This window comes from Marinobacter sp. H13, from assembly GCF_059072335.1.
This window is the reverse complement of sequence record NZ_JCACRU010000001.1, coordinates 230687-459865: the sequence shown is the minus strand read 5'-3', so window position 1 is coordinate 459865 and position 229179 is coordinate 230687. Positions and strand designations below refer to the sequence as shown.

Below are 229179 nucleotides of genomic sequence, written 5' to 3'. Positions count from 1 at the left end.
TTTCGAGAACGAGCAGATGCTGGTGGTCAACAAACCGTCCGGTATCGCCGTACACGGCGGCAGCGGCCTGAGTTTCGGGTTGATCGAGGTGCTTCGTTCCGCACGCCCGGCGGCAAAGTTTCTGGAGCTCGTTCACCGTCTGGATCGGGATACGTCCGGACTGATCATGGTGGCCAAGAAGCGGTCGGCGCTTCGGTACCTGCAGGATGAGCTGCGCCAGAAACGAATCCGCAAGCATTACCATGCGCTGGTCGCCGGCGACTGGCCGGCCAGCGTTGACCGGGTGGATGTGCCTCTGCTGCGCTACGAGATGCCCAATGGCGAGCGTCGGGTGAAGGTTGACGCTGCCGGCAAGGCCTCGCTGACGACATTCCGCTGCCTCGAGCATTACGCGGGCTACACCCTTGTCGAGGCGTCGCCAATTACCGGTCGTACGCACCAGATCCGCGTGCACAGCGCCTGGGCCGGTCATCCGATTGCGGGTGACGACAAGTATATGGATGATGTCAGCCTCAAGGCGTTCCGGTCCATTGGCGGGCAACGGCTGATGCTGCATGCGCGGGCCCTGGAGTTTACCTTGCCGGTCTCGGGTGAGGCTGTGCGCCTTGAGGCGCCTTACGACGATGCATTCAATGACGTGCTCAGGAAACTTTCCGGGCGTCTTAAAGGAAACGATCAATGAACGTCAGAGTAGTAATTTTTGACTGGGACGGGACCCTGGTGGACTCGGTTGAGCATATTGCTGACAGCCTGCATCAGGCGGCAACCGAGCTGGGCTTTCCGGCCCTGGAGCGTGAGGCGTACCGGGATATTATCGGGCTTGGCATGGTCGAGGCGTTGGAGAAGCTTTATCCCGGTATCAGTCGGGAAGAAATGAACAGGATTCGCGACGGATACGGACGCTATTTCTTCAGCAAGGTGACAACGGCGCAAAACGTGTTTGACGGTATGGCCGATGTGGTCGCAGATCTGCGAGGATCCGGTCGCAGTTGTTCTGTGGCAACCGGCAAGAGCCGGCGCGGCCTGGACTTTGCGCTGGCCTCCAGCGGTCTTGGCGACCACTTCGAGATCACCCGTTGTGCCGATGAGACACGCTCCAAGCCCGATCCCGCCATGCTTGAAGAGATTCTTCGTTTCTATCGCATTGAGCCCGAGGAAGCAGTGATGATTGGCGATACCCGATACGATCTTGATATGGCCCGGCGTATCGGCATGCCCTCCATCGGCGTTGAGTGGGGTGTGCACAAGCGGGATGTGTTGGGTGAATATTCGCCCCATGCCATTGTTGAATCCGTGCCAGACCTCCGGCGGGTGCTGGGGCTGTAAACAGACCGAATTCATTGACGTTGCTGACAGGATGCGCACATGAGTGACTGGGAATCTGACAAGTCTGCCGATTGGGGTGACAAACCGGTGGAGCCTGAAAAAGAAAGTAAGCCGTTTTTCGGGCGAAAGTCGCCGAAGCTTCCGCCCGAGTCCGGACGTGACTGGAAGCTCATCGAAAAACTCGTCATGTCACTTCAGTCTGAGCAGCGCAAGAGCCGGCGCTGGGGTATCTTTTTCAAGTTCCTGACGTTTGGTTACCTGATTGCCTTGCTGTTTTTGATCAAGTTTCCCCTGGGCGATTCACTGGAGGGTGTAACCGGCAAGCACACGGCTCTGGTAGAAATAAACGGTCCGATCGCTGCCGACGAACTGGCCAGTGCAGACAATATTGTAGGTTCTCTGCGAACAGCCTTCGAAGAGCCAAACTCGGTAGCAGTGATTCTGCGCATCAACAGCCCGGGGGGCAGCCCGGTGCAGTCCGGGTATGTCTACGATGAGATCAAGCGCCTGCGGGAGGAATATCCCGAGAAAAAGGTCTACGCCGTTATCTCGGACATCGGCGCTTCCGGAGCCTATTACATTGCGGCGGCCGCGGATGAGATCTATGCCAACCGGGCCAGCCTTGTCGGCTCGATTGGGGTGGTGGCTGGCGGGTTCGGCTTTACCGAGGTTATGGAGAAGATCGGCGTGGATCGCCGTCTCTACACGGCCGGTGAGAACAAGGCGTTCCTTGATCCGTTTTCGCCGGAGCAGGAAGAGGAAGTCACTTTCTGGCAGAGTGTCCTGGAAAACACCCACCAACAGTTTATCGAAGCGGTCAAGCAAGGGCGTGGTGATCGCCTGGCGGATGATGAGCGCCTGTTCAGCGGGCTGGTATGGAGTGGCGAGCAGGCCGTTGAGCTTGGCCTGGCTGATGGGCTCGGCAGCGCATCACACGTTGCTCGGCAGATCATAGGTCAGGAGGAACTGGTGGACTACAGCCGTCGCAAATCACCGTTCAAGGATATTGTTGATCAGCTTGGTGTCGCCTTTGGCGAGGGTTTCGCCAGTCAACTGGTCGAGTCCCGGCTCGAGCTTCGGTAATGCCTTATGAGGCAGGCCGGTTTTCCAGCAGGGGATTCCGGCCCCATTGCCTCAGCAGAGCGTTCAGGGCAATAAGGGGGAGGCCCACCAGGCTGTTCGGGTCCCGGCCCTCAAGGGCCTCGAACAGAGTAATGCCGAGGCCTTCCATCTTGAAGCTGCCGGCGCAGTCGTAAGGTTTCTCCCGCAATAGGTAGGCCTCTATCTCCTCATCAGCCAGTTCCCGGAACCTGACGTTAAACGGCTCGCAAAGGCTGTCGATTTTGCCGGAATCGGAGTCGAGCAGCGCCAGGCCTGTAAGAAACAGTACCCTGTGACCACTGCTCTGGCGTAACTGCTCTGTCGCCATTTCGTGGTTGCCGGGCTTGCTCAGTACCGAGCCGTCGGGCAGGCAGGCGACCTGGTCCGAGCCGATGATCCAGTGGCCGGGGAACCGGTCCGCCAATTCGCGGGCCTTGCTCTCGGCCAGACGTGTCGCCAGGGCCTCGCCGGTCTCGCCTTCATGGGGTGATTCGTCGATATCCGGGCTTGCGCAGGTGAACGGCAAGCCAAGCCGCTCCAGGAGCGCTCTCCGGTAAGGTGATGAAGACGCCAGTAAAAGCGGTTTTGGGGGCATTGATCGAGTCCTTTAAGTACCTGGCCGGTGCATCTGCTGTGCGATTATCGTAAATTACACCTATCTGCACTGGAACCCCCGTGAAAAAGCAACGAAGTCTTTGACAGCGGCCGGCTGCGCCCCTAAAATTGCGCGCCTATGTCAAACGCGTCCAACGCCGAGTTGCCCAAATCTGTTGATCCTTACCGGTTAGCGGAACATAACAGCACACTGGAGGGAGTGATTCCCATCAGCGGGCTTGGCCGTTTTCGGGAATCCGTTCTCGGGTTTTCGGAAGGCGCTGCGTGCCGGGTCAAACTGTCTTTTTTTATGGATGGTGAGCGTCGTCGAGTTGTTTCGGGCGAGCTGGCGGCCCCGGTTGATCTGGAGTGTCAGCGGTGCATGGGCGCCATGAGCGTGACTCTGGTCTCCGAGTTCAAGCTGGGTCTTGTTACCAGTGACGAGCAGGCGCAACAGCTGCCGAAAGAACTCGAGCCGTTTTTGACCGATGATTTTACGGCGGACCTCTGGTCGATGGTGGAAGACGAGCTGTTGCTGGTTTTGCCACCTTTTCCGCTTCACGAACGGGACCAGTGTCCTGCCCGGGAAGATCTGGAAGCCTACGAGCCTGACAGCTCCGGGGCAGAGCCGGTGAGAAAGTCGGGTGAGAATCCGTTCAGTGTCCTGGCGGATCTCAAGAAGACAAAGCATTAACCGGGCGTGGGTCGTCCCTCGGGAGACCGGCGCACATTTAACGAACAGACGTTACTTATTCAGCAATTCAAGTTTACGTTAACAGGTCAGGAGCATAATCATGGCTGTACAGCAAAACCGTAAGACCCGTTCCAAGCGTGGCATGCGCCGTTCACACGACGCCCTGAGCGCCGCTGCTCTGAGCACCGATGCGACTACTGGTGAAGTTCATCGTCGTCACCACGTGTCTCCGGACGGCTTCTACCGCGGCAAGCAGGTAATCGAAGCACGCGACGAGTAATCTCGTTGCCGCTATGCACCGTCCCGAATCGGATGGCAGAACGGTGAAGCCGGTCACCATCACGATTGATGCAATGAGTGGCGACCGCGGGGCTGCCGTCGTGGTTGCCGCATCGCTGCGGGCGGTGCGTGAAAACGAAGCCTTGAGCATCGTTCTGGTGGGAATCCGGAGCGAGCTCGAGGCTTTGTTGCGTGAGGGGCACGCCCGAATTCGCATTGTCGAGGCGGCAGACGTTGTTCGGATGAACGAGCGCCCCTCCCACGCTCTCCGCCACAAGAAAAACTCTTCCATGGCCATCGCCCTGAGTCTTGTTCGCGATGGCGAGGCCCAGGGCTGTGTCAGTGCCGGTAACACCGGTGCATTGATGGCATTTGGGCGCACCATTATCCGCATGTATCCGGGTATCGAGCGCCCGGCTATTGCCAAACTGATTCCCTCGCTCAGGGGGCGCTGTCACGTCCTTGATCTCGGCGCCAATGTCGACTCAACCGCCGAAAATCTCTATCAGTATGCCCTGATGGGGTCCCTGATGGCCTCTGCGATCTGCAGCCAGGCGGAACCAAGGGTCGCTCTTCTGAACGTCGGTGAGGAAGAGATAAAGGGCAATGAACAGGTCCGGCTGGCGTCTCATATGCTGGCCCAGTGCGATACCATCAACTACATCGGTTATGTGGAAGGTAGCGATCTGTTCCGGGACGTCGCAGATGTGGTCGTCTGTGATGGCTTTGTCGGCAATATAGCCCTGAAAACCGGCGAGGGTGTTGCCGGTCTCCTCATAGAGCTGATGGAACAGGCCTTCACACGAAATCTCTACGGCCGACTGGTCGGCCTGCTGGCCCGTCCGATTATCGGTCGGCTTCTGCAATTGATGGATCCTTCCCGACACAACGGTGCCAGTTTGCTCGGTCTCCAGGGCGTGGTGATCAAAAGTCATGGCAACGCCAATGAGCGGGCCATGTTGTCGGCCATTCGACAGGCCGTTCGGGAAGTTGAGCTGGAAGTACCCCGCCGTATCAACGAGCGTCTCGACGATCTCATGCTTTGAGTGCCTGAGACTAAAGTCTGTCCCGGTTTGGCCACGCATTCGCGGATAATTGGCCTAACTTGTACTATTGGCTAATCTCACGTAACCACCCAATGACGATAAGATCCCGCTTATGAAATCAGCCTTTATTTTTCCAGGACAAGGGTCGCAATCGGTGGGCATGCTTTCGGCTGCCGCTGAAGCCTGGCCCATCATCGACAGAACCTTTTCCGAAGCCTCCAATGTTCTCGGCTATGACCTCTGGGATCTCTGCCAGAAGGGGCCGGCGGAGGAATTGAATAAAACCATGGTGACGCAGCCTGCGCTCCTGACGGCCAGTATTGCCCTCTGGCGGCAGTGGTTTGTTGCCGGCGGTTCTTCTCCCGATTTTCTCGCCGGTCACAGTCTGGGAGAGTACAGCGCCCTGGTGGCGGCAGAGAGCCTCGATTTTGTTGAAGCGGTCAAGCTGGTTCGCCTGCGTGGTGAGCTCATGCAGGACGCTGTGCCGGCTGGAGAAGGGAAGATGGCAGCCATCCTTGGTCTTGAGGATGATGCCGTTGTGGCAGCCTGTCAGGATGCGGCACAGGGCGATGTGGTATCTGCGGTAAACTTCAATGCCCCTGGTCAGGTGGTTATTGCTGGCTCGGCAGCCGCAGTTGAACGGGCTATTGAAGCCTGCAAGGAAAAAGGCGCGAAGAAGGCCATGCCATTGCCTGTAAGCGTGCCATCGCATTGCGCACTTATGAAAGGCGCCGCGGAGGAACTGGCGAAAGCGTTGGAGGATGTTCGCTTTAATGATGCTGTCATCCCGGTTATACAAAATGTTAACGCTGCCGCCGAGACCGAATCCGCTACACTGAAGGCCAACCTTCTCAAGCAGCTTTATTCTCCGGTGCTCTGGACGGACTCTGTGCGTGCCCTCGTTTCCAATGATGTCGAAGTTGCAGTCGAGTGCGGCACTGGAAAAGTTTTGGCAGGGCTGGCCAAACGTATCGACCGGGCTTTGGCCGTTCACAGTATCGAAGACCCGGATTCGCTGGCGAAGGCGCTGGACGCTTTCGGTCAGTCCTGAAACGAAAGGGAGTTATTCATGTCTCTGGAAGGTAAAACCGCACTGGTCACCGGTGCTACCCGCGGTATTGGTCAGGCCATTGCCCGTGCGCTGGCCGCGCAGGGTGCCGAAGTTGTCGGAACAGCAACCAGTGAAGCCGGTGCAGAATCCATCACCAACGATCTCCAGTCGGCCGGTTACAAGGGTTACGGCATGGTCATGAACGTTGCAGACCCTGCCAGCATTGAAGCCGGTTTGAAGGAGCTGACGGAGAAATCGGGGGCTCCCCTGATTCTGGTCAACAATGCCGGCATTACCCGTGATAACCTCCTGATGCGGTTGAAAGATGATGACTGGGCCTCGGTTCTGGAAACCAATCTGTCCAGCGTCTATCGGACCAGCAAGGCCGTGCTTCGTGGCATGGCCAAGGCCAAATGGGGCCGGATTATCAATATCAGCTCCGTGGTTGCCGGTATGGGCAATGCGGGGCAGGGCAATTACTGCGCCGCCAAGGCCGGGGTTGAAGGGTTTACCCGAAGCCTGGCCAAGGAAATGTCGAACCGCGGTATCACTGCAAATTGCGTGGCTCCCGGATTTATTGACACGGATATGACAAAAAAACTGGACGACAAGCAGCGTGGGGCTATGCTGGAAATCATACCCGCGGGTCGTCTGGGTGAGCCGGAAGAAGTGGCAGCCGTGGTTGCCTTCCTGGCATCAGATGCAGCCGGATACGTGACGGGTGAAACCATCAACGTGAACGGCGGAATGTACATGGGATAAGCCCCTTTCGGGGTCTGTGCGCAACCCCTTGTCGCACAACATGTTTATCAGAATCCCTGCTTGTTTGCAGGTAGGGTTTAAACTAAACTGGCAGCACTAGAGTTGCTTGGTTGACACACAAAGTGAGGACATTATGAGTACAGTTGAAGAGCGCGTGAAGAAGATCGTTTGTGAACAGTTGGGCGTTAAAGAGTCCGAAGTTCAGAACTCATCTTCTTTTGTAGAGGATCTTGGCGCTGACTCACTGGACACCGTTGAGCTGGTTATGGCGCTGGAAGAGGAATTTGAAACCGAGATTCCAGATGAGGAAGCCGAGAAGCTGGCCAGTGTTCAGGACGCGATCGACTACATCGTCGCGCACACCTGATACTCTGCAATTAAGTAAGCCAGGCAAAAAGCCGTCCTTGTGAAACATCGAGGGACGGCTTTTTTATTGGCTGAATATCAGCTTCAATCTGCGTTCAGATTCATTCGGACAAGTTCAGGTGCAACAGGTTATGGCTAAACGGCGAGTTGTCATTACAGGTATGGGCATGCTGTCTCCAGTCGGCAATAGTGTGGCGTCGTCCTGGGAAGCGATTCAGGCCGGGCGCAGCGGGATCGGTATGATCGACCGCTTTGACGCGTCTGCCTATAACACCAGAATTGGTGGGGCCATTCGGGATCTGGACATGGAGTCCTACCTGTCCCCGAAGGATGCCAGAAAGCTTGATGCCTTTATCCATTATGGCCTGATTGCTGCGCAGCAGGCAGTTGACAGCAGTGGGCTGGAGTCGTTTGAGAAGCTTGATCGGGAGCGAGTAGGTATTGCAATCGGCTCCGGGATTGGCGGCCTTGAGTACATAGAGAAGAGCGTCCTGACCATGGACAAGTCGGGGCCCCGAAAGGTTTCCCCGTTTTTCGTGCCTGCTTCTGTCATCAACATGATCTCCGGCAATGCCGCGATCCGTTTCGGATACCGTGGCCCCAACATTGCGATCGTGACAGCCTGCACTACCGGCACCCACAACATTGGTTACGCGGCCCGCACGATTGCCTATGGCGACGCCGATGTCATGCTGGCAGGTGGCTCGGAAATGGCGACGACGCGTACCGGTATGGCTGCGTTTTCGGCTGCGCGGGCTCTGTCTACCCGTAACGATGAACCGGAAAAGGCCAGCCGCCCCTGGGATAAAGACCGGGACGGCTTTGTGCTCAGCGATGGCGCCGGTGTCGTTGTGCTTGAAGAGCTTGAACACGCAAAGGAGCGGGGCGCCACCATATACGGTGAAGTTGTCGGTTTTGGTATGAGCGACGACGCCCACCACATTACAGCGCCGCCCGAAGATGGCGAGGGCGCCGCCCGATCCATGGCGAACGCAGTTCGTGATGCTGGCCTTGATCTGGAAGAAATCGACTACATCAACGCCCATGGAACCTCCACCCAGGTTGGTGACGTGGCCGAAGTGGCTGCAGTTCGTCGGGTGTTCGGCGCGCATGCCGAAAAGCTGGCCATGAGCAGCACCAAGTCCATGACAGGTCACCTGCTTGGAGCTGCTGGTGCTGTGGAAGCGATCTTCTCGGTTCTGGCCATTCGGGATGGGGTCCTGCCGCCCACCATCAATCTGGACAATCCGGATGAGGGTTGCGATCTGGACCTTGTGGCACACACGAGCCGTAAGGCGGATGTGCGGGTAGCCCTATCCAACTCCTTCGGGTTCGGTGGTACCAACGGCACCCTGATTTTCCGTCGCTACGAAGGCTGACCCCCGCCGTGTTTCGTCTTTTCTGGGCTGACGACGGTGGCTTGCCCGCCAATGACCGCGGTTTGGCCTACGGCGACGGGCTGTTTGAAACGATCCGCATGGTTGAGCAGAAAGGAGTCCTGCTTTCGCGACACCTTGAGCGCATGGTTCGTGATGCCGGTCGGTTGGGCATCGAGGTTTCGCGAAGGGATCTGGCGAACGTTTGTGTCCAGGCGGCGCAGCGCTTTGCCGGTCGATTCAGGGGGGAAGGCTGGATTCTCAAACTGACCCTGACCAGGGGCAGCGGTGGGCGGGGTTACCGGCCTGCTCCCGGGATGGAGCCAAACCTGCTGGTGTCGGCTTCACCGTTGCCTCCGATGCCGGATATTGCCGGAGAGGCCGTTGACTTCTCGAAAGTCCCCCTGTCTGTTAATCCTGTCTTGGCAGGTATCAAGTCTCTGAACCGGATCGAGCAGGTATTGGCCGCCGCTGAACTGGGGCCATCCCTTTTCGAGGTCATCATGGCTGATCACGGCGGCAATCTGGTGGAGGGTACCCGCACCAATCTTCTGCTCCGGCAAAGCGATGGCTGGGTGACACCGCCGGCATCCAGCCTTGCGGTTGCCGGCGTTCTCAGGCAATGGGTGCTTGAACGGCTGAGGCAACAGGGGGAAAGGGTGTCGGAGCGTCCGGTTGCTGTAGACGATGTCCTCGGTCCGGATTGCCATGGGCTATTTCTTCTGAATAGCGTTCTTGGGTTTGTTCCGGTTCGCACTATTGCCGGTCATGATTTGCCTGTCGATGGTGGACTTGCGACAATCTTCAATCCTCTCGAAACACTGGAATAAATCGTTTGTTCAAGAAGTTATTGCTTGCGTGTGTTTGTGCTGCTGTCCTGATCTCAGCGGGAACCGGTCTGTGGGTGTGGCAAGGCTTGAAAGGCCTTGAAAAGCCAGTCGAGTTCGAAGAGCCGCTGCTTTTTCAGGTTCCCCAGGGTGCGTCTTTCACGGAAGTGGCGGGTCGCCTTGAAGATGAAGGATTGGTCTCGGACCGGCTGTGGCTCAGGCTATATGGTCGCCTTGACCCTGGGCAGACCCGGATCAAGGCTGGCGAGTATGAATTCCTTGATGGCATGAGTCCCGTCGACATGATTGGCATCATGGTCTCCGGCGATACCAAGCACTGGTATGTGCAATTTATCGAGGGATGGACTTTTCAGGATATGAGGGCAGCACTGGCAAACGCCGAGCGATTGCAAAAGCTCACAGGCGAGTGGTCCAGTGAAAAGATCATGGCGGCTGTCGGTGCGGAAGGGGAGCATCCTGAGGGGCGGTTTTTCCCGGATACCTACGCCTTTACCAGCACCGAGTCCGATCTGGATCTTCTGAGGCGTGCCTTCAGCCGTATGGAATCAGTGCTGGCTGAGGAGTGGGCAGCACGGGAAGATGGGTTGCCCTATGAAAACCCCTATGAAGCTCTGATCATGGCCTCTATTGTGGAGCGCGAAACTGGCGCCCCGGAAGAGCGCGACCAGGTTGCAGGGGTATTTGTTCGCCGCCTCCAGAAGGGAATGCGCCTGCAAACCGATCCCACGGTTATTTATGGTATGGGCGATAGTTATCAGGGCCGTATCGGCCGTAAGGATCTGCGCACCTACACGCCCTACAACACATACAGAATCAATGGACTGCCCCCAACGCCCATCGCCCTGCCTGGCCGTGAATCCATTCACGCGACCCTGCATCCGGATGATGGAGATGCGCTCTATTTCGTTGCCCGTGGCGATGGTACCCACAAATTTTCACGCACACTGGCGGAACACCAGAAGGCTGTGCGTGAGTTTCAGCTTAACCGACGTGAGGATTACCGCTCCTCGGTTAAGCAGGGTGGAGAATGAGCATGAGAGGGCAATTCATTACGTTTGAAGGTACAGAAGGCGTTGGCAAGTCCACTCAGTTGGCGAATGCCGCCAGTACCCTCGAGAACCTCGGTGTGGATGTGTTGGTAACCCGTGAGCCTGGCGGCACCCCCATGGCCGAGCACATTCGCGAGCTGCTGCTGGCAACCCGGGATGAGGTGGTTCACGAAACCACGGAACTGCTGTTGATGTTTGCAGCCCGCGCCCAGCACTTACATACGAGAATCCTGCCGGCACTCGACGCTGGTCAGTGGGTGCTGTGCGACCGGTTCACCGATGCCACATTTGCCTATCAGGGAGGTGGGCGCGGTGTGTCGCAGGAGCGGATTGCATTGCTGGAAAACCTGGTTCAGGGTAACGTCCGTCCTGATCACGTGATATTGTTCGATGCGCCAGTGGAAACCGGAATGGCCAGAGCAAGGCGTCGGGGTGAACTGGACCGGTTTGAGCAGGAAGATCTGGAGTTTTTTCAGCGAATCAGAAATACCTACCTCGACCGTGCCAATGAGGCCCCGGATAGATATCATATTATCAACGCGGCGCGCCCACTGAATCAGGTTTCCGAGGAGGTTGTCCAGCTGCTTACCGGTTTATTGAGCCCGACTGGTCATGGCTGAGGCCAGCTTGGTAGTTTTGGAGGTTTAGCCTTCATTCGTGCACTTTTTGTAAGGTTCTGCTTTAATTGATGTACATTCTCAATTAAAGACTGGCAGTCTTGATGGTCGACGCAAAACTTCTAAAACTCCCCAGCGCAGCGCATCAGCACCGCCACGAACATCATCAGATCGTGATCGGTGTCAGAGGGGAAGCCGAACTGAGTGTCGACGGGACAGGGGCTCGTCTGGATACCTGGAGAGCCTGTTTCGTGCCCACGGAAGCCCAGCACGATTTTTGTGGCAGTCACTCCAACCATGTTCTGGTCATTAATCTTGATCCACTGACTCCCGCGTTTAACACTCCGGCCCATGCGGATTACGAGCGGATGATGCGAGTCTTTGAGAAGCCGCGCACCCTGCAAATGGACAGTCGTTTGCAGGGCTTTGTCCAGTTCACCGCTACCGAATTTGATCGCGCGCCAGAGAACGCAACGCTCCAGCAGCACCTGGCTACCAGTATTCTCTACTGCATGGCCGACAGGATAGCCGGCGGGCAGACGCAATCTCCCGATCGGAACCCCGTAAGCCCGGAAGTCGTTCGATCGTACATCCTCAATAACCTGCACCGAAAAATCACCGTTGAGGAAATGGCGGGGAAGGCCTGTCTCAGTGTCAGCCGCTTTCACGAGGTATTCAGGGATGCCGCTGGTATAACGCCCCATCAATTCCTTCTTCAGACGCGTCTGGAGCAGGCCTCTGAACTTCTTGTCTCAACGTCACTCTCGGTATCTGAAATCAGTTACAGAACCGGCTTCTCATCTCAGAGCGCTTTGACCAACGCGTTACGAAAATACAAGGGAACCACGCCGTCCAGGCTACAGGCGGGTGCTTACGCTGCCTGATTCCGTGTTCTGAGCCCTACAACCGTAGGATTGTGCAAAAGAATCGTAGGATTTCGTAAGCCTGGCGTCCGTAGTAATACTAACTTATAGCGGTTGGGAGCCTGGCTTGAATGGCTGACTGCATTGGCGTCAAGAACCCGAGATGAGGATCACGCCGCGCAGGTGAGTCACTGAACAATCCCGTTCCGATAAGGAACAATTTTCGTGTGAACAAGAAGAACAGTGCAGCGCGTTGTCGGCAGGTCAGTTCTGTGCTTCGCGAGCGAACCTGATTCCGACTCATTAAACCGGAGGAGCCCTATGGCTATTGGTGTTTGGATAAGTCTCTTTGCATATTTTGCGCTCATGATTGCCATTGGCATATTCGCGATGCGCAGATCTACCTCATCATCTGAGGATTACATGCTAGGCGGACGGGCGCTCAGTCCGAAAGTGGCCGCCCTTTCGGCGGGTGCCTCGGATATGAGTGGTTGGCTGCTTCTGGGTCTTCCCGGAGCTTTGTATGTATCTGGCCTGGGTTCCGCGTGGATCGGTATTGGCCTCTTTGTCGGTGCGTTTTTCAACTGGACGCTGGTTGCACCGCGCCTTCGGGAACAGACGGTTCACTATGGGAATGCCATTACCATTCCGTCTTTCCTTGCTAACCGCTTCCCGACTCAGGCGTTATCGCTGAGAACGGTATCCGCTATCGTTATCGTCATCTTTTTTGCGGTTTACACTGCGTCCGGTCTGGTTGCTGGCGGCAAACTGTTTGAAAGTGCGTTTTCCGGTATTTTCAACTTTGGTGGCTTGAGTGATTACGCGGTGGGTATTGTCATTACGCTGGGCGTGGTGCTGGCCTACACCGTTGTGGGTGGTTTCCTGGCAGTAAGCATGACGGACTTCGTGCAGGGCTGCATCATGATGCTGGCACTGGTGATCATGCCCGCGGTTGTGCTATTCGGAGAAGGCGGTGGCGGTTTTGGCCAGGCTGCTGAAACTCTGAACTCGGTCGATCCCACGCTTCTGTCATGGACGGAAGGCCTGACCTTCATCGGTTGGTTGTCTGCGGTTACCTGGGGCCTGGGGTATTTCGGTCAGCCTCACATTATCGTGCGCTTTATGGCCATCCGTACCCTGAAGGATGTTCCGATTGCCCGTAATATTGGCATGGGCTGGATGGGTATCTCCCTGATTGGTGCGATCTCGCTGGGTGTTTTCGGCCGGGCGTATGCCGTTCGTAACGGTATGGATATTGCGGATCCGGAAACGATCTTCATCATTCTGTCCGATCTGCTGTTCCATCCGCTGATCACCGGTTTCCTGTATGCAGCTCTGCTTGCGGCAGTTATGAGCACCATCTCGAGTCAGTTGCTGGTGTCTTCATCTTCTTTGACTGAAGATTTCTATCGACTGTTCCTGCGCAAGGAAGCAACCGATAAGGAGTGCGTCAATATTGGCCGGGTGTGTGTGGTGCTGGTTGGCCTGGTTGCCGCGGTCATTGCATCCGATCCGAATTCACAGGTTCTGGCCCTTGTCAGTAATGCCTGGGCCGGCTTCGGTGCAGCTTTTGGTCCGCTGATTATCCTGTCGCTGATGTGGCCGCGCACGAATGGTGCCGGTGCCATTGCTGGCATGGTAGTGGGTGCAGCTACGGTTATGATCTGGATTTCTCTGGGTTGGAACGGTGAGTTTATGGGTGGTCCTGGTGTTTATGAGATCATTCCTGGCTTTATTGCTGCTTTCATCGCCATTGTTGCGGTGAGTATGGCTACCGAAGACGCAAACGAGTATCAGCACATTACACGCTAGGGCGCTAGCAGCTGGGCGCCGGAACTTCAGGTTTGGCGCTTATGCGAGTCGTGCTGATGTCAACAAACCCTCGCCTCAAGGGCGGGGGTTTGTTGTATCTGACGCCGGAGGCCTGTTGGTGGAAGCTGGAATGACTTAGACCATAGGCGATGGTTCATGATTTGAGCTGGTAGATCTCTGTCCGAGCCGCTACATTAATTAAGGTCAGATTCCAGCTTGAGAAAACAATAATCGCGAAAGGACAAAGGGTTATGAGAAACAATCGATATCTGAAATCAACACTGAGCCTGCTTGCGGCGGCTATGGTTTCTTTTTCCTCGGGGGTGCACGCCGAGGGTAATTATGTAATGGGCACTGCGACTACGGGTGGCACCTACTATCCGGTTGGCGTCGCTATTTCCACGTTGGTTAAGGTAAAACTGGAACCAACGACCAATATTTCCGTGTCCGCCATCAGTTCAGCCGGATCAGGCGAAAATCTGAAGTTGATGGACGAGGGGCAGATCCAGTTCGGTATTTTGCAGGGGCTATACGGCGCCTACGCCTGGAACGGCACAGGGCCAGTACCACAGGCCTATAAAAATCTGCGCTCGGTTTCCATGCTTTGGCAGAACGTTGAGCATTTTGTGGTCCGTAACAACGTGGTTGAGACCGGTACTATTTCGGATATGACCAACCTTTACGATGAGAGCTTCTCTATTGGAGCCCGGAATTCCGGTACTGAAGGTTCCGGTCGTTTTATCCTGGGCAAGGTCGGAATTGATCTGGAGCAGGTGGACATCGCCTATCTCGGCTATGGTCCCAGCGCTGACGCCATGCAGAATGGAAACATCGATGGTATGAACATTCCGGCCGGTGTCCCCGCATCTGCGGTTACCCGTGCCTACGCCAACCTCGGTGGCGAAATAACAACACTGGACTTTACCGAGGCGCAGCTGGCCGAGGTGAACAGTGATTTTGAGCTCTGGACGCCCTACCTGATCCCGGCTGGTACCTATCCGAACCAGGACAAGGACATCAATACTATCGCCCAGCCGAACATCATGGCGGCCCGAGCGGATGTCCCGGAAGAGGACGTGTATCAAATCACCAAGACAATTTATGCCAACCTGGCGTTTCTGAATAACATTCATCCGGCAACCAAGGCCATGGCGCTGGAGAAAGCGATTGCCGGTCTGCCGATGCCGCTGCATCCCGGGGCTGCGCGTTTTTACCGTGAGCAGGGAATTGAGATTCCAGAACGGCTGATTGCGGAGTAGTTGTGGCAGACCAATCAACAGGCGGGCCTCTCAGCGAGGTCCGTGATGAAAGTGCCAGCGAAGCTGGCGAACGCCTTGATCACCGGCTCTTCGGGCCGGTGATTTTTGGCCTCGCGATTCTCACCTCACTGATACACCTCTATTTCAACACGGTTTCTACGCTGTCAGAGCTCTGGACCTCAGCTTTGCACTTTGGTCTTTTCGGACTGATCTGTGCGTTGACCACCCCCATGTTCAAGGCTCGCTCAGTGGCTGGTAAGCGGGCTGTGCTTGGCATCGATGTTTTTCTTGGTCTGGCGGCGATGGCCTGTGCCGCTTACCTGATTCTGTTCGAGAACGCGCTCTATGAGCGAGGCGTTAATTTCAGTACCGGTGACTGGATCGTCTCGATTGCAGCGGTATTGCTGATCCTTGAATTTGGCCGCAGAACAGTGGGTTGGTTTATCCCGGTACTGTGCATTCTGGCGTTATCCTATGTCGCCTGGTGGGGCCAGTATGTTGACGGCATTTTTAATTTCCCGGGGCTCACCTGGGAGACTGTGCTGTTTCGCTCCTACATTGGCGGGCAGGGTATGCTTGGGTCGATTGCCCGGATCTCCTGGACCTATGTCTTCATGTTTATTCTGTTTGGGGCCTTCCTGGTAAAGTCCGGTGCCGGAGACTTTATCATTGAGCTTGCTCGCTGCGCTGCGGGGCGCTTCGTTGGCGGCCCGGGATTCGTTGCCGTATTTTCTTCAGGACTGATGGGTTCGGTGTCTGGCTCAAGTGTCGCTAATACTGTATCTACCGGTGTGATCACGATTCCGCTGATGCGTAAGGCCGGTTTCCCTGCCCGTTTTGCTGCAGGGGTTGAGGCAGCGGCCTCGACGGGTGGTCAGCTGATGCCACCGGTGATGGGCGCGGGGGCCTTTATTATGGCCTCTTATACGCAGGTGTCCTATCTCACGATCATTTCTGTCGCCGCATTGCCGGCGCTGCTCTACTTCCTTTCGGTGGCCATGTTTGTCCGTATTGAAGCCAAACGCAGCCACGCCACCCGGCTGGAGGATGCTGAAGCGCCTACGTTGAAAGAGGTGCTGAAAGATGGCTGGCATTTTCTGATGCCCTTGGTGGTGTTGGTTGCAGCGCTGGTTTATGGATTCACGCCTACCTACGCGGCCGGAATAGCCATCCTCTCCGTGATCGTCGCCTCGTGGCTGTCGAAGCATCCCATGGGGCCTCGGGACATTCTGGACGCCCTGGTGATGGGTGCCCGCAATATCACCACAACAGCGATTCTGCTGATCACTGTGGGGCTGATAGTGATGGTGGTGTCCACTACCGGGATCGGCAATACTTTTTCAATAATGATTACTGACTGGGCCGGTGGCAGCCTGTTGATCACCATCCTGCTGGTCGCCCTGGCGTCGCTCATCCTTGGTATGGGCCTGCCGGTAACGGCAGCTTATATCGTGCTCGCCACACTCTCCGCGCCGGCTATCTACAACCTGATTGCACAGAGTCAGCTGCTGGACCTGCTTGTGAGTGGCAACCTCCCGGAGCAGGCCAAGTCCATCTTCATGCTGGTAGCACCCGATAAAATGGAGTTGCTGAATGCGCCCATGGACACGGCTACGGCGCAGCAACTGCTGGCCTCCGTTCCGGACACCTTCAGCAGTCAGCTGCTTGAGCAGGCACTGTCACCGGCAACCCTGTCGATAACCCTGGTGGCGGCGCATATGGTGATCTTCTGGTTATCCCAGGACTCCAACGTGACACCGCCGGTCTGTCTCACGGCCTTCGCCGCGGCGGCGATTGCCGGCACACCACAGATGCGGACCGGCTTTACCGCCTGGAAGTTGGCCAAGGGCCTTTACATAGTGCCGCTACTGTTCGCCTACTCACCGTTGATTACCGGGAACTTCACCGAAATGATTCAGGTGTTCTGCTTCGCGTTATTCGGCGTTTACGCCATCGTAGCGGGGCTTGAAGGATACCTTGAGCATCCGCTGAATCCAGTGGTGCGTCTGCTGATGTTCCCCATCGGTTTGTTGATGCTCTGGCCCCATGGCCAGGTGCTGCTGGATGGCGCTGGCCTGGTGATCTTTGTCTTTGCGTTCGTGTGGAGTAGCCGCCAGGGCCGCCGGATGGCCACGCCAGCAGCTGCATGACAGGACCCTGACGATGACACTGTTTGAGATCCTGGCTCTGTTAGCGCTGGGTGGCATTGCCGGCTTCATTAACGTGTTGTCCGCGGGAGGGTCCATGCTGACCCTCCCGTTGCTTATGTTCCTGGGGTTGCCGCCGCAGGTGGCCAACGGTACCAATCGGGTGGCCATTACGTTGCAGAGCATCACTGCGGTGGGCAGTTTCTACCGCATGGGGCATGGCAACCTGATGGTCAGTCTGCACCTTGCTGTGCCGGCAATTCTCGGTTCGCTCCTGGGCGCCTGGGTTGCGACCTGGGTGTCAGACGCGGTGTTCGAGGTCGTCCTGGTGTCGGCCATGATCGGTGCCTCGGTATTCATGCTGTTACCTCAGCCCTCACTGAATACCCGCCCCCTGACCACAGACCGGCTGAGTCCGGGCATCTACCTGGCGATGTTTGTGGTTGGCATGTACGGCGGGTTTATACAGGTCGGCGTTGGTGTGCTGTTCATCGTGGTGCTTTACCACATGCTGAAAATCGACCTGAGGCAGGTGAACGTGCTCAAGGTTTCCATCGTGCTGCCCTTTACCTTTGCCGCGCTGGTGGTATTCGCTATCAACGATCAGGTGCGCTGGAGTGTCGGGCTGACCCTGGCTCTTGGCAATGTCACCGGTGCCTTTATAGCAACCCGGGTAAACATGAGCAAGCAGGGCGCGCGCTGGGTCAAGGGAATAACCCTGATAATGGTGGCGGCTATTCTGGTTCGACTGATCCTGTACTGATCATGATTTGAGGAGGTATAGAAAAAATGAAAGCAATGGTCATTGAAGAGTTTGGCGGGCCGGATGTGTTCGTTGAGCGGGAAGTGGACACACCAGAGCCTGATGAAGGTCAGGTTCGCATCAGGGTGGTGGCTTCCAGTGTGAACCCGCTCGAAACCAAAATTCGTTCAGGGCTGGTGAAAACCGGCCCGGCAATGCCCGCGATCCTGAATGGTGACGTCTCGGGAGTGGTGGATAAGGTTGGCCCCGGTGTGGCCGGCTTTGCCGAAGGCGATGAAGTGTTTGGATGCGCCGGTGGCGTCGGGGGCTGGCAGGGCGCGCTGGCAGATTTCATGATCGCCGATGTTCGATTGCTGGGTAAGCGTACTCCGGCCATGGAATTGCCTCTGGCTGAGTGTGCGGCATTGCCGCTGGTGTTCCTGACTGCCTGGAGCGCCCTGGTCGATCGGGCGGGGATTCAGCCCGGTGAGCATGTGCTGATTCATGCCGGCACCGGTGGCGTCGGCCACGTTGCCATCCAGATTGCCAAATACCTGGGTGCCCGGGTCGCCACCACCGTCTCAAACGAAGCGAAAGCGGAGCAGGCGCGGGCACTGGGTGCCGACGACATTATCTTTTACCGGGATGAGTCGGTAGAGGACTACAAGCAGCGCCTGACAAACGGCAAGGGCTTCAGCCTGGTGTTCGATACCGTCGGTGGTGGAAACGTGGACAAGTCCATTGAGGCCGCGGCAGTGAATGGTCGCCTGTGCTCAATCAATACCCGGTCAACCCATGATCTCAGTCAGATGCACGCCAAGAGTCTGACCCTGCACGTGATCTTCCGTTCGATTTCGCTATTACACGGGATCGGCATGGACGATCAGCCACGATTGGTGAAGGCATTGTGTGACATGCTGGAGCAGGGCAAGGTCAAACCGTTGCTGGATACTCAACGCTACAAGTTCACCCAGATCAGTGACGCGCATCGTCGTATTGAGTCGGGTGAGGCTGTCGGCAAAATCCTGCTTGAGCGATAAGCTTTTCGGGGCATAAAAAAACGCCAGCCCGAGGGCTGGCGTTTTTCGTGGAGATTACCGTAAAGGCTTGATGCTCAGGCGACATTCGCCTCAGCAGCCTTCTTGGTGTAGTTCTCCATCTGGTCGAAGTTGAGATACTTGTAGATCTCTTTCGACATGCTGTTTAGGTCCTTCGCGTACTCCATGTACTCCGCAGGGGAGGGGAGTTTGCCCAGAACCGCACCCACAGCCGCCAGTTCCGCAGACGTCAGGTACACGTTGGCACCATCGCCGAGGCGGTTCGGGAAGTTACGGGTGGAAGTGGACAGTACCGTCGACTTCGGAGCTACGCGTGCCTGGTTACCCATGCACAGGGAGCAGCCCGGCATCTCGGTGCGAACACCGGCGGTGCCGTAGGTGTTGAAGTAACCTTCTTCCATCAGCTGCGCCTGATCCATCTTGGTCGGCGGCGACATCCACAGACGCGTGCTCAGCGGGCCTTTGTGCTGCTCAAGCAGTTTGCCGGCGGCGCGGAAGTGACCGATGTTGGTCATGCAGGAGCCAATGAATACTTCGTCAACCTTGTCGCCAGCCACTTCGGACAGGAACTTGGCATCGTCCGGATCATTCGGGCAGCATACGATCGGCTCTTTGATGTCAGCCAGATCGATTTCGATGACGTGTGCATACTCGGCATCTTTGTCGGCACGCATGAGCTTCGGATCAGCCAGCCACTCTTCCATCTGCTGGGCACGACGCTCCAGGGTACGCGGATCGCCGTAACCCTCGGCAATCATCCAGCGCAACATGGTGATGTTGGAACGCAGGTACTCGGCCACGGAGTCTTCAGACAGGTTGATGGTACAACCCGCGGCGGAACGCTCGGCGGAAGCGTCAGACAACTCGAACGCCTGCTCAACGGTCAGGTGCTCAAGGCCTTCAATTTCCAGGATGCGGCCGGAGAATTCGTTGATCTTGCCTTTCTTCTCAACGGTCAGCATGCCTTGCTTGATGCCGTACAGCGGGATGGCGTGTACCAGATCGCGCAGGGTGATGCCGGGCTGCATTTCGCCCTTGAAGCGAACCAGAACGGATTCCGGCATGTCCAGAGGCATAACGCCGGTCGCCGCGGCAAACGCTACCAGACCGGAACCGGCCGGGAAGGAGATGCCCATCGGGAAACGGGTGTGGGAGTCACCACCGGTGCCCACGGTGTCCGGCAGCAGCATGCGGTTCAGCCAGGAGTGGATGATGCCGTCGCCCGGGCGCAGTGAAACACCGCCGCGGGTACGGATAAAGTCCGGCATGGTGTGCTGCATTTCCACGTCAACCGGCTTCGGGTAGGCAGCGGTGTGGCAGAAAGACTGCATAACCAGGTCAGCCTGGAAGCCAAGACACGCCAAGTCTTTGAGTTCGTCCCGGGTCATCGGACCGGTGGTGTCCTGGGAGCCTACGGTGGTCATGTGCGGCTCGCAGTAGGTGTTCGGACGAACGCCTTTGCCTTCTTCCAGGCCACAGGCCTTGCCAACCATCTTCTGGGCCAGGGTGAAGCCTTTGGTGCCGGCTTCGGGATCTTTTGGCAAGCGGAACAGGTCGGTCGCGCCCATGCCCAGTGCTGTGCGGGCCTTGGCAGTCAGGCCACGGCCGATGATCAGCGGGATACGGCCGCCGGCCTGAACTTCGTCCAGGATCACATCAGACTTGAACTTGAACTCGGAGATAGTCTCGCCGGCCTCGTTCAGGATCTTGCCGTCATACGGGCGGATCTCGATAACATCGCCCATGTTCATGTCGTCGACGGGGGCTTCGAACACCAGGGCACCGGCATCTTCCATGGTGTTGAAGAAGATGGGAGCGACCTTGTTACCGATGCAGACACCGCCGGCACGCTTGTTCGGCACGCCCGGAATGTCGTCACCGAAGAACCACAGAACGGAGTTGGTGGCCGACTTACGGGAGGAACCGGTACCGACAACATCACCTACGAAGGCTACAGGCAGGCCTTTGGACTTGATCTCGTCGATCTGGCTCATGGGACCGGTAACGCCGGGCTCTTCCGGCTTCAGGCCGTCGCGTTCCATTTTGTAGGCAGCGCGGGCATGCAGCGGGATGTCCGGACGGGACCAGGCATCCGGAGCCGGAGACAGGTCGTCGGTGTTGGTTTCGCCAGTGACCTTGAACACCACCATCTTGGTGCTCTCTGGTACCTTCTTCTTATTGGTGAACCACTCGCCGTTGGCCCAGGATTCGATAACTGCCTTGGCAACCGGATTGCCAGCGTCCATCTTTTCCTTCACGTCGTTGAAGGCGTCGAACATCAGCAGGGTGCGCTTCAGCTGCTCACCGGCCAGCTCAGCCAGCTCGGAGTCGTCCAGAAGATCAACCAGGGTCGCAATGTTATAGCCACCCTGCATCATGCCCAGCAGCTTGACTGCTGTCGGCTTGTCCAGCAGCGGAGAGGAGGCTTCGCCTTTTACGATAGCAGTCAGGAACGCGGCCTTTACGTAGGCGGCTTCGTCGACACCCGGCGGTACGCGGTTTTCCAGGAGATACACCAGGGTGTCTTCCTCGCCGGCCGGCGGGTTTTTCAGCAGATCGACCAGAGCAGCAGTCTGCTCGGCGTTCAGGGGCTTGGGAGGAATACCCAGGGCTTCACGTTCGGCAACGTGTTCACGATAGGCTTCTAACACGATATGGACCCTCATCAGTTGGAATGTCCCGCGCCGTTGGCTTCATGCCTTGGCGGGAGGTTTTGGCGGAAAGGCCGCAGGAGCCTCTGAATAATGCCTCAAATCACCGATGGGGTTTCAGGGTTTATTCAGAGACTCCTTTATCTGGCGCTGCATTCTATAGGAAACCCCTTATAAAGTTAAGTTGGACAGAGGTCGGAGGAATCTGTTAAGTGCGCTATACTCGCCGCCCGCAAATCAACAACTGTATTCAACCATGAACGACGCCCTGCAAGAGATTCACAACTTCCTGCCGTGCCGGACCCCTCAGCAATGGATCGACAATGCCCTGGCGAACCAGGACCTGATGCTGATCGATCACGCCCATTGCGAAAAGAAGGCCGCCTCCACCGCGCTCAGCCTGATGTACCGGTACGTTGACAACACCGACCTGCTGAACAAGATGTCCCGGCTGGCCCGTGAGGAGCTCCGGCATTTCGAGCAGGTGCTCGCGATTATGAAAAAGCGCGGCGTGGACTATTGCCATCTTACCCCGGCCCGATACGCGGCAGGATTAAGACAGGAAGTCCGGTCAGAAGATCCTGGCCGCCTGGTGGATGTGTTGATTGTGGGCGCCATTATCGAGGCGCGCTCCTGTGAACGGTTTGCCGCGCTCGCTCCGTTCCTGGATGAGAAGCTGGCGGATTTCTACACCAGTTTGCTGAAGTCCGAAGCCCGGCATTACCAGGACTACTTGACTCTGGCCGAGCAGGCCGCTGGTGAACCGATCGCGGCCCGTGCGGAGGATTTTCTGGCCCTGGAGCGGGCGTTGATTGAAGATCCGGATCAGGAGTTTCGCTTTCACAGCGGGCCCATCTCAGCGTAACTGCCGACAAAGCTCTATCCAGGCATCAATTCCGGCGCTACGGTATTTCTGCTTGTGCAGGATGAAATAGAACTGCCGATCAAACTGACGGTGTTCCGGTACCGTCAGTGGCACCAGACTTCCGCGCTTGAACGCGTCGGCCAGCACCACTTCCGAAAGGCAGCCAATGCCCAGGTCGGCTTCCACTGCCCGTTTTATGGCCTCGGTGTGTTCCAGCTCCAGCAGCACATTCAGATCCGGCAACAGGCCGTGCATGCCCCGCTCAAAACTCTGGCGGGTTCCTGACCCCTGCTCACGCATGATCCAGGTGGCGGTGCGCAGGTCTTCATCCGTCAGTGATGTTTTTTGGGCCAGTGGATGGGTGGGTGAACAGAACACCACCAACTCATCTCCCCGCCAGGGCAATACATCCAGTTCTGAAGACTGCAATTCCCCCTCGATCAAACCAATATCCAGCTCGAAGTCCCTCACTCGTCTTGCGATGGTGCTGGTATTGGCGACTTCGAGGGAGACTCTGGGATGGGTAGGGGTATTCATGTATTGGGCCATGACCCCCACGGCCAAATAGTTCCCGATAGTCAGGGTGGCACCGACTTTCAGGGCGCCCACCTCCGTGTGTTTGCTGAAGGCCTGTTCCAGCTCATTGGCCTGGGCAAGGACGGCCTCCACCTTGGGGCGGTAAAGCCGCCCCAGCTCGTTTAACTGGAGCCGTTTGCCAACGCGGTCGAACAGCTGGATGTCGAACTGGTTTTCCAGTTCTTTCAGCGCACTGCTGGCTGCCGATTGCGACATGGCCAGCGATTCGGCAGCACGGGTAATGTTCTGGAAATGGGCGGCTGCCAGGAAAACTTCCAGCTGTCGAAAACTGTACTTCATAACTTTTCGCTCTTAATCGGCTCACTCGAATAAGGTTATGAGAATATCCCATTTTCCCGATAGGTTAGTGTCGGGTTAGACTTAGCGCAATCCAAAATTGAATCATTCGCCGTAAGAAAGCGTAACGAACAGGCAAGAGGTTTACATGAGCAACCTGATTAAAGAGAAAGTTACCAGCGTCCATCACTGGAACGATACCCTGTTCAGCTTTACCACAAGCCGTGATCCGGGCTTCCGTTTCAAGAACGGGCACTTTGTCATGATCGGCCTGGAGACCGAGGGTAAGCCTTTGATGCGCGCTTACAGTATCGCCAGTGCCAATTACGAGGAAGAGCTTGAGTTCTTCTCGATCAAGGTCCAGGACGGCCCACTGACCTCCCGCCTTCAGAAAATCCAGGTAGGTGACGAAATTCTGGTGAGCCGTAAGCCGACAGGGACGCTGATTCTGGACAACCTTCTGCCCGGAAAGAATCTGTGGCTGATCAGTACCGGCACCGGTTTGGCGCCTTTCATGAGCATCATCAAGGACCCGGAAGTCTACGAGGCGTTCGATAAGGTTATTCTGACCCATGGCGTGCGTTACGTCTCCGAGCTGGCTTATCAGAAGGAGATCGAGGATCTGCCGGAGAACGAATACTTCGGCGAAATGGTCCAGGGCAAGTTGGTTTACTATCCGACCGTAACGCGGGAAGACTTCCGCAACCAGGGGAGGCTGACCGATGCCATGGAAACCGGCAAAATCACCCGTGATCTCGACCTGCCGGATTTTGACCCGGAGAATGACCGGTTCATGATCTGCGGCAGCCCAAGCATGCTCAAGGACACCTGCGCCATCCTGAACAACATGGGCTTCAAGGAAGCCCGGGGCGGCGATATGGGTCATTACGTGATTGAGCGGGCGTTCGTGGAGCAGTGAGCTCGCGGGCTGAATCCGCCTCGAAAAAAGCCGGAGCGTGATGCTCCGGCTTTTTTGTGTTTGTATCTGACAGAATGGGTCGTATAAACGGCAAAGGGCTTTGGAGGCGGAGCAATGGCAGGACGGCAGTTAACGAAGAAAAACGTCATCAGCTTTTTAGTGGCACTGGCGGTCGGGGTAATTCTTGGCACCGTGGTTCAGACCCAGCTAAACCTGTGGGCCCTTCAGACTATGGGGGTGGCGGTTGGGCTTGAAGCTCGCATTTCTGCCACCGGGCATGATCTGGTCTCTTTTGCGCCGCTCTACCTGCTCCTCTTTGGACTCGGTTTCCTTTTTTCCCAGGGCGCTGCGGCGGTCGTTTCCCGTTTCGTGGGGCGCGGACTTCGGGTGCCACTGTTCGCCCTGGCCGGGGCATCCGGGCTGTGGGTTGCACTAGTGTTGGTTAATGCCCTGGCTCCCATGCCAACCCTGATTGCGGCGACCCGAACCGGGGGAGGTCTGCTTGCCATGCTGTTAACCGCCGCATTTGCCGGAGCCCTGTTCGCCAGACATACTGCCAGGCCTGCCACTGGGGTCAGTAGCCACGCCTCAGGAACCCTGCTGGCCTTTTGCCTGGCGGTTGGCCTCGGGGCGCTGCCAGGTCCGACACAGGCCCAGTCCTTGAGCGACTACACCGTCGAGACGTTGACTTCCGGGCTGGAGCATCCCTGGTCCCTGGCGTTTCTTCCCGGTGGTGGCGCCCTTGTGACGGAGCGGGCAGGGCGGTTGCGGATGATTTCAGAGGAGTGGGAGCTCGGCCAGGCGCCGATTACCGGAGTTCCGCCGGTTTTCAATGATGCTCAGGCAGGTCTGTTCGATGTGCTGTTGTCGCCGGACTTTGAGAATAACCAACTGGTCTTTCTCGCCTACGCTTGCGGGACGGCCTCTGCGAATCACCTGTGCGTGGCCCGTGGTCAGTTGCAGGCGGAGGCCTTGACGGAGGTTGTCGAGATATTCCGTGCCAAGCCGGCCAAGGAAGGCAGCGCCCACTACGGTGGCCGACTGGCCTGGCTTCCGGACGGTACGCTGATCGTGACGCTGGGAGACGGATTTGACTATCGGGAGCAGGCGCAGAACCTGTCCAGTCATCTGGGCAAGATCGTGAGGCTGAACCCGGATGGCAGTGTTCCCGCCGACAACCCCTTCATTGGCAGGGAAGGCGCTCTGCCGGAAATATACAGTTACGGGCACCGGAACGTTCAGGGGCTGGTGTTTGATTCCGTCGAAAACGTCTTGATTGCCCATGAACACGGCCCCCGCGGCGGTGATGAGATCAATATTATCGAGCCGGGACACAACTATGGCTGGCCCGTAATCACGCACGGCATCGATTACACCGGCGCCATGATCACGCCCTTTGTTGAGCGGGAAGGTATGGAGCAACCGTTGTTGCACTGGACCCCTTCAATTGCCCCTTCAGGCATGACCCGCTATCGGGGTGAGCTGTTTCCGGACTGGCAGGGAAACCTCCTGGTCGGCGCCCTTGCCGATAAAAGCGTTCACCGCGTCACACTGGAAGCTGGCGATGCAAGCGACGTAGAGAGTCTGTTCGAAGCAATGGGCGAACGGATCCGGGACGTGGCTACCGGGCCTGATGGGGCGGTGTATCTGCTCACTGACAGTGCGGATGGACGGATTCTGCGTATCCTGCCTTAGTCTCGGCTCTGGGGTCTTTGGGCCCGGCCAGTGTATAGTAGGCGGTTTTCATAAAGAGGGAAGCCGCTATGTTTCATCTGGAACTGGAACCACGTTTCAGCGATACCGATGCCCTCGGGCATATCAGCAATACCACTCTGCCGGTCTGGTTCGAGCAGGCCAGGACGCCGGTTTTCCGTATTTTTCACCCGACCCTTGAAGCCGAGACCTGGCCGCTGATCATTGCACGACTTGAGATTGATCTGATGGCACAGAGCTACTGGCATATTCCGGTCAAGATCAAAACAGGCATCGGTAAGATCGGCAATTCCTCGTTTCATGTGATTCAGGAAGCCTGGCAGGGCGACAAGCAGATTGCCCGGGGTGTCGCCGTGTTAATCCACTTTGATTACGAAACCGAGAAGGCACTGCCGATTCCGGATGACATAAAAGCCAGGCTGGCAGAACATGCGGTAGCGTGATCGCGCACAATTCTGACTTTCCCGGAGGCGCTGGTGTTTGGTAAATACCTTGTATTGCTCTCTCTGATGAGTGTTTTGGTGGTCACTGGTTGTGATTCCACTAATGAGGATAACGCGCCCGAATCCGATGGCCAACAGCTTACTTCACTGACTGGCCCGGATGTCGATGTCTCCCTGGCACTGACCTCCGCTCAGCTGGACTGGGTAGGCCAACAGATTTTCCGGAACGAGTGCGCAGGGCGTTTTCAGTGTCTGGTCCACTGGAACGACGGCGAGGCGTTTCCGTCATTGGGTATTGGTCACTTCATCTGGTATCCGGAGGGCGTTGAAGGGCGATTCGTGGAAAGTTTTCCGGCCCTTATGGAATACATGGAACAGCGTCAGGTCGATATTCCCGAATGGTTGCGAGCGCTCGAGCCTTTTGACGCTCCCTGGCGCGAAAAAGCAGACTTTCTGGCTGTAGACGATTCGCTACGAGTAGCAGAGCTGCGAGAGTTTCTGGCGGGTACCCAGGGGATCCAGGCTGAATTCATATTCCGTCGCGCCAGGCAATCGCTTGCAAAGGTTATTGAGGCAGCCCCGGATAACCAAAAGCCAGAGATCGCTGCCCGGCTGGAGTCTCTGAGCCAGACGCCCGGTGGCGTTTACGCCATCATCGACTATGTGAATTTCAAGGGCGAGGGGCCTTCGCCTACGGAGCGCTACGAGGGCCAGGGCTGGGGGCTGCTTCAGGTGCTTTTGGAAATGTCTGAATCACCAGATCAGAGCGCCCTTGTTAAATTCAGGGAAGCAGCTGACACCGTTCTGACGCGACGGGCAGCAAACGCGGAGAATCCCATCGAGCGGGAGCGCTGGCTGCCGGGGTGGCGGAAGCGCCTCGAGACCTACGCAGAGCCCCCAGTCTTCAAAATTTCGAAATAATTTTGCATAAAAACTAGTTCATTTCCCGAACCTTGTTCTACTTTTAATAGGCGCGGCCCTTGGTCTGCCTTTTTTTGGCGCATGGGGTTGGAGCGAAAGCGCCGAACTGGTGCATGAAATGGTATTACTTCGTTCCAGATTCGCCTGAAACGCACCGGTGATTGATAAAAATAATATAAATCATCGGCTTACGCCGAGTGGCTTGCAAATTGCTGATTACACTCGTCGCGATAAAACCAACTGATGTTCGGAGAAAAGACAATGAGAAAGACGAAATCGATTGCCCTGGGGATTGCTCTGGCCGTAGGTACGTTCTCGGCCACTGGTGCCATGGCAGCTACAACTCTGGAGAACGTCAAGGAGAAAGGTCACCTCCAGTGAGGCGTGACCAGCGGTTTGCCTGGCTTCTCGCAGCCTGATGAAAAAGGTAACTGGACCGGTATCGACGTGGATACCTGCCGCGCGGTTGCTGCAGCCATCTTCGGTGACGCAAACGCGGTTGAGTTTACTCCACTGACTGCAAAGGAGCGTTTCACCGCCCTGCAGTCGGGTGAAATCGACATGCTCTCCCGTAACACCACCTGGACACTGACCCGCGATGCGTCCCTGGGCCTGAACTTTGCCGGCGTGAATTATTACGATGGTCAGGGCTTTTTGATCAACAAGGGTATCGGTGTGGACGATGCCACCCAGCTGGACGGTGCCACCATCTGTATCCAGGCCGGTACTACCACCGAGCTGAACCTGTCGGATTACTTCCGCGCCAAGGGCATGGAATTCAAGCCGATCGTGTTCGACACCTCCGAGCAAACCGTTCAGGGCTTTGCGGCGGGTCGTTGCGACGTTCTGACCTCCGACCGTTCGCAGCTGGCGGCGCTCCGCTCGAAGCTGTCCGATCCGAGTTCAGCCAAGATCCTGCCGAACACCATTTCCAAGGAGCCCCTGGGCCCGGTTGTTCGCCAGGGTGACGATCAGTGGTTCAACATCGTCAAGTGGGTGCTCTCCGTGCAGATCAACGCCGAAGAGTTGGGCGTGACCAGCGCCAATGCCGACGACATGCTGAAGTCCGACAACCCGAATATCCAGCGCCTGCTGGGTACCGATGGCGACATGGGTGCCAAGCTTGGACTGCCGGATGACTTCGGTTATCAGGCCGTGAAACTGGTTGGCAACTACGGTGAAATGTATGACCGCAACGTAGGACCGGATACCCCGCTGGGACTGGATCGCGGAATCAACGCGCTCTGGACTGAAGGCGGTATCATGTATGCGCCGCCGGTCCGTTAAGACCTGAAGGCATACGGCGAAGTCTCCTGTGGGAGGCTTCGCCGTTATCTCTGATGCTGTAAACCACAGGGAAGCTCTTCAGGACAATCCATGAAAAAACAAACAATCGATACCCGACCTGCAGGGCCCAAGCCCTGGTACGACCCCCGGGTCCGCTCACTCTTCTTTCAGGCGATAGCCATTGCCCTCGTGTTCTGGGGCGGATGGATTCTCGTCGATAACACGCTTTCCAACATGGAAAGCCGTGGCATCAGCACCGGTTTCGGTTTTCTCGGTGAAACCGCCGGATTCGGCATCATCATGAACCTGGTGCCTTATGATGCAACCATGTCTTATGGCCGAACCTTCTGGGTTGGTCTAACCAATACATTGCTTGTTTCCGCGATGGGTGTCGTTGCCGCCACCATTCTCGGTTTCATCATTGGTGTTGCGCGACTCTCGAGTAACTGGCTTGTGGCCAAAATGGCGCTGGTTTACATCGAAGTGATCCGCAACATACCGCTGCTTCTGCAGATTTTCTTCTGGTACTTTGCCGTACTCAGCAATCTTCCGTCACCACGCCAGAGTGTTGATGTCGGTGGAGCGCTGTTCCTGAACAACCGGGGCCTTTACCTGCCAGATCCAGTGACCCAGGAGGGTTTCGGAATTGTCTGGGGCGGTATTCTGCTTGCCATCGCTGCCGTCGTCGGGATTCGGATATGGGCGAAAAAACGCCAGTTGGCGACCGGACAGATCTTCCCGACCTTCAAGGTCGGCGTGGCAATTCTGGTGCTGGTACCGATAATCTCTTATCTCGTGGCCGGTCGGCCTCTTGAGTGGGATTTGCCAGCGCTCAGGGGCTTCAACTTTGGCGGGGGAATTACCATCATTCCGGAGTTGGCGGCTCTGTGGATTGCACTGTCGCTGTACACCGCCAGCTTCATCGCTGAAATCGTCCGCTCCGGTATTCTGTCGGTCAGCAAGGGACAAACCGAGGCCTCCAAGGCTTTGGGGCTGCCCAATGGTCTTACCCTCAGGTTGGTGGTGATACCGCAGGCCATGCGGGTCATCATTCCGCCGCTCACCAGTCAGTATCTGAATCTGGTGAAAAACTCCTCCCTGGCAACGGCCATCGGTTACCCGGATCTCGTGGCGGTCTTCATGGGCACTACGCTGAATCAGACGGGGCAGGCCGTCGAGGTTGTCGCCATTACCATGGCGGTGTATCTGACCATCAGTCTGCTGATCTCGCTGTTCATGAATATCTACAACCGGGCTGTGGCCATTAAGGAGCGATGATGACCGAGTCAACCATGAAAGCACCCAAGAAGGCGCTCCGTCCGGTCAAGTGGATGCGGGAGAACCTGTTCTCCGGCTGGTTCAACACGGTATTGACGCTGGGTGTGGCCTATCTGCTGGTGACCAGTGTAGGGCCTTTGCTCAACTGGTTTTTCCTCGACGCCAACTTTGTTGGCAGTGATCCGAGCGCCTGTACGGGAGCGGGTGCCTGCTGGCTGTTTATCAGCCAGCGTCTGAATTTCTTTATCTACGGATTCTACCCGGATGAACTGCAGTGGCGGGTCGACGTGATGTTCCTGCTGCTGGCGGTTTCCTTTGTACCCCAGTTCATCGAGCGGTTCCCCGGCCGCAAGTGGCTCGGGCTGTTCGGTATCTTTGGTTTGCCCATTGTTGGCTACTTCCTGATTCCCGGAGGCAGTTTCGGCCTGGAAGAAGTGCAGAGCTCGAAATGGGGCGGCCTGATGCTGACCCTGATCCTGGCTTACATCGGGATTATTGCGTCCTTGCCCATTGGCATATTGCTGGCGCTGGGTCGTCGCTCCGAGATGCCGATCATCCGCGGGATCTGTGTGGTCTTTATCGAGGTATGGCGGGCGGTTCCGTTGATCACGGTTCTGTTCATGGCTTCGGTGATGCTGCCGCTGTTTCTCCCGGAAGGTGTGAACTTCGAGAAACTGGCCCGGGCGCTGATTGGTATAACCCTGTGGCAGTCCGCTTACATGGCGGAAGTGATTCGCGGTGGCCTGCAGGCCATTCCCCGGGGCCAGTATGAGGCTGCCGATGCTCTGGGGCTGGGATACTGGCGCAAAATGGGGCTGGTCATCCTGCCGCAGGCTCTGAAGATGGTTATTCCGGGTATCGTGAACACCTTCATTTCCCTGTTCAAGGACACCACGCTGGTGTTGATTATCGGCCTCTTCGATATCCTCGGCACAGTCCAGTCCACGGTTACCGATCCGGCCTGGCAGAATGTTGCCATTGAGGGCTATGTATTTGTGGCGTTCTGTTTCTGGGTCTTCTGCTTCGGCATCTCCAGATACAGCCAGAACCTTGAACGAAAACTAGACACTGGTCATAAGACCTGACGGGTAATCCTATGACAGAACAAACACAAACCTCAGAAATGCAGACCCCGCCGAAGGACCAGCCGGGAAAAAAACCGGGGATTATCCGGGTTGAGGGCATGCACAAGTGGTACGGGGACTTCCATGTTCTCAAAGATCTCAACCTGACCGTTGATCAGGGCGAGAGAATTGTCATCTGTGGGCCATCCGGCTCGGGAAAATCCACCTTCATCCGTTGCATCAACCGGCTGGAGGAGCATCAGCAGGGCAAAATCATTGTTGATGGTATCGAGCTGACCGATGATGTCCGCCACATTGATACGGTTCGGCGGGAAGTCGGCATGGTGTTTCAGCACTTCAACCTCTTCCCGCACCTGACCGTCCTGGAAAACTGCTGCCTGTCGCCGATCTGGGTGCGAAAAACGCCCCGAAAGGAAGCGGAGGCATCAGCGATGGAGTACCTTGAGCGGGTCAAGATCCCGGATCAGGCTAACAAATTCCCGGGGCAGCTTTCGGGCGGCCAGCAACAGCGTGTGGCGATTGCCAGGGCCCTGTGCATGAAGCCCAAGATCATGCTGTTCGACGAGCCAACCTCGGCCTTGGATCCGGAGATGATCAAGGAAGTGCTGGACGTAATGATTGAATTGGCGGGAAGCGGTATGACCATGCTCTGCGTAACCCATGAGATGGGTTTTGCCAAGACGGTGGCGGACCGTGTGATTTTCATGGACGGTGGCGAGATCGTGGAGCAGGCGCCTCCCCACGAGTTCTTTACCAACCCACAGGAAGCCAGAACTCAGAAGTTCCTCCAGCAGATACTCGCGCACTGAAACCAAGAATAAAAAAAGCCGGGCATTTGCCCGGCTTTTTTACAACGGCTCCTTGAATAGCTCGGGCTCCTTGCCTGGCTCTGCCTCAAGCCACCAAACGTTCTTGTCCCAGTCTCCCAGTACAATACGCTTTGCCGGCGACCCGTTGGCCGTCAGTTCATGAACCGCGGGGCGATGGGTGTGGCCATGGATCATTCGCTGGACACCGTGCGTTTCCAAGTCCTTGACCACTTCCTCGGGGGTTACGTCCATGATGAACTCCTCCTTGCCCTGATTTTTCGCCATGCTGATTTCCCGTAGCTGGCGGGCCATTTGCTGGCGGTCTTCCAGGGGGCGCTGGAGTATCATCTGCTGCCACTGCGGGTTACGCATGTTGGCCCGGAACTTCTGGTATTCCACATCGGCGGTGCACAGGCTGTCGCCATGCATCAGCAGGGTAGGGGTACCGTACAGATCAATCACCGTCGGATCGTCCAGCAGCGTTGCGCCGGCCCGGTCGCAGAAGTCCTGGCCGATCAGAAAGTCCCGGTTGCCGTGCATCAGGAAAATCCTGGTGCCGCTGTCCCGCAGTTTTCGAAGGGCAGTCGCAATCTGCTCCTGGAGCGGCGTGCGTTCGTCATCTCCTATCCACGCCTCAAAGAAATCACCGAGAATATACAGCTGATCAACACCACTGGCTTTCCCGTCGAGAAAGCCCAGAAATGCCTCAGTAATATCCGGGCGGGATTCCTCGAGGTGAAGATCTGAAATAAACAGCGTGGTCACGCGTCCTCCAGAACCTCGGCTTTTTCGATTACCACGTCATCGGCAGGCACATCCTGGTGGCCTGCACGCATGGTGGTGCGCACTGCTCGAATCGCGTTTACCGTGTCCATGCCGTCGGCCACTTTGCCGAACACGCAGTAGCCCCAGCCTTCCGCGTTTTTGGCGGTGTGGTCCAGGAAGCCGTTATTCTCAACGTTAATAAAGAACTGGGCTGTGGCAGAGTGCGGGTCCATGGTGCGTGCCATGGCAATGGTTCCCTGCATGTTGCTCAGTCCGTTATCGGCTTCGTTCTGAATCGAATCGCGGGTTTTACGTGGGGTCATGCCCGGCTCGAAGCCGCCGCCCTGAATCATGAAATTGCTGATCACACGGTGAAAAATCAGGCCATCGTAAAAACCGTCGCGAACGTACTGTTCAAAGTTTTTGGCGGTTTCCGGTGCCTTGTCGTAGTCCAGTTCCAGCTTGATGTCACCGTAGTTGGTTTTCAGCAGAATCATCAGGTTTTCCTGTTCAGAAAGGTTAGGTACGTTAACGGGCCCATTGTACTCAAGAGTTTCCCGCTATGCATGAGTCCGGCAAGGATTTGTGAGTATAATACGCGGTTTAAGATTCACTCCCCTTTTAACAGAGATTGTATGAGCGCCGAGTCGAAGAAAGCCCACAACTTTATCCAGAGCCTGATCGAAGACGCCATCGCCAGCGGAGAGCACACCGGCAAGGTGGTCACCCGATTCCCGCCGGAGCCCAATGGCTACCTGCATATTGGTCACGCCAAATCGATCTGCCTGAACTTTGGCATCGCCGAGACCTTTTCCGGCGACTGTAACCTTCGGTTTGACGACACCAACCCGGAAAAGGAAAACCAGGAATACATCGACGCCATCAAGCAGGATGTGGAATGGCTTGGTTACGAGTGGGCCGGGGACGTGCTTTATGCCTCGGATTACTTTGATGCGCTTTATGAATTTGCCGAGGAACTGATTACCCGGGACAAGGCCTACGTGTGCGCCCTGACGGCCGATGAAATGGCCGAGTACCGGGGCAGCCTGAAAGAGCCGGGCAGAAACAGCCCCTACCGGGATCGCCCCGTGGAGGAGAGCTTGCAACTGTTCCGCGATATGCGGGACGGCAAGTATCAGAACGGCGAACTGGTGCTGCGGGCCAAGATCGATATGTCTTCTCCGAACATCAACATGCGGGATCCGATTCTTTATCGCATCCGCTACGCCGAACATCACCAGACCGGGAACAAGTGGTGCATCTACCCGATGTATGACTTCACCCATCCCATTTCGGATGCCTTGGAGGGGATTACCCACTCCCTGTGCACGCTGGAATTCGAGGACCACCGGCCGCTGTATGACTGGGTTCTGGATAACATCTCCGGCCCCTGCCACCCGCGCCAGATCGAGTTTGCGCGGCTGAATCTGAACTACACCATCACCTCCAAGCGGAAGCTCAAGCGTCTGGTGGATGAGAATGTAGTTGATGGCTGGAACGATCCGCGTATGCCAACCATTTCCGGTATGCGCCGGCGTGGCTACACGCCGGAGTCCATCCGCACCTTCTGCGACATGATCGGGGTGAACAAGGCCGGCGGCACTGTGGATGTGGGCATGCTTGAGCACGCCATTCGCGAAGACCTCAACACCCGGGCCCCGAGAGCCATGTGTGTGATGCGCCCGTTGAAAGTCACGCTGACCAATTACCCGGCGGATCAAAGCGAAACGCTCACCTTGCCAGTGCACCCGCAAAATCCGGATATGGGCGAGCGGGAAGTGCCCTGGACCCAGACTCTGTATATCGACCGGGAAGATTTCGAAATGGAGCCGCCGCGTAAATGGAAGCGGCTGGCCCCGGACCAGGCAGTACGCCTCCGTGGCGGCTATGTGATGACCTGCCGGGAAGTGATTCGTGACGACAGTGGCCAGATTGTCGAGCTCAAGTGTGAGTACGATCCCAACACCCTGGGCGTCAATCCCGAGGGCTACAAACCGAACGGCGTGATTCACTGGGTTTCGGCGAGTGACAGTGTAGAGGCAGACATCAATCTGTATGACCGCCTGTTTAACCACGAGTCGCCGGACAGTGACAAGGAAGGCGATCTGATGGATCACCTGAATCCGGAATCGCTGGTGGTTCTCAAAGGCGCGCGCGTCGAAAAGAGTCTTGTCGCGCCCCGTATGGATCTTCCATACCAGTTCGAGCGGGAAGGCTACTTCTTCTGTGATCAGGCCCATACCGAGGCTGCCGGTCGGCCGGTATTCAACCGCACTGTTACGCTCAGGGATTCCTGGGGCAAGGGGGGCAAGTGATCCGCATCTACAATACTCTGACCCAACAGAAGGAAGAGTTTCGGCCAATTGAGCCTGGCAAGGTCCGGATGTACGTCTGCGGTATGACAGTCTATGACTACTGCCACCTGGGGCATGCCCGGGTGCTGGTAGCCTTTGATGTGATTACCCGTTACCTGCGTCATCGCGGTTACGACGTGAACTATGTTCGCAATATCACCGATATTGACGACAAGATCCTGCGCCGTGCGGATGAAAACGGTGAGCCCTATGACGAACTCACGGACCGGATGATCAAAGCCATGCACGAAGACGAAGCCCGTCTCGGCGTGCTGTCACCGGATGAAGAGCCCCGAGCTACCGCGTATATCGACGAAATTATCGCGATGATCCACAAACTGATTGCCGGCGGCCACGCCTACGCAGCGGACAATGGTGACGTCTACTTTTCGGTCGATTCCTTCGATGACTACGGCAAGCTCAGCAAGAAAAAGCTGGAGGATCTTCTGGCGGGCGCGCGGGTGGATGTTCAGGAAGCCAAGCGAAGCCCTGCAGATTTCGCGTTGTGGAAAGCGGCAAAGGCAGGGGAGGTCAGTTGGCCGTCGCCCTGGGGCGATGGTCGTCCTGGCTGGCACATCGAGTGCTCTGCGATGTCCACCTGCTGTCTCGGCGACACATTCGATATTCACGGCGGTGGCCCGGATCTGTTGTTCCCGCACCATGAGAACGAGATTGCCCAGTCAGAATGTGCCACTGGCCACACTTTTGTGAACACCTGGATGCACGCGGGTGCCATCCGGGTGAACAAAGAAAAGATGTCCAAGTCCCTGGGTAACTTCTTCACCATCCGCGAGATCATGGAGAAGTACCCGGCAGAAGTGGTCCGTTACTTCCTGGTTTCCAGCCACTATCGTAGCCAGGTGGATTACTCTGAGGAAAATCTGGCTGAGGCCGGCCGAACTCTGACCCGTTTGTACCATGCGCTCAGAGGCATCGTGCCCGCCAAGGCCGCCGATGTGCCGGAATCCGAGCACGACGAGCGGTTTGCCGAGGCGATGGACGATGACTTCAACACCGCGGGTGCAATTGCCGTCCTGCACGCTGTTGCCAACGAAATCAATCAGCATCGTCGCGATGGTCGTGAAGACGATGCCAAGCAAAGTGCGGCGATTCTGGTAAGGCTTGGTGGTGTTCTGGGGCTGCTGCAGCAGGATCCCGAGGCGTTCTTCCAGGCAGACACGGGTGGTGAGCTTAGCGCCGAAGACATTGAAGCAATGATCCAGGCCAGGGCTGATGCCCGCAAGGCAAAGAATTTTGCCGAGGCCGACCGGATCCGCGACGAGCTCCTCGAGAAAGGTATTATTCTGGACGATTCCCGAGAGGGGACGACCTGGCGTAAAGCCTGAATTTCCGGGAGCTGCCGGTTGGTCAGACCAGTTTTGCGCCTGCAGGAATGATCTTGTAAGGATTTTCCCTTACAATGCGGCGCTCAAATTAGAATGCCCCCTCAAGATGAAGGGGGAGTCGGGAAACGTAACCCACTGAGGCAGACAACGATGACAGAACGCGTACAAGTCGGCGGCATTCAGGTCGCAAAGAATCTGTATGATTTCGTGAACAACGAAGCGATCCCGGGCACCGGAATCGATGCCGATAAATTCTGGGCAGAATTTGACAAGATCGTGAACGAGCTGGCGCCACGCAACCGTGAATTGCTGGCCAAGCGTGATGCTATCCAGGAAAAAATGGACAGCTGGAACCGGGATCACAAGGGCCAGAAGCTCGACATGGGCGAATACAAGTCTTTCCTGAAAGACATTGGTTACCTGGTTGACGAGCCTTCCGAGTTCAAGATCTCCACCTCCAATGTCGACCCGGAAGTGGCAACCATGGCCGGCCCTCAGCTGGTGGTGCCGATCATGAACGCCCGTTTTGCTCTGAACGCTGCGAACGCGCGTTGGGGTAGCCTGTACGATGCGCTGTACGGTACCGACGCGATTTCCGAGGAAGACGGCGCTGAAAAAGGCCGTGGCTACAATCCGGTTCGCGGTGCCAAAGTTATCGAGTGGGCCCGCAACCTGCTCGACAGCTCGGCACCGCTGGCCTCTGGCAGTCACAAAGATGCTGCCAAGTATGTAGTTGAAGGTGGCAAACTGGTCGTCAAGCTGCAGAACGGTGACTCCACGGGCCTGAAAGACGAAGCCGGCTTTGTTGGCTACACCGGTGCTGCTGATGCGCCCACCGGCGTGCTGCTGGTCAAGAACGGCATGCACTTCGAGATCCAGATTGACGCCAGCCACCCGATTGGCAAAGACGACGGTGCCCACGTCAAAGACGTGCTGATGGAGTCTGCACTGACCACCATCATGGATTGCGAAGACTCGGTAGCTGCCGTAGACGCCGACGACAAGGCACTTGCGTACCGCAACTGGCTGGGCCTGATGAAGGGCGATCTGCAGGAAACCTTCGAGAAAGGTGGCGAGCAGTTGACCCGCAAGATGAATGCGGATCGCACCCACACCGCGGCAGATGGCAGCGAGCTGAGCCTGAAAGGCCGCAGCCTGATGTTTATCCGTAACGTCGGCCACCTGATGACCAACCCGGCCATCCTGCTGAAAGACGGTAACGAAGTGCCGGAAGGTCTGATGGACGGTCTGATCACCTCACTGATCGCCATTCACGACATGAAGGGCAATGGCAAGTTCCAGAACAGCACCAAAGGCTCCATGTATATCGTGAAGCCTAAGATGCACGGGCCGGAAGAGGTTGCATTCACCAACGAATTTTTCGGTCGTGTCGAGGATGCATTGAGCCTGCCGCGCTTCAGCCTGAAGGTCGGCATCATGGACGAGGAGCGTCGCACCACAGTTAACCTGAAAGCCTGTATCCACGCCGCGAAAGAGCGGGCTGTGTTTATTAACACCGGTTTCCTGGATCGCACCGGGGATGAGATCCATACCTCCATGGAGCTGGGTCCGTTTATCCGCAAGGGTGCGATGAAGCAGGCGACCTGGATCAATGCCTACGAGCAGTGGAACGTGGACATCGGCCTGGAAACCGGTTTCCGTGGCGTTGCCCAGATTGGTAAGGGCATGTGGGCCATGCCTGACCTGATGGCCGGCATGCTGGAAGCGAAAATCGGGCATCCGAAGGCCGGTGCGAACACTGCCTGGGTTCCATCTCCCACGGCGGCCACACTGCACGCCACTCACTACCATCAGGTAAGTGTGGCTGATGTCCAGAAGCAGCTGGAAAGCCGCACCCGCGCCGCGCTGGACGATATCCTGACAGTACCGGTGATGGATGATCCCGCTTCTTTGAGCGCCGAAGACATCCAGCAGGAGCTGGACAACAACGCCCAGGGTATCCTCGGTTACGTTGTGCGCTGGATTGACCAGGGCGTTGGCTGCTCCAAGGTGCCGGACATCAACGATGTCGGCCTGATGGAAGACCGTGCGACTCTGCGTATCGCCTCCCAGCTGCTGGCCAACTGGCTGCACCATGGTATCTGCTCTGAAGATCAGATCATGGAGACCATGAAGCGTATGGCAGCGGTAGTCGACAAGCAGAACGCCGGTGATTCGGCGTACCGCCCGATGGCCGGCAACTTCGATGACAGTGTCGCCTTCCAGGCAGCGCTGGATCTGGTTCTCAAGGGCCGCGAGCAGCCTAATGGCTACACCGAGCCGCTACTGCACGCTTACCGTCTGAAGGCGAAAGCCAAATACGGGCAGTAAGAGCTGCGAAATAAAAAACCCCGCTTCGGCGGGGTTTTTTGTGGCACGTCGGATCAGGCAGAGCCTGAATCCTGACTCCGGGCTCAATCCTTGTGCAAGACATCAGCCGCATAGAGGGTGTTTTGCAGCAGGGTGGCGATGGTCATCGGCCCTACGCCGCCGGGAACCGGCGTTATATAGGCCGCGCGCTCCGAAGCGGCTGCGAAATCAACGTCGCCATGCAGTTTCCCGTCGTCCATCCGGTTGATGCCCACATCAATCACGGTTGCACCCGGTTTTACCCAATCGCCCTTGATCAGGCCTGGCTTGCCGACGGCTGCAACCAGGATGTCAGCCTCACGAACAAACTTCTCCAGATCCGGAGTGAATCGGTGACACACGGTTGTCGTGGCACCCTTCAATAGCAGCTCCATGCTCATGGGGCGGCCGACGATGTTGGAGGCGCCAACGATGACGGCGTGCTGGCCCTTGTAGGGCGTGTCGATGCTGTCGAGCAGGGTAATGATGCCGGCCGGTGTGCAGGGGCGCAGGGTAGGCTTACGCTGCATCAGGCGACCGATGTTGTATGGATGGAAGCCATCAACGTCTTTATCTGGCCGGATTTTTACCAGAATCGGATCTGCATCGAGATGCGAGGGCAGGGGGAGTTGCACCAGGATCCCGTCCACGGTGGGGTTCTCGTTCAGCTCATCAATCAGTGCTTCCAGCGCTTGCTGGGAAGTGTCTTCCGGCAGATCGTATGAGAGTGAGAGGATTCCCGCTTGGTCGCACGCCTTCCGTTTATTGCCCACGTAAACGTGGGATGCGGGATCGTTGCCGACCAGGACTACGGCCAGTCCGGGCGCTCTAAGCCCCTGTTGGGTTCTTGCTTCCACCCCTGCGGCGACTTGCTGTCTTACTTCGGCGGCAATCTCTTTTCCGTTGATCAGTTTGGCGGTCATGTCTCGTCTTGTCGGTTGGGCATCGGTAAATTGAAGGGTCGGCATTGTCTCATGCTTCCGCCGGAACTCCAATTGGACGGTTGTCTGGGCGGCGCGCGCCGGAACTTTTGTCAGGGCGCTTTGTCACTGAAGAGACTGTTGTTTCAGGGAATTTGGAAATACGTGTTGACGGCACCGTCCGGCGCCGGTAATATGCGCGCCAACTTTGCTGAGGCACTTGTTGTTCAGTTCAGACGGGGTATAGCGCAGTCTGGTAGCGCGCCTGCTTTGGGAGCAGGATGTCGGGAGTTCGAATCTCTCTACCCCGACCAAATTTCTGAATGTTCAGGTGGGCGAACGGTTAAGCGCCCGTAGCTCAGCTGGATAGAGCACCCGCCTTCTAAGCGGGTGGTCGCAGGTTCGAGTCCTGCCGGGCGCGCCATCAAGTCGTTGGCTTGGTCCGCGCCGGAGCGACCGTAACCAGCAAAGTTGAAAAGTTAAGGCATGTCCCGATGTGGTGGACGTAGCTCAGTTGGTAGAGCTCAGGATTGTGACTCCTGCGGTCGAGGGTTCGATCCCCTTCGTCCACCCCACTTTTCTTTCAGAGTAGATTCCGCGTTTGTTGAATAGATTGATGGCAGGCTTGCCATCGGGCATTCTTCATTCTGTTGTGCGCGAGTGGCGGAACTGGTAGACGCGCTGGATTTAGGTTCCAGTGGGGCAACCCGTGAGAGTTCTGATTTTCAAGGGCTTTCCTACTGTGACACATGAAAATGTGTCAAAAACGTGCCAATACCGTTTCAGGTAATCCGGTTGAAGCTGGAAACTGACTAGGTAAAATGGCCTCAGATTTGAAAGTTTGCTCCGGTGGTGGAATTGGTAGACACGACAGGTTTAGGTCCTGTTGCCGAGAGGCGTGGGGGTTCAAGTCCCTCCCGGAGTACCACTTAAGAAGCCCCTAAGATTCGTTCTAAGGGGCTTTTCTGTTTTTAGAGGGGGGCTAATGAGGGTAGGGGCTTTAGGGCTGCTATACGTGCCTCCAAGCTTTCTCTTGGTGCACACTGGTAATCGTCTTACCGTTCACCCCGAATCGTCTTGCTAACGCGTTCCTTCCGTACTCAGGGTGACGAGGCGTGTAGTGCTTTCTGATGAACCTTACGTCTTCCTCTGTAAGCTCTGCGTTAGTTAATTCCTCTCCCTTGCGGGGACGTATCAGGCCCGTTTTGAGAGCGTGTTGAATGTTCCCCCGATTGTCGATCCACTCAAGGTTTTCCACCCGGTTGTTAGTTTTGATTCCGTCCTTGTGATTCACTTGGGGTAGGTCATCCGGGTTTGGTAGAAAAGCCTCAGCTACCAGTCTATGCACCTTGAGGCACCTATACTTTCCATTTCTACCGCCTACTTTCGTTGATAAGACTTTGTAACCGGTTTTGTGTGTGCCAAGTGAAAGTAGCTTGTTGGATGTCTTACTAAAGACTCTTCCGCAGTTGCTAATTAGAAATCTATGTTCATAACCTACTACGTCTTCCCATAATTCCCCATATTTTGATAACTTATTTATTATTATTAGCATCTATGATTTTCCTATTAGTTAATAGGAAAATCTCACAGTTTTCTAATCTGTCAAGAGCATGTATTTTATTCTAAAGATGGTAACTCTTTTGAAGCTTTATTTTTTTAGTATTGAGTCGATTAGGCCAACTACTATCCTAGATATTTCATACGTTTTATCAATCCGTTCCAGTGCCATATATTGTGTTGCCAGACTGTTATTTTCAGTAAAGAAATCAGATATTTTGGATTGAGAAACGAGCCCCTCTTCTCCAACGCCAAAAAGTACATTTATATGTTCTATGTTGTGATAAAGCTCTGTAATATTTTCTGAAAGAGAAATAAATTTCTCGTCATCCAGAACCATTGAATTAACCAAGCTTATTATTTCAGGAATCTTCCAAGTTCTACTAAAGCTTTGAGCTATTACGAATCGTAGAGTGAGTAAAGATATAAATCTATTGAAGTCAGAAAATTGAACGTAGGGGTGAAATGTCTTTTCGTCTGGGTTTTTGTAGGTTTCGAATGGCTTGCCTAAAGACTTATGATAAGACGTTTTGAGCTCGAACTCATAATCTAAAAGGTCGTCTTGAAGTCGTTCCTTAAGGTTTTTTAGATGATTTGATAAGAGTGCCTTTCTTCGCTTTTTGGGTAGGTATGAGAAAATGTAGTAAGTCACGGTGGTAGTTAAACCAACTAGAAGAGCGTCTAGAAGGAGTCCTAAGACATCAATTTTCTCTGAAAAGTAAAATTCCATTCTTCCCCCAATCCTTACGATTAAGGGCATGGTAACTAACCGGTGTTTACTTCGCTAGGTCTCAGTAGTAGGTTTTGGTCCTACTAACGCCTCCAAGCCTATCGTTACACGTCTCTATTTCACCTAGCGCCTCTACGTAGGCAATTTCTAACGTTGAATTATCAGCAGAGTCAGACATAGGGTATACACAGCCTTGCAAATCCACGTCTTCAGGTAAGGAGTTGTTAGAGCTCGCGTGTATGGTCCCACAGCTTGTGAGAAGCAATAGGGAGAGCGAGGGTGCCCTAGGAGATTCTGAAGATGGTCAGGCCGATCACAGGCGTCTGTTGAGTAATGGGAGCGCTATGAAATGAGAGGTTCCGGATGTTTAGAATTCACCTCTGAATACATGGAGGTTAATCCAAAGGTAATTACGAGCAAGGTGTGGGAGAAAAATAAAACTCATGGATCCCTATTCTTATTGTACTTATAGAGGCATTTTGCTATAAAACGATGGAAAATTAGGTTATCTGGAGTAAATTGAATGAGTACAGCAATTACTAAGTACTACAATGCGATTTCTGAACTGGAGGCGCTGAAAGCTGAAATTGCTAAAATGGAAGAGTCCAAAGCACTCAAGGAAGAGTTAGAATTTAAGGCGGCCCTTGAAAAACTGATGGATGATTACGCTAAGGACGCTAAGGAAGTGGCAAAGCTTTTGGGCGGCTTAAACGCTCCGAGCACCCGCTCTAAGCGGACCCCGAGTACTTGGAGTAATCCGCACACAGGAGAGAAAGTGGTTACTGCTGGTGGCAACCACAAGACTTTGAAAGAATGGCGTAAAGAGTATGGCGCTCATGAAGTTGCCAAGTGGAAAGAGCCAGCTTAACGAGTTATTACGAAGGAATCCCTGAAATTAAGGATTCCTTCAAGTCTGCTAATCGATTGTGACCCCGTAATGTTCGACTAGCATCCTTTTCTGCTCGGATTCTTTAGATATTTCGAGTAGAACCTTGATGGTGTTCTTATAGATATGGCCCAAACTTGCGTCATGTGCATTTATAGTCAAAAGCAGTTTAATTGTATTTTTGAAATCACTGAATGAAGATGATTGTAGCAACTCGCGTATTTCATATTCTTCTAGGTTGTCTAATGAAGCAATATCTTTGCTAGATAGAACGGGGTTATCTCCATTTAATAAGCGTTTAAAGGTCTCTTTTGCGGGCAGCACCTTGATTGCATTTTTATAATTATCTTCCATGATTGGCTTTAGGTAGTCATCCCAATCCAAGCGCCTGCCATAATCATCAAAAGTGAAAAATTCAGGGTTGCCGCTGTGCGTTTTTACATAGGCCTGAACAATATTATCACCTAGTTCTTTTCTTCCAAGTCTTTTTAGAACTTTATAGGATTCGTTGAGCGTATGCGGTCGGGTATTTTCAATATTTTCTAAGATGCATTTTACGAGTTGATTAATAAAGTGCTCTTCGTGAGGTTTATCCATTAGCAACGTATAGAAAACCTCTATTGCTGACTTAATGTCATGGGCAGCCAGATCGTTTAGGAATAATCTTTGTTTCTGTTCTGCGGTTTTTAAAAAGCTTTCATTGTCAATATAGCCGGATACGACAGAGTTTATTATAGTTTCATCAAAATCGTCAGTTTCGTAGTGACCGTAACGGTTTAGAAATTTATCCCATGTCTCATATAGTAAATTCTTAGCTTTATCATCTTCAGTCAATTCTTTCTCGTCATATTTCTCTTCTAATATACGAAATACTTGTGTGGAAGTTCTTTTATCAAGATCAAGCAAGAAATCAATCGATGGTGCTTCTTCGTCATGTCCGTAGAAGCAGTAAGCTGCTAATATTAGTGTAGTTATAAACTGAAGTTGAACTTCAGGGATATAGTCGTCTAGGCTGTGTTGTTCCCGTGCTTGGTGCAACAAATTCAATATTTTTTTTATGATTCTTAGGTTTGTTACGCCAATTTTTATGCAGTTATCCCTGACTATAGAAATTAATTCGTCATCTGACTTTTTTGTTAGGATGTTAACAGTCTCGATTGGGGAAATCCTAAACTCTACATCGTAGTCTATGACTTTTTCGCGATATGTCTTATATTCCTCTGTCTTTTGATCATTCAGGAGTAATACAATCTTACAATTCCTCTTAGATTTTAAATCGTTTATGAATCCTAACGCTTCTTTTTCTCCTATAGTAGAACGTTCGAAGTCATCTATACATATGATCGTATTTCTGATCAGAGAGTTAGACATCGAACTGAAAAGGGTGTCGACAAGAGTTCCTGCATTTATTCCTGAATATTTTAAAGCCTGAGAAATAATCCCGGGTAAGAATTTCCCTGTGCTTTTTTGGATTTTGGTTACACCTTCCGCATGCTTTAGGTCCAAGGTATTCAATTTATTGAATGCAATCTCAGTTCTTAAATCTTGCAAGGTGGTTACACCAAACAGGGAGACATATGAATAATAATTTAACCCTATTGCTTCGGGATCCCCACTGATTTTTGCTTGCTGACTTTCCTCTAGAATGGTTTCCCAAGTGTACGTTTTCCCTACGCCCCAGTCCCCGCGAATGGCTAGAACCTCTGGCTCCCTTGAACGTAAAAATTCCCTAATTTGAGTTTTTATTACCTTCAGCGACATCGGCCACGACTCCTTTTATAAACTGATTAGAGTAGAGCCTATCAGAGTGGCAAGAACTTGGGGCGTTTCAGGTTAAGTATTGAAGACCAACGAGGTGCCTTCATGAGCATTTTTCTGCAAGCAGATTGTGATACCTTTTGGGGATGGAATCACTAGGAAAACATTGCACTTATGGAGATACCACAGAGAGTTAGGGAAGGGGTACAGATACTGGCGGAAGACGCCCTTATAGTGGTTGGCTTTTCTCTCGCTGCAGTGGGCATGGTTGAGCTATCCGGCTGGTCTTCGAAAGAGCTTCTACAGGGTTACACACCGCTCTTACTAGCTATGTTCTCTATAATTGTCACTGTAAGCGCTCTAAGGCTGAGCATCAAAGAGGGAAGAGAGAGGGCGGAGAGAGAGCGTAACGACGCCGTAAGGCCGATACTGATTATGTCAACTAATTCAGACCCGCATGGTGTATCTACCAAAGACTTTGAGTGTTTCCCTTTTTCCTCGTCGATAGATGGCAAAGAAATCATCTACCTTGAAAATGCCGGTTTAGGAGCAGCGATTAACATTGAATTCGCCGTAAACTGTGAGGGACCGCGCCATTATAAAGTCTACCCTTACGCTCATAAACTCAAACCTGACGAAAAACTGGAAATGTGGTTGAGTTTTTCGTTGCCTGATCCGATCAAATCGTTTTTAACTCGTTGCGAAGACGTTTATGGAAACCACCATTATTCTATTCACAGGTTTGACTCAGTAGCTTTAAGCGGTGATCGCATTTGGAGGAATGATTATTTAATGGTTGAGGGTGAAACGAAAAGAATTCTTGAGCGAGCTATGTCTGGCAAGCCTTGGTCAAGGTTAGTGAGATCAAGATTTGAGGAAGAGAATTCAGCCAGTCAGACTAACGATCCAGAGGGTGACTCCGTAAGTCAATGAAAAATACAAATAAAAAATCTAATCCCGCGCACATGTGTCAAAAACTGTGTAAAACGCCCACTTGGGAGAGCCGTGACGAATTCAAGGGAGTGAAGGGCAGGCCGTATTGATCGGGAGAAAGTTAGCAATGTTCACTTTTTTGGATCTATGGCGATAGGAGCATTTGGCATAGGCTAAGAAAAATGATTAAAGGTAAGCGGTTAATTATTTTTTCGTGAATTCGTTCTATTGTATTCCTTCACACCGATCTTCAGTATTTCTTCCAATACGTTTGGCTGATTGATGAGTAACTTGTAAAAAACATGATATTTTTTACTTTGCTTTGCAAACCTGCCATATTTTATTCCTTTCCATTCAACAATCACATGTTTCGATATAAACTTTGCCAAAGAACTTTTGTCAGTAAGATTTATTTCTCTAGAGGACGGAGAGTTCTTCAATATATTTAAATATATTTCGGAAGCTTTTCTTCTATCTATTTCTTTAGTCTGTTGTATGGCTGAAGTTTTTTTATCGATTAAATTTGCTATTTCTTTTATTAATCTTATTAAATTTTTCGCATTAATTCGAATGTGATTTTTGTTTTTCAAATTAATTGTTATTTCTCGCCTATCGTTTTTCTCTGTATCTATAATAATATCCGAAATTTTCATTTTGGTTGGTCATACTCCTTTGTGGTGTCTGTGCTGTTGTGGCCTTGATTAAAAATCCAATAGTAATTCCTCAAATTGTCTTGCTTATATCTATTCTACGAATATCACGGAACTGACTTGGCTTCTGCAGTTACGTAAATTATTTATTATTTGCTATTCCTTATCTTTGGGTTAAATGTTTTGTTTTTAAATGCGAATAGTAGCTATATAGAGGAGTGGCAGGTTGGTAATTTACGACGTAAGGAGTAAATTCCTGTCATTCCTCTATATAGATACAATGTGGAAATGCGACTCTGGAGTATTTCCGCGATTAATCCATTGGTAAAAGTACTTTAAGGCATTTAATAGCAGTTTATAACCCGCTTTGCTTTGCGCAAATCGAATTGTAATGTCTTGCCTTTCGTCTTCGACATTACAGAATTAGTTGATTGAAAAAATACTGTTTCGGATTTTGTGCAATACAATTAGCACAAAAATAAATTTTGCCCTTGTGGCACAGGGGGGTTAGACGATCTCTCTTAATAAACTATATATGTAAAATAAAAACACGGCTGCTGACCGTAACTAAATTATAAAACATAAAAATTCAACTGAATTTGGTCCTATAAATATTAGTCTCATGGCACAAAAGTATTGACATATTAGAGATCTGTGAGATAAGTAAAGCAACAATAATTATAATAAGGTGCAAAAATGAATAATATAATACACGTTTTAGACTCTATTCCCGGAACCAGAAAAACAACCGGTGCTATCAACTATATTAATAATAATCCCTTAAAACCAATTTTATATATTTGTGAGTACAAATCTGAAATTGACAGAGTATGTGCGGCGACAAATTGCGTACAGCCGACGACTTTTTATGACGAAACTCTAGAGCGATATCACTCGAAAAAAGATGATATTAAAAAAATTATCCTTTCCGGTAAGTCGATAGCCAGTAGTCACTCGCTATTCATTAATTTTGATGCCGAAATACTAACGGCAATAGAAAAAATTGGTTATGAAATAATTCTTGATGAAGTGCTGGATCCCATCGTAAAAATTACTAGTAAATACAATTCCGCCGATTACAAAACCTTAGAAGATAGCGGGCACATAAAAACTGATAAAACAGGTAAGATTTCGTGGAATTGGAGCGTGGAAAAAGAAAGCGCATATGATGAGTTAAAGGCGTTATGTGAAACAGGATTATTGTTCAAAGCTGGTGATCTGAATCAGTTCCTCTACATGTTGCCTATCGAGCTTTTTAACAAGGCTTCAAAGGTAACTGTTATGACCTACAATTTCAAAGGTAGCTATCTATATAGATATCTGTCAATTCATGGATTTCAATTTGTTCCAGAAATTAATATTAAGGTAGCGTGTACTGCGAAACTAAAAAAGCATATAAAAGATCATGTTGTTATTTGTCGGCATAAAGGCACGGATAAACTGAGAACTATAGAAAAAGGAACGTTTAAAACTAATGGTTACACATTTAGTTATAATTGCTATTTCACCAAAATTTCAAAGTCGAAGAGATCAGAGAGCGTAGCATTTAGAAAATTTGTTAGTACCCGATTAAATTTAATTTTTAGAGAAATTATAAGAAAATATGACCCAGAATTAAGTGTATCTAATGTAATGTATACTTTACCGAAAGAATATTCCGGAATATCTACTTGTGAAAAGGAGGTTAAAGGCAAAGTTTACAAAAAACGTGTTTACCACTTCGATAAAAATAAAACCATTCCAGCCCCACGCATTTCTAGCGTGAAATGTTTTGTCCCTTTTAACTGTCGTGGTACGAACGAATTTAGAGATAAAGCGATTCTGATTCACTGTTATAATCAATTTGCTAATCCATTGTTAAAATCGTTTTATGATAAATACGCGAATATTATGATTGATGAGAAGGAGTTGGCACTTAACACTCTAATTCAGTGGGTCTTTAGAAGCCGATTGCGTAACTTCCGAAATGGGGAAAAAATATATATTTACTTTCTTAGTGAGAGAATGGAAAAAATTTTCGAAGAATGGATTGATAGTTTATAAAAAAACCGCTGTAGGTGCGACAGCGGGAAAATAGGGTGACAAATCCATATTTTTATTATTGGGTATTAATTATAAAGAAATTTTTATTAACAATTTTATTTATCGGTAGGGGAGATGTGGGCGTGAAAGACTGGTTAGAAATTTTGGAGAGTGACGAAACCCAGCTAAGTGATTTTTTCAGGCATTACAGAAAAGAAGTCAACGCAGCTGAAGTAGAGTCCGTGATGGTGGGAGAAACGGAGAATCTGGCAAGAGACATTCCAGCAATCATGTGTAAGCACTTAACGCAGCTGTATGAGGTTGAGGCTGTATTAGCAATGTTTAAAATTAAATTGAGGTCGATTAGGAGTAAGCACTACATAAGTTACCGAGAATATTTCGGTTACGCTGTAGGTGAAAGATACTTGGATAGGTTGATAGATGAACATGCTGACGTGATTGATCTTTTGAAGGTTATTGATCGAATTGGTTTATTGCGTAAAAAGTTTTTAGCAGTGACCAAAATTCTTGACTGCAAGAGCCGAGAGATAGTTGAGGTGGCAAGGGATTTAACAGCTCGTGCTAATCACATTTAGATACGTCTCCTTAAAATCGGATACGTCTTGCTCCAATAATAAAAATAGATGTTTTCTTGGCAAGTAGACAATATTAAAATAATTAATTATATTAATATCGTTGCTTTATTGTTTATGTGAAATAGTTAGCATCTAAATGTCATGAGCACTTTCTTCGAAAATACTCGCCCTTCAAAAGGTATAATTATGCCAATAAAACAAAGAGGAAATAGCTGGCAAGTAGCTGTCACCCTAGATAAGCGCTATCGGAAATCCTTTAAAACCCGTTTAGATGCTGAAAGGTGGGAGCTGGAAGCTAAGCTCCGTTTTTCTAAGGGCGAAGTGGTAGACGATGCAAGGAGCGTCAAGGAGGAAAGTTCAAAAAGTATCACGTGGGAAGAGCTTAGACAGGAAGTTACACAGACAAGATGGAGAAATCAAAAGTCATCAAAAACTCATGAAATCAATGGTAAAGCTATTGTTGAATTAATTGGTAAAGATGCTTTAGTTAAGAGTATCACACAGAGAATGATTGATTCGATAGGCGTGATGATGCAAGAGGAAAACGAAGAGGTATCCCCTGCTACCATTAATCGTAAATATTCGTCATTGAGTGTGATGATTAAACACGCTAAGAAAAGAGGTTATATACGAAAAGACTTTGATTATGAAATTCCAAAGTATAAAGAAGCTGAGCACAGAATACGTTGGATTTCTGATGAAGAAGAAGTGAAGATTGTTAATTACCTAAAAAATGTTAAACCAGAGGTAGCCGATATGGTTGTGATATTGGTGAACACGGGTCTTCGGCTGTCTGAGTTATGGAGGCTAACAGTTAGAGACGTAACGGACACCCATTTAACGGTATGGGAATCAAAGAGCGGTAAAGCCAGATCAGTACCTTTAGTTAAACGAGTAAGAGAGATTTTTAAGAGATATAAAGAAAACAAGGATCCTAATAGTAAAATCTTCCCAGATTGGACGAATTGGAGGTTAACCCACTACTGGAACAGAGGTAGGGACCATTTAGAGCTAGTTCCCATCCATAAACAGGCGTTTTTCAATATTCACACTTGGCGAGGCCGGCCACGGAACCACACCTCACCCTCGCTTCACACACTTCAGGACCACGGGGGGGCAAATTCGCCGTCCGAGGCCGCATTAGGACGGTTTTCGGGCGAACTCACCCCTCGGCCCCTCTAGCCGATGCACTCTACCTGAGTTCGGCGGATCTTGGGATGGGCTAAGTGGGGCGCTGCCGCGTAAACACCGCCAGATTATGGGCCACCACCGCCGACCAGACATAGGCTCGGAAATGAGACAGCCCCTTCCAGGTGCAGCGAGTCAGCCCATAGGCCCGCTTCAAACACGAGATACCCGCCTCAATACCCGCCCGAAAGTCACACAGCCGACGATAGACCCAAAGGCTTTTCGCCATTTGCTCGACCCTCAGGCCCTTCTTCTTGCGAAAGGCCACGTCCTTGACGCCCAGGGCCTTGGCGTGGCGCACATTCGCCTGGCTGGCATAGCCGCCATCGGCGGCCACTTGGCGTGGTGCACGCCCGTAACAGGCGATCTGCCGTTCCAGCAGCGGCATAAAACGCTCACTGTCGGCGGGGTTGCCTGGCTCGATCAACACGTCAAGCACCAGGCCGCTAACGCCTGTCGTCAGATTGAGCTTGTGGCCATACTGGATCTCTCGCCCACCCTTGATGATGATGTCCGTATGGGCCTCGAACAGGCTGAACACCTTCTCGCTTGCCGGCACCGTTTCCCCCTTGAGGACCCGCCGCTCTGTCTGATCGATCACCCGCGCCAGCAAGACGCCATAGCGCACCGCCTCCCCCTGCCAGTCGGCCAGGTCCTGCGCCTCCACCGCCAGGGCCTCCAGCCTCAGTTGGGCTTCGTGCAGATAATCCAGCGTGGCACGGGCCACTTTGAGCAGCTTCCGGTAGCGCTTGTCTTGCGACTGCCTGCCTCGCCCATACTGGATCTGGCGATCATACTTTTTCGCCGCCCGACCGTGATCATGCCAGGTCAACCGGGTGTCGCCCGCCAACGCCTGAGCCCACTTCAGCAAGCGAACCAGGACGCGGACCCCGTCCCACAGCAGGCTGCTATCGGTGGGTGGATGAATATCCGTCTCGGTCACCGTGCTGTCTACCCGCACCTTGCGTCCACGCTCGACCTTCTCCGCTTGCGCACTGACCAGCAACGTCCGGTTGATCCGCTCCCAGCTTTCGGCGCGAATGCGGCCGATGCAAGCCTGAAGCACGGATTTGCGGGGCCGACAGGCCGGCTCCAGCCGCGCAAAGGCTTGAAACGACCGAGAGTCCTCCAGGCAAAAGGCCAACTCCTCGTAGCTGAGCTGGCGGCGCTGCTTGAGCAGGGCACAACGCAACACGGTCTCCACCGACAAGCCACGGCGTCCGGTCGGCTTCACCCGGTCTCGGCCCAAGTCCGCAGCCACCCCCTCCAGCACTTCGGGGTGCTCATCCAGCCAATCGGACATGAGCTTCAACTCACGGCCGAGTTCGTGCTCGGCAAACACATCGAATATACTGCGTTGTGCAATGCTTTTTTTTCGCATTGTGGCCTCCGCGGATTTTGGTTTTTCTTTTAATTTCAATTGGTTGAAACAAAGAATGCCATTTTCCGCCGGAGGTTTTATTTATTCAGTTCGCATTTTTTACAATAAGATCATTGGTTTACGTTTATGGATGGGCACGAGCTAGCACAGGATCCGCAATTTGTTCCGCACGTGTGTCGGCATACCTTTTGTACACGGTTGATTCAAAGGGGAGTTCCTATCACTCACGTTCAACGGCTAGCCGGTCACAGTGTCATCACAACAACGCTTCGTTATGCGCACCTTTCTCAGGATGATTTAGACCGAGCGATACTGGCACTGGAAGAGGGGCAAGAAGGCCTTGAAAGCACTCCAAAGGGTAACCGCGAAAGCACCTATATAAAGGAAGGAAGAATGGGAGGCTCGCAGGGTGTCTGAACTGTGTCAGAAGTGTGCCAAAATTCGGCAAAATGACGCTTACCCGTAAACCGCAAATCTGAACGAAGCTACGAAAACAGCGTCCTAGCAACTTCCAGTGTAACGCTGATCGATTTAGGTTCCAGTGGGGCAACCCGTGAGAGTTCGAGTCTCTCCTCGCGCACCACCCCTTTCTTTTTTCTCTTTCGTCCCCATCTCTGTCTTCAAGATTCAGTCGGTCCCGTGACTGTGCGGCATCAAACTGCATTGCAGGGTGATTCTCTCGGCGGTGCAAAGCATGATAAACTACCGGCTTTTAATTTTCGGTCCTTTTCCAGGAATCTCCCTTGGACCGGACTTTTAGGTTTAATTTCATTCACATACCGAACCTGTAATTTGAGGATCTTCCATGCAAGTGTCTGTTGAAACGACCTCCAACATCGAGCGTCGAATGACGATTGGTGTGCCCGCCCAGGAAATCGACCAGGCGGTCCAGAAACGCCTGCAGGAAACAGCGCGTACCGTGCGCCTGAACGGTTTCCGTCCGGGTAAGGTGCCCATGAGCGTCGTCAAGCGTCGTTTCGGTGACAGCGTCCGCCAGGAAATCGTTGGCGAGGTTATGCGCGACAACTACATCAAGGCACTGCAGGAACAGGATATTAACCCGGCAGGTTGGCCGAAGTTCGAGCCAAAGACCATGGAAGAGGGCAAAGACCTTGAATTTGTCGCCATCTTCGAAGTGCTGCCGGAAATCGAGCTGGGCGATCTCAGCAAGATTTCAGTCGAGAAGCTGACTTCCGAGATCACCGACAAAGATGTCGACAACATGATCGACAACCTGCGTCGTCAGCAGGCCACCATGAAAGAAGTCAAGCGCAAGTCCAAAAACAAGGACGTGCTGACCATTGACTTCAAAGGTTTTATCGACGGTGAAGAATTCGAAGGCGGAGCCGCTGAAGGCCATCGTCTGACTCTGGGCTCCGGCCAGATGATTCCGGGCTTTGAGAAGGCCATCGTTGGTGGTAAGGCCGGCGAAGACATGGAAATTGAGGTTACCTTCCCGGAGGATTACCACAACGAAGATCTGGCGGGTAAGCCGGCCAAGTTCGAGATCAAGATTCACAAGGTTGAAGAGCCGCAGTTGCCGGAACTCGACACCGAATTCTTCAAGAAGTTCGGTATTGATGCCGAAGACGAAGCGACTTTCCGCGAAGAAGTCAAAAAGAACATGGAGCGCGAGCTCAAGCAGGCGGTTTCCAACAAGGTCAAGAACGACGTTGTTGACGGTCTGCTGGAAACCACTGAGCTGGATATTCCGGCTGCCCTGGTTGATCAGGAAATCGATCGTCTCCGTCAGGACGCCGTCCAGCGTTTCGGCGGCCAGATTGATCCGCAGCAGCTGCCCAAGGAAATTTTCCAGGAGCAGGCTGAGCGCCGCGTGAAGACTGGCCTGCTGTTCCAGGAAGTGGTCAAGAAAAACGACCTGAAAGCAGACCCGGCCAAGGTAGACGAAAAGATCCAGGAGATCGCGTCTACGTATGAACAGCCAGAAGAAGTGGTTGCACACTTCAACAGCAACCCGGAGCAGAAGTCTCAGATTGAGTCTTCAGTCCTGGAAGATGCAGTTGTTGACCACGTGCTGGAGCAGGCCCAGGTCAAAGAAAAGAAAGTCAAATATGAAGAGGCCGTTCAGGCCGGTCAGCCCCAGCGCTGATTTTGCCCGGGATCGGAGTAGAAAGCCGGTCCCGAAGGCCGACCCCTGAGAACAGCCGGCATGCCCGGCTGTTCTCATCTGGGGCCGCTGCTGGCAAAGTATGGGGTGCAACTTTATTGAAACTGCCGTGGCGCGAGTCCACGACCCATTGTCCATAAGGAGTTCAGGCGCATCATGACGCAGAAACCAATTGATGGTCCCGCAATGGTTACCAATTCCGGACTGGTACCGATTGTTATCGAGCAGACAGCTCGCGGCGAGCGGTCGTTCGACATTTATTCCCGTCTGCTCAAGGAGCGGGTGATCTTCATGGTGGGTCCGGTTGAGGACCACATGGCGAATCTGATTGTGGCCCAGCTCCTGTTCCTCGAGTCTGAAAACCCGGACAAGGATATTCACCTCTATATCAACAGCCCCGGCGGCTCGGTAACTGCAGGTATGTCTATCTACGACACCATGCAGTTTATCAAGCCGGATGTAGCCACACTTTGTGTTGGCCAGGCGGCCAGCATGGGTGCCTTCCTTTTGGCGGGCGGTGCTGCCGGGAAGCGGGCGTGTCTGCCGAACTCCCGAGTGATGATCCACCAGCCGCTGGGTGGCTATCAGGGTCAGGCAACGGATATCGAGATTCACACCCGTGAAATCCTGAAGATTCGTCATACCCTGAATTCGATCCTGGCCCATCACACCGGTCAGGATCTGGAGACTATCGCCAAGGATACGGACCGTGACAACTTCATGGATCCGGCTCAGGCGAAAGAGTATGGGCTGATCGATTCAATACTTGATAAGCGCGTACCGAATAAATAATACTGGAAGTAATCGCATCATACTTGGCCGGCGTATCAGGCAGTGACGCCGGCAAAACGAGATCAGAGGTATTTCAATGGCAGATGAAAGAAACGGCAGGGGCGACGATAACGGCAAGTTGCTCTACTGCTCGTTTTGTGGAAAGAGCCAGCATGAAGTCCGAAAGCTCATTGCAGGGCCCTCGGTGTTCATCTGCGACGAGTGTGTCGACCTGTGCAATGACATTATCCGGGAGGAAATCCAGGAGAATGCACAGGAAGAGCCGAGCGATCGCCTTCCTACACCGGCCGAGATCCGCAATACCCTTGATGAATACGTGATTGGTCAGGATCGGGCCAAGGTCGTCTTGTCGGTGGCGGTCTACAACCACTACAAGCGTTTGCGTTATGGCGAAGGCAAGGGTGATGTCGAGCTAGGCAAGAGTAACATTCTGCTGATTGGCCCAACCGGTAGTGGTAAAACTCTGCTGGCCGAGACTCTGGCGCGGATGCTGAACGTGCCCTTCACGATCGCCGACGCCACCACGCTGACTGAAGCCGGCTACGTTGGTGAGGATGTCGAGAACATCATCCAGAAGCTGCTGCAGAAATGCGATTACGATGTCGACAAGGCTCAGCGGGGCATAGTCTACATTGACGAGATCGACAAGATTTCCCGCAAGTCTGACAACCCTTCCATTACCCGGGATGTTTCCGGTGAGGGTGTTCAGCAGGCACTGTTGAAGCTGATCGAGGGTACCGTTGCATCGGTCCCGCCGCAGGGAGGTCGCAAGCATCCGCAGCAGGAATTCCTGCAGGTTGATACCGGCAATATGCTGTTTATCTGCGGTGGCGCCTTTGCCGGATTGGACAAGGTAATTCGCGAGCGTACCGAGAAGAACAGCATCGGTTTCTCTGCTTCGGTTGCCAGTCAGGACGATGCCAAGAACACCGGCGACGTTATCAAGGATGTGGAGACCGAGGACCTCGTGAAGTACGGCCTGATTCCGGAGTTTGTGGGTCGTTTGCCGGTAGTGGCAACCCTAAACGAACTTGATGAAGAAGCGCTGGTGCAGATTCTGACCGAGCCCAAGAACTCCCTGACCAAGCAGTACCAGAAGCTGTTTGATATGGAAGGGGTCGAGCTTGATTTTCGTGAAGATGCGCTTCGGGCTGTTGCCCGCAAGGCCATGGAGAGAAAGACAGGCGCCCGTGGTCTGCGTTCCATTATGGAAGCGACGCTTCTGGACACCATGTACCAGATTCCCTCTGAGCATGACGTGACCAAAGTGGTGATCGATGAGAGCGTGATCAGCGGGGACTCCGAGCCCTTCAAGATTTACGCCAGCAGTGATCACGCCAAGGCTGTGCCCGAGGATTGAGTCTAGGTTAGCGGTTGAAATGAAGAGGGGCGGCAACGCCCCTTTTCGCGTTTTTGTATCGCGATATTCCTGCCCTGTTTCGTTTAGTAAAAAGATTGCAATTTTTGCGGGCGCCCCAATGAAGGGTGATATGCTGAAAGAAATACCGTCAGAGGATTCCCAATGACCCGTATACCCGAAGATGCCGTGCAAGAGTACCCGCTGCTTCCGCTGCGTGACGTAGTGGTGTTTCCGCACATGGTGGTCCCACTGTTTGTGGGCCGAGAAAAATCCATTCAGGCTCTCGAAGCCGCGATGGAAGGAAGCAAGGAAATCCTCCTGGTAGCCCAGAAAGACGCCTCTACTGATGAGCCGGGTCCGAAGGATGTGTTCGAGATGGGCACGCTGGCAACGGTTCTGCAGATGCTTCGCCTGCCCGATGGCACCGTCAAGGTGTTGGTAGAGGGCAACGCCCGAGCCACCATCAGCGATATCTCCGAGGGTGAGTACCTGTCCGGTGGCGCTGTCCTGATGGATGAAGAAGGGCTGCCCGAGCGCGAGCAGGAGGTCCTGATAAAGACCCTGATGGACGAGTTCGAGAAGTACGTGAAACTCTCCAAAAAGGTCCCTTCCGAGGTCTCCAATGCTCTCACCGGTATTGAGGAGCTTGAACGCCTGGCCGACACCATGGCTGCTCACCTGGAAATGCGTATTCCGGAAAAGCAGGAACTGCTGGAAGCGCTGGATATCCGCAAGCGGGTGGACTTGCTGCTCGGTAAGCTGGATGGCGAAATCGACCTGATCGAGGTTGAGAAGCGCATCCGTGGCCGCGTGAAAAAGCAGATGGAGCGCAGCCAGCGCGAGTACTACCTGAACGAACAGATGAAGGCTATCCAGAAAGAGATGGGTAACCTGGGCGAAGGCAACAACGACTTCGAAGAGCTTGAGCAGAAGCTGGAAGAAGCCGGATTGCCGGAAGAGGCCCGCAAAAAGACTGAAACGGAGCTGAACAAGCTCAAGATGATGTCTCCGATGTCTGCGGAAGCGACCGTCGTCCGTGGTTATATTGACTGGATGCTGGCGATTCCCTGGAAGAAGCGCAGCCGTGTCCGTCACGACATCGAAAAAGCCCGTGAAATTCTCGATCGGGACCACTATGGCCTCGATGAAGTCAAAAAGCGTATTCTCGAATACCTTGCGGTTCAGAGCCGTGTGAAGAAGGTCAAGGGTCCTGTGCTCTGCCTGGTTGGTCCTCCCGGTGTGGGCAAGACTTCGCTCGGTCAGTCCATTGCCCGTGCGACCAACCGGAAGTACACCCGGATGGCCCTGGGCGGCGTGCGTGATGAAGCTGAAATCCGCGGCCACCGGAAGACCTACATTGGTGCGTTGCCCGGCAAGCTTCTTCAGAAGCTGTCCAAGGTGGGCGTGAAGAATCCGCTGTTCCTGTTCGATGAAATTGACAAGATGGGCATGGATCATCGTGGTGATCCGGCCTCAGCGCTGCTGGAGGTCCTCGACCCGGAACAGAATCACACCTTCAACGATCACTACCTCGAAGTGGATTACGATCTCTCCGATGTGATGTTCGTGTGTACCTCCAACTCCATGGACATTCCTCCCGCCCTGCTGGACCGGATGGAAATCATCCGTATCCCGGGTTACACGGAGGACGAGAAGGTCAATATTGCGCTGCGTTATCTGTTGCCGAAGCAGATCAAGGCCAACGGCCTGCGCAAGGATGAGCTCAAGTTGCCAGAGGACACCCTTCGCGACCTGATCCGCTACTACACCCGTGAAGCCGGTGTACGTGGCCTGGAGCGCGAGATTGCCAAGATCTGCCGCAAGGTGGTGCGTGACCATGTGGAGAGCGGAGAGAAGGTCTCTGTCACTCTCACGCAGGACATGCTCGAAGATTACTCGGGGGTCAAAAAATTCAAGTACGGCCTCGCCGAGGAAAAGAACGAGATTGGTCAGGTGACCGGTCTGGCTTGGACCCAGGTGGGTGGCGAACTGCTGCATATTGAGTGCGCCCTCACGCCTGGCAAGGGCCGGGTCGTGAAGACGGGTTCCCTGGGTGATGTCATGCAGGAGTCCATCCAGACGGCATTGACGGTGGTACGTAGCCGGGCACCCGGTCTTGGAATTGCCGATGATTTCCACGAGAAGCACGATCTGCACGTGCATGTACCGGAGGGTGCGACACCGAAAGATGGTCCCAGTGCCGGTATCGGTATGTGCACAGCGCTGGTTTCTTCTCTGACCAAGATTCCGGTTCGCGCCGACGTTGCAATGACCGGTGAAATCACTCTGCGTGGACGTGTTCTTGCCATCGGTGGGTTGAAAGAAAAGCTTCTGGCAGCGCATCGGGGTGGCATCAAGACGGTGATCATTCCGGATGAGAATGTCAGGGATCTCAAGGAGATACCTGAAAACATCAAGGAGTCGCTGGAGATTCGTCCTGTGAAGTGGATCGACGAAGTGCTGGATATTGCACTGGCCTATCCACCCGAGCCCAGGGCTGAAGATTCATCTCCGGAAACGGGTTCTGGCAAGCCGCGTGACGAAGAAGGCGACGCGTCAGAGCGCATAAATACACATTAAAGCCTTGATGAGTTGTTGACATGCCTGAGAGCCCATTGGTATAACTGTTTCGCCGTGAAGCAGCCAATACCAAGGGCTCCCGCGCAGTCAGTCCCTATTCCGAATGCCGGTATAAAGCCGAAAGGAATAAGAAAAGTGAAGAATGGAATTCTCCGACCGCTTATGCGATAGTCGAGAACGTCCGAGAAAAAACAAACCAACCTATAACATCTTCAACCTGAAATCGAAGGGGTTTAGTGTGAACAAGTCCGAACTTATCGATGCAATTGCAGAGTCCGCAGATATCTCCAAAGCCGCCGCTGGCCGTGCTCTGGACGCAATGACCAACTCAATCACCGGTGCCCTGAAAAAAGGCGATCAGGTAACTCTGATCGGTTTTGGTACCTTCTCCGTAAAAGAGCGTGCTGCTCGTACCGGTCGTAACCCGCAGACTGGTGCCGAGATCAAGATTCCGGCCTCCAAAGTGCCTGGGTTCAAAGCAGGCAAGGCCCTGAAAGACGCCGTTAAGTAACGGTTCTTTCTCCGGTGGCTTCTGTCGCAGGAAGCCACCCAAGAAGAATTCAAGGCGCATTCCACACCGGGTGCGCCTTTTTACGTTAGGTCCGCCCTTCGCCGCGCGCTGAAACGAATAAAACTGCACTACCTTGAACAGGGATCCGGGAGAAACATGCTTCAAGATATTCGGAACAATGCCCAGGGCACGATCGCCAAGGTCATCATTGGTCTTCTTATTGTGTCGCTATCCATCTGGGGGATGGACGCCATTGTCGGCGGCTTCTCCGGCGAGCCTGAGGTGGCAACCGTCAACGGCGAGGATATTACCGAGCGGGAGTTTCTCCGCGTGGTCCAGATGGAGAGCCAGCGCCGGCTATCCAGAATGGAAAACCCGGATCCCTCGATGCTTGACGAAGACCAGATTCGCACAGACGTTCTGGATTCCCTGATCCAGGAGCAGGTCCTGATCCAGGATGCCAACGCTCAGGGACTGGAGCTCAATGATGCTGATATCGATGCGTTGATTACCCAGATGCCGCAGTTCCAGGTGGATGGCCAGTTCAATCGCGACCGCTTTGTGGCCACAGTCCGTAATATGGGCATGGGCGTGGGCGAGTTTCGGGAAGCCATGCGCAAGCAATATGTGGTGAACCAGATCCGTGCGGGTATCGTTCAGAGTGGCCTGGTGGCGGATGAGAATGCCGAGCAGCTGCTCCAGATTCAGAACCAGACACGCAGTTTCCGGGTACTGGATATTCCTGCCAGCTCAGTGGCGGACGCGGTATCGGTTTCTGATGCTGACGTTGAAGCCTTTTATGAAGAAAACTCGGGTGCGTTTCAGCAGCCGGAGCGTGTAGACGCTGCCTACATCACGCTTTCGCTGGGTGCCCTTGCTGAGAGCATTGAAGTTGACGATGCGGAGCTTCAGGCCTATTACGAGCAGCAGGCTGCCGATCTGGCCAGTGAGGAGCGTCGGGCGTCCCACATCCTGATCGAAGAGGGCAGTGACGCAGACGAAACCATGGCAACGATCCAGGAGCGCCTGGCGGCCGGGGAGTCATTTGCTGACCTGGCGCGGGAGTATTCCATTGATACCGTTTCGGCCGAAGACGGCGGCGACCTGGGCTATGCCGGTCGTGGCATTTACGCCGAGCCCTTCGAGGAAGCCCTGTTTGCCCTTGAGGAAGGCGAAGTTTCCGAGCCGGTTCGGACATCGTTCGGGGTTCATCTTATTCGCCTCGAGGATGTCAGGGAGTCCGAGGTGCCGTCTCTGGATGAGATGGAAGACCAGCTCCGTCGTGAGCTGGCCCGTGAAAAGGCTCGTGAGCAGTTTGCTGAAGTCCGGGCAGAGCTTGCCGACTCCGCGTATGCCGCCGATGATCTGGCCGGCCCTGCCGAAGAGCTCGGGCTTGAGGTGCGGGAGGCCAGCGGCGTTACCCGTGACGGTGGTCAGGCGCCGTTTGACCACGCCGGTCTGGTACGGCAGTTGTTTTCCGAAGATGTCCTGGACGCGGGTTACAACACCGAGTTGATCGATGTGGGTGACAACGTGTCTGTCGTTGCCCGGGTGAATAAGTATCATGAAGCCGAGCAGCTGCCCCTGGACCAGGTTCGCGATCAGATCCGGACGACGCTGGAGCAGCGCAAGACGCGGGAAGCTCTTTCTGAAAGGGCTGACGCGATTATCGCTGACCTGGAGTCAGGTCAGAGCCCCGAGGGTATTGGTGAGTGGTCCAGCTATGAAGGGCTGGCACGGAACGCCTCCGAGGCAGGTCCCGCCATTCTCCAGCAGGTGTTTTCTTTGGCGCGCCCAGCGGATGGCGCCCGGTTTGGCAAGGCTGTGATGGCCAATTCTGCCGCGGTGATCGCGCTGGACGAGGTCACGGACGGGCAGGTCTCGGAAGATGGTACCGAACTGAACCAGCTTCGGGAATTCCTGGCATCTCTCGAAGGCCAGAGGGAATACGCCGCGTACCAGCAGTTCCTTCGAAACCGGGCGGAGGTCGAGAGACCCTGATATCCGCCTCATGAAAAAGGCGCCGAATGGCGCCCCGCGATCAACGAAAAGCCCGGTGCGAATGCCCGGGCTTTCTTGTATCTGCTGACCTCTTCTATTGTGGCACTGAGGCTCAGGTCGGTGGGAAGCGGGTGGGCTTGAGGCTTTCCTTGATCTTCTTGAGGTGCCCGAGGAAATCCGCGCCGCGTTTGAGGGTTACGCCGGTTGCAAGAATGTCGATAACGCTCAGATGAATGATCCGAGAGGACATTGGCATATAGACCTCAGTGTCCTCCGGCGCGGTGACGCCCAGCACCACCGTGCAGCTTTCCGCCAGGGGGGAATCGGGGTTGGTGATACCGATCACCGTAGCACCGTTGGCCCGCGCAAGTTGTGCGATATCCACGGTTTCCCGGGTGCGGCCCGTGTAGGAAATGAGCACGATAACATCGCCCACGTTTGCTCCGGCCGCCACCATGCGCTGCATCAGGGCGTCGTCGTAGGACATGACCGGGATATTGAAGCGGAAAAACTTGTGCTGGGCATCCATAGCCACAGCAGCAGATCCGCCCATGCCAAAGAAATTGATCTGTTTGGCCTGGATCAGGTAATCAATGGCCGTTGCCAGGGCTTTCGGGTCGAGCGCTTGCCGAGCCTTGTCCAGGCTGGCAATGGTACTGAGCATGATCTTGTCTGCGAATTCGGCAACGGTGTCGTCGGGCTCCACGTTCTGGCCGATATAGGGGGTGCCGGTAGCGATACTCTGGGCGAGGCGAATCTTGAAATCCGGGAAACCTGTTGCCGAGAAACCCCGGCAGAAACGGTTAACGGTGGGTTCGCTGACGTCGGCGGCTCTCGCCAGGGCAGCTATGCTGTAACGGGTGGCCGCGCTTGGGTCACGGAGAATGGCCTCGGCCACTTTCCGCTCGGATTTGTTAAGGGTCTCCAGCCTGGACTGGATGTCCTCAAGCAGATTGTCGTCACGGTGCGCCTGGTTCGCGGCCATCAATGGTACTCCCTGAATCATGGGCGGTCGTTGTCTTGAAAACGCGGTGATTATACCGCTTTTTTACCGGTTTTGGGGTAGTAAAAGTATCACGAAACGCAGTTTTTTCTTGGAAAAACGATTTTTGGATGTCATTATTTGGTTAAAATTACTACATTGAGTTCTGTCGTCGAGTTTTTGCGACGGACTGCCCACCAGAGAGAAGGAACCAATGGTCAACAAGATCAATACCCGTTGTGACCTGATGCTCTTCGGAGCCTTGGGTGACCTTGCCCAGCGAAAACTGTTTCCGGCGCTGTACCAGCTTGAGCGCGCCAACCTCTTGGCGGAGGGGAGCCGGGTCCTGGCCATTGCCCGCTCAGATGCCGATACCGAGACCGTGCGCCAGCAGTTGTTTGACAAGCTGAAGCAGTACGTAAAGCCGGAAGAGTTCGATGCTGGACTGGCCGAATCCTTTCTGAAGCGGGTCGATTACCAGATTCTGGATTTTAACGAACCCGATGCATTTGCTGTGCTCAACGAGTGGCGTGATGACGCCAATAATGAGCTTATTGTTTATATGGCCACCCCGCCGTCCATGTATGGCGTCATAGCCCGAAACCTGCGGGCCGCCAGTTGCTGCACCGAGAAGACGCGGGTGGTGGTCGAGAAGCCGATCGGTCACGACCTGGAGTCGTCGAAGGTGATCAACGACGAGCTTGGCGAGGTCTACAACGAGAACCAGCTGTTCCGGATTGATCATTACCTGGGTAAGGAAACGGTCCAGAACCTGATCGCTCTGCGTTTTGCCAATAACCTGTTTGCCTCCCAGTGGGACCAGAACCACATTTCCCACGTGGAGATCACGGTGGCCGAGAGCGTTGGCATCGAGGGGCGGTGGGGCTATTTCGACAAAGCTGGCCAGATTCGCGATATGATCCAGAATCACCTACTTCAGCTGCTGTGCCTGATCGCCATGGACCCGCCCTCGGACCTGTCTGCCGACAGCATCCGGGATGAGAAAGTCAAGGTTCTCAAGGCCTTGAAGCGCATTACGCCCGATATGATGGACAGTTACGTGGTGCGTGGCCAGTACACCGCCGGCACCAGTAACGGCAGGCCGGTGCCCGGCTATCTGGAGGAGGAGGGGGCAAACAAGGGCAGCGCTACTGAAACTTTCGTTGCCCTGAAAGCAGAGATCGACAACTGGCGCTGGTCGGGTGTCCCGTTTTACATTCGCACTGGTAAACGCCTACCCGAAAAGCTGTCCCAGATCATCATCCACTTCAAGCCTGCGCCGCATTACATTTTTGATCCGGACCAGAAGCACCTCGCCAACAACAAGCTGATTATCCGTCTTCAGCCTGACGAAGGCATGGCCCTGAAGATCCTCACCAAGGACCAGGGCCTGGATAAGGGCATGCGACTTCGTCAAGGCCCTCTGGAGCTCACCTTTTCTGAGACCTTTGTTACCGATCGGATTCCCGATGCCTACGAGCGTTTGCTTTGGGAGGTAATGAAGGGTAACCAGTACCTGTTCGTGCGCCGTGACGAGGTGGAGTATGCCTGGCGCTGGGTCGATCAGGTTATTCGGAACTGGAAGGATGGCGGCGAGCCGCCAAAACGTTACGCGGCGGGAACCTGGGGCCCCGTTGCTTCCATCGCCATGATTACCCGGGATGGCAGGAGCTGGTATGAAGATGTCTGATCTGCGTTTGCCCGGGGGTGTCAGCGACCGTTCAGGTGACACGGCTGATGGCGTGGCCCTGGATCTTGCCGATGCCGTGGCGGGATTTCTGGCGGCCCGCCTGAGAGAGGCGCCCAGGGCGAGCCTGGTGGTATCCGGCGGTTCCACGCCGCTGCCATTTTTCAGAGCGCTGTCCGGCAAGGATCTGGATTGGGGCAGGGTAGACGTTCTGCTGGCGGATGAGCGTTGGGTGGAAGAAAACGACGATGCCAGCAATACCCGCCTGGTTCGGGAGAACCTGCTGCAGAACAAGGCAGCCTCGGCCCGGTTCCTGTCGCTCAAACAGCCTGGTGCGACACCCTCAGAGGGGCTTGAGCGGGTGAAGGCCGAGCTGGCGGACCTTGCCCTGCCCATCGACGTGCTGATTCTTGGTATGGGCAACGACGGCCATACTGCCTCACTGTTTCCCGACGCACCCGAATTGGAAAGTGCGATGAATCCTGAATGCCAGGAAATCGTTGCGCCCGCCACGCCCGCGTCGCAGCCGCAGAAACGCATCACCTTGACCTGGCCACCCCTTAGAGATGCCCGATTCACCGCGTTGCATCTGAAGGGCGAGGACAAACTGCAGACACTGGAACGTGCTATGTCTGAACCGGACAAGGTGGTCGAGATGCCAATCAGAGCTTTCCTGAAACCAGGCCTCCAGGTGTTCTGGAGTCCCTGAAACGCCCGACATTTGTTATGGAGAAAACCGTGAGCCAACTTTCCGATTACCATCGCGAGCGCGTCAGGGCAGTACTGCAATCCTCACCCCTGGTGCCGGTCATCGCCATTCAGGACCTCGACGACGCCGTGCCCCTTTGCCAGGCTCTCGTTGATGGCGGCATCAACGTCCTCGAAATTACCCTGCGCACTGAACACGGCCTAAAAGCCATCGAAGAAGTCCGCAAAGCCATCCCGGACGCCTGGGTAGGCGCGGGCACCGTTACCAGCATTGCCCAATACCGCCAGGTAGAGGCCGCTGGCGCCCAGTTCGTAATCACCCCGGGCGTAACCGAAGCCATCCTGGAATTCGGCCTGACCTCCGAAGCCCCACTGTTGCCGGGCATTGCCACCATCTCGGAAATGATGATTGGCTATAACCTCGGCTACCGCGAATTCAAATTCTTCCCCGCCGAAGTCGCCGGCGGCATCCCGGCCCTCAATGCCTTCAGCGGGCCATTCCCGGACGTTACCTTCTGCCCAACAGGCGGCATCCGCCGCAACACCGCGGCAGACTACCTGGCCCTCGGCAACGTCCAGGCCGTTGGTGGCACCTGGTTGACCCCTGCAGATGTGGTGGCGGCTAAAGACTGGGCGCAGATTACCGGGATTGCGCGGGGGAGTCTGGCGGACCTCTGACTTTGGTCTTGTTCTCGTTCTTGTAGCCTGAAGGTTTCGGCATTTGCGCGCTTCTGGGCGGGGCTGACGGGAAACGCTACGAGCACATCCATGTGCGCTTGGCGCTGGCCATCCATGGCCAGCGACATTCCCGTCAGCCCCGCCCAGAAGCGCTTAGCAAAACTTCCGATAACGCGAGTATTCGTCGCAACTTTGTAGGTCTCAATAGTCGAGAAACTGTCACGCCGAGAAAACTGCAACATTCTGAACGAGGGAGTGGGGTTCCCCTTTCCAAAAATGTCTGTGGCCAAGGATGGCCACAGCCAAGCGCACATGGATGTGCTCGTAGCGTTTTTTTGGAAAGGGGAACCCCACTGCCGATTCGCACATTGCCGCAGGCTACAAGGCCACGCACCAATCGACTAAGGGCTGGAAAGAAGGCTTACAGTCAGCGAATATCAGAACCAACCCGAACAATCTTCATGGTATTGGTACCACCCTGGGCATTCACATAGTCACCCTTGGTAATCACCACCAGATCCCCTTCCTTGACTGCACCCTGATTAACCAGCACCGACACCGCCAAAGCGTTGGTCCGCTCGTTCGGAATCTTGGCAGAATCGAAAGGCACCGTCTGAACGCCACGGAACATAACGACCCGGTGCTGGGTGGAGTGATGGCGCGAAAACGCAAAGATTGGCAGGCTCGACTTGATGCGAGACATCAACCTTGGCGTGGCACCCGTCTCGGTCATGCAGATAATGGCCGAGACACCCTCAAGGTGGTTCGCTGCGTACATGGCGGAAAGAGCGATAGCTTCATCAACTTCCTCCATGCTCTCGTGAATCCGGTGTTTGGACTGATGCATCGACGGATGCTTCTCTGCGCCCAGGCAAATGCGCACCATGGCTTCGACTGCTTCCTTGGGATAATCACCCACGGCCGTTTCCGCAGACAGCATCACTGCATCGGTATAGTCCATCACCGCGTTGGCAACGTCTGAGACTTCGGCTCGCGTTGGCATGGGGCTGGTGATCATCGACTCCATCATCTGCGTGGCCGTGATCACCGCGCGGTTGAGAACGCGGGCGCGGGAGATGATGTGCTTCTGTACGCCCACCAACTGGGCGTCGCCGATTTCAACGGCGAGGTCGCCACGGGCAACCATGACCGCATCGGATGCTTCGATTACCGCGTCCAGGGCTTCCACATCGTCGGCAAGCTCTGCCCGTTCGATTTTGGCGACCAGGCCTGCGTCAGAGCCTGCTTCCTTAAGCAGGCGCCGGGCGATGTGCATATCCTCGGCGGTGCGAACAAACGAAACCGCCACGTAATCCGCGCCCAGTTTGGCGGCCGTCACGATGTCCTGTTTGTCTTTCTCCGTCAGCGCCTCGGCGGACAGGCCGCCGCCGCGCTTGTTCAGGCCCTTGTTATTCGAGAGCGGGCCTCCGATAAGCACGGTGGAAGTGATGCTGTGGTCGCTGACCGACTGCACTTCCATCTCAATGCGGCCATCGTCCAGAACCAGAATGTCTCCCGGTTCCACATCTTCGATCAGTTGCTCGTAGTCGATGCCGACCTTTTCCTCGGTACCCGCCTCCTTGTCCATGGCAGCGTCCAGGATAAACGTCTGGCCTGCCTTGAGGGTGACCTTGTTCTCCGAGAACCGTGCGATGCGCAACTTGGGGCCCTGCAAATCGGCCAGCAAAGCGACAAACCGGCCTTGGGCCGCTGCTGCTTCGCGAACCCGGCGAGCGCGGCCGATGTGCTCTTCGGCGCTGCCGTGGGAAAAGTTGAGTCGGGTGACATCCACACCGGCGGCGATAATGGCCGCGAGGGATTCCGGTGAATCGGTGGCCGGGCCGAGAGTGGCGACAATCTTGGTACGCCTGAGCATGGTTGGTGTCCTTTGGTTCTTCAAAATGGTCTCGAAAAGAGTAGCGGAATCAGCTGAAACGGCCAGATTTACTGGCCGGCCTCGAAGAGGGCGAGGGCATTATCCAGCATACGATTCGAGAAGCCCCATTCATTATCGTACCAGGCCATGACTTTTACGTGACGACCCAGAACGCGGGTGTGGTTGGCATCATAGATGCTGGAAAGTGCGTTGTGATTGAAGTCGATGCTGACCAGTTTCTCGATATTATAACCAAGAACCGGATTTTTCTCGGCCGCTGTTTTTATCGCTTCGTTTACTTCGTCAACGGTCGTTTCGCGGCTGGCGATAAAGCCAAAGTCCACCAATGATACGTTGATGGTGGGGACGCGAACTGCGAGGCCATCAAGCTTTCCCTCAAGTTCCGGAATAACCTTGCCAATGGCGGCAGCCGCGCCGGTCTTCGTTGGAATCATCGATTGAGTGGCAGAGCGAGCGCGGTAAAGATCAGAGTGGTACACGTCGCTCAGTTTCTGGTCGTTGGTGTAGGAGTGGATGGTGGTCATCAGGCCACTCTCGATGCCGATGGCCTTGTGCAAAGCTTCAACAACCGGTGCCAGGCAGTTGGTAGTGCAAGACGCGTTGGAGATAATGTCGTGATTGGTGGTCAGGGTTTCGTGATTCACGCCGTAGACAATCATGGCATCCGCATCGGGGCTGGGTGCAGAGATGATGACCTTGCGCGCGCCGGCTTTCAGGTGAGCTGCCGCCTTGTCCCGTTTGGTGAAAAGCCCGGTGCACTCGAAAACAACATCGACACGGTGATCTTTCCAGGGCAGTTCTTCGGGGTTGCGCAGTGCTGTGATGGCAATGCGGTCGCCGTTCACTGTCAGCGATTCTGAGTCGTGGCTGACATCGGCCTCAAATCGACCATGAGCACTGTCATACTTGAGCAGATGGGCGTTGGTTTCGGCGTCGCCAAGGTCGTTAATGGCAACAACCTGTAGCTGGCTCCGGTAGTTATTTTCATACAATGCTCTGAGAACATTGCGACCGATGCGGCCAAAACCGTTGATTGCGATACGGATCGTCATTGTCTGACTCCTTGGGTGGTCGTTTTTTGTTCGTTTTACCTCAGTAATGTAGTAAATATAACAACAAAAAAAGAAGAAATGAACGATTAACCGGTGGAAATGCCAAAAAAAGGAAGTAAAATTACGTCTAAAAACGACCACTCTAATAAATTACGCAATGGAGCCCACCATGCACCCGACCGTAGATAAGGTTACCCAGAGAATCATCGAGCGCAGTCGCCCAACGCGGCAGGATTACCTGAACCGCATGAATGCCCTCAAAGCCCAGTCTCCACACCGGAGCTCTCTGTCCTGCGGCAATCTGGCCCACGGTTTCGCGGCCTGTAATCAGGGCGACAAAGACACCCTGAAATTCATGAACAAGGCCAACGTGGCCATGGTAACGGCCTATAACGATATGCTTTCGGCCCACCAACCCTACGAAAAGTTCCCGGATATTATTCGGGAGGCGGCCCGTGGAATGGGGTCGGTGGCTCAGGTGGCCGGGGGTACGCCGGCCATGTGTGACGGCGTAACCCAGGGCCAGCCGGGTATGGAGCTGAGTCTGTTCTCCCGGGACACCATTGCCATGAGTACGGCCGTGGCCCTCAGTCACAACATGTTCGATGCCACGCTGCTTCTGGGGATCTGCGACAAGATTGTGCCTGGCCTTCTGATCGGCTCGCTGAGCTTCGGCTATCTCCCTACCATTCTGGTCCCCGCAGGGCCGATGCCTTCAGGGCTCCCGAACAAGGAAAAGCAGCGGATCCGCCAGCTTTACGCCGAGGGCAAGGTTGGCAAGGAAGAATTGCTGGAGGCCGAGAGCAAGTCCTATCACAGCCCCGGCACCTGTACGTTTTACGGCACCGCCAACAGCAACCAGCTGTTGGTGGAAGTCATGGGCCTGCATATGCCGGGGTCGGCGTTTGTGAACCCCAATACGCCGCTCCGTGATGAGCTTACCCGGGCGGCGACCGAGCAGGTGATCAGGCTGTCCAAGCCTCACGGTGGCGAGCTGGGTCTGGGCGATATGGTGGATGAAAAGAGCATCGTCAATGCTCTGGTGGCGCTGCTGGTTACTGGCGGTTCCACCAATCACACCATTCACTGGATAGCGATTGCCCGGGCGGCGGGGATCATCATCGACTGGAACGACTACGCCGAGCTTTCCTCCGTGGTTCCGTCCATGACCCGGATCTACCCTAACGGGCAGGAAGACGTGAATGCTTTCCACGAGGCTGGCGGAACGCCGTTCCTGATCAGGGAGCTGCTGAGCGGCGGATACCTGCATAACGATGTGAACACAGTGGTTGGCTATGGCCTTGAGCGCTATACCGAGATGCCGGAGTTGTCGGATGAGCAACTGGTGTGGAAGCCCGCGCCGGAAAAAAGCCTTCGCCCGGATGTGCTCAGCCCGGTTGCCGAGCCGTTTGCACCCGATGGTGGGCTGAGGGTGCTTGATGGCAACCTCGGTCGGGGCGTTATCAAGGTCTCTGCCGTTGCCCCGGAGCACCGTAAAGTTGAAGCGCCGGCCGTTGTGTTCAACGACCAGAACGAACTCAAGGCAGCCTTTGAGGCAGGGGATCTGGACAGGGATTGTATTGTGATCGTGCGTTTCCAGGGTCCCAAGAGCAATGGTATGCCAGAGCTGCACAAGCTTACCCCCTACCTTGGCGTGTTGCAGGATCGCGGATTCAAGGTTGGTCTGGTGACGGATGGCCGTATGTCCGGTGCGTCGGGCAAGGTACCTGCGGCGATCCATGTCTACCCGGAGGCGCTGGACGGTGGCCCGCTGGCCAAGGTCAAGAATGGCGACATGGTTTGTCTGGATGCCGAGAGTGGTGTTCTTGCCATCCGCGTGGATGATCAGGAGTTCGCCGGCCGGGAATCTGAAAAAGCGGACCTGACCGGGTATCATCGCGGCTACGGTCGGGAGTTATTTGGCTGGATGCGACGCGCTGCCAGCAATCCCGAGGAAGGGGCCAGCTTTTTCTGGAATCACGAGGCATGACAGCAACACGCTATTCACTGGTCGGTGATATTGGTGGCACCAATGCGCGTTTTGCCCTGGTAGAGCAGGGAACCGTGCAGCCTCGCGCCATCAAGATTTTGCCCTGCGGAGAATATGCGAACCTCGATGACGCAGTGCGGGATTACCTGGCTAGGGTTGGGGTTTCGGAGGTCGACGGGGCCTGTCTGGCTGTTGCCTCACCGGTTCGCGGGACCCAGGTTCGGATGACCAACAACCACTGGCTTTTTGATACCGAAGAAGTCCGAGCACAGTTTGGCTGGTCCAGGTTCAAGGTGATCAACGATTTTACCGCCATGGCCCTCGGCGTTCCTCACGTTGCGAACGACCATCTGGTGCATGTTTGCGGCGGCCCCGGTGACAGCCGGCGCCCCAGGCTGGTGATGGGTCCGGGAACCGGGCTCGGCGTTTCAGGGCTGGTGCCCATCGAGCATGGCTGGGTGCCGTTGATGACCGAGGGTGGCCACGTGGATTTCGCGCCCACGGACGATGCCGAAATGGCTGTGCTGCGGATTCTGAAGGCCCGGTTTGGCCGGGTTTCCGTGGAACGGATCCTGTGCGGTCAGGGCCTGTTGAACCTGTATCAGGCCCATGCAGAGATTCAGGGCGTTGCGGCGCCACTGGATGCGCCGGAGAAAATCACCGCGGCTGCGGTAGAAAACACCGACAGGCTGGCCCGCCACACGCTCAGCCATTTCTGTGAAATTCTCGGTCGGGTAGCCGGCAATGGCGTTCTGACCTTGGGTAGCACGGGTGGTGTCTTCCTGTGTGGCGGAATCCTGCCCCGTTTCCTCGAGTTCTTTCTCGAAAGCCCGTTCCGCAACGGCTTTGAGGATAAAGGAAGAATGCGCCCGCTACTGGAGTTTACACCGGTCTATGTGGTCACCGAGCCCTACACCGGCCTGCTGGGGGCTGCCGAGGCACTGGGCAATCCGGAAGTATGAGGCCGGATTGCCGTTACTGGATCAGAGGTAGTGCACCATCTGGCGCTGATCAAAACGGTACTGGCGGTTATAGACGCCGTTTTCAGCCCGTCGGCCGGCTGCCAGTACCATGGTTACCAATCCTTTTCCGGGCAGATTAATAAGCTTCTTCACGCGATGCTCGTCAAAACCCTCCATGGGGCAGGAATCATACCCGTGGGCGCGGAGCGCAAGCATGAGGTTCTGGGCAGCCAGGGCTGTGGATTTGGTAGCCCAGATTTTCATCTCGCAATTGGAGTAGGGCCCCCGGGGCACCGGCCTGGTAATTCCCACCGCAAGGCCTGCCGCTTTTTTGGCTAAACCCAGAATACCAAGCGGCCCCTGGTTGTAATGAATCGGGGCAACTTTGCGATAGTATTTTTCAACGATGGGCGGCAGTTTTTCTTCTGGCCAATCCTCAAGAGCTTGCCGTGCATGAGCCCGCCAGCTATCCGGTCGGGCAACCACTACGATCAGCGCAGCGGCGGTTTTCGCTGCATTCTGGCCAAGACAGGCGTGGGCGAGTTTTGCCTTAAGCTCCGGCGTGCGGACAACGAAAAATTCCCAGGGCTGGAGGTTACTGGAATTCGGAGCCAGGGTTGCCAGTTCCAGGCAATCTTCAAGCACGGCCTCAGGAATCGGCTCATCGGTAAAGCGCCTGATGGAGCGGCGCGTGCGAACAACTTTCCGGAACTCTTCGATATCGATTTCCGGCAGCGGGAGAGAGCCTGCTTTCGCATTCATGATGTGTCCTTCGAGACTTGTTGTGTCGTGATTGTGCCTCTATCGTTACGGGAAATGACGGTATATGCAATCACCCTGATAACGGAACGCTCATGACAGAGGATCTTTCCCGGCTTCCCTTCGATGACCTGGTTCGACGCGTGCGGGCGTGTACGATTTGCGCCGACGTTCTTCCACGCGGGCCGAGGCCTGTCATACAGATATCTGAAAGCGCCAGAATTCTCGTAGTCGGGCAGGCCCCGGGCAGGCGCGTGCATGAGACCGGGCTGCCCTTCAACGATCCCAGCGGCGATAGGCTTCGGCAATGGATGGGGGTTACCCGGGATACCTTCTATGACGAGCAGAAGCTCGCGATCCTGCCGATGGGGTTTTGCTATCCGGGCACAGGCAAGTCCGGAGATCTTCCGCCGCGGCCGGAGTGCGCGCCAGCCTGGCGCAATTTACTGTTGGATCATCTGCCAGACATAGGTCTGACTCTTGTTATCGGGCAGTATGCGCACACCTGGCATCTGCCGGACTGTCGTCAGTCCGTAACGGCCAATGTTGAGCATTGGCAGAAGTATTGGCCAGAGATAGTCCCAATGCCTCACCCCAGCCCAAGAAATAACCTCTGGCTGCGTCGGAATCCATGGTTCGAAGACGAGGTTGTGCCCCAGCTGCAACAAAGAGTTGCCCGGCTTCTTGGGCCGGAGCAACAGTGACCGGAGGGGTTCAGGCGCTGTGATGGAGCGAAGTCTTGCGAGTGTCGGCACAAGCGCTTTTCATCAGGTAGCGGTCCAGTGCTTCCCCATCCGCGTCGCTCGAATAAAGTCCCTGTTTAGTACGACGCCAGAGAATATCCTCCGAGGTCATCGCCCATTCGTTCTTTATCAGGTGCTCGACTTCCCGTTGATAGAGGGTTCCTGCGAAGTGTTCGCCCAGATCGTCCATTGAGTGGCAATTATGGAGAATGTCGTAACTGGTTGTGCCGTAGGTACGCACATAGCGACTGATCACCTTCTCGGAGAGCCAGGGAAAATCACGTCTGAGGGTTTCTTCCAGTGCTTCATGATTGGCAAAGTCTCCGCCCGGCAAAACACCAGTCTTGGTCCAGCGACCGCCGGCTTCCGGGAAGAACTGGCACAGCTTGTCCGTGGCGGCTTCGGCCAGTTTGCGATAGGTGGTGATCTTGCCTCCGAATACCGAAATCAGCGGCGCCTTACCTTTTTCACTATTGACCTCAAAGGAGTAGTCCCGTGACGCTTTCTGGGCATTCTCCTGTTCATCGTCCATCAGGGGCCGCACGCCAGAGTAGGACCAAATCACATCCGAAGGCTCCAGTTGCCGCTTGAAATGGGAGTTTACGATGTTCAGGAGATAGTCGGTTTCTTCAGGTGAGATCTTTGCTTTTTTCGGGTCGCCTTCATAATCGACGTCGGTGGTGCCCACTAGCGAGAATTCATCCTCGTAGGGGATAACGAACACGATCCGCTCGTCTTCATTCTGAAGGATGTAAGCTTCGGTGCCCTTGTTGAGCCTCGGAACCACAATATGACTGCCTTTCACCATGCGGATCGTTTTCGGGGCGGGCATCGACAGGGTTTCGCCAAATAATTTGCTTACCCACGGGCCAGAGGCATTCACAATGGCCTTGGCCGAAACAGTTTTTTCGGTTTCATCGGTCATGTTGCGGAGGGTGACCCTCCAGTCTCGAGTGCCCTGTTCTGCTTTGATACATTTGGTGCGAGTGAGTATTCGAGCACCGAGCTGCTGCGCTTTTCTCGCAGCCAGAACCACCAGGCGAGCATCATCGACCCAGCCGTCCGAGTACTCAAAGCCCTTAGTGATATCGGGTTTCAATGGATCGTTCTCACCAAACTTGATTGAGCGAGAGCCTGGCAGGATTTCCCGTTTTGCAAGATGGTCATAAAGAAACAGGCCGGTGCGAATCATCCAGGCTGGGCGCAGGTGAGGACGGTGAGGCAGGCGAAAGCGCATTGGCCACATGATGTGAGGGGAATTGCGAAGCAGAGATTCGCGCTCGGCCAGAGCCTCCCGGACCAGGCGGAATTCATAGTGTTCCAGATATCGCAGCCCACCATGTATCAACTTACTGCTGCTTGATGACGTGGCGGAAGCCAGATCGTTCATTTCGCAAAGCAGGACTTTCAGGCCTCGCCCGGCCGCGTCCATGGCAATGCCGGTGCCGTTGACTCCGCCACCAACGACGATAACGTCAAACTGCTCATGCTCCATAGCCATTGTTGGTCATCTCCTGACGACTCTGAAAAGGCGCTTTGTTGCGATGCGCACTTTTCAGTGTTCAATATGCGGTATATCGCTATTATGCGAAAGGCATATATATTCGTAAAGGAAAAAATAGAAAAAAAACGAAAAACGTAGCGCGATCACCTTTTCGCAGAGGGGAACAAGCGAAAAACTATTAAACGATATGGAGCTGAGCGTTGTGTTCGTTCAGCAACTGACGGATTTCTACGGGAGGTTGCTGATCCGTAAACACATGATCGGCCTGGGAAATGTTACCGAGACGGACCATGGCATTTCGTCCGAACTTGGAGTGGTCGGCAGCAAGAAGGACCTGGTTGGAGTTGGCGATGATTGCCTGAGCGACTCGGACTTCGCGGTAATCGAAGTCGAGGAGGGAACCATCATTGTGAATACCGCTGATTCCAATGATGCCGAAGTCCATCTTGAACTGATTGATGAAGTCCATGGTAGCTTCACCGACAATTCCGCCATCACGGTTGCGCACCTCTCCGCCAGCGATGATTACATGGAAATCTTCTTTGGCCGAAAGAATGGACGCAACGTGCAGGTTGTTGGTAACTATCTGTAGGTTGTTCTTCTCAAGCAGAGCCTTAGCGATGGTCTCGGTGGTGGTGCCGATATTGATGAACATGGAGGAGTTGTCAGGGATGAGCTCCACCAACGCTTGTGCAATTCGTTCCTTGGCTTCCAGATCCATTATCTTTCGAGCCTGGTAGGCGGTGTTGACTGTGCTGGAGTCAATGCCTGCTCCGCCATGGTGTCTGCGGAGCTTTTTCTCCTTGGCGAGTTCATTCAGGTCCCGGCGGATCGTCTGGGGCGTTACCTTGAATTGGTCCACCAGCTGTTCGGTCGTGACAAAACCGTTCTGCTGGATCAGCTCCATAATAAGATCCTGTCGGCGACGCTGTGCCATGAAAGCCTCCTCCGCTTTATCATTTTTCTCATGCGAAATACTGTGCGTCCGAAAACAGTTTTAAAGCTTAGTAGTTTTCAGCGGGTTATGCAGCTTCTTTAAAAGGTTCGGCGAGTTGGACGCGCGCTTTAAGTGAAAACTACTTGGAATTTATGTTCAAAAAAGCAAAAATGCGAAAAAATAAGAAACCCAGGTCGAAATACCATGAGTCAGTACATACTTTCCATCGATCAAGGTACAACCAGTTCCCGTGCCATACTCTTTGACCTACTGGGCAACATACACGCTATCCGCCAACAAGAGTTTCCCCAACATTTCCCGGCAAGCGGCTGGGTTGAGCACAATCCGGAGGATCTCTGGTCATCGGTTCAGCAGACCTGTGACGCGGTAATGGCCGAAGAGTGTGGTGATTGCGGTAAAGTGGTTGCCGTAGGCATCACCAACCAACGCGAGACCACGGTAGTCTGGGATCGGAATACCGGAGAGCCCGTATACAACGCTATCGTCTGGCAGGACCGGCGAACCGCCTCCTACTGCGAGTCCCTGAAACGTGAAGGGCTCGAACCCTGGGTCAACAGCAAGACCGGTTTGCTGATTGATCCTTATTTCTCGGCCACCAAGATCCGTTGGATTCTGGAAAATGTCGACGGAGTGCGGGAACGAGCGGAGCGCGGTGAGCTCGCATTCGGTACCGTCGATAGCTTTTTGTTGTGGCGACTAACCGGTGGCCGAGAGCATCGCACTGATGCGACCAATGCCAGCCGTACGATGCTGTTCAACATTCACAACCAGAAATGGGATCCGGAGCTCCTGGAGCTTTTCGGCATTCCCGAATCGCTGTTGCCGGAGGTGATGGACTCTGCCGATCAGTTCGGAGAGATCACAGAGGGTGGAGCCCTTAACGGAACCTCGGTGCTCGGTATTGCTGGAGATCAACAGGCCGCTCTATTTGGTCAGACCTGCTTCGGCATTGGCATGGCGAAGAGCACCTACGGAACCGGTTGTTTCCTGATGCTCAACACTGGGGACAAAGCTTTGCAGTCGAAACACCGCTTGCTCACAACGGTGGCCTATCGGCTGAACGGTAAGCCTACCTACGCCCTGGAAGGCAGTATTTTTATCGCGGGCGCAACCATTCAATGGCTGCGAGACGGACTTCAGCTAATCCGGAATGCTTGTGAAACAGAGCCGCTCGCAGAGGGTACGCCCATGGACCACGGAGTATATCTGGTGCCAGCATTTACCGGACTCGGCGCGCCCTATTGGGATCCCAATGCAAGAGGCGCCATTTTCGGTCTTACCCGCGATACCGGTATAAAAGAGATTGTCACGGCGGGCCTGCAGTCTGTTTGCTATCAGACCAAGGATCTGCAGAAAGCCATGGAAAAAGACGGCATTCGCCCGGTCAACCTCAGAGTTGACGGTGGCATGGTGGCCAACAACTGGGTGCTCCAGTTTCTGGCTGACATTCTCGGTGCGAGGGTGGATCGCCCGTCGTTGGTTGAAACTACTGCGCTGGGCGCTGCCTACCTAGCCGGCCTGAAAGCCGGAGTCTATGGCTCTCTTGAGGAACTCTCGGATCTGTGGTGCTGTGACCGGAATTTTGAACCAGTCATGACGAAGCAGAACCGGGACAAGCTTTACGATGGCTGGATCCAGGCAGTTCAGAAGCTTTGACGATACGATGTTGCGGAAACGCGGTTTAGCGAACCCCTAATTCCCGAAGACGCTTGTATAGTGTGTTTCGGCTGATGGCCAGCTCTCTCGCTGCCTGTGACACGTTGCCAGTGCACTTGCGGTACACCTTGAGAGTTGTGGCGAGTGGATCCTCCTGTTCAACCTCAACGCCCGGGGCTCGTGGTTCCGCTATCCGTGGATCGGATTCCTCGCCTGCGGCGGTCTCGAATTCTGCAAGAAAGTCTTCCGGTAAATGCCATACCTGCACATCTTCCCCGTCAGCAATGGCGATCGCCACCCGCAACACGTTCACCAATTGGCGGATATTACCCGGCCAAGGGTGGTTCTCAAAGGCCGAAAGCACTTTAGGAGACAGCTGTTCCGATTGACCAGGGTCACGGTGTCGGGAATAGAGGTTCTGTATCAGCAGCGACCTGTCGGATCGGTTTCGGAGCGCAGGGAGTTCCACGCATAGCCCGTTGATCCGGTAGTAAAGGTCCGCCCGGAAATGGCCGCTTTCGATACGTGTGCCCAGTGGTTGGTTGGTTGCGGTAACCAGCAGAATATCAACGGGAACGCTGTCGGTAGAACCCACTGGCGTAACCAGCCGTTCCTGGAGTACCCGTAGCAGCCTGGATTGGGCCGACAGGGGCATTTCGCCAATCTCATCAAGAAACAGGATGCCTTTGTGGGCCTTTCGAATAAAGCCCAGCGAACCCTGCGCCCGGGCGCCGGTGAAGGCGCCGGCTTCGTAACCGAACAGCTCCGACTCAACCAGTTCCGGCGGAATGGCCGCGCAGTTAACCGCGACCAGTGGTTGATCCTTTCGGTGGGATGCCCGGTGAAGGGCCTTGACCAGCACTTCCTTGCCGACCCCTGTCTCGCCGGTGATAAGAACCGGGACACCCCGCTGAAGTACTTTGAGACTTTGTGTAGCGCAACGCTTTACTGCCGAATCACCGAACTCCAGGTTGTCGATACCCAGCAGCTCATCTGAATAGCAGCCCTCGTTCGACTGAGATAACCGATCGATCCGATTCGGGTTTTCGTTAACCCTTGTAGGGCGTTTGATCCTGGCGCTCAGTCGCACCTTGCTGCGAGTGGTCAGTTGCAAGGTTTCAGTTTCTGGATGCTCAAGAATTTGATGCCGGCGGCTCGTAAATAACTCATCCAGGCGGGCCTCGACGGTATTCATTCCCAGTAACTGGTCCGCTCGCTGGTTGCTTGCAATGATCTTTCCGAAATCATCGCAAACCAGGATGCCCGACCAGGGGCTGTCAAAGTTATCCGCCGTGGTGTTCAGGGTAATCTGAAAATGATCGGGGCCAAACTGACGTTTGATGAGACGATTTTCGACAGATTGTGAAAGTAGCCGAACCATGCCGAGGGTGTGGGCCTGTGGCAGGTAAGCGTCGCTGAATACGCTGAGAACCCCTGCAATCTGCCTGTGAGCACCGAAAATGGGTGCCGCAGAACCAATGATGCTCCGGTTCGTTTTCAGAAAATGTTCGTTTCGCTGAATCTGGACGGGCGCACTAACAGCAATAGAGGTGCCAATGGCGTTCGTACCGCAATTCTGTTCTTGCCAGTTCGCACCCGCCTGGAACCAGGGTTTCAGGCGGGTCTCGGTGATACGTTCATCACCCCAGCTGTTCAGTACCGTGGCATGCTGATCGGCAAGCAGAATGAGGCATCGGCTGCTGGAAAGTACGTTCCGGTAGTAGGGGAGAACCTCAGCCTCGGTCACCGAGAGCAATTCGCTGTACTGGCGGTTTATTTCCTCCAGTCGGGCAGATTCCGGCATAAGCGGTGTTGGCTCATGGTCGTGTTCAAGGCCCCAGGCAATACAACGGTTCCAAGAATCGGCAATAACGCTCCGGTAATCCGCATATTCGTTTTTTCTCATCAGTCGTCACTCAAGCATTCGTTCGTTGTTTTGGTCGACATTCGAGCAGCTTACGCGGGCAATTATGCTAAAGCTGATGCTCAATAATCTGTGCAAATGCTGTTCAGGTCAATGTTCAGTTTGAACACAATATTGCTAAACGAACATTTTGGTTTTCGAATGAGAAATTTGCATGTAGAGAAAAAGCTTTTTAAAACAACGTTATAAGCGAATCAATTTCTTTGCTTGCGCAATGTGGTATGTCCTTTGCGTAGAGAGTTCGAAATCGAATTTGCGCGGCTGATTTACGTCGGTCTCAAAGCGCGTTTCCACAAGAACAAAAAGGAAAGCCTATGTCCTTAACACTGGAGAATCTCTCCCGTGAGGTCGACGGCGTCGACTACATACGGGATGCCAACCTCACCTTCGAGGCAGGCTCTTTTAATGTTCTGCTCGGCCGGACACTGGCCGGAAAAACCTCGCTGATGCGATTGATGGCTGGGCTGGATAAGCCCGATACCGGCCGTCTGATCTACAACGGTGAGGACGTTACAGGGCTGAGCGTGCAGAGCCGCAACATATCGATGATCTATCAGCAGTTCATCAATTACCCCAATCTGACCGTCTACGAAAACATCGCCTCGCCACTTCGGCTGGCGAGGATGACTGATTCTGAAATTGACCGCCGGGTGAAAGAAACGGCGTCGATGCTTCGGATTGATCCTTTGCTGAAGCGTTACCCGTTGGAACTGTCAGGTGGTCAGCAGCAGCGAACCGCCATGGCCCGGGCCCTGGTGAAGGATGCCACCCTGGTGCTATTCGACGAGCCCCTGGTAAACCTCGATTACAAGCTACGGGAAGAGCTTCGGGCGGAACTGCGAGACCTGTTCCGCGAGCGCCAGTGCATTGCGGTGTACGCCACTACGGAGGCCAATGAAGCCCTGGCACTCGGTGGCACAACCACACTGTTACACCAGGGCCAGGTGGTTCAGAACGGGCCAGTGATGGATGTCTATCGCGCACCTGTGAACACCCTTGCTGCACAGTTGTTCAGTGAACCCCCGATGAACATGATTCGAGGCCGGGTGTCTGAAACCGAGGTGACGTTCGACGAGTACTCCCACCATGCACTTACGCAGGAGCTGTCGAAGCTGGAACCTGGCGATTACTGGTTCGGAATTCGTCCCAGCCATATTGGTCTGGTCCCCACCAGCGACGATGATCTGGAAATGTCCATGGAGGTAGAACTCAGCGAAATCAGTGGTTCTGAAACCTTCATGCATGTGGAGAACAGTCACTTTGAAATGGTGATGCAACTGATGGGAGTGCATCAGTACCACACAGGCGCACCGATCAAGGTATATCTGCCGATCAATAAATTGTTCGTCTTCGACAATAACGAACAACTGGTGCACACCCCGTCTCAGGTTTCAGGAGGGTCTGTCTGATGGCTGAAATTCAATTGAAATCACTCGCCCACAGTTATAGTGACATGCCCGAGGGACCAGACGATTACGCAATCCGTCAGCTCGACCATGTCTGGCACAAGGGTGGGGCTTACGCGCTGTTGGGCCCTTCGGGTTGCGGAAAAAGCACCATGCTGAACATTATTTCCGGTCTGGTTCAGCCTTCCGAGGGCGAGGTACTTTTCGACGGAAAGCGTGTTAATGAGTTGTCTCCGAGGGACAGGAATATCGCCCAGGTCTTCCAGTTTCCTGTCATCTACGACTCAATGACGGTCTACGACAACCTGGCGTTTCCGCTGAAGAACAACAAGGTTCCAGCCTCCAAGATCAAGGCCCGCGTTCATGAGATTGCCGAAGTCCTGGAGATCCAGGACAAGCTCTACAAAAAGGCAAAGAACCTGACCGCGGATGAAAAACAGAAGGTATCCATGGGCCGCGGCCTAGTGCGGGAAGACGTGTCGGCGATTCTGTTCGACGAGCCGCTGACGGTGATCGACCCGCAGCTCAAGTGGAAGTTGCGCCGCAAGCTCAAGCAGATTCACGAGCAGTTCGACATCACCATGGTGTATGTCACCCACGATCAGCTCGAAGCCTCCACCTTTGCCGACAAGATTGCCGTGATGTATGGCGGACAGATCGTCCAGTTTGGTACCCCAACCGAACTCTTTGAACAGCCCAACCATACCTTCGTGGGTTTTTTTATCGGAAGCCCCGGCATGAATCTTATCGAGGTGCAGCGCTGTGCCCGGGGCGTGTGCTTTGGGAACACGAATGTGTCGCTTGAGCCCTGGCAGGTTGATGTCCTGCAGCGGACCAGGTCTACCAACATCAAGATCGGAATTCGTCCGGAGTTTGTGGAAGTGTCCTCCGTCGCTTCAGACGACACCTTTGAGGCTGAGGTGATGGATGTCGAGGATCTGGGTACCTACAAGATCGTTACCGTTCAGCTTGACCACGAAAAAATGAAGGTTCGGGAGAGCGAGGACTTCGCCGCATCAATTGGCAGTCGAGTTTATCTCTCGTTCCCGAAGCAGTGGTTGAAGCTGTATATGGATGAATTCCTGGTACAGGAGCAAGACTGATGCAAAAGGTACAAAACAATAAAGCCTGGTGGCTGGTGCTGCCTGTATTTCTGCTCGTTGCCTTCTCGGCTCTCATTCCACTGATGACGGTCGTGAATTATTCGGTCCAGGATATTTTTGGTCCGGGCCAGGCGTTCTTCGTGGGTACTGAATGGTTCAAGGAAGTGCTCACCAACGAGCGCCTTCAGGATTCCCTTATTCGGCAATTTATTTTTTCCGGCGCGGTATTGCTAATCCAGATTCCGCTCGGAATCGGGGTCGCACTGATGATGCCAAAATCTGGCATAAAGGGGTCGCTCTGCCTGATTCTGCTGGCGATTCCGTTGCTGATTCCCTGGAACGTGGTTGGCACCATTTGGCAGATCTTTGCCCGTGGCGACATCGGTCTTTTCGGCTGGGGGATCAATCAGCTGGGGTTTGACTACAACTATACCGGAGACACCCTTGATGCGTGGTTGACGGTTCTGTTGATGGATGTCTGGCACTGGACTCCGCTGGTCGCCTTGCTCTGCTACTCCGGGCTGAGGGCGATTCCGGAGGCCTTCTATCAGGCGGCGGAAATTGACCGTGCCTCGAAATGGGCGGTGTTCCGGTATATCCAGCTGCCCAGGCTCAAGAGTGTTCTGATCATCGCAGTGCTGTTGCGGTTCATGGACAGCTTCATGATCTACATTGAGCCGTTTGTGCTTACCGGTGGCGGCCCGGGCAGCTCCACAACCTTCTTGAGCCAGACACTGACAACCATGGCAATCGGGCAGTTTGATCTGGGTCGCGCGGCTGCGTTCTCGCTGATCTACTTCCTCATTGTATTGCTGATTTCATGGCTCTTCTTTACCGCCATTACGCACGCCGACAAAGAAAAATAAGGAGAGTGTGATGAGACAGACACGTTCAAAAAACGTCGGGATTACGCTGTTTATTCTGCTGCTCCTGACTCCGATATACTGGTTGTTGAACATGTCGTTCAAGACCAATCAGGAAATTCTCGGGGGGCTTACCCTCTGGCCCCAGAATTTCACCCTGGATAACTATGCCGTGATCTTTACGGATCCCAGCTGGTACAACGGTTACATCAATTCGATGATCTACGTGTCCATCAACGTGGTGATCACGTTGCTTGTGGCCTTGCCTGCCGCCTATGCGTTCAGCCGTTACAAGTTCCTGGGTGACAAGCACCTGTTCTTCTGGCTGCTGAGCAACCGGATGGCGCCGCCGGCGGTCTTCCTGCTGCCTTTCTTCCAGCTTTATTCATCTATCGGCCTGTTCGACACCCATATTGCGGTGGCGCTTGCTCACTGCCTGTTCAACGTGCCCCTGGCTGTCTGGATTCTGGAAGGGTTCATGTCCGGTGTCCCCCGTGAGTATGACGAGATGGCCTATATTGATGGCTACAGCTTTCCGAAATTTTTCGTGAAGGTGTTCCTGCCGATGATTCGTTCCGGGATCGGGGTGACGGCTTTCTTTGCCTTCATGTTCTCCTGGGTGGAGCTGCTGCTGGCCCGGACGCTAACGTCCGTGGATGCCCAGCCGATCGGGGCGATCATGACCCGAACGATAGGGGCGAGCGGTATCGACTGGGGTGTTCTGGCTGCCGCCGGTTCGCTAACCATCATTCCCGGCCTGCTGGTGATCTGGTTCGTTCGTAACCATGTTGCCAAAGGCTTCGCCCTCGGACGCGTGTAAGGAGACGTTTTATGATTGCCTGGATGAACTGGACTCCGACCGTCGCCATCTTCTTTGCCGTGATTGCGGGAATTCTGGCGGTAATGACGGTTTACGAAATTGTCTCCCCGTGCACCGAGAGGAAGGGGTTTCTGCCGATAGCCACCACCCGCGGGGATCGGTTGTTTATTGGATTGCTTTCGGCAGCATATATACATCTGAGCTTCCTGGCGGTCAGCGATATCACCCTTTGGGTGGCGCTCGCTGTCTCTGTGGTTTGGCTCCTGGTTTTGCTGCGTTGGGGGTGAGTATCGACAAGGGATGTTCGTATGGTGTTTTTTCGAAAATCCTGGTCCTAAAAAAGATTCAGGACTTCTTGTAATGATTTCGAAAACGAACTAATTTTGTTTGAATGATCGGAATCGATCACGATAGATTCCGGCAAAAAAGAATAGCGACCAGAAAGAGCGCTATAACTGCGGACACGAAACACGGCTGTTTCGTTCCATTCATTAAATGTCGAACGAGGTTGGATATGTTCAACAACAACAAATATCCGAGGACCCTGTTGCTCAGCGCCGCCGTTGGTGTCGCCTGCATGGGTTTGAGCCTGCATGCCAGCGCCGATCAGTACAGTGAAGCGGCTGAGAAGTGGGTCAATGAAGCGTTCAAAAACTCTACCTTGAGCAGGGAAGAGCAGCTCAAGGAAATGGAGTGGTTCATCAAAGCCGCTGAGCAGTTCCGTGGCATGGATATCAACGTGGTTTCCGAAACCATAGCGACTCACGAATATGAGTCCAATGTCCTTGCCAAGGCATTCTCCGAAATCACCGGGATCAACCTGACTCACACGCTGATTCAGGAAGGGGATGTCATCGAGAAGCTCCAGACCCAGATGCAGTCTGGAAGAAATATCTATGATGGCTACGTGAATGATTCAGATCTGATTGGTACCCATTTTCGCTATGGAAAGGTGGTGGCCGTTGAGGACATCATGAACGGTTCCGGTAAAGATCTTACCCTGCCTACCCTGGATCTTGATGATTTCATTGGGCTCGACTTTACGACTGGGCCGGATGGCAAACTCTATCAGTTGCCTTCGCAACAGTTTGCGAACCTTTATTGGTTTCGTGCCGACTGGTTTGAACGTGAAGATCTGCAAGAGCAATTCAAGGAAATTTACGGCTACGACCTGGGTGTGCCGGTTAACTGGTCTGCCTACGAGGATATTGCCGAGTTCTTCTCGGTTCACGTGAAGGAAATTGATGGTGAGCGAGTATACGGCCACATGGATTACGGCAAGAAACATCCGTCTCTGGGCTGGCGTTTCACTGATGCCTGGTTCTCCATGGCGGGTGCTGGCGACAAGGGCCTGCCCAACGGCTTGCCGGTGGACGAATGGGGGATTCGGGTTGAAGAGTGTCACCCGGTCGGCTCCAGCGTTAGCCGTGGTGGTGCAACGAACGGGCCTGCGGCTGTCTATGCCACTACGAAATACGTGGATTGGCTGCGTGAGTACGCGCCCCCCGAAGCTCAGGGCATGACCTTTTCAGAGGCCGGTCCCGTTCCCGCACAGGGCAACGTTGCCCAGCAGATCTTCTGGTATACCGCCTTTACCGCGAGCATGATCAAGGACGGCCTGCCCGTTGTAAATGAGGATGGCACCCCCAAATGGCGGATGGCACCGTCTCCCCGTGGGCCCTACTGGGAAGAAGGTATGAAGCTGGGCTATCAGGACGTAGGTTCCTGGACTTTCCTGGACTCCACGCCTGAGAAACGTCGCCTTGCAGCTTGGCTGTACGCCCAGTTCACCGTATCCAAGACCGTCTCTCTGGAGAAAACGATTGCCGGCCTGACGCCGATTCGCGAGTCCGACATTGAATCTGAGGCGATGACTGAAATGGCGCCGAAGCTCGGCGGCTTGGTGGAGTTTTATAGGAGCCCGGCTCGTGTGCAGTGGTCACCGACCGGTACCAATGTGCCAGACTATCCGAAACTCGCCCAGCTTTGGTGGCAGTACATTGCCCAGGCGGCCAGTGGTGAAGCCACTCCTCAGGAAGCCCTCGACGGCCTCGCTCAGGCTCAGGATCGGGTCATGGAGCGCCTTGAGCGTGCCAATGTTCAACCGACCTGTGGTCCGAAGCTGAACGAACCGCGCGACCCGCAATACTGGCTGGATCAGCCCGGCGCACCCAAGCCGAAGCTGGCTAACGAGAAGCCACAGGGCAAAACCGTTGCCTACGACGAGCTGTTGAAGACCTGGGAAGAGGCGCGCTAAGGCAAGTCGCTTTTCGGAATCACAATGCCTGCCGCAACGCGATCCTCAAGTTGCGGCAGGCGGAGTCATGTTTTTCCAGACATTTTTCTCCAGTTCCCTAAGGGACTGTTTAGAGCCTGAGCGGTTTTCCAGCCTCCCGGCGCCGCTCTTCCCATTCTTCCCGGGTCTGCGCCGCCTGGTCACCCGGCATTGAATCGATGATGCTGAAATAATCGGAACTGTATTCGTCAGCAATGATTGTGTTGCGCGGTTTTACCTTAACCACATACACCGTCTGGACATTCTGGTGATCGAATTCGCGCCAGTACTGTTCGTCTTTTAGGAAAGTGTACCTGTGTCCCTCCAGGGCCCGGATCAGGCTGGCGGTATTGGTGGTACCGGCACGTTCCACCGCATCCTTGTATTGATAAATAATGCTGTAGGCCGAGGCCGCAGCGGTGGATGGTCGCATTTCATATCGGTTTGAGAAGGCTTCTACAAACTCCTTTCCTCTCGGGTAGTTCAGCTCAAAGGGTACGTTCCATACCCAGGGCGAGCCGCCGATAACGCCCTCCATAATGGTGGGACCTACCTGCCGAGCCATGCCCAGGGTCAGGTTGGGCACAACAATCTGCATTTTCTTGGTAAGGCCCATTTCGTAGGCAACATTCAGTGCTCTCACCATGTCGTCGCCGAACAGGACCATCATCAGAACCTTGGCGTTACTGGCCTCTGCCTGCTCCAGCGCCTCCCTGAAATCGGTAATCAGTGCCCGGGGGAAAGGGGTTATCACGCCCTGATGGCGGTCAGTGTCTTCGGTTCCCGAGAACTTGCGAACAGACTCCTCCACAGACCAGCCCCAGGTGTAGTCGGCGGTAATGTAGAAGTAATCGTCTTCCGCATGATTGGTGGTCAGATACTGACTGAGCGCCTTTGCAGTCATCCAGGCGTTGTAGGGCTCACGGAACATGTATGAATGCCCTTCGGCGCCGGTGGTGGCGTTCGAGTAGGTCAGCGTGCCGAAGTAGATCCGGTTGCGATCGCGAGCAGCTTTGCCTGAGGCAATGGCAACGGCGCTGGACACACCGCCGAACACCATCTGGACGCCTTCACGGTCGATGAGTTCTGCGGTGTTCTTTGCACCCTGGGCAGGGTCACCGCGGGTATTTCTGATCACCAGCTCCAGCTGACGCCCCATCACGCCACCGGCTTTATTGATTTCATCAAGCGCCAGAAAGGCGCCCAGACGTTGTTGCAGACCCTGATCCTTGTAACGACCGGTCTGCGGGTAGTTCAGGCCGATTTTAAGGGTTTCGGCATACACAGTAGTGCTCGCCAGCAACAGCAGACAAGCAGAAAAGAGTACTTTTCTGACGTTCATTCAGGTTGGCCTCCGGAATTGCAGCGCCAATGGGGAAAAGGGCTGCCAATCATTGTTTTGATTATTTGTTAAGCAACGCTAGTGTCTCTGCTGATTATGAGGCCAACAATGGGACAAAAGTGGAATTTTGGGTAACAAATTGTAGGTTAGTGATCTGCATCTTGTCTGGCCTATGTTGTTCCCATGAATCGGTTCGGCTGCAGCCGAAGAAATGGATATACTTTCCGGAATTGCCCGGTGTGGGCTTCGCTGCAGCCAATGGAGTTTTGTGGGTCTTGGTAACTATAAAGCGCAGGAAATTCGGACTTGGATCGACTCTCTCGTTTCTTTTGGCGGCAATGGGGCTTGTCATCGTCCCGATGTCGGCCAGCGCCGAGTGGTATCGGTTTTCGGATACTGCAATGACCACGCCTATCGAACTGGAGTTCTGGGCGGAGGATAAAGAGCTGGCGAACCGGGTTGGCAAAGAGGTGCTGGCGGTTTTTCATCAGGTTGATGAACAGATGAGTCGCTATCGGGAAGAGTCGGAGGTCTCCAGGCTCAACCTCAATGCACCCGACGGGCCAGTAGAAGTCAGTGACGGGTTGTTCGAGGTGATTGAAAAAGCACGGGAGGTTTCTCTACTCAGCCAGGGCGCCTTCGACATCACCTTTGGCTCAGTGGGTTACCTGTATGACTTCAGGGCCGGCAAAAAGCCCACGGACGAGGAGCTTCGATCCGGCTTGCCGCGGGTGAATTTTCGGGATGTGATTCTTGATGAGGATGATCAGACGGTCGAATACCGGCAGGCAGGGATTCTGGTAGACCTCGGTGGCATCGCCAAAGGGTACGCAGTGGATCTGGGAATCGAGCGTCTGGTCAGTTTTGGCATTCGCCATGCCCGGCTGAGTGCTGGCGGCGACATGCGACTGTTAGGGGACAAGCGGGGCCGGCCCTGGTACGTGGGCATTCGGGACCCCCGTTCAGAAGGGCGCAACGCGGTGGTTTTGCCGCTCGAGGATGTGGCCGTGTCCACCTCCGGCGACTACGAGCGGTTCTTCGTGGATGAGGCGGGAGAAAGGGTTCATCACATCCTGTCGCCTGAGACCGGCAAATCGGTCCAGGGTGTCCAAAGCGTGACCATTATCGGCGAGGATGCGTTGACAACCGACGGCCTCTCCACGGCGGTTTTCGTGCTCGGGCCCAAAAAGGGACTGGAGATGATTGAGCGTTTGAAAGGTATCGATGTTGTGGTTATCGATGATCAGCGCATGATGCACGTTTCAGAAGGCCTCGTTCCGCCCCAATCAGACTAGGGGCGGAACGAGCAGTTTCCGTCAATTTCCGATAGTGCCGTTCACGACATTCGAGAACGCAATCAGGCTGTCCTGAGATGTCCCATTGCCCAGCCCGTGGCCGTTGAAACGGGTGCCGAAGTCACCCTGCTCCCCGTGCAATGCCATGTAGTTGAGCAGCACGGTCTGAACCAACTGGTTGACGTTGTTGGCCGCAGGACTGGAGGCAGTTTCCACCGACGCATCAGAGCGCATGAAGCCGATCTGCCTGCGAATCGGAGTGGGGCGGCCCGCCGGGTTGTAAACCAGGAAGAATGAGGCGGCCGTCTGCTGGTTGTCGCCGGTCCATTCGCCCTTGCCACGACCGTCCATGGAATCGTCGATTCGGCCGTTGCTCGACACCGAGCCGTCACTGAACACATAGAGCATCAATGGCATTCCTACCCGGGCTGCGTATTCCAGGCAGGCGCCCATACACCGACCGGCCTGTTCATCACGACGTTCGCCGGTTCCGCGCTCACCCGTATGGTAGTCGTAGCCGCCCATGGTGATCGTGCCGGCGCCAGCGTAGCCGTTCAGCACCAGCTTCATGACAGACGCAGTTTTGCGGAACTCACGGTTATTATTGAACTCATCGCGGGTGAAGATGCCGGTAGGGCCCACGATTTCGAGGTCCAGCTCTGGATCCAGTTCTGCCGGATCGCCGAAGCGGTCTGCCAGGTCTGCACTCTTGATGTAGCCGCAGCGAACCAGATCTTTGACGACGTCGTCTGTAGAGATGCCGGTGTTGACCTGGTTCATCTTGGCGTCGCTGATGCGCTGAATGGATTCCATCACGGCGACCGCGTCTGATTGATCCAGAATGCCGATCAGGTCGCCCACATCTACCAGGCCGGTAACGTCTGAGGGCCGGTCAATCTTGGTGGGGCGAACCTCCGGATTGATCAGGTTCATCGGTGCCAGCGAGTTACCGCCGGATTCCGAACTCTGGGACCCTATGAGAGAGAGCAGGGAGCCGTCGGCACCCGCGTGATGGATGCCGTACATCGGGTTGTGTGGGTTATTGCCGGTGTCGTTTTCCGAGCGAGCTGCAATAATGGCTCCGTCTGTTGCCGCCCGGGTGCCGGGACTAGTACTTTGAAGAATCCCGCGTAGGAAGCCGCTGTCTGAATGGAATGCGAGGCCCAGCTCCGTGTTCACGAACGCCGGATCGTTGGGCAACATGTCACCGGGAAGACCAAGTTTGTTGTAGCCTGCGGTGCTCAGGAAGTCCATTTGCCCACCGGATTTACCCATCAGTACATTGGAGCCGGCAATATTGGCTCCGCCCGCTAGATCAAAGCAGATAAATGGAATCTTGCCTGCGCCCTGCAGCGCTATACCACAGCTTTCTTTCAAGGTTTGTAGGTCTGGAGAAAGCGCGGCGGACGCCATCCGCGGGTTACCGAACAGGCTGAAAAGAGATGCACCGAAAACAGTAGCCGAGCCTGCCATAAGACCCTGCGCGATAAACTCGCGACGTGTCCTGGGCTTGCCGTGGTCGTCATGGAGTAGTGGACTGCCATTGGCCAGAGGCTTCTTTCGTGATTTGCGTATAAACATGATCGACTTCCTTTACTGAACCAAGGTGGTGGCACTGCCAAGCACAGCTGCGCAGCTTGCCTTGACGACCGTTTCGGTTCGGTCAGGGCCGCAGCTTGCACCACAGCTGGTCAAGCCATTGATTAGATTGCTGAGCTCATTAGCGACTGTCTCATTTGTAGGCTGAGATGCCAGATCGTTTCCGACAAACCTACTGAGGAGCGCTCCCACTATGAGATCCTCTCCGCCACCTTCAAATGCGGTGTTTGCCGGTGCCGCAAAATTGAAATTGCCGAAAATCTCCTGCCGAAGGTTGTCGCTGGAAACCAGAGCGTCGCAATACTGAATTGCCAGCTGGGTAATCGCCATCTGATGAGACGAAAGGAAGCCCTCGATTGTTTCCACTGTCGGGAGTTGCTGCCGAACAGTGTTGAATTTCTCGGAAACCTTCGAATGCGTGGTCGGTACACCGGTCATCCGAGACATGGACTCGTTGATCTCGTCAAAAGTTTTCAAGCCGATCTCCGATGACGGCTCCTGGTCTGATGGCGCCGGTTGAGGCGGCAGCGACGGCTCGGAGCGGGCAAAGTTGTTACCGCCCAGCTGGTCGAAGGTCAGGAAAAACTCGTCGTTCCCTGGCCCGTTTTCCAGCGCAATGATGGTGCCCAGAGAGGAGAGCGGTTGCCCGGCGCCGGGCTCATAACTGCCGCTGTCCAGGACAACGTCCAGGTTGGCCCAGGCCTGTCCAACAGTTGCCTCCTTGCCGTTGATGCCCAGTCGCATGCCGCGCAGCGGGATGTTCGATGGTTCGGCCGAGTCATCAAGGCTGATGAAGAAGGGACTGGTGAATCGGTAGGCATAGCTATCGAACTGGCTGACTTCGAACACGATGAAGCTCTCGGGCACGTCGATCAGGTGAGAGACACCGAACAGGAGATAGAACTTCTGGCCAACGCCCACTTCGAAGTTGGCCTGGACCTGCTCCGGTGTCAGCGCACGATTGTGGATGGCGACCATGCGGATCGCGCCCTGCCAGGGCGAGTTACCATCGGTCTCGTTGCCCAGCACCAGGGCAAAGCTGTCGTCCCATTCAGTCAGCAGTCCGCCGTCGTCCGGGTCGACACCCCCGGTTGGGACACCATTTACAAAGATCTGGCGCCCGGTTGCCGGGGTGTAGTTCACCACCACGTGCTGCAGGGTTGCCTGCAGGAGCATGTCGGCGTCCCGGGTCGCGAAAGGCGTATTCTCATCGCTGGTGGTGCTGCGATGCAGCACTTCGTAACGCTGGAGCGACTGGCTGAGCGTAACGTTGCGAGTGGTGGATGAGCCCGAGTAGGTCACGATGCGGGCATCTTCCTGGGTGATGTTGCCGGGGGCGACCCAGGCCTCGATGCTGTACTCGCCGGAGGCGGTCAGCAGGGTGTGCAGCTTCCGGCTTGCGGTGGTACTGCCCTGGGCCTTGCCCGCCGGGATCATGAAGCCCTGCTCGTTTTCGCCTGCCGGACCAAGGTCAATACCCCAGCCGCCAACCCAGTCAACGTTTCCGCTCAGGGTCAGATCCAGTGCAGGCGAGACGCCGCTGGTATCAAAGGCAGTCTGGCCTTCACCAAACTTGAATTCGTACAGGGCAATCACGTTGTCTTCAAACCGGCCGCCGGAGTTTGCGAGCAGGCCGTCTGCCTGCAGGTTGAGTGCCTTGCTGGCAACGATTGCCGGGTCCACGGGTTGGGCGCTCAGATCCTGGACCATTTCAAGAATCTTCAGTTCCATCAAATCGGCTGAGGCTTCGCAGTCGTCGTCCCAGCAGTTGTGGAAGTCGTAGCGCAGACGTTCGACCAGTCGGGATGCGCCCGGATTCATAGGATCAATACGGCTTTTCGCCTGATCGTAGGCAGTGGTGACATCGGCGCTGGCAATGTAAGGGGTCTGGCCACCATCAGCATGGCAGTCGCTGCAATACTGTCTGAGTTCGGGGTATACCGTGGTGGAAAACAGGCCAGTGTCAGTCGGAAGGGCAACCGTGGCACCCGGTTCTTTGAGCGCAGGAGCGCGAAGTTCCACGGTTTTGGCAGAGCCTTCTGACCCGCCTGCCCAGTTGGAAATATAGGTGGTGAGAATGTCCACACAGGCTGACGTGCTCTGGAGCCAGCAATTATGGCCACCTGCTACCTTTGTCACCATTGTGGACTGGGATGGATCAGACAGGTTAACAATAGAATTCGCCTGTGCGTAAGCAAGGTTAACGTCCTGCTCATTGACGAACGTGGGTGCCTGGCCATTGGAGCCGTGGCACGCGCCGCATTTATCCTGGGTGACCAGGTTGTCCCACACGGTGCGCTTGAAGTTGGCTACATCATCCGTCGAGGGGGCAGGCCCATTGTAGGTAACCGTGCCGGAATTCTGGGAGGTATTCGGCAGTTGTTCCGTGGATTCGCCCCCGCAGGCAGAAAGCAGAAGGGCCAGGGCAGTGATGGCAAGGACCGACTTGAGGGAGCTCATGGAAATTCCTTTAAATGTTTTCATAGCGTCCTCACTCCCCCATGCAGTACACGGCGGATTCTGCAAATACCTGCTTCAGGTCGTAACCCTGACTTGCGAAGCTGGCAACCATACTGCTTACCTGCGAACGGTCTGCGCTGTCGGAGGGAGGTCGCAGGCAGACATTCTCGAACACCTTCTTGACCTGGCACTCTGCGAAGGCCTCGGAATTCGCGAATTCCATACCCAGGCTCTTGGCACCGCTGCCGGAACCCGGGAGTGAGGGATCCCATCCCAGTCGGCGATTGGCGCCCTGGCGCCAGTAGTTATCCCAGCTGTCGTCAGGTGTCACATAGCCCTGCTCGAAGGTTGCAGAGTTGATGTGGTACTTGGCCTGAACCCTGGAGCCGGTTTCTGGATCTGTTTCGCCAATGGCGTTGTAGACCAGTCTGCCCAGTTCTCCATCGGGGTCGGTGTTGGCGTCATACTCGTAGTCGTAGTAGGCAAACGCCTGGGTCATGGGGTCCATGCCGGTGTGGCAGCCAACGCAGTTGTTCAGGAATACCCGGCTGTCACCACCCGGGCTGCGGGAAACATCCTGGCGAATGCGGTCCGTGGGCAAGGTAACGTCCGCAACCTGCTCCAGGTCGTTGCACATGTGATTGATCAGTGTGAAGCGGAACATCGCCCGGTTGGTGCCGGCACTGAAGAAAGCCCGGGCGGAAGCTCTTGATGTAATGACGCCGGCGGTGGCCGAGGGAGGAAGGCCCGTGTAGGTCGACTGGTTTACCCGCTCCAGGTTGTCCTTAAGGCTGGCTCCACTGTTCTCGAGGGATTCGTAGTGGTTGTTGTTGCTGGTAGAGTAGTTTGGCAGGTTCAGGGATGCATTCCCGATGTAAAGAACATCGTCATACAGAACTTTTCGGAAGTCTTCCCCGTCCCGCACCAGGCCAATCACCGTGGCAATGTAATCATTAAGGGGCACGAACTTTGACATCGCCTCGTTGGTCCAGGGGGCTGCAAAATTCTTCAGGGTAACGTCGTAGAAAGCGCTGTCTTGCATGGCCGTGAAGGCGGCATCAATAGCTCTGCCGGACTCTATGTCGCTCGCCATATCGTCAAGGACGACTTCAGAGGGTGGCACGCCGGCGACCCGATCGTGAATTCTTTTGGCCTGCTCCCTGGGGCCAGCCTGAACAAGGCTGGCCTGTCCAGACACCAATGCGACGAGAACTGCGGTACTGCAAGCCTTGCAAAGCAGGCTTCTGATCCTGTTCCGGGCGGTCATGTCCTTTCCCTCGGTGATCGTTAGCATGTGCACATTAATGCTTTTTGACAATTGTTAAAAGTTTACGGCTTGCTATATCCTTCGTTTTGAGTCGTAGGCCACGTTATTACATTGCGTTACGTAAAACCCTTGGAGCCTGCCAGCGGAACCGACTTAATTTATGTCATGGAATGTCATCCGAAACAGGGTTTCTCACGTTGGAAATTAAGTCGCCCACTCTAAACATCTCCCGCAGTACTCGCCTGGCTGTCGCACTCGGCTCGCTTGCAGCTCTGTCTGGCTGTCTTTCGAGCAGCGACAGTCAGCAGGCGGATCCGGTTGTCGTCGAGAACCCTGTGGCTTATGTCGAACGGGCTCTACTTTTTGACGAAAACACCGGGGCCCTGGTCGAGGACAACCTGGCCGACCCGAGCGCTTTCCGCCCCGGAGCGCGGCTGTTTCTGAAGGCCAGTGCCACTGCGGACGCCGAGACGCAGGATATTGCCTCCAGAGCATTCGCGGGGCCGCAATTCCTTGATGACAATGGTCAGTTGCGTTACGACGTGAAAGATCTCCACGTTTCCCACGACGGCTCCAGACTGCTGTTTGCCATGCGTGCGCCGGAAATCGAGGACGCAGACGACGAGGATCAGCCAACCTGGAATATCTGGGAATACGACGTTAGTACCGACATCCTGCGCCGGATCATCGATTCGGACGTTACCGCCGGGGCCGGGCAGGACGTTGCGCCAGCCTATCTGCCTGATGGCCGAATCGTTTTCTCGTCAACCCGTCAGCGGATTTCCAAGGCGGTGCTGCTTGATGAAGGCAAACCCCAGTATTCCGGTCTGGACGAGGAGGGTGATAGCCCCGGGTTTGTTCTGCATGTGATGGACGACGATGGTCAGAACATTGAACAGATCACCTTCAATCAGAGCCACGACCTCGACCCCATGGTGGCGGATGATGGCACCATTGTGTTCAGCCGCTGGGATAATGCCGGCCAAACCCGGAACAACGGTGTGAACCTCTACCGCGTCAACCCTGACGGCACTGGCCTGAGTTATCTTTTCGGTCGTCACTCCCACGATTCGGTTCCAGAAGCGAACGACATACAGTACCTGCAGCCACGCAAATCAGACAGCGGCAATCTGCTGGTGCAGCTAAGGCCGTTTGAATCAGATGACTACGCGTCTGTGTTGGCGGAAGTCGATGTTGACCAATTTGTTGAGGCCAATCTTCGTCTCGATGGCACCGAAGGTTTGGGCCAGCGCTCGCTTGTGCCCGGCGTGGGCCTGGATGGCCAACTATCGCTGAAAGGCAGTTATGCATCGGTTTCACCGCTGCTTGATGGTACCAACCGCTACCTGGTCAGTTGGACACCTTGCCGGCTGCGTGAAACAGCGACCGACCGGATTGTGAACTGCACGGAAGATCGCCTGCAATCCGAAGACTATCAACCCGCAGAGCCCGTCTACGGTTTGTGGCTTCTGGATATCAACAGCGAAACCCAGCGGCCGGTGGTCCCGCCGGTAGAGGGCGTTCAGTTTGATGAGGCGGTCCTGATGAAGGAACGGCCTCTGGAAGGGTTCATCCCGGAATCCCAGTTCACGGGTGATGAGGGGGCCCTCGGCGATGCCGGCTACGGCGTCCTGCACATTCGAAGCGTCTATGATATCGATGGGGTGGACACCACGCCGACTGGTATTGCTGCAATGGCTGATCCGCTGCAAACGCCGCCGGAAGATCGCCCGGCCAGATTCCTTCGACTGGAAAAGCCCGTGGCCATCCCCGATGAGAACGTCCGGGATTTTGATAACAGCGCGTTTGGCCGGAGCCGCGCTCAATTGATGCGGGAAATCCTGGGTTACGTGCCGATCGAGCCGGATGGCTCCGTGAAGGTGGCAGTGCCGGCCAATGTCGCGTTCGCGATTAGCATTCTTGATGAACAGGGGCAGCGCATGGACGGGGTTTTGGGCAACAGGCATCAGAACTGGCTAACGGTACGACCCGGTGAGACCCTAGAGTGCTCAGGCTGCCATGACCCCGGTAATCCTGAACCCCATGGTAGGCCTGACGCTGGCCCTAAATCAGCGTGGAGTGGGGCAGTAACTACCGGACGCCCGTTTCCGAACACCGCCCCGAGTCTTTATGCTGACATGGGCGAAACCATGGCCGAGGTGTTCGCGCGAGTTAACGGGATCCGCCGGCCGACGCCGGATGTGATCTATGCCGATGAGTGGTCCGGCGATGCGGTGGATCCCAAGCCCGACAGCTTTTCCTATGCCTATGGCGAGCTGCAGACCCCACAACCCATATCCGGCGTTTGCGCCAGCGACTGGGCGCCGAATTGTCGGATTGTAATTAACTACGAACAGCATATTCATCCGCTCTGGAGTGTTAACCGAGAGGAGCTCGATCCGGTCTCCATGGACGTAATCGACGCCACCTGCACTAGTTGTCATACCGACACCGATGCAGTAGAAGCCCAGCAGGTGCCCGCCGGACAGCTGGATCTAACCGATGGCCCGTCACCCGATGAACCGTTGCACTTTAACGCCTACAGGGAACTGCTTTTCCCTGACAATGAGCAGGACCTGGATCCGGAGAATGGCGCACTGATAGATGTGCTTGTAGATTCCGGGGAAGTGCTGGAGGACGAGGAAGGTAACCCAATTCTCGATGCCAATGGAGATGTGCAGCCGATCATGGTGACAGTTACTGTCCAGCCTTCAATGTCCGTCAACGGCGCCCGTTTCAGTAGTTTCTTCGATGTGTTCGCAGAGGGTGGAACACATGAAGATCGTCTCACGCCAGCCGAACTCAGACTGATCGCGGAATGGCTGGATGTTGGCGGCCAGTATTTCAACAACCCGTTCGATGCCCCGGAAGACTGATCCAAGGACTGAAACTCGCGCCATGCCCATTGCCTTTCTCATGTTTCTATTATTTTTGCCGGCCCAGAGCTGGGCTGGCTGGCTGTGGGGCCAGGCTGAAGAAGACGTGGCGCAAGTGCAGGTGACCGAGCCTTATATTGAATGGCGAACCGGCCCGGCAACTGGCTATCCGGTTTTCCATACCAGCGAGAAAGGGGAATGGCTGACCATTCTTCAACGCAAGACCAGCTGGATCAAAGTAACGGACGCCCGGGGCCGGGAAGGCTGGGTTGCGGTTGCTGATATCGCCCAGACCGTGGATGGCACCGGTAATCGAGTGGATCTTCAGGTACCGGATTTCGATTCATTCGGTAACCGGCGAGTCGAAGCTGGTTTAATGATGGGTGAGTTTGATGGTGCCGCTGTCACGGCAGGCTACGGCGGATTCTGGATGACGAGGAACCTGTCCGCCGAACTCTGGGCCTCGCAGATCCTGGGCAGCGCCTCGGAGATTCGAATGGTCAATGCGAATCTGGTGCATCAGCCATTCCCGCACTGGCGGGTATCGCCCTTTTTTACGCTCGGGGTCGGACATATCTGGGTTGATCCCAAGGCGACTCTGGCTCAGCCCGAAGAGCGGGATAACAGTATTGGCCATGCCGGACTCGGTATCCGTGCCTACATCACCGATCGATATTTCATCCGTGCCGAAGTGAAGGACTACAAAGTGTTCACGACCCGATCCACCAACGAAGAAGCGACAGAATGGAAAATCGGACTAAGCATCTTTTTCTGAAACCGCTGTGTCTCGGAGCTGGGCTATGCGTAGCCGCAGCCGCCCAGGCCCAGGATGATCGGCCGCTGATCGAGCCGGATGTTACCCCGGTGCCGGTCACCGAGGCGCTGATTGACACCGAGAACTTTGAAATTGGCGCTTTTGTGGGCGTGCTCAATATCGAGGACTTCGAGTCGTCGCTGCTTTATGGCGGCAAGCTCACCTACCACCTCAGCGAGTCCTTCTTTTTCGAGGCCGGAGTCGGCTTCGCGGAGGGTGGAGAAACCAGTTTCGAGAAGCTGGCCGGTAACGTGGAGGTGCTTACCGACAGCGAGCGGGATTACAGCTATTACAACATCAACCTGGGTTACAACGTGCTTCCGGGCGAGGCCTTCCTCACCGAGAACTACGCATTCAACACCAATTTCTATCTGATTGCGGGTGCCGGCGCTACCGATTTTGCGGGTGACACCCGGTTTACCCTGAATGCCGGCGCGGGCTATCAGGTTCTGTTGACGGACAGCGTTGCAGTTCAGATTGGCGTAAGACAGCACTACTACCGAATAGATGTTCTTGGGGCCGAGAAAACCTCCATGAACACAGAGGTCAGCACTGGCCTGTCGGTCTTTTTCTGATTACAGGAGCAATGGTTATGAAAGCATCCATAAAATCACTGGCGGTGGCGGGCGTCCTGGCCTGTCTTAGCCCCATGGCGGGCGCCGAGGCCATCAATGTGCCAGCTCCGGATTTCACCCTGGAAAGCCGTTCCGGCGAAAACCTGAGGCTGGAGGACCATCGTGGTGAAGTGGTGATGCTGAACTTCTGGGCATCATGGTGTGGTCCCTGCCGCCAGGAAATGCCGCTGATGGATGAGCTTTACAGCCAATACAAGGATCTCGGCTTCACGATTCTGGCGGTCAATGTGGATGAGAATCGGGAAGAGGCCCATCGCTTCCTGGACAAGGTACCCGTGAATTACCCGATCCTCTACGATCCGGAGAGTTCGGTGAGCGAGCTTTATGAAGTCCAGGCCATGCCAACGACCGTGATGATCGATCGCGATGGTAATGCCCGGTATCTCCACTATGGCTATCAGCCGGGTTACGAAGACGAGTACGAACAGCAGATTCGCGAGCTGGTGCGCGAATAATTTTCGGACGGAACGTTTATGCGTAATTTGTCGATCTTCACTGCCTCTGCTCTTTTGGTCGCGACCTTCACGATCTCTGGATGCAGCTCAATCAAGCCGTGGGTAAAACCCTATGAACGGGATAATCTGGCGGATCCGGTCATGAGTCTCAGCCGCCATGGCAAGGCGGATTCCTACATGCATCACGTCTATCAGTCCCGGGAGTCTGCGCGGGGAGCAGAAGGCGGTTCTGGGGGTGGCTGTGGCTGTAACTGACGGCAAAAGGTTAGTGCGCTCCGTCTGCGTTCTGTTCGCGCTGATGTTGGCCGGGCAACAGGCGATTGCGGCGACCTTGCCAGTGGATAACGTGGATGTTCTCTACCACCGCTATGACGGTGGCGGCATGGTCATCGATGGCCCCTCAGTTTTGGTGCGCAAGGGTATTGGCTCGTCGGTTTCGTTTTCCGGCCAGTACTATGTTGACTCCGTTTCGGCTGCCTCTGTGGACGTTCTGGCCACGGCGAGCCCCTACGAGGAAGAACGCAACGAGTACACCTTTGGTGTCGATTACCTGCACGATAAGTCCATTTTGAGTCTGGGTTTCACCAACAGTTCCGAAAACGATTACGAAGCCAACACCGTTTACTTCTCGCTCAGCCAGGAGTTTTTCGGGGGCATGTCCACAGTAACCATGGGCTATGCCAGCGGCTGGGATGAAGTGGGCCGGGTTGGCAACGATTCCTTCAGCGAGGAAGCTGATCGTCGGAACTATCAGCTCGGACTGAGTCAGGTCGTCACCCGCAACAGCCTGGTAGGCCTGGATCTTGAGGTGGTTACGGATGAGGGCTTCCTGCAGAACCCTTACCGACAGAACCGCTACATCGACCCGAACGATTCCACAGCGTTCCTGTACCAACCGGAGCGTTATCCGGAAACCCGAACAAGTACCTCCGTGGCCATGCGAGCGCTTTATTATCTGCCATATCGCGCCTCAATTCGCGGTGAATACCGTTATTTTTCCGATACCTGGGGCATCAACGCCCACACGGTCGAACTGGGATACGTGCACGGATTGAACCAGCACTGGACCCTTGAAGGTTCCATTCGTTACTACAGCCAGAGCGAAGCGGACTTTTACAGCGATCTTTTCCCGTTCGAGAACTCCCAGACACACCTGGCCCGTGACAAGGAACTCAGCTCCCTATCCGGGACAACCCTGGCGGTGGGCGCGGTCTACGAATGGAAGCAGACGTCGCTTCCCGGCATCGATCGCCTGCAGTTCAGCTTACTGGTGGACTGGCTGAATTTTGAATATGACAACTTCCGGGATGTCACCGCAGCAGGTGACTTTCTCCCCGGCGAAGAACCCCTATATTCCTTCGATGCCTACGTAACCCGGGCGTCGTTGATTCTTGAATACTGAGCATGCAGGAAGAACGACCATGGCCACTTGCTTGAACTCCCGATTTCCGGTGCTTTTAGCGGCATTGACCCTCGCCCTGACAGCCCCCGCATTTGCCCAGACCAATCCCGGGGCGGAGAAAGATGATACAGCCGTCGCCGAGCAGGTGGAGGCGCTCAAGAAGAAAGTGATACGCCTGAATCGTGACCTGTTTATCCTTGAGGAAGATCTGCTTTTTCCAGCCAATACCCAGGTTGCCGTGTTTCTCAGCGTTGATGCCGGGAAGTTTCTGAAGCTGGATGCGGTCAAACTGAAAGTCGACGACGAGATTGTTGCTTCCCACCTGTATACGGAGCGACAGGTGACTGCCCTTGAACGCGGCGGCATGCAGCGGCTATACGTCGGCAACCTGAAAACCGGCGTCCATGAGATGACGGCGTTTGTTGAGGGAATCGGCCCGGATAAGCGGCCTTACAAGCAGGCGGCCTCCCTGGAGTTTGAGAAGGGCACTGGAACGGCCGCTCTGGAAATCCGCGTTGAAGATCGCTCCTCCAACTACCAACCCTCCGTATCCATTGTGGAGTGGGAGTAAGGCGCGTCGTGGGATTGAAAGCAAGCCAGTCCTCAGGTCGACGCCCGTTCATTTACGCGGGTGCCCTACTGTGGCTGATGATGACCCCGATCCATGCCGATGAGGCGCAACCCGAGCGGGCGAAGGACCTTCGTTATGGTTGGGCGCTGTACGAATACCATCAGGGTAACGCCTTCGAGGCTTTGACCCAGCTGGCCGTGGCACGCGAACGGGGCGGCATCAAGGGACACGGAGATCATCCGGCTCTCGTCGAGGGCGGGCTCATGCTGTCCTGGGGGATGACCCGAGAGGCGAGCAGGTTGTTTACGCAGCTACTCGGGGCCGATGGCGCCGGCAGCAATCTGTCGCCTGATGTTCGCAACCAGGCCTGGTTCTATCTCGGTAAGGTGTTTTACCTCGAGGGGAATCAGGCGCTCGCACGTGAGAACCTCAATCGTGTGGATGGCGAGATACTGGCCGAGGCCGACCACGATCTTTTCCGCGAATGGATTTATCTGCGCTCCCGGCTGGTCATGATGTCTGCCCGCCCTGATGATGAACCCGAACTGGCTTCGCTTCGGGAGCAGCTGGACGAAACGGACATCTGGTCCCTTTACCTCCGGTACAATTCCGCGGTCTCCGCTCTCGATGCGGCAGACGTAGCTGCCGCCGAAGAGGAACTGAAAAAGCTCATCGCCATCCTCGACCAGTCCATTGACTCCGTCGAGCCAGATGCCGAACGGGAGGGCCTGCTGGGCCGCGCTCGCCTCTCGCTTGCGGGCCTGTACCTGCGTGATAACCAGTTTGAGGCAGCTCTGGAGGTCCTGGGAGCCATGCCACTGACCGGCGTGTTCGCCGATCAGGCTCTCTTTGACTACGCCGTTGCCGCGGCGGGCCAGGGCAGGCCGGAGAGGGCTCTCGACGCCCTTGATACTCTCGCGAACCGTGAACTGTTTTTGCCCTGGCGCCAGCAGGTTCCCTTTGCCCGCGCCTATGTTCTTGAGCAGATGAACGCTCCACAGCGTGCATTGCCTGCGTTTAAAAAGGCAGCCGACCATTACGAGGCCCGTATCAGGGAGCTCGACAATATCCGGGATCGGCTGAATGAAGAAAGTCTGATGGCCCAGCTTGAGTTCAGCCGTGACAGCGACGGGATTCTTACAGATTCCTATGGCCGGCTGCGCGTGCAGCCCCTCGATTCTGGTATGGCGGAAGTGCTGGCTTCGGAGACGTTCCAGCAGGCGCTTGCCGAATTGAGCGAACTCTACCGAATGCAGTCCTTCATCGCCGAGCGGCAGTCCAGGTTTGAATCGTTCCGGATCATGCTGGAGACCCGTGAGCAGCAACGGCAGATTCGTATTGCCGAGACCCGTCGGGCACTCGAAACCCAACAGGCAGACCAGTGGCAGCAGTTGCACGAGGATTTCACGGACAGAATTTCCTCGGCGCTGGCAGACGAAGATGCGGGATTCTTCATGACCTCGCAACAAAAAGCGCTTAGAGACAAGCTCGCTGAGGTTGAGAAAACTCTGGCGGATTTGCCTGACGACGCGACGACCGCCGGGCAGCGTGCGACGTATCGGCGGATGCGTGCCTACTTCGATTGGTGGATTGCGGATGACTATGGAATCAATCGCTGGGCGGCGCAAAAACAGCTCATGCAACTGGATCGCGAGATGCAGAGCTTTCAGGCCCAGCGGCAACGGGTTGAAAGCCTGATGGCCGATGATGCCCGCCATGCGGAACTGGCTCGTCGGATCGCTGCCAGCGAACGGGAGCTCGCGACCCTTGGAACAGAAGTGTCCGATGCATTGGGCAGTGCCCGGAAAACACTCCTGACGCAGGTTGATCGGATGCTGGCTGCCCAGCAACAGGAGCTTAATGGATACCTGCTGGCCTCTCGCCACGCCCAGGCGAGGCTGGCGGACCAGTTGTTCCGCGCATCGCAAAATGCAGGTGCCGGTGATGAATAATCGGATGGCCGGCAGGACTGTTAAAGGCCTCCTCATGGTTGGGGCCCTTGTCATGGCGAGTGGCTGCCAGATGTTGCAGTCGATGATGCCTGCCGGTGGCGAAGAAATGCCGCGAGTCCGTGAGGGCACACTGGCTGCGCTTCCGGCAATCGAAACGCGGCAGGAAAGTGCAGATGCAGCGGCGGTCAGCGACCCCGCAGAAGATGTTTCCATTGAAACGGTAATGGACAGTTACAAGGCGCTTTTGCCACTCGTAGAGGATCCCCGCAAGCAGGTTACCATCAGGCATCGGTTGGCCGATCTGGAATTCCAGCGTGCGGAGCGGAAAATGGCGGATTCGGCTGTCGATGAACTGTCCGGCGCCATCGATGCCTACCAGCGTCTTCTGTCGGAATATCCAGAGCGTGAGGGCAATGACCAGATCTATTATCAGCTTGCCAGAGCCTGGGAGCTTCGAGGCGCGACGCCGCAGCAGCTTGAAGCCCTGAATACTCTGGTTCGCCGCTACCCGGATTCAGAATACTGGGTTGAGGCTCAATTCCGCCGCGGCGATCTGTTGTTTATCGATGGTCGATACGGGGAAGCGGAACAGGCTTTCGACGAGGTTACCCTCGCGAGCCAGGAACGCATGGCCGATCCCTCGTTCCTGGTGAACGCGCATTACATGAAGGGCTGGAGTCTGTTCAAGCAGGCGCAATACCAGGAAGCGCTCTTCAGTTACGTTGAAGTGCTTGATCTTGTCATGCCCGAGGGCAGGCCGGTGGCGGACGTGGATCAGCGGAGCCAGACACTGATCGAAGATCTGTTCAGGGTGGTAGGGCTGTCCCTGTCGTACCTTGACGGAGCGGAAACCCTCCAGGCGCTTTTCCGCCAAACGGGTGGTCGCCCCTACGAAATACTGGTCTACGACCGCTACAGCGAGCTCTTGCTCGAGAGAGAGCAATACAGTGATGCCATCGATGTCTTCGAGGCCTACATAGAAGACCATCCGGAGAGTCCCTGGGCCCCGCGCTACCACATCCGGATCATTGATACCCTTGAGCTGGCCGGTTTCACCCGTACGATCCCTGAACGAAAGGCCGGCTTTGTCAGCCTTTACGGAATCTACAGCGATTACTGGCAGTCAGCGGGCCCCGATGCAATTGGCTTTATCGAGCAACAACTGGAACAACTGTTGCCGGAACTGGCGGACCGCCAGTACCTGCTGGCAGGGGAGGCGGAGGATGATCAGCAGGCGGACGATCACTACCGCAAAGCCGCCAGTTATTACGCCGAATTTGCGGCTACCTTCCCGGACCACCCCCGTACACCGGAGCGGCTGTTCCTTCTGGGTGAGACTTACCTGGAGCTGGAAGACTGGCCGGCAGCAATCGCAGCTTTCGAACGCGTGGCCTATGACTATCCGGAAGACACAGTAGCCGATCGGGCAGCTGAAGCCGGGTATGCATCGGTGCTGGCATTCCGGGAGTACTCGCAAACCTGGGAGAGTGAACCGGTATCGGAGCGGATGGCCTATCAGGAGCTGCAACAACTGAACCGGCTGCGGTTCGCAAATGCGTTTCCCGGCGACGCCCGGGCACCGGCGGTGTATTACATTGCGCTGCAGCGTGAATTTGACCTGAACAACTGGGAAGAGACCGTCAATATGGCGGCCCGACTTGTTACCTGGCAACCCACGCCCCCGGATGAATTGACGACGGAAGCTTTGCTGTTATCCGGGCACAGCCTCTCCGAACTGGCCCGATACGCCGAGGCGGAACAGGCTTATCGTGACGCCCTGGCAACAATGGCCGAAGACGATGAACGCAGAAGCGGCGTTCGTGAAAATCTGGCAGCCGCGGTCTATCGACAGGCGGAGCAGTTAGCTGATGCCGGAAATGTGGAGGCTGCGGTGAGCGAATTCCTGCGAGTCGGCACGGCCGTTCCAGAATCCGCTCTGCGGGCAAACGCCGAATACGATGCTGCCTCACTTCTTATCACCGCCAATCTCTGGGAGCAGGCCATCGGTGTGCTGACCAGTTTCAGGCGGTCTTTCCCCAATCACGAGCTGATTGACACAGTCCCTGCAAAACTGGCGTTGGCCTACCGTGAAACGGAGCAGTGGGAGCGAGCCGCCGACGAACTCCAGCAAATGGTCTCCCTCGCCAGGACGCCGGAAGAGCGAAGGGAAAACCTGTTGATTGCAGCAGAACTGTACGATCAGGCCGGTAACCGGGAGAAGGCGATTGATACCTGGCGAAATTACGCCAACAGCCACCCCGAGCCGACGGACGTCTACATGGAAGCGGCCAATCGGCTGGCTGAGCTCTATCAGGAAGACGGGGATGCCGAAAGCAGGGATTACTGGTTGCGAAAGCAGATGGAAACGGTGGACCGGGACCCGGACGCCGCGGACGATCGCATGCGGTACCTTGCGGCGTCAGCCTCTGCAATCCTCGCCCGCGACGCCCTTGCCCGGTATGACGGCATCAGGCTGACTCTGCCACTCAATCAAAGCATGACAGCGAAGACCGATGCGCTTGAACGAGCGGTCAACGCCTACAAAAAGACGGCCAGCTATGGCCTTTCATCATTTGCAACCGAGGCCGGTTACCAGATCGCCCACATCTATGCACGCCTCGGTGCCGATCTCATGGACTCGGAGCGGCCCACCGGATTGAGCGAGCTTGAACTGGCTCAGTACGAGCTTCTCCTGGAAGAGCAGGCCTACCCGTTTGAGGACAACGCCATCGATATCCACGAGCAGAATATCCGGCGGGCCCGGGAGGGCATTTTCGATGAATGGGTCAAGCGCAGTTACGAGGCCTTGAAAGCCCTGTTGCCCGGACGTTATCGGAAAGAAGAAGTTACCCAGGGGGTTGTCTATGAGCTCGATTAAGGCCTGCGGACTCTGTCTTTTCGTGATGTTTTCGCTTTCGGGGTGTGTGACGGCGCCGGCGCCGCCGGAGTCTGAGGCAGAAGTTGAGCAGACTGCACTGGAAGCGTCATTCGCCAAGGCCGTGAGTGCCATGGAGGAGGGAAATCTCGCCGAGGCCAAAACCCGATTCGAGCAACTGGCGAGCGACTACCCCGGAAAAGCCGGCCCCATGGCCAACCTTGGCATTATTGCTTTCCACGAAGAGGATACCGAGACCGCGAAAAGTTGGTTTGAACGCACGCTGGCGGTGAATCCTGAAAATGTGCAGGCGCTGAATCATCTGGGAGTAATTGCCCGGAACGCAGGAGAATTCGACGAAGCAGAACGGTATTATCGCGCGGCACTGTCTGCTGATCCGAATTACGCGCCTGCTATCCTTAATCTGGCCTTCCTGCTTGATATCTACCTGGGTAAACCTTCCGAGGCGGTCGACCTTTATGAGCGTTATCAGTCCGCGGCCAGTGAGCCGCACCCCAGACTGGAAGACTGGATCTTCGATGCCAAAAACAGAATCTGATGTGGACTATGTGATATGAAACGTCTCGCGCTAATCGCTCTGGCAGTTTCCGCCCTGTTGCCCACGGCGCCGATGGTCTTCGCCCAGGACGCCCCGGGTGTGGTTACCATTGAGGGCACGCGAATCCGTGGCGATCAGGAAGTGCCTACGGTGATGTATCTGGTGCCCTGGCAGCCACCGGAAGTGGACGAGTTGCGTGCGCCAGAAGAACGCCTGATGGTTGATCAGGGTCTCCGGCCATTGGAACGCTATGAGTTCCAGCGTTTTATCAAGTACCACGAAGCGTTTATCAAACAGACCCAGGCCAGCACAGGGCAGTAGAGTGTGATGCCTGTCACGTCATGAGTGTGTTCCTGCGCAAGATTAAACAAACCCTCACACAGACTTTCGCGAACTTACCCTTGCAGGGGAGTGACGCGCTTAGACTGATCTGAAAACCGGACCATGGAGTGCCCAGAAAATGATCGATACCGCCGTTCGCTTCTTCCAGGAAGGTGGCTTTTTTATGTTTCCGATTGCAGTTGTGCTGATTGTCGGACTCATTGTTGCCATTGAACGTTACGTTTACCTTTCCGCCCAGAAACTGACCAACCGTCGGGACTTCAACCGCCTGCATCAGATGATCGCCAAGCGTGACCTGAAGGGCGCCCTGAACTACACCCAGGAATCCGGTAGTGCCATGTCGACCATGATCGGCTTCGGCCTTCAGCGCCTGGCCCGCCGCCAGATTCGTGAAGAGATCGAATACGCGATGGAAGAGGGGTTGCTGGATGTGATGCCGCGTTTGGAAAAGCGCACCCAGTATCTGGCAACGCTGGCCAACATTGCCACGCTGCTTGGCCTGCTGGGTACGATTATCGGGTTGATTGCAGCGTTTACGGCGGTAGCTGCAGCGGATCCGGCCCAGAAGGCGAGCCTTCTGTCCCAGAGTATCTCGGTTGCCATGAACACCACCGCCTTCGGCCTTATGTCTGCTATTCCCATGCTGCTGATCCACTCACTGCTGCAGACCAAGACCAATGAGATCGTCGACAGCTTTGAGATGGCGGGCATCAAGGTCCTGAACCTCCTCAGCGATGGTTCCGGGAGTAAGACCGCCGCTCAACCACAAGGACAGAATGCCGCTTCGCCGGCACAGGTAGCGACTCCGGCCGGTAGCCCGGCCTGATAACCAGCCAGAAGGATGTCAGGCCATGAGACGGAAGCATCGTCGCCTACAAAGTGAGGCCGATCTCGACATCACGCCCTTCATGAATCTCATGATTGTGCTGGTGCCGGTACTGCTGCTGAATATGGTGTTCGCCCACACCAGCGTTCTGGAACTCAACTTCCCGACCGGTGAGAGCCTGTCGGCCCAGCAGGCGGAAGAGCTGCAGATCCAGGTGGTGATCTATGAGGATCGCCTGGTCGTTGCGGATAACCAGGGCGGCGTCATCAAGAACATCCCCCAGCGCGAGGGCGAGTATGATTTCGTTCTGCTCAAGGATGTCATGAAGGAAATCAAGAGCCGTGTGCCCGACAAAAAGGATGTGATTATTATGCCGTCCCGGCAGACGTCCTATCAGTCTCTGGTCTCGGTGATGGACACGGTGCGCTCATACGAGGCGGTTGTGGCTGGTAGTGTGGTTGAAGCGGAGCTGTTCCCCGAGATCTCTCTCGGCGATGCGCCCGCACAGCCTTCGGGATCCGCGGAGGTGAGTTCATGAAAGAATCTGCCAAGGCCCGCCGCCAGAAACGCCATTACCGGCGCAATAAAAGCCAGGGAAAGATGAACCTGGTCTCATTGATGGATATCTTCACCATCCTGGTGTTCTTCCTGATGGTGAACTCCTCCTCCGACGTACAGGTATTGAACCAGAACAACACTATCAAACTGCCGGATTCCACCGCTCAGCAACCCCCTGGTGATGTCTTGGCCCTGACCGTCACAGACCGGGATATCCTGGTGAACGGTCGGCTGGTAGTGAAACGCGACGCCTTCCAGACGTTTGACGGACAGGTGGAGCCTGCCCTGAAGCAGGAACTGGACTATCAGGCCAGTCGCTCGTCGGCACCTGCCCCGGATGCGGGTCGACCCATTACCATTCTTGCAGACCGCGAACTGCCCTACGAGCTGCTGAAAAAAATCATGTCCACCTGTGTGGACGCCGGTTACGCCAGTATTTCCCTGGCGGTTAATCAGCGTGCGGAACAGGGAGCCTGACCATGATGGATTATCGGTACGGATTGCCCTGGAATCAGGAGCGTGGTGAACGTAAGCGGTTGTTGGCCGCCGCTGTTTTTGTGATGCCATTGTTCCTTGCAATTGCAGGTTATGTCAGCTGGGTAGAGCTGCCAGAACGTGACAGGCAGGAACAGGAAGCTCTGCCGCCTCAGCTGGCCAAGCTGATCATCGAGAAAAAGGAGCCCCCAAAACCGGTGATGCCCGAGCCGGAGCCCGAACCGCCGAAGCCTGAGGAAAAGCCGGTGGAGCAGGCCAAACCAGAGCCCAAGCCGGAGCCGGTTCCTGAACCGGTGATGCCGGAACCCGAGCCGGAGCCTCAGGTAGCCGAAAAACCGGAGCCCAAGCCAGAACCCAAGCCTGAAGAGGTCGCCAAGGCGCGGGAGAAGGCAAAGAATACCGGTATTCTGGCAATGGGGAACGAACTTAAAAAGCTCAGCTCGCTGGCAGAGTCGGTCAAGCTGGATGGCCCGGTTGCCAATACGGCGGAACCTATTGCCCGAAAAACCGGTGATACTTTGGCCTCGCGCGCGACCGCGAGCGCGAAGAGCAGTGGGGTGAACGAGGAAGTGCTCAACCGGGAGGCCGGTCAGGTCGCCCTGGCCGAGCGTCAGCGCGCGGAAGTTGCCGAAGCAGAGAGAGTTGCTGCGGTGAAAGAGGCGGCACGCAAGGAACAGCAGGAAACTGCGGCCAGAACCCGGAGCAAGGAAGAGTTGCGCCGGACCATGGATGCCAACAAATCCGCGATCTACAGCATCTACAACCGGGAGCTTCGGCGCAAACCGTCGCTGCAGGGAAGTATTACCCCGGAGTTGGTCATTGAGCCGAACGGTGCAGTATCGAGTTGTTCGGTGGTGGAATCTACACTCAATGAGCCGGCGCTGGAGAGCAAGATCTGCAATCGTCTGAGGTTGGTGGATTTCGGGGCCCGACCGGGCGTTGATCAAACCAAGATCCGTTATCCGATCGAATTGCTGTCCAGCTAGGGCGCTGGACAGCAAGGATGCCGCTTAGCGTTTCCGGGTTGTGGTCGCGATCACGACACTGACCAGTCCGGAGCCTACCAGGGCACCAACGAAAGGCATCAGGGTGGGAATGCTGCCGGGGAAGCTGGCAGCTTCCAATCCGGCCATCAGGCTGCCACCGGTAATCCATCCGGGCAGAATCGCGCCGAAAAGTCCCGCCAGACAGCCCAGGATCGCCGCCCTCGTGGTCATTTTTCCCCAGAGCCCCATCAGTACAGGCAGAACCGCCGTGGCGCAAAGCAGGTCTGCGATCAAAAATAGCCGCAGCACGGAAATCCCCTGAAGTGCCACCAGAACCACAGGAATCATCAGCAGCACGGTAAACCATCGGGCACTGACAATGGACAACCCCTGTTTTTCGGTAACCGCCAGCGACGCAAGTGCGTTCTGCAGGGTATCCACCGAGGATGCCACGAGTGTGATGGCCAGGATCAGGGCCGGTAAAGCGAGCCAGGCCGGCGCATCAGCAAGCAAGGCAAAAAACGGAATCGGCGGGCTGCCCAGGTCGGCGCCGCTCATGGCCGCCAGTATTCCCAGCCCGCCAACCACGGCGACAACGGCGATGGTAACCACGCCGCCCAGCAACGCGCCGCGGCTCAGGGCGTCCGTATCACGAGCCGACCATAAACGCTGCCAGTATCCCTGGTGGAAAAGGTTGGCGGCGGTGACGGCAATCACCAGAGTCAGCGCCACGCTCAGGGCTGCCGACGCAGGGATATCCGGTAGCGCTGCGGGTGCTGCGTCCGGAAGCTTGCCTACGGCAACAAAACTGACGATAGCCAGCAAGCCGATCAGTAACAGTGCCTGCCATTGGTCGGTAACGATGCTGGCCCTGAGACCACCGACAGCGGTGTATACCAGCGTGGTTATGGCAACGCCAATGACCACAATGCCGCCATCAATACCGGAAAGCAGCGACGTTATGGCACCAATGGCAGTAAGCTCCGCGGTGAGAAAGCAAAGCATGTAGAGCACCGAGATCGTCGAAACGTAGCGGCGTACGCCATTGCCATAACAGGCGTTGGCGAATTCGCCGATGCTGCGTCCTTCCGGAAGGAAGCGGCGAATAGCGGGGCCACAGAAAGCGAACACGATAAACGGCAAGGCGGCGCCCAGGGCATAGCCAGCCAGAGCCAGAGGGCCAACCAGTGCGCCAACCTCAGGCGGGGCAAACAGTATCCAGCCGCCCATGCCGGAAGCGAGGAAAGACAGTCCGAGGGCCCTGGCTCCCTGACTGTTTCTTGCCGTTACATAGTCATCCAGTCCGCCGTCGGCGAGACGGGCTCTCAGTCCGAGCCAGGCAAACAGGATCATGGCGACCACGATCGCCGCGAGGGTGGTATAAAACATCGGGAGGTTCTCCGCCGTTCATCAAGCGGGCCATAGTGCCACAACGGCGGAAGCGGGGCGAGATACGTTGGCCCGCAGGAATGCGGGCCACGCAGAGCTCTACTGCTTCACGGCCTCGGCAGCTTTAACTTTGACGTAGCTGCCGGGTGCATCCTCAATCGCAGGAAGTTTCCCTTCGCCGGGGATGCGAGCCGGCACGTCGCCGTCTGAGAAACGGGCAATCCACTCGAGCCAGTGAGGCCACCAGGATCCCGGATGGTGTTCGGACTTCTCGAACCAGGTGTCTGCATCCGGCACCAGGGTGTCATTGGTCCAGTAGCCGTACTTTTCCTTGTAGGGCGGGTTGATCACGCCAGCGATATGGCCGGAGCCGGAGAGCACAAAGCGGACATCACCGCCGTGGGCCAGCGCCCCTTTGTAGGTGGTTTTCCATTTGGCGATGTGATCCTGTCTGGCGGACAGGAAAAACGAGGGTACATCGATTTCGGACAGGTTGATGGACTCGCCCAGCAGATTCAGGGAATCTGGCTTCACCAGACGATTATTCAGGTACATCTGGCGCAGATAGTAACTGTGCATTCGCGCTGGCAGGTTGGTGCCGTCGGTGTTCCAGTAGAGCAGGTCAAAAGCCTCGGGCTTCTGGCCTTTAAGGTAGTTATTGGTCCAGAACGACCAGAACAGCTCGTTTTCTCTCAACAGGTTAAACGTGAACGCCATAGCGCGACCGTCCAGGTAGCCCTTGCGCTCCAGCATTTTCTCAATACCCCGGATCGAGTGATCGTTGATGAAGACACCGATTCCGCCAGGGTCCGAGAAGTCCAGAAGTGTCGTCAGATAGGTAGCACTGGCTACCGGATTACGGCCTTTTTTCTTGAGCCAGGCCAATGTTGAGCCCAGCAGGGTGCCACCGATGCAATAGCCGATCAGATTCATCTGGTCTTCGCCGGTGGCTTCGGTAACCGCATCCATGGCCGCCAGTGGCCCGAGTTCCATGTAGTCTTCCCAGCCTTTGTCCCGCAGGGAGGGCCCGGGATTTCGCCAGGAAACAATAAAAACAGTCTGTCCCTGGTTGACCAACCACTGGATAAAGGAGTTCCTGGCGGTGAGGTCCAGGATGTAGTACTTGTTGATCCATGGCGGAACAATCAGCAACGGGCGTTTGCTGACGGTCTCTGTTGTTGGCGAGTACTGGATCAACTGCATCAGTTCGTTCTGGAACACGACCTTGCCAGGGGTAGTTGCCAGGTTACGTCCCACCTCAAAGGCAGAGCGATCTGTCATCCCAACATTGAACAGGGAAGGATTCTGCCGCAGGTCTTCGATCAGCTGCCGTCCACCGTCGATCAGGTTCATCCCTTTGCGTTCCCAGGTAATCCTGAGCACTTCCGGATTCGTAGCGGGGAAATTCGATGGCGACAGTGCACTGGTCAGGTGTCGGGCGTAGAACAGCATCTGGTCCCGTCCTGCCGGGGGAATCCCTTCCATGCCGGCCGCCCAGTTCAGAAAGGCCTGTGAGTTGATCAGATAGGCCTGGTGGAGCACATCAAAAGGTAGATGCTTGTGCCACTCCTCGGCCTGGAAGCGTCGGTCGTCGGCCTCTGGTTCGACAACGGGCTTCTTATGCTTGCCCACGAGCCGTGCAAGGGTGTAGTACCCCAGCGCGGCATGTTTGCGGGCCAGATCCAGTTCCGCTCCTGCAAACCGGAGCGGGTGCAGGAGCAGGTCCTCGGCCATTGTGCGGTAGGCATCGGACATTTCCGTTATCGTGGAGAGCGTTGCCGCATCCAGGACGCCAGCATCTCCCAATGCTTTCTCCAGTTGCTGCTGTCCCTGGCGGACGTTGGTTTCGAAGCCGTTGACGAGCTGACCTACGGCTTTCCCGAGCGTATCCAGACCGAACATAACTATCCCTTATTTGGCGGTTTTCGGGCCGGGCTTGGCCGATGCCTCGGGTGCTTTCTCGAACACCTTCTGAATCTGCTCCCTGCTTTCGTTGAAGTAGTCCTGCCAGGCTTTCCAGTCTGCGGTGAACTGCTCGCTCAGTGATTTCAGGGTCTCCGCCTGGTCGCCAGTCAGGCTTTTCAGGCTCTCCAGATCACGGACCTCAGACACCTTTTTAGCCTGCTCCATGGTGACATCGGCATAACGTCGGAAGGCGTTCATCTGCATTTCTGCAGCCTTGCCAAATTGCTCGAACAGGGTTTCGTTCAGACGGGTCGCTTTTTCGAAAAGCTCGGTGTTCATGGTCACAACTCCTTTGCGTATGGATTTGATGGAATTCTATTCTGCCTCATCCTGCGTGACGCAATTTTGACAAGCATCAATCCCGGGTTCAGCTTATGCTTTACTGTAGGAACATGTTTTCCCGGCAAGGCAGGAGGCGCCATATGACCAACCGGAAATCCGAACTTGAAACACTGAGAGCCGACCTGACGGCCAGACTTTCCCGTTATGAGGCGCATCAGCATCGGGAAGGGGGTGCGTTAGACAAGGATTTCGAGGAGCAGGCTACCCAGACCCAGAACGACGAAGTGGTCGATTCGCTGGAAACCGAAACCCGTTCCGAACTCGCTCAGATTGAACATGCACTGGCTCGGATTGATAACGGTGTGGGTGACGAATGCGAATCCTGCGGCGAGGCCATTGACCCACGCCGCTTGCAGGTTCTGCCCTATACCACGGTTTGCGTGGATTGTGCCGAAGACTGAGTGACACCATGGAGCCACTGCAGGCATCCACGACCGGCTCGGCCGTATTCCAGACCCGGGGCCTGACGAAAACCTATGATCAGGGGGAGGTTCAGGTTCATGCCCTCCGTGGCGTAGATCTGGATCTCTATGGCGGCGAACTGGTCGTCATGCTGGGCGCTTCCGGTTCTGGCAAATCCACACTCCTTAACATTCTTGGCGGGCTGGATGTGCCATCGACCGGCGAAGTCCGGTATCGGGATTTTGATCTCAGTACTGCCGGCGACCGCGAACTGACCCGTTACCGCCGTGAGCATGTTGGTTTCGTATTCCAGTTCTACAATCTCATTCCAAGCCTGACCGCGCGGGAAAATGTTGCGGCCGTCACCGAGATTGCGTCCCATCCGATGTCTCCCGAAGAAGCTCTTGAGCTGGTTGGATTGAAGAGCCGCATCGACCACTTTCCCGCGCAGCTTTCCGGTGGTGAACAGCAGAGGGTTGCCATCGCCAGGGCCATTGCCAAACGACCGGAAGTACTTCTTTGCGATGAGCCGACCGGAGCTCTGGATTCGGCCACGGGTGTGCTGGTTCTTGAAGCTCTGGAAAAAGCCAACCGGGAGACGGGCACGACCACTGTTATTATCACCCACAATGCCTCTATTGGTGGCATGGGGGATCGCGTGATCACGCTCTCCGACGGCAACATCAGTGGTGAGCGCCGTAACGAACGTCGCCAGGATCCCCGGACACTGTCCTGGTAACGGGGCCAAATGGTAGAAAAATGGCCGCGAAAGGTCTTAACACGGTTCTGAATACCAAACTACGGCGCGAGCTCTGGCAGATGCGGGGCCAGGTACTGGCCATCGCGCTGGTGATCGCAGGAGGCGTAGGTGTCTGTGTGATGTCGCTGGTGAACTATTCATCGTTACTGGCGACCAGAGCCCAGTACTACGATCAGCACCAGTTTGCCGATGTGTTTGCCCCCGTCAAACGGGCGCCCCGCCATGCCCTCAAGGAACTAGGTTCATTACCTGCCATAGCAAGGTACGAGGGGAGAGTCGAGGGAGCCGCAAAACTGGAGATGCCGGGCTTCGCGGATCCCGTGTCGGCCCGGTTGGTATCCATTCCTCCGGAGGGGCAGCCTGAGGTCAATCGCTTGTTTATCAGTCAGGGGCGGCTTCCGGGGGCAGGTCGCAGCCAGGAAGTCGCGGTCATCGGAAGCTTTGCCGAAGCGCATGAGTTGGTACTGGGTGATCAGTTTGAGGCGATTATCAACGGCCGGCGACAGGAACTTACGATAACTGGCATCGTCGAGTCACCGGAGTTCATATACGTCATTCCCCCTGGCGGCATGCTGCCTGATTATCGGCGTTATGGTGTGCTGTGGATGAACAGGGAAGCCCTGGAATCCGCCATGGACATGCGGGGCGCATTCAACAGCCTGGTGGTAACGCTCAAACCTGGCCATTCTGCTGCCTCCGTCATTGATGCTCTGGATCGATTGCTGGCCCGGTATGGGGCAACGGGGGCTTTTGGCCGGGACGACCAGTTTTCCCACCGTTTTCTGAGTGACGAGCTCAATCAGTTGAAAACCATGGCGACGGTTTTCCCCCTCATTTTCATGAGTGTCGCCATGTTTTTGTTGAATGTGGTGATTGGCCGTCTGATCAGCACCCAACGGGATATCGTCGCGGTACTCAAGGCCTTCGGCTATAGCAACCGTCAGATCGCCTGGCATTACAGCGAACTGGTCATCGTGATTGCCGTCATCGGTTTGCTGGCGGGGCTTGGCCTTGGCCTATGGCTTGGACGCTCTCTCGGCGAACTGTACATGGATTATTACCGCTTTCCGGGGCTGTTGTTTCGCATTGACCCCGCATGGGTTGTGCTGCTGGGGTTGATGACAATTGTGGTCGCCTGGCTCGGTGCCTGGCGAGCCATCAGGCAGGCAGCGGCACTGCCACCCGCTGAAGCCATGAGGCCTGAGGGGCCCGCCAGGTACCGGGTGACCATAGTGGAAAAGCTGCTCTCGGGAATCCGTTTCGCCCAGCCCTCCCGAATGATCGTGCGCCAGCTCTCCCGTCGTCCGGTTCGGACCCTGTTATCCATGACTGGGGTCGCTATGGCCACTGCCATCGTGATGGTGGGAAACTTCCAGTTCGACTCGGTGTCCCTGATGGTCCACACGCAGTTTGCACGGGTTCAGCAACAGGATCTGTCCGCGACCTTTATTGATCCGGTGAACAGCGCGGCGTTGTTCGGCTTGCAGCGGCAAGCCGGGATACGTTACGTGGAGGGGCGACGCTCGGTCCCGGCACGTCTTGTTTCCGGCCATCGGGAGTGGCGAAGCGCAGTCACCGGAATACCCTCCGAGGCGCGCCTGCAATTTGTCATCGACAGTGACCTGCAGCCGGTTCCGCTCCCCAGGGAGGGGTTGTTGTTGACCGATTTTCTGGCCGATGAACTGGGTGTCGGTCCGGGAGATGTTCTGCAGCTGGAGCTCCTGGAGGGCGACCGCCGAACGGTTATGGTTCCGGTCGCCGGTATCACCAGCGAGTTTCTCGGGGTTGGTGCCTACATGGATCTGGATGCCCTCAACCGGGCACTGGGGGACGGGCCCCTGATCAATCAGGCCCTGATCAACCTGGACCCGGACAAGGCTTCGGAAGTTTATAACAGTCTTCGCGAAACCCCGGGAGTGCTTGGCCTGAGCATCCGGCAGGCCATGCTCGACAGCTTCTACGACACCCTGGCGAGAACCTTCCTGACGTTCACCTTTTTCAACAGCCTGATGGGCGGAATCATCGCTTTTGGAGTGGTCTACAACACGATCCGGATTTCACTGGCGGAAAAAGGTCGGGAGTTGGCGAGCCTGAGAGTGCTGGGATACACCCAGAATGAAGTTGCGCATATATTGTTGGGAGAGGTTGCGCTCTTGCTGTTTCTGGGTATTCCCCTCGGTTGGCTGACTGGCCAGGGTCTGGCGCTCATGATCGTTACTGCCATGCAAACCGAACTGTATCGGGTGCCCTTGACGATCACCAGCCAGACACTTGGCATGTCCGCGTTGGTCGTGGTGGTATCGGCGATCGCTTCCGGGGTTATTGCCTGGTGGCGCCTGAAACGGCTGGATCTTGTAGCGGTGTTGAAAACACGGGAATAGGTGCGAAAGCAACCGGGGAGTGAACTGAGGTTATGGCGAAAAAAGGGTTTGCCGGAAAATGGTTGTTCTGGGGGGTGTTCGTAATGCTCGCCAGTGTTGCAGTTGTGGTCACGATCCGACCCGATCCGGTCTGGGTGGATCTGGCGCCGGTAACCCGTGGCCCCATGGAAATCACTATCAAGGAGGAGGGCAAAACGCGGGTGCGTGACCGATACGTGGTTTCATCACCGGTTGCCGGCTATCTGCACAGGGTATTGCTGGAAGTGGGGGATCCGGTGATTCCGGGAGAGCTGCTGACGGAGGTTGACCCCATGCCTGCCAGCACCCTTGATGCCCGAAGTCGGGCCGAAGCGGAGGCCAAGGTGCAGTCGGCCCGCTCGGCGCTGAACTCCACTCGTCAAAAAGTGGCGGCGGCCGAGGCTGAAGCAGACCTCGCCGTGCGTGAGCTGGCCCGCCTCCAGGCACTCAGTGATGATCGTTTTGTTTCCGACGAGCGTTTGCAGCAGGCCCGGGCCACTGCGGCCAGAACCCAGGCCATTCTGCGTTCCGCGCGCTTTGACGAAGAAGTGATGGCCCACGAACTGGCAGCGGCCCGAACGCGCCTTGAGGTGTCTGCCGCGCGTGCGAACGGCGATGGAGCGGTTGAACGTGTGCCGGTCAGGTCCCCTGTAAACGGCTCTGTTTTGGGAATTGTTCGAAAAAGCGAGGGTGTGATTCAGGCCGGTGAAGCCATTCTGGAACTGGGGGATCCCGGGGCGCTTGAGGTGGTTGTGGATGTATTGAGTTTTGATGCCGTGAATCTCCAACCCGGTATGGTGACGCGCCTCACCGGGTGGGGTGGCGGCACCCTGGACGCTACGGTCCGGCGCGTTGAGCCGGTTGGATTCGAGGACGTGTCGGCCCTGGGTGTGGAAGAAAGGCGGGTACAGGTAGTTGCGGATATCACCAGTCCTGCTGATGCCTGGCAAAGCCTGGGGGACGGCTATCGGGTAGACGCCGAGTTTCTGCTCTGGCGTTCCGACAATGTCCTTCAGGTTCCGGAATCCGCCATCTTTGTCACTGATGGGCAGCACCAGGTATTCCGCGTTGTCGATGACATTGCGGTTCTGACAGACGTGTCGGTCGGTCGCACAAACGGATTTCATACAGTTATCCAGGAAGGATTGACTGAGGCAGACAACGTCGTCCGACACCCGGATCGTCAGCTTGAAGACGGCAGCCGTATCCGTCTTCGTTAATGGCCTGCATTGCACGGTCCGCCGGCTAAAATGAGAGGACATATCACGTTTGGCTGGCTAGACTGACGGCACATAAAAACAAAAAGGAGACTGGCACGGTGAACCAGTTCGATACGCTTATTCTCGGCGGCCGCTACTTTGACGGTACCGGCGGCCCCTCACGCATCGCCCATGTTGGCATCAAAGATGGGCGGGTTGCCGAAGTCTTTGACCAGCAGCCCGAACCCGGCCTTGCGACGCGCACGATTGACGCCAGCGGTTGCTGGGTAACGCCGGGATTTCTCGATACCCATACCCATTACGATGCCGAGTTGCTGGTAGCGCCGTCCCTGTCTGAATCCGTGCGTCACGGTGTCACCACGGTGCTGATCGGCAGTTGTTCCCTGAGCATGGTCTGTTCCGATCCGGAGGACGCCTCGGATATTTTTACCCGGGTGGAAACGGTCCCGAGGGAAAAAGTGCTGCCCATTCTGAAGCAGCACAAGTCCTGGCAGACACCAAAAGCGTGGGTGGCGTTCATGGACCAGCATCCACTGGGGCCCAATGTCATCAGCTTTCTCGGCCACAGTGATCTGAGAACTGCCGTTATGGGGCTGCATCGCGCCACCGACCGGGGCGTGACTCCGACATCAGAAGAGCAAAGACAAATGGAAGCCCTCCTTGAGGAGGCTCTGCAGGAGGGCTTTCTCGGTCTTTCCACCATGTGCCTGAAATGGGACAAGGTGGATGGTGACCGGGAGTGGTCCAAGAGTCTGCCGAGCACCTACGCCCGATGGCGTGAGGTCAGCCGCCTGAATGCTCTTTTGCGCCGATACGGACGGGTGCATCAGGGCGCGCCCAATGCGGCCAATCCTCTGCAGGTAACCCAGTACCTGAAAGAGACCCTGGGTTGGTTGAGAAAGCCCCTGAAAACAACTCTGATTGCCATGATCGATCTGAAAGGCAATCCCACGGTCAAACCCATGGCCAGCCTTGTGGGGTGGCTGGCCAACAGCTTTGGCGGCAACTTCCGCTGGCAGCTCCTGCCAACGCCGTTCACGGTCTATGCCGATGGTATGGATATCGTACTGTTTGAAGAATTCGGCGCCGGTGAAATGGCCCTCGATATCCGCGATCAGCTTGAGCGCAACGAGCTTCTGAAGGACGAACAGTACCGACGGAAATTCAGGAAATTCTATAAGGAAAAGCTCTCGCCCCGGGTATGGCAGAGGGATTTCGGCGATGCCGTTATTCTCGACTGCCCGGATAAAAGCGTGGTTGGCCGCAACTTTGCTGAGCTGGCGGCCGACCGTGGCATCCATGTGGTCGATTTCTTTCTCGACATGGTGGTTGCCCATGGCCGTTCACTGCGCTGGTTCACCACGGTAGGCAACCACAGAAAGGATCGGCTCCGGAAAATGGTCACCAATCCCGGTGCCCTGATCACCTTTTCCGATGCCGGCGCCCACATCCGTAATATGGCCTTCTACAATCTGCCTCTGCGGTTTCTCAAGCTGGTTTACGAAAGCCATGTGGAGAGTGAGCCGGTCATGTCGCTGGAACGTGCCGTACATCGACTGACCGGCGAACAGGCAGACTGGCTTGGTGTTGATGCCGGTCATATCAGGAAAGGTGACCGGGCGGATATAACGGTACTGGACCCCCGTGGCCTTGATCAGGATCTGGAACAGGTTGAGTGGGCCGAGATGGAAAACTTCGGACTGGAGAGAATGGTCAACCGGGTGCCTGGTTGTATCAGAGAGGTGCTGATCAACGGCCGACCCGCGGTAACGGATGGTGAGGTTGAAGCTGCCCTGGGCCGGGAGCCTGGCTATGGCCACTTCCTGCGCGCCGGTGCGTCTGGATAACCACGTACAAAAGGAAACCTATGAACCTGCGATTTGCGCCCGCCGTCTGGGTGGTGGTCTTTCTTGCAGTCTTTGTCTGGTCTGCCATCGGACCCAGGGATCGGGCCACCTGGGCGCTGGAAGTCCTGCCCGCTGTCATTGGTTTTGTGCTGGTTGTCTGGTGTTTCTTCCGTTATCCCCTGACGCCTCTTGTCTATTTCCTGATTCTGGTCCACGCCGTCATCCTGATGGTTGGAGGGCACTATACCTACGCGGAAGTACCTTTGTTCGACTGGTTTCGGGACTGGTTTGACTGGGAGCGCAATAACTACGACAAGCTTGGCCACCTGGCACAGGGGTTTATACCGGCAATCATTGCCAGGGAAGTGGTCATTCGCTTCGACGTGTTCTCCAGTCGCCGCTGGGCGGCGTTTTTCATCGTCTGTTTCTGTCTGGCGCTAAGCGCCTTTTACGAGCTGATTGAATGGTGGGTGGCCTTGCTCAGTGACGAAGCGGCCGAGGCCTTTCTGGGCACACAGGGCTACGTCTGGGATACCCAGTCGGATATGGCCTGGGCCTTGTCCGGCGCCATTCTGGCTCTTATCCTGCTCGGGCGTTTTCATGATCGCCAGCTTCAGGCGCTCTGACGTTTCGCCCGCCTGCTGATGTTGAATGTCTGAATGATGGAATAGAACTGTATGTCCGAAGAGCTCAACGCTGACAAACAGGCCGAGGGGCTGCCCCGCAGCCAGGTCATTGGACTGATCCTCGGGGCTGCCTTTCTGCTGGCAACCATCATACTCCCACCTCCGGAAACCATGGCCGCGGAAGCCTGGGCGGCGCTGGGGTTGATGCTGCTGATGGCTACCTGGTGGTCTACCGAAGCCATTCCGATTCCCGCCACTGCCTTGCTGCCAATCGTGCTGGTTCCCGCGCTCGGGCTCGGGACGGTTGGTGAAGCCACCGAGCCCTATGCCAATCCGATCATTTTCCTGTTCCTGGGGGGGGGCTTCACACTCGGGCTTGCGATGCAGCGATGGAACCTGCATCGCCGGATCGCCCTGATGACGCTGAAGGCCGTTGGCAGTAAACCCCGGCGGCAGATTGCCGGGTTCATGTTGGCAACCGCGTTTTTGAGCATGTGGGTCAGCAATACTGCAACAGCCATCATGATGCTGCCGATTGGTCTGTCGGTGGTGGCGATGATGAACAGCAATGACAATCCCGAGGGCATTCGGCGTTACGCCACGGCCCTCCTTTTGGCTATCGCCTATTCCGCCAGTATCGGTGGTATTGCCACACTTATCGGCACACCGCCAAATGCCTTGCTGGCGGCCTACCTGAGCGAAAACCAGGGTATTTCTGTGGGCTTTGCCCAATGGATGTTGCTGGGGGTTCCAGTGACGGTTGTCATGCTGGCCCTGGCCTGGTGGTGGCTGACCCGGCGCGACTTCGGGCTGGGCATGGCCGGCGCCCTGCCAACCCTTGTCATGATTGTTCTGGTGGCGGGTATCATCATCTTTCTGACCGAAGTTACCAGCAATACCGCAACCGCGGCGGCGTTTCTGCCGTTGCTGGGGCGCTGGCCCTGAGTCAGGGCGTGTCACCGTTACTACTCACTGTGCCTGCCGCCATCGCGGCCAGCTGTGCCTTCATGATGCCGGTGGCCACGCCACCCAATGCCATCGTGTTCTCCAGTGGTCACATGCAGATCAGCGACATGATCAGAGCCGGGTTTGCTCTCAATCTGATGGGCATTGTCGTGGTAACTGCCCTGAGCTACCTGTTACTCGGCGTGGTCTTTACCTTTTGAACGGCAGGCCCGGCAACCGGGCCTGCTTCCCGATTCCCATCCATGTCATGAAACAGTTCTCAAATCCCCTTCCTAAGGCCCCTCCTGCAGCGACAGATTTGAGGCACAGTTATCTTTAAGGGCGCAGGCTTTTCGGTATCTTACCGTAACAACATGTAACCCGCTTAATAACGTGGCCAATAAAAACAGGGACTTCGTCTGACATGCTGCTGGTGCTCGCTGGATCCATTCTTACATTCACCATGGTGCAGGAAGCGACCGTGGTGGAGCCTTTTGAGAAGGGCCAGATCGTCATTGAGCAGGATGTGGATTCCAGTCCTGTTGAATTGCGCTCCGACGTCAGGGTGGAGCCTCTGGTTGAACAGAAGTTCCGGAATATCGTGCGTCAGGCCTATGACTACAGCTGTGGAAGCGCGGCGCTGACCACCGTGCTGAACTTCTACCTGGGTCGGACCCTGTCGGAACGTCAGGTCATGGAGGGGCTGCTTCATTACGGCGAAAGCGAACGTATCGTGGAACGTCGCGCCTTTTCCATGCTGGATATGAAGCGACTGGTGACAGCGCTCGGTTATCCCTCAGGCGGCTTCCGGGCAACGATTGATGACCTCAAGGATCTTGATCACCCGGCGATCGTGCCCATCCATCACGCGGGTTTCAAACACTTCGTGGTGTTGAGGACGATTCGCGACGGGCGTGCCTATCTGGCAGACCCCTCGTTAGGGAATATCTCCTTCACGCTGGCTCAGTTCGAGGAAAAGTGGGACGACAATGTGCTCTTCATTGTCTTCCCGGGCAGCGATAAGCCACTGGACAACCTCGAGCTGAAGGAAGAAGACCTTCGCTTTGTGGATGACCAGACAATGACCCTTCTGGCGCTGGAAAGGATACCGGCGTTTCACGAGTCCACCCAGCGGCGGATCCAGAATCTGCTGGAACGCCAGAAAAACAATCCCGACGGCAGTGTAGAAAACACCCGAAAGCAGTTGCACTACCGTCGTAACTAATTCGCCGGGTAATCCCCGGGGCAGGAACACTACAAATAAAATAAGGGAGTCAGGATGAATCGTTGGTTTGTGCGAGGTTTTATCCTTGTTTCCACGGCAGGTCTGCTTCCGGGCATGGCCCTGGCGCAGGAAGGGAGTGTGGACCAGGCGCGGGAAGCGCTGGCCAAGCAGGAAGGAGACGAGGACGCTTCACAACAGCTTGAAGAGGTGTTCCAGGCTGCAGAGAAGAACTATTCGCTGCAGAAGAAGGGTTCCCATTCATTGAATTATTCGTTCGACTATTCCTACACGGCAGACCAGCGGCTGGATCTGGCCATCACCAATGGATCAGTGAGAAACCTGGACGTGGTGCCGTCGGCAACCCACAGCTTCACCAATTCCTTTTCCTACGATTACGGCCTGTTGGACAACCTGACGGTGGGTACCCGTATTCCGCTGGTCGTCAAATACGACACTCAGGACGAGCTGAATATCTATGATTTTGGCGATATTTCTTTTACCGGGCGCTGGCAGCCATTTGCCTACGTTCCAGGCAAGATGTCGACCACCTTGTTCGGAACCCTCTCCACAAAGACCGGCGTCAGCCCCTACGAGATAGACATCAACGAGCAGCTGTCCACCGGCAGTGGCTACTATTCCATCGGGGGTGGAGCGAGCCTGTCCAAGGTCCTGGATCCGGTGGTGGTGTTCGGCTCAGTGAGCGCCACCTATAACTTGCCGGCTGAAGATCTGCAGCAGGTGCGTGGTGCACGTCTTCTGGAAGAGGTGGACCCTGGCTTCGGGCTCTCCGGGTCCGCCGGTTTCGCCTACTCCCTGTCCTACGACATTTCTCTCAGCATCTCGGCCCAGCTCAGCTACAGCGACGAAACCGTCCTGACCTTCACGAATGGCGACCAGGCCGTCGCCCAGGACCAGATGACGGGGTTTATGAGCATGTCTCTGGGGACCCGTATCAGTGATACCACCATTGTAAACACGAGTTTGGGTATCGGTCTTACCGAGGATGCCCCGGACTTCTCCCTGGGGGTCTCCCTGCCCATTAACTTCTCCGGTCTCAAAGAGTGATTGGTGTCGTTGACGATCTACGGGAAGGGAAGGATTTCATGGGACAGAGAAACCACAACCGTCAGATTCTCGCGGCACTGGTTGCCACGACCCTTTCTTGCGGTGCCCAGGCCCAGCTGGCGCAGAACCTGACCATTCATCCCAAGGCACTGGCACTTGGCAACGCCGTGACCGCCGATCCGCCCGGGATCATGGCGATTCACTACAATCCTGCTGGCCTGACCAAACTGGACGGGCGTCAGCTGGAAGTGAATCTGATGAGCGTCTATCTGGACATTGACGCGGATTTCACGGCACCGGAAGGCTATGAGATTTTCGGTATCGACGGCCTTGAAACGGATCCACTGACCGGAAAGCAGCGGGACCCGGTTGCCAATACCCGCAGCCATACCAACAACGTGGCCCTGTATCTGCCGGGTTACGGTATTCTCCGCGCGCCCCCGGGACCGGCCCTGGCGCCGTCAGCAGGTATCAGTATCAACCCGCCGGGCTCCAAACTGACCTTCGGGAATGCCTTTTACCTGCCGTTGGCAGCCGGTTTCTACCGTGATAAGGATGACCCTGGCCGTTACCAGCCCCAGGCCACGGCGCTGCAGCGCACGACTTATCTCTCACCCACGGTCGGTTATGAAATCAATGACGACTGGTCCGTGGGTGCCGGTATCCACCTGTCCCATATGGGAATCGCGGCAGACCAGTACATGCGGGCGCCCAACCTGCTGCTGGGGGTGGCTGAAGTTCTGCAGGACGCATTCAACTGCGAGAGTGGTGACGAGCCCCTGCAGCCCTGGCTAGCGCTTTGTGGCGGTAATGTCGGTCCCTGGGACGATATCGGTGCTCTGAGTATCAACGTTCAGGAAACCCTGTCACCCACCTATGCACTAGGGGTGATGTGGGAGCCAACTGATTGGTTCAGCTGGGGGGCGAGCTATACCTCTGAAGCTGAAATGAACATGAAGGGCACCTTCGAAATCCAGTACACCGATGACTGGTCCGGCTTCTGGCAGAGCGTTAACGGATCGGTGCTGGGTGCGATTACCTCGGCGATCCTGAGTCTTCCGTCCGGTGCGCCCAAGGAATCCGGCAACGTCAGTATGGATCTGGTGTATCCCCAGCACTTCCAGACTGGTATCAGTGTTGACGTGCATCCGAAACTGACCCTCAACGCCGACATTGGCTGGACCGATTACAAACAGTGGGACGCCTTTGTTTTCCGGTTTGATCGTAATCTGGAGTTTCTCAATGCGGCCCGGATCCTGTCGCCGGACAATGCCACGCCGAATACCCTGAGGTTGCCCCTGGGTTTCAAGAGCCAGTGGAACTGGGCGTTTGGCATGGAGTTTCATGCGTCTTCCCGTCTGGACCTGCGTGCTGGCGTGGAAATACGGGATTCGGTTATCCCGGATGATCAGCGACAGGTTATGGCGCCATTTGGTGGGGCAAACCTCTACAGCATCGGTATGGGGTACCAGTGGGATAAGGACACCGAAATTGACATGAATCTCAGTTATCTTCATTCGGTGGAGTCGATTCCCGCGGACACCAGCTGTAATCTGAACTGCGACAACATCACCAACATTATCTACAACCCCTATGCAGGCCTGGATGTCAAAACCTCGCTACGGGTTGTGATGGCGGGCCTCAGTTTCCGGACCAAGTTCTGAGTGGTGCCATTGACCAGAGGGTAGTCATTCGCAGTGATTAACGGCTCTTTACGGAAATCAGCCTTGTGCCTTTCTCTGGCAGCAGTTCTCGGAGGCTGCCAGATTGGCGGGTCTACGGTGTCGGAACGGGAAGGTTATTTCACGTGGGTAGACGAGCAGGGCAGGGTTCGATACTCACCGATAACCGGAGCCGAGCAGAAAGACTTGAATCGTGAGTCTGCAGAGGTAGTTGAAGAGGTAGCTATAGAGGTAGCTGAAGAGCAGCGCGATCCGGAATCCGAGAAACACCCGGTGCAGTCAGATAGTGGGGCGAGCCCGGAGTCAGGGCCGCAGGAAAACACCGAGTACACACTCGAAAACTACCCGGATGCCGGCGAGCTTGAAAAAGATGGCTACGTTCGGCCGGGGGAGCGGCAACCCTATTTCACCTGGCGAGACGCCGAGGGCAATGTCCGGGTCAGCTATTACCGGCCGGACATCCGCTCTGATCTTGAGAAAGGGCTGGTGGAGCCACCCGTTCAGATCACCGAAGCCAGCGTTTACCATTCAGGTCCCGATGGTGCAGGCCAGGCTCCGGTAGAGGGCTATGATCCGGACGCCTTTGCCATCCTGGGCATTGAGGCTTCAACAGACGATTTCTTTGCCCGGTTTTCAGCGACCTGTTGCGATTCCATGGATGCCGCCAGTCGACAAGGGTGGCAATCGGGACGGGAGTTTGGCGTTACCCTCTCGGATCGTTCAGCTACATATCCGTTTCTTACCGGAACCAGCCCCTATCAACTGATTGCACTTCCGGACGCGGATAAGCACGGCAGTCTTGTCATACGCCTGCGCTCCTATGCCAAAGACGGGGTGGTGGTGCCCTCCCTGGTGTTTCTCGATGAGAAGATGGCGCCGTTAAGACTGGTAACAGACCTGGTTATGGATTTTACCCCCGAGAACTGGCACCGGCGCGGCTATCTGGAAGCATGGGTTCCTGCTTTTCCGGGCCAGGGAGAGCGTTGGCTTGTCCTGTTTACCCGAGAGCAGGACCTGGAGGGCCAGACCGTTATAGAGACCCGTGCCGGCCCCGAGAAAATTCCTCACATCAGGCACGGTGAAATTGGCCTGATGCAGGTGGAGGGGTGAGGGTTCAGTCTTCAGGTTTGCTCAGGTCCAGCCACTGCTGGGATAGCCAGTAGTAACTGCCATCGCCCGCAGGGTGGGTGCAGTTGTAGCGGAATCGCCGGCTATTGAAGGCCTCAGGGGCCTTTACTTCCACATTGCCATCAGTCACGTCAAAGTCGATACGTCCCTGACCGGAGGCAAAGCAGGTCAACCGGTTGGCATCAATGGGTTCAACCAGCGGGAAAACCAGGGTGGGCGGATTCTCCGAGATCACCCCGTCCGGCAGCTCGCCGGTATCAACAGGGAAGGCTTTGCTGCGAAGTTTGTTCTCAAGGCTCCCCAACTGGCCGTAGGCGTTTGCCATCGGAAAACGCGGCAATCGGGTTTTCTCGGTTTGTTGGCCGATGGCGCCGGATTGCTGGCCAAAACCGTACCAGCCCCGCTCGGCCACTTTGCGCTCCAGTGCTTCGTCAAACTCGCCGTAAGGGTACGCAAACATGGGTGCAGGCGCCTTCAATTCCCTGGAGAGGGTCCCCTGGGCTGAGTCGAGACTGCTGGTAACCCTGGCTTGCCAGTCACTCTGACTTTCGTTCGGTTTACGGGCAAGATGCCCATGGTCAGCGCTGTGGTTGGCAATGGTTACGCCCGGTCGTTCGGCCAACTCCCGAATCTGATCCCAGGCCATGTAGCCGGTTCGGCCAACGGCTTCCGTATTTACAAAAATCGTGTAGGGGTAGGCCTTTTCGGCCAGCAGTGGAGCCGCCGTATGGTAGACGGAGTCGTAGGCGTCATCAAAGGTAATGGCGATGTGATTACCTTGCCCATCGGTACCGGCCAGCGTTGTTTCGGTGCCTTGCTGTAGATCCACAACGTCCAGCTCCAGATCCGAGATCATGTTCAGCTGGCCCTCGAAAAGAGACACAGACGTGCTGGTAGCGGGCGGCGTTGAATCACTGACATGATGATACTGCAGGACAACGAGGTCAGCGCGGGCTGAGATGGCGGTCGCCGTAATCGCGACGAGAAGGGAAAGTTTCAGGAATGCTGTGAGCGGCATATCGTCTCCTGTATTTATCGGCCCTGGCCAGATCGAAAAGGCCGGTCAGATGCTGTGACGGAAGTGGGCTTTCAGTACCGCAAAGGCCTGATTGAGATGCTGAATGGTTTCGGTCTTGCCGCCGCGGTCCGGGTGAGCGTGCATGACCGCCCGGCGGAATCGCTGTTTGACCGTTGGAAAGTCTGTAGGGACAGCCTGAAATCCCAGTACTTCGGCGGCTTCCCTGGCTTCGGATTGCGCCGGTGCCTGGCCTGGAGCACCTGCCCAGAAATCATTCACCATCTGTTGAATGGCTTCCTCCGGCAGACGGTACTGGGAAAGATCCAGATAGAATTGACGAAGTGTGTCGACACTGTCCGGAACCCCTTCGCCACCGACCACCGACTGTGACTCGATCCGGATGCTCAAGGGCGAAATTTTCAGGCTCTCGCCGGTTTCGGATAACTGGTCACGAAGACGGTAGAGCACGTGAAACAACAGAAAATGCACCGGATAGAGTTTTTCCGGTTCGCTGAAAACAACCTGTCCAAGCAGTTCCCAGGGCGGTCTCTGAAGCGCCTTGATCAGCGATAATTCATTCAAGCCCGCCGGTGCCGATCTGAGTTCGTGCTCAACGGCCACCAGCAGGTGCTGAATCTGCTGCTCCAGGCAGTCATCATCATCCACAGTCCTGGGATGAGAAGCATTGATGGGAGAATGGCTGTCTGTCATAGGACTCATGTTAGGGCACTGCGGCCCATCAGGGAAGTGCGGCCACCTGCGGAAGTCCACCCATGAACAGGGCGGTGGAGAACCGGGTCGCCGTTAACGCTTCCGCATCCGCCGACTCCGGGTTGCTGTGGGCGCGCCTTGCCAGCGTCAGGCTGGTCTCGTAGGCGACGCCGAAAAAAGCGGCGCACAGGTACTCGTACTCAATCCGGGGAAGAAGCCCGCGTTCCATCGCCTCGCGAACATCTTCTTCCAGAGATAACATGGCCAGGCCGAGAATATCCGAACCGAACAGTTCCCGAAGTGCCCGGTCATTGCGGTGAGCGAGTTCATACACCAGCGGATCCCGGGCGGTCGCGGTATAGAGGGCCAGGTAGGCGTAGTGGATGAAATCCTCAGGATTGTCGGCTGCCCGCCGCTGTTGGCTGAGATTGTTGTTCAGATTGGTCAGGAAGTCGGTAAGCAAAGCCGCGAAAATATCCTGCTTGCTTGAGAAATAATTGTAGAAGGTGCCGGCTGCAAGACCCGTTCGCCGAACGATGTCGCGGATGGTTGAGTTTTCGTACCCCCGCTCGCGAAAACACTCCCGGGCGGCATGCAGGATTGCCCTGCGGTTCCGGATACGGTTCTGTTCCCGTTTGCCTGCGATCTCTTCACCCGATTGCAACATATCCATGTCGGTATCCTGTCCCTGAATCCATGTGACGCGTATAATCCCACGTCCACTTGCCTTATGAACGTAGTTGGTATGTCCGAAGCAATGATCGCCAGTTCCGAACAGTCTATCAACCCAGAGCGGGAGCGCCGCCAGAAACTGGAATTGAACAAGCTGCAGAAACGTCTGCGCCGCGAAGTCGGGCAGGCGATTGCCGATTTCTCGATGATTGAAGCCGGCGACAAAGTCATGTGCTGCCTCAGCGGCGGCAAAGACTCTTACGCACTGCTCGATATTCTGCTCAACCTGCAGAAGAGCGCCCCGGTTTCGTTTGAGCTGATTGCCGTCAACCTTGATCAGAAACAGCCCGGCTTTCCGGAAGAGGTGTTGCCCGAATATCTGTCCTCCATGGGTATCGAGTATCACATCATCGAGAAGGACACCTACAGCATTGTTAAGGAAAAAGTGCCGGAAGGGAAGACGACCTGCGGCCTGTGTAGCCGTCTACGCCGGGGAATTCTCTATAATTTCGCGGAAGAGCATGGGGTTACCAAGATTGCCCTGGGCCACCACCGGGACGACCTGTTGGAAACCCTGTTCCTGAACATGTTCTACGGCGGCAAGCTGAAGTCCATGCCTCCGGTGCTGCACAGTGACGATGGCCGCAACACGGTTATCCGGCCGCTGGCCTACAGCCGGGAAAAAGATATCGCCCGCTACGCGGGTCTCCGCGAATTCCCCATCATCCCCTGCAACCTGTGTGGTTCTCAGGAGAATCTCCAGCGCCAGGTGATCAAGGATATGTTCCAGAGCTTGGACAAGCAGCATCCCGGACGGTTGGAAACCATGTTCCGGGCCATGTGCAATGTGGAACCCTCGCACCTGGCGGATACCAATCTCTACGATTTCAAGGAAGGCAAGCGCCTCGGTGGCAAGCGCCAGGCCGTACAGACGGCTGAACCCGAGACCGCAACTGACTTCGGTCGCCTGGATGTCCTGAATATCTAGCCGGCTAGTGTCCGGCCAGATGCAGGAAAGGCAGTGTCCAGAGTCCGAACAGGATAAGCAGGCCGCCGGTCACCTTCCGGAACAGTTGATGGCTCTGTAAACCCCGGATCCAGTCGGCCGCGAAACCCGTGGCCAACATGGAGGGAAGCGTGCCGAGCCCGAAAAACAGCATGGTCAGCGCGGCCGAGCCCACTGTCGGTTGCAATGCTGCCCAACCGAGCGTGCTGTATACCAGTCCGCAGGGCAGCCAGCCCCAGAGCGCTCCAAGAGCAAGTGCCTGTCCGCCGTGATTCACGGGCAGGAAGCGGCGGATCAGCGGGGAGAGGCGCGCCCAGATTGGAGCACCCACCCGCTCAACGTAGCGAATTCCCTGCCACCACTGGCCCATGGACAAACCCATGAAGATCAACAGCAGCCCTGCCAGGGTCCGAAGCACCAGGCCGGCAGAGGCCCACTGGCTGGCGGCCGAGGTACTGGCCAGCGCAACCAGTGTTGCGATCAGGACATAGCTGCCGATGCGCCCGAAGTTGAAGGCCAGAAGCATTACCGTTTGCCGGAACCGGAACCCCCGGCCCACAGGCAGGGCCATGGAGAGGGAAGCGCTGATGCCGCCGCACATGCCGAGGCAGTGCGTGCTGCCTAGCAATCCGATCAGGAAGGCGCTCGGGTAACTGAGGTAGAGTTCCGGATTCATCCTTTTTGGGACTTATCCTCACCCGTATCAGCGGTATCGCTGACTTCAGCTGTTTGCTCCGGGGTTGGCTCCCCGGCAGCCGGTTTGTCGGTGCGAGCGTCGTCCGGGATCATATCCTTGTCGTCATCGTAAAGTATCCGATGCGCCGGGCCTTCGAGATCATCGTACTGACCGTTCTTGACCGACCATGTGAACAGGGCGACGCCTACCGCCACCAGTATGAGCATCACCGGGACCAGAAACATGACGATTTGCACGGTGCAACCTCGCAGAAAAGATTAGAAGTTCACGGTATCAGGACAACGCCTGGGCGCCAACCGCGAGATTGTCCTGACTCTTCCGGCTCGGTGCCTTGCCAAGCCGCAGCGCATTCAGAACGACCACCAGAGAGCTGAGAGACATGCCAATTGCTGCCAGCCAGGGTGGGACCATTCCGGCCGCGGCCAGGGGAAGCGCCAGCACATTGTATATGAGAGCCCACCATAGATTCTGGCGGATGATGCGCTGGGTCTGGCGACTGGTTTTAAGGGCTTCGACCAATTGCAGCAATTGACCATTCAGCAGTACTGCATCAGCTTTCAGTTGGGTCAGGTCGGCAGCCGTGCCCATGGCCACCGAAATTCCGGCGCCAGCCATAGAGGGCAGATCGTTCAGACCGTCGCCCACCATCATGATGTGCCGGCCCTCGGCTTGCAGCTTCTCCAGCACAGCCAGTTTATCTTCTGGGGAGGCTTGTCCGATAGCCTCGTCAATGCCCAGTATGTCTGCCACCTGGTTTACATGCCCGGAACGGTCGCCACTGAGGAGCAGGGTGCGAATGCCGGAATCCTGAAGAGCTTTGATGGCTGCCCGGGCATCGTCACGGGGCTGGTCGTCGAGCCTGAAACAGGCCAGCCACTCGTGGTCAGAGGCCAGCCAGATTTCCATACCCTGATGCGGATCCTTTTGTGGCGCTGGCGCGGTGGTATGTTGTTCGACAAACCCCCTGTGGCCGATGAACAGCTGCAGGTCTCCCAGCCGGCCTGAAAGCCCACCGCCAATGTGATTTTCCACATGTTCGACCGCAGCAGTGGTTCGACGGTGAAATACTTTGGCTATGGGGTGCTCGGAGTATTTCTCCAGGCCCGCGGCAAGCTTGAGGCAAGTCTGCTCATCCATGCTGCCAACGATTGTGGTGCCGGCCAGGCTGAGCTCGCCCCGTGTGAGTGTCCCGGTTTTATCGAAGACCACGGTGTCAATCGTGTTCATTGATTCAAGGGTATGCCCCCGAGTCGGGAGAAAACCAAGCCGCCGGAGCCTGACTGTTGCCGAGGTAATGGCAGTCGGTGTCGCCAAGGAGAGCGCGCAGGGACACGTCACCACCAGAACAGAAAGTGTGATGTCGAAGGCGTTGTCGGCACCGGCCAGCCACCAGCCTATCCAGACAACTGGTGCCAGAATCAGAACCCGCCCGACGAATTTGCCGGCCATCCGGTCCGCCATCATGGCCACGCGGGGTTTTTCCGACTGCACGCGGTCCAGTACTCGTAGAATGCCTGAAAGCCGAGTCTGGGCACCGGCTTTAACCACCCTGACATCGAGCGGATTCTCCCCGTTCACGCTGCCGGCGTGGACAGTATCCCCGGGATGGCGGGTTTCAGGGAGGTATTCCCCGGTTAAGGCTGCTTCGTTCAGGGTTGATTCTCCCCGCACAATCTCGCCATCGACGGGCAGGGTTTCGCCGGGGCGCACACGAACGATATCGCCTGGCCGGATCTTATGGGCAGGGATAATGTCGGTAGTATCGCCCTGGACCAGTGTGGCGACGGTCGGCTGAAACCCTGCAAGCGCATTGCCTGTCAGGCCTGCCCGGTAGCGGGCCTGAACTTCAATGTAGCGCCCGAGCAGGAGGAAAAAGGTGAACATGCAAACGGACTCAAAGTACACTTCCTCGCCGCCAAAGACGGTTACCCACGCGCTGGCGAGGTAGGCGAGTCCGATGGCAATGGCAACCGGCACATCCATGGTCAGATGCCGGCTGCGGATATCCCGTTGGGCATTGCGGAAAAAAGGTGCAGCGCTGAAGAGCACCACGGGGGTAGCGACCAGAAGGCTGAACCAGCGAAAGAAGCTGACGAACTCGGGCGACAGCTCGCTGACCAGTTCGAAATAAAGGGGAAACGCCAGCATCATGCTCTGGAACGAACCGATTCCGGCAATGGCGAGGCGGATGAGCATGGACCGATGCTCGGCCTTGAGCGCCTGTTCCGCCTCGTCTGCCTGGTAGGGGCGGGCGGTGTAGCCGAGCTCGTGGATCGCGATCAGCAGGTCACTCAGCCGAGCCTGATCCGGGGACCAGACCAGTCGCGCACGTTGAGTGGTATGGTTTACCGAGAAGGAGTCAACACCGGGCTGCTGCTTCATATGGTTTTCAAGCAGCCAGATACAGGCGGCACAGGTGATGCCACCAATCAGCAGTTGCGCTTCCTGTGCGCCTTTCACCGGTGCAACAAACGACTCCTGAACCAGAGGGTGATCAAGCTCTCTGATTCGGTTCAGTTCCGCCGGGGTCAGCTGCTTTGGGGTAACGGCCGGTTTGGTCCGGAAATCATAGAACCCGGCGAGACCCTCGCTGCGAATGGTCTGGCACACCGCTTTGCAGCCCTGGCAGCAGAAGTGACGGGTAGAACCTTCGAGCTCGAGGGTGATGGGCGGCTCACCGTCCGCTGGCTCACCGCAGTGAAAGCAATCCAGCCTGGTCAACCTTGGGCAGACCCCCCGGCCTTGACTGTAATTCCGTCTTCAGCTGGCAGCCAGGCTTCGCCTTTTAATCGCCACTCGTTAGCTGGACCCCGTAGATCGTAGTACCAGCGGCCGTCTATGTCATTGAGGAGCTTACCGGCAAAGCGCCCTGGAGCGATTTGCTGGAATTGAACAGTGCGATCCTTGTCGGAAAGCGTTGGATGGAACAGGTTCAGGATCAGATACGGGAAATCCGCCGGACCCTCAACGGTGTTCAGGTTGACGGTGATATTTTTGCTCTGGAAATCAATCTGGGCCTCCATACCGAGATCTTCCGCCTTCTGGTCTCTTGCTATGGACATGTTAATTCCGCGCCCTTCTTTGGACCAGTCGTCGGTGACCATCGCATTTTCTGTGCTGACAGCGATAGTGATGGCAACGGCGCAGTAAATGATGGACGCCCCCGGAAAAATCAGCAGGAACCAGAACCAGGGTTGGCGGTACCAGGGTGCTACGGGTGTTTCAGTAGTCATAAATCAATGTCTCATTCAAACGGTCAGTGCTGCACGATCGACGATCAGCGCGTTGGACCGACAAATCGGCTTTCAGTTTCAAGGCTCAGCGAAGAATCGGTCTCGGATTGTGCCCTGAACAGGATATCGTTATTGGATTCGGTGATGGATTCCGGCGGCACGTCGACTACGGTCGGCAGTGAGCGGTTTTCACCACTTTCAACGGTTACCGAAGTGTCCGTCAGGATCCGGATCCCCTCCAGGCCAGTCACTGACAGAGTGAAGGTTTGGGGAACTTCGGTCATGTTGGCGATTTTTAGGGTGTAGGAGTTCTCAATCCGCCCCTCGCCATTGAAACTGTAAAGAGCACCGCGATCCCGAAGAGCATCCATCTGGGCTGGCACACGGGTGGCGATGGTGAAGATAATCGCGGCAATCATCAGTGACAGCACCGCGCCATAACCGAAGGTTCTTGGTCGCAGGAGTTTGGAGGTCTTGCCTTCAAGTTCATTCTCCGTGGTGTAACGGATCAGCCCCCTCGGGTAATTCATCTTGTCCATGATCTCGTCACAGGCATCAATGCACAGCGCACAGCCGATACATTCGTACTGAAGGCCGTCCCGGATATCAATGCCCGTAGGACATACCTGAACACACTGGCCGCAGTCGATACAGTCGCCCAGACCGGCCTCGGCAGGATCCACGCCTTTTTTGCGGCCGCCCCTGGGCTCGCCACGATTCGGATCGTAGGAAACCACGCGAGTGTTGGGGTCAAACATCACCGACTGGAAGCGGGCATAGGGGCACATGTAAAGACACACCTGCTCTCGCATCCAGCCGGCGTTGAGGTAGGTGGCAACGGTGAAGAAGCCGACCCAGAAATAGGCCCAGCCGTTGGCCTGCAGGGTGAACAGATCCGCGATCAGCTCGCGAATCGGATAGAAATAGCCGACAAATGTCAGCCCGGTAGCCAGTGCGATCAGAAACCAGACCGTATGCTTGGCGGATTTTTTCGCGACTTTGTTTGCCGAGCTGGGCGCCTTGTCCAGTTTCATGCGCTTGTTGCGGCTGCCTTCAATGCGCTCCTCAACCCACATGAAGATGAAGGTCCAGACGGTCTGGGGGCAGGTGTAGCCACACCAGACCCTGCCAAACAGCGTGGTAATGAAAAACAGGCCAAAGGCACAGATAATCAGCATCCCCGAGAGCAGGATGAAATCTTTCGGGTAAAAGGTGGCCCCGTATAAATGGAACTCACGGGCGGGAAGGTCAAAATGAATGAGTGGTTGCCCGTCCAGGGTGAACCACACAAACGCAAAGTACATGCCCATCAGCAGCGTCAGGCTGACATTCCGGATGCGTTGGAAGAAGCCTTTGACTTCCTTGACGTAAATCTTCTTACGGCTGGCGTATAGCTCGACGGTTCCGGATTTATTGTTGTTGTCGGAGGGGTCAGAGGACGGGTCAGAGGACGGGTCAACCTGTTTGACCGGGATCTCACTGCTCATCGTTACCTCCAGGGAAATGGTAATGCGGGGCAACAGGCCGTTAGGCTGCTGATCTTTTCAACCCTGTGCCCGCGGCGCAGGCACAGGGTTGAAAAGACCGAGCCGGGGCTCTTCACCCCGGCCGGCTGACTCAGTTCGAGAGGCTGTAGACGTAAGCCGCGAGAATCTGAATCTGATCGTCTGAAAGCAGACGATCCTGTGCAGGCATCTGGTTCTGGCGGCCGTGCACGACGGTCTCCCTGATCCACTCGTAGGTTGAACCATAGAGCCAGGTGTTGTCCGTCAGGTTGGGGGCGCCCATGGCCTCCATGCCTTTGCCCTCGGGGCCATGACAGGCCACACAGGCCTGAGCGAAAACTTGTTCGCCTGCTTTGGCAGCTTCGGCGTCTTTTTCCCGACCGCTGAAGCTCAGAACATAGTTCACAACCTGATCCACCTGCTCGTTGGTCATGCCGGGCATGGTGCCCTTGGCCGGCATATTACCCATACGGCCATTGTGCAAGGTTTCCAGGATTGCTTCCGGTGTTCCGCCCCACAGCCAATCGTCGTCGGTCAGGTTGGGGAAGCCAACCTGGCCACGAGCGGCAGAGCCGTGGCAAACCGCACAGTTGTTGGCGAACAGACGCTGGCCTATTTTCATGGCATCGCTGTTTTCGGCCAGTTCGGGAACCGGAGTCTCACCGTACTGGGCGTATATCGGGCCGTATTTTTCCTCGGCCTCGGCGACCTCTGCTTCCCACTGATTAGTGGAAGTCCAGCCAAGCAGACCCTTATAGTTGCCCAGTCCCGGGTAGAGGGCCAGGTAACCGAGGGCGAAAACACAAGTGGCCAGGAACAGGTAAAACCACCACTTTGGCAGTGGGTTATCGTATTCCTCAATGCCATCAAAGGAATGGCCCATGGTGCGGTCGGTTTCGGTATCGGTTGTCTGGCTCTTGCGGGTTGCCCAAAGCAGCCACCAGCAGCCGAACACGGTACCGAGCACGATCACACTGATCCAGATGCTCCAAAAGGTACTCATTCTTTTTTCTCCGTTTTTTCCTGTTCGAGCGTACGCTTTTCCACGTCGTCATCGTCGAAGGGCAGGTGAGCTGCCTCGTCGTTGGCCTTCCTGCGGTGGGCGCTGTAGGCCCACCAGACGATTCCCAGGAAAACCGCCATTACCAGAAGTGTGTGAATGCCGCGTAACTCATTAATATCCATGGTTCACCGTCTGTCTGAAATCACAGTACCCAGCTGTTGCAGGTACGCGACCAGCGCTTCGATTTCGAATTTACCTTCCACCTGAGCGGCTGCTTCGGCAATCTGCTCGTCGGTGTAGGGCACGCCCAGAGTCTGAAGTGTCTCCAGCTTGGCAGCGGTCTTGCTGTGGTCGACCTTGTCTTCAAACAGCCAGGGGAATGCCGGCATGTTGGATTCAGGCACTACGCTGCGCGGGTCGTACAGATGCTGGCGCTGCCAGGCATCGGAGTAGCGTCCGCCAACACGGGCCAGATCCGGACCGGTGCGCTTGGAGCCCCACAGGAACGGGCGGTCATAAACAAACTCGCCCGCAACGGAGTAGTGGCCATACCGCTCGGTTTCCGCCCGGAACGGGCGGATCTGTTGGGTATGGCACACATGGCAGCCTTCGCGGATGTAGATGTCCCGGCCTTCCAGTTCGAGCGCTGACAGGGGCTCAAGCCCCTCTACCGGCTCGTTAACGTCTTTCTGGAAAAACAGAGGCACTACTTCGGCCAGAAAGCCGCCACTGATGGTCAGGATGATCAGTACGATCATCAGACCAATATTTTTTTCGACAATTTCGTGTTTCATCTGATCTCTCTCCCGTTACGCCGGCTGAGTTGCCGCGTTATCTTGCGCAACCGCATCTTTCTGACGCACGGTCATGTACACGTTGTAAGCCATGATCAGCATGCCTGACAGGAAGATGACGCCGCCGAGGAACCGGACGAAGTAGCCAGCGTAGGATGCCTCAAGAGATTCAACGAAGCTGTAGGTCAGCGTGCCGTCTTCGTTAACCGCACGCCACATCAGGCCCTGCATGATGCCGTTAACCCACATTGCAACGATGTACAGTACGGTGCCCACAGTGGCGAGCCAGAAGTGCACGTTGATCATCGCTGTGCTGTACATGCCCTGGAGTCCCCAAAGCTTCGGTACCAGGTGATAAACCGCGCCGATACTGATCATGGCTACCCAGCCCAGAGCACCGGAGTGAACGTGGCCGATGGTCCAGTCAGTGTTGTGGGAGAGTGCGTTCACGGTCTTGATGGACATCATCGGACCTTCGAAGGTGGACATGCCGTAGAACGACAGGGAAACCACCAGGAAGCGCAGAATCGGGTCAGTGCGCAGTTTGTGCCATGCGCCTGACAGAGTCATCATGCCGTTGATCATGCCACCCCAAGAAGGTGCGAGCAGAATCAGGGACATCACCATGCCGGCTGTCTGTGCCCAGTCCGGCAGGGCGGAGTAGTGCAGGTGGTGGCCGCCGGCCCATACATAGGTTGCGATCAGGGCCCAGAAGTGAACGATCGACAGGCGATAGGAGTAGACCGGACGATTGGCCTGCTTGGGAACGAAGTAGTACATCATGCCCAGGAAACCTGCGGTCAGGAAGAAGCCTACTGCGTTATGTCCATACCACCACTGCATCATGGCGTCGGTAACGCCCGCATAGGCAGAGTAGGACTTGAACGCACCGGCTGGCAGCGCCATGTTATTCCCGATATGAAGCACTGCAACGGTCAGGATAAAGGCGCCATAGAACCAGTTAGCCACATAGATATGCGGTGTGGCCCGTTTCATGATGGTTCCGAAGAACACCAGAGCGTACGTCACCCAGACGACCGCAATGGCGATATCGATCGGCCACTCCAGTTCGGCGTATTCCTTTGAAGTGGTAAGGCCCAATGGCAGGGTAATGGCTGCCGCGACAATGATCGCCGTCCAGCCCCAGAAAGTGAACGCAGCCAGGCTATCCGAAATCAGTCGAGCCTGGCACGTGCGCTGAACGACATAATAGGAGGTAGCAAACAGGGCACTTCCACCAAAGCCGAAAATAACGGCGTTGGTATGCAGCGGCCGGAGACGGCCGAAGTGGGTAAAGGGCAGGTCGAGGTTGAGGGACGGCCAGACCAGCTGTGCTGCGATCAGCACACCCAGCGCCATACCTACAATACCCCATACCACTGTCATGATGGCGAATTGTCTCACCACCTTGTAGTTGTATGTCAGGTTTGCATTTACTGTGCTCATAGCCTTACCAATGGGTTTAAAGTGGGGAAATATGCGGGCGCAAGTATGGAGAAACGATTAGCTGTTTGCAATGACTCAGGTCAACTCCTGACATCCGTCAAATGCGCCGAAATCAGCAACATGGCTTCCTTTTCAGTGCCGTTTTTGGAGTTGTTTCAGCGCAGGGAATGTGTGTTGCCTGAGTGCAATGATAGTCGCTTAATTGGATGAGGTGAATTCTGTGAAGTTGATTAAGACCAAAGGCTATGAAAGTAATCCGGAAGTTGTACTGATTCTGGCTCACGGCGCCGGGGCGCCGGCTGATTCTGCCTTTATGGAGGAGCTTTCTCTGGCCCTCAGCCGGGAAGGCATCGTAACCGTCCGTTTCGAATTCCCCTACATGCAGAAGCGACGAGCCGACGGCCGAAAGCGCCCGCCGGATCGGGAGCCGGCATTGCTTGAGCATTTCTCCAGTGTGGTTGATGCGGTTCGCGCCGAGCTTGGGGCGGAGTGCAAGGTTCTGGTGGGCGGCAAGTCCATGGGTGGGCGCATGGCAAGCATCCTGGCCAGCCAGCGCAATGGGATCGATGGCGTTACGTGCTTTGGCTACCCTTTCCACCCACCGGGTAAGCTGGACCGGTGGCGCACCGGCCACTTTCAGGAATTGAAATCGCCCATGCTGGTCCTGCAGGGAACAAGGGATCCATTTGGCAAGCCCGCCGAAATGGTCGGCCATGAAAAGGAGCTCGAAGCGATCCGGCTACACTGGCTGGAGGGTGGCAATCATGATTTCCAGCCGCTGAAAAGCCAACCTCATACCCAAAGCGAACTGGTCGCCGAAGCTGCCCGAGAAACCCGGGCCTTTATAAATCAGGAGCTGGTGACCTGACGGTTACTCCACTTCACTGGTCTCAGAGAGCAGGGCACGGTTGCGGCCCTCACTCTTTGCCCGGTACAGGGCTTCATCCGCTCGCTCAAATAGCTGGCTCTGATCTTCGCCGGGGCCAAGAGAGGCGATCCCGGCGCTCAGGGTCATTCTCACCTCGGTGCCGTCCGGCGCCAGTACCGGCGTGTTCGCAATGTCCGCAAGCAGTGCCGAGCAGACCTTTCGGGCTCCAGTGGCGCTGGTGCCTGGTAGCAAAAGCGCGAACTCCTCCCCGCCAAACCGGATCGCGACATCCCTGGGGCGTTTTACGTGGCGGGTCAGTATTTCGGCAATAAATTGAAGGCAGGTGTCCCCAAAACCGTGGCCCCAGGTATCGTTGATGTTCTTGAAATGGTCAGCGTCTACCAGGGCCAGTGTCAGTGGGTGTCCCGTGCGGCGGGCTTCCGCGCACAGCTCCGGGAAAATGTTGTCCAGATGCCTCCGGTTATGCAAGCCGGTGAGTGCGTCGTTGAGGCTCATGGTTGACAGTTTTCGATTTGCCTTCTCCAGTTCTCGCATGGTGTTTCGCAACTGGGCAGTGCGCTCGTGCACCTTGAATTCCAGCTCCGTCCTTGCACTGTGCTCCACGTCCAGCAGCTTCTGGCTGAGCAGGCGCCACCGCTGCACCATGGCATAGTTCAGCAGAATGACCTGTCCACCCACCGCCGATTGCATCAGGGCTTCCCGCGCCAGGAAGTCGGTCAGATAGCCGAAGGCCGCCAGGGCGTATATCAGGCCACCAACCAGCATGATCAACCAGGCCAGCAAATACCACATGGCAGGCTGATACCCTTGCTGCCATCGAATTGCTGCAATCATGAACAGGCTTGAAATGACAGTCAGCGCCAGGACGGTGTTAAGCAGAATCGTCTTGTTGTAAGGCAGGATCAGGGCCAGGGCCAGAAATCCGATGCAAAACCAGGCCTGACCCTTGAGGACGGTCTCAGGGATTGTTCCTTTATCAATTTCCAGGAACGAGCGGCCAAAAAGTATCATGGCCAGGGCGCAAAGTGACAACGACAGGGGGATGGAGGTATTGGCAAAGCTGGCGTTGTCCGGCCAGAAATACTGGTTGGCGAAGCCGCCCATGGCGAACAGGAAAAGCCCGAGCGCTGCCAGGTAAAAGGCGTTGTAGAAGTAATAGCCGGTTCCGGAGCTGAAGAAGAGCAGCAGGTTGAAGACGGCAAAGACCAGAAGCGCCCCGTAGAAGAGTCCGTGGGTAAGGGTCAGGTGATTGCTGCCTGAAATGACTTCGGCAGCCGTCTCGAAACTGAGTGGCACGTTCAGGGCGCCATTGCTGTGAACACGGAGGGTTAAAGAGCGGGTCTCACCGCCGTCCAGCGTGACGGGAAGCAGGAAATACCGGTAATCCACCGCCCGTGATGCAAAAGGTCGTTGATCTCCGGTAGCAATCGTCTCTGTAGTATCATTCGCCGTTTGCCAGAAAGTGACCTCGTCAAGCAGGGGGTAATTGAGCTTCAGATACCAGACAGCGCGCTCGGTCCCGGAATTCCTGACGTCCAGATGGACCCAGTACACGGAGCTGGTGTGACTGAAAACCAGGTCCCGCCCGTGTGCCGGTTTCCATTCAATATCGACGGGTAGCTGGTCCGGCGCCGTTGCGTCATGGCCGGGTGCGCCGGGAGGGGCGCTGTAATAACAGACGTATTGCATAAGGGATGCGCGGGCTGCACTATCGGTTGCCTCCAGGGTCGGGCATCCCGCCAGGACGGATCCGGTATCTGGCAGTGCCAAGGCCGGGATCAGCGATAGGCTGATAATGGCAATCAAGCGCAAAACGGACGACATTCAAGACTTCCCGCGGTTATCAGAGCGGGAAGTGTAGCCAGAGAAGACAATCTACGCTGTTAAACAGATTCAACTTTTACGGGTTGGTCTCCAGACCTTATTTCGGATAGTGCATGGAACAGATTCTCGTGTTTTGTCGGCCCGGCTTTGAAACCGAAGCCGGCCGTGAAATAACCGACTCCGCCGCGGAACGGGGTATCTTCGGCTATTTCGAGCCTGTTAAAGATCAGGGGCTGGTGCGTTTCTACCCGGCTGCGCCTGAAACTCCGGATGATCTGATGGCGCGCGTCGCCCTCGATGATCTGGTTTTCGTCCGTGACTGGATGGTGGTGCTGGGGGAATTCAGTCTCCCGGAAGCGGACCGTGTTGGTGCCGTAATAGAAGGGCTCAGGGGCCTCGGGCGCGGTTACCCCGGTTGCGCGCGGCTGGAAGTCCGGTTGCCGGAAAATAACGCGGATGGTGATCTTGGTAACTTTGCCCGAAAGTGGGTATCGCCTCTCTCCCGTGGCTTGCGAGGAGCTGGCCTGCTCAAGGCCGACCAGAATGCTTCGGCCCCGGCCCGCCTCGAGGTGTTCCTGCCGGATTTCGCCTCGGTGGTTGTCGGTTTCAGTCTGGCGGATAACCGCGCCCGGTATGTCGGTGGTATACCGCGACTTCGGTTGCCAGCTTCAGCGCCCAGCCGGTCCGCCCTGAAACTTGAGGAAGCCTGGAAGGTCTTTCTACCACCTGATCAGGAACTGGACTACCTTGGTGGCGGCAAAAAAGCCGCTGATCTGGGAGCCGCCCCCGGAGGCTGGACCTGGCAGCTGGTGCACCAGGGCATGATGGTAACCGCTGTCGACAACGGCCCCATGAACCCTGAGCTGATGGCGTCGGGGCAGGTGGAGCATGTGGAAGCGGATGGCTACGGCTGGCGCCCCAAAAGGGGTATCGACTGGATGGTCTGCGATATTGTGGATCAGCCCCGGAAAACGGCGAAGCTGGCTGTAACCTGGCTCGGTGAGGGGCTTTGTCGTTACACGGTCTTCAATCTCAAGTTGCCGATGAAGAAACGGTACGATGAGTGGTTGATCTGTCGGGATATACTCGTGAATGGCCTGAGTGCGGCGGGCATCGGCTTTCGTCTTAAGGCCCGCCACTTGTATCATGACAGAGAGGAGATCACCTGCTTCATTGAGCGGACTGGCTAGAAGGCGCTTTGCTCGAGCACGGTGATGTGTTCTTCTTCGTCCATCATGGGGATGAGCTCCAGCATGAGCTCGCGGCGTTCATCGGAGTGAAACCAGCGGTCCCAATCCGCTTCGGATCGCCAATTGGCCAGGGTAAACCGGTGATTGGGGTCATGGCTGTCTGCCAGGGTTTCTCCGGAAATAAAGCCGGGCGCACTCACAGCCTGCTGCAGAACCTTACGGGAACGTTCTTCGTAAGCTGCTTCCAGGGTTTCAGCAATATGACGTTCAATCAGAACCCGGATCATGACAAACCTCCAAGTGTTTTAACTGTTATAAACAATAATTTAGCAGGTTTTTACGAAAAATCAGGTTCAATGACAGGAGATGTAGTGTGAGTGCAATCGAATACGATGCAGAGCTGGATGCCCGGGGCCTGTTCTGCCCGGAACCAGTCATGATGCTGCATAACCGTATTAACGATGTTCAACCCGGTGGCGTGTTGCGGGTTGTGGCCACCGACCCCTCTACCACCCGGGATATCCCGCGTTTCTGCCAGTTTCTCGGCCACGAACTCGTCCATCAGGCCGAATCCGACGATCTGTTCATCTACCTGATACGCAGGGGGGAGTAGCCCCTCTGCTATACCTCCGAGTCCAGTTTCTGGAGGTGGCCGAGGAATTCCTCCCGATCCATTTCTCCGAGCACCCTGTGCTGGGGCAGCTCCTGGCCGTTACCGCGATAGAACAGAATAGCCGGGGGGCCGAAGAGGCCGAGTTCGTCCAGCATTGCCTGCTGTTCAGGGGTGTTGTCGGTCATATCGATCTGCAGCAGGGTGTAGGGGCTAAGCGCCTGGATTACATCCGGCTTGCTGAAAACATTGCGTTCCATAACCTTGCAGGAGATGCACCAGTCGGCGTAGAAGTCCAGCAGAACGGGCCGTCCCTGTTCGCGGGCCTGTTGGAGCATCGCCTCGATTTCACCGGGCTGTTTCACGCGCACAAAATCCGCGTGCTGGACACCGGCATTGCCGGCCCCGCCGAATGACGCGGAGGCGACTGTAAAGGGCGCTAGAGGTTTCAGCGGGTCATTGGCCCCGGCCACAGCACCGGCAAGCAGAGCCAGGCCATAGGCGAAAAGAACCAGCCCCAGCCCCTTCCGGGTCCGTTCCCAGCCGGCCCTGGCAGTATCAAAGGCGCCAAGCTGCACGCCGGTTATGGCGATAAGAAGGCCCCAGAGCGTCAGTGCCAGCCAGCCAGGTACCAGTCGCTCCACCAGCCAGATCGCCACGGCCAGCAGCATCACACCATAGAAGTGCTTCACTGCGGTCATCCAGTGGCCGGTAGTCGGCAGCAATTTTCGCCCCCCGACCGCCACAAGAATCAGCGGAATGCCCATGCCAAGGCCGAGCGCAAACAGCGCCACCCCGCCGATCACGGCGTCCTGGGTTGTGGAGATATACAGCAGGCTGCCGGCCAGAGGCGCCGAGACACAGGGCGAGACGATCAGGGCCGACAGGGCGCCGATGCCGAATATGCTGAATACCCGGCTGCCGGTGAGCCGGTGACTGGCATCATTGAGGGGCTCACGAATGAAGCGTGGCAGCTGGATCTCGAAGAGATCGAACATGGACAGGGCAAAGACGACGAACAGCAGGGCAAAGACGCTCAAAACCCAGGGAGATTGCAGTTGTGCCTGCAAATTAAAGCTGGCTCCGAGCAGACCCGTCAGCACGCCGGCCGCTGCATAGGTCAGTGCCATGCCCAGAACATAGCTACCCGACAGGAGCAGGGCATGGCTGGTTGTCCGGGTGTTCCTGCCAGAAACCAGCGATGAAATAATCGGAACCATCGGCAGTACGCAGGGGGTGAAGGTTAACCCCAGCCCCAGCAGCAGAAACACGCCTGCAATGACGAGCGTCGATTGCTGTGCAAGAAAGCCTGCAAGTCCGGTGGCGGTTTCAGTGTCCACGGGTGCGCTGCCGCCCCCCGAAAAACCCGCTGCTGAAGCTGTTGGCGAGCCGGAGCCACCGCTACCCTGATAGAAAAGTACATCCCGGGTCTGGGGCGGGTAGCACAGCCCCGCCTTTGCGCAGCCCTGATAGGTTACCTGCAGTTCTGCCTCCCGGACGCCGGCTGGAAGCGAGATCGGAACACGGGCTTCAATCGGATCAAAAAAGACCGTGGTCTTGCCGAAGAATTCGTCTTCGGTCACCGTTCCCGGCGCCGAAAACGCGGGTTCCCCAAGTCCGACATCGGGATTGGTGGCGGTAATGCTGACACGTTCGCGATAAAGATAGTGTCCGGGTGTGATATCCCAGGTGAGAACCACCGTGTCTGCGTCGGTGGTGAAACTGAAGGGCAGAGCTTCGTCGACCGGGAGGAAATCATTACCCTGGCCGCCAAACAGGGAACTCCCGTTGCCGCCGAGGGCCCAGGCAGAAGGGGAGGCCAAAAGCATCAGGGCGAGTGCCAGGAACAGGTTCAACGGATTCACCCATTGGCATTTCATCTTCTTTACTGCAGCTAAAGCCATCATTGATTGTAAGATTTCCCGGTTAGTGTCTGTTTGATCAGAGTCCCTAAAAGTCGGATTGTTACAGCATTACAGCCGCCGGTTCACGCCAGCAGTGGACACGAGGGGATGGGCAAAGTTCCCTCTGGTATTGGGGGCGGTAAAGTCGCACAATAGCCACCCAATGAATCACAGTCCAAATGATCTTATCATGCTGTTTAATGACCAGTTCCGGGAAGCATACCGGACAGTTCTGGTCAAAGGCAGCGATGAACCTGAATACTTGCCTGCGAGCGGGCCGGAAGGTCTCGCACAGGTCGTCTTTGCTCATGGTTATTATGCCAGCGCTTTGCATGAAATAAGCCACTGGTGTATTGCTGGTGAGTACCGGCGCACACTTCACGACTATGCTTACTGGTACTGTCCGGATGGCCGTACACTGCAGCAGCAACAGGCTTTCGAGCAGGTTGAGGTCAAGCCCCAGGCCATTGAATGGTTGTTTGCGGTGGCTGCAGGTTTCCGTTTTCACATCAGCGTGGATAACCTCTCGGGAGCTGGCGCCGCCAATGAAGAGCGGTTCCGTCACAATGTGCGGATCCAGGCGGGCGAGTATCTGGACCGGGGGTTGCCGCCCCGGGCACAGGCGTTTTTCGATACGCTGGCAACATTTTACGGTACCGGAGAAATCCTTGAAGAGCGCTGGCAAGAAGATGCCCGGCGCATCGCTCCGTTATATTCTGAATCAGGACATTCCAGGAAAACTGAGACTCTATGACATCTGACCCAAAACACACCGGCGACCTGAGATTCAGCGATCTGAACCTCGACAAGCGCTTGCTGGATGCCATCACGGCTATCGGTTTTGAATATTGCACACCCATCCAGGCGGAAACACTGCCCTGGACGCTGGCCTGTGAGGATCTGATTGGCCAGGCCCAGACCGGCACCGGAAAAACCGCAGCGTTTCTGATTACGGCGATTCAAAGCCTTCTGGAGACGCCGATTCCCGAAACAGACCGGTTTGCGTCAGAGCCGCGGGTGCTGGCCCTGGCACCGACACGTGAGTTGGCCATGCAGATCGCCAAGGACGCAGAGCAGTTGTGCCAGCATACCGGCCATAATGTGGTGACGGTTGTGGGCGGCATGAACTATGACAAGCAGCGGGACCAGTTGCAGAACGAGATCGTCGATATTCTCGTGGCGACTCCGGGGCGCCTGATCGATTTTCTCGGCTCCCAGGACGTATTTCTGGACCAGCTCGACATCCTGATTCTTGATGAAGCTGATCGTATGCTGGACATGGGCTTCATTCCGGACGTGAAGCGCATTATCCGCAAGTGCACACCCAAGGATGAGCGCCAGACACTCCTGTTCAGCGCCACCTTCAACCAGGACGTGCTGAATCTTGCCTCCATGTGGACGAGTAATGCAGAGTTCGTGGAGATAGAACCGGAACAGAAAACGGCGGAACGGGTTGAGCAGACGGTGTACCTGGTGGGCGACGATGAAAAACTTCCGGTGCTGGTCAATTTTCTCAAGCGGCCGGAAGTGGAAAAGGCGCTGGTATTTGCCAACCGCCGGGATCAGTGCCGTGACCTGGAAGAGGATCTGAGGAATCAGGGCGTCAAAGTTGCCCTGATGTCAGGCGAAATAGCCCAGAACAAGCGCCTCAAAACCCTGGACCAGTTCAAAAAAGGCAGCATCCAGGTCCTGGTGGCCACCGATGTGGCTGGCCGTGGTATTCACGTCAACGGCGTCACCCACGTTTTCAACTACAATCTGCCTGATAATGCTGAAGATTATGTGCACCGGATTGGCCGCACAGGCAGGGCTGGCAAACACGGGGTTTCCATCAGTTTTGCCGGTGAGGATGACTCGTTCGCGCTTCCCGCCATCGAAACCTACATCAGCCAGAAGCTGAAGACTGCCGTGCCCGATGAAGCGCTCATGGCGCCGATGGACAATCCGCCAATTACCCGCAAGCGCGGTCGTCGCCCGCAGGGTGGCGGTGGACGTGGTCAGGGTGGGCGCAATCAGCGTCAGCGCAGGAACTGACAGGGCCGAATATCATCATGTTGATCGTAGCAGACGAAAACATTCCCTTACTGGATTCCTTTTTCGGCGATATCGGCGAGATTCGCCGGGTATCCGGCCGTTCCATGTCGAACGAGGATGTCCGGGATGCCGATATCGTACTGGTTCGTTCCGTCACCAGGGTAAATCGTGAGCTCCTGGAGGGCAGTCGGGTTCGGTTTGTTGGCACAACCACCATCGGTACCGACCATGTCGATCTCGACTGGCTCGAGGCCGCGGGTATTCGCTTCTCGGCGGCGCCCGGCTGCAACGCCAACAGTGTTGCCGAGTACGTTTTGTCTGTGCTTTCGCTGCATGCCGAGCGGCGTGGCCTTGCAGACTGGTCCCAACTCAGTGTTGGTATAGTCGGGGTCGGCAATGTCGGTGGCGAACTGGCCCACAAACTGGAACGCCTTGGATTTGATGTGCGCCTCTGTGATCCGCCCAGGGCGGATCGGGAAGAGGACGACCAAGAGTTTGTGTCGCTGGAAGAGGCCATGAAGTGTGATGTGGTGTCCCTGCATACACCCCTGACCCGCGAGGGAGATCACCCCACTTTGCATATGATCGGCAACGCCGAACTTGAGACCCTGGGTGCGAACCAACTCCTGATCAATGCTGGTCGGGGCGAGGTCATCGACTCGTCAGCGTTGCTGGCCCGCCTTGAACAGGGCAATGCGCCCGTCGTCGTGCTGGACGTTTGGGAGCAGGAGCCGAGGATTCATCCTGAGCTGGTTGACCGGGTCTGGCTGGCAACACCGCATATTGCCGGGTACAGTCTGGAAGGCAAGGTTCAGGGAACGGAAATGATCTATCAGGCTCTGAGCCAGTTCCTGGGCCTGCCGGTTCGCAAAAAAGCGGGCCAGTTTCTGCCGGAGCCAGCACTCAGCAAGATTTCCTTTACCAGCTCTGCCGAGGAGGAGGATGCAATTCGAATTGCACTGAGGGCCTGTTACGACCCTCGCCGGGACGATGCGAAACTTCGTAACACCATGGCAGGGTCTCCAGAAGAGCGGGGAGCGGCGTTTGACAGACTGCGCCGGGACTATCCGGTTCGTCGGGAGTGCTCAAGCCTCAAGATTCAGCTCAAGGGCACCAGCAAGTCCCTGCAGGACAGTTTCCGGGCTATCGGATTCAAACTGAAAATCTGATCTTAGCCAGTTCCTGATAAAGAAAGCCGGAGTCCATGGGGCCCCGGCTTTTTTGTTTACAGCCTGGCGCTCTGCAACGCCTGTATGCGGTCTTCCAGTGGCGGATGGGTCATGAACAGGGCACTCAGGCCGCCCCGGGCCCCGCGGTTAATGCCAAATGCCTGGAGGCTGTCGGGCATCTGGTCCGGCACCTCGCTTTCCTGCTTCAGCCTCGCCAGCGCGCTGATCATGGCTGAGCGGCCTGCCAGCTGGGCACCGGCGATATCCGCCCGGAATTCCCGGCGACGGGAGAACCAGAACACGATCGTACTGGCAAGTATACCCAGGACGATCTCGGCAACGATGCTGACCGCGAAAAAGCCGAGGCCATGTCCGCTTTCATTCTTGAAAATCACCCGGTCGACAAAGGAGCCGATCACCCGGGACGCGAAGATGACGAAGGTATTCACCACACCCTGAATCAACGCCAGTGTCACCATGTCACCATTGGCAACATGGCCGATTTCGTGGCCCAGGACCGCCCGAATCTCATCCTTGTTAAAGCGGTGCAAAAGCCCTTCACTGACCGCGACTAGTGCGTCGTTCTTGTTCCAGCCCGTTGCAAAGGCATTGGACTGGGACGCAGGAAAAATCGCGACTTCCGGCATGCCGATACCGGCGTTTTTGGCCAGCTGCGCCACAGTATCCACGAGCCAGCGTTCGGCAGGAGTGCGCGGGGAATCAATGACCCGGGCCTTGGTGCTCCACTTGGCCATTCGCTTGGAGATCAGCAGCGACACGATGGCGCCGGCGAATCCGAAGACCGCAGCGAAAGCCAGCAAAGAGCCATACTGAATACCATTCTGGGCGAGGTAGCTGTCCACGCCCAGCAGTCGCAGTGTGAAACTGGCGACAAGGATTACAGCAAGGTTGGTTGCCAGAAACAGCAGAATACGCATGTTGGTGCCCTGATCAGTTCGTCAAAGAAAATAAAGCCGCTATTCAGACCGTTATATGCGGTCGCGGTTCAATCAATCAACGAGCTTACGGTGATTTAATAATTGCCGCGGTCGGCAAAAAAGGTTGCCTGCATGATCTGGCTGATTCGGGCGGAGTTCCCCCCGCGCAGCGCCCTGCGAATCAGGTGGATGTGAGTGGAAAGATCCTCCTGAACGGAAGGGGGCAGATTACCGGCAGCCGTTTCCTCGGGGATTCCGAATTCACTAGTCAGAGTCTCCGGCGCCGGCGCGCTCAGGCGGATAAAGGCGTCTCTGGTCAGAACCGCCTGGTCCAGAGCCTCCTGGCGGATGGTGTCGACGTACCGGAGCAGACCTTCCTCTGCGAGCCAGAGCAGGGCGCCAAAACAGGCCATGTGCCGTTTGCTGTGGAGACCAAACTCGTCCGGCTCATCCGGGCCGGCAATGTCCTCGACAAACAGGTTGATGCGCCTGGGAAAGGCACCATACAACTGCACCAGGGCAATGGCCGCATCCTTGTAGAATTCCTCGACGTGAATATCCGCCATGGTTTTCCCCGTTATTGCTGGTATTGGCCAAGGAAATTGCCGAGCCGGCCCATAGCATCCTCGAGGGTATCTTCCCTGGGCAGGAACACGACTCTCAGGTGCTGCCTGTCATCGATATTGAAGGCCGACCCCTGCACCAGGAGGATCTTCTCCTGCAACAGCAGGTCCAGAACCAGTTTCTCGTCGTTCACGATAGGGAAGTGCTTGGGGTCCAGTTTCGGAAACAGGTAAAGCGCACCCTGGGGTTTGACGCAGCTCACGCCCGGAATGTCGTTAAGCATGCGCCAGGCGGTTTCCCTTTGCTCGTAGAGCCGCCCGCCTGGCGCCACCAGATCGTTGATGGACTGGTAGCCTCCCAGGGCTGTCTGAATGGCCAGTTGGGCCGGAACGTTGGCACACAGGCGCATATTCGAGAGCATGTCGATGCCTTCGATCAGATCTTTCGCCCGGTGTTTTGCTCCACTGACGATCATCCAGCCCGAGCGGTAACCCGCAGCCCGGTAATTCTTGGACAGGCCATTATAGGTAAAGAACAGCACGTCGTCGGCCAGCGAGGCGGTCGAGATGTGCTGGGTACCGTCATAGAGGATCTTGTCGTAGATCTCGTCCGACAGAATAATCAGGTTGTGCTTCCGGGCCAGTTCGATGACCTGTTCGAGAAGCTCTTTCGAGTACACAGCGCCGGTCGGGTTGTTCGGGTTGATCAGAACAATGGCGCGGGTTCGCCGGGTGATTTTCTTGCGGATATCGTCAATATCCGGAAACCAGTCCTGCTGTTCGTCGCATCGGTAGTGCACGGGCTTGCCGCTGGAAAGCGTAACGGCAGCGGTCCACAGGGGGTAGTCCGGGGCCGGGATCAGCACTTCGTCACCGGTGTTCAACATGGCCTGCATGGTCATGACGATCAGCTCGCTGACGCCATTACCCAGGAAAATATCGTCGATATCGACTTTGTCGATGCCCCGTTGCTGGCAGTAGTGCATGACCGCCTTACGGGCAGAGAACAGCCCCTTCGATTCCACATAGCCCTGGGCAAGGTGCATGTTGTAGATGACGTCTTGCTGGATTTCCTCAGGGACATCCAGTTCGAAGGCGGCAGGGTTGCCGATGTTGAGCTTGAGTACCCGATGCCCCTCTTCTTCGAGTCGACGCGCTTCCCGCAGAACTACGCCACGGATTTCATAACACACGTTATCCAGCTTGGCGGATTTGTAGTAGTTCTGCATAAGACCCGGACGTCCTTCTTTTGAGATCGAAAAATGGCACCTGCCAACACGACAGTCCTTTATTCTAGCGGAGCGAGGGCCGGCGGCAACAGGGGAATTATGATGAATTGTGTCGTGTTAAGGCAGATTTAGCTCACAAACCTGAACCGGTTTTTGAAAATGGTCCCCGTAGCGTCTGCATTGCCATGGTTTTTTGGTCTGTGTTGTGAACAATGGTTCAAGCAGAACGCAAAACATCACAGGGAGAATTTTATGGCAGGCGAAACGGTCTACGATTTCACGGTACGGGATATCAAGGGTAACGAGAAAAGCATGGCGGAGTACCAGGGCAAAGTTCTCCTGATCGTGAACACCGCCAGCAAATGCGGTTTTACGCCCCAGTTCGAGGGCTTGCAGTCCCTTCACAACGAGTTGGGTGACAAGGGCTTTGAGGTTCTGGGCTTTCCGTGCAACCAGTTCCTGAATCAGGACCCGGGTGACGAGGATGCGATCAGTCAGTTCTGCAGTCTGAACTATGGTGTCGATTTTCCCATGTTTTCCAAGGTCGAAGTCAACGGTGATGGCGCACACCCACTGTTTCGTTTTCTCAAGCATGAAGCCAAGGGACTGATGGGGTCGGAAAAGATCAAGTGGAACTTCACCAAGTTCCTGGTAGCTCCCGATGGCAAGGTAGTCCGTCGCTATCCGCCTACAACCAAGCCGGAGGATATTCGGGCCGACATCGAGAAACTGTTACCGGCCTGAAGGCCGCGGTCAAATCGCGGGGCGCCAGCGGTCGATGACCGTCCTGAGCTCTTCGCGCTTGTACGGCTTGGTAATGTAGTCGTTCATGCCTGAGGCGAGGCAGTCCTCGCGGTCGCCCTGCATCACATTTGCGGTAACAGCGATGATCGGCAGGTCTTTCCATTCCGGGTTTTGCCGAATCCTCTGTGTTGCTTCGTAGCCGTCCATAGCCGGCATCTGGCAATCCATCAGCACCAGGTCATAGTGGTTGTTTTCCAATGCCTGTATGGCCTTGAGGCCGTTCTCTGCGTGATCTGTGCGATGGCCGAGTTTCTTGAGCAGGCTGACGGCCACCATCTGGTTGACCTGATTGTCCTCCACCAGAAGGATTTTCAGGGAAGCCTCCGTGCCGGTTTGCTCATCGTCTTCCACGGCGTTGGCCGTTTGTTCCTCGCTGTCCAGCAGCCCTGCGGCCAGAAGCAGGCAACGTAGCAATTCATCCCGACGCAATGGCAACGAGAGCAGCTGTTGCTGCCCCAGGGCAGGGGGCAGGGTGCCGGAAGAGTCCACCAGTACGACGCCGGCGCCTTGCCAGTTGTCGGCGAATGCCAGGGTTTCTTCGTCTCCGGCGTTGGCAAGGGCAAGAAGAATTCCATCCGGGTGTCTGCTCGCGCCGCGTATCGGGATGCCCCATTTGCGAAATTGGGCTTCGATCGCAGACCGGTGTGGGTTGTCCGGTGGTATTGCCATCGCTATGCCAATGTCCTTGAGCCGGGAATCCACGCGGGGCAGATCATAATCTTCGCTGGCTTCATGAACCGGCAGGGGCAGGGTAACGGTGAAGTGTGTGCCGCTGCCCTCCCGGGAGTCCACCAGAATCTGGCCATGCATACGTTCGACAAGTTGACGGCAGAGCGTCAGGCCGAGACCGGTGCCCCCATAAAGCCGCGTGGTCTCTGCATCAGCCTGGGAGAAGGGTGAGAAAATCCGGTGCAGGCCCTCAGTAGACATACCGATCCCGGTATCCACGACATCGATTCTCAGGCTACCCCCGGAGTAGGCTGCCTTTAGTTTCACGCTGCCTTCGTCCGTGAATTTGATGGCATTGCTCAGGAGGTTGTTGAGCACCTGGCGTACCCGTGTCGGGTCTCCCAGGAAGTCTTCAGGGAGATCCGGATCGATTTCGGTGACCAGGTGAATACGCTTGCGCCGCGCCTGTTGGGCATGGAGTGTCGCGCACTCTTCGATCAGGTGCCGGACACTGAAGGGGATGTTTTCCAGACTGAGTTTGCCGGCCTCCACTTTCGAGATGTCCAGTATGTCGTTAAGCAGCCCGAGCAGGCTTTCCCCGGCGTTCAGGGCAATTTCTATCCTGTTGCGCTGGGCAGAATCCAGCTCGCCCTCGAGTGCCAGGCCGAGCATCCCGAGAACTCCATTGAGCGGAGTCCGGATCTCATGGCTCATGCTGGCCAGGAAATTGGCCCTTGCCCGCGCCCGGCGAACTGCATCTTCCTTGGCTTTGACCAGGGCGCGATTACCGCGCTGCAAAGCATCGTTCTTTTCGGAGATCTCCCGGGTCCGGTCCGCCACCTCCTGCTCAAGCTGGGTGGAGTAGTTTTTCATGGCACTCTCGGCGTGCCGGAGTTGTGCAAGGCTCGAATCGATGGTTTCCAGGTGCTGGTTGATGATACCAACCATGGTCCCGATCTCGTCTTCCCGATGGTTTGCCGGGATCGGAAGCCTGACCTTTTCAGGAGAGGTAGCCCGCACCTGGCTCAGTGCGCTGATCACATTGAGCATGGGACGGGTCAGCACAAAATAGAAAATGGCAAGGAGAGCTGCAGAAAGGATCAGGCTTTTCAGTAGCCCGCTGATCAGCGTGTATCCGGCTCGTTGGAGGAAGAGCGCCCCATAGTGATAGGTGTCAATGGTGACGATCAGATGCCCAAGTGGCAGATCCTCAAGCTGCGGAACCCGGAGCTCCTGTCTAAATACGCGATCCGGCCCGAACAGCAGATCGCTGACCCAGCGATAGGGCGAGACCGGGCTGCTCTTGCTGGATGCTGCCATGGTCTCGTCGTCATTATCGGTAATCCGGGCATCAATGGTCGCGGGATGGCGAAGCAGGCCGTCGAGCAACTCTTCCGCCAGGCGGACGTCGATGTTATACGCAATCTGGGAGGCCGGGCTGTTGCTGATATCGATCAGCGCATGGATTTCCTTCTCCATGGAATCCTTCGCGCTGAAGTAGTCCAGGGTAATCTGGACCACATTCAGCACCAGCCCGAGGGCCATGGCAACGAGGACCGTGTCTCGAGTCAGTCTATAGGAAAGCCGTTGTTTGAAGCCGTTGCTCACGGGTTTGCACTGTCCCTGTTGACGGGCCTCTCACAGCGACCCGTTCGGTACCTTCAGTCGTCGTAATCGGCCTTTTTCTTCCACTCATCGTCGTGGAGAAAAGTATCCCACTCACGGTCCAGTTTGGATTCTCCCTGCGGGCTTTCCTTACCCTCTGCACTCATGGCCTCAAGTTCCTGAATGCGCGTCCGGAAGCTCTTCACTGCTTTCATGGCAAGTGGGTTGTCGCGGGATTTCCCCATTTCGGTGCTGGCCAGGTGATAGGCATGAATGGCCTTCCGGATCTGGTTCTGGCGAACATAGTCCCGGGCCTGAAACACATGCAGATCCGCGTGGGTCTTGTGGACCAGGAAGAGCACATACTTGAGGTTTTTCTTGGCGGTGGCCGAATCAATCCGCCCGCTCTTGTGCATGGCTTCAATCATCTTGAACAGATTCTGAAGCAATTCCTTGACGTAATTCGATTTTTCCGCGGAATCAATCTTGACTGGCGTGGTGGTGTCGCGCTTTTCAACGATCTGTGTTTTCAGTTCTGCAGCGGACTTCTGCCATTCCTTGACCGGCAGGTTCGACTTCAGGCCGGCCAACTCCGCGCAAGCTTCTTCCATGCGTTTGATCAGGAGCAGTTTCAGATCGGCTGTCAGGTATTGGCCTGGAATTTCGGTCAGCAGGCGATTGGCCCTGTTATAGGCGTCTTCCTGAGCGGTAATCTTGCGCGCCCGTTCAATGCGGGCGCGTTCCCGCATCTGGCTGAGCACAATAATGACAATCGAGACGGTAACGATGGCCGCCAGCAGAAGGACGATCGTAGTGGTATCCATTTTGTCAGTAACGACTCCGGCTTCAGGATCAAATGATGGCGGGTGTACAAACCGGCCTCAAAACACCGATATTATTCAGCAAGTATCCGAAAGACTAGCAGAAATACCGCTCCAGATCCGTTTTCAAATGTGAAAGTTCGTGTTGCTGATTGATTACGTGAATCCTCGCTATCATGTATATTGCTCTCGTGAATGAGCCTCGCTTTTCCTGTTGTTCTGGTGTTCCGGAGTTTTTGTGGATATTTCCCGTGTTGATCTGAACCTGCTCGTGTACCTGGATGTGTTGCTGCGCGAGCGGAATGTGACCAAGGCAGCGAACCACCTGGGTATTACCCAGCCTGCCATGAGCAATGGTTTGAAGCGGTTGCGGGATCTGTTCAGTGATCCGCTCCTGGTGCGAACCAGTGAGGGTATGACGGCCACGGAGCGCGCGCGTGAATTACAACCGCTGGTGCGTGGAATCCTGTCGGATATTGAGCAGGCCGTGCAAGATAAGACACCGTTTTCGGCTCTTGAAAGCCAGCGCGTGTTCCGGATTATGGCCAGTGATTATGCCGAATCCTGCCTGATGCCCCGGGTTCTGAGGCGGATCCGTCAGGAAGCGCCGCACGTCACCCTGGATGTGCTCACGCCCAGTGACGTCAGCTTCCTGGATGTCGAGCAGGGGCGGTTGGATATGGCGATCAACCGGTTCGACAAGATCCCCCAGTCTTTCCATCAGAAGACCCTCTGGACCGAGTATTTTGCCTGCCTGATGAACGCCCGTAACCCGGTATTGAAGGAGCCCTTCACCCTGGACACCTATCTGGACGCCAGCCATATCTGGGTCAGCAAGACCGGGTTTGGTGTTGGTGTTGGTGTAAACCCAAAGGATGTCCAGCGACTGGGCTGGGTTGATGAGGCGCTGTCGAGAATGGGGCGCAAGCGACAGATTTCCGTTTTCACCCGTCACTATCAGGTTGCGATGCTGCTGGCCGAGCAGCATGACCTGATTGCCACGCTGCCATCCCGGGCAGCCTGGCTGCAGAAAGACAACCCGAATCTTGTGGTCAAGGTGCCTCCGTTCGAGATTCCACCGTTCGAGCTGAAAATGGCCTGGAGCCCTCTGTTGCAGCACAACGCGGATCATCAATGGCTGCGCAAACTGATTGCTGAGGTGGCTACTGAGGTGGATACCGAGTTTGCTCCGTTCGGGGCCAGGTTCGAAGCGCCGGACGCGCCCCAGGCCCATCACTCAGAGCGGTAGCTCCCGAAGCTCCAGGGAAGGGCGGGCTGCATCCCACATGCGCTGGAAGTTTTCCGACAAGAGCTTTACGCGGCCGCCGTCCGAGAACTTGGCGAAACCCTCTGGCTTGTAGAAATCATGTCGGTACACCACGCCTTCACGGTCAGCAATAATGAAGGGCTGGTCCTCAACCGGGTAGTCCTCGTTGACCAGTCGAAGTTCCATGCGGCTCGGCAGCCGGCGCATCAGTTCGACCAGTGTGTGTCGACGTTTCACCAGCGGCTTGTCGTCATGGATCAGCAACCTGACTTCGCTGAGCCGGTGCCGACGGGCCAGGGCGGAGATCAGCTCCCGGAAACGATGCCGATCATACAGATCGTGTTCGAGCAGGCGGTCATACAGCCAGATGCGCTGGCCGGCCTGGCCAACCACCGAATCCATCAGCCCCAGTAGCCTGGCCTCGGTATCAAACAGCCAGGAGTCCGTGTCGCTGCCCAGAATCATCGGCCGGTCCAGGGAGCCAAGGCCCTCGGCGGCGAGTCCCGGTGCCAGGCTACGCATGTCAAAGTGGGGAATGCCGGCGTCGTCGTAAACGCCCGAACAGACGTGGAAGCCTGACCGTTGATAAAAAGGAATGGCGTGCTCCTGGGCAGACAACCTGAGCTCGGCAAAACGGTCAGCCGATTCTGCGATCAGGTGCCGGAGCAACGCTTCCCCGATACCCTGTCCGCGGTATTGGGGCAGGATCGCCATGCGACCGATGTGGCCGGTCTCTTCAAGGGTGGAAAACAGTCGTGCCACGCCTGCCGGGGTATTGTCTGGCAGCACTGCCAGATAGTGATCGGCAATTTCGTCGGTTTCATCCCACTCCAGCTCCGGCGGGACTTTCTGTTCCTCAATAAACACCTGCTGGCGGATATCGCGGATGGATGCCGGGGCCAGTTGCCAGCTGTATTTGCGAAACCGGATGCTCATAAAGCTTATTCGAAGTAAATCGAGCCTTGATTGTAGAGGGTGGTCAGAAGCCCAAGCAATGCTTCGTCTTCGGAGAGCCGGGCGAGGGTCGGCATATCGACGCGGGCCCCCGAGCAGAGAAGCGGAGCAAACGGTTGGGCATCGCCCTTGAGCAGGAACTGCTCGCCGTCCACAAACAGGGCGGTTTCGCTGGCAAACTCGTAGTACGCGAAACGTGAGCCTTCGTTCCACCGCAGCTGCTCGCCCGCGTGTATTGCTTCGGCGACGTCTCCGGTGGACGCAGGCTCCTCCGCGGGCACGACAATATCCATGCTCTTGGGCGCCGTTGAGAACTGGCCAAACCAGAGGGCCAGTTGCCGGCGGTCCTCAAGTTTTTCCCGAATAACGGTCTCGAGGCGGTCAACCACATCCGGCTGAATCGTGCCCGGATTGTCCTGTATTTTCAGATCCGGATCGTTCAGGTGATCTGAGGCGTCAGACTGGCTGCAGAGGAAATCGGTAAATCCGGTCAGAATGTCATCCACGGTGGGTGCACGGAAGCCAACCGACAGCGTGATACAGTCATCCTCGGCCACTCCATGGTGGCCAATACCCGGCGGCAGATACAGCATGTCACCGGGTGCCAGAGTAACGGTTTCTTCGCCATCCCAGCTGCTCAGAATGCGCAGCGGAGTGCCCTCCACGCGGGGAGAGGTATGATCGCAATGGCCTCCAAACGTCCACCGGCGGTGGCCCTGGGCCTGGAGGAGGAATACATCATACTGGTCGTAATGGGGGCCAACGCTGCCGCCTTTCGGGGCAAAACTGGCCATAATGTCATCCAGGCGCCAATTGGGGATGAAGCGGAAGTGTTCCAGCAAATCTGCAATATCGGGCACCCAGTGGTCCAGCCCCTGCACCAGGAGCGTCCAGTCCTGTTCGGGCAGGCTGCTGAACCGGTCCGGCGAAAAGGGGCCGTTGTGGAGCTGCCAGGGCTTGCCATCGTCATTTTCGATCACAATCCGGGACTCGACGCCCTCCTCACAGGCCAGGCCGGCCAGTTCATCAGCGCTGACCGGGCACTGGAAGTCGGGAAACGCCTGACGGATAACCAGCGGCTTTTTCTGCCAATAGTCCCGCAGAAATTCAGAGGGTGTGAGTCCGCCAAGCATGTCCATGGGTGTTACTCCCGGTTTCAGATGTTTTGTGCCTGATCGACTGCGTTACCGATGTAACGGCCCGGCGTCAAAGCCATCAGTTCGGCCTTGGCCTGATCTGGAATGTCGAGGCTCTCAACGAAATTCTTGATCACTTCCGGCGTCATTGCCTTGCCACGGGTCAATGCCTTGAGTTTTTCATAGGGCTTTTCGATATTGTAACGGCGCATCACCGTCTGGATCGGCTCGGCAAGCACTTCCCAGGCATGGTCCAGGTCTTCAAACAGTCGGGCCGGATTGATTTCCAGTTTGCCCAGGCCTTTTAGGGTGGCTTCGTAGGCAATCAAGCTGTGCGCAAAGCCAACACCCAGGTTACGCAGTACTGTGGAGTCGGTCAGATCCCGCTGCCAGCGTGATATAGGCAGTTTGGCAGAGAGGTGGCTGAACAGCGCATTGGCGATGCCAAGGTTGCCCTCGGAGTTCTCGAAATCGATGGGATTGACCTTGTGGGGCATGGTCGAAGAGCCTACTTCGCCTTCTACCGTTTTCTGCTTGAAGTAGCCGAGGGAAATATAGCCCCAGACGTCACGGTCCAGGTCGATCAGGATGGTGTTGAAGCGAGCGACGGAGTCATACAGCTCGGCAATGTAATCGTGCGGTTCGATCTGGGTGGTGTAAGGGTTCCAGTCGAGCCCGAGGCTCTCGATGAACTCCCGTGCGTTCTGGGCCCAGTCGATTTCCGGATAGGCGGAGAGATGGGCGTTGTAATTACCCACGGCACCGTTGATCTTGCCCAAAAGCTCGGTTTCCCGAATCTGTTTTACCTGGCGACGCAGACGGTGAACGACGTTTGCCAGCTCTTTGCCCACGGTCGTGGGCGAGGCGGTCTGGCCGTGAGTGCGCGACAGCATCGGCTGTTCGGCGTGGTCATGAGAAAGCTGCGCCAACTTGTCGACAACACGGTCCATGGCCGGCAGCAGGCCGTGGTCCAGGCCTTCCCGCAGCATCAGCGCATGGGAGAGGTTATTGATGTCTTCAGAAGTGCAGGCGAAGTGAACAAATTCCGTGACAGCGTGCAGCTCAGGAACGCTGGCGATCTTTTCCTTGATGAAGTACTCCACCGCTTTCACATCGTGATTGGTGGTGCGTTCGATGTCCTTGATACGCTCTGCGTCTTCCAGGCTGAATTCGCTCACCAGACGGTCCAGGAAGCCGTTGGCGTCGGCGGAAAACGCAGGAACCTCGGCCACGCCAGGGTGAGCGGCCAGTTTCTGTAGCCAGCGGATCTCGACGGTCACCCGGTTCCGGATCAGGCCATACTCACTGAAAATTTCACGGAAGACGCTGACCTTGTTGCCATAGCGTCCATCGACCGGGGAAATGGCGGTCAGGGCGGTGAGTTCCATCGAAAACCTCTCAAGTCATCAAAGAATCGGATCAAAAGAAGATAGGGGTGCATATCATACACCACCGCCGGCTCTGAATCAGCGCCGTCAGTGGTAGAGGGAGCGATTGGCTTCTTCGGCAAGCTCTTTGGCAAGCCCGATCACTTTCTTGCGGGCAAAGATCAGTTGCCAGCGTCGGCCGCCGGTCTGGCGCCAGAGCACGGCGGAACGGATACCCGCCAGCAGCAGTGCCCGCACTTTCGCGGCATTCTCCTCGCGTTGGAGCACAGAGGGGTTACCGCTCACCTGGATACGCTGGCGAAAGGTGCTGATGGTATCGGCGTAGACGGAAGCCAGATTGCTGATCAGGTTCGGGTGTGTGTACCCGAAGTGGCTGGCGGTGTGCCTGGCCTGATCAATGCGACTGCCAATCACGTCCAGCATGTCAGAGCGGCGATTCAGTTTGGATTCGAGCTGGATCAGGTTGAGGGCGTAGCGCAGAACTTCGATGTCCTGCTGCCGTGACTGCTGGCTGAGCACCGAGGACAGGGTGACGAGGCCTTCGCGGATATCGCGAAGCTCGCCTCCGTAGACGTCCAGTGTGTTCTCGGGGTTGGTGGCAAACAGGGAACGGATAGATGTTTCCAGGCTGGCCTCGTTGCACTGGCCATTGTGGGCAATCTGCTGGACCAGGTTGGCGGCCTGGAATACCCCGGCCAACGCCAGGGTCTGATCCTTGAGTGAGCGGCTCATGCGGTCTGTTCCTCGGAACGTGTGCCGGTCAGACGGTCTGGAAGTGGTTCGTCGTCACGCCAGGTCTGCTCAATAACGCCGCCACCAAGGCACACCTCGCCGTCGTAGAAAACCACGGACTGCCCGGGCGTGACAGCCCGCTGGGCGTCGTCAAAATCGACGCGGACACCGCCGTCGATCAACAGAACCTGGCAATCCTGATCCGGCTGGCGATAACGGGTCTTGGCCTTGCAGCGGAAACGTCCAGCTGGTGCCTCTCCGGCAACCCAGTCGATCGGGCCGGATACTAGGCCACGGGAAAAGAGCAGGGGATGGTGTTTGCCCTGAACCGCAACAAGCACATTGCGGCTGAGGTCTTTCTCCGCCACATACCAGGGCTCGTCCCCGAATTCACTGAGACCGCCAATGCCCAGGCCCTGTCTCTGGCCGATGGTGTGATACATAAGGCCCTGGTGCCGGCCAATTTTCTGGCCGTCCGGTGTTTCAATGTCGCCGGGCTGGGCCGGAAGGTATTGCTTCAGGAAGTCTTTGAACTTGCGTTCGCCGATAAAGCAGATACCGGTGGAGTCTTTTTTATCATGGGTAACGAAACCCTGTTGCTCGGCAATACGGCGGACTTCCGGTTTTTCCAGCTCGCCGACCGGGAAAAGGGTCCGCGCAATGCGGTCGCCGGAGACGGCATGCAGGAAATAGCTCTGGTCCTTGTTCGGATCCAGTCCCTTCAGGAGTTGGGCCTTGCCCGTTGAACCAGCAATCGGCCGTTGCCGGGCGTAGTGGCCCGTTGCAATATAGTCGGCACCAAGGGTGATGGCATAGTCCAGAAAAGCCCGGAATTTCACTTCTTTGTTACAAAGAATATCCGGATTGGGTGTTCGTCCGGCCTGATATTCAGAGAGGAAGTGCTCAAAAACCCGGTCCCAGTACTCGGCCGCAAAACTGGCGGTGTGCAGTTTGATGCCGATGGCATCGGCAACGGCCTGGGCGTCGGCCAGATCTGTCATGGCTGTGCAGTACTCGGTGCCGTCATCCTCGTCCCAATTTTTCATGAACAGGCCTTCAACCTGGTAGCCCTGGTCTTTCAGAAGCCAGGCGGCCACTGAAGAATCCACGCCGCCGGACATGCCGACGATCACACGCGTGTTGGCGTTACTGTTTGGAGAGGAGGCTTCGGGTGCGTTGGTCATGACAGCTTCGTTACCGGCTAAAAAACCGCGAGTTTATCATCTTTCCGAGGGTGTCGTCTGCGCGTCCACCACCACGTCCAGCGGGTATCGCCGGCCGTTTCGGTAATCTTCTATGCACTGGATGACCAGCGGACTGCGCAGTTTGTCCCCCAGCGCGCGGATTTCATCCAGGGTGAGCCAGTGGGCGGCGATGATGCCATCGTCCAGCTGTTCAGTAACCCGGTCGCCAGCACGCGCAGCGTAGCAGAAACGATAGTAGGTAACGCCGTTGGCCGGAGCCTTGTAGGTGTAAATGCCAAGGAAGTGTATGGGCTCTATGTTCCAGCCCGTCTCTTCAAGGGTTTCCCGTCGGACGGCATCCAGAATGGCTTCATCTTCTTCGATATGGCCAGCCGGCTGGTTGAAAACAACCTTGCCGCCGCTGATCTCTTCAACCATCAGGTAACGGCCGGCTTCATCCTCGACTATAACGGCCACGGTAGCATGGGGTGTCCAGGTCATGATTTCCGGTTTCTCCTGGTTCGGGCGCCAGCGGCGTTGCCGCGGCGGGTTGGTTTTGGTGAAGCGGGTAGATTGACGGTGACCGTTCGATGGGCTCCCGATTCGAGGCCGTCAAGGGTCCAGTCACCAATCCGGTACCGGATCAGGCGAAGGGTCGGAAACCCGACGGCAGCGGTCATTCGACGTACCTGCCGGTTTTTGCCCTCGGTTATCGTCAGTTCAACCCAGCTCGTCGGAATGTTATCCCGATGTCGCACCGGAGGCACTCTCGGCCAGACCGCCGGGGCAGGCATTCTGTCGGCTTTTGCCGGCCGGGTCAGACCATCCTTGAGTTGCACGCCGGTAGCCAGGTGTCTCAGTGCTTCTTCAGAAATGTTTCCTTCTACCTGCACCCAATAGGTCTTTGGCATCTTCAGTGATGGTGACGCTATGCGGTGTTGGAGGGAGCCTTCCGCGGTCAGAAGGAGCAGGCCCTCGGAATCGTAGTCCAGACGTCCCGCCGGATAAATGCCCGGGATGCGTACGTAATCTGCCAGGGTAGCGCGAGGTGGTTTACTTCCGGAAGCGCCATCGTCTGTGAATTGGCTCAGAACATGAAAGGGTTTATTGAAAAGCACGAGTTCTGCCATGCGAAGGACTTTCCCGGATATCCGCTGTCTTTGAGCAGTGCAGCGTACTGCAAACAGGAAGGCTGGCAAAGTAGGGCGGGCGCCACCGCCCAGGGGGACCTGTCACCCGACGTTTTGAAGGACAAAAAAAGAGACCCCCACCAGCAGACGACCGGTGGGTGTGATTTTGCGTTACCAGAACAGGTCAGGCGTTGACTGCACGGGGCGGATAGCCGTCCCTGCCTGATTCCTGCTGGCCGGATTGTCCGGCAGAGTCGGTGCTGGCGTCAGTTTGCGCCTTGCTGGCAGGCAGCTCGTCGGGAACGATGTTGACTGCGTGAATGCCCTTGTCGCTGGGCTTTTTGTCGAAGGTTACGGCCTGGCCGGCTTTTAAGGTCTTGTAACCGTCCATTTGCACCGAAGAGAAGTGCGCAAACAGGTCGTCACTGCAGCCATCCTCGATGATGAATCCGTACCCTTTGGCATTGTTGAACCACTTGACCTTGCCTCTTGGCATGATGAACTCCCCTGTTCTTTTGCTGTCTCTATTCTTGTTAATTCTCTGTGTGCCTATCGGCGCCGTCGCACAGTCGGTCCGAATCCTGTTACACAAACCTTGCATGGATTTACATTATTTTACATTGCAACTTAACTTTCGGCCAATCATTGCGGTGAGTCAATAGTTTCTATGCCGGGAATGTGTGGTTGAACGCAGTCTGGAAGCGGTATCATGTTCGTATTGATAAATATCTCATGCCCCGCTTGAAAACCCCGGGGCGGACATCCACATTTAACAAGGGCACCGATAAACCGGTAAGGAATGATGCGGACTATCGAAAATTCTCTACTAGTATTCAATCAGGGGGAGGACGAACAACCGGGGCGACAGGATGACCTCAGCGTTGCTCCCGAGAAGCCCGCTCTCAAGCGCCCGGCGCGATACAGGGTGGTGCTTCTGAACGATGATTACACGCCCATGGATTTTGTGGTCGATGTGTTGATGAAGTTCTTCGGAATGAATGAAGAAAAGGCGACGCAGGTGATGCTGCTCGTCCATACACAGGGAAAAGCTGTATGCGGGGTATATACCCGGGACATCGCGGAAACAAAGGCGGCACAGGTGAACCAGTATTCTTCGGAATGCGAACATCCGCTCCTTTGCGAGATTGAACGTGCGGACTGATAGACGTTGGGGTGGCCCATGCTGAGCAAAGATCTAGAAATTACGCTGAATACGGCCTTCAAGAATGCCCGGGACAAGCGTCATGAGTTCATGACTGTGGAGCATTTGTTGCTGGCCCTACTGGATAATGAATCGGCAGTGGGCGTCCTGAAAGCCTGTGGTGCAGACCTCAAGCGGCTTCAGGAAGAGCTTGTCGAATTCGTGGACTCCACCACACCTTTGATTCCGAGCAGCGACAGTGAGCGCGAGACCCAGCCAACACTGGGGTTCCAGCGAGTCCTGCAAAGGGCTGTGTTCCATGTGCAGTCCTCGGGCAAGAAAGAGGTAACCGGTGCCAATGTGCTGGTGGCCATCTTCAGTGAACAGGAAAGCCAGGCGGTGTATGTGCTCAAGAAACAGAGCATCGCCCGCATTGATGTGGTCAACTTTGTTTCCCACGGCATTTCCAGGGTTCAGGGCGCAGAAGATCAGGAAAGTCACGATCAGGCGTCCCACGAGGAGGCTGGCGAGGAAGGCGGACAATCCAAGCCGCTTGAAAGCTACGCCACCAACCTGAACGAGCAGGCCCGTCAGGGCCGCATTGATCCGCTGATCGGCCGTGAACACGAAGTCGAGCGGGTGGTGCAGATCCTTGTACGCCGCCGGAAGAACAATCCGCTGCTGGTCGGCGAGGCCGGGGTTGGCAAAACCGCCATCGCAGAGGGGCTCGCCAAGCGTATCGTCGACGGACAGGTCCCCGATATTATTTCCGATGCGGTGGTCTACTCGCTGGATCTGGGTGCCCTGTTGGCAGGAACCAAGTATCGCGGCGATTTCGAAAAGCGTCTGAAAGGTCTGCTTGCCGAACTCAAGAAAGAAAACCACGCGATCCTGTTCATCGATGAGATCCACACCATTATCGGAGCGGGCTCTGCCTCCGGCGGCGTGATGGATGCGTCGAATCTGTTGAAGCCCATGCTCAGTTCGGGTGAAATCCGGTGCATTGGCTCTACAACGTTCCAGGAGTTCCGGGGTATTTTCGAGAAAGACAGTGCCCTGGCGCGCCGTTTCCAGAAAATCGATGTGAACGAGCCCAGTGTTGAGGACACCTACCAGATCCTGAAGGGCCTCAAGCCGAATTTTGAAAAGCACCACGATCTCAAATACACCGACAAGGCGCTTCGGGTGGCTGCAGAGCTGTCCGACCGTTACATTACTGATCGTCACCTACCGGACAAGGCGATTGACGTCATTGACGAGGCGGGCGCGCGCCAGCGGCTGCAGCCGGAAGGCAAGCGTAAGAAGACCGTTGATGTCACCGAGATCGAGGATGTGGTTGCAAATATTGCCCGTATCCCACCGAAGAACGTGTCTACCAGCGACAAGGATCTGCTGCGGAATCTGGAGCGGGATCTGAAGATGACGGTCTTTGGTCAGGATCCGGCCATCGAATCGCTGTCCACTGCTATCAAGCTGGCTCGCGCCGGGCTCAAGGCCCCTGAGAAGCCAGAGGGTGCCTTCCTGTTCGCAGGGCCGACCGGTGTCGGTAAAACCGAGGTTACCAAGCAGTTGGCCAAGGTTCTGGGTATCGAACTGGTACGCTTTGACATGTCGGAGTATATGGAGCGGCACACCGTATCACGGCTGATCGGTGCGCCTCCGGGCTACGTTGGGTACGATCAGGGTGGCCTGTTGACCGAGTCGGTGAACAAGCATCCGCACTGTGTCCTGCTGCTGGACGAGATCGAGAAGGCCCATCCGGAAGTGTTCAACCTCCTGTTGCAGGTCATGGATCACGGTACGCTGACCGATAACAACGGCCGCAAGGCAGATTTCCGCCACGTGATTCTGGTAATGACCACCAACGCTGGTGCCGAGAGCATGGCTCGTCGCTCTATTGGCTTCAGCGAGCAGGATCACAGCACCGACGGCATGGAAATTATCAGCAAGACCTTCACGCCGGAATTCCGCAATCGCCTGGACGGTATCATCCAGTTCGGCGACCTGCAGATCGATACCATCACCCACGTGGTTGACAAGTTCCTCACCGAGCTGCAGGCGCAGCTGGATGAGAAGCATGTGGTTCTGCATGTGGATGACGAGGCGAAGGCCTGGCTGGCCGAGAAGGGCTATGACGTCACCATGGGCGCCCGCCCCATGTCCCGCCTGATCCAGGACAAGATCAAGCGGCCGCTGGCCGAGCAGATCCTGTTCGGGCGCCTTTCAGAGAAAGGCGGGGATGTCTTCATCCACCTGCGGGATGACGAGCTGGTATTCGAGTACGAGGACGAGCCTGCAGAGGCGGTCTGAGACAGGCTCGATTAAAGAAAAACCGCTGGCCGGGTAACCGGCAGCGGTTTTTTTGTGCCCTGACGAAAAAAGCCCCCGAAGGGGCTTTCAGATGTCATGGGAGCATCAACGGGCGCGATATACGATCCGGCCCTTGCTCAGGTCATAGGGAGTCAGCTCAACCTTGACCTTGTCACCTGTCAGGATGCGGATGTAGTTCTTGCGCATCTTTCCGGAGATATGGGCTGTCACAACATGACCGTTGCTCAGCTCAACGCGGAACATGGTGTTTGGAAGGGTATCGATAATAACGCCTTCCATTTCAATGGCATCTGATTTCGGCATTCAGTAGAAACCTCGTTTGAATATGCTTCTGGTGATTCTAAATTGCGCAATTCTGCCTGATTTATCGGCGTTTGGCAAAGTTAGCCTGCGTCCAGTTCACGCCAGTGCCCGTCTCTCAGTGCTTCGATGGGTCGGAAGCGTGTTTTGTAATTCATTTTTCGGCACTGCTTGATCCAGTAACCAAGGTACAGGTGGGGAAGCCCCCTGCGGCGGGCTTCCTCAATTTGCCAGAGGATTGCGAAGGTGCCCAGGCTGCGGTCCTCCAGATCAGGATCGAAAACTGTATAGATGGCCGAAAGGCCATCGTCCAGAAGATCGACGGCTGCCAGTCCTACCAGCCGTTCGCCCTGGTGGATTTCCAGAAACCAGGAATCGGTTGCGCCTTCTACCAGAAACGAGGTGAACTGTTCCCTGGTCGGCGGGTACATGTCTCCGTCCTTGTGCCTTTGTTCGATGTAATTGGCGTAGAGCTGGTAATACCTCTCCGCAAAGGTGGCGGGCACCATGGTGCACTGCAAATCCTTGTTTTTGCGGAGAACCCGCCGCTGGCTTCTGTCCGGCTTGAAATCATCAACTTTCAACCGAACTGGTATGCAGGCATTGCACTGCTCACAGTGAGGGCGGTAGTAGTGGGATCCGCTGCGGCGAAAGCCGAGAGCCGTGAGTTGGCTGTAAAGCTTTTTGTCGATATGAGCCCGCGGATCCACAAACATGGTGGTGGCCTCGCGGTCTGGCAGGTAGCTGCAATCGTGCGGTGGTGTCGCGAAGAACACCAGGGTTCTGAGATTGCTCATTCACTCCTCCGGCCCGGGCCAACGCCATAGGAAGGTCCAGTCGGTCTGATCCGGTTTCTGATCGATGGTCATCCTGAGTATAGATAAAAACTCTTCCCGTGGAATAGTCCGTGCGCCCATGGTAAGCAGGTGCCGGCTCTCTACCTGGCAATCCATGATCCGGTAGCCCCAGAGCTGTAACTGGTGCGCCAGTTGAACCATGAGAACTTTGGACGCGTTGGTTTCCAGAGAAAACATGGATTCACCGAAGAAACACCTGCCAATGGCCAGTCCGTACATGCCACCGGCCAATTCACCACGCTGGTTCCAGATTTCGATGGAGTGGGCGACGCCCATGCGATGCAGCTCTGAGTAGCTGGCAATAATTTCCTCGGTAATCCAGGTACCTTCGGCACGGGTTGAGGCGCAAAGGCGGATGATTCGTCCGAAGTGTCTGTCTGCGGTTACCTGGAAGCGTTGTTGGTTCAGGGTCCGGCGCAGGCTCCGTGAAACGTGGATTTCGTTCGGAAAAAGGACACACCGCGGATTCGGTGACCACCACAAAATGGGCTGGTCGTCGCTGTACCAGGGGAAGATGCCGTTCCGGTAGGCCAGTATGAGTCGCTCGGTGGAAAGGTCGCCGCCGAGGGCAAGAAGGCCGTCCGGGTCGTCCAGGGCTTCGTTGGCGGGGGGGAACCAGAGTTGGTCCGGGTCTAGCCAGGGTAGTGAGGTCATCCTTCTCCGGCAATTACTGCAATGTTTCGGTTCTATTTTACAGAGTACCGGCCGGTGGGAGCCGCCTTCTGAAACACGCTGTGAATACGTCCTTGTACGCTTGGCTCCGCCATCCATGGCTCCGCACAGTTTCAGAAGGCGGCTCCCACCGACCTTCGCAAACTTTTGAGTTCGCGTTCCTTTTCTTTACTCAAGCACAATCAGTCTTGCTGATCCAGAAACTTTTCCGCATCCAGGGCGGCCATGCAGCCGAAGCCGGCGGAGGTGACGGCCTGGCGGTAGACGTGGTCGGCTACGTCGCCGGCGGCGAATACGCCGGGAATGCTGCTCTGGGTGGCCATGCCTTCGAGGCCGGAGCGGATGCGGATATAGCCGTTCTCCATGTCCAACTGGCCCTGGAACAGGTCGGTGTTGGGTTTGTGGCCGATGGCGATGAATACGCCGGCCAGGTCCATTTCCTGGGTGGAGTCGTCTTTGGTGCTTTTGATGCGCATACCGGTGACGCCGGTGCCGTCGCCCAGGACTTCGTCGAGGGTGTGGTCCCAGACGATCTTGACGTTGCCGTTTTCGGCTTTTTCAAACAGTTTGTCCTGGAGGATCTTCTCGGCACGGAGGCTGTCGCGGCGGTGCACCAGGGTCACTTCGTCGGCAATGTTGGAGAGGTACAGAGCCTCTTCGACCGCGGTGTTACCGCCGCCAATAACGGCAACTTTTTGCTTCTTGTAGAAGAAACCGTCGCAGGTGGCGCAGGCGGAGACGCCCTGGCCTTTGAATTTCTCTTCAGACTCGAGTCCGAGATACATGGCGGAGGCGCCGGTAGCAATGATCAGGGCGTCGCAGGTGTACTCGCCGCCATCGCCCTTGAGGCGGAATGGGCGGTTACGGAGGTCGGCTTCGTTGATGGTGTCGTAGACGATGCTGGTTTCGAAGCGTTCGGCGTGCTTGAGCATGCGCTGCATGAGCTCCGGGCCCTGAACGCCGTCGTTGTCGCCGGGCCAGTTGTCGACGTCGGTGGTGGTGGTGAGCTGGCCGCCGACTTCAATACCGGTAATCAGGGTCGGGTTCAGGTTGGCGCGGGCTGCGTAAACGGCAGCGGTGTAACCTGCGGGGCCGGAACCGAGGATGATCAGTCGGGAATGTTTGGTGTCGCTCATTGGGAATTCTCTCACTGAAAAAGCCGTACGTTGCCGGGCCCCGGTTTCAGGGCCAGACGCTTCGGGGAAAGGGGCAAAGGCTAACATGAAAGGCGCGGTCTGCCATTCGTTTTGGCCAATTCCGCTTATAAAACCTTGCTATTTACTCAAGCACAGAGACAGTTGCCAACAGCTGACGAACCCTTTCCGCACTTTTTCCGGACTCTCCCTGTTCGAGACGGTGGGCCGCCACTGCAGGGAACACGGCCTGGATGTCGTCAGGCAGCACGTGATGACGCCCCTCCATCAGGGCCCAGGCTTTGGCGGCCCGCACCAGTCCCAATCCCGCCCGGGGCGAAAGCCCGTACAGAAGGCCGGGCATTCTCCGGCTCTGTTCCAGCAACCGCTGCACGTAATCCAGAAGAGCCGGGCTGGCGGTTATCCGGGTAACGCCTTCCTGCAGGGTTTTCAGGTCGGCCTGGGAGAGCAGGGTCGGCAGCTTTTCAGTCATGGCACGACGGTCTTCGCCCTCCAGCAGCTCCCGCTCGGCCCGCGGGTCCGGATAGCCGAGGCGAAGACGCATAAGGAACCGGTCCAGTTGGGACTCGGGCAGGGGATAGGTGCCGCCCTGCTCGATGGGATTCTGGGTGGCAATCACGAAGAACGGATGGGGCAGTGGCCGGGTCTCGCCCTCGATGGACACTTGCCGTTCTTCCATGGCTTCGAGCAGAGCGCTCTGCGTTCGCGGTGATGCCCGGTTGATTTCATCAGCCAACACCACCTGGGCAAAGATCGGGCCGGGGTGGAATACGAGGCTGCCGGCCTGTTTGTCGTACATGGAGTAACCCAGCACATCCGCCGGAAGCAGGTCGTTGGTGAACTGGATGCGCTGGTACGTCAGCCCCATCACCTTGGCCAGGGCATGAGAAAGAGTGGTTTTGCCCATGCCGGGGATATCTTCGATCAGCAGGTGCCCCCGGGCCAGAAGCCCGCAGAGGGCAAGGCGTACCTGTTGGTCTTTGCCCAGGAGTATCTGGTTCAGTTCGCTGACTACGGTATCGACCAGTTTTTTCATTCGGGGCTCAGTCCCTTACGCGTTTGAGGATGTCGCCGTAGGCGTCTATTCGGCGATCTCTCAAATACGGCCAGATACGGCGAACCGATTCACTGCGGTTGCGATCCAGGGTGACGGCAAGGATACATTCGGAGCTGTCATCGCCCCGGGCTAGCAACTCACCCTGCGGGCCACAGATAAAACTGTTGCCCCAGAAACGGATGCCGTCGCTGTGCCCGGAGGGGTCGGGTTCGGTGCCTACCCGGTTCGGAGCCACGACTGGCAGGTTGTTGGCAACGGCATGGCCCCTTTGCACGGTGACCCAGGCGTCCAGTTGACGCGCCTGTTCATCGGGGTCATCCGTTACATCCCAGCCGATCGCAGTTGGGTAGATCAGGATCTCGGCGCCAGCCAGGGCCATCAGCCTTGCGGCCTCGGGGTACCACTGGTCCCAGCACACCAGCACGCCGAGCCTGCCGACAGACGTATCGATAGGCGTGAAACCGCTGCGGCCATCGTTGAACTGGGCGTCACCGGGCGTGAAGTAGAATTTTTCATAGAACCCCGGGTCGTCCGGAATGTGCATTTTCCGGTACAGCCCTGCCAGGGAGCCGTCTTTCTCAAATACGACCGCCGTGTTGTGGTACACGCCGTTCATACGACGTTCGAAAATGGATCCAACCAGCACAATACCCAGTTCCCGGGCCAGGTCAGACAGGCGCTTGCTGGTAGGACCGGGAATCGGCTCTGCCAGCTCGAAAACAGACGTTTCCTCGGTCTGGCAGAAATATAAGGTGGCGTGAAGTTCCTGGAGGATCACCAGGTTGGCGCCACTGGCTACGGCCTCACGAACCAGTTTTTCGGTAGTGGCGAGGCTGGCGGCCTTGTCGCTGCTACAGGCCTGCTGGATGGCGGCAACATTGATTTGGCTTTTGCGCAACTCACTGCTCATCAACTGACTACTCCGGCCGGAATTTGCATGGTTACACAGTGAAGGCTGCCATGCTGACGAATCAAGGGCCGGCAATTGATCAGCACTATTGCTCTTGTCGGAAAGATCTCTTTCATGACAGCAATGGCGTCCTGATCCTGATCAACGCCGTAAACGGGAAGCAAAACCGCTTCGTTGATGATCAGGAAGTTGGCATAGGTGGCCGGAAGACGCTCACCATCCTCATCATGAATGGCATCAGGCCAGGGCAGAGGCGTCAGCTTGTAGGGGGCGCCGTCGGCCTGGCGGAACTCCTGAAGTTCCTCCTCCATGGCCGCCAACGCGCTGTAGTGTTCATCCGCCACATCTGGGCAACTCACGTAGCAGATGTGATCCGGGGCGCAAAATCGGGCGAGGGTATCGATGTGGCTGTCGGTGTCATCCCCGGCAAGATAGCCGTGGTTGAGCCAGAGAATCCGCCGGATTCCCAGCACCTCGGAAAGCAGCTGTTCAATCGCCGTGCGATCCATGGCCGGATTTCGGGTGGGCGTCAGCAGGCACTCGGATGTGGTCAGCAGGGTGCCTTCACCATCCGATTCAAATGAACCCCCTTCCAGCACAAAACCGACCTGCTGCATCCCGGTTGTGCCGAAGACGCCAGCATTGAAAAGGTGATTATTTAACGCATCGTCCTTTTCCCAGGGGAACTTTCCGCCCCAGGCGTTGAACCTGAAATCCAGCAGTGTCGGCCCTTCGTCGGTGAGAATGGTGATGGGGCCATGGTCGCGGGTCCAGGTGTCATTCGCCGGTGCCGGAACCGATCTCACGCGTCCCGGAAAGCCATTGTCCGCGGCGTACCGATTGAGGTCCCGTTCTAGCTCCTGCAGGCGGACAACGTGTTCGCAACCGATGACAAGGTGTTCGTGTGGGAGTACGGCTTTCGCGATGTCGAGGAACACCGGTTCAACTTCGTCGATCAGGCCTGCCCAGTCGGTTCCCGGGTGGGGCCAGGTCAGCATGACGGCACTCTGGGGCGCCCACTCTGCGGGCAACACTCGTTTGGTTGTCACTACGTCACCTTGAATCATAAAAGACGCCATTCTAACCAACGATTGGTTGAACGTCAGGACATGGGAAGGGAATTTCCAGCCTGGAAAGGCCCCTCGGGCCTTCAGCGATTCGGCTTGAGAACGGTATGGATAACCCGGTCGCCTTCGAAATACACGATAAAGCCCTGATAGTGCCACTGGGTGATCGGTGGCTGGCCCACGGGACCTTCAATTTCCACGGGTGCACCCCAGGAAGCGCGCACTGATGACTGGCTCATGCCAGAGCCGGGGAAGCTGGCCTGGTCGCGATCGGCCTGGGTGCCAACTGGCACGCGGACTTCTTCAGCTACCGCGGACATCATCGGGAAAAGGGCCAGTGTGGCAGTCACTGCCAGTGCGCCGAACAGGGTAGTTTGCTTTCTCATTGATGGGTCTCCATGAAAACTGATGTCCTCGGGAGGACATGGATAAAGCGTAATATCCGAAAAAGATTAGCAAAAGTCACTCGTTTTTCCCCAGTCTACTCCTTTTGACGCTGTCGAATCTGCCACCGCATCACATGTCGTGCGATTTGCTGGCGATCGCTGTCCTCAATCCGGGCGAATTCGGTGTGGACCCTTGCTCCGCCTGACGAATCGGGGTGTACCTCAATAACTCGGGCAACTGCGCGGGGCTGGAAAAGTTCGGGTGGGAGGGTCATTCGAACAGCGAGCCGGTCTCCCGGCTGCCAGGCAGGGGTGCTGCTAAAGAACGACAGCCCACCCTCGCTCAGGGTTACTTCCTGCCAGTCCTCAGGTTGCAACGGATTTTGCTCAAAGGCCATAATGCGCGCAAGCGTGTCCAGCTTGCCGTTCAGGGATTTGATCAGTCCGGTAAGCAGCCGGTCTTTGTCGGCAAGGCTGGCAAGCTGGGATTTAACGTCCTGATCCAGCCGCCTGAATTCAGCTTTCAGGCTCTCAAGATGGTCGCCGTCGAAGGCATCTTCTTCCATTGCGGTGCCACGCGCCAGCTTGCGGATCTCCAGGCCGATCCGGTCTTCAATGCGGAAAAAGTCCCGCCGTTCGGGTGAATAGTCCACCGGTTCGTTGGGGATGTCGGACGACTGCATCGCGGCTCCGGAAGGCTGATTTTTTATTTGGTACAGAACAGTTTAGCAGTTTCCCGTCGTGCTGGAAGGTACCCGGGAAAACCAGACCACGACAGACCGGAAGGTAGCAATAGGCACCTCTCAATGTTCAGACCCTTATCATTCTATATTGGCTTGCGTTACACGGCCGCCAAACGCCGCAATCACTTCATTTCCTTTATTTCCCTGACCTCCATAATCGGGCTGATGCTGGGAGTTGCGGTTCTGATCATCGTGCTCTCGGTCATGAACGGTTTCGATCGGGAGCTTAAGCAGAGAATTCTCGGGATGGTGCCCCACGCTACCATTCAGGGCGCCGGGCCGCTCGACGACTGGCAATCAATCGACGCGAAGATGCAGCAGCACCCCCGCGTGCTGGCTGCTGCGCCTTTCATACAGGGGCAGGGTATGGTTACCGGCGGTGGAAATGTTCGCGGGGTCGTGCTTAACGGCATTCTCCCGGAGGAGGAACGAACGGTCTCCATCATTGAAAACCACATGGTCGAAGGCAGTCTCAACGATCTGGTTTCTGGTGAATTCGGCATCATCATCGGTCGGTTGATGGCGGCCAGCCTGCGTCTTCAGATCGGTGACAAGGTAACCGTGGTCCTGCCGGAAGCCTCGGTTACGCCGGCCGGGGTCCTGCCCAGGCTCAAAAGGTTCACGGTCAAAGGCATCTTCAGTGTCGGGGCAGAACTGGATGGCAATTACACCCTGATTCACATGGATGATGCCGCCAAGCTCATGCGGACCGGGGGCAAAGCCGAGGGTATTCGCCTGCTGGTGGATGACCTTTTTGCCGCTCCCAGGGTGTCGCAGCAGGCTGCTGAGTCGCTGGGCGGCCGGTATTACGTATCCGACTGGACCCGAACCCACGGCAACCTGTTCCAGGCCATCCGCATGGAGAAAACCATGATCGGCCTGCTGCTGATGTTTATCGTGGCTGTCGCTGCATTCAATATCGTGTCCACGTTGGTGATGGTGGTTACCGATAAAACCGGTGACATCGCCATCCTCAGGACCATGGGGGCAACACCGGGACGCATCATGCGGATCTTCATTGTTCAGGGGGCGGTCATCGGTATCTTCGGAACCATTGTTGGCACGGCGCTGGGCGTTTTCGGAGCGCTCAACATCAGTGCCTTTATTTCCTGGCTGGAGGGAGCGCTCGGCCACCAGTTCCTGAGCGCGGACGTTTACTTCATCAGCTATCTGCCTTCCCAGCTGCAATGGCAGGACGTGTTTATCATCAGTGGAGCCGGCCTCGCCATGAGTCTGTTGGCAACGATTTATCCGGCCTGGCGGGCCTCCAGGGTGGATCCGGCGGAGGCGCTTCGTTATGAGTAAGGAACAATCCGCAATGGCACACTCTGCCCTGGTAATAGACTGCCGTCAGGTGACCCGGACCTATAACGAGGGTCTCGGCAAGCTCACCATTTTTTCGGATATCTCGCTCGAAGTCGCACAGGGGGAGACGGTTGCCATAGTGGGCAGCAGTGGTGCCGGAAAAACCACGTTGCTCAACTTATTGGGGGGGCTCGACAAGCCATCTTCCGGCCAGATTTCCATTTGTGGCGAAGACATTCACCGGCTTTCCGAGGGACGGCGCGCCCGGTTCCGGAATGCCCATCTCGGGTTTGTCTATCAGTTCCATCACCTGTTGCCGGAGTTCACCGCTCTGGAAAACGTGATGATGCCTTGTGCGTTGGGCGGTATGGCGGTATCCAGGTCGAGGGACAAGGCGGCCAGCCTGCTGCAGCGGGTTGGGCTTGCCGAACGGCTGGATCACAAACCCGGCGAGCTGTCCGGTGGCGAACGCCAGCGGGTGGCCATTGCCCGCGCACTGGTCAACGAACCGGACTGTGTTCTGATGGACGAACCGACGGGCAACCTCGATGAACATACCGGAGAAGGTGTGCAGGCGCTGATCGAGTCATTGAGGGATCAGCTGGGTATTGCCTTTGTCATGGTCACCCATGACATGAAAATGGCCAGAAGCCTGGGGCGTGTTATGCGGCTTGAGCAGGGTCGCCTGATTCAGGAAGCCTGATCAGCCTCACGACGGCGTCTGAGTCGTGCGGTCCTTCGCACCTGCCAGTCAGAGCGAATTTTCCGGCGCCACAGATACTGGATAATCAGGTAGGCCACGCAAGCGGAGACCGTTGCGACCACCAGGGACCCGAGATAGAGGGGAATGCCGATATCCAGCAGCCGCTCGCTGATCCAGGACCACGAGAGCTCAAAATCAAAACTGAGTACAGGCCGATCCAGAGCCCAGGCGCCAATCTTGTAGTTGAAATAGAACATCGGCGGCATGGTTACAGGGTTGCTGATCCATACCAGGACTACTGAAAGCGGCAGGTTGGCATTGAACCAGATGGCAAAAAAGGCCGCCGCGAGCATCTGGAAGGGCATGGGAATAAAGCAGAACCAGATGCCGACGAGAAAGGCCCGCGCAACACTATGACGGTTGATGTGCCACAGGTTCGGTTCATGAAAGATATCGCCCAGAAAGCTCAGCGACTGCATCGCTTGCACCTTCTCTGGTGAGGGCAGATAGCGTTTCATGAACTTCTTTGGCATTGGAAGTTCTGCCTTTAGACGGAGTTAGTAGACCGGCTCATCGGATGTTGCCGGTGTTTGTGACATACAGGAGGACAAGGATTGTCCGGAAGTATCAACAGACCGGTGGGCCCTTCGGGCGACTCCGGTTCCGCAGCGCTGGGCGTTATCGCCTTCTCTTGTGGCGTTATCTTACTGTATTGGTTGTCGATACTGCCACCTCCCACGTGGTTGATAGCCGCGATACCACTGCTGGCCTTCGGCCGGATCTGCGTTTCCCCGACCTTTGCCAGCTCCGCATTCGTATCTGCTCTTGGCCTCATCGTCGGACTCTCCTGGGCCTCGTGGCATGCCAGTGACCGGCTTTCAACGGTTCTGCCGGCAAGCCTGGAACGCGAGCGTCTCTCTGTCTCGGGATACGTATGTGATATTCCTTCGCCAGGTAGCTTCAACAGTTTACGTTTCAGTTTCTGTGTCACCCAGTGGCACAACCTTCCCATCCCGACCCGAGAGGAAGCAAGGATGCCGGACCTGCTCAGGTTGTCCTGGTACGGTCACGGAATGGAGCGGCTCCCGGGCCAACGTCTGCGGCTGGAAGTTGTGCTCAAGCGCCCCCACGGCTCCCTGAACCCCGCGGGCTTTCGCTACGAGGACTGGCTGTTTCGCAAGGGCTACCGGGCCACGGGCAGCATTCGTAGCGTGAAGGTTGACCGGGATGTCGGGTGTTTCGTCCATTGCCAGTACCGGAAGCTGCATCGTTTGCTTCACCAATGGACCATCGAGCAATTTGGCGGTGCCCGTCATTTTCCGCTGGTTTCTTCGTTGCTCATAGGTCATCGCGGCCACATGGAACAGAAGCACTGGGATGTGCTCAAGGCGACCGGCACCATTCACCTGGTTGCCATATCGGGCCTGCACCTGGGTCTGATCGCCCTGGGGGCAGGGTTTCTGTGCCGGCGACTGTTGCTGACTTTTCCGGCACAGATAGTCAGCGATAGCTCAAGGCGTTGGTTTGCCTTCCTGGCCGTTATCCTCTGCGGTCTCGTTTATGCCCTGGCGGCGGGATTTACCGTTCCAACCCAGAGGGCTCTGGTGATGGTTGTGGCCGGTGGGTGGCTGGTACTGATGAGTCGTCAGGCCCCGGTCTGGCACGTTTTCCTGGCCGCGTTGGCTGCCGTTCTTGTGCTGGACCCTTTCGCGCCCCTGGACCAGGGATTCTGGCTTTCGTTCGCTGCGGTTGCCACCCTGATCACTGTATTCTCGTCGCGACTGGCTGGAACCGGGTGGCTGAGAGGACTCGTCCTGGCCCAGCTCGCGGTTTTTGGCGGATTATGGCCAATCCTCGAAATACTGGGGCAGGGCCAGCCCCTGGTAGGTTTGTTGGCCAACCTGGTCGCGATTCCCTGGGTATCCCTTGTAGTTATGCCAGTGCTTGTCGCGGGTGGGTTGCTTGCCGCCGTAGTTCCAGGCGCCGCCCAGCTGTTCCTGCCAATATTCGATCTAACCCTCGGTGTTCTGTGGCAATTGCTCATGTGGCTTGCGCAGTGGCAGGCGCCGGACATCCGGGCTGGTGTCCCGGAGCTGTTTGGCTGGGCGTTGCTGAGCGTCGCGGTATTGTGTATGCCTTTCGCCATGTTCCGGCTTGTGGCGGTCCTTTCTGCGGTGTTTTGGCTGGTGTATCCGGCTCCTTCTTCCGAAAGGAATTCGTACGTGGCAGTGCCAGTTGTAAGGGTATGGGATGTTGGGCAGGGCCTTTCAGTTCTGGTCCGACACGGGCGCGAGGTTCTTGTCTACGATACCGGTCCTGCCGTGCCCGACGTGTTTTCGGCCGTCGAATCCACGCTTTTGCCCAATCTGGCGGCTGAAGGAATCAAGCGAATTGACACCCTCGTGATCAGCCACGCCGACAGCGATCATGCCGGTGGCATCTCGGAGCTTTCCCGGAACGTCAGTGTCGGCCGTGTCATTGCTGGTGAGCCTGCGGCGGTCAGACAGCAGGTTGGCGAACTGCCTGTGCAAGCCTGCAAACAGGCTGAAGAAAGGCTGGGAGGATTGGTCCTCGAGTTCTGGCAGGGTGAGGGCGCTCAAGAGGGCAACGACGCTTCCTGTGTGTTGCGTATCTACCACCCTGACTCCGGAACTGAGTGGCTCTTGCCGGGAGATATTACCGAACCCGTGGAGGCAGAGTATCTGGCTTATATGGCTGGCCGAGAGGACGTTCAGGTTCCTTCGACTCGCGTGCTCGTTGCGCCCCACCACGGGAGCAAAACCTCATCTTCCGAACCCTGGGTGCGCGTGCTGAGACCAGATCGGGTCATCTATACCGCTGGTTATCGCCACCGGTACGGTCATCCCCACCCGACGGTAACCGCACGTTACGCGGGGGTCGGAGCGGTGCCGCTGAACACAGCATGTTCAGGCAGCGTCGAGATGACCGTTGTCGATAACAAGCTGGTATTCAAGGAAATGCGGCATGGCTCGTCGTTCTGGATCGGTAGTTCGGGGCTTGCCCGCGACCAATGTAAAATACCGTGACATTGCAGGTGTGGCCTCCACGGGTAGCTATGCTAAAGTAGCGCGGCTTGCAAACAATCAGGGAGACCAAGCGTGTTCGAGCTGTTGAAAGCCGGTGGCATTCTGATGGTGCCAATTGTTGCCTGCTCCATTCTGGCGCTGGCCATCATTCTGGAGCGTTTCTGGACCCTTCGCGCCTCCAGGGTCGCGCCCCCCCAGACCATCAATGAGTTATGGCGCTGGATCAAGAAGAAAGAACTCAATGGCCGGAAACTGAAAGCCCTGCAGGGGTCATCACCCCTGGGCCGGATTCTTGCCGGTGGCCTGCTTAACGCCAAGCATGGCCGCGAAATCATGAAAGAAAGCATCGAGCACGAGGCAAGCCAGGTCATCCATGACCTGGAGCGTTTCCTTAACCCGCTGGGCACCGTTGCGACGATCACCCCTCTGCTGGGGCTGCTTGGCACCGTCATTGGCATGATCAAGGTATTTGCCGAGATCCAATTGGCCGGGGTTGGCAACGCCGGCAACCTCGCCGGTGGTATCTCTGAAGCGCTTATTACTTCGGCCGCTGGCCTGAGCGTCGCCATCCCGGCACTTATCTGCCACCGCTACTTTATCCGGAGAGTGGATGAGCTGGTCGTCGGCATGGAACAGGAAGCGATCAAGCTGGTTGAGGTAGTGCACGGAGACCGCGAAATCGACGTGGAAGGAGCCTGAACGCCGTGAAGTTCAAGCGCCAGAGGAGCCAGGAAGTCGGGGTAGACCTGACGCCACTGATCGACGTGGTGTTTCTGCTGCTGATTTTCTTTATGGTTTCCACGACCTTTACCCGCGAGAGCCATCTGCAGGTTGAATTGCCTGAGGCCAGTGGCGAGCCTGCGCCGGCATCTGAAGTGCAGCAGATCGACGTGGTGATCAATGCCGAGGGGCAGTACATCCTGAACGACCGCACATTGGTCAATAATCGGCGGGAAACCCTTGAGCGGGGTGTCCGTGAACTGGCTGAAGGCAATAACTCGCTTCCGTTCATCATTACCGCTGACGCTCGCACACCCCATGAATTTGTGGTTCGTGCCATGGACGTTGCCGGACGCCTGGGGTTCGCCAAGCTCAGTATCACCACTGAGCGGGAGGCTGAGAGCCAGTGAAGGTACCCGAGCCTTTACCAGACCCTGCGGCCGGCCTGCCGGCGGGCAGCTGGGAAACCTACAAACGCCTGCTCGCCTATGTGAAGCCCTTCCTGCTGGCCTTCTCCCTTGCAGTACTCGGCAACATTATCTATGCCGCTGCATCGACTGGTATGGCGGCAGCCATGGAATACGTCATTGCGGCGATCGAGAATCCGACCGAGCAGAATCGTCTGATGCTGACGCTGGTTATCGTTGGCGTCTTCGCATTCCGTGGGCTGGGCACCTTCCTGAGCCAGTACTTCATCAGCTATGTCGGGCGTCAGGTCATCAATGCGCTTCGTAACGATGTGTTTGATCGACTGATGACACTGCCTTCCCGCTATTTCGATGACAACGCGGCGGGACGGCTGGTGTCCAAGCTTACCTTTAACGTCGAGCAGGTGGCGGAGGCGACGACCAACGCCGTGACCATCACGCTCCGTGAAGGTCTGACCATCGTCGGTCTGCTGGGTTACATGTTCTACACCAACTGGAAACTCACGCTGATTTTCCTGGCGGTGGGGCCGCTCATTGCCGCGGTTGTAAGCTATGCCAGCAAACGCTTCCGCAAGATCAGTCAGCGGATCCAGGGCTCGATGGGCGATATAACCCATGTGGCCTCTGAATCGATTACCGGCTATCGCGTTGTTCGCACCTTTGGTGGTGAGGATTATGAACGTGGTCGTTTTCAAGAGGTTAACAATAGAAACCTCAAGCAAAGTTTGAAGATGGCATCCACTCAGGCGATCAGTGTTCCGGTGATTCAGGTACTGGTGGCCATCGCCATTGCCGGATTGGTCTGGATGATGCTGGCGCCTGAAATTCGCGGTGAGATGACCACGGGTCAGCTGGTAGCATTCATTACGGCAGCGACGACCATGGCCAAGCCCATCCGTCAGGTTACCTCTGTTCACGCCAAGATCCAGAAGGGCGTTGCAGCCGCTTACGATGTGTTCGAAACAATCGACGAATCGCCGGAACAGGATCCGGGTACGTATTCGCCGGATCGCGTTGAGGGCGACATCGAGTTTGATGAGGTGGCCTTTCGGTACCGGGATCAGCTCGATAATGTTCTGGAAGGTATCTCCTTTAGCATTCCTGCCGGTCAGAGTGTGGCACTTGTCGGTCGTTCAGGGAGCGGAAAGTCCACCCTGGTGAGTCTCATTCCAAGATTCTATGAATACACCGGCGGTGACATTCGTATCGATGGGCATTCGCTAAAGGAGTTTTCCCTGAAAGGGCTTCGGTCCCAGATTGCACTCGTGAACCAGAATGTAGTGCTTTTTAACGATAGTATCGCGGCCAACATAGCTTATGGCTCTCTCCGGAACTGCACGCGCGAAGAAATCCGCGAGGCTGCCGCCAAGGCTCATGCGCTGGAATTTATTGATCGTATGCCCGAAGGCCTGGACACCATGATCGGTGACAATGGAGTCATGCTTTCCGGTGGGCAGCGACAGCGGCTCGCCATCGCCCGGGCGCTGCTCAAGAACGCCCCGATTCTGATCCTTGATGAAGCCACATCGGCGCTGGATACGGAATCTGAGCGTCACATCCAGGAAGCGCTGGAAACGGTTATGCAGGGCCGTACCACTCTGGTCATTGCGCATCGTCTTTCCACCATCGAGAAAGCAGACCGAATTCTGGTGATGGACAACGGCCGGATCGCCGAATCCGGTCGACATGACGAACTCCTTGCCGCTGGCGGCGCTTACGCTCAATTGCACCAGATGCAGTTCAGCGAGCAGTCATGAGCGCGGTGCAATCTGCCATGAGTTCGCTGGTTGAGCGTCTCTGGTATGGAAGGAAGCGCCCTCTGGCTTTTCTGGCACCGCTGTCTTGGCTGTACCGGAGCATCGCGGAAGCCCGCCGTCGGGCCGCCTGGGATGCGAGAGATGCGTCGCTCCCGGTTCCGGTCATTGTGGTTGGCAACATCACTGCCGGTGGAACCGGCAAATCGCCGCTCACCGCCTGGCTGGTTTCCGCACTGGCATCCGATGGCTGGCGGCCGGTTATTCTCAGCAGGGGTTATGGTGGCGATGCTGTCCAGTACCCGCTGGAAGTTGCGGCGGAGACCAGTCCTTCCGAAGCCGGTGACGAGCCTGTCATGCTGGCGCTGAGCACCGGGTGCCCGGTTGTTGTTGATCCGCGCCGCCGACGGGGCGCCGATTACGCTCTTGAGAAAAACCTGGGTGATGTGCTGATTTGTGACGACGGCCTTCAACACTACAAGTTGCCCAGAGACCTGGAGCTGTCGGTATTTGATGGGCAAAGGGGCATCGGTAACGGCGCCTTGATCCCCGTTGGCCCGCTTCGGGAGCCGGTTTCGCGACTGGCTTCTGTGGACTTTGTTATTGTAAATGGCAAAGAGCTTTCAGAGCAGGCCATGGAAAGCTTTGTTGGCATTGACCACCCTGCGATATTTTCCATGATTCTTGAGCCTGCAACCCTTGTTCACCTGAAAACAGGGGAGTCGAGAGCCGTTGGCGATCTCAGGGGCAAGGCCGTGAGGGCTGTGGCCGGGATCGGAAACCCGGCCCGGTTTTTCGATACACTGAGAACCCTTGGCGCCGATGTTACCGAAGCGGCCTTTCCGGATCACCATCGTTTCCGTCCTGAGGATCTGAACAGTGATACCGATGAGTTGATAGTCATGACCGCAAAAGACGCGGTGAAATGCCGGGAATTTGCACCCGATAATGCCTGGAGCCTCAACGTTGAGGCCAGATTGCCGGGGCCGTTCCGGGACGCGTTTCTGGCCCGGGTTCGCCAATGTTCCGAGCCGTTAACTTCCTGATATCAAGTGAGTAAGCAACATGGATAAAAAACTGTTGGCGCTGTTGGCCTGTCCGGTGTGTAAGGGCGATCTGAAACTCAACGAGGACAGAACCGAGCTGGTCTGTTACCAGGACGCCATGGCGTTCCCGATCCGCGAGGGGATTCCTGTGATGTTGGCTACCGAAGCCCGGACGCTCTCTACTGATGAGCGTCTGCACAAGCGTTAAACCCAAGTCAGCCAGGTGGTTACTACATGTCTTTTACCGTTGTGATTCCGGCCCGCTATGCGTCCAGCCGCCTTCCGGGCAAGCCTCTGGCAGACATTGCCGGCAAGCCGATGATCCAGCATGTCTGTGAGCGTGCCGCGGAAAGCCGCGCAGACAGGGTCGTTGTCGCCACGGACGATGATCGGATCCGGACCGCATGCGAAGGCTTCGGTGCAGAAGTGGTCATGACATCACCCAATCACGCCAGCGGCACAGACCGTCTTGAGGAGGTTGCACGGGTGCTGGGTTTCGGGCCGGATCGTCGGGTCGTTAACGTGCAGGGTGACGAGCCCCTGATCCCGCCCGAACTGATCAACCAGGTGGCCGACAATCTGGAGTTTTATCCTGAAGTCGCCATTGCCACACTGTGTGAGCGGATCCACGATCCGGAGCACGTGTTCAATCCCAATGTGGTCAAGGTGGTGTTCGATCACAGGGGGATCGCCCATTATTTCAGCCGTGCGCCGATCCCGTGGGCCAGGGATCAGTGGCTGGAGGGCACACCTCTGACGGGGCTGGACACCTCCTTGCCGGATAATGTCGGATATTTCCGGCATATCGGCATCTATGGTTACCGTGCTTCCGTCCTGGCCGAGTTTGTCAGCTGGGCGCCTGCGCCGACCGAGGTAACCGAATCTCTGGAACAGTTGAGGGCGCTCTATAACGGTGCCCGTATTCACGTGGATGTGGCCGCCGTCAACCCGCCGGGCGGCGTTGATACCGACGCCGATTTGCACAGGGTCCGAGGCTGGCTGGAGAAGAGGAATAGCGAGAATGGCTGAACCGGTAAACGTTCTTTTCGTGTGCCTGGGCAACATCTGTCGATCGCCCAGTGCTGAAGGTGTGTTTCGCTCACTGGTGGAGCAGGCGGGCCTTGCAGAGCAGGTCCACATCGATTCCTGCGGCACCGGTGACTGGCACATTGGCAAGAGTCCTGACGCCCGCGCCCAGGAGGCTGCCCGTCGGCGGGGTATCGACATCAGTGGATTGCGGGCCCGCCAGTTCAGTCCGGAGGATCTGGACACCTTTGACTACGTGCTGGTGATGGATCGCCAGAACCTGGCGGACATCAAGGACGTATGGCATCAGAATGGCGGCACCCGGCCAGCCCTGTTTCTGGAGTTCGGTCAGTCGGCCCACCAGGAGGTGCCAGATCCCTATTACGGTGGTGACGCAGGTTTTGAAACCGTGCTTGACCTGATTCAGGAAGCCGGCGAGGGCCTGCTGGCGGACATCCGGGGGCGCCTGGCTTGAGTCAGCAGCCGGAAATTCGGGAAAACATAGAGCTGGAGGCGCTGAATACCCTGCACGTGCCGGCCAAAGCCCGTTTTTATGTCGAAGTTCACACCTCAGATGAGTTGGTCAGGTCTCTGGACTGGGCCTCATCAGAGGATCAGGAAGTCCTGATTCTGGGGGGCGGCAGTAACCTGGTGTTCGCGGGTGACTTCGCGGGGCTGGTGGTGCGTCTGGCGATTCGTGGCCGCCGTTGGGAGCACATTGAGGACCACAGGGCGACCCTGGTGCTTGGTGCGGGTGAAAACTGGCATGAGGCGGTCCTGTATGCTGCCCGGGCCGGTTATCGCGGTATCGAGAATCTGGCGCTTATCCCGGGCACGGCCGGAGCGGCGCCCGTCCAGAATATTGGTGCCTATGGTGTTGAGCTCGGCGATTGCCTGGAATCCGTCACCGCACTGGATCGCAATTCGGGTGAGCTGGTTGTTCTCAATAACGCCCAGTGCCGTTTTTCCTACCGCGACAGCCTCTTCAAACAGACGCCGGGTCGCTATGTGATCACCGAAATCCGTTTGGGCCTGTCCCGCTCACGTGCTCTGGTGCTCGGATATCGGGATCTCCGGGAGTACCTCGGTGATACAGCGGAAACCGCCCTCGACCCTTTGCATGTGGCAGAGGCCATAATGGCCATTCGCCGACGAAAGTTGCCGGACCCGGATATGATTCCGAACGCCGGAAGTTTCTTCAAGAACCCGGTGGTTGACGGAGTAACGTTCGAGGCACTCAGCGAGCGGCACCCGGATATTGTGGCTTATCCTCAGGAGCAGGGGGTAAAACTGGCAGCGGCGTGGCTGATCGATCAAAGTGGCTGGAAAGGCTTCCGGAATGCCCGGGTGGGCGTGCATAACCGACAGGCGCTGGTGCTGATTAACCACTCGGGCGGCACAGGTGCCGACATACTGGAGCTTGCCAGAGAAGTTCGTCAGTCAGTCGTTGACCGGTTTGGTGTCACCCTGGAAATGGAGCCAGGGATTGTGGGTGGTTCGGGAAGGGAAAATCCCTGACGGCACTGCTTTATACAAGTGCCGTCAGAGGCTTGTCCGCGTATGCGGACAGCGATCAGAGCCCTTTTCGGGGCGATGCGTTGACCAGGAATGGCAGCGCTTCAGCCACCGGGACATCCTGTTTTTCCGCATCCTTTCTGCCTTTGTATTCCAGGGTTCCGGCTGCCAGACCACGCTCGGAAACCACGAACCGGTGCGGGATACCAATCAATTCCATATCGGCAAACTTCACGCCAGGGCGCTCTTTTCGGTCGTCCAGAAGCACATCGTAACCGGCTTGGCGTAGCTGTTCATAAAGCTTTTCTCCGGCCTCGGCAACGGTTGGTGACTTATGGGCGTTCAGGGTAACAATGGCCACCTGGAAAGGCGCAATGGCATCGGGCCAGATGATGCCGTTTTCATCGTGGTTCTGTTCAATGGCTGCGGCAACAACCCGGGAAACACCCAGGCCGTAACAGCCCATGTCCATAATCACGGTTTTCCCGTTCTCATCGAGAACCGTGGCGTTCATGGCAGTGCTGTACTTGTTGCCAAGTTTGAAGATGTGGCCCACTTCAATGCCGCGCCGGATCTCCAGAGTGCCCTTGCCATCCGGGCTGGGGTCGCCCTCAACCACGTTGCGCAGGTCTTCCACCCGTTCAAGCGCAGCGTCTCTCTCCCAGTTCACGCCGGTAAGGTGGAAGCCTTCCCGGTTGGCGCCGCAAACAAAGTCCGCCAGATGCGCGGCACTGCGGTCCACAATGACGGGCACGTTGAGGTTTACCGGTCCGATAGATCCGGGCTTGCAGCCGACAGCCTGTTCGATTTCCTCATCGGTGGCCATTGTCAGAGGCTCGGCAACGCCGGCCAGGTTTTCGGCCTTGATCTCGTTCAGGGTGTGATCGCCCCGCAGAACCAGTGCAACCAGCCCGGAGCTGCCGTCTTCGTCGGCTTCCGCCTTCACCAGCAGGGTTTTGACCGTGCGGGTGGCGTCAATGCCCAGCAACTGCGATACCGCCTCGATGGTTTTCTCATCCGGTGTGGCGACTTCCTTGAGTTCCTCGGCCGGGGCAGGGCGGGTGCCGCTCGGGGCTACTGCCTCTGCTTTCTCGATGTTGGCTGCGTAATCGCTCCCGGTGCTGAACACGATGTCATCTTCACCCGAAGATGCGAGCACATGGAACTCGTGGGATGCGCTGCCACCAATGGCGCCGGAGTCCGCCTGTACCGCACGGTAATCCAGGCCGAAACGGTCGAAAATGGCGCAGTAGGTGCGGTGCATCAATTCGTAGGTTTCGTTCAGGGACTCGGCGTTCAGATGGAAGGAATAAGCGTCCTTCATCAGGAATTCCCGGGCGCGCATCACGCCAAACCGGGGGCGACGCTCGTCCCGGAATTTGGTCTGAACCTGGTAGAAGTTGGCTGGCAACTCCTTGTAGCTGCTGATCTCATTCCGGATCAGGTCGGTAATGACCTCTTCGTGGGTCGGTCCGAAACAGAAATCACGGCCATGACGGTCTTTCATTCGCAGCAGTTCGCCGCCGTACTGGGTCCAGCGTCCGGATTCCTCCCAGAGTTCGGCCGGCTGGACCGCAGGCATCAACACTTCCTGAGCGCCACTCTTGTCCATTTCTTCGCGAACGATTCGCTCGACCTTGCGCAGGGTACGCAGGCCCATTGGCAACCAGGTGTATAGCCCGGCGGCCAGTTTGCGAATCATGCCGGCACGCAACATCAACTGATGACTGATGATCTCGGCGTCGGCGGGGGTCTCTTTCTGGGTGGCAATCAGGTAGCGGCTTGCTCGCATCGTGTCTTCCGTTTGTAATAAATCTGAAGTGTTAGACTAATGGACAGGCGGCGGTTGGCCCGCCGGAGCCTTTATTTGTCGTAAAGTGGCCATTATTGTACGGAGCCTGTTGCACAAGGTACAGATGATGACCGACGAATCTATTGATGTCGCCCCGCGGCGCCGGCCGGTTCAGGCCCGCAGCCGGGAGCGCGTCAACACCATCCTTCGCCATGCCGCCGCCATTTTTCATGAGACCGGTGTCGATGCTGCGAGCATGTCAGCCATTGCCCGACAATCGGGCATGTCGCTGGCTTCTCTCTACCGCTACTTTCCCAACAAGGCAGCCATCGTCCATGCCATTGCCGAACAGCACGTGGAGAAGATGGAGCGGGCTCTGCGGGAACGGTTGCAGGAACTGAACCTCAGCGATGCGGTAGACGTTCTCATCGATCAGTTTTATGAGTTCTATCGCCACGAGCCCGCCTACTCGGCGATCTGGAGTGGTGTAGAGGCAATGCCTGAGCTGAGGGAGCTGGATCTGAGAGAGCTGTACACCAACGCCCGCGATCTGGATCGGAAACTCAAAGAGGAGTGTCCCCGGATTCCTGATGATCGGCGCTGGACCGCAAGCCTTTTGTTGCCAAGGTCCGCCGGCACTGTCCTCCGGTTGGCGGTAACTCTGCCCGACGCCCAGGGTCGACAACTGGTGGAGGAGCTCAAATGTATGGCAAGGGCTTACGTCCGCGAGCTCGTCGCCTGAGTCAGGAAAGGTACCCCAATGGCAGGGCAGTACTGTCGATCACTCGCCGGAGCACGAAGCTGGAGTGCACGCCGCTGACGCCCTGAATGCGGGTAATGCGGTTCAGCAGGAAATGGTGGTAATGGTCCATGTCCGGTACCACCACCTTCAGCATGTAATCGGCGTCCTGGCCGGTAATAAGGTAGCACTCCTGCACCTCCGGGTACTCGGCAACCTGCTCTTCAAACGCCGCGAAACGCTCGGGTGTATGCCGATCCATGCCAATCAGGATGATCGCCGTCAGAGAAAGGCCAAGTTTCTTGTGGTCCAGAATGGTGACGGTTCTGACGATGATACCGGCATCCTCCAGTGCCCGCACACGACGGAGACAGGGCGAAGGGGATAGCCCGACTTTCTCTGCCAGTTCCTGGTTGGTCAGGGAGCCATCCTGCTGGATCTGTTCGAGAATTCGGCGGTCCATCTTGTCAATTTTGGCGAGGGTTTTCTTGTTTTCGGTCATAAAATTCCAAGAATGGCGTTTATCAAGCAATTTATAGGTTAGAAAATACGCTTCCCCGCTCAAGTTCGCAATCAAATACCAGCTTTTTCGCGTTAACCTGTACCCATCAAAGAATTCACTTCTGAAACCGCAAGGAATTACACGCATGGCTTTCGATCATCGCAAATACGTTGCGTTCAAACCTGTTGCCAAAACCGACCGTCGCTGGCCGGACAAGGTCATCGAGAAGGCGCCAACCTGGTGTGCCGTAGATCTTCGGGATGGTAATCAGGCACTGGTGAAGCCCATGTCTGTTGCCCAGAAAACGCGGATGTTCGAATTGCTGGTGAAGTTGGGTTTCAAGGAAATCGAGATTGGCTTTCCCGCTGCCAGCCAACCGGATTTCGACTTCTGCCGCAAGCTGATTGAAGAAAATCGCATCCCCGAGGATGTGAAGATACAGGTGCTGACCCAGGCTCGTCCTGAGTTGATCGAGCGTACCTATGAAGCATTGGCCGGCGCCCGAAAGGCAATCGTGCATGTCTACAATTCTACTTCCACGGTTCAGCGGGAGCAGGTGTTTGGTCTGGATCGTGACGGTATCAGGGACATTGCCGTCAATGGTGCCAAACTGGTTCGTGACATCGCCGCGCGCCACCCGGAGACCGAGTGGACGTTCCAGTATTCACCGGAAAGCTTTACCGGTACCGAGCTGGATTTCGCCGCGGAAGTGATTGATGCCGTGAGTGAGGTCTGGCGTCCGGAAGAGGGCCAGCCGATGATTATCAACCTGCCTGCCACCGTTGAAATGGCGACACCCAACGTGTTTGCGGACCAGATCGAGTGGATCTGCGACAACATCCGGCGCCGTGAACACATCAGCATCAGCGTGCATACCCACAATGATCGCGGCTGTGCCGTGGCCGCCGCCGAACTGGCCGTAATGGCAGGGGCCGATCGGGTCGAGGGCACATTGATGGGCAACGGTGAGCGCACCGGCAACATGGATCTGGTGACCATGGCCATGAACCTTTACTCCCAGGGCATTGATCCCACGCTGGATCTGTCGGGCATGGCGGAGATCACCGAAGTGGTTGAGGCCTGTACGGAGATTTCCACTCATCCACGCCATCCCTACGCCGGCGAACTGGTGTTCACCGCCTTCTCAGGCAGCCATCAGGATGCCATTCGCAAGTGTCTGGCGCGCCGAAAGGGTGGCGAAACCTGGAACGTCGCGTATCTGCCCATCGACCCGTTCGATGTTGGTCGCCGCTATGAGGAAGTGGTTCGCATCAACAGTCAGTCTGGCAAGGGCGGTGTCGCCTATGTACTGGAGCGGGATTACAACATCAGTCTGCCACGCTGGTTGCAGATCGAGTTCAGCAAGGTGGTCCAGAGAGAGGCGGAAACCAACGGTGGCGAGATTGACTCACTGACCATTCATCGCCTGTTCGAGGATCGCTATCTGAAAGTCCACGCCGATTGGGCACTGCGCTCCTACGATCTGCACCGGGACGAAGAGGGTGTGCATGCCGAGGTGTCGGTGGGTCGCGATGCATCGCCGGTTCGTCTGGATGGCCATGGGCTGGGCGCAGTGGAGGCTGTATCTGAGGCGCTGGAGATGCGCTTTGATATCTCCATTGCTGTCGAGGCTTACGACGAGTTTGCGCTGGGTGAGGGCACCAATGCCAACGCACTGGCCTGTATTCGCTTGACCGCAAACGGTATGCATTGCAGCGCTGCGGCACTGGCCGAAGACACGACATCTGCCACCCTGCAGGCCTTGTTTTCGGCAGTCGCCCAGGCAGTGGGTATCGAAATGCCTGAGACGGAAGCCGAACCTGAATCGGCGGGTGCCTGAAAAACCTGCCGTCCTGACGACACAAGCCGGCACGAATGCCGGCTTGTTGGTTTTCCGATGCCCGTGAGGGGCAAAGGACGGAGCGTATACCCTTAGACCGGGGTAACGTTTTCCGCCTGCGGGCCTTTCGGGCCCTGTGTTACGGTGAACTGCACCTGCTGGCCTTCGGTCAGGGTGCGGAAACCGCTTGCATTGATTGCGCTGTAGTGAACAAACACGTCGCTGCCACCGTCCTGAGCAATGAAGCCAAAGCCTTTGGACTCGTTAAACCACTTAACGTGGCCGGTTTTAGTATCGGACATTGATCTTTCCTGTCTTTCTGTAATTTGCCCTCACGGGACCTTCAAAATTCCACATGGAATCGTTGCTGAGAAATCCAGAGAGTACTGAGGAAGGGGCAACGAAGAGCACTTCGGCAGGACGTTGAAACGCATTCACCAAATACCGCTGTATTTTCACAGCAATTTCAGTATAGACCGACTTTGGGGGACGTCAACGAAATTTTTGCACCTTTCGTGCAGGTTTTATTGTCGGCAAAAACAACGGCTTGGGATTTGATTGAACAATAAATGCCCGCTCCCCGTTAACCGGGGGCGGGTATGGGACAGGCTGCCTTTGTCAGTGGCGGAATTGCTCGCTGATTTCTTCCAGAATGGCCGGATCATCAATGGTGCTGGGCACCGAGTATTCCTCGCCATCAGCGATCTGGCGGATAACCCGTCTCAGGATCTTGCCGGAGCGGGTCTTGGGCAGTCGATCCACCACCAACGCGCGACGGAAACAGGCGATGGCGCCGATCTTGTCGCGAACCATCTCCACCAGTTCGTCTTCCAGTTCGTCATGGTCGATGGTTGCGCCATCCTTGATGAGAACCAGCCCGATGGGGATTTGCCCTTTCATGTCATCGTGAGCACCCACCACGCAGCACTCGGCTATGGCGGGATGAGAGGCTACGACTTCTTCCATCTCGCCAGTGGAAAGGCGGTGCCCGGCCACGTTGATGACATCATCGGTGCGGCCCATGACAAACACATAGCCGTCGTCGTCAATAAAGCCGCCGTCGCCGGAACTGTAGAACCCCGGTATGGGCTCCAGATAGGTTTTGCGGAAGCGCTCGTCGTCGCCCCAGACCGTCATCATGCAGCCCGGCGGCAGGGGCAGTTTCACCGCAATCTGGCCCTGCTCGCCGGCGGGTTTCTGGCTGCCGTTCATATCTACGACCTGAACGTTGTAACCGGGGGAGGGCACGGTCGCCGAGCCCGGCTTGGTGGCCATCATTTCAATACCCACCGGATTGCAGCAGATAGCCCAGCCGGTCTCGGTCTGCCACCAGTGGTCAAGAACCGGCAGGCCGGTATGTTCCTTCAGCCATTCATAGGTGGCGGGATCCAGGCGCTCGCCGGCCAGGAACAGGCGTTTCAGTGAACTGATGTCGTAGCGTGACAGCTGGTCCGCTTCCGGATCTTCCTTGCGTACGGCGCGGAATGCGGTGGGGGCGGTAAACAGCATGTTGACCTTGTGGTCCTGAACCACCCGCCAGAATGCGCCGGCATCCGGTGTTTTCACCGGTTTGCCCTCGTACATGATGGTGGTGCAACCGGCAAACAGCGGGGCATAAACGATGTAGCTGTGGCCAACAACCCAGCCAACATCGGAGGCGGCCCAGTAAACATCACCGGGTTTGGCGTCGTAGACCAGTTGCATGCTGTAGTTGAGCGCAACCGCGTGACCCCCATTATCACGCACCACACCCTTGGGTTTACCGGTAGTGCCTGAGGTATAAAGGATATAGAGCGGGTCTGTTGATTTGACGGGCACCGGGTCGGCCGGTGCAGCTGTCTTCATCAACTCGTTCCAGTCATGGTCACGGCCAGCCTGAAGATCGGCCTTCACCTGGGGGCGCTGGTAAACGATGCAGGTTTCCGGTTTGTGGCTGGCCTGGTCGATGGCCTTGTTGACCAGAGGCTTGTACTCAATGAGCTTGGTGACTTCGATGCCGCAAGAGGCGGTAATCACCGCCTTGGGTTTGGCGTCATCAATGCGCACGGCCAGTTCGTGGGCAGCAAAGCCGCCAAAGACCACAGAGTGAATAGCGCCGATCCGCGCGCAGCCCAGCATCGCAATGACCGCTTCCGGGATCATGGGCATGTAGATGATGACCCGGTCACCCTTGGTGATGCCTCGGTCTTTCAGAGCGCCGGCGAAGCGGGCAACTTCATCAGTCAGTTCGTTATAGGTGTACGAGCGCTGGGTATCAGTAACCGGGGAATCGTAGATCAGGGCTTTCTGGTCGCCCCGGCCCGCCCGGATGTTCGCATCCAGGGCGACATCGCAGGTGTTCAGGGTGCCGTCGGGAAACCACTCCCCGTGGCCATTGTCCGTTGGCTGCCAGATGGTTTTGGGCGGTTCAATCCAGTCAATCTTTTCCGCCTGTTCACGCCAGAAATCGTCCGGTTTGTCTATCGACCGCCGGAACTCTGAGTGGTAGTCCATACATTCCACCTCATCGTGCCTGTTGTTGTTTTAATACGTTTCCTGACAACTTTAGGCCGTTTGAAATCATGGACTAGTAGACCATTGGCTTAGTCTGGCGGGTTTATGTCTGCAGATTTGACCGAAGTCACCTTTGCCGTCATTTCACCCCTGGCAACCCGGGCGGAAACGGTATCGCCCGGGCCTATTTCCGAGGTGTCCCGGATAATCGTCCCCTGGCTGTCGCGTACTATGGCATAGCCCCTGCCAAGGGTGGCCAGGGGGCTGACCACGTTCAGGGTCTGCGCCGCGTGTTCAAGGTCGTCCCGGCGCTGCTTCAGGCCCTGCTGGATGGTATAGGTCAGTCGTTCGCTCACGCGCTGCAACGCTTCCTGGCTCTCTGAAAGCTGGCGGCGGGGTGACTGCATGACCAGTCTCTGGCGCAGGTGATCATTGCGCACGCCCACCGTTGTCAGGCGCTGTCGGATAGCCTTCTGAAGTCGCAGCTCCAGTTCATCCATGCGCTGGGCTTTCTCCAGAAGTTCCCGTCGCGGGTCCCGCAACCGTGCGCCCAGGTGCCCGAGCTGGGTGCCAAGGCGCTTCAGGGCAAGGCTCATGGCGTTGGAAAGACGGAATTGCCGCTCGCGGAGTTGCCTGAGCCAGTCAGACTGGTCCGGTGAAATCTTTTCCGCCGCCGCCGAAGGTGTCGGCGCCCGGAGATCCGCGACGAAATCCGCAATGGTGACATCCACCTCGTGGCCAACCGCGCTAACGGTGGGAATCCGGCAAGCGGCAATGGCCCGGGCTACCGCTTCTTCGTTGAAGCACCAGAGATCTTCCAGGGAGCCACCGCCGCGACCGATAATCAGCACGTCGGCAACCCCGTGGCTCTGGGCGGCTTCAATGGCGCCAACAATATCGGCCGTGGCGGCCTTGCCCTGCACCGCCGTGGGGTAAAGTGTTATAGGAATGGCGGGGCAGCGACGGGCCAGGACAGTCAGTATGTCGTGGATCGCGGCGCCGGTGGGTGAGGTAACCACACCGATGTGCCGGGGCAGGGACGGCAGTGGTTTCTTCCTCGCCTGATCAAACAGGCCCTCCGCCAGCAGCTTGCGCTTGAGCTCCTCGAAGGCCTGCTGCAAAGCGCCGAGCCCGGCCGGCTCAATATGCTCAACGATGATCTGGAAATCGCCCCGGTTCTCATAGAGGGTCACCTTGCCGCGGATCCGTACCTGATCACCCTCTTTTGGTAGCGCGCGGATACGCTGGTTCATGCCCCGGAACATGGCGCAGCGAACCTGGCATTTGCGGTCCTTCAGGGAAAAATACCAATGGCCGGAGGAGGGGCGTGAAAATCCGGAGAGTTCGCCTTCCACCCAAACCTGCATGAAGCTGGACTCCAACAGGTGTCTGGCCTGGTGGTTGAGCTCACTGACACTGAGTGCCCGGGGCCGGGTGTCCTGAAGGTGCGGCGTTGCCGGTCCTGATCCGTCGTTATACATACGCAATAGCCGAAAAAAGGGAGGGTAAAAATAGCGAAATTTCAAAAAGATGCAATCGAACCTTAAAAACGGGCCGGTTTACTGTCCCCGAGAGCCCCATTATAATAGATCGATTAAGGATTTTGCTTTGTCGTACCGCCGCGGGTACGGCACGGAAACTCCCAACTTAGCACGATCAAAAGGCGGATCCCAATGCTGCGAATTGCCGAAGAAGCCCTCACATTTGATGACGTTCTGCTGGTTCCCGGATATTCAGAAGTTCTGCCCCACGAGGTCAGCCTGCAGACCCAGCTGACCAAGGGTATCACCCTCAATATTCCTCTTCTGTCGTCCGCCATGGATACCGTTACCGACGCAGAGTTGGCCATCGCCATGGCCCAGGAAGGCGGTATCGGCATCATGCACAAGAACATGACCGTTGAGCAACAGGCGGCGGCTGTTCGCAAGGTCAAGAAGTTCGAAAGCGGTGTTGTGAAGGATCCGATTACCGTATCGCCGGAGACCACGGTTCGTGAACTCGTCGATATCACCATGGCCAACAGCATCTCTGGTCTGCCGGTCGTCGATGGTCACGATCTGGTGGGTATCGTGACTGGCCGTGACATCCGGTTCGAAAGCCGCATGGATACGCTGGTTCGGGACATCATGACGCCCAAGGACAAGCTGGTTACGGTCGAGGAGGGTGCCTGCCTCGAGGAAGTGAAGGAGCTGCTGCATCGTCACCGTATCGAGAAGGTTCTGGTGGTCAATGACAATTTCGAGCTGCGCGGACTGATCACCGTGAAGGATATCCAGAAAGCCAAGGATTATCCTCTGGCGTGCAAGGATGATCAGGGTCGTCTTCGGGCTGGTGCAGCGGTTAGCACCGGCGGTGACACTGAGGCCCGGATTACCGCGCTGGCCGAAGCGGGCGTTGATGTGATCGTCGTGGACACTGCCCACGGCCATTCCCGGGGTGTTATCGAGCGTGTTCGCTGGATCAAAAAGAATTTCCCGGATGTTCAGGTGATTGGCGGTAACATTGCCACTTCGGACGCGGCCCTGGCCCTGGCAGACGCCGGCGCGGATGCCGTCAAAGTAGGCATCGGTCCCGGGTCCATCTGCACCACCCGTATCGTTGCGGGTATTGGTGTTCCCCAGATTTCTGCGGTGTCCAACGTCGCCGCAGCCCTGAAGGATCGTGGCGTGCCACTGATTGCTGATGGTGGTATCCGGTTCTCCGGCGACATCGCCAAGGCGATTGCTGCCGGTGCCCACAGTGTCATGATTGGCAGCCTGCTGGCTGGTACCGATGAAGCTCCGGGTGAAGTTGAGCTGTTCCAGGGCCGCAGTTACAAGGCCTATCGGGGTATGGGTTCCATCGGCGCCATGGGTCAGGGCTCCAGCGACCGTTACTTCCAGGACGCCAGCAAAGGTATCGAGAAACTGGTTCCGGAAGGTATTGAAGGTCGCGTTGCCTGCAAGGGCCCGATGCGCAACATCGTGCACCAGCTGATTGGCGGCCTGCGTGCTTCGATGGGTTACACCGGCAGCGCGACCATGGAAGAAATGCGTACCAAACCGGAATTTGTGCGCATCACCAACGCTGGCATGCGTGAGAGTCACGTACACGATGTGACCATTACCAAAGAAGCGCCGAACTACCGCGTCGGTTAATAACTGCCTTACCACACGCGGCCCACTACGGGCCGCGTTGTTTATTCAGCTCCGAGGACTCCATGGCCCAGAACATTCACGACCACCGCATCCTGATTCTCGATTTCGGTTCCCAGTACACGCAGCTGATTGCCCGCCGTGTGCGGGAGATCGGCGTCTATTGTGAGATCAAGGCGTTCGATATCACCGATGAAGAACTTGATGAATTCAATCCCAAAGGGATTATTCTTGCGGGCGGTCCGGAGTCGGTAACTCAGCTGGGCGGTCCCCGGGCACCGGAAGGGCTGTTTGAACGCGGTATTCCGATACTCGGTATTTGTTACGGCATGCAGACCATGGCTGAACAGCTTGGCGGCCGCGTGGCCAGCTCCGAGAAGCGTGAGTTCGGCTATGCCCAGGTTAAAGTACGAGCCAAGGGCCCGCTGCTGGCCGATATCACTGACCATCTGACCCCGGCCGGGGAGTCGTTGCTGGACGTGTGGATGAGCCACGGTGACAAAGTGGTGGCGATGCCCGAGGGCTTTGAGCTGCTGGCCTCCACCGAGAGTGCGCCGATTTCCGCAATGCAGGATCTCAGCCGGAATCTGTACGGTGTTCAGTTCCACCCCGAGGTTACCCACACCCTGCAGGGCAAGCGGATTCTTGAGCACTTCATCCTGAATATCTGTAATTGCGAAGCGCTGTGGACACCGGCCAAGATCGTGGACGATGCAGTTCGGCAGATTCGTGAACAGGTCGGCACTGACAAGGTATTGCTTGGCTTGTCCGGCGGTGTGGACTCGTCGGTAACAGCGGCATTGCTTCACCGCGCGATCGGTGACCAGCTAACCTGCGTGTTCGTGGACAATGGTCTGCTGCGTCTGCACGAAGGAGATCAGGTGATGGACATGTTCGCCAGCAACATGGGCGTAAAGGTGATTCGGGTTGATGCCGAAGACCTGTTCCTGTCGAAGCTCAAGGGCGTCAGTGATCCCGAGCAGAAGCGCAAGATCATTGGTAACACCTTCATCGACGTGTTTGACGAGGAAGCGGTCAATATCCGGGACGTCAACTGGCTGGCCCAGGGCACCATCTATCCGGACGTCATCGAGTCAGCCGCCTCCAAGACCGGCAAGGCCCACGTCATCAAATCTCACCATAACGTGGGTGGCCTGCCGGAAACCATGAAAATGAAGCTGGTGGAGCCGCTGCGGGAACTGTTCAAGGATGAGGTACGCCGGATTGGCCTCGAGCTGGGCCTGCCTTACGACATGGTTTACCGTCACCCGTTCCCGGGTCCGGGCCTGGGCGTGCGCATTCTCGGTGAAGTGAAAAAGGAATACGCCGATATCCTGCGCAGGGCAGACGCCATCTTCCTGGAAGAGCTTCACCGTGCCGATCTCTACCACAAGACCAGCCAGGCGTTTGCCGTGTTCCTGCCGGTCAAGTCGGTAGGCGTGGTTGGCGATGCCCGCCGCTACGAGTACGTGGTGGCCCTGAGAGCGGTTGAGACCATCGACTTTATGACTGCCCGCTGGGCACATCTGCCGTACGATCTGCTTGAAACGGTCTCCAACCGGATCATCAACGAGATTACCGGTGTGTCCCGGGTAACCTACGACGTATCTTCCAAGCCGCCGGCAACCATTGAGTGGGAGTGACTGGTATTCACTGGCAATGACTGGCACTGGGGGTATTACAACTGACGGTACAGGACCGCGCAACCAAGCGATAGACTGTATATCAATACCGTATCGCAAGGACGACCTAAGATTTAGCTAGGAAGTGCTGAATCAAACCTAAAGGGGTTCTACAGTGCGCGGTTCATGCTCCACGCGGCAGCCAGGATGGCCACCCGGGACGAGGATGCTGCTCGTTACCGGCGTCGCCGGCCCGAGCAGACGCTTCTCTATCGGATCGTTGACGAGTATTACCCGGTATTCACGGCCCATCTGGCGGAGCTGGGCAGGGAGCTGCCGGGCTATGTGCAACGGGAATTCGAAGATTACCTCAAATGTGGCCGCCTCGAACATGGCTTCCTGCGGGTACGTTGCGAGTCGTGTCATGCCGAACACCTGGTCGCCTTCAGCTGTAAAAGAAGAGGGTTCTGTCCCAGTTGTGGGGCGCGGCGCATGGCGGAGAGTGCGGCGCTGCTGGTCGATGAAGTCTTGCCCGAGCAGCCTGTGCGCCAGTGGGTGTTGAATTTCCCGTTCCAACTGCGTTTTCTGTTCGCCAGCCGGCCCGAGATCATGGGTCGGGTGCTGGGCATCGTCTACCGCGTGATTGCGACGCACCTGATCAAAAAAGCAGTCCATTGCCATGCAACGGCCCGTACCGGCGCGGTCACTCTCATCCAGCGGTTCGGATCAGCGCTCAACCTGAATATCCATTTCCATATGCTGTGCCTTGATGGCGTGTATGTTGATCCTCCCGCTGGAACAACCCGGTTCCGTTGGGTCAAGGCGCCGACCAGCCAGGAGCTCACCCAACTGGCTCACACCATCGCCCAGCGGGTCGGCCGCTTTCTGGAACGCCAGGGCCTGCTGGAACGAGACGCGGCGAACAGCTACCTGGCCTCGGATGCGGTGGACGACGACCCGATGAATCCACTGCCGGCATTCGATCACTTACCGCGTTGCCGTCGGCCCCCAGGCAGGGCGCAAGGTGTTCACTTTGCAAACCCTGCCGGCCTGCGATGAGCCATTCGAAGACGGGGTGGGCAAGGTGGCCGGGTTCAGCCTGCACGCGGGGGTAGCGGCCAAGGCCGATGAACGCCAGAAGCTGGAACGGCTGTGCCGCTACATCAGCCGCCCGGCGGTGTCGGAAAAGCGCCTGTCGCTGACGCCGAACGGCAATATCCGTCACCAACTCAAGACGCCGTACCGGGAAAGCTTGCCCTGCGAGCGTAGCGAGTGCTGTGGGTATGGCACCACCCATGTGATCTTTGAGCCGCTCGACATCATCGCAAGACCGGCCGCCCTGGTGCCGAAGCCGCGCGTGAATCTGACGAGATTTCATGGCGTGTTTGCGCCGAACAGCAAGCCCCGAGCGTTGGTGACACCGGCAAAGCGGAGCAGAGTGAACATGCGTCATTCGGGCGGGGAAGAGAAGACCGTGGCAGAGCAGTGGGCCTCAATGCGTTGGGCACAACGCCTGAAACGTGTCTTCAAGATCGACATTGAGACGTGCAGTGCCTGCGGCGATGCCATGAAAGTCATCGCCTGCATCGAAGCCCCCGTGGTGATCAAACAGATCCTCGATCACCTGAAGCACAAAGCCGAAATCAGAGAGCCTTGGGCGTTGCCCGAAAGCCGGGCGCCGCCGGCTGGGCTGCCGCAGGGACTGTTTGACTGACGAGCCGAAAACCAACGGTTCAAATCAGCATGCTGCGCTCACCCACCGCGGCAGGGGTTCGTCATGCCGGATGGCGGGAATGGAGCCGACTGTGGCGAGAAGAGGGCGGGTTTTCAGTGTACTTGGCTCCATGCCAGTCGGATTCGGGGGGGGCATTGCACGGTTGCCGGGCGATTCAACAGCAGTCAGCTGCTGCTGGGTCTGGGTGAAAAGGGCGTTTATTCTTCCTATACACTATACACACGGTAACCGAAATCGGCCTGGGGGTCGGTGGGTGGTTCCACCAGCAACACCTGGTCGCAGCCAATGCCGAAGCGTCGGTCGGCCAGGGCACGGACTCGTTCCGGGTTCAGACGTACGTTTTGATCGACGCCGTCGATGACCACGAAGTCATTGCCAAGGCCGTGCATTTTGGTGAACTGGAGCATAATGGGGTAAGGGTACCAGGGTCGGCCGGGAACCCCAGCCGTGCCGCGCCGCTCCAACTCCATAAGACGGGTGCGGCGAGGCCGCAGGGAGGGTCCATGAACAAAACTGTACTGGGTGTGGTGATTCTGGCCGCGCTGACCACGGGCGCGCGGGGGGGGGGCGAGATCCCGTTCTCCAAGTTTCGGCTCCTGGACGAGGGCATGAGCCAGGCCGAGATCCTGGTGCGGGCGGGCGAGCCCGACCGGGTGACGGTGGTGGACAACTTCAAGCGCTATCGCGAGATCTGGTACTACATTCCCACCGGGACCACCGGTGGCTGGATTACCACTATCCGGTTCGACGAGAGTGGTAAGGCCTTTCGCATCGACCGCGACAAAATCCTGCCTTAGCAGGTTGTATAAACCCCGCCCCGATTAAGCGCCGAACAGACTGCGGTAATCCCGCCAGATACAGCGATCCATGACCACGTGTAGACCGACGGCGCGGGCCCGTTGGGCCGCGCCCGCATCCACGACGCCGTCCTATACACTGCTCTATATCGTGATTCCGGTGATCGTCGCCCAGCGCCTTCTCCTTGCGCCGGCAACACCGCCATCAACACCCTGTTCTAACAAGCCACGCCTCAAGCAAAGCAGCGCCACACTGACTGTTACGCTGTTTAACCCTGGAATACCGCCCTCTCCACCACGCATGAGAAAAAGAACACAGGATTGTCATTTGGTAATTTTCCGGTAACGCTCAGATTATCTATGCCGTTTAAAGTTATTTTAGAAAGTTAGCCGGCCAAACAGGGTGAAAAGGAAAAATATTATGAAACACAAGATCTATAGAAAGTGGTTGTTTTTACTCGCGTATGTTGTTGTCCTTGTATCTCCATCAGTCGCCTCTGCTGATGCTACCGATGGCGGCGGTCATCACCGCGGACCTGAAGCAGCTGAAATAGAGGCTGAAATCAGTCTTATTGGCGTTGGTGATGCGAAGTCGAGTGTCGGAAACGCGTCAGTTGGAACCGCCGGCGTGATTATTGAGACCGAGTACGAAAAAAATAACATGGTTTATTCATTTAATTACGAGAGATGGAAATATAATTGGACAAATCCGGAGAATCTCCCTTTTATTTCCGGCACGACGGCTAATCCCTGGAGCACTTTCAATACGCTGCAGTTTGGTTTTGGGTATGAGCAGGAGATAAATGATCAGTGGGAGCTATTTTATATTGTTGAAGCTGAATCTTCTTTTGAAAAGGAAACAAGTGGCTCTAATGAATATGAGCTAGGTATCGATATTGAGTATAAACCGTCTGAAAGCTGGGCATTCGTGGTAAATATGAATTATGAATATCTGGACGCAGACGGTGGAGAGCTTGGAATGGATCTGGAAATCATGTGGAATCATCACAGCAAGGAAGGCTGGTCCGGTGAATTTGAAATAAGCAGTGAATTTCCAGAATCAAGTCTGACTTATCATTTTACCAGAGCGTTTTCAACGACCCTGTTTTATGCTGACGGCGGAACCAGCACAATCAGGCTAGCCAACGACACCCCGGTGACCGGCATGCAAGGTGGGTATCTTGAAGATGAATATCAGAGCATTGGCACAAGATTTTCTTATGAGCTGGCGCATGAAAGTTACCTGTCGTTTTCAATCCAGAAAAATTTTAATAGACAGCTGGCTTTTATCGATGGTACCGGTTCCGAAGTGGAGACTAACTATAGTTTTGAGGATGCCATCGGTGCTACACTTTCCTATGAACTCCAATTTTAACCCATACGCGTAGGAAAATTGCCAGCAATGAGAATCTTGCTCATCGAGGACGATCAGGTTATTGCCAGCTTTATTGCTAAGGGATTAAAAGAAGCGGGTTATTGTGTTGACCATGTTGATGATGGGCTGGAGGGACTGGATCGAGCGCTCAACAACGTCTACGACCTCGGTGTTGTTGATATCATGCTGCCTGGCCTGGATGGCTTGTCGATCATAGAAAGAATGCGCGACAAGAAGATCGAGACGCCGGTTATTATCCTCAGTGCCAGGCGGTCCATCGATGATCGTGTAAAGGGTCTGAAAAGCGGCGGTGATGATTACCTGATTAAGCCGTTTTCATTTAGTGAGTTGTTGGCGCGCATGCATGCGCATTTGCGGCGTTTTAATACTGCTGCTGAATCCTCCTCTTGCTTAACTATTCATGATTTGTCACTTGACTTATTATCGCGAACGGCTACTCGTGAAGGAAAAAAAATAGATCTTCAGCCTAAAGAGTTCGCGCTTCTGGAATACCTTATGCGTAATTCCGGAAACATTGTTTCAAAAACCATGATTATGGAGCGTGTTTGGAATTATAATTTTGATCCACAAACCAATCTCGTAGAGGCGCGTATTAGTAGGCTTAGAGAAAAGGTGGACAAGAATTTCAGTGAATCTTTAATCCACACGATACGCGGCCTGGGTTATGTATTTGAAAAGAAAAAATGATCCGTTTTCCTAATACGCTGGCATTCAGATTGACCTTTTGGTACACGTTAATTGTTATCATATTGATAACGGTGGCTTTTAGTGCGTCTTATTTTTTACTCAAAAAAACACTGGATCAGAGCATGGAGCAGAATCTGATTGAGGATATCGGCGAGTTTCAACTGTTATACCAAAAAAAGGGGCTGGACGGCGTTAAGCGGGAGATTAACCGTGACATGAAATCCGATGGGGAGGAGGAGCTTTTCTTTCAGTTGTTTGATAAAGACGGTATGCGGATTTATAGCTCTGATTTGTCTAGCTGGGGCTTCTTGCCTGATAACCAGGAGCTTATCAAGCAAGTGTTTTCTACTGAGGAACTTATTTTTCAATCCATGCGCATTCCGGGGGAGGAGTACGAGGTCAAAGCTGTTTATGGTTTAATCGCTCCTGATACCCTGATTTATTTCGGAGAATCAACAGAAGAAACAGAGAATATAATAACGTTGCTGTCGAACGTATTTATTGTCATGTTGATAATAGTCATTCCACTTGCATCTGTTTTAGGTTGGGTAATGGCAGGACGTGCTGTCAAAGGCATTAAAGAAGTGAGCCGCATTGCTTCAGAAATAGAAAAAGGCAAGTTAGAGCAGCGTGTTCTTGTTCCTGCACAAGGAGATGAAATCACGCAACTGGTTGATACATTTAATGCGATGCTCGACAGGATATGGGTTTTAATATCCGAGATGAAAGAGATGACGGATAGCATTGCCCATGATTTACGCAGCCCATTGGCGCGCATAAGAGTGATTTCAGAATCAGTATTGTCAAATGAAAACACCCCTCCGACATTCAGGTCCGCAGCATCGGATACCATAGAGGAGTGTGACCGATTATCACAAATGATAAACTCTATACTGGATGTTGCAGAGGCTGAAGCAGGTGCTCTTCAAGTAACAAAACAGAAAGTGAACATCTCACAACTGGTTCAGGATGCCTGTGAACTCTTTGAAGAAGTGGCTGAGCAAAAAGGCATCAAGCTGACCTGTCGCCTGCAAAAAGATTGTTATATTTACGGCAATATCCAGGAGCTACAGCGCATGCTGGCTAATCTTCTGGATAACGCCATAAAATACACATTAGCTAATGGCCAGGTGAGTGTCGCTCTAACCTGTAACAGGCAGAACATCGAAATTATGGTGTTGGATACAGGTGTTGGTATTCCAGAGAGCGATCAAGCCCGGGTATTTGATCGTTTTTTCCGTTGCGATCAGAGCCGTACTCATGATGGGTTCGGCCTGGGATTAAGTTATTCAAGAGCCGTTGCGCATTCCCACGGCGGTGATATAGAGCTGAGCAGTAGCCTGGAAAAAGGCAGCTGTTTCATCATCAAGCTGCCCATCACATAAATGGTTCTTCGCAGATTTCTGTGAAATGACCGTACAACCCGGGTGTCCTGCAACTTTATGGATTGAGATGGGAAAGGTGATGGAAATCGAAGATCATTACAGCCAGCTTCTTGGCATCTACTCTCCGTGGTCAATCAGCGACTTCGCACTGAACCTTGAGCGAGGCCGCGTGGATATCGTAATCGAATATACCGATGACACCGGCCCGTGTCCGGAGTGCTGTGCCGAGAGCCTGATACACGATGAAACGTGAGCAGCGCACCTGGCGCCACCGGGATACCATGCAGTTTGCCACCTATCTTCATTGCCGGGTCCCGCGCGTGCGCTGCAAGGAACATGGCGCCAAAACGCTCAACACGCCCCGGCGGGCAAGAACAGCCGCTTCACGTTGATGTTCGAGGCGTTAGCGATTCGCGTGCTCAAGGCGGCGCGCAGTGTCGAGGAAGCCCGCAAGCTGCTCGGTCTGAACTGGCCCAGGTCAATGCCATCAAAGCCCGCGCGGTCGAGCGGGGGCTGGCCCGGCGCGTCGAGCAGCCGGTGCGCGATGTTGGCATTGATGAGAAGCCGTTTCGTTCCAATCACCGTTATGTCGGCAGCCTGATCGACCTGGAGTTTGATCTGGAGCAGGCGCGCACCGAGGCGGCCGCCAAGGGCCTGATCGAGAAGGGTCTGGGCACCGCGCAGCGCGAACAGGTCGACGCGGTTGCCGTGGACATGTGGCCGGCCTTTGCCAATGCCATCAACCCCCTGTCTCTGGTTTTTACTCGCTCAGTAGAGGCGACAACTATCCTGACACAGGGGGCACCTATACCAACAAGTAAGCCATTGATATCAAATCGTAAATATGGCTCGTTTACAATCGAGTGGAATGGCAGGAATTTGTAAGACATTGAATTACAATAATTAAAACAATTCAATCGATAATATAATCTGCATCATCAATGGTATTTTTCATGGTATTTATTGCGTGTAGCAAGGCAGAAGACATCGATACCATGAGAGAGAAATTGATGCTGGCATGGTATTGTCGACGTTCAGGTTTTTCTTCTCGAACACGTGTGGCGTGATTATGCTGGTCGGTGCGGTTGATATCGTTGCCTACCCCCATTTCCGAAAAGCGTGTCGTTGTGTTATTTCAACGCCTGCCAACCCGGTACGGCTTTAGCGAACTCTTCTTGAAAAGCCGGACGTTTGATGTTGTCCCGTTTGACTTTGATGGCGAAGTCGCGCCAGCGCGGCGCATCGTGCAGTACATCAACCAACACGTGGTGGACCTTCTTCATTACCTGTGCCTTGCGGGTGTATTCCTTGCGTAGGGCGTTGCTCTTGATATTGCCCAGTCCTGATAAATAGTATTTGAGAATCGCTTCGGGATATCTGCTTTCGAGGCGCCTGGCGGTCTGCAGTTCATAGGCGCTGTCCCAGGCGTAGAGGGGATAGCGGCTTCGGGTCAGCACGACCACCGCTTCCTCATGCTCTTTGCGGTGCATGCGGATGCGGAGTTGCTCCGTGTCCCAGGCGTTCTCCAGCTGCGCAAGAATTTTCGCTTCGTAACGCTTCCATTCGGCGGCCGTGCACAGTTTCCGAAACGCCTTGTACTTGTCACAGGTCAGCTGATCGATTGTCTGATCGAATTGTAGCGCCAGGTAGCGTTCGCGGTTGCCGGCGGATTTGGCCCGCTTGGCAACGAACTGGCGCAGTTCGTCCATGCGGCCCTTTCCGCGGAGCAGCCCTTCCTCCGCGACCTCCATGGCCTTCTGCCTTTCACCGGCCTTCCAGTGGAAATCCGCCAGGTCGTGATAATCGGTGCCGGTGGCCAGTTTACGCTGGCGCAGCTCGAGATATTTTTCCCGGTTGCCGAGTCGGCGATAAATGCGGCGGGCATGGTCAAGTTTCCAGTCCCCACCCATGGTCTCGAAGGCTTCCGCCAGTGCCCGCCAATCGTCGTCGGTGTAACAGGCCGCATAGGCCACATCGTAGAGATCGTCGTCAATGCCGGCATTACCACTTTCGATATAGGGCAGGACCTTATCGAGAAGTTGTTGCCGGTAAGCCGCTTCGGTCTTTTTCCGGGAAAGGGTCTGTGCGATCTCCTGCAACAGGCTCGAAACATGGAAGTCGGCGTCATAATCGCCGCCACCGTATGCGTCCAGTTCGTCCAGATCCGGAGCGAGTTCGGCCCACAGGGTCAGCAGTTTTTCGCCCTCGGACTGTATCTTTTGGTTGTGTGACAGGGCGGTGTGCCTGGTCAGGTAATCGAGGCATTCATGCCGGACAGCGGGGCGCGAGGATGCCACGAGGACGAGCAGATCCACCAGCTTTTCTTTTGTCGCGGTCTTCATCAGCGCAGCCAACGGATCATCCTGTTTGCGTTTTCTCGCCATGAACCTTTACTTGGTGAGCTGAAATTGAACGATCTGGCCCAGCAACGGCAGGGCCTTCACCCGGTACTCGTGACACAGGAGTTCGTCGGAAGCCGGCTCCACCGTCGCTAGACCCAGAAAGTCTGCGAAGTGCACCAGCGAGCGCCAGGTGTAACCGCGGCGCACTGTCTCATCGGGCGAAATTACCTGGCTCGGTGGCACTTCATCCAACAGCATCGGAAAGGCGCCCAGGAAGGCGTCTTCATAAAACACCTGTGGCCGCGAAATGTCACCGTAGCGCATGAGCAGGTAGAGCGTGAACAGGAAGGCGCTCTGTATTAATCGCAATTCGGGATAGCCGTCCCAGTACGCCCAGTTGAACTGTTCGACATAGACCCTGAACAGTCTGGGATAAACCGCCGGAAGGCCGTTCTCGGTCAACAGCCGGCGGCAGTCGCGACTAAGGATGAACCGGCCCTTGTATTTACGGATCAGCCCCGCGAGTTCGGCCACCAGACGGGTGATATGCAGATCGGCGAAATCCTCCTCCCGATTGATGCCGCCATAACGGGTTTTTTCCTGATACCGCTGCTCACCCCAGTAGGCCAGGGCGGCCTCACGGCAGAAGTTGCGCGGCAGATTGCCCTTGGCGGTCGGTTTAAGGCCCTGTTCGCCGATGGTGTCCGTCAATAGCCCGAACAGGATCAGTATCGGCGCGACCGGGTTGGCGTCGAGCACCTCTGGAAAACGGACCAGTCCCGGTGATGCGAACGGAAAATTCAGCATCCGGTGCATCTGCTCGGGCGATAAACCGTGGAATTCGTCCAGCTGCCGATGGTTTTGCTGTTGGGTAATCTGGTCGAGAAATGTCTGCGCTTCTTCCAGCGAGTTGAATTGCCGGCCTTCGAGCGCCTGGCGCAAGGTTTCGGACATGCCTGCCGCGCCATGGCGGGATGCCGTGCTGTCCTCCTTGCCCAGGCAGCAGTGCTTGAATTTCTTTCCGCTGCCGCAGGGGCAGGGATCATTGCGACCGATGGCCGGTGTTTTCATCTACAATCTGCTCAGAGTTAATTTCATGCCACGGTAATACCGTGACATCGGAACGTATCTGCCGGGTGTCACCGCCATAAACCAGCCATGCTTTTCCAGCGGTATCACCTGCCAGCTTTTGCCAAAACTCCAGCCCCCTGAAGTAATCCTTGTTGATGGTTTGCCCGGATTTGATTTCCAGCGGTGACAGATGGGTGCCATGGTCAATCAGCAGGTCTACCTCGTGTCCCGAACGATCACGCCAGAAGTAAAGGTTCGAGGTTTCGCCCGCGTTATAACGGGCCTTAAGCATTTCATTGATGACCCAGGATTCGAACAAGGCGCCCCGTTGAACATGAGTAGCCAATTGCTCGCTGTTTTGGATGCCGAGCAGCCAGATGGCAAGACCAGTATCCAGGAAATAGAGTTTGGGCGTTTTGACCAAGCGCTTGTTGAAATTCTGGTGATGCGGTGGCAACAGATGCACGATATAACTGGCTTCCAGTACGGATATCCAGGCTTTGGCTGTGTTATGCGTAATGCCGCAGTCATTGGCCAGCGAGGAAAGATTGAGGAGTTGTCCGGTCCGGCCCGCGCACAATTTCAGGAAGCGTTGAAACGTGCCCAGATCCTGTACCTTGATCAATTGCCGGACATCGCGTTCCAGGTAAGTGCGTACATAGTTTCCATGCCAAGGGTGCGGTTCGAGTCCGCGGTCGAAGATGGGAGGGTACGCCCCATCGAAGAGTATCTTGTCGAGGTTTTTGCCAATTTTTCCTGAGCGTTGTAATTCGCCGTAGGCCATGGGTAACAGCGTCATCAGTGCGGCTCTGCCTGCCAGGCTCTGTGTGATGCCTGATAACAGGCCAAACTGCTGGGATCCCGTCAGGATAAATTCGCCGGGTTGTTGTCTTTCGTCGACGCGTGTCTGAAGATAGGAAAACAGGGCAGGGCAGCGTTGCGCCTCATCCAGGATGGCACCTTCAGTAAACTGGTTCAAAAAACCACGCGGATCCGTTTCAGCAAATTCCCTTTGGTCGAGATCCTCAAGCGATACATAACGGTGATCGGGAAAGGCATGCCTCACCAGAGTGGACTTGCCGGACTGGCGAGGCCCGGTGACTACAACCACTGGATAGCCGCTGGCGAAGTGTTGAAGCCTGGGTTCCGCGTTCCGGGGGATATAGGTCACAAAGGGGTTCTGTTTGCTTTCCATGCCTACATTATGGAGTAAAATAGCTAATTGTCAATTTAATTATCAATTAGCCACAATGTGGGGTGCTGGGTGCAGCCTATCTTTCCAAGAGGGAGATACCGATAAACATATACTCAGTAGCCCCTAATGAGTACCAAATTCTGGACATGGTATCTTTTGCAGCGGCATCTACGATACGCTCAGCATTCAGCCCGGCTGCATTGACCTGTTTGACCTGATAGTCAGGACAGTAAATAAGGTAAACGACGACAAGACTTCGGTTTTTGCCGTTCAGCCAGTTGAATTTTTCCCGCACCTTGTCAATGGATCGGTGAACCTGTTGGGCGACATTCTTATCGTCAGTACCATATCGCTTGACGAGTCCCTGGTCTGTTTCTTCCAGACCTCCGTTCTTCTGTTCTATAAAAAGGACTTCTCCAAAACGATTCAGTACGACGAAATCTATTTCTCCAAAATGCGTCCATGCCTCATATTCCCTTGACCAGTGAACCCCGTGGAAAATCGTAAAATCGTTGGGCAGCTCTGCTTTAAGCATTTGCAATGCTTTGAGCTCGGCATTCTGCGCACCGGAGAGGGACAGGCGAGTCAGGTCGGATGGGACTATGTGCGCCACATGATTCTCCTGTATCTATTTATTCCGAGCATTTTTCAACCTATGGACTCAAATTAATCTTCAGGCGTCCGACCAGTTCGTCCAGCCTGTCCTTCGGAACATGCTTTATCAGGTACTCCACCAGGTCATCCTGCCTGGGCTGACCAAATACCAACCTGTAAACCGCCAATGACCGACGCAGCGCGTCGATAAGCTGCCTGTCTCGCGTCAGTGGAAGTGATGGCACATATCGTTCGATACGTGCCCCACCTTCGATCGGGTAAATCCAGTACGGCACAAGGTCATTTTCTCCTTTCTGACGATCCTTTCTACCGGCCTCCAGCATCCCGAACCACGGATCTTTGTCGCGCGATTCCATGGCATGATGACCATACTGGCTCGCAATATTTTTTCGTATCGCATGCCCCTTATAGCGATGCACGCGCCCTTCACGTTGCTCCAGGTCCACGGGATTGGCGGGTAAATTCCAATGCACGATGGCATGGCAGTACCAGTGAAAGTCGAGTCCTTCCTGGCCGATAGATGTCGAGGTAACAACGAAGGGCCAGAAAGGAGAATTGAATGCCTCGCGAACCTTATGCGCACGTGATGCAGCCATGTCACCACTCTCCTCGTCCCGCCCTTGACCAAAAGGCATGGCGAATCGCGAAGGGAGTCGATGCGTCTTGACTGTTACGCCTCCATTTCCCGCTCGAATATCATCCACGGCCAGTGCTGCCGCCCGGACAGTGAGCGCTGTTTGAATTGCTTCGGCAATATCCTCAACCATCTCCTCTGGCTCTTCCCCAACGAGGCCGAGTGAATCTTTGAGAATGTGTACATATTCATCCAGCACAGACTGCAAACAACCTTCTGCGCCATATTCAAGCACCCGTCGCCAGTACGGATCTGTCTGCTTCAAGCCACGTAAAAGCGCAGCAACCTCTACCCGGTTGTAAAGACTTCGAAATGCCCAGCCAATCCTTCCTGCCGCATTTCTTGCACCCACATGAGTTGCCAAAGTTGGACCTGTAAAACGGTCCAAAGCGCGCAGTGCACAAATAGCCGGTCCACCCAGGGCAAACAGAGTCAGCACCTCCGCCAGATCATCTGGCGGTCGACCTAAGGTCAGCCCACCGTTGAGCAATTGCCGGGCACGATCGACGTGTTCATACCATGCGTCGTCTCCACTACTATCTTCTCCCGCCCACTGGCCTTCGAGACCGGGTTGGCCGAACCATTCCTGTGTTGCTTTGGGATAGTGGTGTCGATCCAGAAGAATTGGCGCCGCCCAATACCATTGCTCGTCGACACGGGATTCGTCCGTCGGCATTGCAAGTGCCTCGAGTCCTTTCGAAATGTCCACCCAGATAATTCCTTGCAGCTGCTTCAATGTAGGTGGCTCACCATTGCCGTACTTCCTTGCCAGACTCAGTGGGTCATAACGCCGAGCCAACGAGATTGATGGGTACATCAGGGCAAGCACCGGCATGCCTGTGGGCCGGTCCTTCGACACCGCGATACGCAATAGCAGTGTATGACCTCTTCGTTCTCGCTCGTCTTCTGTATTCAGGGCGGCTGGTTCGAACAATTTGACCGCCTGCCGCTCAGCTTCGTAGCTGAGAATGGTCGAAACGACCTTGGGTACGACTCGCCAGCTTGAAAATATCAACCGCTTGGTGATCTGCGAATGGGTGCGATTGCTGAATGGCCCGTCCAAATCGTAATAGGGCAGAGACGGGGGCAACCAAAGCAACTGCCACATCTTTGTGTCGATCACCTGTTTTATAAGCCCACGAAGGCGTGCGTTGCGCGGGTCCAGCGCCTCGTAAGCTTCAATGTCATCCCAGGAAAGCAACAGGTGTTGTGCTTTGGATAGTGCTCGCGTAATAACTTCCGTCTTCCCCTCTCCATCCAGTGCATCATGGAAGCTTCGCTTCAGTTTGTAGTCTTCCATGAAATTAAGCAGATACGATGATGACTTCCAGTATTCGATCGTATTCGGCATATCCAGCTCACGCGCAATCGACTGTAATTCCACGTATGCCAGGATGTCGTTCGCCAGCAGCTCTACATCCTTTGGTTCCATCTGGGTGAGCATGCCTGCACGATCATCAGTCACTGCCAACCGCTCGGTGCGGGCCATAACGCGACGTAGGGTTTTCTGGATATCCGACTTTATGCTTTCAAGCTGATCAGGGGATTGGTCATTGAATCGGAGCAATTCGTAGCGGTACTCCCGAAGCAGGTTCGCGAATTTCTCCACTTTCTGCTTATTGCGAAACAGGAAGCCCAGCGTGTCAATGAAATCACGATAGTGATCTTCATCATCACTCTCGTCTGACAGCGTATACATCTTGTAAGGCGTGGCCGAGAGCAAGAGCACGCGCACCGCGGTCAAATCATCCGAGTATTCGAATAACTTGCGCGCCAGCACACTCGCATCATCCTCACCGCTGAGAAGGTGCTTAAAACGCTGGAATTCATCGAGAATAACCAGGTCGGGTTCCAGCATCCTGACGCAGGTCTCTGCGAGTAAACTTCGCAGTTTTCCCACAAAGGCAGACCGTTCAAGTCTGGCCTCTCGCGTAATCCTTGCATCTGAACGCCGATACTCCTGACAAAGCCAGTCGAACCGCTCACGCAATGTCCACTCACCGTTGTCCTTTTCCTCTCGCACATGCTCTCTTATTGTTTTGCGAAACTCCTTTGCAAGTGTGCGATCGATCCGATTGTTGTCAGGGAAATATTTTAATTGCTGTCTGAATCGCTTGGTTCCCGACGTTCCCTGAAATACATTCATGGGAGCGGTTCCGGAAAAGTGCCAGATGTCTTTCAACAACCAATAGAGCAGCATCCGTTCCGGGGCTACGCCGAGATTACTTTTTAGATCAAATGAGGTGCCTGGCGTAAATGAAATGAAATTAATTCGATTCTTGTTCAGATCGCGCAGCATGATGGGCAATAACGTGATGCGCGTTGGTAACGTCTTGCCTTCATCACCCAGCACATTCAGGCGCTTGATATTCTGCCGCGCAATATCCGCATTGGAGCAGATATACACAATATCGATCCGATCGACCCGATCCCACAAATGGTGCAACGTACGTGCGATAACAGACCGGGCAATCAGTGTCTTACCTAGCCCCACCTCATCCGCGACGAGAAACCGGTGCGTAGAACGTGCCTGCTCATACAGCCTGTGAAATACCGCAGCCGCTGTACGCCGCTGAAAATCTTTCAAGCCGCGATCGATCTCGCCGAGATCCGGCAGTTCGCTGTCCCTAGCCCCCACGTCTTGTTAACTCCTCTCGCGCTTCCCACAAGGGGTGCCAGATCTGCTCGAACTCTTGCGGGAGAAGCGCTCTCCCTTCCTCGGTGTTCTGCAGGTCGGTCACTAGATGAGCAACCTGGTCGATCTTTTCCGGGGCACGTTCCAGTGCCTTAACAAGCGCCTCTAACATCGGAATATCCGCATGAAACCCTCCGTTCGCTGTTCCTGCATATCGTGAGAAACCGGAGATTTCAGAAAGCGATAGCGCCCCTTCTTCACCAAGCAGCAAAAACAGGTAGCGCATCAATTGCTTCTGGTCCTTCAGCATATAGCGCAGTAGTCGCTGACGCCGGTTTTCAGGGAATCCCTGTGGAGGGAGATTCAGTACGAACCGGCAAACGCCTGACCTACCATCGACGGAGATCCGTCCCTCGAAAGCAAAAAAGGTCGTCAGCCCCTCAAACGATACTGACGAGAACGAGGACGACCAGCCTCCGTCCGATATCAGGCGCTGCGCGCCCGCCTCCTGCCTGAGCGTCAGTGGCCAACATTGCAGGTCGAATTCTGCATCTGGAAGATCCGGATGTTTTGTAGAAGACAGCCTGAGATCGAATAGATTCTCTTCAGACTGTTCAGCATGCACCACTAATTCCAGGTCAACGACAAAACGGCGAAGACGCAGGAGCAAATTCTCCAGAGCCTGCTGAGTCGAGTCCGCCCCACCTTCTTCGCCTGGCGAAAACGGCTCTAGGAGGTCGCGTAGTACACTGATACCTTTTTGTTGAGGGCAGAGAATCGCTTCTACCCCCATGTGCTTGGTTTGTCCTCGCATCTCCACGAGAAACTCAACATTCTGGTGAAATGCAGCGTTCGTGGCATTTGCCGAGCCGGTCCACACACGCCCTATTCCCGAATCGTCAAACGCGAACAACTTGGCATGCAAGCCGGAAAGTAGGCTTTCTGTGTCCGGCCCATCACCCGGTTCAACACCTTCTTCCTGCTCTATGTCTGCCCCTCCACTCAAAGCGAAAATCTCGTAGTCGCCAATTTGTTCGGGATCAAGCGCTTCCAACTCGTCGACGCGGGAAACAAGCGTCTGCTCACCGGAGATATTCAGCCGACTGAGAGTGCTTTCCGCGACGAATGGTGCGATCACGAGACCCCGGTCCGCGCTATCCGGGAACGGCCACATATCTTGCTCACCAGGCAAACCGATCGGCCAGAATTCAATATCTTCAATATGCTCCGGCAATTGGAACTCTACATAGTCAAGCTCCCTGGCCAACTCCGCCAACGTATTCTTTGTATTATCCGTTAGCTCCTGTACAGCCATCGCCTGCAACGAACGGATAAACCGTGAGAGTGGTTCATTTTTCTTTGTCGCCTCCTTGCCTACTACTCCATCCAGTACAAGCAGGGTGTCCCAGGAACGATCAAAAGTGAGATTACGGGAGGCACAGAGCAGGCGATACTGCGCTGGCTCGCCATCGGCCACGTAGCGCACGATCCACACTTTTGGGTGAAACACGCCTCCGTCCCTGACCGCCCTCACCTCATGGACACTTGATTCCAGGTAGCCAAAGAGCAGTCGATAGGTCTTTGGCACAGCGATCTGGCCTGCCTGGCAAAACACATGGATACGATCCACATGACGGCGCAACGCTTCCAGCAGGGCATTCGGGTCCTTGGTTGGTTGACCATCGTCCCCTTCCCAGTCAAAGAAGGTAAATGCAAGTGGCGCGACCAATAGCGCCATGAGGTCCAGGGAGTAAGTCGTCGATACCGCGGCATCCAGCCGAAATCCCGGTGGCGGGCGCAGTGATTCAAGCAGCAAAGTACGATCCTTCGGTGCCAGCACTATCCCTGCCCCCTTCCCAGACCATAAAGGATATCCTGCACAATGGTCTGAACCTGCTGCCAGCGGTAGCTGAGTTGCTGTGTACCGGCTGCACCACTCCACATCTCGAGCGCCCTGGGGTTATCAAGACGGGCCAGTGCTCGTTTCAGTCGACGCTCTCGATGGTGAATGAGGTCTCTCGCGCCACGAGCACTAATGAGGGTATCGATTCCATCTGCACCAAGTGCGATATCTGTCCAGGTATTTATGAAATGGACAGTTGGAATCGGAATACGCGGATTTACACGATGAATGACTTCCCAGAAATCAGAGCGGGAATCAACCCACTGATCTAATGTTCGGCGTTTGTCTTCGACCTCACCGTACCAATCGTCCAGTGCATTTCGATAATGACTAACGAGACCTTCTTGTGAACCAGCACCATCATTACCGTTCGACGCCCGCTTTTCCGCCAGCATCAGGTTATAAAGTAAAGCCGCCCCGAGCATAATCAGCGAGAAGAGTTCTGCATGGTGCAGCTGCGCCTTCACATGGATTGCGCATTCACCGACTTGTGGATGGTGCCAGGGAAAACTGACGGCATCCCACCTCTCCCCCTGGTCGACCAGAAATGCGATCAGGGTACCCGGAACATTTGTCATTATCTGCTGGTGCAGATACTCAGCCTCTTCTTCTCTAAGTTGAAGTGAGGCTCCTTCAGGGAATCCATCCGGCGCGGGTGGCAAACCCTCGTGCCAGTTGGTCTGTGGCTTGAAAAGCTCGACGATTCCATCTTCGGCAGAGGCATGGACCTGACGTCGACCCAGGTAGAATCCATCAAGCGACCGATGATACTGATCCAGAGAACCCTGAAATCGGCGGATACCAAAAACACCGAGACCCGCCCAATACACCGAACTCGGTAATCTTTGCAAACCGGCTTTCGCATCTTTACCGATTACTCCGTCCGTAACGTCCGACTTGAGTAACTGGTAGATCAGATCAATTTCGTGCCGGCGCGCCAGCCTAGCCACATCACTCGATTTTGTCCTGCCGGCCTCAAGAGCCTGATATATCCAGGGAATAAACAACAGGTACTTGGCCCGTGTCTGGATCGTGCTGATTCCGGGAAACAAGGAATCTGCAAGCGCGTCTCTGACTGTTCCAATGCCAAGCTCATCCCGCGTGTCTTGTTCACGGAACAGATCAACGACATCGAGCGCTTTACGACGGTCGCTTTCTGAATGATCGAGCCAAGCAAAGGTGGATGCCATCTATTCCTTCTCCAAATTACCGCTTAGTTCATGAATGTCCATAATTAGTGTCCTCTCCGGTTAACCCAATCATTGCATAAATTTTGACGAAAACAGGCTCAGGCCACTTGCTTCAGGGCATCCAGATAATGCAACAATTCGTATTTCACGGTTTGATTCGCGCTCATGGTCAGCGTCAATGCGCCCTGAGGTTTGGTCAGACGACCGGCACGCTGAATCAGCTTGCGTCGAATGGTGCCGAGTTGTTCGAAACACCACAGCGGCGCGCGCTTTTCGGTGGTGTTGCGCGATTTTTCATGGCACAGCATCTGCATTTCCCGGTTGAGATTGTGTGCCATCACCGCCGAGAGCAGATAAACCTGGTTGCCGGCCTGTTTGCGAGTGGGGACGTAATCCATCTGCGTCTGCGATTTGAGTTCGGCGAATACACCTTCCTGAGCCCCGCGCCCATTATGGAATGCCAGCGCTTTTTTGGCCGACACCGGCTTGTTGGTCACGATCACCTTGAAGTCCTAGCCGTATTCATAGGGGACGAACAGGTCCAGCTGGACCGCGCCCTTGTACTGTTTGCGATTCTGGTTTCGGGTGAACACGGAGCGGTAGCGATCCTGCCATTTCGCCGGTTTCCAGTCCGTCTCGAAGAAGCTGCACTGCCCATCGAGGCGGCGCCAGCGTTTGCGGTTCTCGATCAGGGTCTTGAGCGCGGCAAAGCGCTCGAAAGGGACGCTGGCGGTGAACTCGACCTCCTCACGATCCAGCATGCTGACAATGTCATCATTGAAAAAGGCGCTGTCCATGCGCGCCTCGATCGTGGCGCGCGGCAAAATCGCCTTGATTTCCCGCATGCAGGCGAGGATGAAGGCCTTGGCGCCGTTGGAGTCGTGCACATTACCGGGCCGGTGCCAGACATCGAGCACCTGCCCGGTCTGGGCGACGGTGCAAAACAACGGATAGTAGCTGCGGCTTCCTTTCTTCTTGCGATTGAAGCCCACGGCCGTGCCTTCGGCGAAGCGGCCGGTGGAGAGCACCGAGCCGTCGAAGTCCAGGGTGATGCGGGCCAGGCCCAGGGCGCCGAGCCGCTCCAGGACCCGCTGCCGATTGAGTCGACGCAGGTTGGCGACGCCGGTCTCGTCCAGCCCCGCCAGAGTCCGGCTGACGGTGGCGACATCGGGCAGGCGCCCCAGGCCCAGCAGCCGATGCACCATGGGGTCATCTGCGTAATAGCGCATGTCCTGCAACCGACGGTAGCCCAGCAGCAGATGGACCACCAGCAACAGCACCACCACGCCGTGACCGAAGATGGGACTGACCTTCAGATGGCGAAAACAGCTGCCGAGCTGTTGCTTGAGTCCGATACGGGAAAACAGGGGCTGGTACACCACCAGGCCGGCGAACGAGGTCAGCTTCTGATCTTCGAACCGGATCTCGGGGATGCGATGGGTCTTGCGATGAATCGCGGCTCTGCTACACTTCATGCAAACGGTCTCCGTTGGTGTTTTTGGTTGTTTTGGCGACTCCCATTCTACCAACTTCGAGGCCGTTTTTTTATGCATGCAAGCCATCTTCTCGCGTCGATTTATGCCGTTTTCTGGACCTCACTTTTGGTGAAGTCCAGAAGCAGAAGCGTGACAGACGTTTCGTGCTATATATGAGCTGTTTGCTTGAGAAACAGCGCCGGATTTATGCAACTGTCGGGTAAAGGCTCGTTTACAATCGAGTGGGAGTGACCGGTACTGGCAAGTAATGTCCGGCACTGACTGGCATCGGCAGGCAATAGCGACCTCAGCAGTGCCTGTATCGAATCGAGTGTGGACTCGAATTTGTCATCACCAGTCCTAACGAATTAGTCGTCGCTGAAGTAACGAAGGCATATCCCTTCGACCATCAAGGATGCAGTGAACGAAAACGTCCTGACGGATTGCTTCATAGATGACGCGGTATGGCTTGAAGTAGACTTCCCGGTAGTTTGTTACACCGATTCGATCGAGTTCTGGTGGAACGTGTCCACGTTCGGGCAGTTCGGTAAGTCGCGAGCAGAGGGATTCCAGCTGATCCAGTACGTAATCCGCATTCTGCGAAGAGTCGTGGAGAGCGATATAGCGGTAGATATCGATGAGGTCCTGTTCTGCATCCGCGGTGAGGCGGACGCGATAGCGCTTCACTCAGTAATTTCCCTGGCGTGCTTTCGGGCATCGGCAAAGGCTTTCTTAAGAGGCTTGCTCCGGCCTTCCCGAATACTCTTCGAGCTTTGGGCCAGCATCTTGAGTAGTGCCAGCGATTCCTGGGTTTGTTCATAACTGGCAATATCCTGTAGTACGGCTCTGGCTTCACCGTGTTGCGTTATTACCATGGTACGTTGCCCTTCGCTAACGTCTCGCAGAACCTCGGCGGTATGCTTTTTCAAATAGCTAATGGGTTTGACCGATTCGCTCAGTTTCATTGCGTGTATTCCTTGGTGGTTCCAATGGTGCTAAATATAGACTATATTAAGTACCATTGTAAAGGTGGTCGCCAGGGTGTTTTCTGGGATCTACGATTTGAAAAGTAGCGATGAGCAACAAATTCTGAACATGGTATTTTTCATGGTATTACGGCCTACAGAAACAAGTAAGCTATTGAAAATAATGCGTAAAAATAGCCTATTTACAATTGAGTGGGAGTGAAATAAGGTCTTTCCAGCATTGCGTAAACTCAAGCCCAATGGCGCCACCTACAAGGTCGCCAACCGCGACGGCATGTATGTGATCGTGTCTAAAAGCGGCGCAGAAGACCCGCACCATATACCTGAATCATGGCAATCCGGCCGCCAGCAGCTTTAAGCCGGGGTCAGAAGAAAGCTTTCTTCTGACCCCTTGTTCAGGCGGACTCCGGTTATTTCCACTCAATGGTTGCCGACGGCCAGGTTGAAACGACGCGGGAATTCACCATGGCGCTCCATGTCGTAGATGGTTGTTTCCGCCAAGGGGATAATCTGGTGAAGTTCACGTCGGCGGATAGTTCGACGGAAAGGGAGCGGAGGTGTTTCCACGTATTGTGGCAATTCCTCGTACTCAGGTGTTCCTGGTTTGGGCAGGGATTGGGGTGATTGGGATTTCGTGCATAACTCCAATATTGTGCACATGTCTGGCTATTTTAGGTGGCGTTGTGGATCCTGGCGGCCATGTAGTACACGGATGATTTCAACCCTGTTGGTAGTCACACGGTAAAACAGGGTATGGCTTTCTACAGGGAGGCTTCTGGTGCCCGGTAGGAGCTCGGGGCGATCAATGCCCATAAGCGGTTGATGAGTCACCAACCAGAATTGGTTTTTTATAGTGGACAGGTAGCTCTCGGATTGTGCCTGACCCCACTGTCGCAGGCCGTACTGGTAAATGTCTTTGAGGTCATTTTTAGCGGCTGGTGCAATGACGAGCTGATGGGGCGCCATGAAGGTCAGCTCTTGATATCGTCAAACAAGGTGTCAAGCGCTGATCTTGATTCGATTGCAATACCTTTTCCACGGTCTAGTTGGTCTACTCCGACTTTCAGTTGCTCACGAAGTCGAGTCAGTTTGATCTCATGAATCCAGTCTTCATGGGTTTCCATAAAACGGAGTGCTTCACGGATGACTTCGCTGGCATTGTTGTACAGGCCGGTTTCCACTTTAGCTTTAACGCGGGACTCCAGTTCAGGCGTTAGTGATATATGCATAATGGCCTCCGACGGTAGATGCTCTCGCAAAGAATATTAGGTCGAAATACAAAGATTGTCAATGTTTGTATTAATGGGTCGAGGGGGGAAGTCAGGGGGTGCTGTGTGGCAGTGTTCAACCAGGCAATTTTTCGAGCATTTTGAAGGATTTTCTGAGCATGGTATTTCATGGTATTATTGATTTACAGGAATGTAAGCTATTGAATATAAAAGACAAAAATGGCTCATTTACAATCGAGTGGGAATAACCGGAGTCCGCCTGAACAAGGGGTCATGAACAAGGGGTCAGAAGAAAGCTTTCTTCTGACCCCGGCTTAACTGCTGGCCCGGTTTAATTGCTGACTCCGGCTTAACTGACGCCAGGCCTGAAAAGACAATGTCCCGTACCGAAGCCGATCACTACTGGATGACCCGGGCTCTGCAGCTTGCATCGGAAGCCGCGGCAAAGGGGGAAGTGCCTGTAGGCGCCGTGGTGGTGCTGGAGGGCAGGGAGATCGGGGCAGGCTTTAACGCGCCCATCTCCGGCTGCGATCCGACTGCCCATGCCGAAATCCGGGCATTGCGCGACGCCGCGTCCCGGGTTGGCAATTACCGGCTGCCTGGCGCCACGCTTTACGTTACGCTGGAGCCCTGTACCATGTGCGTGGGTGCCATTGTCCATAGCCGCATCAGTCGCCTTGTGTACGGCGCTGCCGAACCGAAGGCCGGGGCGGTGGAATCGGCACGCCGGACGCTGGACGAGCCTCATCTGAACTGGGGCGTAACAGCGGTCGGTGGGGTTCTGGCAAGCCAGTGCAGCCAGGTGATCAGTGAGTTTTTCAGTCGGCGACGGGCAGAGATCCGGCGTCTGCGCAAACAGAATTCAGGGAAGGAGTAGTTTTCGCCTATGAAAGTCCTCGTTACCGGCGGAGCCGGATATATTGGCAGTCACGTGGTCCGTCAGCTGGGCCAGGCCGGTCACGATATCGTTGTTTTCGATAACCTCTCCACTGGCTACCGCTGGGCGGTCACCGCCGGCGAACTGGTGGTCGGGGATCTGGCCGACGAAGCGGCAATCGAAGATCTGTTCTCCCGTCACCAGTTTGAGGCAGTCCTGCATTTCGCTGCCAATATTGTGGTGCCGGAGTCTGTCGCCAACCCCCTGAAGTACTACAGCAACAATACCCGCAATACCCTGAACCTCCTGAAAGCGGTCGAAAAGCACGAAGTGCCGTACATGGTGTTTTCCTCCACCGCGGCCGTCTATGGTATGCCCGAGCAGACGGTGCTCACTGAGGATCTGCCGCTGGCCCCGATCAACCCCTACGGCGCGTCCAAGATGATGAGCGAGCGGATGATCATGGATCTGGCCGCAGCCTCCAGCCTCAATTATGTGATTCTCCGTTACTTCAATGTGGCAGGCGCGAATCCGGAAGGGCTGCTGGGGCAGGCCACACCTGAAGCCACGCATCTGATCAAGGTCGCCTGTGAGTGCGTGACGGAACAGCGGGAAGGCATGAGTGTCTTCGGCACCGATTACGATACCCGGGACGGCACCTGCATTCGCGACTACATCCACGTGGAGGACCTGGCCAAGGCCCACGTGATGGCGCTGGACTACATGGCAGATGGTGGTCATTCGAAGGTCATGAACTGCGGTTATGGTCGCGGCTTTACGGTCCGGGAAGTGATTGATGTGGTCAAGGCGCAATCCGGCGTTGATTTTCCGGTCACCGAAACCGGCCGCCGCGCCGGCGACCCGGCAGCATTGATGGCGGACAACACACTTATCCGCCAGACCCTGGGCTGGCAGCCGGACTACGACAATCTGGATACCATTGTCGGCACCGCCCTGGCGTGGGAAGCGATCTGGCAGAAGAAAAAAGCGGACGACACCCAATAACTTTTCTGTATTTGTATCGGGATTAAAAGGATGAAAATAACGATTTTTGGAACCGGTTATGTTGGCCTGGTTACTGGTGCTTGCCTGGCGGATGTTGGCCACGACGTTCTCTGTATGGACGTGGACCAGGGCAAAATTGAAAAGCTCAAGAATGGCCAGATTCCCATCTATGAACCGGGCCTCGACAATATCGTAAAGCACACCGTTGAGGCAGGCCGCCTTTCCTTTACAACCGATACCGAAGATGCCGTTCGTCACGGCACACTCCAATTTATTGCCGTGGGTACGCCCCCGGACGAAGACGGTTCTGCCGACCTCCAGTATGTAACCGCTGTGGCCCGTTCCATCGGCGAATACATGGAGGACTACAAGGTAGTCGTCGACAAGTCCACGGTGCCGGTGGGTACCGGCGACAAGGTCCGGACGGCGGTTCGTGCCCAGCTCGACCGTCGTGGCCTGGAACTGGATTTCGACGTGGTGTCCAATCCTGAGTTTCTCAAGGAAGGGGCGGCCATCAACGATTTCATGAAGCCTGATCGCATTGTTGTCGGGACCGATAGCGAGCGCGCGGCTGAGCTTCTGAGAGAGGTCTATTACCCATTCAACCGCAGTCACGACCGTATGATCTTTATGGACCTGCGGTCTGCCGAGCTCACCAAGTACGCGGCCAACTCCATGCTGGCCACCAAAATCAGCTTTATGAACGAAATCGCCAATCTGGCAGAGCGACTGGGCGCTGATATCGAAGCCGTGCGCCAGGGCATTGGTTCCGACCCGCGGATTGGCTATCACTTCATCTACCCTGGTTGCGGTTACGGCGGTTCCTGCTTCCCGAAAGATGTTCAGGCCCTGGCCCGAACCGCCAGCGACTGCGGTTACGAAGCACGCTTGCTGAATGCGGTTGAATCGGTCAACTACGCCCAGAAACACGTGTTGTTCGACAAGATCAGCCACTATTTTGGTGGTGATCTCAATGGCAAGGTCGTTGCGCTTTGGGGGCTGGCGTTCAAGCCGAATACCGACGATATGCGCGAAGCTTCTTCCCGCACATTGATGGAAGATCTCTGGAAAGCCGGCGCCAGGGTACAGGCTTTCGACCCGGAGGCCATGGAGGAAACCCAGCGAATCTACGGTGATCAGGAAGGCCTGACCCTGTGCGGCACGAAAGAGCAGGCGCTTAAAGGGGCAGATGTTCTCGCTATCTGCACCGAGTGGAAAGAGTTCCGGTCCCCAGACTTCGAATCTATTGCTGCGACCATTCGTGAACCTGTGGTCTTTGATGGCCGCAATCTCTACGAGCCGGAAATGCTGGATCGCTACGGCCTCATTTACTACGCCATTGGCCGTGGCCGCACCCAGTTCCACTCCGAGTAAACCCAGATAATCGGAGGATGAGTATGAGCGAACCGGCAGTTTTCCGGTTACACGAGCGACTGAAGGCTGACACGATTGGCCTCGGAAGCAGCTCGCTTTGTGAAATCCGACTGATGAATGACAGCACCTGGCCTTGGGTGCTGTTGGTGCCGGCGGTCGCCGGCATCCGTGAGATCTACCAGTTGTCGGCGGGCCAGCAGCACCAGCTGGTCCGCGAGTCTTCCGCGCTCAGCGAAGCCATGATGGGTGTCTTTGGCGGCGACAAGATGAACGTCGCAGCCCTTGGCAACATGGTGCCCCAGCTTCATCTTCACCATATCGTGCGGTTCGAAGGCGACCCGGGCTGGCCGGGCCCTGTGTGGGGCAAGCAGGCGCCGGTTGCTTATTCTGATGAGGAGCTGGCGCAGGTTCGCTCGAGACTGGCTCCGGTTCTTGCTGAGCTTGAGGCCGGTGTCTAGTTCGAAGGTGAGGTCAGTTGCGTTTCGCCAGAGTCTGGGAGCCGACCAGGATCATTCTGAGCTCGGTTTTCAGCTTGGCCTTCAGCTCATCACGTTCGGAAGCGGTTGCATCCAGCGCTTCTGCCCCCTGGTTGAATACCAGCGTTACCATGGCCTCGGCCACCAGTCTGGCTTCTGAGAGGGGTTTGTTCTGCTCGTCGGCGATCCGCCGCAGGTCATCGGCCAGTTCGGTCACAAAGTGGTCAATCTCGGCCTTTACGGCTGTCCGAAAAGGCTTGGAGACCCCGGTCCTCTCCCGAAGCATCAGCCGGAACAGATTGGCATTGTTGCCCAGGTACTCCATGAAGGTTTCTACAGAAGTGGAAATGGCGCTGCCACCATCACGGGCAATTCGCTTGCGGGCCTGACGCATCAGTTGCCTTAATGCAACGCCGCCTTCGTCCACCAGAGCCAGGCCCAGTTCATCAAGCTCGGCAAAGTGCCGGTAGAAAGACGTGGGGGCGATGCCGGCTTCCCGAGCAACCTCCCGCAAACTCAGACTGCCAAAGCCCCGGTCCGCACTCAGTTGCGAGAGCGCCGCATCCATCAGTGCCCGCCGGGTTTTCTGTTTTTGCTCCGCTCTGGTGGCCAAGTTCAGACTCCATCTGCTGGTAAAAAAGAAGCATTCTAGCCGGCTGCCAACCTGCAGTCATCCGACCGCTTGATTTGCGTGCCCGCACGCCTGATTTTCACCGCCATTGTGTTTATAATGGGCGGCTTTTCCGCTATGGTCGCACCATTTTTCAAGCGATCCAGAACACGCACCATATTTGAACACATTAAACGTAACGGGAACCGGTATGCGCAGTCATTATTGCGGTGGGATCAACGAATCCCACATCGATCAGGAAGTCACACTTTGCGGATGGGTACACCGCCGTCGTGACCACGGTGGGGTTATCTTCCTGGATCTGCGGGATCGGGATGGTATGTCTCAGGTTGTTGTGGATCCTGATACCCCTGAGAGCTTTGCGCTTGCGGAAAAAGTCCGTAGCGAGTTCGTGATCAAGGTCACCGGCCGGGTGCGTCGTCGTCCTGCCGGAACCGAGAACAACAACATGCCGACCGGGCAGGTTGAGCTTCTGGGTAAGGAGCTGACTATCCTGAACGCTGCGGCAACGCCGCCGTTCCCGCTGGATGAGCATGTCGACGTTGGCGAGGACGTGCGTCTGCGCTACCGGTTTGTGGACCTGCGTCGTCCGGAGATGATCAACCGCCTGCGTTTCCGTTCCCGGGTGACCAGTTATATCCGTAACTACCTCGACAGCAACGGCTTCATGGATGTGGAAACTCCTATCCTGACCCGTGCCACGCCGGAAGGCGCGCGGGATTACCTGGTGCCGAGCCGTACCCACGAAGGCTCCTTCTTCGCGCTTCCCCAGTCTCCCCAGCTGTTCAAGCAGCTGCTGATGGTGTCTGGTGTTGACCGCTACTACCAGATCGCCAAGTGTTTCCGGGATGAAGACCTGCGTGCAGATCGTCAGCCGGAGTTCACCCAGGTAGACATCGAGGCCTCTTTCATTGATGAAGAGACCCTGATGAAGCTGAACGAGGACATGATCCGGGCGCTGTTCAAGGACGTGCTGGAGGTTGAACTGCCGTCCTTCCCGCAAATGCCGTATGCCGAGGCAATGCAACGTTACGGCAGCGACAAGCCGGATCTGCGAATCCCGCTGGAGCTGCTGGATGTAAATGATCTGGTTGAAGGCGTGGACTTCAAGGTCTTCGCTGGTCCCGCCAAGGATCCGAAAGGTCGTGTGGCGGCTCTGCGGGTGCCGAAAGGCGGCGAGCTGACGCGCAAGCAGATTGACGACTACACCAAGTTTGTTGGTATCTACGGTGCCAAAGGTCTTGCCTATATCAAGGTCAATGACCTGTCCAAGGGCGTTGAAGGTCTGCAGTCCCCGATCATCAAGTTCCTGGGCGATAATGTTGCTCTGGCTATCATGGAGCGTGTGGGTGCCGAAGACGGCGACATCGTGTTCTTCGGCGCGGACAAGACCAACGTGGTCAATGAAGCCCTCGGCGCACTGCGGATCAAGATCGGTCACGATCTCGACATGCTGACTTCCGAGTGGGCGCCGCTCTGGGTTGTCGATTTCCCGATGTTCGAGGAAACTCCGGACGGCGGCCTGACCGCGATTCACCACCCGTTCACCGCGCCGTCCTGTAGTCCGGAAGATCTGGCCCAAGACCCCGCCAACGCGTTGTCCCGCGCCTACGATATGGTGTTGAACGGCACTGAATTGGGCGGCGGTTCTATCCGTATTCACGATGAGAAAATGCAGGAAGCGGTGTTCCGTATTCTGGGTATCGGTGAAGAGGAAGCCCGCGCCAAGTTCGGCTTCCTGCTGGATGCCCTGAAGTTTGGTTGCCCGCCCCATGGTGGTCTGGCGTTCGGCCTGGATCGCCTGGTCATGCTGATGACCGGCGCTTCGTCCATCCGTGACGTTATCGCATTCCCGAAAACCCAGAGTGCCACCTGTCTGATGACCCAGGCGCCGGGCGAAGTGGATGAGAAGCAGCTGCGTGAGTTGCATATCCGTCTGCGCAAGCCGTCAAAGCCGGTTGAAGGCAACAAGGCGGAAGCCGGTGAGGGCAACGAGTAAGTCAGTGATTTAAGGGAGGAGCTGTATGGCGGGTCACAGTAAGTGGGCCAACATCAAGCACCGCAAGGCGGCACAAGATGCCAAGCGGGGCAAGATCTTCACCAAAATCATTCGTGAGCTGACCGTGGCCGCGCGCCAGGGCGGGGGGAATCCCGATGATAATCCCCGCCTGCGCGCCGTCATCGACAAGGCGCTCACCGCCAATATGAAGAAAGACACCATCGAGCGCGCGGTTGAACGTGGCGCCGGTGGTGGCGATGATGACAACTACGAAGAGCTGACCTACGAAGGCTATGGCCCCGGTGGTGTGGCGATATTCGTGGAAGTCATGACCGACAATAAAAACCGGTCTGTGGCTGAAATCCGCCACGCGTTCAACAAGATGGGTGGCAATCTCGGTACCGACGGATCGGTCGCCTACCTGTTCAGCAAGCAGGGAATCATCAGCTACGGTCCGGAGTGGGAAGAGGACAGGCTGGTGGAAGCCGTGCTCAGCGCCGGCGCCGAGGACCTTGCGGCCCAGGACGACGGTTCCTGGGAAATCGTAACCACACCCGAGCAGTTTCTGGACGTCAAGGAATCTCTGGTCAATGCGGGACTGGTGCCGGACAATGCTGAAGTAACCATGGTTCCATCCACGCGGGTTGAGCTGGATCGGGACGGCGCGGAAACCATCCTCAAGCTTATTGATATGCTCGAAGATCTGGACGATGTTCAGAATGTCTACCATAACGCGGATATCTCCGGCGACATCATGGAATCGCTTTGACCAGTCAGGAGCATTGATGTGGCGATAATTCTGGGCGTTGATCCGGGGTCACGAATTACCGGTTACGGCGTCATTCGGGCAGATGGTCGACACATCGAGTACATCGACAGTGGTTGTATCCGGGTGGGCGAGAAGCCCATGGCTGAACGCCTTCAGACCATATTCCAGAGCCTTGCCACCCTGATCGGAGAGTATCGGCCGGAAGAATTTGCCATCGAGCAGGTGTTCATGGCCCGCAATCCTGACTCGGCTCTGAAGCTGGGTCAGGCCCGCGGCGCGGCCATCGTCAGTGCCGCCAATAGTGGCTTGGCGGTTCATGAATACTCGGCGAGGCAGGTAAAGCAGGCGGTGGTCGGCAAGGGCGGGGCTGACAAATCCCAGGTTCAGCACATGGTTCAGGTGTTGCTTTCGCTTTCACGCAAACCCCAGGCAGACGCGGCCGATGCGCTCGCCATCGCCATGTGCCATGCCCACATGAACCAGAGTATTCTGCGGGTGGCCAGTGGCGCGGGAAAAGTCCGAAGCGGTCGTGTGCGACAACAATAAACCGCTCCCAGGAGCGACAGGAGATTCAGCTTGATTGGTCGTATCCGAGGTATTCTGGTCGAAAAGGCTCCGGGCCAGGCGCTGGTTGAGTGCGCGGGCCTGGGCTATGAAGTCGACATCCCCTATACCACCTTCTTTCATCTGCCGGAGACCGGCGATGAAGTCACCCTGCACACCCATTTTGCCGTCCGAGAAGACGCCCAGAGCCTCTACGGCTTTGCTTCCAGCCTGGACCGGGACCTCTTCCGCCTGCTGATCAAGGTCAATGGGGTTGGCCCTAAGCTGGCCGTTGGCATTCTTTCCGGATTGGACGCACAGCAGTTCATTCGCTGCGTTGAGAATCGTGACTCCGCCTCACTGGTCAAGCTCCCCGGCGTTGGCAAGAAGACCGCAGAACGGCTTCTTATTGAAATGGCGGACCGGATAGGGCAACTTGAAGGGCAATTTGTGCCAACGTCGCCTGAGACGACAGGATTGGGGCAAGTGGACGGACAGGGTCCGGTTGGCGGCCCGGCGGCTACCGAGGAAGCGGAAGCCGCATTGATTGCTCTGGGTTACAAGCCACAGGAGGCCGCAAAGGCCATCAGCAAAGTCGCCGAAGAGGGCATGAGCAGCGAAACCCTCATCAGACTGGCCCTACGAAATATGATACCGGCCTGATCGCGAAAACCTGTCGTGAACCTGTAGAGAGCGTAACGTGACACCTGCAAACCCCTTTGTACAATTGGGGCTGCGCTGGAATAGCGGGCAAACGTGAGGCACGATGTTGATTCCCACACTATGGGTGATGCCATGATCGAATCCGACCGGTTGATCTCGGCCCGGGCCGGTGAATACGAGGAAGTACAGGACAGGGCCATTCGCCCGACCCTGCTGGCTGAATACGTTGGCCAGCCCACGGTCCGTGAACAGATGGATATTTTCATATCCGCCGCCCGTGGCCGCGAGGAGGCCCTGGACCACGTTCTGATCTTTGGCCCGCCCGGTCTGGGCAAAACAACCCTTGCCAATATCATCGCCAATGAGATGGGCGTATCCATCAAGACAACGTCTGGTCCGGTGCTCGAAAAAGCCGGTGACCTGGCGGCCATGCTGACCAACCTTGAAGAAGGTGACGTTCTCTTCATCGATGAGATCCACCGTCTCAGCGCCGCCGTCGAAGAAGTCCTTTATCCGGCGATGGAAGATTACCAGCTCGACATCATGATTGGTGAGGGCCCGGCTGCCCGATCCATCAAGCTGGATCTGCCTCCGTTCACCCTTGTCGGGGCTACGACCCGGGCTGGCTTGCTGACGTCGCCGCTGCGCGACCGCTTCGGCATTGTCCAGCGGCTGGAGTTTTACAACACAGAAGATCTCACCAGCATCATTCTGCGCTCCGCGCGTCTGTCGTCGGTAGCCGTTGATGAAGCAGGCGCGTTTGAAATTGCGCGACGGTCCCGGGGTACTCCGCGTATCGCCAACCGTCTGTTGCGTCGAGTCCGCGATTTTGCGGAGGTTCGCTCCGACGGTCGCATTACTTCTGACATTGCCGATCAGGCCCTGAACATGCTTAAAGTGGATAATCAGGGCTTCGACCACATGGACCGCCGGCTGCTGTTGGCCATGATTGAAAAGTTCGATGGTGGCCCGGTAGGTGTCGAGAGCCTTGCTGCAGCTATCAGCGAGGAGCGTGGCACCATCGAGGATGTGCTTGAACCTTTCCTGATCCAGCAGGGCTACATGGTCCGGACGCCCAGGGGCAGGATGGTAACCTCCAACGCCTATCAGCATTTTGGTGTCATTCCGCCGAAGTCGGGCAGGGAGGACGATCTTTTTGGTTGAACAGGCACCAGAGGGAAGGTTCGAACTGCCGATTCGGGTCTATATCGAGGACACCGACGCTGGTGGCATCGTATTTCATGCCAAATATCTCCATTACATGGAGCGGGCCCGAACCGAATGGGTACGCAGTTGCGGCGTTGGCCTCAGGGCGGGTCTGGCAGACAATATCAGTTATGTGGTGCAACGGCTGACCATTCATTATGCGGTGCCGGCCAAGCTTGATGACGAACTGCTGGTTACTGCGGAACCCGTGGCTTTTGGTAGAGTCTGGATGGATTTCCGTCAGCGTGTGATGCGGGCCGAAGACCGAAAGTTGCTGAGTGACAGTGATGTGCGGGTAGCCTGCGTAGCGCTTGATTCCGGTCGTCCCCGCCGGTTACCGACGAATATGCAGGAATTGCTGGCCAGGAATGTCCAGCCCACCGAAACGATAAACAGAACGAGCCAGGAGTAAGAAGTGGATTCAGAACTTTCAGTCTGGTACCTCATTGCCAATGCCGGTGTCTTGGTTCAGCTGGTCATGCTTTTGCTGGCCCTGGCGTCAATCATGTCCTGGGCCTTGATTTTCCAGCGCCTGCAGGTGTTCCGGAAGGCCAAGAGGGCGCAATTGGCGTTCGAGGAGCGTTTCTGGTCAGGCATGGATCTGGGGCAGTTGTACCGGGAGGTGAACGCCGATCCAACACCGTTTTCCGGCATGGAATCCCTGTTCCGGGCCGGTTTCAAGGAGTTTTCCCGGTTGCGCCAGCAAAGCCGGGATGCCGATGCGGTCATGGAAGGTACCCAGCGGGCAATGCGGGTGGCCTTTTCCCGGGAGCATGAGCGCCTGGAAGCCAGCCTGCCGTTTCTGGCGACGGTCGGCTCCACCAGCCCTTATGTGGGTTTGTTTGGCACCGTCTGGGGCATCATGAACTCGTTCCGTGGTCTGGCCCAGGTTCAGCAGGCAACCCTGGCCACGGTAGCCCCGGGCATTTCCGAGGCCCTGATCGCGACCGCCATGGGCCTGTTCGCGGCAATACCGGCCGTTATCGCCTATAACCGTTTCTCGGCCATGTCCGATGCGCTGCTGAAGAACTATGAAACCTTTGCCGATGAGTTTTCCAGCATTCTTCACCGTCGCGTGCATCAGAGCGAAAAGGGTGCCGCATGATGGTGGCTGAATTCATGGGCAGGGATCAGCTTGGGAGCACTGCTTTATGAAGGGCATGGGAATGATGCCGGAAAACCGGCGCAAGCCAATGTCGGAAATCAATGTGGTTCCGTACATTGATGTCATGCTGGTGTTGCTGATCATCTTCATGGTCACCGCCCCGATGCTGACGCAGGGGGTGAAGGTTGATCTGCCCCAGACCACTTCCGATCCTATTCAGTCTGACAAGGATGTTGAGTCCATCATTGTTTCGGTTGATGCAAACGGAGCGTACTACGTCGAGATTGGAGACGACGGCAGTGATCCCATGACGCTGTCTGACTTGCGGGCCCAGGTTTCCAAGATCCTCTCGCAACGGGCCTCAAGTGAGATTCTGGTTCGCGGCGATGAGAATGTTACTTACGGCACAGTTGTTCGGTTGATGGCCGAGTTGCAGGGTGCCGGGGCGAGCAGTATCGGCCTGATCACCGAATCACCCCGGGACGACAATTGATAGTGTTGCGGGCAGGAGTGTTGTGAGAGATCACCAGCGCGAAGTAACCACAACAGGCGTGCCACCATGGAAATCACCGGTGGCGCTCTCGGTCACGTTGCACCTGTTGATTCTGGGCATTGCGCTTGCGGGTTGGTCTTGGACCAGCACCGATCATGAGCCGCCACCCAGGAGCATATCGGCCCGGCTGATTACCCAGCAGGAGCCGGAACCGAGCCCGGTGGTAGAGCCGGTCGATCAGCAAAAGCGGGATGAAGAACGCCGGGCCGAAGAGCAGCGTCGCAAGGAAGAAGCTGAACGACAGAGGCAGGAAGAAGAAGCCCGTCGCATTGCAGAGCAGAAGCGACAGGAAGAACAAAAACGGCTCCAGCAGCAGAAAGAGCAGGAGCGTCAGGAAGCAGAGGCGAAAGAACGCGAGGCCCGGAAAGCCCGTGAAGCGGAGGCTGCCCGTCAAAAGGCGGAGGCGGAGGCCAAGGAGCGGGCCAGGCAGAAAGCTGAGGAAGAAAAACGCCGTCAGGAAGAGGCAAAGCGAAAAGCCGAAGAAGAGAAGCGGCGCCAGGAGGAGCAGCGGAAGCGGGAAGAGGCCGAACGAAAGCGCCAGGAGGAGCTGGCTCGCCAGGAAGCTGAGCGCAAGCGCCTCGAGGCAGAGCGCAAGCTCCGGGAACAGCAGCTTGAAGCCCAGGCGGAGGCGGCCCAAAGAGCTCGGGAAGAAGAGGCGCGTCGCCAGCAGGAGGCGGCTGCCGCAAAAGCCCGGGAAGCTCAGATGCTGTCGGAGAGTGAGAAGTATCAGGCCTTGATCAGAGAGCGGCTCCATGAGTTGTGGTATCTGCCTTCCTCTGCCACGGAAGATCTGGTTGCGCGATTAAGGATCACCCTGTTGCCTACTGGTGAGCTTGCCGGCGCAGAATTGGTCAGCAGCAGCGGAAACAGGGCTTTTGATAACTCAGCACTTCAAGCCGTCCGTTCGTTGCAAAGGTATCCAATTCCGAATGATCGGGAAACGTTTGATCGGTACTTCCGACAGTTTACGATTGAATTTAACCCACGTCGGAAGAACAGATAAAGGTATGGATAACACCATGACACATCGGATTTGGTATAAACCGGCCAGAACGCTACTCGCCGCCACGGCACTGATCTTTTTCGCGGTTTCGACAGCCCGGGCGGAGCTGTTGATCCGGATTACTGAAGGCGCGGATTCGGCCATTCCTGTTGCAGTGGTGCCTTTCGCCGAGTCTGGACAGATGCCCGCTGGCGACAAGGTCAGCAGCATTGTTCAGGCGGATCTGACCATGACGGGCGAATTCCGGACTCTGCCTCCGGAGAAGATGCTGAGCCTGCCATCCAGGCGGGAGGAAGTGTATTTCCGGGACTGGCGCCTGCTGGACCAGCGCTATGTCCTGGTGGGGGGCCTCAGCCGAAGCGGTGACCGTGTTCAG

211 protein-coding genes, 4 tRNA genes and 4 pseudogenes (2 of these 219 only partly in view) are annotated in these 229179 nt (G+C 56.0%); 136 read left to right on the top strand and 83 right to left on the bottom strand.

Going from position 1 to position 229179, the window contains the following annotated elements; genetic code table 11:
* The 3 genes in view from rluC to AC5JQH_RS02150 are tightly spaced (at most 39 nt apart) and all read left to right on the top strand, a layout consistent with a single transcriptional unit that may run on beyond the window.
* Positions 1-682, top strand: the 3' portion of a protein-coding gene (gene rluC / locus AC5JQH_RS02160; RefSeq protein ID WP_493791033.1) for a 23S rRNA pseudouridine(955/2504/2580) synthase RluC. It extends 377 nt beyond the left edge of the window; 682 of the gene's 1059 nt are visible here — the last part of the coding sequence; its start codon lies off the left edge, out of view; the stop codon is at positions 680-682.
* A complete protein-coding gene (locus AC5JQH_RS02155) occupies positions 679-1326 on the top strand; it encodes an HAD family hydrolase (RefSeq protein WP_493805235.1) in 648 nt (215 codons plus the stop codon). Before rluC ends, AC5JQH_RS02155 begins: the two co-directional genes overlap by 4 nt.
* Before the next feature lie 39 nt (positions 1327-1365).
* Positions 1366-2409, top strand: coding sequence for a S49 family peptidase (locus tag AC5JQH_RS02150; protein ID WP_493805234.1), 1044 nt, complete (start codon positions 1366-1368; stop codon positions 2407-2409).
* A 4-nt stretch (positions 2410-2413) separates the two neighbouring features.
* On the opposite strand, the gene AC5JQH_RS02145 is transcribed toward AC5JQH_RS02150, so the two are convergent.
* Positions 2414-3022 (bottom strand): Maf family protein, encoded by a 609-nt coding sequence (locus AC5JQH_RS02145; protein WP_273070921.1) that lies wholly within the window; start codon positions 3020-3022, stop codon positions 2414-2416.
* A 138-nt stretch (positions 3023-3160) separates the two neighbouring features.
* On the opposite strand from AC5JQH_RS02145, the gene AC5JQH_RS02140 reads away from it, so the two are divergent.
* From AC5JQH_RS02140 to AC5JQH_RS02065, 16 genes are all read left to right on the top strand, one after another.
* Positions 3161-3715 carry a YceD family protein gene (locus tag AC5JQH_RS02140; RefSeq protein WP_008174965.1) on the top strand — a complete coding sequence of 185 codons (555 nt, stop codon included), beginning with the start codon at positions 3161-3163 and terminating at the stop codon, positions 3713-3715.
* A gap of 100 nt (positions 3716-3815) precedes the next feature.
* Positions 3816-3995: a 50S ribosomal protein L32 gene (gene rpmF, locus AC5JQH_RS02135; protein WP_008174968.1), complete on the top strand. Its 180-nt coding sequence runs from the start codon at positions 3816-3818 to the stop codon at positions 3993-3995.
* 43 nt (positions 3996-4038) lie between these two features.
* A complete protein-coding gene (plsX, locus tag AC5JQH_RS02130; protein ID WP_014577545.1) occupies positions 4039-5040 on the top strand; it encodes a phosphate acyltransferase PlsX in 1002 nt (333 codons plus the stop codon).
* Between the two features lie 112 nt (positions 5041-5152).
* Entirely contained in the window at positions 5153-6091 is a 939-nt protein-coding gene (fabD, locus tag AC5JQH_RS02125; RefSeq protein WP_039882075.1) for an ACP S-malonyltransferase, read from the top strand.
* An 18-nt stretch (positions 6092-6109) separates the two neighbouring features.
* Positions 6110-6853, top strand: coding sequence for a 3-oxoacyl-ACP reductase FabG (fabG, locus tag AC5JQH_RS02120; RefSeq protein ID WP_008174974.1), 744 nt, complete (start codon positions 6110-6112; stop codon positions 6851-6853).
* A gap of 133 nt (positions 6854-6986) precedes the next feature.
* Positions 6987-7220 carry an acyl carrier protein gene (gene acpP / locus AC5JQH_RS02115; RefSeq protein ID WP_012136033.1) on the top strand — a complete coding sequence of 78 codons (234 nt, stop codon included), beginning with the start codon at positions 6987-6989 and terminating at the stop codon, positions 7218-7220.
* 130 nt (positions 7221-7350) lie between these two features.
* On the top strand, positions 7351-8598 hold the full coding sequence (gene fabF, locus AC5JQH_RS02110; protein WP_493805233.1) for a beta-ketoacyl-ACP synthase II: 1248 nt from the start codon (positions 7351-7353) through the stop codon (positions 8596-8598).
* Between the two features lie 8 nt (positions 8599-8606).
* Entirely contained in the window at positions 8607-9425 is an 819-nt protein-coding gene (locus AC5JQH_RS02105) for an aminotransferase class IV (RefSeq protein ID WP_008174980.1), read from the top strand.
* Between the two features lie 5 nt (positions 9426-9430).
* The gene (gene mltG / locus AC5JQH_RS02100; RefSeq protein WP_008174981.1) at positions 9431-10474 is read left to right on the top strand and encodes an endolytic transglycosylase MltG; all 1044 of its coding nucleotides are present in this window, start codon (positions 9431-9433) and stop codon (positions 10472-10474) included.
* Positions 10471-11112 carry a dTMP kinase gene (gene tmk, locus AC5JQH_RS02095; protein WP_039882076.1) on the top strand — a complete coding sequence of 214 codons (642 nt, stop codon included), beginning with the start codon at positions 10471-10473 and terminating at the stop codon, positions 11110-11112. The genes mltG and tmk overlap by 4 nt, the downstream gene beginning before the upstream one ends.
* A gap of 101 nt (positions 11113-11213) precedes the next feature.
* On the top strand, positions 11214-11993 hold the full coding sequence (locus AC5JQH_RS02090; RefSeq protein WP_008174983.1) for a helix-turn-helix domain-containing protein: 780 nt from the start codon (positions 11214-11216) through the stop codon (positions 11991-11993).
* Positions 11994-12293: 300 nt separating this feature from the next.
* Positions 12294-13784 (top strand): sodium/proline symporter PutP, encoded by a 1491-nt coding sequence (putP, locus tag AC5JQH_RS02085; protein ID WP_008174984.1) that lies wholly within the window; start codon positions 12294-12296, stop codon positions 13782-13784.
* 251 nt (positions 13785-14035) lie between these two features.
* The gene (locus tag AC5JQH_RS02080) at positions 14036-15043 is read left to right on the top strand and encodes a TAXI family TRAP transporter solute-binding subunit (RefSeq protein WP_008174985.1); all 1008 of its coding nucleotides are present in this window, start codon (positions 14036-14038) and stop codon (positions 15041-15043) included.
* A gap of 2 nt (positions 15044-15045) precedes the next feature.
* Positions 15046-17193 carry a TRAP transporter permease gene (locus AC5JQH_RS02075; protein ID WP_008174987.1) on the top strand — a complete coding sequence of 716 codons (2148 nt, stop codon included), beginning with the start codon at positions 15046-15048 and terminating at the stop codon, positions 17191-17193.
* 13 nt (positions 17194-17206) lie between these two features.
* Positions 17207-17953, top strand: a complete 747-nt coding sequence (locus tag AC5JQH_RS02070) for a sulfite exporter TauE/SafE family protein (protein WP_008174989.1) — start codon at positions 17207-17209, stop codon at positions 17951-17953.
* 26 nt (positions 17954-17979) lie between these two features.
* The gene (locus AC5JQH_RS02065) at positions 17980-18972 is read left to right on the top strand and encodes a zinc-dependent alcohol dehydrogenase family protein (RefSeq protein WP_493805232.1); all 993 of its coding nucleotides are present in this window, start codon (positions 17980-17982) and stop codon (positions 18970-18972) included.
* Positions 18973-19046: 74 nt separating this feature from the next.
* Here the strand turns inward: AC5JQH_RS02065 and AC5JQH_RS02060 are convergent, their stop codons facing one another.
* Entirely contained in the window at positions 19047-21641 is a 2595-nt protein-coding gene (locus tag AC5JQH_RS02060) for a bifunctional aconitate hydratase 2/2-methylisocitrate dehydratase (protein ID WP_008174993.1), read from the bottom strand.
* A 256-nt stretch (positions 21642-21897) separates the two neighbouring features.
* Between AC5JQH_RS02060 and AC5JQH_RS02055 the strand changes: the two genes are divergently transcribed.
* On the top strand, positions 21898-22506 hold the full coding sequence (locus AC5JQH_RS02055) for a MiaE family protein (protein ID WP_008174995.1): 609 nt from the start codon (positions 21898-21900) through the stop codon (positions 22504-22506).
* On the opposite strand, the gene AC5JQH_RS02050 is transcribed toward AC5JQH_RS02055, so the two are convergent.
* On the bottom strand, positions 22498-23382 hold the full coding sequence (locus AC5JQH_RS02050; RefSeq protein ID WP_008174997.1) for a LysR family transcriptional regulator: 885 nt from the start codon (positions 23380-23382) through the stop codon (positions 22498-22500). The two genes, AC5JQH_RS02055 and AC5JQH_RS02050, sit on opposite strands and share 9 nt — an antisense overlap.
* Positions 23383-23527: 145 nt before the next feature.
* Between AC5JQH_RS02050 and AC5JQH_RS02045 the strand changes: the two genes are divergently transcribed.
* The 8 genes and pseudogenes from AC5JQH_RS02045 to AC5JQH_RS02010 all read left to right on the top strand — a co-directional run bounded on the left by AC5JQH_RS02045 (position 23528) and on the right by AC5JQH_RS02010 (position 31834).
* Entirely contained in the window at positions 23528-24298 is a 771-nt protein-coding gene (locus AC5JQH_RS02045; RefSeq protein WP_493805231.1) for a ferredoxin--NADP reductase, read from the top strand.
* 114 nt (positions 24299-24412) lie between these two features.
* Positions 24413-25993 (top strand): PQQ-dependent sugar dehydrogenase, encoded by a 1581-nt coding sequence (locus tag AC5JQH_RS02040; protein ID WP_493805230.1) that lies wholly within the window; start codon positions 24413-24415, stop codon positions 25991-25993.
* Positions 25994-26061: 68 nt separating this feature from the next.
* Positions 26062-26454 (top strand): acyl-CoA thioesterase, encoded by a 393-nt coding sequence (locus AC5JQH_RS02035; protein ID WP_104270040.1) that lies wholly within the window; start codon positions 26062-26064, stop codon positions 26452-26454.
* Between the two features lie 33 nt (positions 26455-26487).
* Positions 26488-27375, top strand: coding sequence for a hypothetical protein (locus tag AC5JQH_RS02030; protein ID WP_493805229.1), 888 nt, complete (start codon positions 26488-26490; stop codon positions 27373-27375).
* Positions 27376-27636: 261 nt separating this feature from the next.
* Positions 27637-28662: pseudogene (locus tag AC5JQH_RS02025) on the top strand (amino acid ABC transporter substrate-binding protein).
* 90 nt (positions 28663-28752) lie between these two features.
* On the top strand, positions 28753-29940 hold the full coding sequence (locus tag AC5JQH_RS02020; RefSeq protein WP_008175007.1) for an amino acid ABC transporter permease: 1188 nt from the start codon (positions 28753-28755) through the stop codon (positions 29938-29940).
* The gene (locus AC5JQH_RS02015) at positions 29940-31025 is read left to right on the top strand and encodes an amino acid ABC transporter permease (protein WP_053112375.1); all 1086 of its coding nucleotides are present in this window, start codon (positions 29940-29942) and stop codon (positions 31023-31025) included. The genes AC5JQH_RS02020 and AC5JQH_RS02015 overlap by 1 nt, the downstream gene beginning before the upstream one ends.
* A gap of 38 nt (positions 31026-31063) precedes the next feature.
* On the top strand, positions 31064-31834 hold the full coding sequence (locus tag AC5JQH_RS02010; RefSeq protein WP_014577526.1) for an amino acid ABC transporter ATP-binding protein: 771 nt from the start codon (positions 31064-31066) through the stop codon (positions 31832-31834).
* Between the two features lie 39 nt (positions 31835-31873).
* On the opposite strand, the gene AC5JQH_RS02005 is transcribed toward AC5JQH_RS02010, so the two are convergent.
* Entirely contained in the window at positions 31874-32599 is a 726-nt protein-coding gene (locus AC5JQH_RS02005) for a UDP-2,3-diacylglucosamine diphosphatase (RefSeq protein ID WP_092029890.1), read from the bottom strand.
* Positions 32596-33096: a peptidylprolyl isomerase gene (locus AC5JQH_RS02000; protein ID WP_008175011.1), complete on the bottom strand. Its 501-nt coding sequence runs from the start codon at positions 33094-33096 to the stop codon at positions 32596-32598. The genes AC5JQH_RS02005 and AC5JQH_RS02000 overlap by 4 nt, the downstream gene beginning before the upstream one ends.
* 138 nt (positions 33097-33234) lie before the next feature.
* Between AC5JQH_RS02000 and AC5JQH_RS01995 the strand changes: the two genes are divergently transcribed.
* The 3 genes from AC5JQH_RS01995 (at position 33235) to AC5JQH_RS01985 (ending at position 38630) form a co-directional block, all read left to right on the top strand.
* A complete protein-coding gene (locus AC5JQH_RS01995) occupies positions 33235-34914 on the top strand; it encodes a glutamine--tRNA ligase/YqeY domain fusion protein (RefSeq protein WP_008175012.1) in 1680 nt (559 codons plus the stop codon).
* Positions 34911-36299: a cysteine--tRNA ligase gene (gene cysS / locus AC5JQH_RS01990; protein ID WP_008175013.1), complete on the top strand. Its 1389-nt coding sequence runs from the start codon at positions 34911-34913 to the stop codon at positions 36297-36299. Before AC5JQH_RS01995 ends, cysS begins: the two co-directional genes overlap by 4 nt.
* Positions 36300-36449: 150 nt before the next feature.
* Complete coding sequence (locus AC5JQH_RS01985; RefSeq protein WP_491713711.1) at positions 36450-38630, top strand: malate synthase G; 2181 nt, start codon at positions 36450-36452, stop codon at positions 38628-38630.
* An 83-nt stretch (positions 38631-38713) separates the two neighbouring features.
* Here the strand turns inward: AC5JQH_RS01985 and folD are convergent, their stop codons facing one another.
* A complete protein-coding gene (folD, locus tag AC5JQH_RS01980; protein WP_493805965.1) occupies positions 38714-39571 on the bottom strand; it encodes a bifunctional methylenetetrahydrofolate dehydrogenase/methenyltetrahydrofolate cyclohydrolase FolD in 858 nt (285 codons plus the stop codon).
* Between the two features lie 234 nt (positions 39572-39805).
* Between folD and AC5JQH_RS01975 the strand changes: the two genes are divergently transcribed.
* The 4 genes from AC5JQH_RS01975 to AC5JQH_RS01960 all read left to right on the top strand — a co-directional run bounded on the left by AC5JQH_RS01975 (position 39806) and on the right by AC5JQH_RS01960 (position 40496).
* A tRNA-Pro gene (locus AC5JQH_RS01975) sits at positions 39806-39882 on the top strand.
* Positions 39883-39915: 33 nt separating this feature from the next.
* Positions 39916-39992, top strand: a tRNA-Arg gene (locus tag AC5JQH_RS01970).
* 75 nt (positions 39993-40067) lie between these two features.
* Positions 40068-40143: transfer RNA gene (locus AC5JQH_RS01965), tRNA-His, on the top strand.
* A 268-nt stretch (positions 40144-40411) separates the two neighbouring features.
* Positions 40412-40496 (top strand) — tRNA-Leu (locus AC5JQH_RS01960).
* Positions 40497-40577: 81 nt separating this feature from the next.
* Here AC5JQH_RS01960 and AC5JQH_RS01955 read toward each other — a convergent pair.
* A complete protein-coding gene (locus tag AC5JQH_RS01955) occupies positions 40578-41123 on the bottom strand; it encodes an NUMOD4 domain-containing protein (RefSeq protein WP_493805228.1) in 546 nt (181 codons plus the stop codon).
* A gap of 96 nt (positions 41124-41219) precedes the next feature.
* Positions 41220-41858 (bottom strand): hypothetical protein, encoded by a 639-nt coding sequence (locus AC5JQH_RS01950; protein ID WP_493805227.1) that lies wholly within the window; start codon positions 41856-41858, stop codon positions 41220-41222.
* 523 nt (positions 41859-42381) lie between these two features.
* On the opposite strand from AC5JQH_RS01950, the gene AC5JQH_RS01945 reads away from it, so the two are divergent.
* Positions 42382-42726 carry a histone-like nucleoid-structuring protein, MvaT/MvaU family gene (locus AC5JQH_RS01945; protein WP_493805226.1) on the top strand — a complete coding sequence of 115 codons (345 nt, stop codon included), beginning with the start codon at positions 42382-42384 and terminating at the stop codon, positions 42724-42726.
* Positions 42727-42774: 48 nt separating this feature from the next.
* Here the strand turns inward: AC5JQH_RS01945 and AC5JQH_RS01940 are convergent, their stop codons facing one another.
* Positions 42775-44505: a hypothetical protein gene (locus AC5JQH_RS01940; RefSeq protein ID WP_493805225.1), complete on the bottom strand. Its 1731-nt coding sequence runs from the start codon at positions 44503-44505 to the stop codon at positions 42775-42777.
* 171 nt (positions 44506-44676) lie between these two features.
* On the opposite strand from AC5JQH_RS01940, the gene AC5JQH_RS01935 reads away from it, so the two are divergent.
* Positions 44677-45435, top strand: coding sequence for a hypothetical protein (locus AC5JQH_RS01935; protein WP_493805224.1), 759 nt, complete (start codon positions 44677-44679; stop codon positions 45433-45435).
* 200 nt (positions 45436-45635) lie between these two features.
* Here AC5JQH_RS01935 and AC5JQH_RS01930 read toward each other — a convergent pair whose 3' ends face one another.
* Complete coding sequence (locus tag AC5JQH_RS01930; protein ID WP_493805223.1) at positions 45636-46088, bottom strand: hypothetical protein; 453 nt, start codon at positions 46086-46088, stop codon at positions 45636-45638.
* A 693-nt stretch (positions 46089-46781) separates the two neighbouring features.
* On the opposite strand from AC5JQH_RS01930, the gene AC5JQH_RS01925 reads away from it, so the two are divergent.
* The 3 genes from AC5JQH_RS01925 to AC5JQH_RS01915 all read left to right on the top strand — a co-directional run bounded on the left by AC5JQH_RS01925 (position 46782) and on the right by AC5JQH_RS01915 (position 49885).
* Complete coding sequence (locus AC5JQH_RS01925; protein WP_493805222.1) at positions 46782-48128, top strand: YonV C-terminus-related protein; 1347 nt, start codon at positions 46782-46784, stop codon at positions 48126-48128.
* Positions 48129-48163: 35 nt separating this feature from the next.
* Positions 48164-48703 (top strand): hypothetical protein, encoded by a 540-nt coding sequence (locus tag AC5JQH_RS01920; RefSeq protein WP_493805221.1) that lies wholly within the window; start codon positions 48164-48166, stop codon positions 48701-48703.
* A gap of 141 nt (positions 48704-48844) precedes the next feature.
* A complete protein-coding gene (locus AC5JQH_RS01915; protein ID WP_493805220.1) occupies positions 48845-49885 on the top strand; it encodes a tyrosine-type recombinase/integrase in 1041 nt (346 codons plus the stop codon).
* 40 nt (positions 49886-49925) lie between these two features.
* Here the strand turns inward: AC5JQH_RS01915 and AC5JQH_RS01910 are convergent, their stop codons facing one another.
* On the bottom strand, positions 49926-51272 hold the full coding sequence (locus tag AC5JQH_RS01910) for an ISNCY family transposase (RefSeq protein ID WP_474541292.1): 1347 nt from the start codon (positions 51270-51272) through the stop codon (positions 49926-49928).
* Positions 51273-51398: 126 nt separating this feature from the next.
* Here AC5JQH_RS01910 and AC5JQH_RS01905 point away from each other — a divergent pair, with 126 nt between their 5' ends.
* The 7 genes from AC5JQH_RS01905 (at position 51399) to AC5JQH_RS01875 (ending at position 60644) form a co-directional block, all read left to right on the top strand.
* Positions 51399-51689 carry a tyrosine-type recombinase/integrase gene (locus tag AC5JQH_RS01905; protein WP_493805219.1) on the top strand — a complete coding sequence of 97 codons (291 nt, stop codon included), beginning with the start codon at positions 51399-51401 and terminating at the stop codon, positions 51687-51689.
* A gap of 388 nt (positions 51690-52077) precedes the next feature.
* Positions 52078-53382: a trigger factor gene (gene tig / locus AC5JQH_RS01900; protein WP_008174593.1), complete on the top strand. Its 1305-nt coding sequence runs from the start codon at positions 52078-52080 to the stop codon at positions 53380-53382.
* Positions 53383-53556: 174 nt separating this feature from the next.
* Positions 53557-54192, top strand: a complete 636-nt coding sequence (clpP, locus tag AC5JQH_RS01895; RefSeq protein WP_039882061.1) for an ATP-dependent Clp endopeptidase proteolytic subunit ClpP — start codon at positions 53557-53559, stop codon at positions 54190-54192.
* Between the two features lie 76 nt (positions 54193-54268).
* A complete protein-coding gene (clpX, locus tag AC5JQH_RS01890) occupies positions 54269-55552 on the top strand; it encodes an ATP-dependent Clp protease ATP-binding subunit ClpX (protein ID WP_008174598.1) in 1284 nt (427 codons plus the stop codon).
* Between the two features lie 162 nt (positions 55553-55714).
* Entirely contained in the window at positions 55715-58132 is a 2418-nt protein-coding gene (gene lon / locus AC5JQH_RS01885) for an endopeptidase La (RefSeq protein WP_008174599.1), read from the top strand.
* A gap of 238 nt (positions 58133-58370) precedes the next feature.
* The gene (locus AC5JQH_RS01880) at positions 58371-58643 is read left to right on the top strand and encodes an HU family DNA-binding protein (protein ID WP_008174603.1); all 273 of its coding nucleotides are present in this window, start codon (positions 58371-58373) and stop codon (positions 58641-58643) included.
* A 156-nt stretch (positions 58644-58799) separates the two neighbouring features.
* The gene (locus AC5JQH_RS01875) at positions 58800-60644 is read left to right on the top strand and encodes a SurA N-terminal domain-containing protein (RefSeq protein WP_430414783.1); all 1845 of its coding nucleotides are present in this window, start codon (positions 58800-58802) and stop codon (positions 60642-60644) included.
* Between the two features lie 112 nt (positions 60645-60756).
* Here the strand turns inward: AC5JQH_RS01875 and AC5JQH_RS01870 are convergent, their stop codons facing one another.
* Entirely contained in the window at positions 60757-61629 is an 873-nt protein-coding gene (locus AC5JQH_RS01870; protein WP_008174607.1) for a MurR/RpiR family transcriptional regulator, read from the bottom strand.
* Between the two features lie 211 nt (positions 61630-61840).
* Here AC5JQH_RS01870 and zwf point away from each other — a divergent pair, with 211 nt between their 5' ends.
* The 3 genes from zwf to AC5JQH_RS01855 are packed head-to-tail and all read left to right on the top strand — an operon-like array spanning position 61841 to position 64699.
* Positions 61841-63316 (top strand): glucose-6-phosphate dehydrogenase, encoded by a 1476-nt coding sequence (zwf, locus tag AC5JQH_RS01865; protein WP_008174609.1) that lies wholly within the window; start codon positions 61841-61843, stop codon positions 63314-63316.
* Positions 63309-64022, top strand: coding sequence for a 6-phosphogluconolactonase (gene pgl / locus AC5JQH_RS01860; RefSeq protein ID WP_493791047.1), 714 nt, complete (start codon positions 63309-63311; stop codon positions 64020-64022). Before zwf ends, pgl begins: the two co-directional genes overlap by 8 nt.
* A gap of 17 nt (positions 64023-64039) precedes the next feature.
* Complete coding sequence (locus AC5JQH_RS01855; protein ID WP_175497316.1) at positions 64040-64699, top strand: bifunctional 4-hydroxy-2-oxoglutarate aldolase/2-dehydro-3-deoxy-phosphogluconate aldolase; 660 nt, start codon at positions 64040-64042, stop codon at positions 64697-64699.
* Between the two features lie 427 nt (positions 64700-65126).
* Here AC5JQH_RS01855 and pyk read toward each other — a convergent pair whose 3' ends face one another.
* Complete coding sequence (pyk, locus tag AC5JQH_RS01850; RefSeq protein ID WP_493805218.1) at positions 65127-66575, bottom strand: pyruvate kinase; 1449 nt, start codon at positions 66573-66575, stop codon at positions 65127-65129.
* 68 nt (positions 66576-66643) lie between these two features.
* Positions 66644-67648 (bottom strand): type I glyceraldehyde-3-phosphate dehydrogenase, encoded by a 1005-nt coding sequence (gene gap, locus AC5JQH_RS01845; protein WP_008174618.1) that lies wholly within the window; start codon positions 67646-67648, stop codon positions 66644-66646.
* Between the two features lie 169 nt (positions 67649-67817).
* Here gap and edd point away from each other — a divergent pair, with 169 nt between their 5' ends.
* Together edd and AC5JQH_RS01835 are read left to right on the top strand one after the other, a co-directional pair.
* The gene (gene edd, locus AC5JQH_RS01840) at positions 67818-69638 is read left to right on the top strand and encodes a phosphogluconate dehydratase (RefSeq protein WP_092029880.1); all 1821 of its coding nucleotides are present in this window, start codon (positions 67818-67820) and stop codon (positions 69636-69638) included.
* Positions 69635-70600, top strand: coding sequence for a glucokinase (locus tag AC5JQH_RS01835; RefSeq protein WP_104270047.1), 966 nt, complete (start codon positions 69635-69637; stop codon positions 70598-70600). Before edd ends, AC5JQH_RS01835 begins: the two co-directional genes overlap by 4 nt.
* Positions 70601-70621: 21 nt before the next feature.
* On the opposite strand, the gene AC5JQH_RS01830 is transcribed toward AC5JQH_RS01835, so the two are convergent.
* Positions 70622-71362, bottom strand: coding sequence for a nitroreductase family protein (locus AC5JQH_RS01830; RefSeq protein ID WP_092029877.1), 741 nt, complete (start codon positions 71360-71362; stop codon positions 70622-70624).
* 92 nt (positions 71363-71454) lie between these two features.
* Between AC5JQH_RS01830 and AC5JQH_RS01825 the strand changes: the two genes are divergently transcribed.
* On the top strand, positions 71455-72063 hold the full coding sequence (locus AC5JQH_RS01825; RefSeq protein ID WP_493805217.1) for a uracil-DNA glycosylase family protein: 609 nt from the start codon (positions 71455-71457) through the stop codon (positions 72061-72063).
* Between the two features lie 10 nt (positions 72064-72073).
* On the opposite strand, the gene glpD is transcribed toward AC5JQH_RS01825, so the two are convergent.
* Positions 72074-73603, bottom strand: a complete 1530-nt coding sequence (gene glpD, locus AC5JQH_RS01820) for a glycerol-3-phosphate dehydrogenase (protein ID WP_493805216.1) — start codon at positions 73601-73603, stop codon at positions 72074-72076.
* Between the two features lie 181 nt (positions 73604-73784).
* A complete protein-coding gene (locus AC5JQH_RS01815; RefSeq protein WP_008174631.1) occupies positions 73785-74543 on the bottom strand; it encodes a DeoR/GlpR family transcriptional regulator in 759 nt (252 codons plus the stop codon).
* A 204-nt stretch (positions 74544-74747) separates the two neighbouring features.
* Between AC5JQH_RS01815 and glpK the strand changes: the two genes are divergently transcribed.
* Positions 74748-76220 carry a glycerol kinase GlpK gene (gene glpK, locus AC5JQH_RS01810; RefSeq protein ID WP_008174634.1) on the top strand — a complete coding sequence of 491 codons (1473 nt, stop codon included), beginning with the start codon at positions 74748-74750 and terminating at the stop codon, positions 76218-76220.
* 25 nt (positions 76221-76245) lie between these two features.
* Here glpK and AC5JQH_RS01805 read toward each other — a convergent pair whose 3' ends face one another.
* The gene (locus AC5JQH_RS01805) at positions 76246-78126 is read right to left on the bottom strand and encodes a sigma-54-dependent Fis family transcriptional regulator (RefSeq protein ID WP_104270049.1); all 1881 of its coding nucleotides are present in this window, start codon (positions 78124-78126) and stop codon (positions 76246-76248) included.
* A 332-nt stretch (positions 78127-78458) separates the two neighbouring features.
* Here AC5JQH_RS01805 and AC5JQH_RS01800 point away from each other — a divergent pair, with 332 nt between their 5' ends.
* The 6 genes from AC5JQH_RS01800 to AC5JQH_RS01775 all read left to right on the top strand — a co-directional run bounded on the left by AC5JQH_RS01800 (position 78459) and on the right by AC5JQH_RS01775 (position 84593).
* Entirely contained in the window at positions 78459-79553 is a 1095-nt protein-coding gene (locus AC5JQH_RS01800; RefSeq protein ID WP_104270050.1) for an ABC transporter ATP-binding protein, read from the top strand.
* Positions 79553-80653: an ABC transporter ATP-binding protein gene (locus AC5JQH_RS01795; RefSeq protein WP_008174640.1), complete on the top strand. Its 1101-nt coding sequence runs from the start codon at positions 79553-79555 to the stop codon at positions 80651-80653. Before AC5JQH_RS01800 ends, AC5JQH_RS01795 begins: the two co-directional genes overlap by 1 nt.
* Positions 80653-81519 (top strand): carbohydrate ABC transporter permease, encoded by an 867-nt coding sequence (locus AC5JQH_RS01790; RefSeq protein WP_008174642.1) that lies wholly within the window; start codon positions 80653-80655, stop codon positions 81517-81519. Before AC5JQH_RS01795 ends, AC5JQH_RS01790 begins: the two co-directional genes overlap by 1 nt.
* Before the next feature lie 10 nt (positions 81520-81529).
* Complete coding sequence (locus AC5JQH_RS01785) at positions 81530-82336, top strand: carbohydrate ABC transporter permease (RefSeq protein WP_008174643.1); 807 nt, start codon at positions 81530-81532, stop codon at positions 82334-82336.
* A gap of 11 nt (positions 82337-82347) precedes the next feature.
* Entirely contained in the window at positions 82348-82623 is a 276-nt protein-coding gene (locus AC5JQH_RS01780) for a DUF2160 domain-containing protein (RefSeq protein ID WP_008174646.1), read from the top strand.
* 227 nt (positions 82624-82850) lie between these two features.
* Positions 82851-84593 carry an ABC transporter substrate-binding protein gene (locus AC5JQH_RS01775; RefSeq protein WP_493805215.1) on the top strand — a complete coding sequence of 581 codons (1743 nt, stop codon included), beginning with the start codon at positions 82851-82853 and terminating at the stop codon, positions 84591-84593.
* A 109-nt stretch (positions 84594-84702) separates the two neighbouring features.
* Here AC5JQH_RS01775 and AC5JQH_RS01770 read toward each other — a convergent pair whose 3' ends face one another.
* Positions 84703-85953: a substrate-binding protein gene (locus tag AC5JQH_RS01770; RefSeq protein WP_493805214.1), complete on the bottom strand. Its 1251-nt coding sequence runs from the start codon at positions 85951-85953 to the stop codon at positions 84703-84705.
* 401 nt (positions 85954-86354) lie between these two features.
* Between AC5JQH_RS01770 and AC5JQH_RS01765 the strand changes: the two genes are divergently transcribed.
* Positions 86355-87248 (top strand): FAD:protein FMN transferase, encoded by an 894-nt coding sequence (locus tag AC5JQH_RS01765; protein ID WP_008174651.1) that lies wholly within the window; start codon positions 86355-86357, stop codon positions 87246-87248.
* Positions 87249-87269: 21 nt separating this feature from the next.
* On the opposite strand, the gene AC5JQH_RS01760 is transcribed toward AC5JQH_RS01765, so the two are convergent.
* From AC5JQH_RS01760 to AC5JQH_RS01750, 3 genes are read right to left on the bottom strand one after another with little or no spacing between them, the layout of a single operon-like run.
* Entirely contained in the window at positions 87270-88829 is a 1560-nt protein-coding gene (locus AC5JQH_RS01760) for a general secretion pathway protein GspF (protein WP_288365383.1), read from the bottom strand.
* A 12-nt stretch (positions 88830-88841) separates the two neighbouring features.
* A complete protein-coding gene (locus AC5JQH_RS01755) occupies positions 88842-91307 on the bottom strand; it encodes a LamG domain-containing protein (protein ID WP_493805213.1) in 2466 nt (821 codons plus the stop codon).
* A gap of 31 nt (positions 91308-91338) precedes the next feature.
* Positions 91339-92574 carry a hypothetical protein gene (locus tag AC5JQH_RS01750; RefSeq protein ID WP_039882063.1) on the bottom strand — a complete coding sequence of 412 codons (1236 nt, stop codon included), beginning with the start codon at positions 92572-92574 and terminating at the stop codon, positions 91339-91341.
* Between the two features lie 197 nt (positions 92575-92771).
* Here AC5JQH_RS01750 and AC5JQH_RS01745 point away from each other — a divergent pair, with 197 nt between their 5' ends.
* The 15 genes from AC5JQH_RS01745 to AC5JQH_RS01675 all read left to right on the top strand — a co-directional run bounded on the left by AC5JQH_RS01745 (position 92772) and on the right by AC5JQH_RS01675 (position 107920).
* Positions 92772-95450, top strand: coding sequence for an HzsA-related protein (locus AC5JQH_RS01745; RefSeq protein ID WP_493805212.1), 2679 nt, complete (start codon positions 92772-92774; stop codon positions 95448-95450).
* 22 nt (positions 95451-95472) lie between these two features.
* On the top strand, positions 95473-96225 hold the full coding sequence (locus tag AC5JQH_RS01740; protein ID WP_493805211.1) for an SH3 domain-containing protein: 753 nt from the start codon (positions 95473-95475) through the stop codon (positions 96223-96225).
* Positions 96195-96839: an outer membrane beta-barrel domain-containing protein gene (locus AC5JQH_RS01735; protein WP_288365389.1), complete on the top strand. Its 645-nt coding sequence runs from the start codon at positions 96195-96197 to the stop codon at positions 96837-96839. Before AC5JQH_RS01740 ends, AC5JQH_RS01735 begins: the two co-directional genes overlap by 31 nt.
* Positions 96840-96850: 11 nt before the next feature.
* Positions 96851-97354 (top strand): TlpA family protein disulfide reductase, encoded by a 504-nt coding sequence (locus AC5JQH_RS01730; protein WP_014577483.1) that lies wholly within the window; start codon positions 96851-96853, stop codon positions 97352-97354.
* 18 nt (positions 97355-97372) lie between these two features.
* Entirely contained in the window at positions 97373-97609 is a 237-nt protein-coding gene (locus AC5JQH_RS01725) for a DUF4266 domain-containing protein (RefSeq protein WP_041645289.1), read from the top strand.
* A complete protein-coding gene (locus AC5JQH_RS01720) occupies positions 97596-98756 on the top strand; it encodes a DUF3570 domain-containing protein (RefSeq protein ID WP_483111166.1) in 1161 nt (386 codons plus the stop codon). The genes AC5JQH_RS01725 and AC5JQH_RS01720 overlap by 14 nt, the downstream gene beginning before the upstream one ends.
* A gap of 19 nt (positions 98757-98775) precedes the next feature.
* Positions 98776-99327 (top strand): AraC family transcriptional regulator, encoded by a 552-nt coding sequence (locus tag AC5JQH_RS01715; protein ID WP_092029852.1) that lies wholly within the window; start codon positions 98776-98778, stop codon positions 99325-99327.
* 8 nt (positions 99328-99335) lie between these two features.
* Positions 99336-101279: a hypothetical protein gene (locus AC5JQH_RS01710; protein WP_493805210.1), complete on the top strand. Its 1944-nt coding sequence runs from the start codon at positions 99336-99338 to the stop codon at positions 101277-101279.
* Complete coding sequence (locus tag AC5JQH_RS01705; protein WP_493805209.1) at positions 101272-104157, top strand: tetratricopeptide repeat protein; 2886 nt, start codon at positions 101272-101274, stop codon at positions 104155-104157. Before AC5JQH_RS01710 ends, AC5JQH_RS01705 begins: the two co-directional genes overlap by 8 nt.
* The gene (locus tag AC5JQH_RS01700) at positions 104144-104713 is read left to right on the top strand and encodes a tetratricopeptide repeat protein (protein WP_288365391.1); all 570 of its coding nucleotides are present in this window, start codon (positions 104144-104146) and stop codon (positions 104711-104713) included. The genes AC5JQH_RS01705 and AC5JQH_RS01700 overlap by 14 nt, the downstream gene beginning before the upstream one ends.
* Before the next feature lie 15 nt (positions 104714-104728).
* Complete coding sequence (locus AC5JQH_RS01695; protein ID WP_008174672.1) at positions 104729-105034, top strand: hypothetical protein; 306 nt, start codon at positions 104729-104731, stop codon at positions 105032-105034.
* Between the two features lie 139 nt (positions 105035-105173).
* Complete coding sequence (locus AC5JQH_RS01690) at positions 105174-105881, top strand: MotA/TolQ/ExbB proton channel family protein (RefSeq protein ID WP_493805208.1); 708 nt, start codon at positions 105174-105176, stop codon at positions 105879-105881.
* A gap of 25 nt (positions 105882-105906) precedes the next feature.
* Positions 105907-106419 (top strand): ExbD/TolR family protein, encoded by a 513-nt coding sequence (locus AC5JQH_RS01685; RefSeq protein WP_008174674.1) that lies wholly within the window; start codon positions 105907-105909, stop codon positions 106417-106419.
* Positions 106416-106916 (top strand): ExbD/TolR family protein, encoded by a 501-nt coding sequence (locus AC5JQH_RS01680; protein ID WP_008174676.1) that lies wholly within the window; start codon positions 106416-106418, stop codon positions 106914-106916. The genes AC5JQH_RS01685 and AC5JQH_RS01680 overlap by 4 nt, the downstream gene beginning before the upstream one ends.
* Before the next feature lie 2 nt (positions 106917-106918).
* Positions 106919-107920, top strand: coding sequence for an AgmX/PglI C-terminal domain-containing protein (locus tag AC5JQH_RS01675; RefSeq protein ID WP_008174678.1), 1002 nt, complete (start codon positions 106919-106921; stop codon positions 107918-107920).
* Between the two features lie 24 nt (positions 107921-107944).
* On the opposite strand, the gene AC5JQH_RS01670 is transcribed toward AC5JQH_RS01675, so the two are convergent.
* The 3 genes from AC5JQH_RS01670 to AC5JQH_RS01660 form a co-directional block, all read right to left on the bottom strand.
* Positions 107945-109309, bottom strand: coding sequence for a sodium:solute symporter family transporter (locus tag AC5JQH_RS01670; protein WP_008174680.1), 1365 nt, complete (start codon positions 109307-109309; stop codon positions 107945-107947).
* Between the two features lie 99 nt (positions 109310-109408).
* A complete protein-coding gene (locus tag AC5JQH_RS01665) occupies positions 109409-111211 on the bottom strand; it encodes a PHA/PHB synthase family protein (RefSeq protein WP_493805207.1) in 1803 nt (600 codons plus the stop codon).
* Positions 111212-111220: 9 nt separating this feature from the next.
* Positions 111221-111553, bottom strand: a complete 333-nt coding sequence (locus tag AC5JQH_RS01660) for a phasin family protein (RefSeq protein WP_008174685.1) — start codon at positions 111551-111553, stop codon at positions 111221-111223.
* 143 nt (positions 111554-111696) lie between these two features.
* Between AC5JQH_RS01660 and AC5JQH_RS01655 the strand changes: the two genes are divergently transcribed.
* The 11 genes and pseudogenes from AC5JQH_RS01655 to AC5JQH_RS01605 all read left to right on the top strand — a co-directional run bounded on the left by AC5JQH_RS01655 (position 111697) and on the right by AC5JQH_RS01605 (position 124897).
* On the top strand, positions 111697-112017 hold the full coding sequence (locus AC5JQH_RS01655; RefSeq protein ID WP_008174687.1) for a TraR/DksA family transcriptional regulator: 321 nt from the start codon (positions 111697-111699) through the stop codon (positions 112015-112017).
* An 8-nt stretch (positions 112018-112025) separates the two neighbouring features.
* Complete coding sequence (locus AC5JQH_RS01650) at positions 112026-112757, top strand: ABC transporter ATP-binding protein (RefSeq protein WP_273070460.1); 732 nt, start codon at positions 112026-112028, stop codon at positions 112755-112757.
* Between the two features lie 20 nt (positions 112758-112777).
* Positions 112778-115159 carry an ABC transporter permease gene (locus AC5JQH_RS01645; RefSeq protein ID WP_273070458.1) on the top strand — a complete coding sequence of 794 codons (2382 nt, stop codon included), beginning with the start codon at positions 112778-112780 and terminating at the stop codon, positions 115157-115159.
* A 32-nt stretch (positions 115160-115191) separates the two neighbouring features.
* A complete protein-coding gene (locus AC5JQH_RS01640) occupies positions 115192-116397 on the top strand; it encodes an efflux RND transporter periplasmic adaptor subunit (RefSeq protein WP_008174693.1) in 1206 nt (401 codons plus the stop codon).
* Between the two features lie 98 nt (positions 116398-116495).
* The gene (locus tag AC5JQH_RS01635) at positions 116496-118244 is read left to right on the top strand and encodes an N-acyl-D-amino-acid deacylase family protein (RefSeq protein WP_008174695.1); all 1749 of its coding nucleotides are present in this window, start codon (positions 116496-116498) and stop codon (positions 118242-118244) included.
* A gap of 20 nt (positions 118245-118264) precedes the next feature.
* The gene (locus AC5JQH_RS01630; protein WP_008174699.1) at positions 118265-118870 is read left to right on the top strand and encodes a DUF2238 domain-containing protein; all 606 of its coding nucleotides are present in this window, start codon (positions 118265-118267) and stop codon (positions 118868-118870) included.
* 51 nt (positions 118871-118921) lie between these two features.
* A pseudogene (locus AC5JQH_RS01625) lies at positions 118922-120036 on the top strand (SLC13 family permease).
* Between the two features lie 203 nt (positions 120037-120239).
* Entirely contained in the window at positions 120240-121040 is an 801-nt protein-coding gene (locus AC5JQH_RS01620) for a C39 family peptidase (protein WP_008174701.1), read from the top strand.
* A gap of 54 nt (positions 121041-121094) precedes the next feature.
* Positions 121095-122105: a hypothetical protein gene (locus tag AC5JQH_RS01615; RefSeq protein WP_008174703.1), complete on the top strand. Its 1011-nt coding sequence runs from the start codon at positions 121095-121097 to the stop codon at positions 122103-122105.
* A gap of 38 nt (positions 122106-122143) precedes the next feature.
* On the top strand, positions 122144-123769 hold the full coding sequence (locus tag AC5JQH_RS01610) for an OmpP1/FadL family transporter (RefSeq protein ID WP_008174705.1): 1626 nt from the start codon (positions 122144-122146) through the stop codon (positions 123767-123769).
* A 63-nt stretch (positions 123770-123832) separates the two neighbouring features.
* Positions 123833-124897: a MalM family protein gene (locus AC5JQH_RS01605; protein WP_008174708.1), complete on the top strand. Its 1065-nt coding sequence runs from the start codon at positions 123833-123835 to the stop codon at positions 124895-124897.
* Positions 124898-124901: 4 nt separating this feature from the next.
* Here AC5JQH_RS01605 and AC5JQH_RS01600 read toward each other — a convergent pair whose 3' ends face one another.
* Genes AC5JQH_RS01600 through AC5JQH_RS01590 form a run of 3 tightly spaced genes read right to left on the bottom strand, consistent with a single transcriptional unit; the run spans position 124902 to position 127317 of the window.
* The gene (locus AC5JQH_RS01600; RefSeq protein ID WP_008174710.1) at positions 124902-125933 is read right to left on the bottom strand and encodes a polysaccharide deacetylase family protein; all 1032 of its coding nucleotides are present in this window, start codon (positions 125931-125933) and stop codon (positions 124902-124904) included.
* 45 nt (positions 125934-125978) lie between these two features.
* Entirely contained in the window at positions 125979-126644 is a 666-nt protein-coding gene (locus AC5JQH_RS01595; RefSeq protein WP_008174712.1) for a DNA-J related domain-containing protein, read from the bottom strand.
* Between the two features lie 28 nt (positions 126645-126672).
* Positions 126673-127317 (bottom strand): TetR/AcrR family transcriptional regulator, encoded by a 645-nt coding sequence (locus AC5JQH_RS01590; RefSeq protein WP_273017581.1) that lies wholly within the window; start codon positions 127315-127317, stop codon positions 126673-126675.
* A 72-nt stretch (positions 127318-127389) separates the two neighbouring features.
* Between AC5JQH_RS01590 and ttcA the strand changes: the two genes are divergently transcribed.
* Entirely contained in the window at positions 127390-128304 is a 915-nt protein-coding gene (ttcA, locus tag AC5JQH_RS01585; protein ID WP_493805206.1) for a tRNA 2-thiocytidine(32) synthetase TtcA, read from the top strand.
* 4 nt (positions 128305-128308) lie between these two features.
* Here the strand turns inward: ttcA and AC5JQH_RS01580 are convergent, their stop codons facing one another.
* The 9 genes from AC5JQH_RS01580 to ccoN form a co-directional block, all read right to left on the bottom strand.
* Positions 128309-128998 (bottom strand): sulfite exporter TauE/SafE family protein, encoded by a 690-nt coding sequence (locus AC5JQH_RS01580; protein WP_491713469.1) that lies wholly within the window; start codon positions 128996-128998, stop codon positions 128309-128311.
* A complete protein-coding gene (gene ccoS / locus AC5JQH_RS01575; RefSeq protein WP_039882065.1) occupies positions 128995-129255 on the bottom strand; it encodes a cbb3-type cytochrome oxidase assembly protein CcoS in 261 nt (86 codons plus the stop codon). The genes AC5JQH_RS01580 and ccoS overlap by 4 nt, the downstream gene beginning before the upstream one ends.
* A 37-nt stretch (positions 129256-129292) precedes the next feature.
* The gene (locus AC5JQH_RS01570) at positions 129293-131740 is read right to left on the bottom strand and encodes a heavy metal translocating P-type ATPase (RefSeq protein ID WP_273017583.1); all 2448 of its coding nucleotides are present in this window, start codon (positions 131738-131740) and stop codon (positions 129293-129295) included.
* Entirely contained in the window at positions 131737-132252 is a 516-nt protein-coding gene (locus tag AC5JQH_RS01565; protein ID WP_008174725.1) for a FixH family protein, read from the bottom strand. The genes AC5JQH_RS01570 and AC5JQH_RS01565 overlap by 4 nt, the downstream gene beginning before the upstream one ends.
* A gap of 44 nt (positions 132253-132296) precedes the next feature.
* Entirely contained in the window at positions 132297-133739 is a 1443-nt protein-coding gene (gene ccoG, locus AC5JQH_RS01560) for a cytochrome c oxidase accessory protein CcoG (protein ID WP_008174726.1), read from the bottom strand.
* Positions 133740-133869: 130 nt separating this feature from the next.
* Positions 133870-134760 carry a cytochrome-c oxidase, cbb3-type subunit III gene (gene ccoP / locus AC5JQH_RS01555; protein WP_273070455.1) on the bottom strand — a complete coding sequence of 297 codons (891 nt, stop codon included), beginning with the start codon at positions 134758-134760 and terminating at the stop codon, positions 133870-133872.
* Positions 134757-134942, bottom strand: coding sequence for a CcoQ/FixQ family Cbb3-type cytochrome c oxidase assembly chaperone (locus tag AC5JQH_RS01550; protein WP_008174730.1), 186 nt, complete (start codon positions 134940-134942; stop codon positions 134757-134759). Before AC5JQH_RS01550 ends, ccoP begins: the two co-directional genes overlap by 4 nt.
* Positions 134943-134945: 3 nt before the next feature.
* Positions 134946-135554, bottom strand: coding sequence for a cytochrome-c oxidase, cbb3-type subunit II (ccoO, locus tag AC5JQH_RS01545; protein ID WP_092029819.1), 609 nt, complete (start codon positions 135552-135554; stop codon positions 134946-134948).
* Between the two features lie 15 nt (positions 135555-135569).
* Positions 135570-137000, bottom strand: a complete 1431-nt coding sequence (gene ccoN, locus AC5JQH_RS01540) for a cytochrome-c oxidase, cbb3-type subunit I (RefSeq protein ID WP_008174734.1) — start codon at positions 136998-137000, stop codon at positions 135570-135572.
* 220 nt (positions 137001-137220) lie between these two features.
* Between ccoN and AC5JQH_RS01535 the strand changes: the two genes are divergently transcribed.
* The gene (locus AC5JQH_RS01535) at positions 137221-137868 is read left to right on the top strand and encodes an alpha/beta family hydrolase (RefSeq protein ID WP_008174736.1); all 648 of its coding nucleotides are present in this window, start codon (positions 137221-137223) and stop codon (positions 137866-137868) included.
* A 3-nt stretch (positions 137869-137871) separates the two neighbouring features.
* Here the strand turns inward: AC5JQH_RS01535 and AC5JQH_RS01530 are convergent, their stop codons facing one another.
* Positions 137872-139713, bottom strand: coding sequence for a sensor domain-containing diguanylate cyclase (locus tag AC5JQH_RS01530; RefSeq protein ID WP_288365399.1), 1842 nt, complete (start codon positions 139711-139713; stop codon positions 137872-137874).
* 113 nt (positions 139714-139826) lie between these two features.
* On the opposite strand from AC5JQH_RS01530, the gene rlmM reads away from it, so the two are divergent.
* Positions 139827-140903 (top strand): 23S rRNA (cytidine(2498)-2'-O)-methyltransferase RlmM, encoded by a 1077-nt coding sequence (gene rlmM / locus AC5JQH_RS01525; RefSeq protein WP_008174740.1) that lies wholly within the window; start codon positions 139827-139829, stop codon positions 140901-140903.
* Here the strand turns inward: rlmM and AC5JQH_RS01520 are convergent.
* Positions 140900-141190, bottom strand: a complete 291-nt coding sequence (locus AC5JQH_RS01520; RefSeq protein WP_008174741.1) for an antibiotic biosynthesis monooxygenase family protein — start codon at positions 141188-141190, stop codon at positions 140900-140902. The genes rlmM and AC5JQH_RS01520 overlap by 4 nt on opposite strands.
* Positions 141191-141276: 86 nt before the next feature.
* On the opposite strand from AC5JQH_RS01520, the gene tusA reads away from it, so the two are divergent.
* Entirely contained in the window at positions 141277-141516 is a 240-nt protein-coding gene (tusA, locus tag AC5JQH_RS01515; RefSeq protein WP_008174742.1) for a sulfurtransferase TusA, read from the top strand.
* 8 nt (positions 141517-141524) lie between these two features.
* On the opposite strand, the gene dsbD is transcribed toward tusA, so the two are convergent.
* Positions 141525-143420: a protein-disulfide reductase DsbD gene (gene dsbD, locus AC5JQH_RS01510; RefSeq protein ID WP_493805205.1), complete on the bottom strand. Its 1896-nt coding sequence runs from the start codon at positions 143418-143420 to the stop codon at positions 141525-141527.
* 160 nt (positions 143421-143580) lie between these two features.
* On the opposite strand from dsbD, the gene AC5JQH_RS01505 reads away from it, so the two are divergent.
* Genes AC5JQH_RS01505 through pdxB form a run of 3 tightly spaced genes read left to right on the top strand, consistent with a single transcriptional unit; the run spans position 143581 to position 146620 of the window.
* The gene (locus AC5JQH_RS01505) at positions 143581-144171 is read left to right on the top strand and encodes an elongation factor P hydroxylase (protein ID WP_405420254.1); all 591 of its coding nucleotides are present in this window, start codon (positions 143581-143583) and stop codon (positions 144169-144171) included.
* Entirely contained in the window at positions 144168-145451 is a 1284-nt protein-coding gene (locus tag AC5JQH_RS01500) for a DEAD/DEAH box helicase (RefSeq protein WP_482902443.1), read from the top strand. Before AC5JQH_RS01505 ends, AC5JQH_RS01500 begins: the two co-directional genes overlap by 4 nt.
* Positions 145452-145468: 17 nt before the next feature.
* Positions 145469-146620 carry a 4-phosphoerythronate dehydrogenase PdxB gene (gene pdxB, locus AC5JQH_RS01495; RefSeq protein ID WP_491713467.1) on the top strand — a complete coding sequence of 384 codons (1152 nt, stop codon included), beginning with the start codon at positions 145469-145471 and terminating at the stop codon, positions 146618-146620.
* A 56-nt stretch (positions 146621-146676) separates the two neighbouring features.
* On the opposite strand, the gene htpX is transcribed toward pdxB, so the two are convergent.
* The 3 genes from htpX to AC5JQH_RS01480 all read right to left on the bottom strand — a co-directional run bounded on the left by htpX (position 146677) and on the right by AC5JQH_RS01480 (position 149350).
* Positions 146677-147558, bottom strand: a complete 882-nt coding sequence (gene htpX, locus AC5JQH_RS01490) for a protease HtpX (protein WP_008174747.1) — start codon at positions 147556-147558, stop codon at positions 146677-146679.
* A gap of 95 nt (positions 147559-147653) precedes the next feature.
* Positions 147654-148124, bottom strand: a complete 471-nt coding sequence (locus AC5JQH_RS01485; protein WP_053112241.1) for a hypothetical protein — start codon at positions 148122-148124, stop codon at positions 147654-147656.
* An 11-nt stretch (positions 148125-148135) separates the two neighbouring features.
* Positions 148136-149350, bottom strand: coding sequence for a pyridoxal phosphate-dependent aminotransferase (locus AC5JQH_RS01480; protein ID WP_491713466.1), 1215 nt, complete (start codon positions 149348-149350; stop codon positions 148136-148138).
* A 252-nt stretch (positions 149351-149602) separates the two neighbouring features.
* Here AC5JQH_RS01480 and AC5JQH_RS01475 point away from each other — a divergent pair, with 252 nt between their 5' ends.
* Complete coding sequence (locus tag AC5JQH_RS01475; RefSeq protein ID WP_493805204.1) at positions 149603-150094, top strand: glutathione peroxidase; 492 nt, start codon at positions 149603-149605, stop codon at positions 150092-150094.
* A gap of 9 nt (positions 150095-150103) precedes the next feature.
* Here AC5JQH_RS01475 and AC5JQH_RS01470 read toward each other — a convergent pair whose 3' ends face one another.
* Together AC5JQH_RS01470 and AC5JQH_RS01465 are read right to left on the bottom strand one after the other, a co-directional pair.
* The gene (locus AC5JQH_RS01470; protein ID WP_493805203.1) at positions 150104-152431 is read right to left on the bottom strand and encodes a hybrid sensor histidine kinase/response regulator; all 2328 of its coding nucleotides are present in this window, start codon (positions 152429-152431) and stop codon (positions 150104-150106) included.
* A 53-nt stretch (positions 152432-152484) separates the two neighbouring features.
* The gene (locus tag AC5JQH_RS01465; protein WP_014577434.1) at positions 152485-153252 is read right to left on the bottom strand and encodes a hypothetical protein; all 768 of its coding nucleotides are present in this window, start codon (positions 153250-153252) and stop codon (positions 152485-152487) included.
* A 235-nt stretch (positions 153253-153487) separates the two neighbouring features.
* On the opposite strand from AC5JQH_RS01465, the gene AC5JQH_RS01460 reads away from it, so the two are divergent.
* Positions 153488-154498, top strand: coding sequence for a LysR family transcriptional regulator (locus AC5JQH_RS01460; RefSeq protein ID WP_039882066.1), 1011 nt, complete (start codon positions 153488-153490; stop codon positions 154496-154498).
* Here the strand turns inward: AC5JQH_RS01460 and AC5JQH_RS01455 are convergent.
* The 8 genes from AC5JQH_RS01455 to AC5JQH_RS01420 form a co-directional block, all read right to left on the bottom strand.
* Complete coding sequence (locus AC5JQH_RS01455; RefSeq protein ID WP_493805202.1) at positions 154487-155452, bottom strand: GNAT family N-acetyltransferase; 966 nt, start codon at positions 155450-155452, stop codon at positions 154487-154489. The two genes, AC5JQH_RS01460 and AC5JQH_RS01455, sit on opposite strands and share 12 nt — an antisense overlap.
* A 5-nt stretch (positions 155453-155457) precedes the next feature.
* Positions 155458-156609 carry a cupin domain-containing protein gene (locus AC5JQH_RS01450; RefSeq protein WP_008174755.1) on the bottom strand — a complete coding sequence of 384 codons (1152 nt, stop codon included), beginning with the start codon at positions 156607-156609 and terminating at the stop codon, positions 155458-155460.
* A 17-nt stretch (positions 156610-156626) separates the two neighbouring features.
* Positions 156627-157994 (bottom strand): adenylosuccinate lyase, encoded by a 1368-nt coding sequence (gene purB, locus AC5JQH_RS01445; RefSeq protein WP_104270076.1) that lies wholly within the window; start codon positions 157992-157994, stop codon positions 156627-156629.
* A gap of 87 nt (positions 157995-158081) precedes the next feature.
* Positions 158082-158726, bottom strand: coding sequence for a high frequency lysogenization protein HflD (gene hflD, locus AC5JQH_RS01440; RefSeq protein ID WP_008174761.1), 645 nt, complete (start codon positions 158724-158726; stop codon positions 158082-158084).
* The gene (gene mnmA, locus AC5JQH_RS01435) at positions 158723-159910 is read right to left on the bottom strand and encodes a tRNA 2-thiouridine(34) synthase MnmA (protein ID WP_053112227.1); all 1188 of its coding nucleotides are present in this window, start codon (positions 159908-159910) and stop codon (positions 158723-158725) included. The genes hflD and mnmA overlap by 4 nt, the downstream gene beginning before the upstream one ends.
* Before the next feature lie 36 nt (positions 159911-159946).
* Positions 159947-160411, bottom strand: a complete 465-nt coding sequence (locus AC5JQH_RS01430) for an NUDIX hydrolase (protein WP_008169205.1) — start codon at positions 160409-160411, stop codon at positions 159947-159949.
* Positions 160408-161040: a pseudouridine synthase gene (locus AC5JQH_RS01425; protein ID WP_008169204.1), complete on the bottom strand. Its 633-nt coding sequence runs from the start codon at positions 161038-161040 to the stop codon at positions 160408-160410. Before AC5JQH_RS01425 ends, AC5JQH_RS01430 begins: the two co-directional genes overlap by 4 nt.
* A 184-nt stretch (positions 161041-161224) precedes the next feature.
* On the bottom strand, positions 161225-161536 hold the full coding sequence (locus tag AC5JQH_RS01420; protein WP_008169203.1) for a cold shock domain-containing protein: 312 nt from the start codon (positions 161534-161536) through the stop codon (positions 161225-161227).
* 306 nt (positions 161537-161842) lie between these two features.
* On the opposite strand from AC5JQH_RS01420, the gene clpS reads away from it, so the two are divergent.
* Both clpS and clpA read left to right on the top strand, forming a co-directional pair.
* Positions 161843-162202, top strand: coding sequence for an ATP-dependent Clp protease adapter ClpS (gene clpS / locus AC5JQH_RS01415; RefSeq protein ID WP_008169202.1), 360 nt, complete (start codon positions 161843-161845; stop codon positions 162200-162202).
* Between the two features lie 18 nt (positions 162203-162220).
* Positions 162221-164491: an ATP-dependent Clp protease ATP-binding subunit ClpA gene (clpA, locus tag AC5JQH_RS01410; RefSeq protein ID WP_053112223.1), complete on the top strand. Its 2271-nt coding sequence runs from the start codon at positions 162221-162223 to the stop codon at positions 164489-164491.
* 105 nt (positions 164492-164596) lie between these two features.
* Here the strand turns inward: clpA and infA are convergent, their stop codons facing one another.
* From infA to AC5JQH_RS01365, 9 genes are all read right to left on the bottom strand, one after another.
* Positions 164597-164815, bottom strand: a complete 219-nt coding sequence (infA, locus tag AC5JQH_RS01405; protein WP_008169200.1) for a translation initiation factor IF-1 — start codon at positions 164813-164815, stop codon at positions 164597-164599.
* 80 nt (positions 164816-164895) lie between these two features.
* Positions 164896-165609, bottom strand: coding sequence for an arginyltransferase (locus tag AC5JQH_RS01400; protein ID WP_008169199.1), 714 nt, complete (start codon positions 165607-165609; stop codon positions 164896-164898).
* The gene (gene aat / locus AC5JQH_RS01395) at positions 165610-166323 is read right to left on the bottom strand and encodes a leucyl/phenylalanyl-tRNA--protein transferase (RefSeq protein ID WP_493791001.1); all 714 of its coding nucleotides are present in this window, start codon (positions 166321-166323) and stop codon (positions 165610-165612) included.
* A gap of 200 nt (positions 166324-166523) precedes the next feature.
* The gene (gene trxB / locus AC5JQH_RS01390) at positions 166524-167477 is read right to left on the bottom strand and encodes a thioredoxin-disulfide reductase (RefSeq protein WP_008169196.1); all 954 of its coding nucleotides are present in this window, start codon (positions 167475-167477) and stop codon (positions 166524-166526) included.
* A gap of 142 nt (positions 167478-167619) precedes the next feature.
* A complete protein-coding gene (locus AC5JQH_RS01385) occupies positions 167620-168531 on the bottom strand; it encodes an AAA family ATPase (RefSeq protein WP_014577419.1) in 912 nt (303 codons plus the stop codon).
* A 7-nt stretch (positions 168532-168538) separates the two neighbouring features.
* Positions 168539-169462 carry a carbon-nitrogen hydrolase gene (locus AC5JQH_RS01380; RefSeq protein WP_008169193.1) on the bottom strand — a complete coding sequence of 308 codons (924 nt, stop codon included), beginning with the start codon at positions 169460-169462 and terminating at the stop codon, positions 168539-168541.
* Positions 169462-170511, bottom strand: coding sequence for an agmatine deiminase family protein (locus tag AC5JQH_RS01375; protein ID WP_491713583.1), 1050 nt, complete (start codon positions 170509-170511; stop codon positions 169462-169464). The genes AC5JQH_RS01380 and AC5JQH_RS01375 overlap by 1 nt, the downstream gene beginning before the upstream one ends.
* Positions 170512-170612: 101 nt before the next feature.
* Positions 170613-170915, bottom strand: a complete 303-nt coding sequence (locus AC5JQH_RS01370; RefSeq protein WP_008169190.1) for a hypothetical protein — start codon at positions 170913-170915, stop codon at positions 170613-170615.
* Between the two features lie 95 nt (positions 170916-171010).
* The gene (locus AC5JQH_RS01365) at positions 171011-171598 is read right to left on the bottom strand and encodes a PilZ domain-containing protein (protein ID WP_491713582.1); all 588 of its coding nucleotides are present in this window, start codon (positions 171596-171598) and stop codon (positions 171011-171013) included.
* Positions 171599-171721: 123 nt separating this feature from the next.
* On the opposite strand from AC5JQH_RS01365, the gene AC5JQH_RS01360 reads away from it, so the two are divergent.
* Positions 171722-172963: a lipoprotein-releasing ABC transporter permease subunit gene (locus AC5JQH_RS01360; protein ID WP_008169188.1), complete on the top strand. Its 1242-nt coding sequence runs from the start codon at positions 171722-171724 to the stop codon at positions 172961-172963.
* A 13-nt stretch (positions 172964-172976) separates the two neighbouring features.
* Complete coding sequence (locus tag AC5JQH_RS01355) at positions 172977-173666, top strand: ABC transporter ATP-binding protein (protein WP_014577413.1); 690 nt, start codon at positions 172977-172979, stop codon at positions 173664-173666.
* Here the strand turns inward: AC5JQH_RS01355 and AC5JQH_RS01350 are convergent.
* Positions 173654-174199 (bottom strand): DUF2062 domain-containing protein, encoded by a 546-nt coding sequence (locus AC5JQH_RS01350; protein ID WP_491713581.1) that lies wholly within the window; start codon positions 174197-174199, stop codon positions 173654-173656. The genes AC5JQH_RS01355 and AC5JQH_RS01350 overlap by 13 nt on opposite strands.
* A gap of 81 nt (positions 174200-174280) precedes the next feature.
* Between AC5JQH_RS01350 and AC5JQH_RS01345 the strand changes: the two genes are divergently transcribed.
* The 9 genes from AC5JQH_RS01345 (at position 174281) to murB (ending at position 183205) form a co-directional block, all read left to right on the top strand.
* Positions 174281-176713, top strand: a complete 2433-nt coding sequence (locus AC5JQH_RS01345; RefSeq protein ID WP_493805201.1) for a DNA internalization-related competence protein ComEC/Rec2 — start codon at positions 174281-174283, stop codon at positions 176711-176713.
* A 72-nt stretch (positions 176714-176785) separates the two neighbouring features.
* Entirely contained in the window at positions 176786-177412 is a 627-nt protein-coding gene (locus AC5JQH_RS01340; protein ID WP_493805200.1) for a MotA/TolQ/ExbB proton channel family protein, read from the top strand.
* A gap of 5 nt (positions 177413-177417) precedes the next feature.
* Entirely contained in the window at positions 177418-177843 is a 426-nt protein-coding gene (locus AC5JQH_RS01335) for an ExbD/TolR family protein (protein WP_014577411.1), read from the top strand.
* Positions 177840-179618 carry a lipid A export permease/ATP-binding protein MsbA gene (gene msbA, locus AC5JQH_RS01330; protein WP_491713579.1) on the top strand — a complete coding sequence of 593 codons (1779 nt, stop codon included), beginning with the start codon at positions 177840-177842 and terminating at the stop codon, positions 179616-179618. Before AC5JQH_RS01335 ends, msbA begins: the two co-directional genes overlap by 4 nt.
* Positions 179615-180661 carry a tetraacyldisaccharide 4'-kinase gene (gene lpxK / locus AC5JQH_RS01325; protein ID WP_273083596.1) on the top strand — a complete coding sequence of 349 codons (1047 nt, stop codon included), beginning with the start codon at positions 179615-179617 and terminating at the stop codon, positions 180659-180661. Before msbA ends, lpxK begins: the two co-directional genes overlap by 4 nt.
* A gap of 19 nt (positions 180662-180680) precedes the next feature.
* Positions 180681-180869 carry a Trm112 family protein gene (locus AC5JQH_RS01320; protein ID WP_008169170.1) on the top strand — a complete coding sequence of 63 codons (189 nt, stop codon included), beginning with the start codon at positions 180681-180683 and terminating at the stop codon, positions 180867-180869.
* 26 nt (positions 180870-180895) lie between these two features.
* Positions 180896-181690: a 3-deoxy-manno-octulosonate cytidylyltransferase gene (gene kdsB / locus AC5JQH_RS01315; RefSeq protein WP_493805199.1), complete on the top strand. Its 795-nt coding sequence runs from the start codon at positions 180896-180898 to the stop codon at positions 181688-181690.
* Positions 181683-182162, top strand: a complete 480-nt coding sequence (locus tag AC5JQH_RS01310; protein WP_053112211.1) for a low molecular weight protein-tyrosine-phosphatase — start codon at positions 181683-181685, stop codon at positions 182160-182162. The genes kdsB and AC5JQH_RS01310 overlap by 8 nt, the downstream gene beginning before the upstream one ends.
* A complete protein-coding gene (gene murB / locus AC5JQH_RS01305; RefSeq protein WP_008169164.1) occupies positions 182159-183205 on the top strand; it encodes a UDP-N-acetylmuramate dehydrogenase in 1047 nt (348 codons plus the stop codon). Before AC5JQH_RS01310 ends, murB begins: the two co-directional genes overlap by 4 nt.
* A gap of 55 nt (positions 183206-183260) precedes the next feature.
* Here murB and AC5JQH_RS01300 read toward each other — a convergent pair whose 3' ends face one another.
* Positions 183261-184994, bottom strand: coding sequence for a proline--tRNA ligase (locus tag AC5JQH_RS01300; RefSeq protein WP_405420210.1), 1734 nt, complete (start codon positions 184992-184994; stop codon positions 183261-183263).
* A gap of 127 nt (positions 184995-185121) precedes the next feature.
* Here AC5JQH_RS01300 and AC5JQH_RS01295 point away from each other — a divergent pair, with 127 nt between their 5' ends.
* Positions 185122-185736, top strand: a complete 615-nt coding sequence (locus AC5JQH_RS01295) for a TetR/AcrR family transcriptional regulator (protein WP_041646252.1) — start codon at positions 185122-185124, stop codon at positions 185734-185736.
* Position 185737: 1 nt separating this feature from the next.
* Here the strand turns inward: AC5JQH_RS01295 and AC5JQH_RS01290 are convergent, their stop codons facing one another.
* The gene (locus tag AC5JQH_RS01290) at positions 185738-186235 is read right to left on the bottom strand and encodes an Lrp/AsnC family transcriptional regulator (protein WP_008169158.1); all 498 of its coding nucleotides are present in this window, start codon (positions 186233-186235) and stop codon (positions 185738-185740) included.
* A gap of 145 nt (positions 186236-186380) precedes the next feature.
* Between AC5JQH_RS01290 and leuA the strand changes: the two genes are divergently transcribed.
* Positions 186381-188075 (top strand): 2-isopropylmalate synthase, encoded by a 1695-nt coding sequence (gene leuA / locus AC5JQH_RS01285; RefSeq protein WP_338354687.1) that lies wholly within the window; start codon positions 186381-186383, stop codon positions 188073-188075.
* 92 nt (positions 188076-188167) lie between these two features.
* Here the strand turns inward: leuA and AC5JQH_RS01280 are convergent, their stop codons facing one another.
* From AC5JQH_RS01280 to xseA, 3 genes are all read right to left on the bottom strand, one after another.
* The gene (locus AC5JQH_RS01280) at positions 188168-188377 is read right to left on the bottom strand and encodes a cold-shock protein (protein WP_008169155.1); all 210 of its coding nucleotides are present in this window, start codon (positions 188375-188377) and stop codon (positions 188168-188170) included.
* Positions 188378-188693: 316 nt separating this feature from the next.
* Complete coding sequence (locus AC5JQH_RS01275; protein WP_482931283.1) at positions 188694-190568, bottom strand: propionyl-CoA synthetase; 1875 nt, start codon at positions 190566-190568, stop codon at positions 188694-188696.
* Positions 190569-190657: 89 nt separating this feature from the next.
* The gene (xseA, locus tag AC5JQH_RS01270; protein WP_482931282.1) at positions 190658-192049 is read right to left on the bottom strand and encodes an exodeoxyribonuclease VII large subunit; all 1392 of its coding nucleotides are present in this window, start codon (positions 192047-192049) and stop codon (positions 190658-190660) included.
* Between the two features lie 192 nt (positions 192050-192241).
* Between xseA and guaB the strand changes: the two genes are divergently transcribed.
* The 3 genes and pseudogenes from guaB to AC5JQH_RS01255 all read left to right on the top strand — a co-directional run bounded on the left by guaB (position 192242) and on the right by AC5JQH_RS01255 (position 197038).
* Positions 192242-193705 carry an IMP dehydrogenase gene (gene guaB, locus AC5JQH_RS01265; protein ID WP_493790994.1) on the top strand — a complete coding sequence of 488 codons (1464 nt, stop codon included), beginning with the start codon at positions 192242-192244 and terminating at the stop codon, positions 193703-193705.
* Positions 193706-193767: 62 nt separating this feature from the next.
* The gene (guaA, locus tag AC5JQH_RS01260) at positions 193768-195345 is read left to right on the top strand and encodes a glutamine-hydrolyzing GMP synthase (protein ID WP_491713860.1); all 1578 of its coding nucleotides are present in this window, start codon (positions 193768-193770) and stop codon (positions 195343-195345) included.
* 165 nt (positions 195346-195510) lie between these two features.
* Positions 195511-197038, top strand: a pseudogene (locus AC5JQH_RS01255) (transposase).
* Positions 197039-197265: 227 nt separating this feature from the next.
* Here the strand turns inward: AC5JQH_RS01255 and AC5JQH_RS01250 are convergent.
* On the bottom strand, positions 197266-197466 hold the full coding sequence (locus AC5JQH_RS01250; RefSeq protein WP_491713859.1) for a hypothetical protein: 201 nt from the start codon (positions 197464-197466) through the stop codon (positions 197266-197268).
* 96 nt (positions 197467-197562) lie between these two features.
* On the opposite strand from AC5JQH_RS01250, the gene AC5JQH_RS01245 reads away from it, so the two are divergent.
* The 7 genes from AC5JQH_RS01245 (at position 197563) to AC5JQH_RS01215 (ending at position 202209) form a co-directional block, all read left to right on the top strand.
* Positions 197563-197856 carry a hypothetical protein gene (locus AC5JQH_RS01245; RefSeq protein ID WP_493790993.1) on the top strand — a complete coding sequence of 98 codons (294 nt, stop codon included), beginning with the start codon at positions 197563-197565 and terminating at the stop codon, positions 197854-197856.
* 421 nt (positions 197857-198277) lie between these two features.
* Entirely contained in the window at positions 198278-199231 is a 954-nt protein-coding gene (locus AC5JQH_RS01240) for a hypothetical protein (protein ID WP_493790992.1), read from the top strand.
* A gap of 27 nt (positions 199232-199258) precedes the next feature.
* Positions 199259-199939, top strand: coding sequence for a winged helix-turn-helix domain-containing protein (locus tag AC5JQH_RS01235; protein WP_493790991.1), 681 nt, complete (start codon positions 199259-199261; stop codon positions 199937-199939).
* Positions 199940-200061: 122 nt separating this feature from the next.
* Complete coding sequence (locus AC5JQH_RS01230) at positions 200062-201324, top strand: HAMP domain-containing sensor histidine kinase (RefSeq protein ID WP_493790990.1); 1263 nt, start codon at positions 200062-200064, stop codon at positions 201322-201324.
* 79 nt (positions 201325-201403) lie between these two features.
* A complete protein-coding gene (locus AC5JQH_RS01225) occupies positions 201404-201577 on the top strand; it encodes a hypothetical protein (RefSeq protein WP_493805198.1) in 174 nt (57 codons plus the stop codon).
* Complete coding sequence (locus AC5JQH_RS01220; RefSeq protein ID WP_493805197.1) at positions 201567-201716, top strand: transposase family protein; 150 nt, start codon at positions 201567-201569, stop codon at positions 201714-201716. The genes AC5JQH_RS01225 and AC5JQH_RS01220 overlap by 11 nt, the downstream gene beginning before the upstream one ends.
* Complete coding sequence (locus tag AC5JQH_RS01215) at positions 201661-202209, top strand: transposase (RefSeq protein WP_493790988.1); 549 nt, start codon at positions 201661-201663, stop codon at positions 202207-202209. The genes AC5JQH_RS01220 and AC5JQH_RS01215 overlap by 56 nt, the downstream gene beginning before the upstream one ends.
* 245 nt (positions 202210-202454) lie before the next feature.
* Here the strand turns inward: AC5JQH_RS01215 and AC5JQH_RS01210 are convergent, their stop codons facing one another.
* The 10 genes and pseudogenes from AC5JQH_RS01210 to AC5JQH_RS01165 form a co-directional block, all read right to left on the bottom strand.
* Complete coding sequence (locus AC5JQH_RS01210) at positions 202455-203678, bottom strand: hypothetical protein (RefSeq protein ID WP_493790987.1); 1224 nt, start codon at positions 203676-203678, stop codon at positions 202455-202457.
* A gap of 36 nt (positions 203679-203714) precedes the next feature.
* Positions 203715-204737: a YecA family protein gene (locus AC5JQH_RS01205; RefSeq protein ID WP_493790986.1), complete on the bottom strand. Its 1023-nt coding sequence runs from the start codon at positions 204735-204737 to the stop codon at positions 203715-203717.
* Positions 204709-205848 carry an ATP-binding protein gene (locus AC5JQH_RS01200; RefSeq protein WP_493805196.1) on the bottom strand — a complete coding sequence of 380 codons (1140 nt, stop codon included), beginning with the start codon at positions 205846-205848 and terminating at the stop codon, positions 204709-204711. The genes AC5JQH_RS01205 and AC5JQH_RS01200 overlap by 29 nt, the downstream gene beginning before the upstream one ends.
* Positions 205849-206008: 160 nt before the next feature.
* On the bottom strand, positions 206009-206545 hold the full coding sequence (locus AC5JQH_RS01195; RefSeq protein WP_493790984.1) for a nuclease-related domain-containing protein: 537 nt from the start codon (positions 206543-206545) through the stop codon (positions 206009-206011).
* Between the two features lie 40 nt (positions 206546-206585).
* On the bottom strand, positions 206586-209819 hold the full coding sequence (locus AC5JQH_RS01190; protein WP_493790983.1) for a DEAD/DEAH box helicase family protein: 3234 nt from the start codon (positions 209817-209819) through the stop codon (positions 206586-206588).
* Positions 209809-211656, bottom strand: coding sequence for a phospholipase D family protein (locus tag AC5JQH_RS01185; protein ID WP_493805195.1), 1848 nt, complete (start codon positions 211654-211656; stop codon positions 209809-209811). The genes AC5JQH_RS01190 and AC5JQH_RS01185 overlap by 11 nt, the downstream gene beginning before the upstream one ends.
* Positions 211656-212909 carry a DUF6361 family protein gene (locus AC5JQH_RS01180; RefSeq protein WP_493805194.1) on the bottom strand — a complete coding sequence of 418 codons (1254 nt, stop codon included), beginning with the start codon at positions 212907-212909 and terminating at the stop codon, positions 211656-211658. The genes AC5JQH_RS01185 and AC5JQH_RS01180 overlap by 1 nt, the downstream gene beginning before the upstream one ends.
* Positions 212910-213007: 98 nt before the next feature.
* Positions 213008-214384 (bottom strand): annotated as a pseudogene (locus AC5JQH_RS01175) (IS1380 family transposase).
* Positions 214385-214744: 360 nt separating this feature from the next.
* Positions 214745-215071: a type II toxin-antitoxin system RelE/ParE family toxin gene (locus tag AC5JQH_RS01170; protein WP_493790979.1), complete on the bottom strand. Its 327-nt coding sequence runs from the start codon at positions 215069-215071 to the stop codon at positions 214745-214747.
* A complete protein-coding gene (locus AC5JQH_RS01165) occupies positions 215068-215349 on the bottom strand; it encodes a type II toxin-antitoxin system Phd/YefM family antitoxin (RefSeq protein ID WP_493790978.1) in 282 nt (93 codons plus the stop codon). The genes AC5JQH_RS01170 and AC5JQH_RS01165 overlap by 4 nt, the downstream gene beginning before the upstream one ends.
* A 241-nt stretch (positions 215350-215590) precedes the next feature.
* Here AC5JQH_RS01165 and AC5JQH_RS01160 point away from each other — a divergent pair, with 241 nt between their 5' ends.
* On the top strand, positions 215591-215728 hold the full coding sequence (locus tag AC5JQH_RS01160) for a hypothetical protein (RefSeq protein WP_493790977.1): 138 nt from the start codon (positions 215591-215593) through the stop codon (positions 215726-215728).
* A gap of 62 nt (positions 215729-215790) precedes the next feature.
* On the opposite strand, the gene AC5JQH_RS01155 is transcribed toward AC5JQH_RS01160, so the two are convergent.
* The 3 genes from AC5JQH_RS01155 to AC5JQH_RS01145 all read right to left on the bottom strand — a co-directional run bounded on the left by AC5JQH_RS01155 (position 215791) and on the right by AC5JQH_RS01145 (position 216599).
* Positions 215791-215937, bottom strand: a complete 147-nt coding sequence (locus AC5JQH_RS01155; RefSeq protein WP_493805193.1) for an AlpA family phage regulatory protein — start codon at positions 215935-215937, stop codon at positions 215791-215793.
* A 99-nt stretch (positions 215938-216036) separates the two neighbouring features.
* Positions 216037-216336: a type II toxin-antitoxin system RelE/ParE family toxin gene (locus tag AC5JQH_RS01150; RefSeq protein ID WP_493790975.1), complete on the bottom strand. Its 300-nt coding sequence runs from the start codon at positions 216334-216336 to the stop codon at positions 216037-216039.
* Between the two features lie 5 nt (positions 216337-216341).
* A complete protein-coding gene (locus AC5JQH_RS01145; protein ID WP_493790974.1) occupies positions 216342-216599 on the bottom strand; it encodes a type II toxin-antitoxin system ParD family antitoxin in 258 nt (85 codons plus the stop codon).
* A gap of 376 nt (positions 216600-216975) precedes the next feature.
* On the opposite strand from AC5JQH_RS01145, the gene tadA reads away from it, so the two are divergent.
* The 4 genes from tadA to AC5JQH_RS01125 are packed head-to-tail and all read left to right on the top strand — an operon-like array spanning position 216976 to position 220313.
* The gene (gene tadA / locus AC5JQH_RS01140; protein ID WP_493790973.1) at positions 216976-217476 is read left to right on the top strand and encodes a tRNA adenosine(34) deaminase TadA; all 501 of its coding nucleotides are present in this window, start codon (positions 216976-216978) and stop codon (positions 217474-217476) included.
* A 9-nt stretch (positions 217477-217485) separates the two neighbouring features.
* Positions 217486-218481: a UDP-glucose 4-epimerase GalE gene (galE, locus tag AC5JQH_RS01135; RefSeq protein ID WP_474545670.1), complete on the top strand. Its 996-nt coding sequence runs from the start codon at positions 217486-217488 to the stop codon at positions 218479-218481.
* A gap of 30 nt (positions 218482-218511) precedes the next feature.
* Positions 218512-219855 carry a UDP-glucose dehydrogenase family protein gene (locus AC5JQH_RS01130; protein ID WP_288367869.1) on the top strand — a complete coding sequence of 448 codons (1344 nt, stop codon included), beginning with the start codon at positions 218512-218514 and terminating at the stop codon, positions 219853-219855.
* 17 nt (positions 219856-219872) lie between these two features.
* Positions 219873-220313, top strand: coding sequence for an HIT domain-containing protein (locus AC5JQH_RS01125; protein WP_288367868.1), 441 nt, complete (start codon positions 219873-219875; stop codon positions 220311-220313).
* Positions 220314-220326: 13 nt separating this feature from the next.
* Here AC5JQH_RS01125 and fabR read toward each other — a convergent pair whose 3' ends face one another.
* Entirely contained in the window at positions 220327-220944 is a 618-nt protein-coding gene (fabR, locus tag AC5JQH_RS01120) for an HTH-type transcriptional repressor FabR (protein WP_008169141.1), read from the bottom strand.
* 208 nt (positions 220945-221152) lie between these two features.
* On the opposite strand from fabR, the gene aspS reads away from it, so the two are divergent.
* From aspS to tolB, 10 genes are all read left to right on the top strand, one after another.
* Entirely contained in the window at positions 221153-222961 is a 1809-nt protein-coding gene (aspS, locus tag AC5JQH_RS01115; RefSeq protein ID WP_493790972.1) for an aspartate--tRNA ligase, read from the top strand.
* Between the two features lie 25 nt (positions 222962-222986).
* A complete protein-coding gene (locus tag AC5JQH_RS01110; RefSeq protein WP_062782619.1) occupies positions 222987-223730 on the top strand; it encodes a YebC/PmpR family DNA-binding transcriptional regulator in 744 nt (247 codons plus the stop codon).
* A gap of 18 nt (positions 223731-223748) precedes the next feature.
* Positions 223749-224276, top strand: coding sequence for a crossover junction endodeoxyribonuclease RuvC (ruvC, locus tag AC5JQH_RS01105; protein WP_493790971.1), 528 nt, complete (start codon positions 223749-223751; stop codon positions 224274-224276).
* Between the two features lie 30 nt (positions 224277-224306).
* Positions 224307-224936, top strand: coding sequence for a Holliday junction branch migration protein RuvA (ruvA, locus tag AC5JQH_RS01100; RefSeq protein WP_493790970.1), 630 nt, complete (start codon positions 224307-224309; stop codon positions 224934-224936).
* A 132-nt stretch (positions 224937-225068) separates the two neighbouring features.
* Positions 225069-226100 carry a Holliday junction branch migration DNA helicase RuvB gene (ruvB, locus tag AC5JQH_RS01095; RefSeq protein WP_136632189.1) on the top strand — a complete coding sequence of 344 codons (1032 nt, stop codon included), beginning with the start codon at positions 225069-225071 and terminating at the stop codon, positions 226098-226100.
* A complete protein-coding gene (locus AC5JQH_RS01090) occupies positions 226093-226554 on the top strand; it encodes a YbgC/FadM family acyl-CoA thioesterase (protein WP_014577390.1) in 462 nt (153 codons plus the stop codon). Before ruvB ends, AC5JQH_RS01090 begins: the two co-directional genes overlap by 8 nt.
* 3 nt (positions 226555-226557) lie before the next feature.
* A complete protein-coding gene (gene tolQ, locus AC5JQH_RS01085; RefSeq protein ID WP_148607270.1) occupies positions 226558-227247 on the top strand; it encodes a protein TolQ in 690 nt (229 codons plus the stop codon).
* Positions 227248-227293: 46 nt separating this feature from the next.
* A complete protein-coding gene (tolR, locus tag AC5JQH_RS01080) occupies positions 227294-227740 on the top strand; it encodes a protein TolR (protein WP_493790968.1) in 447 nt (148 codons plus the stop codon).
* 79 nt (positions 227741-227819) lie between these two features.
* Positions 227820-228803 carry a cell envelope integrity protein TolA gene (tolA, locus tag AC5JQH_RS01075; RefSeq protein WP_219121120.1) on the top strand — a complete coding sequence of 328 codons (984 nt, stop codon included), beginning with the start codon at positions 227820-227822 and terminating at the stop codon, positions 228801-228803.
* A 16-nt stretch (positions 228804-228819) separates the two neighbouring features.
* Positions 228820-229179, top strand: partial view of a Tol-Pal system beta propeller repeat protein TolB gene (tolB, locus tag AC5JQH_RS01070; RefSeq protein WP_493805192.1) — the beginning only. 954 nt of this gene lie beyond the right edge of the window; 360 of the gene's 1314 nt are visible here — the first part of the coding sequence; the start codon lies at positions 228820-228822; its stop codon lies off the right edge, out of view.

Excerpts from the sequence above, each read along its gene's own strand:
- AC5JQH_RS02155 (WP_493805235.1), top strand. The coding sequence starts at position 679 with ATGAACGTCAGAGTAGTAATTTTTGACTGGGACGGGACCCTGGTGGAC.
- AC5JQH_RS02150 (WP_493805234.1), top strand. The coding sequence starts at position 1,366 with ATGAGTGACTGGGAATCTGACAAGTCTGCCGATTGGGGTGACAAACCG.
- AC5JQH_RS02145 (WP_273070921.1), bottom strand. The coding sequence starts at position 3,022 with ATGCCCCCAAAACCGCTTTTACTGGCGTCTTCATCACCTTACCGGAGA.
- AC5JQH_RS02140 (WP_008174965.1), top strand. The coding sequence starts at position 3,161 with ATGTCAAACGCGTCCAACGCCGAGTTGCCCAAATCTGTTGATCCTTAC.
- rpmF (WP_008174968.1), top strand. The coding sequence starts at position 3,816 with ATGGCTGTACAGCAAAACCGTAAGACCCGTTCCAAGCGTGGCATGCGC.
- fabD (WP_039882075.1), top strand. The coding sequence starts at position 5,153 with ATGAAATCAGCCTTTATTTTTCCAGGACAAGGGTCGCAATCGGTGGGC.
- fabG (WP_008174974.1), top strand. The coding sequence starts at position 6,110 with ATGTCTCTGGAAGGTAAAACCGCACTGGTCACCGGTGCTACCCGCGGT.
- acpP (WP_012136033.1), top strand. The coding sequence starts at position 6,987 with ATGAGTACAGTTGAAGAGCGCGTGAAGAAGATCGTTTGTGAACAGTTG.
- fabF (WP_493805233.1), top strand. The coding sequence starts at position 7,351 with ATGGCTAAACGGCGAGTTGTCATTACAGGTATGGGCATGCTGTCTCCA.
- tmk (WP_039882076.1), top strand. The coding sequence starts at position 10,471 with ATGAGCATGAGAGGGCAATTCATTACGTTTGAAGGTACAGAAGGCGTT.
- AC5JQH_RS02090 (WP_008174983.1), top strand. The coding sequence starts at position 11,214 with ATGGTCGACGCAAAACTTCTAAAACTCCCCAGCGCAGCGCATCAGCAC.
- putP (WP_008174984.1), top strand. The coding sequence starts at position 12,294 with ATGGCTATTGGTGTTTGGATAAGTCTCTTTGCATATTTTGCGCTCATG.
- AC5JQH_RS02080 (WP_008174985.1), top strand. The coding sequence starts at position 14,036 with ATGAGAAACAATCGATATCTGAAATCAACACTGAGCCTGCTTGCGGCG.
- AC5JQH_RS02070 (WP_008174989.1), top strand. The coding sequence starts at position 17,207 with ATGACACTGTTTGAGATCCTGGCTCTGTTAGCGCTGGGTGGCATTGCC.
- AC5JQH_RS02065 (WP_493805232.1), top strand. The coding sequence starts at position 17,980 with ATGAAAGCAATGGTCATTGAAGAGTTTGGCGGGCCGGATGTGTTCGTT.
- AC5JQH_RS02055 (WP_008174995.1), top strand. The coding sequence starts at position 21,898 with ATGAACGACGCCCTGCAAGAGATTCACAACTTCCTGCCGTGCCGGACC.
- AC5JQH_RS02050 (WP_008174997.1), bottom strand. The coding sequence starts at position 23,382 with ATGAAGTACAGTTTTCGACAGCTGGAAGTTTTCCTGGCAGCCGCCCAT.
- AC5JQH_RS02045 (WP_493805231.1), top strand. The coding sequence starts at position 23,528 with ATGAGCAACCTGATTAAAGAGAAAGTTACCAGCGTCCATCACTGGAAC.
- AC5JQH_RS02040 (WP_493805230.1), top strand. The coding sequence starts at position 24,413 with ATGGCAGGACGGCAGTTAACGAAGAAAAACGTCATCAGCTTTTTAGTG.
- AC5JQH_RS02035 (WP_104270040.1), top strand. The coding sequence starts at position 26,062 with ATGTTTCATCTGGAACTGGAACCACGTTTCAGCGATACCGATGCCCTC.
- AC5JQH_RS02020 (WP_008175007.1), top strand. The coding sequence starts at position 28,753 with ATGAAAAAACAAACAATCGATACCCGACCTGCAGGGCCCAAGCCCTGG.
- AC5JQH_RS02015 (WP_053112375.1), top strand. The coding sequence starts at position 29,940 with ATGACCGAGTCAACCATGAAAGCACCCAAGAAGGCGCTCCGTCCGGTC.
- AC5JQH_RS02010 (WP_014577526.1), top strand. The coding sequence starts at position 31,064 with ATGCAGACCCCGCCGAAGGACCAGCCGGGAAAAAAACCGGGGATTATC.
- AC5JQH_RS02000 (WP_008175011.1), bottom strand. The coding sequence starts at position 33,096 with ATGATTCTGCTGAAAACCAACTACGGTGACATCAAGCTGGAACTGGAC.
- AC5JQH_RS01995 (WP_008175012.1), top strand. The coding sequence starts at position 33,235 with ATGAGCGCCGAGTCGAAGAAAGCCCACAACTTTATCCAGAGCCTGATC.
- AC5JQH_RS01985 (WP_491713711.1), top strand. The coding sequence starts at position 36,450 with ATGACAGAACGCGTACAAGTCGGCGGCATTCAGGTCGCAAAGAATCTG.
- folD (WP_493805965.1), bottom strand. The coding sequence starts at position 39,571 with ATGACCGCCAAACTGATCAACGGAAAAGAGATTGCCGCCGAAGTAAGA.
- AC5JQH_RS01955 (WP_493805228.1), bottom strand. The coding sequence starts at position 41,123 with ATGCTAATAATAATAAATAAGTTATCAAAATATGGGGAATTATGGGAA.
- AC5JQH_RS01950 (WP_493805227.1), bottom strand. The coding sequence starts at position 41,858 with ATGGAATTTTACTTTTCAGAGAAAATTGATGTCTTAGGACTCCTTCTA.
- AC5JQH_RS01945 (WP_493805226.1), top strand. The coding sequence starts at position 42,382 with ATGAGTACAGCAATTACTAAGTACTACAATGCGATTTCTGAACTGGAG.
- AC5JQH_RS01940 (WP_493805225.1), bottom strand. The coding sequence starts at position 44,505 with ATGTCGCTGAAGGTAATAAAAACTCAAATTAGGGAATTTTTACGTTCA.
- AC5JQH_RS01935 (WP_493805224.1), top strand. The coding sequence starts at position 44,677 with ATGGAGATACCACAGAGAGTTAGGGAAGGGGTACAGATACTGGCGGAA.
- AC5JQH_RS01930 (WP_493805223.1), bottom strand. The coding sequence starts at position 46,088 with ATGAAAATTTCGGATATTATTATAGATACAGAGAAAAACGATAGGCGA.
- AC5JQH_RS01925 (WP_493805222.1), top strand. The coding sequence starts at position 46,782 with ATGAATAATATAATACACGTTTTAGACTCTATTCCCGGAACCAGAAAA.
- AC5JQH_RS01915 (WP_493805220.1), top strand. The coding sequence starts at position 48,845 with ATGAGCACTTTCTTCGAAAATACTCGCCCTTCAAAAGGTATAATTATG.
- AC5JQH_RS01910 (WP_474541292.1), bottom strand. The coding sequence starts at position 51,272 with ATGCGAAAAAAAAGCATTGCACAACGCAGTATATTCGATGTGTTTGCC.
- AC5JQH_RS01905 (WP_493805219.1), top strand. The coding sequence starts at position 51,399 with ATGGATGGGCACGAGCTAGCACAGGATCCGCAATTTGTTCCGCACGTG.
- tig (WP_008174593.1), top strand. The coding sequence starts at position 52,078 with ATGCAAGTGTCTGTTGAAACGACCTCCAACATCGAGCGTCGAATGACG.
- clpP (WP_039882061.1), top strand. The coding sequence starts at position 53,557 with ATGACGCAGAAACCAATTGATGGTCCCGCAATGGTTACCAATTCCGGA.
- clpX (WP_008174598.1), top strand. The coding sequence starts at position 54,269 with ATGGCAGATGAAAGAAACGGCAGGGGCGACGATAACGGCAAGTTGCTC.
- lon (WP_008174599.1), top strand. The coding sequence starts at position 55,715 with ATGACCCGTATACCCGAAGATGCCGTGCAAGAGTACCCGCTGCTTCCG.
- AC5JQH_RS01875 (WP_430414783.1), top strand. The coding sequence starts at position 58,800 with ATGCTTCAAGATATTCGGAACAATGCCCAGGGCACGATCGCCAAGGTC.
- AC5JQH_RS01870 (WP_008174607.1), bottom strand. The coding sequence starts at position 61,629 with ATGGCCGCGAACCAGGCGCACCGTGACGACAATCTGCTTGAGGACATC.
- zwf (WP_008174609.1), top strand. The coding sequence starts at position 61,841 with ATGGTCAACAAGATCAATACCCGTTGTGACCTGATGCTCTTCGGAGCC.
- pgl (WP_493791047.1), top strand. The coding sequence starts at position 63,309 with ATGTCTGATCTGCGTTTGCCCGGGGGTGTCAGCGACCGTTCAGGTGAC.
- AC5JQH_RS01855 (WP_175497316.1), top strand. The coding sequence starts at position 64,040 with ATGGAGAAAACCGTGAGCCAACTTTCCGATTACCATCGCGAGCGCGTC.
- pyk (WP_493805218.1), bottom strand. The coding sequence starts at position 66,575 with ATGCTCAGGCGTACCAAGATTGTCGCCACTCTCGGCCCGGCCACCGAT.
- gap (WP_008174618.1), bottom strand. The coding sequence starts at position 67,648 with ATGACGATCCGTATCGCAATCAACGGTTTTGGCCGCATCGGTCGCAAT.
- edd (WP_092029880.1), top strand. The coding sequence starts at position 67,818 with ATGCACCCGACCGTAGATAAGGTTACCCAGAGAATCATCGAGCGCAGT.
- AC5JQH_RS01835 (WP_104270047.1), top strand. The coding sequence starts at position 69,635 with ATGACAGCAACACGCTATTCACTGGTCGGTGATATTGGTGGCACCAAT.
- AC5JQH_RS01830 (WP_092029877.1), bottom strand. The coding sequence starts at position 71,362 with ATGAATGCGAAAGCAGGCTCTCTCCCGCTGCCGGAAATCGATATCGAA.
- AC5JQH_RS01825 (WP_493805217.1), top strand. The coding sequence starts at position 71,455 with ATGACAGAGGATCTTTCCCGGCTTCCCTTCGATGACCTGGTTCGACGC.
- glpD (WP_493805216.1), bottom strand. The coding sequence starts at position 73,603 with ATGGCTATGGAGCATGAGCAGTTTGACGTTATCGTCGTTGGTGGCGGA.
- AC5JQH_RS01815 (WP_008174631.1), bottom strand. The coding sequence starts at position 74,543 with ATGGCACAGCGTCGCCGACAGGATCTTATTATGGAGCTGATCCAGCAG.
- glpK (WP_008174634.1), top strand. The coding sequence starts at position 74,748 with ATGAGTCAGTACATACTTTCCATCGATCAAGGTACAACCAGTTCCCGT.
- AC5JQH_RS01805 (WP_104270049.1), bottom strand. The coding sequence starts at position 78,126 with ATGAGAAAAAACGAATATGCGGATTACCGGAGCGTTATTGCCGATTCT.
- AC5JQH_RS01800 (WP_104270050.1), top strand. The coding sequence starts at position 78,459 with ATGTCCTTAACACTGGAGAATCTCTCCCGTGAGGTCGACGGCGTCGAC.
- AC5JQH_RS01795 (WP_008174640.1), top strand. The coding sequence starts at position 79,553 with ATGGCTGAAATTCAATTGAAATCACTCGCCCACAGTTATAGTGACATG.
- AC5JQH_RS01790 (WP_008174642.1), top strand. The coding sequence starts at position 80,653 with ATGCAAAAGGTACAAAACAATAAAGCCTGGTGGCTGGTGCTGCCTGTA.
- AC5JQH_RS01785 (WP_008174643.1), top strand. The coding sequence starts at position 81,530 with ATGAGACAGACACGTTCAAAAAACGTCGGGATTACGCTGTTTATTCTG.
- AC5JQH_RS01780 (WP_008174646.1), top strand. The coding sequence starts at position 82,348 with ATGATTGCCTGGATGAACTGGACTCCGACCGTCGCCATCTTCTTTGCC.
- AC5JQH_RS01775 (WP_493805215.1), top strand. The coding sequence starts at position 82,851 with ATGTTCAACAACAACAAATATCCGAGGACCCTGTTGCTCAGCGCCGCC.
- AC5JQH_RS01770 (WP_493805214.1), bottom strand. The coding sequence starts at position 85,953 with ATGAACGTCAGAAAAGTACTCTTTTCTGCTTGTCTGCTGTTGCTGGCG.
- AC5JQH_RS01765 (WP_008174651.1), top strand. The coding sequence starts at position 86,355 with ATGACCACGCCTATCGAACTGGAGTTCTGGGCGGAGGATAAAGAGCTG.
- AC5JQH_RS01760 (WP_288365383.1), bottom strand. The coding sequence starts at position 88,829 with ATGTTTATACGCAAATCACGAAAGAAGCCTCTGGCCAATGGCAGTCCA.
- AC5JQH_RS01755 (WP_493805213.1), bottom strand. The coding sequence starts at position 91,307 with ATGAGCTCCCTCAAGTCGGTCCTTGCCATCACTGCCCTGGCCCTTCTG.
- AC5JQH_RS01750 (WP_039882063.1), bottom strand. The coding sequence starts at position 92,574 with ATGACCGCCCGGAACAGGATCAGAAGCCTGCTTTGCAAGGCTTGCAGT.
- AC5JQH_RS01740 (WP_493805211.1), top strand. The coding sequence starts at position 95,473 with ATGCCCATTGCCTTTCTCATGTTTCTATTATTTTTGCCGGCCCAGAGC.
- AC5JQH_RS01735 (WP_288365389.1), top strand. The coding sequence starts at position 96,195 with ATGGAAAATCGGACTAAGCATCTTTTTCTGAAACCGCTGTGTCTCGGA.
- AC5JQH_RS01730 (WP_014577483.1), top strand. The coding sequence starts at position 96,851 with ATGGTTATGAAAGCATCCATAAAATCACTGGCGGTGGCGGGCGTCCTG.
- AC5JQH_RS01725 (WP_041645289.1), top strand. The coding sequence starts at position 97,373 with ATGCGTAATTTGTCGATCTTCACTGCCTCTGCTCTTTTGGTCGCGACC.
- AC5JQH_RS01715 (WP_092029852.1), top strand. The coding sequence starts at position 98,776 with ATGGCCACTTGCTTGAACTCCCGATTTCCGGTGCTTTTAGCGGCATTG.
- AC5JQH_RS01705 (WP_493805209.1), top strand. The coding sequence starts at position 101,272 with ATGAATAATCGGATGGCCGGCAGGACTGTTAAAGGCCTCCTCATGGTT.
- AC5JQH_RS01700 (WP_288365391.1), top strand. The coding sequence starts at position 104,144 with ATGAGCTCGATTAAGGCCTGCGGACTCTGTCTTTTCGTGATGTTTTCG.
- AC5JQH_RS01695 (WP_008174672.1), top strand. The coding sequence starts at position 104,729 with ATGAAACGTCTCGCGCTAATCGCTCTGGCAGTTTCCGCCCTGTTGCCC.
- AC5JQH_RS01690 (WP_493805208.1), top strand. The coding sequence starts at position 105,174 with ATGATCGATACCGCCGTTCGCTTCTTCCAGGAAGGTGGCTTTTTTATG.
- AC5JQH_RS01685 (WP_008174674.1), top strand. The coding sequence starts at position 105,907 with ATGAGACGGAAGCATCGTCGCCTACAAAGTGAGGCCGATCTCGACATC.
- AC5JQH_RS01680 (WP_008174676.1), top strand. The coding sequence starts at position 106,416 with ATGAAAGAATCTGCCAAGGCCCGCCGCCAGAAACGCCATTACCGGCGC.
- AC5JQH_RS01675 (WP_008174678.1), top strand. The coding sequence starts at position 106,919 with ATGATGGATTATCGGTACGGATTGCCCTGGAATCAGGAGCGTGGTGAA.
- AC5JQH_RS01670 (WP_008174680.1), bottom strand. The coding sequence starts at position 109,309 with ATGTTTTATACCACCCTCGCGGCGATCGTGGTCGCCATGATCCTGTTT.
- AC5JQH_RS01665 (WP_493805207.1), bottom strand. The coding sequence starts at position 111,211 with ATGTTCGGTCTGGATACGCTCGGGAAAGCCGTAGGTCAGCTCGTCAAC.
- AC5JQH_RS01660 (WP_008174685.1), bottom strand. The coding sequence starts at position 111,553 with ATGAACACCGAGCTTTTCGAAAAAGCGACCCGTCTGAACGAAACCCTG.
- AC5JQH_RS01655 (WP_008174687.1), top strand. The coding sequence starts at position 111,697 with ATGACCAACCGGAAATCCGAACTTGAAACACTGAGAGCCGACCTGACG.
- AC5JQH_RS01650 (WP_273070460.1), top strand. The coding sequence starts at position 112,026 with ATGGAGCCACTGCAGGCATCCACGACCGGCTCGGCCGTATTCCAGACC.
- AC5JQH_RS01645 (WP_273070458.1), top strand. The coding sequence starts at position 112,778 with ATGGCCGCGAAAGGTCTTAACACGGTTCTGAATACCAAACTACGGCGC.
- AC5JQH_RS01640 (WP_008174693.1), top strand. The coding sequence starts at position 115,192 with ATGGCGAAAAAAGGGTTTGCCGGAAAATGGTTGTTCTGGGGGGTGTTC.
- AC5JQH_RS01630 (WP_008174699.1), top strand. The coding sequence starts at position 118,265 with ATGAACCTGCGATTTGCGCCCGCCGTCTGGGTGGTGGTCTTTCTTGCA.
- AC5JQH_RS01620 (WP_008174701.1), top strand. The coding sequence starts at position 120,240 with ATGCTGCTGGTGCTCGCTGGATCCATTCTTACATTCACCATGGTGCAG.
- AC5JQH_RS01615 (WP_008174703.1), top strand. The coding sequence starts at position 121,095 with ATGAATCGTTGGTTTGTGCGAGGTTTTATCCTTGTTTCCACGGCAGGT.
- AC5JQH_RS01610 (WP_008174705.1), top strand. The coding sequence starts at position 122,144 with ATGGGACAGAGAAACCACAACCGTCAGATTCTCGCGGCACTGGTTGCC.
- AC5JQH_RS01600 (WP_008174710.1), bottom strand. The coding sequence starts at position 125,933 with ATGCCGCTCACAGCATTCCTGAAACTTTCCCTTCTCGTCGCGATTACG.
- AC5JQH_RS01595 (WP_008174712.1), bottom strand. The coding sequence starts at position 126,644 with ATGACAGACAGCCATTCTCCCATCAATGCTTCTCATCCCAGGACTGTG.
- AC5JQH_RS01590 (WP_273017581.1), bottom strand. The coding sequence starts at position 127,317 with ATGGATATGTTGCAATCGGGTGAAGAGATCGCAGGCAAACGGGAACAG.
- ttcA (WP_493805206.1), top strand. The coding sequence starts at position 127,390 with ATGTCCGAAGCAATGATCGCCAGTTCCGAACAGTCTATCAACCCAGAG.
- AC5JQH_RS01580 (WP_491713469.1), bottom strand. The coding sequence starts at position 128,998 with ATGAATCCGGAACTCTACCTCAGTTACCCGAGCGCCTTCCTGATCGGA.
- AC5JQH_RS01565 (WP_008174725.1), bottom strand. The coding sequence starts at position 132,252 with ATGACTACTGAAACACCCGTAGCACCCTGGTACCGCCAACCCTGGTTC.
- ccoG (WP_008174726.1), bottom strand. The coding sequence starts at position 133,739 with ATGAGCAGTGAGATCCCGGTCAAACAGGTTGACCCGTCCTCTGACCCG.
- ccoP (WP_273070455.1), bottom strand. The coding sequence starts at position 134,760 with ATGAGTACCTTTTGGAGCATCTGGATCAGTGTGATCGTGCTCGGTACC.
- AC5JQH_RS01550 (WP_008174730.1), bottom strand. The coding sequence starts at position 134,942 with ATGGATATTAATGAGTTACGCGGCATTCACACACTTCTGGTAATGGCG.
- ccoO (WP_092029819.1), bottom strand. The coding sequence starts at position 135,554 with ATGAAACACGAAATTGTCGAAAAAAATATTGGTCTGATGATCGTACTG.
- ccoN (WP_008174734.1), bottom strand. The coding sequence starts at position 137,000 with ATGAGCACAGTAAATGCAAACCTGACATACAACTACAAGGTGGTGAGA.
- AC5JQH_RS01530 (WP_288365399.1), bottom strand. The coding sequence starts at position 139,713 with ATGTCGTCCGTTTTGCGCTTGATTGCCATTATCAGCCTATCGCTGATC.
- rlmM (WP_008174740.1), top strand. The coding sequence starts at position 139,827 with ATGGAACAGATTCTCGTGTTTTGTCGGCCCGGCTTTGAAACCGAAGCC.
- AC5JQH_RS01520 (WP_008174741.1), bottom strand. The coding sequence starts at position 141,190 with ATGATCCGGGTTCTGATTGAACGTCATATTGCTGAAACCCTGGAAGCA.
- dsbD (WP_493805205.1), bottom strand. The coding sequence starts at position 143,420 with ATGATGGCTTTAGCTGCAGTAAAGAAGATGAAATGCCAATGGGTGAAT.
- AC5JQH_RS01505 (WP_405420254.1), top strand. The coding sequence starts at position 143,581 with ATGAATCACAGTCCAAATGATCTTATCATGCTGTTTAATGACCAGTTC.
- AC5JQH_RS01500 (WP_482902443.1), top strand. The coding sequence starts at position 144,168 with ATGACATCTGACCCAAAACACACCGGCGACCTGAGATTCAGCGATCTG.
- pdxB (WP_491713467.1), top strand. The coding sequence starts at position 145,469 with ATGTTGATCGTAGCAGACGAAAACATTCCCTTACTGGATTCCTTTTTC.
- htpX (WP_008174747.1), bottom strand. The coding sequence starts at position 147,558 with ATGCGTATTCTGCTGTTTCTGGCAACCAACCTTGCTGTAATCCTTGTC.
- AC5JQH_RS01485 (WP_053112241.1), bottom strand. The coding sequence starts at position 148,124 with ATGGCGGATATTCACGTCGAGGAATTCTACAAGGATGCGGCCATTGCC.
- AC5JQH_RS01480 (WP_491713466.1), bottom strand. The coding sequence starts at position 149,350 with ATGCAGAACTACTACAAATCCGCCAAGCTGGATAACGTGTGTTATGAA.
- AC5JQH_RS01475 (WP_493805204.1), top strand. The coding sequence starts at position 149,603 with ATGGCAGGCGAAACGGTCTACGATTTCACGGTACGGGATATCAAGGGT.
- AC5JQH_RS01465 (WP_014577434.1), bottom strand. The coding sequence starts at position 153,252 with ATGGATACCACTACGATCGTCCTTCTGCTGGCGGCCATCGTTACCGTC.
- AC5JQH_RS01455 (WP_493805202.1), bottom strand. The coding sequence starts at position 155,452 with ATGAGCATCCGGTTTCGCAAATACAGCTGGCAACTGGCCCCGGCATCC.
- AC5JQH_RS01450 (WP_008174755.1), bottom strand. The coding sequence starts at position 156,609 with ATGGACATGCTTGGCGGACTCACACCCTCTGAATTTCTGCGGGACTAT.
- purB (WP_104270076.1), bottom strand. The coding sequence starts at position 157,994 with ATGGAACTCACCGCCCTGACCGCCATTTCCCCGGTCGATGGACGCTAT.
- hflD (WP_008174761.1), bottom strand. The coding sequence starts at position 158,726 with ATGAGCCGCTCACTCAAGGATCAGACCCTGGCGTTGGCCGGGGTATTC.
- mnmA (WP_053112227.1), bottom strand. The coding sequence starts at position 159,910 with ATGACCAACGCACCCGAAGCCTCCTCTCCAAACAGTAACGCCAACACG.
- AC5JQH_RS01430 (WP_008169205.1), bottom strand. The coding sequence starts at position 160,411 with ATGACCTGGACACCCCATGCTACCGTGGCCGTTATAGTCGAGGATGAA.
- AC5JQH_RS01425 (WP_008169204.1), bottom strand. The coding sequence starts at position 161,040 with ATGGCAGAACTCGTGCTTTTCAATAAACCCTTTCATGTTCTGAGCCAA.
- AC5JQH_RS01420 (WP_008169203.1), bottom strand. The coding sequence starts at position 161,536 with ATGCCAAGAGGCAAGGTCAAGTGGTTCAACAATGCCAAAGGGTACGGA.
- clpS (WP_008169202.1), top strand. The coding sequence starts at position 161,843 with ATGCGGACTATCGAAAATTCTCTACTAGTATTCAATCAGGGGGAGGAC.
- clpA (WP_053112223.1), top strand. The coding sequence starts at position 162,221 with ATGCTGAGCAAAGATCTAGAAATTACGCTGAATACGGCCTTCAAGAAT.
- infA (WP_008169200.1), bottom strand. The coding sequence starts at position 164,815 with ATGCCGAAATCAGATGCCATTGAAATGGAAGGCGTTATTATCGATACC.
- AC5JQH_RS01400 (WP_008169199.1), bottom strand. The coding sequence starts at position 165,609 with ATGAGCAATCTCAGAACCCTGGTGTTCTTCGCGACACCACCGCACGAT.
- aat (WP_493791001.1), bottom strand. The coding sequence starts at position 166,323 with ATGACCTCACTACCCTGGCTAGACCCGGACCAACTCTGGTTCCCCCCC.
- trxB (WP_008169196.1), bottom strand. The coding sequence starts at position 167,477 with ATGAGCGACACCAAACATTCCCGACTGATCATCCTCGGTTCCGGCCCC.
- AC5JQH_RS01385 (WP_014577419.1), bottom strand. The coding sequence starts at position 168,531 with ATGAAAAAACTGGTCGATACCGTAGTCAGCGAACTGAACCAGATACTC.
- AC5JQH_RS01380 (WP_008169193.1), bottom strand. The coding sequence starts at position 169,462 with ATGAGCAGTGAGTTGCGCAAAAGCCAAATCAATGTTGCCGCCATCCAG.
- AC5JQH_RS01370 (WP_008169190.1), bottom strand. The coding sequence starts at position 170,915 with ATGAGAAAGCAAACTACCCTGTTCGGCGCACTGGCAGTGACTGCCACA.
- AC5JQH_RS01365 (WP_491713582.1), bottom strand. The coding sequence starts at position 171,598 with ATGCAGTCGTCCGACATCCCCAACGAACCGGTGGACTATTCACCCGAA.
- AC5JQH_RS01360 (WP_008169188.1), top strand. The coding sequence starts at position 171,722 with ATGTTCAGACCCTTATCATTCTATATTGGCTTGCGTTACACGGCCGCC.
- AC5JQH_RS01355 (WP_014577413.1), top strand. The coding sequence starts at position 172,977 with ATGGCACACTCTGCCCTGGTAATAGACTGCCGTCAGGTGACCCGGACC.
- AC5JQH_RS01350 (WP_491713581.1), bottom strand. The coding sequence starts at position 174,199 with ATGCCAAAGAAGTTCATGAAACGCTATCTGCCCTCACCAGAGAAGGTG.
- lpxK (WP_273083596.1), top strand. The coding sequence starts at position 179,615 with ATGAGCGCGGTGCAATCTGCCATGAGTTCGCTGGTTGAGCGTCTCTGG.
- AC5JQH_RS01320 (WP_008169170.1), top strand. The coding sequence starts at position 180,681 with ATGGATAAAAAACTGTTGGCGCTGTTGGCCTGTCCGGTGTGTAAGGGC.
- kdsB (WP_493805199.1), top strand. The coding sequence starts at position 180,896 with ATGTCTTTTACCGTTGTGATTCCGGCCCGCTATGCGTCCAGCCGCCTT.
- AC5JQH_RS01310 (WP_053112211.1), top strand. The coding sequence starts at position 181,683 with ATGGCTGAACCGGTAAACGTTCTTTTCGTGTGCCTGGGCAACATCTGT.
- AC5JQH_RS01300 (WP_405420210.1), bottom strand. The coding sequence starts at position 184,994 with ATGCGAGCAAGCCGCTACCTGATTGCCACCCAGAAAGAGACCCCCGCC.
- AC5JQH_RS01295 (WP_041646252.1), top strand. The coding sequence starts at position 185,122 with ATGACCGACGAATCTATTGATGTCGCCCCGCGGCGCCGGCCGGTTCAG.
- AC5JQH_RS01290 (WP_008169158.1), bottom strand. The coding sequence starts at position 186,235 with ATGACCGAAAACAAGAAAACCCTCGCCAAAATTGACAAGATGGACCGC.
- leuA (WP_338354687.1), top strand. The coding sequence starts at position 186,381 with ATGGCTTTCGATCATCGCAAATACGTTGCGTTCAAACCTGTTGCCAAA.
- AC5JQH_RS01280 (WP_008169155.1), bottom strand. The coding sequence starts at position 188,377 with ATGTCCGATACTAAAACCGGCCACGTTAAGTGGTTTAACGAGTCCAAA.
- AC5JQH_RS01275 (WP_482931283.1), bottom strand. The coding sequence starts at position 190,568 with ATGGACTACCACTCAGAGTTCCGGCGGTCGATAGACAAACCGGACGAT.
- xseA (WP_482931282.1), bottom strand. The coding sequence starts at position 192,049 with ATGTATAACGACGGATCAGGACCGGCAACGCCGCACCTTCAGGACACC.
- guaB (WP_493790994.1), top strand. The coding sequence starts at position 192,242 with ATGCTGCGAATTGCCGAAGAAGCCCTCACATTTGATGACGTTCTGCTG.
- guaA (WP_491713860.1), top strand. The coding sequence starts at position 193,768 with ATGGCCCAGAACATTCACGACCACCGCATCCTGATTCTCGATTTCGGT.
- AC5JQH_RS01250 (WP_491713859.1), bottom strand. The coding sequence starts at position 197,466 with ATGCTCCAGTTCACCAAAATGCACGGCCTTGGCAATGACTTCGTGGTC.
- AC5JQH_RS01245 (WP_493790993.1), top strand. The coding sequence starts at position 197,563 with ATGAACAAAACTGTACTGGGTGTGGTGATTCTGGCCGCGCTGACCACG.
- AC5JQH_RS01240 (WP_493790992.1), top strand. The coding sequence starts at position 198,278 with ATGAAACACAAGATCTATAGAAAGTGGTTGTTTTTACTCGCGTATGTT.
- AC5JQH_RS01235 (WP_493790991.1), top strand. The coding sequence starts at position 199,259 with ATGAGAATCTTGCTCATCGAGGACGATCAGGTTATTGCCAGCTTTATT.
- AC5JQH_RS01230 (WP_493790990.1), top strand. The coding sequence starts at position 200,062 with ATGGAGCAGAATCTGATTGAGGATATCGGCGAGTTTCAACTGTTATAC.
- AC5JQH_RS01225 (WP_493805198.1), top strand. The coding sequence starts at position 201,404 with ATGGAAATCGAAGATCATTACAGCCAGCTTCTTGGCATCTACTCTCCG.
- AC5JQH_RS01220 (WP_493805197.1), top strand. The coding sequence starts at position 201,567 with ATGAAACGTGAGCAGCGCACCTGGCGCCACCGGGATACCATGCAGTTT.
- AC5JQH_RS01215 (WP_493790988.1), top strand. The coding sequence starts at position 201,661 with ATGGCGCCAAAACGCTCAACACGCCCCGGCGGGCAAGAACAGCCGCTT.
- AC5JQH_RS01205 (WP_493790986.1), bottom strand. The coding sequence starts at position 204,737 with ATGAAAACACCGGCCATCGGTCGCAATGATCCCTGCCCCTGCGGCAGC.
- AC5JQH_RS01180 (WP_493805194.1), bottom strand. The coding sequence starts at position 212,909 with ATGGCATCCACCTTTGCTTGGCTCGATCATTCAGAAAGCGACCGTCGT.
- AC5JQH_RS01165 (WP_493790978.1), bottom strand. The coding sequence starts at position 215,349 with ATGAAACTGAGCGAATCGGTCAAACCCATTAGCTATTTGAAAAAGCAT.
- AC5JQH_RS01150 (WP_493790975.1), bottom strand. The coding sequence starts at position 216,336 with ATGGCGCCCCATCAGCTCGTCATTGCACCAGCCGCTAAAAATGACCTC.
- AC5JQH_RS01145 (WP_493790974.1), bottom strand. The coding sequence starts at position 216,599 with ATGCATATATCACTAACGCCTGAACTGGAGTCCCGCGTTAAAGCTAAA.
- tadA (WP_493790973.1), top strand. The coding sequence starts at position 216,976 with ATGTCCCGTACCGAAGCCGATCACTACTGGATGACCCGGGCTCTGCAG.
- galE (WP_474545670.1), top strand. The coding sequence starts at position 217,486 with ATGAAAGTCCTCGTTACCGGCGGAGCCGGATATATTGGCAGTCACGTG.
- AC5JQH_RS01130 (WP_288367869.1), top strand. The coding sequence starts at position 218,512 with ATGAAAATAACGATTTTTGGAACCGGTTATGTTGGCCTGGTTACTGGT.
- AC5JQH_RS01125 (WP_288367868.1), top strand. The coding sequence starts at position 219,873 with ATGAGTATGAGCGAACCGGCAGTTTTCCGGTTACACGAGCGACTGAAG.
- aspS (WP_493790972.1), top strand. The coding sequence starts at position 221,153 with ATGCGCAGTCATTATTGCGGTGGGATCAACGAATCCCACATCGATCAG.
- AC5JQH_RS01110 (WP_062782619.1), top strand. The coding sequence starts at position 222,987 with ATGGCGGGTCACAGTAAGTGGGCCAACATCAAGCACCGCAAGGCGGCA.
- ruvB (WP_136632189.1), top strand. The coding sequence starts at position 225,069 with ATGATCGAATCCGACCGGTTGATCTCGGCCCGGGCCGGTGAATACGAG.
- tolR (WP_493790968.1), top strand. The coding sequence starts at position 227,294 with ATGAAGGGCATGGGAATGATGCCGGAAAACCGGCGCAAGCCAATGTCG.